At 48.3% G+C, this 230686-nt stretch carries 190 protein-coding genes and 1 rRNA gene (1 of these 191 cut by a window edge); 101 read left to right on the top strand and 90 right to left on the bottom strand.

All coding sequences use genetic code 11. From position 1 onward, the window contains the following. Positions 1–181, bottom strand: partial view of a selenide, water dikinase SelD gene (selD, locus tag B153_RS0104330; RefSeq protein WP_020595447.1) — the beginning only. 905 nt of this gene lie to the left of the window's left edge; only the first 181 of its 1086 coding nucleotides appear in the window; it begins with the start codon at positions 179–181; its stop codon lies off the left edge, out of view. Positions 182–496: 315 nt separating this feature from the next. Between selD and B153_RS0104325 the strand changes: the two genes are divergently transcribed. The 3 genes from B153_RS0104325 to B153_RS0104315 all read left to right on the top strand — a co-directional run bounded on the left by B153_RS0104325 (position 497) and on the right by B153_RS0104315 (position 6096). Next, positions 497–3880, top strand: coding sequence for a TonB-dependent receptor (locus B153_RS0104325; protein ID WP_020595446.1), 3384 nt, complete (start codon positions 497–499; stop codon positions 3878–3880). A 73-nt stretch (positions 3881–3953) separates the two neighbouring features. Continuing rightward, positions 3954–4823 carry a glycerophosphodiester phosphodiesterase family protein gene (locus tag B153_RS0104320; protein WP_020595445.1) on the top strand — a complete coding sequence of 290 codons (870 nt, stop codon included), beginning with the start codon at positions 3954–3956 and terminating at the stop codon, positions 4821–4823. Between the two features lie 13 nt (positions 4824–4836). Then, on the top strand, positions 4837–6096 hold the full coding sequence (locus B153_RS0104315) for a ComEC/Rec2 family competence protein (RefSeq protein ID WP_020595444.1): 1260 nt from the start codon (positions 4837–4839) through the stop codon (positions 6094–6096). Positions 6097–6113: 17 nt separating this feature from the next. On the opposite strand, the gene B153_RS0104310 is transcribed toward B153_RS0104315, so the two are convergent. Next, positions 6114–7100, bottom strand: a complete 987-nt coding sequence (locus B153_RS0104310; protein ID WP_020595443.1) for a patatin-like phospholipase family protein — start codon at positions 7098–7100, stop codon at positions 6114–6116. Between the two features lie 272 nt (positions 7101–7372). Between B153_RS0104310 and B153_RS0104305 the strand changes: the two genes are divergently transcribed. Further along, positions 7373–8347: a polyprenyl synthetase family protein gene (locus B153_RS0104305; RefSeq protein WP_020595442.1), complete on the top strand. Its 975-nt coding sequence runs from the start codon at positions 7373–7375 to the stop codon at positions 8345–8347. 63 nt (positions 8348–8410) lie between these two features. On the opposite strand, the gene B153_RS0104300 is transcribed toward B153_RS0104305, so the two are convergent. Continuing rightward, positions 8411–9202 (bottom strand): sterol desaturase family protein, encoded by a 792-nt coding sequence (locus B153_RS0104300; protein ID WP_020595441.1) that lies wholly within the window; start codon positions 9200–9202, stop codon positions 8411–8413. Between the two features lie 213 nt (positions 9203–9415). On the opposite strand from B153_RS0104300, the gene pafA reads away from it, so the two are divergent. After that, positions 9416–11083, top strand: a complete 1668-nt coding sequence (gene pafA, locus B153_RS0104295; RefSeq protein WP_020595440.1) for an alkaline phosphatase PafA — start codon at positions 9416–9418, stop codon at positions 11081–11083. Between the two features lie 64 nt (positions 11084–11147). Here the strand turns inward: pafA and B153_RS0104290 are convergent, their stop codons facing one another. Beyond that, positions 11148–11921: a biotin--[acetyl-CoA-carboxylase] ligase gene (locus B153_RS0104290; protein ID WP_026261903.1), complete on the bottom strand. Its 774-nt coding sequence runs from the start codon at positions 11919–11921 to the stop codon at positions 11148–11150. A gap of 103 nt (positions 11922–12024) precedes the next feature. Here B153_RS0104290 and rsfS point away from each other — a divergent pair, with 103 nt between their 5' ends. Then, on the top strand, positions 12025–12420 hold the full coding sequence (gene rsfS, locus B153_RS0104285) for a ribosome silencing factor (protein WP_020595438.1): 396 nt from the start codon (positions 12025–12027) through the stop codon (positions 12418–12420). A 147-nt stretch (positions 12421–12567) separates the two neighbouring features. Beyond that, entirely contained in the window at positions 12568–14598 is a 2031-nt protein-coding gene (gene ftsH / locus B153_RS0104280; protein WP_020595437.1) for an ATP-dependent zinc metalloprotease FtsH, read from the top strand. Positions 14599–14654: 56 nt separating this feature from the next. Here the strand turns inward: ftsH and B153_RS0104275 are convergent, their stop codons facing one another. The 12 genes from B153_RS0104275 to B153_RS0104220 form a co-directional block, all read right to left on the bottom strand. After that, positions 14655–15146 carry a metallophosphoesterase family protein gene (locus B153_RS0104275; protein ID WP_020595436.1) on the bottom strand — a complete coding sequence of 164 codons (492 nt, stop codon included), beginning with the start codon at positions 15144–15146 and terminating at the stop codon, positions 14655–14657. 102 nt (positions 15147–15248) lie between these two features. Continuing rightward, positions 15249–16940 (bottom strand): fatty acid--CoA ligase, encoded by a 1692-nt coding sequence (locus B153_RS0104270; RefSeq protein ID WP_020595435.1) that lies wholly within the window; start codon positions 16938–16940, stop codon positions 15249–15251. 160 nt (positions 16941–17100) lie between these two features. Next, a complete protein-coding gene (locus B153_RS0104265) occupies positions 17101–18342 on the bottom strand; it encodes a NupC/NupG family nucleoside CNT transporter (protein WP_020595434.1) in 1242 nt (413 codons plus the stop codon). A gap of 145 nt (positions 18343–18487) precedes the next feature. Continuing rightward, positions 18488–20821 (bottom strand): polyphosphate kinase 1, encoded by a 2334-nt coding sequence (ppk1, locus tag B153_RS0104260; protein ID WP_020595433.1) that lies wholly within the window; start codon positions 20819–20821, stop codon positions 18488–18490. 164 nt (positions 20822–20985) lie between these two features. After that, positions 20986–22989, bottom strand: a complete 2004-nt coding sequence (gene gyrB / locus B153_RS0104255) for a DNA topoisomerase (ATP-hydrolyzing) subunit B (RefSeq protein WP_020595432.1) — start codon at positions 22987–22989, stop codon at positions 20986–20988. A gap of 373 nt (positions 22990–23362) precedes the next feature. Then, positions 23363–23767: a hypothetical protein gene (locus B153_RS0104250; protein ID WP_020595431.1), complete on the bottom strand. Its 405-nt coding sequence runs from the start codon at positions 23765–23767 to the stop codon at positions 23363–23365. Between the two features lie 107 nt (positions 23768–23874). After that, positions 23875–25086, bottom strand: a complete 1212-nt coding sequence (locus B153_RS0104245; RefSeq protein WP_020595430.1) for an alanine dehydrogenase — start codon at positions 25084–25086, stop codon at positions 23875–23877. Positions 25087–25155: 69 nt separating this feature from the next. After that, positions 25156–25584, bottom strand: a complete 429-nt coding sequence (tsaE, locus tag B153_RS0104240) for a tRNA (adenosine(37)-N6)-threonylcarbamoyltransferase complex ATPase subunit type 1 TsaE (RefSeq protein ID WP_020595429.1) — start codon at positions 25582–25584, stop codon at positions 25156–25158. A 177-nt stretch (positions 25585–25761) separates the two neighbouring features. After that, the gene (locus B153_RS0104235) at positions 25762–27489 is read right to left on the bottom strand and encodes a RagB/SusD family nutrient uptake outer membrane protein (protein ID WP_020595428.1); all 1728 of its coding nucleotides are present in this window, start codon (positions 27487–27489) and stop codon (positions 25762–25764) included. A 100-nt stretch (positions 27490–27589) separates the two neighbouring features. After that, positions 27590–30850 (bottom strand): SusC/RagA family TonB-linked outer membrane protein, encoded by a 3261-nt coding sequence (locus tag B153_RS0104230; RefSeq protein ID WP_020595427.1) that lies wholly within the window; start codon positions 30848–30850, stop codon positions 27590–27592. A gap of 200 nt (positions 30851–31050) precedes the next feature. Continuing rightward, a complete protein-coding gene (locus tag B153_RS0104225; protein ID WP_020595426.1) occupies positions 31051–32808 on the bottom strand; it encodes a phospho-sugar mutase in 1758 nt (585 codons plus the stop codon). 125 nt (positions 32809–32933) lie between these two features. Beyond that, on the bottom strand, positions 32934–34232 hold the full coding sequence (locus B153_RS0104220) for a DUF4249 domain-containing protein (protein WP_020595425.1): 1299 nt from the start codon (positions 34230–34232) through the stop codon (positions 32934–32936). Between the two features lie 228 nt (positions 34233–34460). On the opposite strand from B153_RS0104220, the gene B153_RS0104215 reads away from it, so the two are divergent. From B153_RS0104215 to B153_RS0104200, 4 genes are read left to right on the top strand one after another with little or no spacing between them, the layout of a single operon-like run. After that, on the top strand, positions 34461–36866 hold the full coding sequence (locus B153_RS0104215; RefSeq protein WP_020595424.1) for a TonB-dependent receptor: 2406 nt from the start codon (positions 34461–34463) through the stop codon (positions 36864–36866). Between the two features lie 13 nt (positions 36867–36879). Then, on the top strand, positions 36880–38172 hold the full coding sequence (locus tag B153_RS0104210; protein ID WP_020595423.1) for a DUF4249 domain-containing protein: 1293 nt from the start codon (positions 36880–36882) through the stop codon (positions 38170–38172). Between the two features lie 19 nt (positions 38173–38191). Further along, positions 38192–39490 (top strand): DUF4249 domain-containing protein, encoded by a 1299-nt coding sequence (locus B153_RS0104205; RefSeq protein WP_245564830.1) that lies wholly within the window; start codon positions 38192–38194, stop codon positions 39488–39490. A gap of 18 nt (positions 39491–39508) precedes the next feature. Continuing rightward, positions 39509–40816, top strand: a complete 1308-nt coding sequence (locus tag B153_RS0104200; RefSeq protein ID WP_020595421.1) for a DUF4249 domain-containing protein — start codon at positions 39509–39511, stop codon at positions 40814–40816. Positions 40817–40896: 80 nt separating this feature from the next. Here the strand turns inward: B153_RS0104200 and B153_RS0104195 are convergent, their stop codons facing one another. From B153_RS0104195 to B153_RS0104185, 3 genes are all read right to left on the bottom strand, one after another. Further along, positions 40897–41958, bottom strand: coding sequence for an NAD-dependent epimerase/dehydratase family protein (locus tag B153_RS0104195; protein WP_020595420.1), 1062 nt, complete (start codon positions 41956–41958; stop codon positions 40897–40899). Between the two features lie 87 nt (positions 41959–42045). Beyond that, positions 42046–43998: a KUP/HAK/KT family potassium transporter gene (locus B153_RS0104190; protein WP_020595419.1), complete on the bottom strand. Its 1953-nt coding sequence runs from the start codon at positions 43996–43998 to the stop codon at positions 42046–42048. A 290-nt stretch (positions 43999–44288) separates the two neighbouring features. Continuing rightward, a complete protein-coding gene (locus tag B153_RS0104185; protein WP_020595418.1) occupies positions 44289–45749 on the bottom strand; it encodes a M20 family peptidase in 1461 nt (486 codons plus the stop codon). 236 nt (positions 45750–45985) lie between these two features. Between B153_RS0104185 and B153_RS38675 the strand changes: the two genes are divergently transcribed. After that, on the top strand, positions 45986–46111 hold the full coding sequence (locus tag B153_RS38675; protein ID WP_281167712.1) for a hypothetical protein: 126 nt from the start codon (positions 45986–45988) through the stop codon (positions 46109–46111). 108 nt (positions 46112–46219) lie between these two features. Here the strand turns inward: B153_RS38675 and B153_RS0104175 are convergent, their stop codons facing one another. After that, positions 46220–47554 (bottom strand): Nramp family divalent metal transporter, encoded by a 1335-nt coding sequence (locus B153_RS0104175; RefSeq protein ID WP_020595416.1) that lies wholly within the window; start codon positions 47552–47554, stop codon positions 46220–46222. A gap of 187 nt (positions 47555–47741) precedes the next feature. On the opposite strand from B153_RS0104175, the gene B153_RS0104170 reads away from it, so the two are divergent. The 7 genes from B153_RS0104170 (at position 47742) to B153_RS0104135 (ending at position 56558) form a co-directional block, all read left to right on the top strand. Further along, positions 47742–48395: a metal-dependent transcriptional regulator gene (locus B153_RS0104170; RefSeq protein ID WP_020595415.1), complete on the top strand. Its 654-nt coding sequence runs from the start codon at positions 47742–47744 to the stop codon at positions 48393–48395. 63 nt (positions 48396–48458) lie between these two features. Then, positions 48459–49535, top strand: a complete 1077-nt coding sequence (locus B153_RS0104165; protein WP_020595414.1) for an LptF/LptG family permease — start codon at positions 48459–48461, stop codon at positions 49533–49535. Positions 49536–49616: 81 nt separating this feature from the next. After that, positions 49617–50549 carry a DMT family transporter gene (locus B153_RS0104160; RefSeq protein WP_020595413.1) on the top strand — a complete coding sequence of 311 codons (933 nt, stop codon included), beginning with the start codon at positions 49617–49619 and terminating at the stop codon, positions 50547–50549. A 65-nt stretch (positions 50550–50614) separates the two neighbouring features. Next, the gene (locus B153_RS0104155; protein WP_020595412.1) at positions 50615–52045 is read left to right on the top strand and encodes a DUF6056 family protein; all 1431 of its coding nucleotides are present in this window, start codon (positions 50615–50617) and stop codon (positions 52043–52045) included. Positions 52046–52135: 90 nt separating this feature from the next. Then, complete coding sequence (locus B153_RS0104145) at positions 52136–53890, top strand: hypothetical protein (protein WP_020595410.1); 1755 nt, start codon at positions 52136–52138, stop codon at positions 53888–53890. A gap of 25 nt (positions 53891–53915) precedes the next feature. Beyond that, positions 53916–54947: a glycosyltransferase family 2 protein gene (locus B153_RS0104140; protein ID WP_020595409.1), complete on the top strand. Its 1032-nt coding sequence runs from the start codon at positions 53916–53918 to the stop codon at positions 54945–54947. A gap of 78 nt (positions 54948–55025) precedes the next feature. Continuing rightward, a complete protein-coding gene (locus B153_RS0104135) occupies positions 55026–56558 on the top strand; it encodes an MBOAT family O-acyltransferase (protein WP_020595408.1) in 1533 nt (510 codons plus the stop codon). 48 nt (positions 56559–56606) lie between these two features. Here the strand turns inward: B153_RS0104135 and msrB are convergent, their stop codons facing one another. The 3 genes from msrB to prmC form a co-directional block, all read right to left on the bottom strand. Continuing rightward, a complete protein-coding gene (gene msrB / locus B153_RS0104130; RefSeq protein ID WP_020595407.1) occupies positions 56607–57116 on the bottom strand; it encodes a peptide-methionine (R)-S-oxide reductase MsrB in 510 nt (169 codons plus the stop codon). 72 nt (positions 57117–57188) lie between these two features. After that, positions 57189–58166: an AAA family ATPase gene (locus tag B153_RS0104125; RefSeq protein WP_020595406.1), complete on the bottom strand. Its 978-nt coding sequence runs from the start codon at positions 58164–58166 to the stop codon at positions 57189–57191. A gap of 105 nt (positions 58167–58271) precedes the next feature. Beyond that, a complete protein-coding gene (gene prmC, locus B153_RS0104120; RefSeq protein ID WP_020595405.1) occupies positions 58272–59120 on the bottom strand; it encodes a peptide chain release factor N(5)-glutamine methyltransferase in 849 nt (282 codons plus the stop codon). A gap of 122 nt (positions 59121–59242) precedes the next feature. Between prmC and ribD the strand changes: the two genes are divergently transcribed. After that, on the top strand, positions 59243–60337 hold the full coding sequence (gene ribD / locus B153_RS0104115; protein ID WP_020595404.1) for a bifunctional diaminohydroxyphosphoribosylaminopyrimidine deaminase/5-amino-6-(5-phosphoribosylamino)uracil reductase RibD: 1095 nt from the start codon (positions 59243–59245) through the stop codon (positions 60335–60337). A 147-nt stretch (positions 60338–60484) separates the two neighbouring features. Here ribD and B153_RS0104110 read toward each other — a convergent pair whose 3' ends face one another. From B153_RS0104110 to nagA, 3 genes are all read right to left on the bottom strand, one after another. Beyond that, the gene (locus B153_RS0104110) at positions 60485–60991 is read right to left on the bottom strand and encodes a hypothetical protein (RefSeq protein WP_157634569.1); all 507 of its coding nucleotides are present in this window, start codon (positions 60989–60991) and stop codon (positions 60485–60487) included. A gap of 14 nt (positions 60992–61005) precedes the next feature. Beyond that, on the bottom strand, positions 61006–63960 hold the full coding sequence (locus tag B153_RS0104105; protein WP_020595402.1) for a TonB-dependent receptor: 2955 nt from the start codon (positions 63958–63960) through the stop codon (positions 61006–61008). 829 nt (positions 63961–64789) lie between these two features. Further along, positions 64790–65953, bottom strand: a complete 1164-nt coding sequence (gene nagA, locus B153_RS0104100; RefSeq protein ID WP_020595401.1) for an N-acetylglucosamine-6-phosphate deacetylase — start codon at positions 65951–65953, stop codon at positions 64790–64792. A gap of 198 nt (positions 65954–66151) precedes the next feature. Between nagA and B153_RS0104095 the strand changes: the two genes are divergently transcribed. Next, positions 66152–67423, top strand: coding sequence for a 3-phosphoshikimate 1-carboxyvinyltransferase (locus B153_RS0104095; protein ID WP_020595400.1), 1272 nt, complete (start codon positions 66152–66154; stop codon positions 67421–67423). Positions 67424–67473: 50 nt separating this feature from the next. Next, on the top strand, positions 67474–68280 hold the full coding sequence (locus B153_RS0104090; RefSeq protein ID WP_020595399.1) for a phytanoyl-CoA dioxygenase family protein: 807 nt from the start codon (positions 67474–67476) through the stop codon (positions 68278–68280). 4 nt (positions 68281–68284) lie between these two features. Here B153_RS0104090 and B153_RS0104085 read toward each other — a convergent pair whose 3' ends face one another. Continuing rightward, entirely contained in the window at positions 68285–69202 is a 918-nt protein-coding gene (locus tag B153_RS0104085; protein WP_026261900.1) for a hypothetical protein, read from the bottom strand. A gap of 233 nt (positions 69203–69435) precedes the next feature. Here B153_RS0104085 and B153_RS0104080 point away from each other — a divergent pair, with 233 nt between their 5' ends. Then, a complete protein-coding gene (locus tag B153_RS0104080; RefSeq protein ID WP_020595397.1) occupies positions 69436–69780 on the top strand; it encodes a DUF4260 domain-containing protein in 345 nt (114 codons plus the stop codon). Positions 69781–69784: 4 nt separating this feature from the next. On the opposite strand, the gene B153_RS0104075 is transcribed toward B153_RS0104080, so the two are convergent. Together B153_RS0104075 and B153_RS0104070 are read right to left on the bottom strand one after the other, a co-directional pair. After that, positions 69785–70795: an AraC family transcriptional regulator gene (locus B153_RS0104075; protein WP_020595396.1), complete on the bottom strand. Its 1011-nt coding sequence runs from the start codon at positions 70793–70795 to the stop codon at positions 69785–69787. A 98-nt stretch (positions 70796–70893) separates the two neighbouring features. Further along, the gene (locus B153_RS0104070; protein ID WP_020595395.1) at positions 70894–71643 is read right to left on the bottom strand and encodes an ABC transporter substrate-binding protein; all 750 of its coding nucleotides are present in this window, start codon (positions 71641–71643) and stop codon (positions 70894–70896) included. A gap of 121 nt (positions 71644–71764) precedes the next feature. Between B153_RS0104070 and B153_RS0104065 the strand changes: the two genes are divergently transcribed. Together B153_RS0104065 and B153_RS0104060 are read left to right on the top strand one after the other, a co-directional pair. After that, the gene (locus B153_RS0104065) at positions 71765–72616 is read left to right on the top strand and encodes a GLPGLI family protein (RefSeq protein WP_026261899.1); all 852 of its coding nucleotides are present in this window, start codon (positions 71765–71767) and stop codon (positions 72614–72616) included. A gap of 65 nt (positions 72617–72681) precedes the next feature. Beyond that, on the top strand, positions 72682–75687 hold the full coding sequence (locus B153_RS0104060) for an outer membrane beta-barrel protein (protein WP_020595393.1): 3006 nt from the start codon (positions 72682–72684) through the stop codon (positions 75685–75687). A 76-nt stretch (positions 75688–75763) separates the two neighbouring features. On the opposite strand, the gene B153_RS0104055 is transcribed toward B153_RS0104060, so the two are convergent. From B153_RS0104055 to B153_RS0104040, 4 genes are all read right to left on the bottom strand, one after another. Beyond that, complete coding sequence (locus tag B153_RS0104055) at positions 75764–76834, bottom strand: M42 family metallopeptidase (protein WP_020595392.1); 1071 nt, start codon at positions 76832–76834, stop codon at positions 75764–75766. Then, complete coding sequence (locus tag B153_RS0104050) at positions 76831–77472, bottom strand: DUF3226 domain-containing protein (protein ID WP_020595391.1); 642 nt, start codon at positions 77470–77472, stop codon at positions 76831–76833. Before B153_RS0104050 ends, B153_RS0104055 begins: the two co-directional genes overlap by 4 nt. After that, complete coding sequence (locus B153_RS0104045; protein ID WP_020595390.1) at positions 77469–78569, bottom strand: AAA family ATPase; 1101 nt, start codon at positions 78567–78569, stop codon at positions 77469–77471. Before B153_RS0104045 ends, B153_RS0104050 begins: the two co-directional genes overlap by 4 nt. Positions 78570–78640: 71 nt before the next feature. Next, a complete protein-coding gene (locus B153_RS0104040; RefSeq protein WP_020595389.1) occupies positions 78641–79072 on the bottom strand; it encodes a helix-turn-helix domain-containing protein in 432 nt (143 codons plus the stop codon). 135 nt (positions 79073–79207) lie between these two features. Here B153_RS0104040 and B153_RS0104035 point away from each other — a divergent pair, with 135 nt between their 5' ends. The 11 genes from B153_RS0104035 (at position 79208) to argB (ending at position 88915) form a co-directional block, all read left to right on the top strand. Then, entirely contained in the window at positions 79208–79897 is a 690-nt protein-coding gene (locus tag B153_RS0104035; RefSeq protein WP_020595388.1) for a ClpP family protease, read from the top strand. Positions 79898–80133: 236 nt separating this feature from the next. After that, entirely contained in the window at positions 80134–81366 is a 1233-nt protein-coding gene (gene clpX / locus B153_RS0104030; protein ID WP_020595387.1) for an ATP-dependent Clp protease ATP-binding subunit ClpX, read from the top strand. Positions 81367–81673: 307 nt separating this feature from the next. Further along, positions 81674–82276, top strand: a complete 603-nt coding sequence (locus B153_RS0104020; protein ID WP_026261898.1) for a hypothetical protein — start codon at positions 81674–81676, stop codon at positions 82274–82276. A gap of 211 nt (positions 82277–82487) precedes the next feature. Then, positions 82488–83045, top strand: coding sequence for a hypothetical protein (locus tag B153_RS34605; protein ID WP_157634568.1), 558 nt, complete (start codon positions 82488–82490; stop codon positions 83043–83045). Between the two features lie 199 nt (positions 83046–83244). Then, on the top strand, positions 83245–83877 hold the full coding sequence (locus B153_RS0104010) for a hypothetical protein (RefSeq protein WP_020595382.1): 633 nt from the start codon (positions 83245–83247) through the stop codon (positions 83875–83877). A 19-nt stretch (positions 83878–83896) separates the two neighbouring features. Continuing rightward, entirely contained in the window at positions 83897–84616 is a 720-nt protein-coding gene (locus B153_RS0104005) for an alpha/beta fold hydrolase (RefSeq protein ID WP_020595381.1), read from the top strand. Positions 84617–84781: 165 nt separating this feature from the next. Further along, on the top strand, positions 84782–85924 hold the full coding sequence (locus B153_RS0104000; RefSeq protein WP_020595380.1) for an aspartate aminotransferase family protein: 1143 nt from the start codon (positions 84782–84784) through the stop codon (positions 85922–85924). A 512-nt stretch (positions 85925–86436) separates the two neighbouring features. Continuing rightward, the gene (locus B153_RS0103995; protein ID WP_020595379.1) at positions 86437–86688 is read left to right on the top strand and encodes a DUF433 domain-containing protein; all 252 of its coding nucleotides are present in this window, start codon (positions 86437–86439) and stop codon (positions 86686–86688) included. Then, complete coding sequence (locus tag B153_RS0103990; protein WP_020595378.1) at positions 86685–87035, top strand: DUF5615 family PIN-like protein; 351 nt, start codon at positions 86685–86687, stop codon at positions 87033–87035. Before B153_RS0103995 ends, B153_RS0103990 begins: the two co-directional genes overlap by 4 nt. Positions 87036–87075: 40 nt before the next feature. Continuing rightward, a complete protein-coding gene (locus B153_RS0103985; RefSeq protein WP_020595377.1) occupies positions 87076–88050 on the top strand; it encodes a Rossmann-fold NAD(P)-binding domain-containing protein in 975 nt (324 codons plus the stop codon). A gap of 82 nt (positions 88051–88132) precedes the next feature. Then, the gene (argB, locus tag B153_RS0103980) at positions 88133–88915 is read left to right on the top strand and encodes an acetylglutamate kinase (RefSeq protein ID WP_020595376.1); all 783 of its coding nucleotides are present in this window, start codon (positions 88133–88135) and stop codon (positions 88913–88915) included. An 85-nt stretch (positions 88916–89000) separates the two neighbouring features. Here the strand turns inward: argB and B153_RS0103975 are convergent, their stop codons facing one another. Both B153_RS0103975 and B153_RS0103970 read right to left on the bottom strand, forming a co-directional pair. Continuing rightward, positions 89001–89555 carry a C40 family peptidase gene (locus B153_RS0103975; RefSeq protein WP_020595375.1) on the bottom strand — a complete coding sequence of 185 codons (555 nt, stop codon included), beginning with the start codon at positions 89553–89555 and terminating at the stop codon, positions 89001–89003. Between the two features lie 257 nt (positions 89556–89812). Then, positions 89813–90247: a hypothetical protein gene (locus tag B153_RS0103970; RefSeq protein WP_020595374.1), complete on the bottom strand. Its 435-nt coding sequence runs from the start codon at positions 90245–90247 to the stop codon at positions 89813–89815. Between the two features lie 90 nt (positions 90248–90337). Between B153_RS0103970 and B153_RS0103965 the strand changes: the two genes are divergently transcribed. Next, on the top strand, positions 90338–90640 hold the full coding sequence (locus B153_RS0103965) for a DUF4286 family protein (RefSeq protein ID WP_020595373.1): 303 nt from the start codon (positions 90338–90340) through the stop codon (positions 90638–90640). Between the two features lie 52 nt (positions 90641–90692). On the opposite strand, the gene B153_RS0103960 is transcribed toward B153_RS0103965, so the two are convergent. Continuing rightward, positions 90693–93074 carry an efflux RND transporter permease subunit gene (locus B153_RS0103960; RefSeq protein ID WP_020595372.1) on the bottom strand — a complete coding sequence of 794 codons (2382 nt, stop codon included), beginning with the start codon at positions 93072–93074 and terminating at the stop codon, positions 90693–90695. Positions 93075–93204: 130 nt separating this feature from the next. On the opposite strand from B153_RS0103960, the gene B153_RS0103955 reads away from it, so the two are divergent. From B153_RS0103955 to B153_RS0103925, 7 genes are all read left to right on the top strand, one after another. Further along, the gene (locus B153_RS0103955) at positions 93205–94980 is read left to right on the top strand and encodes a hypothetical protein (RefSeq protein WP_020595371.1); all 1776 of its coding nucleotides are present in this window, start codon (positions 93205–93207) and stop codon (positions 94978–94980) included. A gap of 251 nt (positions 94981–95231) precedes the next feature. Further along, positions 95232–97580: a glycosyltransferase family 4 protein gene (locus B153_RS0103950; RefSeq protein WP_020595370.1), complete on the top strand. Its 2349-nt coding sequence runs from the start codon at positions 95232–95234 to the stop codon at positions 97578–97580. A 103-nt stretch (positions 97581–97683) separates the two neighbouring features. Next, a complete protein-coding gene (locus B153_RS0103945; RefSeq protein WP_020595369.1) occupies positions 97684–99183 on the top strand; it encodes a glycoside hydrolase family 130 protein in 1500 nt (499 codons plus the stop codon). 636 nt (positions 99184–99819) lie between these two features. Continuing rightward, entirely contained in the window at positions 99820–103056 is a 3237-nt protein-coding gene (locus B153_RS0103940; protein WP_020595368.1) for a SusC/RagA family TonB-linked outer membrane protein, read from the top strand. A gap of 22 nt (positions 103057–103078) precedes the next feature. Then, complete coding sequence (locus B153_RS0103935) at positions 103079–104629, top strand: SusD/RagB family nutrient-binding outer membrane lipoprotein (protein WP_020595367.1); 1551 nt, start codon at positions 103079–103081, stop codon at positions 104627–104629. A gap of 538 nt (positions 104630–105167) precedes the next feature. Next, positions 105168–105683, top strand: coding sequence for a hypothetical protein (locus B153_RS0103930; protein ID WP_020595366.1), 516 nt, complete (start codon positions 105168–105170; stop codon positions 105681–105683). A 95-nt stretch (positions 105684–105778) separates the two neighbouring features. Beyond that, a complete protein-coding gene (locus B153_RS0103925; protein ID WP_020595365.1) occupies positions 105779–106150 on the top strand; it encodes a hypothetical protein in 372 nt (123 codons plus the stop codon). 69 nt (positions 106151–106219) lie between these two features. On the opposite strand, the gene B153_RS0103920 is transcribed toward B153_RS0103925, so the two are convergent. The 6 genes from B153_RS0103920 to B153_RS0103895 all read right to left on the bottom strand — a co-directional run bounded on the left by B153_RS0103920 (position 106220) and on the right by B153_RS0103895 (position 112201). Continuing rightward, entirely contained in the window at positions 106220–107710 is a 1491-nt protein-coding gene (locus tag B153_RS0103920) for a PQQ-dependent sugar dehydrogenase (RefSeq protein WP_020595364.1), read from the bottom strand. A gap of 62 nt (positions 107711–107772) precedes the next feature. Next, entirely contained in the window at positions 107773–108843 is a 1071-nt protein-coding gene (locus B153_RS0103915; RefSeq protein WP_020595363.1) for a cupredoxin domain-containing protein, read from the bottom strand. A 62-nt stretch (positions 108844–108905) separates the two neighbouring features. Beyond that, complete coding sequence (meaB, locus tag B153_RS0103910; protein ID WP_020595362.1) at positions 108906–109880, bottom strand: methylmalonyl Co-A mutase-associated GTPase MeaB; 975 nt, start codon at positions 109878–109880, stop codon at positions 108906–108908. Positions 109881–109927: 47 nt separating this feature from the next. Further along, positions 109928–110608 (bottom strand): 2-C-methyl-D-erythritol 4-phosphate cytidylyltransferase, encoded by a 681-nt coding sequence (locus B153_RS0103905; RefSeq protein WP_026261897.1) that lies wholly within the window; start codon positions 110606–110608, stop codon positions 109928–109930. Between the two features lie 70 nt (positions 110609–110678). Beyond that, entirely contained in the window at positions 110679–111722 is a 1044-nt protein-coding gene (gene queA, locus B153_RS0103900; protein ID WP_020595360.1) for a tRNA preQ1(34) S-adenosylmethionine ribosyltransferase-isomerase QueA, read from the bottom strand. Positions 111723–111835: 113 nt separating this feature from the next. Next, positions 111836–112201 carry a hypothetical protein gene (locus B153_RS0103895; protein WP_026261896.1) on the bottom strand — a complete coding sequence of 122 codons (366 nt, stop codon included), beginning with the start codon at positions 112199–112201 and terminating at the stop codon, positions 111836–111838. Positions 112202–112343: 142 nt separating this feature from the next. On the opposite strand from B153_RS0103895, the gene B153_RS0103890 reads away from it, so the two are divergent. After that, positions 112344–113333 (top strand): L-dopachrome tautomerase-related protein, encoded by a 990-nt coding sequence (locus B153_RS0103890; protein WP_020595358.1) that lies wholly within the window; start codon positions 112344–112346, stop codon positions 113331–113333. Positions 113334–113389: 56 nt separating this feature from the next. Here the strand turns inward: B153_RS0103890 and B153_RS0103885 are convergent, their stop codons facing one another. Continuing rightward, positions 113390–114031, bottom strand: a complete 642-nt coding sequence (locus B153_RS0103885; protein WP_020595357.1) for a 3-keto-disaccharide hydrolase — start codon at positions 114029–114031, stop codon at positions 113390–113392. Between the two features lie 198 nt (positions 114032–114229). Between B153_RS0103885 and B153_RS0103875 the strand changes: the two genes are divergently transcribed. Then, the gene (locus B153_RS0103875) at positions 114230–115120 is read left to right on the top strand and encodes a hypothetical protein (RefSeq protein ID WP_020595355.1); all 891 of its coding nucleotides are present in this window, start codon (positions 114230–114232) and stop codon (positions 115118–115120) included. Between the two features lie 103 nt (positions 115121–115223). Continuing rightward, the gene (locus tag B153_RS0103870) at positions 115224–116408 is read left to right on the top strand and encodes a cation:proton antiporter (protein ID WP_020595354.1); all 1185 of its coding nucleotides are present in this window, start codon (positions 115224–115226) and stop codon (positions 116406–116408) included. Here the strand turns inward: B153_RS0103870 and B153_RS0103865 are convergent. Beyond that, positions 116403–116729 carry a hypothetical protein gene (locus B153_RS0103865; protein WP_020595353.1) on the bottom strand — a complete coding sequence of 109 codons (327 nt, stop codon included), beginning with the start codon at positions 116727–116729 and terminating at the stop codon, positions 116403–116405. The two genes, B153_RS0103870 and B153_RS0103865, sit on opposite strands and share 6 nt — an antisense overlap. 125 nt (positions 116730–116854) lie before the next feature. Between B153_RS0103865 and nhaD the strand changes: the two genes are divergently transcribed. Together nhaD and B153_RS0103855 are read left to right on the top strand one after the other, a co-directional pair. Further along, positions 116855–118141 (top strand): sodium:proton antiporter NhaD, encoded by a 1287-nt coding sequence (nhaD, locus tag B153_RS0103860; RefSeq protein ID WP_020595352.1) that lies wholly within the window; start codon positions 116855–116857, stop codon positions 118139–118141. Positions 118142–118240: 99 nt separating this feature from the next. Then, on the top strand, positions 118241–118939 hold the full coding sequence (locus B153_RS0103855; RefSeq protein ID WP_020595351.1) for a hypothetical protein: 699 nt from the start codon (positions 118241–118243) through the stop codon (positions 118937–118939). A gap of 84 nt (positions 118940–119023) precedes the next feature. On the opposite strand, the gene B153_RS0103850 is transcribed toward B153_RS0103855, so the two are convergent. From B153_RS0103850 to B153_RS0103830, 5 genes are all read right to left on the bottom strand, one after another. Next, entirely contained in the window at positions 119024–119323 is a 300-nt protein-coding gene (locus B153_RS0103850) for a winged helix-turn-helix domain-containing protein (protein WP_020595350.1), read from the bottom strand. Further along, complete coding sequence (locus B153_RS0103845) at positions 119295–119966, bottom strand: hypothetical protein (protein WP_020595349.1); 672 nt, start codon at positions 119964–119966, stop codon at positions 119295–119297. The genes B153_RS0103850 and B153_RS0103845 overlap by 29 nt, the downstream gene beginning before the upstream one ends. A gap of 75 nt (positions 119967–120041) precedes the next feature. Continuing rightward, positions 120042–120467, bottom strand: a complete 426-nt coding sequence (locus tag B153_RS34600) for a diacylglycerol kinase family protein (RefSeq protein WP_020595348.1) — start codon at positions 120465–120467, stop codon at positions 120042–120044. Positions 120468–120482: 15 nt separating this feature from the next. After that, a complete protein-coding gene (locus B153_RS0103835; RefSeq protein WP_020595347.1) occupies positions 120483–120974 on the bottom strand; it encodes a DUF4352 domain-containing protein in 492 nt (163 codons plus the stop codon). 38 nt (positions 120975–121012) lie between these two features. After that, positions 121013–121711 carry a DUF1361 domain-containing protein gene (locus B153_RS0103830; RefSeq protein WP_020595346.1) on the bottom strand — a complete coding sequence of 233 codons (699 nt, stop codon included), beginning with the start codon at positions 121709–121711 and terminating at the stop codon, positions 121013–121015. Positions 121712–121874: 163 nt separating this feature from the next. Here B153_RS0103830 and mazG point away from each other — a divergent pair, with 163 nt between their 5' ends. The 3 genes from mazG to B153_RS36485 all read left to right on the top strand — a co-directional run bounded on the left by mazG (position 121875) and on the right by B153_RS36485 (position 126990). Further along, the gene (mazG, locus tag B153_RS0103825) at positions 121875–122684 is read left to right on the top strand and encodes a nucleoside triphosphate pyrophosphohydrolase (RefSeq protein ID WP_040760791.1); all 810 of its coding nucleotides are present in this window, start codon (positions 121875–121877) and stop codon (positions 122682–122684) included. A 69-nt stretch (positions 122685–122753) separates the two neighbouring features. Further along, on the top strand, positions 122754–123485 hold the full coding sequence (locus tag B153_RS0103820; RefSeq protein ID WP_020595344.1) for a metallophosphoesterase family protein: 732 nt from the start codon (positions 122754–122756) through the stop codon (positions 123483–123485). 67 nt (positions 123486–123552) lie between these two features. Further along, positions 123553–126990, top strand: a complete 3438-nt coding sequence (locus B153_RS36485; RefSeq protein WP_245564829.1) for a M36 family metallopeptidase — start codon at positions 123553–123555, stop codon at positions 126988–126990. A 38-nt stretch (positions 126991–127028) separates the two neighbouring features. On the opposite strand, the gene guaB is transcribed toward B153_RS36485, so the two are convergent. Next, on the bottom strand, positions 127029–128501 hold the full coding sequence (gene guaB / locus B153_RS0103810) for an IMP dehydrogenase (protein ID WP_026261893.1): 1473 nt from the start codon (positions 128499–128501) through the stop codon (positions 127029–127031). A gap of 396 nt (positions 128502–128897) precedes the next feature. On the opposite strand from guaB, the gene B153_RS37575 reads away from it, so the two are divergent. The 4 genes from B153_RS37575 (at position 128898) to B153_RS34585 (ending at position 132988) form a co-directional block, all read left to right on the top strand. Continuing rightward, on the top strand, positions 128898–129035 hold the full coding sequence (locus B153_RS37575) for a hypothetical protein (RefSeq protein WP_157634567.1): 138 nt from the start codon (positions 128898–128900) through the stop codon (positions 129033–129035). 67 nt (positions 129036–129102) lie between these two features. Then, positions 129103–130770: a hypothetical protein gene (locus tag B153_RS0103805; RefSeq protein WP_020595341.1), complete on the top strand. Its 1668-nt coding sequence runs from the start codon at positions 129103–129105 to the stop codon at positions 130768–130770. Between the two features lie 17 nt (positions 130771–130787). Then, on the top strand, positions 130788–132218 hold the full coding sequence (locus B153_RS34590; RefSeq protein WP_020595340.1) for a hypothetical protein: 1431 nt from the start codon (positions 130788–130790) through the stop codon (positions 132216–132218). A gap of 506 nt (positions 132219–132724) precedes the next feature. Continuing rightward, positions 132725–132988: a hypothetical protein gene (locus tag B153_RS34585; protein ID WP_026261892.1), complete on the top strand. Its 264-nt coding sequence runs from the start codon at positions 132725–132727 to the stop codon at positions 132986–132988. 374 nt (positions 132989–133362) lie between these two features. Here B153_RS34585 and B153_RS0103790 read toward each other — a convergent pair whose 3' ends face one another. Beyond that, entirely contained in the window at positions 133363–133785 is a 423-nt protein-coding gene (locus B153_RS0103790; protein ID WP_020595338.1) for a DUF2141 domain-containing protein, read from the bottom strand. A gap of 41 nt (positions 133786–133826) precedes the next feature. Between B153_RS0103790 and recJ the strand changes: the two genes are divergently transcribed. The 3 genes from recJ to lptB all read left to right on the top strand — a co-directional run bounded on the left by recJ (position 133827) and on the right by lptB (position 137820). After that, positions 133827–135569, top strand: a complete 1743-nt coding sequence (recJ, locus tag B153_RS0103785; RefSeq protein ID WP_020595337.1) for a single-stranded-DNA-specific exonuclease RecJ — start codon at positions 133827–133829, stop codon at positions 135567–135569. Positions 135570–135651: 82 nt separating this feature from the next. Further along, the gene (locus B153_RS0103780; protein ID WP_020595336.1) at positions 135652–136845 is read left to right on the top strand and encodes an MFS transporter; all 1194 of its coding nucleotides are present in this window, start codon (positions 135652–135654) and stop codon (positions 136843–136845) included. 243 nt (positions 136846–137088) lie between these two features. Beyond that, positions 137089–137820, top strand: a complete 732-nt coding sequence (lptB, locus tag B153_RS0103775; protein ID WP_026261891.1) for an LPS export ABC transporter ATP-binding protein — start codon at positions 137089–137091, stop codon at positions 137818–137820. Here the strand turns inward: lptB and B153_RS34580 are convergent. Together B153_RS34580 and recO are read right to left on the bottom strand one after the other, a co-directional pair. After that, the gene (locus B153_RS34580) at positions 137817–138161 is read right to left on the bottom strand and encodes an acyl carrier protein (protein ID WP_020595334.1); all 345 of its coding nucleotides are present in this window, start codon (positions 138159–138161) and stop codon (positions 137817–137819) included. The genes lptB and B153_RS34580 overlap by 4 nt on opposite strands. A 36-nt stretch (positions 138162–138197) precedes the next feature. Beyond that, on the bottom strand, positions 138198–138890 hold the full coding sequence (gene recO / locus B153_RS0103765) for a DNA repair protein RecO (RefSeq protein WP_020595333.1): 693 nt from the start codon (positions 138888–138890) through the stop codon (positions 138198–138200). 346 nt (positions 138891–139236) lie between these two features. Here recO and B153_RS0103755 point away from each other — a divergent pair, with 346 nt between their 5' ends. Then, positions 139237–140073, top strand: a complete 837-nt coding sequence (locus tag B153_RS0103755) for a fumarylacetoacetate hydrolase family protein (RefSeq protein ID WP_020595331.1) — start codon at positions 139237–139239, stop codon at positions 140071–140073. A gap of 141 nt (positions 140074–140214) precedes the next feature. On the opposite strand, the gene B153_RS0103750 is transcribed toward B153_RS0103755, so the two are convergent. Together B153_RS0103750 and B153_RS0103745 are read right to left on the bottom strand one after the other, a co-directional pair. After that, entirely contained in the window at positions 140215–141357 is a 1143-nt protein-coding gene (locus B153_RS0103750) for a 5-(carboxyamino)imidazole ribonucleotide synthase (protein ID WP_020595330.1), read from the bottom strand. An 82-nt stretch (positions 141358–141439) separates the two neighbouring features. Continuing rightward, positions 141440–142144, bottom strand: a complete 705-nt coding sequence (locus tag B153_RS0103745) for a head GIN domain-containing protein (protein ID WP_020595329.1) — start codon at positions 142142–142144, stop codon at positions 141440–141442. Positions 142145–142391: 247 nt separating this feature from the next. Between B153_RS0103745 and B153_RS0103740 the strand changes: the two genes are divergently transcribed. Further along, complete coding sequence (locus B153_RS0103740; RefSeq protein ID WP_020595328.1) at positions 142392–143090, top strand: ABC transporter ATP-binding protein; 699 nt, start codon at positions 142392–142394, stop codon at positions 143088–143090. Here B153_RS0103740 and B153_RS0103735 read toward each other — a convergent pair. Beyond that, positions 143055–143894: an aminotransferase class IV gene (locus B153_RS0103735; RefSeq protein ID WP_020595327.1), complete on the bottom strand. Its 840-nt coding sequence runs from the start codon at positions 143892–143894 to the stop codon at positions 143055–143057. The genes B153_RS0103740 and B153_RS0103735 overlap by 36 nt on opposite strands. A gap of 80 nt (positions 143895–143974) precedes the next feature. Between B153_RS0103735 and B153_RS0103730 the strand changes: the two genes are divergently transcribed. The 8 genes from B153_RS0103730 to B153_RS0103690 all read left to right on the top strand — a co-directional run bounded on the left by B153_RS0103730 (position 143975) and on the right by B153_RS0103690 (position 151487). After that, positions 143975–145477 carry a TolC family protein gene (locus B153_RS0103730; RefSeq protein WP_169518468.1) on the top strand — a complete coding sequence of 501 codons (1503 nt, stop codon included), beginning with the start codon at positions 143975–143977 and terminating at the stop codon, positions 145475–145477. An 87-nt stretch (positions 145478–145564) separates the two neighbouring features. Beyond that, positions 145565–146983, top strand: coding sequence for an efflux RND transporter periplasmic adaptor subunit (locus B153_RS0103725; protein ID WP_020595325.1), 1419 nt, complete (start codon positions 145565–145567; stop codon positions 146981–146983). A 139-nt stretch (positions 146984–147122) separates the two neighbouring features. Then, positions 147123–148127, top strand: a complete 1005-nt coding sequence (locus B153_RS0103720) for an NAD(P)H-dependent glycerol-3-phosphate dehydrogenase (protein ID WP_026261890.1) — start codon at positions 147123–147125, stop codon at positions 148125–148127. 458 nt (positions 148128–148585) lie between these two features. Beyond that, complete coding sequence (locus tag B153_RS0103710; RefSeq protein WP_020595322.1) at positions 148586–149173, top strand: RNA polymerase sigma factor; 588 nt, start codon at positions 148586–148588, stop codon at positions 149171–149173. Between the two features lie 99 nt (positions 149174–149272). Further along, positions 149273–150286, top strand: a complete 1014-nt coding sequence (locus B153_RS0103705) for a S1 family peptidase (protein ID WP_020595321.1) — start codon at positions 149273–149275, stop codon at positions 150284–150286. Between the two features lie 71 nt (positions 150287–150357). Continuing rightward, on the top strand, positions 150358–150642 hold the full coding sequence (locus B153_RS0103700; protein ID WP_026261889.1) for a hypothetical protein: 285 nt from the start codon (positions 150358–150360) through the stop codon (positions 150640–150642). A gap of 125 nt (positions 150643–150767) precedes the next feature. After that, entirely contained in the window at positions 150768–151016 is a 249-nt protein-coding gene (locus tag B153_RS0103695; protein WP_026261888.1) for a MoaD/ThiS family protein, read from the top strand. A 60-nt stretch (positions 151017–151076) separates the two neighbouring features. Further along, positions 151077–151487 (top strand): molybdenum cofactor biosynthesis protein MoaE, encoded by a 411-nt coding sequence (locus B153_RS0103690; protein ID WP_026261887.1) that lies wholly within the window; start codon positions 151077–151079, stop codon positions 151485–151487. Between the two features lie 73 nt (positions 151488–151560). Here B153_RS0103690 and B153_RS0103685 read toward each other — a convergent pair whose 3' ends face one another. Beyond that, positions 151561–152688: an endonuclease/exonuclease/phosphatase family protein gene (locus B153_RS0103685; protein ID WP_040760789.1), complete on the bottom strand. Its 1128-nt coding sequence runs from the start codon at positions 152686–152688 to the stop codon at positions 151561–151563. 189 nt (positions 152689–152877) lie between these two features. Here B153_RS0103685 and B153_RS0103680 point away from each other — a divergent pair, with 189 nt between their 5' ends. From B153_RS0103680 to B153_RS0103655, 6 genes are all read left to right on the top strand, one after another. Then, positions 152878–153390 (top strand): ribosome maturation factor RimP, encoded by a 513-nt coding sequence (locus B153_RS0103680; protein WP_020595316.1) that lies wholly within the window; start codon positions 152878–152880, stop codon positions 153388–153390. Positions 153391–153472: 82 nt separating this feature from the next. Further along, a complete protein-coding gene (gene nusA, locus B153_RS0103675) occupies positions 153473–154717 on the top strand; it encodes a transcription termination factor NusA (RefSeq protein WP_020595315.1) in 1245 nt (414 codons plus the stop codon). Positions 154718–154906: 189 nt separating this feature from the next. Then, positions 154907–158323 (top strand): translation initiation factor IF-2, encoded by a 3417-nt coding sequence (infB, locus tag B153_RS0103670; RefSeq protein ID WP_020595314.1) that lies wholly within the window; start codon positions 154907–154909, stop codon positions 158321–158323. A gap of 509 nt (positions 158324–158832) precedes the next feature. Continuing rightward, positions 158833–159537 carry a metallophosphoesterase gene (locus B153_RS0103665; RefSeq protein ID WP_020595313.1) on the top strand — a complete coding sequence of 235 codons (705 nt, stop codon included), beginning with the start codon at positions 158833–158835 and terminating at the stop codon, positions 159535–159537. Positions 159538–159648: 111 nt separating this feature from the next. Next, a complete protein-coding gene (locus B153_RS0103660) occupies positions 159649–161748 on the top strand; it encodes a BatA domain-containing protein (protein ID WP_020595312.1) in 2100 nt (699 codons plus the stop codon). Between the two features lie 75 nt (positions 161749–161823). Beyond that, positions 161824–162489 (top strand): SGNH/GDSL hydrolase family protein, encoded by a 666-nt coding sequence (locus tag B153_RS0103655; protein WP_020595311.1) that lies wholly within the window; start codon positions 161824–161826, stop codon positions 162487–162489. 328 nt (positions 162490–162817) lie between these two features. Here B153_RS0103655 and B153_RS38785 read toward each other — a convergent pair whose 3' ends face one another. The 5 genes from B153_RS38785 to B153_RS0103625 form a co-directional block, all read right to left on the bottom strand. Further along, entirely contained in the window at positions 162818–162964 is a 147-nt protein-coding gene (locus B153_RS38785; protein WP_211221650.1) for a hypothetical protein, read from the bottom strand. Between the two features lie 132 nt (positions 162965–163096). Beyond that, the gene (locus B153_RS37570; protein WP_157634566.1) at positions 163097–163243 is read right to left on the bottom strand and encodes a hypothetical protein; all 147 of its coding nucleotides are present in this window, start codon (positions 163241–163243) and stop codon (positions 163097–163099) included. A gap of 317 nt (positions 163244–163560) precedes the next feature. Then, the gene (locus B153_RS36480) at positions 163561–165057 is read right to left on the bottom strand and encodes a serine hydrolase (protein WP_020595307.1); all 1497 of its coding nucleotides are present in this window, start codon (positions 165055–165057) and stop codon (positions 163561–163563) included. Positions 165058–165124: 67 nt separating this feature from the next. Further along, a complete protein-coding gene (locus B153_RS36475) occupies positions 165125–165928 on the bottom strand; it encodes a helix-turn-helix domain-containing protein (RefSeq protein ID WP_020595306.1) in 804 nt (267 codons plus the stop codon). 83 nt (positions 165929–166011) lie between these two features. Then, positions 166012–166266: a hypothetical protein gene (locus tag B153_RS0103625; protein WP_020595305.1), complete on the bottom strand. Its 255-nt coding sequence runs from the start codon at positions 166264–166266 to the stop codon at positions 166012–166014. A gap of 775 nt (positions 166267–167041) precedes the next feature. On the opposite strand from B153_RS0103625, the gene B153_RS0103615 reads away from it, so the two are divergent. Beyond that, positions 167042–167728 (top strand): YetF domain-containing protein, encoded by a 687-nt coding sequence (locus tag B153_RS0103615; RefSeq protein ID WP_020595303.1) that lies wholly within the window; start codon positions 167042–167044, stop codon positions 167726–167728. A gap of 282 nt (positions 167729–168010) precedes the next feature. Here B153_RS0103615 and B153_RS0103610 read toward each other — a convergent pair whose 3' ends face one another. The 4 genes from B153_RS0103610 to B153_RS0103595 form a co-directional block, all read right to left on the bottom strand. Beyond that, complete coding sequence (locus B153_RS0103610; protein WP_020595302.1) at positions 168011–168373, bottom strand: hypothetical protein; 363 nt, start codon at positions 168371–168373, stop codon at positions 168011–168013. Positions 168374–168697: 324 nt separating this feature from the next. Further along, the gene (locus tag B153_RS0103605; protein ID WP_020595301.1) at positions 168698–170170 is read right to left on the bottom strand and encodes a DEAD/DEAH box helicase; all 1473 of its coding nucleotides are present in this window, start codon (positions 170168–170170) and stop codon (positions 168698–168700) included. A gap of 134 nt (positions 170171–170304) precedes the next feature. Further along, positions 170305–171078, bottom strand: coding sequence for an SDR family NAD(P)-dependent oxidoreductase (locus tag B153_RS0103600; protein WP_020595300.1), 774 nt, complete (start codon positions 171076–171078; stop codon positions 170305–170307). A gap of 93 nt (positions 171079–171171) precedes the next feature. Continuing rightward, on the bottom strand, positions 171172–171987 hold the full coding sequence (locus B153_RS0103595; protein WP_020595299.1) for a phytanoyl-CoA dioxygenase family protein: 816 nt from the start codon (positions 171985–171987) through the stop codon (positions 171172–171174). 229 nt (positions 171988–172216) lie between these two features. Here B153_RS0103595 and B153_RS0103590 point away from each other — a divergent pair, with 229 nt between their 5' ends. Further along, the gene (locus B153_RS0103590) at positions 172217–173305 is read left to right on the top strand and encodes a BamA/TamA family outer membrane protein (RefSeq protein ID WP_020595298.1); all 1089 of its coding nucleotides are present in this window, start codon (positions 172217–172219) and stop codon (positions 173303–173305) included. A gap of 106 nt (positions 173306–173411) precedes the next feature. Here the strand turns inward: B153_RS0103590 and B153_RS0103585 are convergent, their stop codons facing one another. Then, the gene (locus B153_RS0103585) at positions 173412–174614 is read right to left on the bottom strand and encodes an aspartate aminotransferase family protein (protein ID WP_020595297.1); all 1203 of its coding nucleotides are present in this window, start codon (positions 174612–174614) and stop codon (positions 173412–173414) included. Between the two features lie 44 nt (positions 174615–174658). On the opposite strand from B153_RS0103585, the gene B153_RS0103580 reads away from it, so the two are divergent. Together B153_RS0103580 and B153_RS0103575 are read left to right on the top strand one after the other, a co-directional pair. Then, positions 174659–175855, top strand: coding sequence for a hypothetical protein (locus tag B153_RS0103580; protein ID WP_040760786.1), 1197 nt, complete (start codon positions 174659–174661; stop codon positions 175853–175855). 249 nt (positions 175856–176104) lie between these two features. Beyond that, entirely contained in the window at positions 176105–177787 is a 1683-nt protein-coding gene (locus tag B153_RS0103575; protein ID WP_020595295.1) for a sodium:solute symporter family protein, read from the top strand. A gap of 248 nt (positions 177788–178035) precedes the next feature. Here the strand turns inward: B153_RS0103575 and B153_RS38830 are convergent, their stop codons facing one another. Together B153_RS38830 and B153_RS0103565 are read right to left on the bottom strand one after the other, a co-directional pair. Then, positions 178036–178404 (bottom strand): DUF6970 domain-containing protein, encoded by a 369-nt coding sequence (locus B153_RS38830; RefSeq protein ID WP_020595294.1) that lies wholly within the window; start codon positions 178402–178404, stop codon positions 178036–178038. Positions 178405–178617: 213 nt separating this feature from the next. Then, entirely contained in the window at positions 178618–179517 is a 900-nt protein-coding gene (locus tag B153_RS0103565) for a DUF2911 domain-containing protein (RefSeq protein ID WP_020595293.1), read from the bottom strand. Positions 179518–179581: 64 nt separating this feature from the next. On the opposite strand from B153_RS0103565, the gene B153_RS0103560 reads away from it, so the two are divergent. Together B153_RS0103560 and B153_RS0103555 are read left to right on the top strand one after the other, a co-directional pair. Next, entirely contained in the window at positions 179582–180115 is a 534-nt protein-coding gene (locus B153_RS0103560) for an NUDIX hydrolase (protein WP_026261885.1), read from the top strand. Positions 180116–180200: 85 nt separating this feature from the next. Continuing rightward, positions 180201–180620 (top strand): hypothetical protein, encoded by a 420-nt coding sequence (locus B153_RS0103555; protein ID WP_020595291.1) that lies wholly within the window; start codon positions 180201–180203, stop codon positions 180618–180620. A 58-nt stretch (positions 180621–180678) separates the two neighbouring features. On the opposite strand, the gene B153_RS0103550 is transcribed toward B153_RS0103555, so the two are convergent. The 5 genes from B153_RS0103550 to B153_RS0103530 all read right to left on the bottom strand — a co-directional run bounded on the left by B153_RS0103550 (position 180679) and on the right by B153_RS0103530 (position 185195). Further along, positions 180679–181266: an O-methyltransferase gene (locus tag B153_RS0103550; protein ID WP_020595290.1), complete on the bottom strand. Its 588-nt coding sequence runs from the start codon at positions 181264–181266 to the stop codon at positions 180679–180681. A gap of 54 nt (positions 181267–181320) precedes the next feature. Continuing rightward, the gene (locus tag B153_RS0103545) at positions 181321–181836 is read right to left on the bottom strand and encodes an O-acetyl-ADP-ribose deacetylase (RefSeq protein ID WP_020595289.1); all 516 of its coding nucleotides are present in this window, start codon (positions 181834–181836) and stop codon (positions 181321–181323) included. 85 nt (positions 181837–181921) lie between these two features. Next, complete coding sequence (locus tag B153_RS0103540) at positions 181922–183598, bottom strand: S8 family serine peptidase (RefSeq protein WP_020595288.1); 1677 nt, start codon at positions 183596–183598, stop codon at positions 181922–181924. Then, positions 183552–184253, bottom strand: a complete 702-nt coding sequence (locus B153_RS0103535; protein ID WP_020595287.1) for a hypothetical protein — start codon at positions 184251–184253, stop codon at positions 183552–183554. The genes B153_RS0103540 and B153_RS0103535 overlap by 47 nt, the downstream gene beginning before the upstream one ends. Positions 184254–184265: 12 nt before the next feature. Beyond that, positions 184266–185195, bottom strand: coding sequence for a LysR family transcriptional regulator (locus B153_RS0103530; RefSeq protein WP_020595286.1), 930 nt, complete (start codon positions 185193–185195; stop codon positions 184266–184268). 111 nt (positions 185196–185306) lie between these two features. Here B153_RS0103530 and B153_RS0103525 point away from each other — a divergent pair, with 111 nt between their 5' ends. Then, a complete protein-coding gene (locus B153_RS0103525; RefSeq protein ID WP_020595285.1) occupies positions 185307–186287 on the top strand; it encodes an EamA family transporter in 981 nt (326 codons plus the stop codon). A gap of 52 nt (positions 186288–186339) precedes the next feature. Here the strand turns inward: B153_RS0103525 and B153_RS0103520 are convergent, their stop codons facing one another. From B153_RS0103520 to msrA, 5 genes are all read right to left on the bottom strand, one after another. Beyond that, positions 186340–186843, bottom strand: coding sequence for a hypothetical protein (locus tag B153_RS0103520; RefSeq protein WP_020595284.1), 504 nt, complete (start codon positions 186841–186843; stop codon positions 186340–186342). A 92-nt stretch (positions 186844–186935) separates the two neighbouring features. After that, on the bottom strand, positions 186936–187991 hold the full coding sequence (locus tag B153_RS0103515) for an acetate and sugar kinases/Hsc70/actin family protein (RefSeq protein ID WP_020595283.1): 1056 nt from the start codon (positions 187989–187991) through the stop codon (positions 186936–186938). A 120-nt stretch (positions 187992–188111) separates the two neighbouring features. After that, positions 188112–189125 (bottom strand): hypothetical protein, encoded by a 1014-nt coding sequence (locus B153_RS0103510; RefSeq protein ID WP_026261884.1) that lies wholly within the window; start codon positions 189123–189125, stop codon positions 188112–188114. Between the two features lie 85 nt (positions 189126–189210). Then, positions 189211–189903 carry a hypothetical protein gene (locus B153_RS0103505; RefSeq protein WP_020595281.1) on the bottom strand — a complete coding sequence of 231 codons (693 nt, stop codon included), beginning with the start codon at positions 189901–189903 and terminating at the stop codon, positions 189211–189213. Between the two features lie 168 nt (positions 189904–190071). Continuing rightward, on the bottom strand, positions 190072–190734 hold the full coding sequence (gene msrA, locus B153_RS0103500) for a peptide-methionine (S)-S-oxide reductase MsrA (protein WP_020595280.1): 663 nt from the start codon (positions 190732–190734) through the stop codon (positions 190072–190074). A gap of 146 nt (positions 190735–190880) precedes the next feature. Between msrA and B153_RS0103495 the strand changes: the two genes are divergently transcribed. Further along, on the top strand, positions 190881–191477 hold the full coding sequence (locus B153_RS0103495; protein ID WP_020595278.1) for a MiaE family protein: 597 nt from the start codon (positions 190881–190883) through the stop codon (positions 191475–191477). A gap of 527 nt (positions 191478–192004) precedes the next feature. Next, complete coding sequence (locus B153_RS0103490) at positions 192005–195001, top strand: PD-(D/E)XK nuclease family protein (RefSeq protein WP_020595277.1); 2997 nt, start codon at positions 192005–192007, stop codon at positions 194999–195001. Positions 195002–195203: 202 nt separating this feature from the next. On the opposite strand, the gene B153_RS0103480 is transcribed toward B153_RS0103490, so the two are convergent. Further along, complete coding sequence (locus B153_RS0103480; RefSeq protein ID WP_026261883.1) at positions 195204–197036, bottom strand: acyl-CoA dehydrogenase; 1833 nt, start codon at positions 197034–197036, stop codon at positions 195204–195206. Positions 197037–197190: 154 nt separating this feature from the next. On the opposite strand from B153_RS0103480, the gene B153_RS0103475 reads away from it, so the two are divergent. From B153_RS0103475 to B153_RS0103460, 4 genes are all read left to right on the top strand, one after another. Next, positions 197191–197721, top strand: a complete 531-nt coding sequence (locus B153_RS0103475; protein ID WP_020595274.1) for a DUF2911 domain-containing protein — start codon at positions 197191–197193, stop codon at positions 197719–197721. Between the two features lie 320 nt (positions 197722–198041). After that, complete coding sequence (locus B153_RS0103470; protein ID WP_020595273.1) at positions 198042–198920, top strand: hypothetical protein; 879 nt, start codon at positions 198042–198044, stop codon at positions 198918–198920. A gap of 90 nt (positions 198921–199010) precedes the next feature. Next, positions 199011–200966 (top strand): sialate O-acetylesterase, encoded by a 1956-nt coding sequence (locus tag B153_RS0103465; protein ID WP_020595272.1) that lies wholly within the window; start codon positions 199011–199013, stop codon positions 200964–200966. A 107-nt stretch (positions 200967–201073) separates the two neighbouring features. Further along, entirely contained in the window at positions 201074–201742 is a 669-nt protein-coding gene (locus B153_RS0103460) for a hypothetical protein (protein ID WP_020595271.1), read from the top strand. Between the two features lie 97 nt (positions 201743–201839). Here B153_RS0103460 and B153_RS0103455 read toward each other — a convergent pair whose 3' ends face one another. Both B153_RS0103455 and yidD read right to left on the bottom strand, forming a co-directional pair. After that, positions 201840–202214 (bottom strand): co-chaperone GroES, encoded by a 375-nt coding sequence (locus B153_RS0103455; RefSeq protein WP_020595270.1) that lies wholly within the window; start codon positions 202212–202214, stop codon positions 201840–201842. A 123-nt stretch (positions 202215–202337) separates the two neighbouring features. Continuing rightward, a complete protein-coding gene (gene yidD / locus B153_RS34565) occupies positions 202338–202550 on the bottom strand; it encodes a membrane protein insertion efficiency factor YidD (RefSeq protein WP_040760781.1) in 213 nt (70 codons plus the stop codon). 166 nt (positions 202551–202716) lie between these two features. Here yidD and lgt point away from each other — a divergent pair, with 166 nt between their 5' ends. The 4 genes from lgt (at position 202717) to B153_RS0103435 (ending at position 208416) form a co-directional block, all read left to right on the top strand. Next, entirely contained in the window at positions 202717–203562 is an 846-nt protein-coding gene (lgt, locus tag B153_RS0103450) for a prolipoprotein diacylglyceryl transferase (RefSeq protein ID WP_020595269.1), read from the top strand. Positions 203563–203714: 152 nt separating this feature from the next. Next, entirely contained in the window at positions 203715–205898 is a 2184-nt protein-coding gene (locus tag B153_RS0103445) for a S9 family peptidase (protein ID WP_020595268.1), read from the top strand. Positions 205899–205968: 70 nt separating this feature from the next. Then, positions 205969–207630 (top strand): M1 family metallopeptidase, encoded by a 1662-nt coding sequence (locus B153_RS0103440; protein WP_020595267.1) that lies wholly within the window; start codon positions 205969–205971, stop codon positions 207628–207630. A 156-nt stretch (positions 207631–207786) separates the two neighbouring features. Next, positions 207787–208416, top strand: coding sequence for a hypothetical protein (locus tag B153_RS0103435; protein ID WP_020595266.1), 630 nt, complete (start codon positions 207787–207789; stop codon positions 208414–208416). Between the two features lie 88 nt (positions 208417–208504). Here the strand turns inward: B153_RS0103435 and B153_RS0103430 are convergent, their stop codons facing one another. After that, the gene (locus B153_RS0103430; RefSeq protein WP_020595265.1) at positions 208505–209452 is read right to left on the bottom strand and encodes a carbohydrate kinase family protein; all 948 of its coding nucleotides are present in this window, start codon (positions 209450–209452) and stop codon (positions 208505–208507) included. 99 nt (positions 209453–209551) lie between these two features. Continuing rightward, positions 209552–210931 carry an MFS transporter gene (locus B153_RS0103425; protein ID WP_020595264.1) on the bottom strand — a complete coding sequence of 460 codons (1380 nt, stop codon included), beginning with the start codon at positions 210929–210931 and terminating at the stop codon, positions 209552–209554. Positions 210932–211054: 123 nt separating this feature from the next. On the opposite strand from B153_RS0103425, the gene B153_RS0103420 reads away from it, so the two are divergent. The 5 genes from B153_RS0103420 to B153_RS0103400 all read left to right on the top strand — a co-directional run bounded on the left by B153_RS0103420 (position 211055) and on the right by B153_RS0103400 (position 218942). Next, positions 211055–212491: a BamA/TamA family outer membrane protein gene (locus tag B153_RS0103420; RefSeq protein WP_020595263.1), complete on the top strand. Its 1437-nt coding sequence runs from the start codon at positions 211055–211057 to the stop codon at positions 212489–212491. Positions 212492–212770: 279 nt separating this feature from the next. Further along, complete coding sequence (locus B153_RS0103415; RefSeq protein WP_245564826.1) at positions 212771–214681, top strand: SPFH domain-containing protein; 1911 nt, start codon at positions 212771–212773, stop codon at positions 214679–214681. Between the two features lie 109 nt (positions 214682–214790). After that, positions 214791–216545: an ABC transporter ATP-binding protein gene (locus B153_RS0103410; RefSeq protein ID WP_020595261.1), complete on the top strand. Its 1755-nt coding sequence runs from the start codon at positions 214791–214793 to the stop codon at positions 216543–216545. Continuing rightward, positions 216529–218292, top strand: a complete 1764-nt coding sequence (locus tag B153_RS0103405; protein ID WP_020595260.1) for an ABC transporter ATP-binding protein — start codon at positions 216529–216531, stop codon at positions 218290–218292. Before B153_RS0103410 ends, B153_RS0103405 begins: the two co-directional genes overlap by 17 nt. 65 nt (positions 218293–218357) lie before the next feature. Further along, complete coding sequence (locus tag B153_RS0103400; RefSeq protein ID WP_020595259.1) at positions 218358–218942, top strand: hypothetical protein; 585 nt, start codon at positions 218358–218360, stop codon at positions 218940–218942. Between the two features lie 22 nt (positions 218943–218964). On the opposite strand, the gene B153_RS0103395 is transcribed toward B153_RS0103400, so the two are convergent. The 6 genes from B153_RS0103395 to B153_RS0103370 form a co-directional block, all read right to left on the bottom strand. After that, on the bottom strand, positions 218965–220098 hold the full coding sequence (locus B153_RS0103395; protein ID WP_020595258.1) for an energy transducer TonB: 1134 nt from the start codon (positions 220096–220098) through the stop codon (positions 218965–218967). Positions 220099–220236: 138 nt separating this feature from the next. Next, the gene (locus B153_RS0103390; protein WP_026261881.1) at positions 220237–221457 is read right to left on the bottom strand and encodes an erythromycin esterase family protein; all 1221 of its coding nucleotides are present in this window, start codon (positions 221455–221457) and stop codon (positions 220237–220239) included. Between the two features lie 197 nt (positions 221458–221654). After that, positions 221655–222257: a hypothetical protein gene (locus B153_RS0103385; RefSeq protein WP_157634565.1), complete on the bottom strand. Its 603-nt coding sequence runs from the start codon at positions 222255–222257 to the stop codon at positions 221655–221657. A gap of 191 nt (positions 222258–222448) precedes the next feature. Further along, on the bottom strand, positions 222449–224458 hold the full coding sequence (locus B153_RS0103380; protein ID WP_020595255.1) for an alpha-amylase family protein: 2010 nt from the start codon (positions 224456–224458) through the stop codon (positions 222449–222451). Positions 224459–224869: 411 nt separating this feature from the next. After that, positions 224870–225940, bottom strand: a complete 1071-nt coding sequence (locus B153_RS0103375) for a branched-chain amino acid aminotransferase (RefSeq protein WP_020595254.1) — start codon at positions 225938–225940, stop codon at positions 224870–224872. A gap of 114 nt (positions 225941–226054) precedes the next feature. Beyond that, the gene (locus B153_RS0103370) at positions 226055–226606 is read right to left on the bottom strand and encodes a cob(I)yrinic acid a,c-diamide adenosyltransferase (protein ID WP_020595253.1); all 552 of its coding nucleotides are present in this window, start codon (positions 226604–226606) and stop codon (positions 226055–226057) included. Positions 226607–226847: 241 nt separating this feature from the next. Between B153_RS0103370 and B153_RS0103365 the strand changes: the two genes are divergently transcribed. The 4 genes from B153_RS0103365 to B153_RS0103350 form a co-directional block, all read left to right on the top strand. After that, positions 226848–227354 carry a hypothetical protein gene (locus tag B153_RS0103365; RefSeq protein ID WP_020595252.1) on the top strand — a complete coding sequence of 169 codons (507 nt, stop codon included), beginning with the start codon at positions 226848–226850 and terminating at the stop codon, positions 227352–227354. Then, positions 227347–228567, top strand: coding sequence for an S-adenosylmethionine:tRNA ribosyltransferase-isomerase (locus B153_RS0103360; protein WP_020595251.1), 1221 nt, complete (start codon positions 227347–227349; stop codon positions 228565–228567). Before B153_RS0103365 ends, B153_RS0103360 begins: the two co-directional genes overlap by 8 nt. 126 nt (positions 228568–228693) lie before the next feature. After that, positions 228694–229995, top strand: coding sequence for a tyrosine--tRNA ligase (gene tyrS, locus B153_RS0103355; protein ID WP_020595250.1), 1302 nt, complete (start codon positions 228694–228696; stop codon positions 229993–229995). Positions 229996–230421: 426 nt separating this feature from the next. Continuing rightward, positions 230422–230686: ribosomal RNA gene (locus B153_RS0103350) — 16S ribosomal RNA — on the top strand; the annotation flags it as partial.

Below are 230686 nucleotides of genomic sequence, written 5' to 3'. Positions count from 1 at the left end.
CAACAATGAGTGAATGATGGGTCAAGAGATCGGAAGATTGATTTACCTGCGCCGGTAGGTCCGCATTACTGGTACGACCATGCAGAATCTTGTCCAGGATTTTAGGCGATATCTTACAGCCGCAACCAGCGCCATGACTGTATTGGGTAAGTTTTATAGCTTGTGTTTCCGATGATGTCATAATGAGACAAAACTAAGACAGAAATCAGGTAGTCGGATACCTGTCGGTTAAGTTATTTACCAAAGCCGATTGATTGGGCAGGCGATGAAGACGAGGTGTAAAAAATGACTTAATAATATGGTAACACAAAGTAATAGAACGTAAACACTTAAAAATTGTGTTATTTGTAGGAATTTGTCAATAGAAATTCATATGGTGGTACTTTTTTAAGACGCCCCTCTTTTGGAAGCTTAAAAAAATTAGCATATTTGTCTCTTAATTGAGAAGACATCGAGACGATGAAAACTCACCACTGCTAACCAAACAAACACTTCTATGTCTAAAAAACTACTGCAATTTCGAGCGGCTTTCATGCTAATCGGCAGTATTCTACTGGCTGTGCTCGGCGGAAGCATAGCCAAGGCGCAGGTAACGACCTCCGTGATTAGCGGACAGGTTACCGACGATAAAGGCGGCCTCTTGCCCGGAGCCACTGTCGTTGCCATTCACGAGCCATCGGGTAGCCGATACGGTACCACCACGAACGCATCGGGTCGGTATACACTCCCCGGTGTTCGGGTGGGTGGCCCTTTCAAAATTACCGCTACGTATGTTGGGTTTAAAGATCAGATCGTTGAAGGTGTTTTTACGAACCTCGGTACTGCCGCAGACGTAAACTTCAAGATGGTTGACAACAGCACCGCCCTGTCGGAAGTAGTTGTAACCGGAAACCGGAACGATATCATCAGTTCGAACCGAACCGGAGCGGCTGCTTCCTACGGGCGGGCTATGATCAACACAACCCCAACCCTAGGCCGTACGATCAACGATATTACGAAATACAATGCGTATGGGAATGGTCAATCGTTCGGTGGTCAGGATGCTCGCTTTAACAACATCACCATCGACGGAGCTGTGTTCAACAACGGTTTCGGACTGGGTAGCTCAGCTATTGCAGGTGGTCGTACAGGTACAACAGCCGTTTCTCTGGACGCTCTGGATGAAATTCAGTTGAACGTTGCTCCGTTTGACGTTCGTCAGACGGGCTTTGCCGGGGCTAGTATCAACGCTGTAACGCGCTCCGGTACCAATGATTTTTCGGGGTCTGCTTACTACCTGTGGCGGAACAATGGCCTGGTTGGTAAGAAAGCCGATGGCCGTGATCTGCCTCCCGTTAATATCAACCAAAATACACTTGGCTTGCGATTGGGTGGGCCGATCATCAAAAACAAACTGTTCTTCTTTATAAACCTGGAGCAGTATAAGAGCAGCCAGCCTGCTCTGGATTGGGTTATCAACCGGGGAACAGGTACTACGGGGAACGTATCACGCGTAACCCAAGCCGACATGGATGACCTGAGTAGCTTCATGAAGACCAACTTCAACTTCGATCTGGGAGCTTATGATAACTTCAACAACGATGTGAAAAGTACGAAAGGGTTGATTCGCCTGGATTATAACATCAACGACAACCACAAGCTTTCGTTACGTTACTCGCACCACGATTCGCAATCGGGCCAGATCATCAGCAACAGTAACAGTAGCAACACGGCTGGTAACGGTAACCGGACAAACTCGTCACTGGCCGTTTCGCCAGAGAACACGGGCTACATCATTGCGGATAACACCCGTTCGATTGCGGCTGAACTGAACTCGACTTTCAGCGGTAAATTCGCGAACAAACTGGTGGCAACCTACAACTACCAAAACGAAGACCGTACCTACAAAACGGGTATTTTCCCAACGGTCGACATTCTGAAAGATGGTACGACCTATACAACGGTTGGCTTCGATCCGTTTACTCCAAACAACAAGCTGAACTACTCGACGCTGAATATCACGGATAACTTCAGCTATTTTGCCGGTAAGCATACACTGACGCTGGGTCTGTCGTATGAGAAGTATACGTCTAACAACGTCTTCTTCCCAGCTTCGAACGGAGTATATGTTTACAACTCGATTGCTGATTTTAAAACGGCAGCCCTTGCCTCGATCAGTAACCCAAACAGCACAACATCGCCTGTTGCAGTTGCTCGTTATAACCTGCGTTACTCGTTGCTGCCAGGTGGTGCTGAACCTTTACAGACGTTGCACAGAAGCACCTACAGTGCTTACATACAGGATGAGTTCCAGGTTAATCCGAATTTCAAACTGACTGCGGGTGTTCGTGCTGATATTTTTGCTTACGACAATTCGACAGCAAAAGACTTCAATAACCCAGTTGTAGCGGCATTGACATTTAAAGATGAAAACAATGCTGACTATAAGGTCACGACTGGTTCTTTCCCCAAAGCACGTCTGCTCATTTCGCCACGTATTGGTTTCAACTGGGATGTGAAAGGCGACAAGATGACGCAGATCCGTGGTGGTAGCGGTTTCTTCGTATCGCGCATTCCTGAGGTGTTGGTTTCGAACCAGTTGGGTAACAATGGGGTGAACACTGCTTTGATTACGGCCACTAACAGTACCGCTTATCCGTTTGTAACCGATCCAAGCAAATTGCCTGCTGCTGTACGGCCTGATCCAACGCAAACCGATATTACCAAGCTGACCCCATACGTTATCAACGCTACGGATCAGAACCTGAAATACCCACTTGTCTGGAAAACGAACATTGCTGTTGACCAGCGGCTACCCGGGGGCTTGATCGGTACTCTCGAGTTCATTTACAACAAGACACTATATGGTCTGCGGTATATCGATGCTAACCTGAAAGCTCCCGATCGTGTATTGAGTGGCTCTGATACCCGGAACCGCTTCCCAGCATCGGGTGTGTCGGGTTCGCAAGGTCCTGCTACCAGCCCAGTTAACCAGGCTCGTTTCTATAATACGGCTATAACGAACGCGTTTATTCTGAAAAACTCGACTCAGGGTGAAGCATACACGTTCACGGCTAAGCTGGAGAAACCAACTACACGTGGTTTTGGTGGAATGCTGGCGTGGACCTATGGATTGGCACGCGATATTCAATCAGTGGGTAGTACAGTAGTCGCCAACGTACCAACTGTACAAGGTCAGAACTATCTGGGTCTTTCGTTTGGTGATAACGACCTGCGTCACCGTGTCATTGGTTACCTGAACTATCGTCTGAATTATGGCGGCAAATTTGGTGGCGCTACAACCTTCACGCTGGGTGGTCAATATACCACTGGGTATAAAACCAATCTGCTAGTAGGTGGTGACCTTAACGGGGATGGCCAAACCGCTAATGACCTGCTTTATATTCCTAAGAGTGCTTCTGAGCTGACATTCTCGGCTCTTACTGTCGGTTCGGGTGCATCAGCGGTTGTCTATTCGCCAGAACAGCAACAGGCGGCCTTCGACAAGTATATCGATAACAACGAGTATTTGAAGAGCCGTCGCGGTCAGTATATCGAACGGAATGGTGTGTTCTCGCCAGACCTGCTTCGTTTCGACTTCACCGTAATGCAGGAATTCTATGTGGCTGTAGGCGCTAAAGGTACCAAGCATACGCTGCAATTCCGGGCTGATATCCTGAACGTAGGTAACCTCCTGAATAATAAATGGGGTGTAGGCTGGACGACCACATCTACTCAGCCTCTGTCGCTGGCAAGCGTTAGTGCGGCTGGTGTTCCAACCTATCGGTTAGGTACACAGTCCGTAAACGGTCAGACGGTTCTGTTGCAGGATGTATTTACCAAGAGCATCACGGTCGATAACGTATGGCAGGCTCAGCTTGGCGTTCGTTATTCGTTCTAATTCGATACGATTTCTGTATAAAATCCCCCGCACAGCTTTGGCGGGGGATTTTTTGTTGCTGTAGATTTAGCCCATGAAAACTTCCTTTTTATTCTTTCTAATCAGTTTGGTGGCTATTCAGGCTGTAGCACAGCGTGTTAACCGCTTCAAAGACAGTCAAACGATTGATGCTTATTTTCGGCTAAAACCTGATCATAACCATCCGCTCATTTTAGCGCATCGAGGAGGGCCAGGCCCGACTGATACCGAAAATTCGATTCCTACATTTGATAAGACGGCCAATGCACTTCCAGATGCGATTATCGAGATGGACGTTCGTATGACCCGCGATAGCGGTTACGTGCTCTTGCATGATTCTACCCTGGATCGAGAGTCGGATGCCAAAGGACCAGTAGCCGAGTGGACGCTGGGAGATTTGAAAAAAGTCAGCCTGAAGACACTGTCTGGCGCGCTTACAACCCAGTCTATACCCACATTTACTGAAATACTGAACTGGAATAAGAATCGATACATGTTGGCCCTCGACGTAAAACCAGGCACTGATCCACTTCGGGTGATGAAGGAAGTGGAAAAGCACAAGGCACTGCATTCCGTTTTTGTGATTTGTTATTCAGTAACTGAAGCGCAGCGGGTACGGGAACGATACCCAACCCTCTGGCTGGCCGTTGGCGTAAACAGTATGGACGATCTGGACCGATTTGAGAGTATGCCTTTGGCCAAATTCGGTCGTTTGATTGCCTTGACGCCACAGAAACTACAACCTGCTTCCTTTTACGAACGATTACACAGGCTCAACATCCCATGTTCTGTCGGAACCTATGGTACTGGACAACTGGACGAAAAAACCATGTCTGAAGCGGCACCGGGCTATCGGGAGTTAGTGGATCGGGGTGGAGATATTATTACAACCGATCGGCCATTGGCTGTGGCTGCCTTATTTTAACTACCTGTCTACCATGTTTGTGATTCATCGGTTAATCAATGTGCTTCTGGTTATTTTACCGGGCTGGGTATGGGCGCAACGGGTAGGTGAACCGCTTCCGGTCTGGCAGGAGGGGCAGCTCGATATTCACCAGATCAATACCGGGCAAGGGAATGCAACTTTCGTCGTTTTTCCGGAGGGCACTACACTGCTGATCGACGCTGGTGCCATCAATTCGATGGACTGGCGGACAAATAAACCCCGTAATATACCAACCTGGCCAAACAATGAACGGCAGGCAGGAGAATGGATTGCCCGGTATGTTCGAAACGTGTTGCGATTTCAGCAAGTCCCGGTTATCGATTATGCGATTGTCACGCATTTTCACGACGACCATATGGGGACACCCCTCAATGTTGCCAAACGATCGAAAGGCGGATATACATTGGCGGGTATTACGGAGGTAGCTGATTTTATTCCTATTCGGAAAATGCTGGATCGGGGCTGGCCTGATTATTCGTATCCACGTCCAATGGATGCCGATTCAATGGTCGTGAACTATCGTCGATTTTTAACGTGGCAGCAGACGAAGAAAGGATTGGCTGTAGAGCGATTTCAGGCCGGTAGGGCCGATCAGATCGTTTCGGTGAAATCGCCCTCACTACGTCAGAAATATCCGTTTGTGGTGCGAAATATGATGGTTAATGGCGAATTATGGACAGGTGAAGGGCTCCGTACCAAACGGTTATTCCCAGATTTGAGTTTATTGAAACCAGCCGAGTATCCGAACGAAAATATGTGCAGTATTGCGTTCCAGATTCGATACGGTGCATTTGATTACTTTGCAGGGGCCGATTTACAGGGTGTACTTCAGTTTGGGGCTCCTCCCTGGCATGATGTCGAAACGCCTGTTGCTCAGGTAGCAGGGCCGGTCGATGTACAACTGGTCGATCATCATGGATATCCCGATTCGCAAAATGGATCTCTGCTGACCAGTTTACGACCAAGGGTACTCATTCTTCCTGCCTGGGCTGCTTCGCACCCAGGTCGTGATGTTCTCGAACGACTTTTTTCAGACCAGTATTACAAAGACGAACGGGATCTATTTGCCACCCACCTGCTTCCTGAAGCCAAAACTGATATAGCAGACTTGTTGCCCCGCCTGAAAAGCGAATCAGGACACATAGTTATTCGAGTTGAAAAAGGAGGCAAAACCTATCATGTACTGGTTCTGGAGGATCGAAGCGAAACGTATACGGTAAAAGCCATTCACGGGCCGTATCGGTCTCGATAAAATGAAGTGGCAACGACTTACAGTACTGGTTTACCAGCCGGACTTTTTTTCAGGAGTTCAACGCCAGCCTGATAGCCCTGTATAATCATCTTACTAATATCCTCGGAGGTGAATTTCATCAGGTTGAGAAAGAGCGGTTCGGTGGGGCGAATAACCGTTAGGTTCAGCGTTCGTCCATGCAGTCGTTCGCGCTCTGCAAATCGTTCGGCCCAGGCAATGTCGTTATTGACCAACTGATTGACTGTAATATCCTTTACCCGATCCATCAGATTCAGCAGATTGCGGTAGTTGAATTTTTCATTATAGATTTTTCGGGCATGGCAGGCCACGCAGGCAATCTCGGTTGCCCCGTCTTCAATAGCTACTCGCAAAGGCGCTACTTCGCGTAAACCACCGTCCAGAAAAGCCCGTCGATGATCGCCACCAATCTGAACGGCTGGCATAAGAAAGGGTAATGAACTGCTGGCATATACGTAGTCTAAAAAATGTGGATCACTGGCATCGGCATAATACATATCACCCTGGATAATATCGACGGCTCCTACTTTCACCTTCACGGGGCCTTTTCGAATCGTCTCCATATCCACATGCTTACTGATTAAATTCTGGATCGGTGAATTGTCGAGTAAACCGTCGAAACGGCTCATGATGGTGTTATAACCCATGCGAAACCGCGAGCGAATAACGGCAACATCATCGGGTTTGGTAATGTTGCGAATCCAGAATTCGATGAGGTTTTTTCCTACTTTTACCCAGTCCGTATGCCCGTTTTCAATGTGCTGACGGGCGGCTTCGTTGGCCATAAACGTCGCATTTAGACTGCCAACCGAAATGCCATAGAGTTGATCAGGAACGAAGCCCGATTCAAAAAGTGCCATGACAGCACCAACCTGAAAGGCCCCTTTCAGAGAGCCTCCACCCAGCACAAGGGCACGCATGGGTGGTTGTGAGGTTGGCAGAATCGTTTCTGCTTTCGGAACGGGTGGGGTAGGATTATCAATCATGAAAGGGGAATGACAGGAATTAGACGCTGGTAAGTTGACGCTTTTCAAATAATTATCAAAACGAATTGCCGCATTGATAGTTGTGAGAATAGACGTGTTTTTCAAAATGCCTTTTCGGCATCTGCGCTTTCCTTACTAATATTGCCAGAAATTTAGTCGATAGCCGACCCTTGTGAGTAGCGAGTCAATGCGGAGGAAAACAGGCACAAAAGCCTACTTCGCCCTGTTGACGAAGCACTAACGACGATCGACTGTCAACTATCGACTCCAATATGTCTCTTACCGTCGCTGATATACAAGCTCCGATTGCTGCCGAAATGGAATTGTTCGAGCAGAAATTCAGGAAGCAAATGAAAAGCGATGTGATGCTTCTCGATCAAATCACGAAATACATAGTCAAACGGAAGGGCAAACAACTACGCCCGATGTTCGTATTTCTGATGGCAGGTGTTTGCGGCCAAATTACCGAATCGACCTACCGGGGGGCGTCACTGATCGAATTGTGCCATACCGCATCACTGGTCCACGATGATGTGGTCGATGAATCGAACTATCGACGTGGGTTTTTCTCAATCAATGCGCTCTGGAAGAATAAGGTAGCCGTTTTAGTGGGCGATTATTTACTGACTCGAGGGCTTTTTCTGGCCATTGATAATAATGACCATGACTTGTTGCGCATAGTCACGATGGCGGTTCGGGAGCTTAGTGAGGGAGAATTGCTTCAGATTGAAAAAGCGCGTCGACTGGATATTACCGAAGATGTTTATTACGAGATTATCCGCCAGAAAACGGCTTCGTTAATTGCGGCCTGTTGCGCAGTAGGAGCCTGCTCCGCTGGATCTGATCCGGCAACGGTTGAGCAGGCACGCGTGTTTGGGGAAAAAGTAGGCATTGCTTTCCAGATCAAAGATGATCTGTTCGATTACGGAACCGCCGAAGTAGGTAAACCGCTGGGTATCGATATTAAGGAGAAAAAGATGACCCTACCCCTGATTTATGCACTCAACAAAGCTAAGTTTTTGGAAAAACGACGGATCATCAACATCATAAAAAATGAAAGCGACAATCCGAAGAAAGTAGCTGAAGTGATTGCCTTCGTAAAAAATTCTGGCGGTATCGAATATGCTACCCAGGCTATGAATCAGTATGTCACGGAGGCCCAAAACCTGTTGAACGCATACCCAGATTCGGTGTATCGAAAATCCTTACATCAATTGGTGCAGTACACAATTGAGCGGAGTAAGTAAGAGGATCAGGAGCGGGAATGGCTGACGACTATTTTTTCTTGCTGCATCAGCCGTTTCCGCTCCTTACTTCTCGCTGCTAATACTGTTACTTGTTTTCTCGCCAAATGTCCGGTGAAAATCCGGGCTTTCGGTTTTCATCCACTTATCCCAGAACGTAAAATAGAGGCCGTAGTTAAATCGAAACTGCGTGTGGTGCAGGCTATGGTGGGTAGCGCCAATTAGCCAGCGACCCAGCCAGTGATGGTCAAAGTTTTTGGGATAAATTTCTGTATTCAGATGATTGACAGCACTCGATAGGGTCATGAGAATCAATATCAGACCAACGGCTGTCAGATGTAAAGGAATAACGAACGTTAAGGCTGGAATGATAATCGCCTGTAGTGTACTCTCAAGCGGGTGAAACGAAAAGGCAGTCCAGGGGGATGTTGTCAGACTGTCATGGTGGGTTTTATGAACCCAACGGTAAATACCAGGCTGGTGCATCCAGCGATGAAGCCAGTAATAATAGGTTTCGTGGATAAACAATACAACCAAAATGCTAACCGGATACCAAAGCAGCGAATAGCGATGTATGTCAGTATAAATTTGGGTAAACCCTGCCTGATAAGCTAATATAACCCCCATGGCAATTGCCGTGAAAATTAAAGATGTAACGGCCGACCAGCCAATTTCACGCCAGTCCTGGCCCGCTTTACGAGGCCGTAGCTGCACTTCACGACTGGCAAACTGATCTTTCATCGATACCTTGAACACCCACCAGAAAACAATCGAGAACAGCACATAACGTCCAAAAATGGCGATGAAAAAGAGAACTGCTGTTAGCCAGAAAGTAGCAGGTCCAGTAATTTGAATCATAATTATGGATCAAATTAGAATAGTTTGAACAAGATTAGGCAGGTTTTAACAAATGGCCCCTAAAAAAGACGCCAGGAAATATAGCCTGAAACGCACTGTCCGTTTTCTGACGAAGTGCCATTTCCTATGTCTTCATTTTGGGCAATCCATAACCCTCTGCTTTTGTTTTGTACATTTGCAGCAAGTTACCTTAACGATCAACGAAACGGCTCTATGCGCCTGATTACTTCTGCTTTTCTAATCCCTTTAGCAGCACTTACTGCTTTCGCTCAACCCAAACAACAGGCTACTTCAACGCCCAAATCAACTGCCGGGCCAGCGCTGACCCGGCCCAAACTAGTAGTGGGTATTGTCGTTGACCAGATGCGATATGACTATTTGTATCGATACTACAACAAATTTGGCACGGGTGGGTTCCGACGGATGATGGATGGTGGGTTCAATGCCCGGAATAATCACTATCATTATGCGGCTACGTATACCGGTCCGGGTCACGCGGCTATCTATACGGGTTCGGCTCCCGCGCTGAATGGCATTGTTGGGAATGATTTCTACGAACGGAACATTGGTCGTTTGCTCTATTGCGCCGAAGACACGACCGTCAATACCGTTGGCAATACCGGAACCGCCGGGAAAATGTCGCCCCGAAACTTGCTGGTAACCACCATTGGCGATCAACTGAAACTGGCTACTGATGGTCGGTCGAAAGTGATTGGTATTGCGCTGAAAGATCGGGGGGCTATTCTGCCAGCTGGCCATTCGGCAAATGCCGCCTACTGGTTCGATTCGAAAGATGGTAATTTCATCAGCAGTACATTTTATCAAAATGAATTGCCGAAGTGGGTACAGGATTTCAATGCGCGTAAGCTAGGCGATCAATTCCTGACTCAAAAATGGGAGACTACTCTGCCCATGAACCAGTACACAGAAAGCACGGCCGATGATAAACCCTACGAAAATTCGATGCCAGGCGAGGCAAAAGCTGTTTTTCCGCACGAGTTTGCTGTTCAGACGGGGGGGAGTAAATATGAGGTGCTTCGTACCAGCCCCTATGGCGATCAGATCACAAAAGAATTCGCTCTGGCTGCCTTGAAAGGCGAACAGTTGGGCCAACATGAGGTAACCGACATGCTTTGCCTGAGCTTTTCCTCCCCCGATTATATTGGTCATGCCTTTGGCACTCATGCCGTTGAAACAGAAGATAACTACATACGACTCGATCGACAGTTGGCGGATATTTTCTCGCAACTGGATGCAACAGTCGGACAGGGACAATGGGTAGCGTTCCTATCGGCCGATCATGGCGTTGTCGACGTACCGGGGTTTTTGCAGGAATACCGGATTCCATCGGGCACCAGAAGCTATGGCGAGATCGGTGAAACCGTGAAAACCACGCTCGAAAAAGCCTACGGCCCAGGGCAATGGATGCTGTCGTATATTAATCAGCAGATTTACCTGAACCATAACTTATTGACCGAAAAGAAAATCCCGATCCAGCAGGTCTATGAACTCTTACAGGCAACCTTACTAAAGCAAAAAGCAGTCGTTAACGTGGTTAATCTGCATAATCTTGGTGCTGAAGCGTTGCCATTATTACAGGAGAATTTGTTTCGTAACGTTTACCACCCAAACCGGAGTGGCGATTTTTATGTGATGCAGCCACCCGGCTGGCTGGAAGGCCGATCGAAAGGAACTACGCATGGTACTACCTATGCGTATGATACCCATGTTCCCTTTTTGCTATATGGCTGGGGCATCAAGCCCGGTCAAACGCTCCGTCGTACGCATATTCATGACATTGCACCAACCATCACGGCTCTGCTAAAACTGCTTGAACCAAACGGATGCATTGGGAATCCAGTGGAAGAAGCCTTAAAGTGATGTATGATGCAAGATGTATGATGTATGATGTATTTAATACTAGCCATACATCCTATATCATACATCATACATCTTGCATCCCAAAGCTTACTTCTTTAAACCCAAAATATCTTACCTGACCATCGGTGGCAATGGCCAGACGTCCGGTGGCATCTACGCCAACGATTGTACCACGAAATACCTGGCCTTCGCTTTCAAACGGATGTTCTTCCTGGTAGCGATAAAGAATTTGTAAGTAATTAATTTTTAGCGTATCCCGTTGGCCCGAACGTAACTGCAAATAGCGCTGCTCCAGGGTTTCGCACAGGCGACTCAGCAGACCGGGTAAATCATAGGTATTGGATAGGGGCGATTGCAACTGAAGGGATGTGGCCGTGGAGTAACCAAATTCCGTCTGGTTGATGTTGAGCCCCATACCGACGATCGACCATTCGATGTTATAACCGTGTAATATATTTTCAATAAGTATTCCACCTAATTTTTGATTGCCGACGTATATATCGTTGGGCCATTTAACCCGGAGAGCATCACCAAGCAGTGGCTGTAACGTATCGTAAATGCCGAGTGATAGGGCAATGTTTAACCAGAACTGTTCGCTGGCCGATAAAAAAACAGGCCGTAGAATAGCCGAAACAGTTAGATTTTGCCCGGCTTGTGCTTCCCATTGATTACCACGTTGCCCGCGGCCGGCAGTCTGATTGTCGGTTATGACAAGGGTACCTTCCGCAGGGTCGGAATGAGCAATCAAAGCAGACGCTTCGTCGTTTGTAGACTGACAGCTTGGCAGATATTGGATTATTTGTCCAAGAAAAAGCGTTTTGGGATAGATTTTGTACAAAATATTGTATAGTTTAGTAGTTAAGCTAATGAATGGTGCTTCGGGCAAATTGCCCTTCAGGCAAGGTACCCGCTGATTAGTATGGCAATGTTAAACCGAAAGCATGAGAATAAACAACAATAAAGAGTTTACCGCTGAGCAAATTCGTGACTTCGTTGTTCGCGGGATGCAGGAAAAAAAAGCGCAGGACATCGTTGTTATGGACCTTCGCAACGTTAAAAATGCCATCTGTGATTACTTTGTAATATGTTCGGGTAATTCCGATACGCAAATTGATGCCATCTCAACGTCTATTGAAGAAGAAGTGTATAAAGCCAGCAAACAAGACCCCTGGCATAAAGAGGGGAAAATGAACCGTGAATGGATCCTGCTGGATTATGTCGATGTAGTTGCCCATGTCTTTAAAAAAGAGCGTCGTGCTTTTTATGATCTGGAGCAATTATGGGGGGATGCCGAAATTCATGTAGTCGAAGATAATGAATTGACGCCCGCATCGTAAACCTTAAAAGAACGTGTTGATTAAACACGCTTGATTTTGGTCCGTTTATCGACTTGTTGAACCGTTTGTCCTAACCGAATCACTAAAGAAACATTCACTTGTAAAACGGTGTTACTTTTTGAAATCCGTTTTGTATAACCTGAAAAAATGGCAGAAAACAATAATAGAAATCCGTTAGTACCCCGTGGTGGGCCACGTAAGCCCAATTTTCAGGGTTGGATTGTTGCTTTGCTCATTGCCGCCATCCTTGGCATTACGTTCTTTAACAAAAGCTCCTCCACGCAGGAAACAACCCAGAAGCGGTTTGAGCGGATGGTGAAAGAACATGAAGTGGCCGAGGTTGTAGTGGTCAATGACAAAATCGCGGAGGTAACGCTTACGCCACAGGCTGCGCAAAGCCCCAAATACCGAAACCTGTTTGCAGACAAACCGTATTTCGGTTCTAACCGAGGCCCTCATTTTCAATTTCAGATCGCATCGGGCGAAACGTTTAAGAAGGACCTTGATGCGATGCAGCAGGGAGTTCCTGATAATGAAAAGGTGGATTACCGATTCGAACAGCGCAGCGACTTTGGGAGCATCATCAGTACCTGGGGTTTCCTGATCGTTATGATACTGGCGATGTATTTCCTGCTGGGACGTATGTCGGGTGCTGGTGGCCCTGGCGGGCAGATTTTCAACATCGGTAAGTCGAAAGCCGCTTTGTTTGATGCCGATAATAAAGTGAAAATCACCTTCAACGATGTGGCCGGCCTGGATGAGGCCAAGGAAGAAATTAAGGAGATCGTTGATTACCTGAAAAATCCAACCAAGTTTACCAAGCTAGGAGCCAAAATTCCGAAAGGAGCGTTGTTGATTGGCCCTCCAGGTACGGGTAAAACCTTGCTTGCCAAGGCTGTAGCCGGTGAAGCAGGTGTGCCGTTCTTCTCGCTTTCGGGCTCCGATTTCGTTGAAATGTTTGTTGGGGTGGGTGCTGCCCGGGTGCGTGATTTGTTTAAACAGGCAAAAGAGAAAGCGCCCTGTATTATCTTCATTGACGAAATTGATGCCGTTGGCCGCTCTCGTGGCCGTGGTTCAATGCCGGGTGCCAATGATGAACGCGAGAACACCTTGAACTCATTACTGGTTGAGATGGATGGTTTTGCTACAGACTCGGGTATTATTATCCTGGCTGCAACGAACCGCCCTGATGTACTGGATTCAGCCTTGCAGCGCCCTGGCCGTTTCGACCGTCAAATCAGCATCGATAAACCCGATATTATTGGGCGTGAAGCTATTTTCCGGGTGCACCTGAAACCGATCAAGCTAGCCGCTGATGTAGACCCGAAAGAACTGGCTGCTCAGACTCCAGGATTTGCCGGGGCTGAAATTGCCAACGTCTGTAACGAAGCTGCCCTGATTGCTGCCCGTAGTGACAAGGAAGCCGTCGACATGAAGGATTTTCAGGACGCTATGGACCGGGTCATCGGTGGTTTAGAGAAAAAGAACAAGATCATCTCACCTGAAGAGAAAGAGATTGTCGCCTATCATGAAGCCGGACATGCGGTAGCAGGCTGGTTTCTCGAACATGCCGATCCACTCGTGAAGGTGACCATCGTGCCCCGTGGTGTAGCCGCTCTGGGTTACGCGCAGTATCTACCACGTGAACAGTATCTGTACCGTACAGAGCAGCTCATGGATGAAATGTGTATGGCTTTGGGAGGCCGTGCTGCCGAAGATCTGATCTTTGGAAAAGTATCGACGGGTGCCCTGAGCGATCTGGAACGGATCACTAAGCTGGCCTACAGTATGGTGACCATGTATGGCATGAACGATAAAATCGGTAATGTGTCGTTCTACGATTCGAAACAATCGGATTACGCGTTCAACAAGCCATATTCTGAAGAGACGGCTAAACACATCGACGAAGAAGTTCGGAAGATTGTGGATGAGGCTTATACCCGTACCAAAGGTTTGCTGACCGACAAGCGGGAAGCACTGGAAGTGATTGCCAAAGAGTTGCTTGAAAAAGAGATTCTATATCAGAACGACTTGGTTCGTTTGATTGGCAAGCGGCCATTCGAACGGGAAACGGTCTATCAGGCTTATAAGAATAAAGGCACGGCAGAAGAAATAAAAGAAGAAATCGGTAAAGAGTCGAAACCGGCCGAAACCGAGCCAGAATCACTGCCCATCTAAAAGTAATGCCAATAAAAAAAGGGATTCTCGTTCGAGAATCCCTTTTTTTATTGGCATTACTTTTTACCTAACTCTATCACCTGCATATCCTGAACCTGCCCGGAATTGAGCGTAAATCGAACTGCCGTGCGCATAACATGAAATCCTGTTTTGCCTGCCGCTCCGGGATTGATGTAGAGCAGTTTGTTTATCGCGGGATCGCGCGATACCTTAAGAATGTGTGAGTGGCCGCAAACAAAAATATCGGGTGGATTTGCCAGCAACTCAGGTCGTACTACTGGATTGTATTTTGGCGGAGTGCCACCGATATGCGTCATCCAAATATCAAGCCCTTCCAGAGTAAATCGTTGATTCGCGGGCAAGTCTGCTGATTCCTGATCGATATTGCCCGATACGATCCGCAATGGACGAAATTCGCGAAGCTGTTGAGCAACGGTAAGAACACCCACGTCTCCTGCATGCCAGATTTCATCACACTCGGCAAAATGAGTGAAAATCTGTGGGTCGAGGTAGCTGTGTGTATCCGATAAAAGGCCAATTCGAGTCATGAAGATAGTCTGGCGAATGTAGTCTGGATGGCCACATCCAGGCGGTATCAAACAAGTCTTGTTCAGACGCGGCCGTCTGGTATACCAGTAGCCGCAGTATGGTTAAGCTCCTAAAAGTTGATCTTTCATCTCAGACCGAATCCGTTTCTTATCAATTTTCCCGACGCTTGTTTTAGGGATTTCAGGGACAAAAATAATTCGATCGGGCACGTACCATTTGTGTAGTTCTCCACGATCCACTTTCGTCTGAAGGCTTGCCCGAATGCTTTCGGCGGAGAGTTCGTAACCTGGTTTCTTGACAATGAGTGCATAAGGACGCTCTCCCCAACGATCATCTGGCAGCCCAACTACGGCTGATTCAGCTACGCCTTCGATCTGCGAAAGTTCATTTTCCATGTCCAGAGAGGAAACCCATTCCCCACCCGTTTTGATAACGTCTTTAGTACGGTCAGCAATCATTACCCAGTTGTCGGGGGTGATGCTCGCTACATCGCCCGTATGCAACCAGCCACCTCGCCAAAGCTCTGCACCTCGTTCGGGGTCGTTGTAATAGCCCTGGGTTGTCCATGGGGTTCTTACCACGATTTCGCCCAGCGAATGGCCGTCATGCGGCACAAAATTACCTTCGTCGTCCATTAAGCGAGCATCGACAAAGGGGGCGATTCTGCCTGCTCGTACCCGTAAGTCGATTTGTTCGTCAAGCGGTAACTGACGTTCGGTATCATTCAGGTAAACGACAGTAAGGATAGGAGCGGTCTCAGACATACCGTATCCCGCCAGGATGTTAATGCCCAGTTCCATAGCGGCTTTGGCCAGCCCTTTGGTAAGGGCCGAGCCGCCAATCAATACACTCCATCGGCTGAGATTTTCGCGGAATTTCTGCGCTGCCGGACTGCCAACGAGCATGGTGAGTATGGTCGGAACGCAGTGGGAAAGGGTAACCCCTTCAGTCACAATCAGTCGGCACAGCATCTCTGGTTCGTATTTACCCGGATATACCTGCTTAGCCGACATCAGCGTAGCCAGAAACGGAAAGCCCCAGGCATGCACATGGAACATGGGCGTTATGGGCATGTACACATCGTTTCTGGACTTGAACGGTAGGGCTTCGTATCCGATCAGGTAGGTCAATAGTCCCATCGTATGCATGAATAACTGCCTGTGGGAGAAGTAAACCCCCTTGGGGTTACCTGTTGTACCTGTCGTGTAAAACGTTGTTGCCCAGGTGTTTTCGTCTAAGTCTGGGAAATCATACTCAGTAGAGGCTTCTTTCAGCAAGGCTTCGTACTCGCCCGCAAAGCCGTCGGGTAGCTCGGGCAGTGGCTGGGTTTCTGTAACGGTGCTATAGACTTTATCGCTAAGAATAATGTATGTTTCGACCGTTTGTAGTTGCCCTTTGATGGCCTTCAGAATCGGCAGGAAGTCTTCATGAATCAGTACCGCTTTATCTTCCGCATGATTCATGGTATACAGAATCTGGGCAGGTGAAAGACGAATGTTGACCGTATGCAATATAGCCCCAAGACTCGTTACACCGAAGAAGCATTCCAGGTATCGATGGCTGTCCCAGTCCAGAACGGCCACCGTATCCCCTGGTTTTATTCCCAGTGTAGTCAAAGCGTTGGCCAGTTGACGAACCCGCTCGTTGAACTGGGTGTAGTTAATTCGAAAAAGATCCCGGTAAACAATTTCGCGATGCGGCTCATACCGAGCGGATTGGGCCAGCAGCGATTTTATTAGGAGAGGGGGCTCATTAGCCTCCGCCGTACGTGGAATGAGTTTTGTGTGAATCATGGGTTGCCTAAGGGTTAAGGTATTCAAAAAACGCTTGAGTCGAAGGTAGGATTGAACGATGGAAAGAAAAAATAGTAGTGTATAAAAAGCCCTGCCTCCAGTATCGGGGCAGGGCTTTCAGGGATATTGGTAGTCGAATTGATCGATCAATCCGACTGGTTTATAACAGCAGTCCAGCTAATGTCGCTGACATATAACTGGCCAGCGTACCACAGATCAGAGCTTTAAAGCCAATACGGGCCAAATCGCTTCGTCGTTTTGGGGCCAGTTCACCAATGCCGCCTACCTGAATCGCAATCGAGCTAAAATTGGCAAATCCGCAAAGAGCAAAACTGACGATGGCAATCGTTTTGGGGTCGAGGGTTTGTTTGATTTTTACCATATCCAGATAAGCAACAAACTCGTTAACTACCATTTTGGTACCCATCAGGGCGCCAGCCGTCTGTACGTCTTTGCTGGGTACACCCATGGCCCAGGCGAAGATGGAGAATACTTTACCCAGCAAAAAATTTAAGCTCAGATAATCGATTCCGATCAGGTAAAAGCCAATTTTAAACAAAATGGTATCGAGCAACGCAATCAGAGCAATGAAGCCTATCAGCATAGCGACAACATTGAAGCCGACTTTCAATCCTTCACTGGCTCCTGCTGCAATAGCGTCCAATAGATTTGCATGAATTTTCTTGATTTCAACCTTTACGGTGCCCTGCGTTTCAGAAACCTGGGTTTCCGGCATGACAATCTTACTGATTACCAGGGCTCCCGGCGCAGCCATTATACTGGCGGCCAGCAGGTATGGGCCAGGAACGCCCAGCGAGATGTATACGGCCAGAACACCACCGGCTATACAGGCAAAGGACCCGGTCATGCTGGCCAGAAGCTCTGAATTGGTCATCCCATTCAGATACGGTTTAATCATGATCTGGGCTTCCACCTGACCAACGAATGTACTGGCCACATTCGACAGGGCTTCGGCACCACTAACCCCCATCAGCCACTTCATGGCACGAGCCATTACGGCAACAATCCGTTGCATGATCCCTAAATGATAAAGGATATTAACCAATACGGCAACAAAGATGATGGTTGGAATAATGGAGAAGAAGAAGATGAAGTTGTTGCCTGGACCAAACGCTTTAGTTAGCGCAGCGGGGTTGACAAGGGGAGCAAAAACAAACTCAGCTCCTTTGGCTGCTTTCCCTAACAGGCGTTCTACAAAATGGCCAATAGTCTGGAAAACCTGCTGCCCAACCGGGGTTTTCAGAACAAAAACAGCAAGGCCAAATTGTAAGGCGAGGCCAACGCCGACGGTTCGGAAATTAATAGCTTTTCGGTTATCAGAAAGTGCATAAGCAATGCCCAGGATCAAGACGATGCCAATCAGTCCAGTAAAGCGCTCCATTCAGTAAAATCATAGTTACAGTTAGGTGAGCTAAGTTAAGCAAAAAGTAGTTAGGAGCGAGGAATGGGCAGTGAGAATGCGGGTGTATCAAGAATTACATGCCCGCATACTTACTCCCCACTCTTCGCTCCTAACTACTTTTTTACTAAATATCGGCTATTGCTCGCTCGGCACCTTCCTGATATTCTTCTTCGATTTTAGCTACTTCGGCAGGTTTGACCTCCTGATCGAACAACCGAACTTCCATGGCTTCTTTTTCAGTCACCTCAAAGAAACGCTGATGGATATTAAACGGCTCTTTGCCTGGTAGAACCGCACATTTCTGAAAGTCGCCATCCTCTTTTAGTTCGTAGGAATTGACATTATCTTCCAGATTATATTTCAATATCAACATGGCCAGCTGTTTCACGCGGTTGTCGGCCAAATAGAAGAGTGATTCGATCCGCCGGTCGAAGCTACGGACCATTACATCAGCGCTGCCACCATATATTTTGGGGTCGCCGTTATTATGAAAATAATAAACGCGTGTATGTTCAAGAAAATCCCCTACGATGGAGCGAACGGTTATGTTGTCGCTTAAGCCCGCCCGTTGAGGACGCAGGCAGCAGATACTCCGGACAATAAGCCGGATAGGGACACCTGCCTGGGAGGCTTTATACAGTTCGTCAATAACCTGTTTGTCTTCCAGTGAATTGACTTTTATGCAGATGCCGCTGGGCAGTCCATGTTGAGCATTGCTGGCTTCCTGGCGAATAAGGCGCACTAATTGGTCACGCATATCGCGGGGAGCCGTAATCAGGTATTGGTATTCATTGGGGAGCGAGTGGCCCGTGATGACATTGAAAAACTCGGAGATGTCGTGCGTATACGTTTCATCGGTGGTGAGCAGACCAATATCGGTATAGAGTTTCGACGTATCTTCATTATAATTGCCACTGGCCATATGGGCATATCGGACAACCCGAGTTCCCTCATTGCGTACAACCAGCAACAGCTTCGTATGGGTTTTATATCGGCTGATGCCGTAAATAACAAAACAACCTGCCTTCTGTAGGCGCTGCGCTTCCCGAATGTTGTTTTCTTCATCGAAGCGAGCTTTTACCTCAAACAAAACGGATACGTGTTTGCCATTTTCTGCCGCTTTTAGCAAAGCTTCGGTAATGCGCGACCGCTTGGCCAGCCGATACACTGTAATTTTTATCGCCAGCACATTGGGGTCTTCGGCAGACTGCTCCAGCAGTTGTAAAACCGGTTCAAAGTTATTGTAGGGATGATGAAGCAGGAGATCACGCTGTTTGATCAGCTCAAAAATGTTATCGGTTTTTTCCCGGGTAAGTCCCAGCGGAGGCACCGGCGCATGCGGACGAGGCATATCGTCCTTAAAATCAGGGTGACCAATAATCTGCCAGAAAGCCGAAAAATCAAGCAGGCTAGTCGATTCGAAAATATTCAGATCATCGATTTCCCATCGTTTTTTTAGCAGATTCAGCATCCAGGTCTCGCTGTCTTCGGTAATACCGTCCACTTCAACCTCTACCCGTGTAACCCGACCCAGCCGCCGATTTTTAATCTTTTGGCGAACTTCATCCAGAAAGTCTACTTCGTCGTCATCGTTTTCATCGAGGGTAAAATCGCCATTTCGGGTAATCCGGAACAGATTGACCGATAGAATCTCGATGTTTCGGTACAGTTTCTTAATATTCTGACGTACGATTTCTTCAATCGGTAAGAACAGCGTCATGTCTTCGCGCTCAAACGACAGGAAACGGGGCAGGTTGGCCGGAATCTGCACGAACGATAGCCGCTGCCGGTCATCGTCGTCTGCTCCATGATTAGCGGATGAGTTATTCTCTGGGCTTTGCGTGACGACGCCAAATATCAGCACTTTTGCCAGTAGTACCGGGAACGTGTGCGTGTAGTCGTACAGCATGGGGGTCAGGGTAGGGTAGATCGTGCGGTCGAAATAAGCATTGGCTTCTGCTTTTTCGTCGGCTTTCAGATCATCGAAGTTGACCAATTGAAGCCCATTCTCGGCAAAGAGTGGTAAAAGTTGTTCGGTAAATACGGCTTGCTGGTCCTGGCAAAACTGATGGGAGGCAGTATAGAGCGCTTTTCGGAAAGGAACCTCCCGAAGCCCGGAATAGTCGACCCGTTGCTTGTGGTAATCAAGATAGTTGTACAAGCTGCCTACCCGAATCATGAAAAACTCATCCAGGTTTGAGGCCGAAATAGCCAGAAACTTGAGTCGTTCCATTAAGGTGCGGTTTGTACTACGAGCCTGATCCAATACACGTTCGTTGAACTTAATCCAGCTTAAATCCCGACTTAAATAGTCGCTCTGGTCGATTACGCTGCTTACCTTTTCACTGACTTTTGCCATTTTATCAGTCGTTTGGGCTGCGGTTTTGGCCTGGCGCTGGGTAAAGCGCGAAACCAGATTGCCCAGTATATTTCGGTTTGGGTTTAACGAATAACGCATACTGCTATAAATTTCAACTTGTGCATGATGAATTTCGACGTCATTCCCCGACGTTATGCTCAGGTGTGTATCGAATTCTATGCCTTTGTTCTTATGACTAACATATTAACACCGAAATAAAACAAAAAAGCGGGCTTTAAGGCCCGCTCTGTGTTATTATTCGGTTAAACATCCACTCGGGCATATTTCGCATTTCGTTCGATGAAGTCGCGCCGGGGGGCCACCTCATCACCCATCAGGGTTGAGAAAACGTGGTCGGCATCGGCGGCCGATTCAACCGTTACCACTTTCAACGTACGGGTATCGGGGTTCATGGTCGTGCTCCAAAGCTGCTCGGCATTCATTTCACCAAGTCCTTTGTACCGCTGAACCCCTACATTTTCTTCTTTACCGGCACCGGCGAGTTCTTTTACAGCGGCTTCACGCTGGGCTTCGGTCCAGCAATACCGCTCTTCCTTGCCTTTTTTTACCAGATAGAGCGGAGGTTGAGCAATGTAGATGTAGCCGTTATCGATCAGGGCCTTCATGTTGCGGTAGAACAACGTCAGAATCAGCGTCCGAATGTGGCTACCATCGACGTCGGCATCGGTCATGATGATGATCTTATGATACCGGAGCTTGTCCAGGTTCATGATAGTCTCGTCATCTTTTTTCTCCAGCCGAACGCCCAGGGCCGTCCAGATATTTTTGATCTCTTCGTTTTCGTATACTTTGTGTTCGAGGGCTTTTTCGACGTTCAGGATTTTACCACGCAGCGGCAAAATGGCCTGGAACGCCCGGTTACGGCCCTGTTTGGCGGTACCACCAGCCGAGTCGCCCTCTACCAGATACAACTCACATTTTTCGGGGTCAGTATCGGAGCAGTCGGCCAGTTTGCCAGGTAAGCCCATGCCTCCCATAAAGTCTTTCCGGTCGGCCATGATGCGTTTGTACGCCTGTTCGGCGGCCAGACGGGCCTGGGCGGATACGAGCACCTTCTTGACGATACCGATGGCCGTTTTAGGATTTTCTTCCAGCCAGGTTTCCAGCAGGTCGGCCATCGCCTGACTAACCGCACTTACGACCTCCTGGTTGCCCAGTTTGGTTTTGGTCTGTCCTTCAAACTGAGGGTCCTGCACTTTTACCGAAATAACAGCCGTCAGTCCTTTGCGGAAATCTTCCCCGCTAAACTGAACCTTACCCGTATTTTTGGGCAGTTTATCAGCGTTGCGGTCGGCGTAGTTTTTCAACACACGGGTCAATGCGGAGCGGAACCCCTGTACGTGTGTACCGCCTTCGTGCGTGTTGATGTTGTTGACGTACGACTGCACATTCTCCCCGGCTTCGTAATTGTATACCAGCGCTACCTGTACGGGCGTAGAGCCTTTATCGCTCTCCATGTAGATCGGCTTCATGCCATCGAGCGAAGGGCGGGTTTCGTCGAGATACTGAACAAATTCGATCAGGCCCCCTTCGGAGAAGAATTCGTCCTGGCGAATGGGTTCACCGGCTTCATCCAGTTCCCGGAGATCTTTCAGGTGAATGCGGATTCCTTTGTTCAGATACGCTAATTCACGCAGACGCCCGGCTACGGTATCGTACTTATAAACGGTTTCGGTGAAGATACTGCTGTCGGGTTTAAAGTGGGTCTTTGTCCCCGTATCAGAAGCTTCACCAATGACGCGCACATCGTACTGCGGAACGCCAATTTTATACTCCTGTTCAAAGATTTTGCCTTCGCGGTGAACTTCCACACGCACGTCGGTTGAGAGCGCATTAACGCAGGATACACCAACACCGTGCAGACCTCCCGAAACTTTATAGGTGTCTTTATCGAACTTGCCACCCGCATGGAGTATGGTCATGGCAATTTCGAGGGCCGACTTACCCATTTTGGTATTTATGCCTGTTGGAATTCCACGGCCGTTGTCCTGAACGGTAATAGAATTGTCAGGATTAATCGTTACGCTGATTTTGTCGCAATACCCCGCCAGGGCTTCATCGATTGAGTTGTCAACGACTTCCCAGATCAGATGGTGTAATCCCCGTATACCAACATCGCCGATGTACATCGATGGGCGTTTGCGAACGGCCTCCAGACCTTCTAATACAGTGATGTTATCGGCACCATAGTTGCTGTTAGGTGTGGTCTCTACAGGAGCATCAGCTTCAATCAATTCGTTGGTCATATTAGAATGAAAAAATGTCAGAAATCTGTTGTTTAAGGCTCAGGAATTTAGGTGATTCTAAATCGACTTACAGATTGTAAAAATACAAAAAATATTCCTCTTTTCCTACCCCTTTTTACAAGATTGGCTTAATATACAAAAAAATATTCTGATTTACAATAAATGCCCCCTCTCGTAGTTTCTGCGTGGTTTTTTGGGGGATGGGTATTTCCCTGGTCGTGCTATAGAGGGCGCAGTGAACCCCGAAAAATGACAACTTGATGCGCCTGTTTATGTGGGCTGTTGTTTCTAGAAAAAGTATTATTGGACTCCTAAAAAAAGTGACGCCGAATCATGTTGATTCGGCGTCACTTTTTTTAGGAGATTCTCTTGTTTAATCTTCCGGGTAGGGGATATAAACAAAGCCTGCAAAATCGGCATGTACAACGAACAAACAGCAGTATTCATCAGGCTTTTTGTAGTTCTCTTTCCATAAGTCGATGGATTCTCTGCCGATCAGGGCCCGTTGGACAAACTCGTCCAGAAAGGAGGCTTTGTAATTCCACTGGTTCTCCAGTTCAGTAGCGCCGATCAGCAGTTGACCCATGGGAACTTCCCGACGGGAAGCAACAAAAATAGGGTATTCAGAAAATCCCCGTTTCCGAATTTGATACGATGCTTCTTTCAACTGATCGGCCACTTTGACAAAATCCGACGAAATGGCGCCCATTAACTCCTGATTTACATCGTAGGAGTTGGCGTCGTCAAGTAGCGTATTTTCATTACTGTGGTTAATCATAATCTTTAAGGAGTTAGGCGTTAGGAGCGAGGAGAGAGCATGCTGAGACCCATTTTTCCTGATGCGACAGCATGCTCACTTCTCGCTCCTAACTCCTCAATACTGTATTAAAACCGTGCTGCCAGTAAAAGGTCCAGGTCTTTAAAACGCATGTTGAATTTACGGGCGATATAGGCGTTTGTGAGCGTTCCTTTATGGGTATAAACACCTTTCATAAACCAACGGTTCGCATACATCATCTGTTCGATGCCACCCGTAGTTCCCGTTTCGAGCAGAAACGGCAGGAAGATGTTGCTCAGAGCCATGCTGGCCGTGTGGGCCACCCGAGCGGCTATATTAGGCACGCAGTAATGAATGACCCCCATATGTTTGTACGTAGGGGTTTTATGGGTAGTCATGCGGGAGGTTTCGAAGTTACCTCCCTGATCGATGGATACGTCGATAATGACCGAGCCGGGTTTCATTCGGCCTACCATCTCTTCGGTCACGACCACCGGGCTCAACCCATCCTCGGCCCGCATGGCGCCAATCACCACATCGGCCCGCTGAACCGCTTCGGCCAGGGTGTCGGAGGCAATGATGGAGGTGTAAACGTGTTGACCAACAGCGTACTTTAGCCGCTGAAGCTTATACAGGTATTTGTCGAAAACTTTTACTTCGGCGCCCATCCCTAAGGCCATACGGATGGCATACTCGGTGACGGTTCCGGCGCCCAGCATCACCACTTTCGTGGGCGGAACGCCCGTAATGCCACCCAGGATGATGCCCCGACCATTGGCGGCATTGCTCAGGTATTCTCCGGCAATGAGCATGACGGTACTGCCCGCAATTTCACTCATAGACCGGATAACGGGGAGCCCACCAGACTGGTCTTCGATGTATTCGTAGCCAAACGCGGTCAGGTTCTTTTCATTGATCTTTTCGAAGTAAGACCGATCATGCGCGGGTAAGTTGAGGGCAGAAATGACTGTGCTGCCCGTCTGAATAAATTCGAACTCGCCGTCGATAAGCGGCTCAACTTTCAGGATTAAATGGGCCGTATACACTTCCTTTGGCGATTGAGCGATTTGCGCACCGGCCTCGCTGTATTCCGTATCGGAAAAATTAGCCTTAGCGCCTGCTCCCTGCTCAACGATTACATTATGGCCGTTTCGAACCAGAATGGCTACTGCTTCGGGAGTAAGCGCAATACGATTCTCCTGAAGCGACACTTCTTTAGGCAGGCCAATAAGCAGACCATTGCGATTGGTCTTTACGGCCAGCGGTGCTTCTTTCGGATATAGGGCCGTTTGTTTGGCCAATTCCTCAAATCCAGTCACTTGCGAAAAGTTTACGGTTTATGATCGCTCCCCTTGCGTAAGGGAACTGTCATAAACTGAATACTGAAACTAGTCAATCAATTTTGCGTCCACGGTTCGGTTGCCTTCCTGATCGACCGAAAGATGGACCTGATAATAGGTAGCTGGCCAGAGCGAACGAATCCGTTCGGGCCACTCAATGAAACAATAACTTCCTGAGTCGAAATATTCTTCAATACCGATGTCGAGCGCTTCGGCTTCGTTGCGAAGCCGATAACAATCGAAATGATATACAGAATGACCTTCGTGGGTTGTATATTCATTGACGATGGAAAACGTCGGGCTTTGGACTATGCTGATAACGCCCAGCGCTCTACAAAGTTCTTTAATAAGCGTAGTTTTACCGGCTCCCATATCCCCTTCAAACAACCACACGGATTGCCCACGTCCTTCGGCCAATAGGGTATGGGCTATTTGACTAAGTTGGTCGACTTGGGTTATGTGTTGTTTCATGAACATGTAACAGGAACAGCCTGCAAAGATACAGATTTTTTAGGCTGCTTACGTTGTGATACGTTATTCCGATGATCCAACCACTTTGTAGAAACCAAAAGTGGTCAACAGGAAAAATTACCTATTGACCACTTTTGGCCTTCCAAAGAAACATCAGGCAAATCTATATAGCCCTATCGTTTATCAATAGCCGGGATTTTGCGTTAGCGTTTCCTTGCCATCTTTTTTACTGTTGAAGATCTCCTGGATTGGGATCGGGAAATACTCATGCTTGCCTTTTACAAACGTAACCCCTTTCAGATAAATCCGTTTGGAGGCTTCGGCGGCATAATAGGCATTAAGCGTCTGATCGGCAATGCCCCAGCGAACCAGATCGAACCGACGGTGCCCTTCCATACCGAACTCCAGTCGCTCCTCAAATTGTACCGCTTTGCGGGCCGTAGCCTGGTCGGTCCAGGCAGTTGTATATTCTTTAATCAGATAATTGGCAGCAGCGGTTCCATCGGCATTTTTAACAAATCCATCTGGATTAGCGGCCCGACGACGAATCTGGTTCACATAGGCGCGGGCCTTGTTCAGATCGCCAATTTCCGTTTCGATTTCGGCCAGCCAAAGCAGCACGTGGCTGTAGCGAATCATGCGGTAGTTATTGGCATTCAGACGTGGGTTGCCCGCGAAGGTATTGGTACCTACATCCGATTTATACATCACGTGCTTCTTGGGTGAATAAGGGCCGCCGTACGACTGATCCCGTACGTACGCTTTGCCTGGATGAACGCCCCAGTCGAGGAAAGGAATACCCCGGCGCCCAACGGTATGATCCAACCGAGGATCAACTGTGCCTGCATAGGGTGTGAATGGAGACGTCGATTCAATACCCTGGTCGTTAGTCATATCGGTGGCATTAAAGGAGTCGATTAAGGGAAGACCGTTGGCATCCGTCTTAAATGAATTGACCAGATTTTGCGAGGGCTGGAAGAAACCGCAGCAGGTCGTCACGCCACCCCCACCATAAGGGTAGTTCAGCGTAGACCCAATGTTACCATTTTCGCCACCCGGAGCCCCATCGTTTACTGAATATTGTACCTCGAAAATCGATTCAGCGTTGTTGTTCGTGACGGCTCTGAAATTATCGTGGTACTTATCTACGAGCTTGTATTGTCCACTAGCTACGATGGCTTCGAGCAGTGGTTTCGCTTCCGCGTATTTTTTCTGAAACAGATACGCCTTTCCTAATTCGGCAGCTGCAGCCCATTTGGTGGGCCGACCTACCGACGTCTGTTTGGTTGGCAAAACATCGTAAGCCGCTTTCAGGTCAGCTACTATGTTCGGCCAGATGTCGACGTTGTTCGGGACCTTAGTGCTTTCCAGGTCGTTCGGATTGTAAATTTTTTCGTCGATATAAGGCACCATGTTAAACATCTTTTTGAGTTCAAAATGGAAGTGGCCCCGCAGGAATCGGGCCTCGGCAGTAACCTGTGCTTTTTCGGCATCAGTCATGTCTTTTACGGCCGTCAGTGCCTGTAATACGTCATTGGCACGGGCAATGCCATCGTACATGCCCCGCCATTTACCCCGGAAATAGATGTTGTCCGACTGGCTGTTGCCCTGTTCGATCAATGAGATAGGGGGCTGGTCACCAGCAATGGTTCCTTTGTAGGCATCATCGCTGGCTACACTGCCGTATACCCAGTTGTCGGCTCCTACGTTGTAGGAACGATAAGCACCTTCGGCGGTGGCCCAGCCATCCAGCAGCGAATAAACGCCAATCAATAAGGCATTGACCCCTACTTTGTTTTGCAGCGTGGTTACGGCCAATGCTGCTTTCGGCTGTACATCCAGAAATTTGTCGGAGCAGGACGTAGCCACTGACAGACAGAAGATGGTTATGAATAAGGTGAGTTTTTTCATGATAAGATTTTTATGTATGAGGTATGATGTAGGATGTGAGAAGTATGGCCATTAGTAATTACATAACATACGTCAAATAGCTTGCATCCTATATCCTACATCAGAACGACAGATTTAAGCCTACAAGAATCGTTTTCGCTACCGGATACGAACCACCATCGACCCCAATCTGACGGTCGTTCCCGGCCGTGTAGTTACGCAGGTTGATTTCGGGGTCCATGCCGGAATAGTTCGTAACCGTGAACAGGTTCTGCCCCTGAACGTACACCGAGGTTGCGCCCATTTTCAGTTTGTTAAGCAGAGTCTGGGGCAACTGGTAGGTTAACTGGATATTTTTCATCCGGAAATAGGAGCCGCTTTCGAGGTAATAGGTCGATGGCAGAATACTGATCTGATCGCTCGCCCGAAGCTGTGGGAGAATCGCGTCGGTTTTGCCAGGGCGCCACGATTGATAGAGCATACGGGTACTTCGGTTTCCGGCAAACGTTGGGAAATCCGTCCAGTATTTCACGTAGTTGAAAATCTGATTGCCCTGGACGCCCTGGCCGAATAAGGTTAGCCCAAAGTTTTTGTAGTTCAGGTTGATATTCAGACCATAGGTGAATTTTGGATGCGGGTTGCCAATAATGCTCAGATCCCCTGAGTTAATTACCCCATCCCCATTGACATCCCGGAACCTGAAACGACCCGCCACGTTTTCCGGATTGTTGGCTGTTGTTGTGCCAAACTGAGGTAAATACGCTTTAGCTTCTTCGTTGGTCTGGAAAATGCCATCGATGGTATAGCCGAAGAACGACGCGATTGGATAGTTCTGCTGGGTGACAACGAAGTTCTGAATCCGCTCGTCGTTGATGCCGAAGTACTGCGTGCTTGGGTCGCCATTGGTTTTGGTAACGGTGTTCCGGTAGGTGCTGAAATTGGCTCCGATGTTATACGTCAGGCCACTGCTTCCGATTTTGTCGCCATAGTTAATCATCAGGTCAATACCCCGGTTACGCATTTCGCCAATGTTCTGGAATGGGTTCGTGGCGACCCCCTGGGTGAGTGGTGCCGATACCGGGAACAGCATATCGCTTGTGGTACGGGTATACCAGTCGAAATTAACCGTCAGGCGATTTTTCAACAGGCTGGCGTCAAAACCGATGTTCAGGCTGGTGGTGGTTTCCCATTTGGCTTTCGCATTACCAAACTGCGTCAGCTCATAGCCGGGTACGGCCGAAGTACGGGTGCCATTGATATCGTAGAACGACGTAGCTGGGTTGGTACTGAACTGGGTGAACGAGTTGTAGTTACCGATTTCCTGGTTACCCGTCTGGCCCAGACCTGCCCGGAATTTCAGATCATCAACCAACGTGAGGGGCTTAAAGAAATTCTCTTTCGAAACCCGCCAGCCTACACTGGCAGCCGGGAATACAGCCGAACGATATTCGGGAGCAAAACGGGAAGAGCGGTCCCGACGAACGGTCAGGTCGATCAGGTATTTGTCATCGAGGGCGTAATTGACTTTAGCAAATTCCGATGCCAGTCGCCAGTTGGAAGCGCCCCCGTTGTTAGTTTGTACGCCCGTACCGGCACTTAAGTAGCGGTTTTCGATGTCGTCAACGGCGAAATTAGTCCGGGTTGCATCAAACGTTTCGAAGTAGTTTTTGATCGATTCCGTACCCGCAATGACATTGAAACGGTGCCGGTCGCCCAGCGACAGGTTGTAGGTCAGTGTATTATACCAGGTCCAGGTCCATTCGTAGTTGTTATTGGTCGTAAGCTGGTTGGAACCACGCGCTTCGGCTGATTCGATGTCGCGAATGATGTAGTTGCGGTAGTTGTACAGGTTATAGTCGATACCGAAACTGGTACGTGCTGTCAGGTTGGGCAGAATGTCGACTTCGGCAAAGGCGTTCCCAAACAGACGAATTTCTTTCTGTACATTGTCTTTGTTTCGATATAGAAGAGCAACCGGGTTGTTGGCATTATCGAGGTCACCACCGCGAGTTCCGGCAAAATTTCCGGCTACATCATAGACCGGAATGATGGGCTGAATCCGGTACGCAAACGAAATTGGGTTGCTTTCGGCATTGTTCCCGTTGGCCTGCGCAATCCGTTCGCCATAGGCTACCTGAAAATTCTGCCCCACGCGCACCCGCTTGTTGACGTTGAATTCGGTGTTTGACCGTAACGAATACCGTTTGTAGCCCGTATACTTCATAATCCCATCCTGGTTGAAGTAGTTAAGCGACATGGCATACCGACCGTTTTCGCTACCGCCCGATACGCCCAACTGATGGTTCTGAATAGGAGCGGTCTGGAAAATTTCTTCCAGCCAGTTCGTGCCCACCTTGTTCGCTTTGGTAATCAGCAGGAAGTTAGGCGAGTTGATGTCGTTGTTATAGTTCTTATACGTTCCATCGGGATTTAAGGCCACGCGAGGGTCGCTGGCCGAAGCACCACTAGGCAGTACAAAATCCGGGATTACGGGCGTTGGGCCATTGCCGAACTGCGAGTGAACCGGATTGCCATTGGCACCCACTACGCCCGAATTGATACGGGATTCCCAGGTGAGTTGAGCATACTCCTGCGTATTAAGCATGTCGAGGAGTTTACCATGACGTTGGGTCCCATAATAGGTATCGTAGGTGAACTTGGGCTTACCGGCCTTCCCCTTCTTGGTTGTGATAATGACCACGCCGTTGCCAGCTCGCGAACCGTAAATAGATGCTGCCGACGCGTCTTTCAGAATCTGCATACTTTCTACGTCATTGAGATTCAGGGTGTTCAGGTTGCCTTTTGTGGGGACACCGTCAACAACATACAGGGGCGAGTTGTCGTTGATGGTACCGAACCCACGGATACGCACCATCACCCCACCACCGGGAGCGTTCTCATTGCCCACCTGTACCCCAGCCACGCGGCCCTGCAAAGCCTGCCCAACATTGGTAGACGGAACGGACAACAATTGTTTCGTATCGACCGTGGCCACGGCACCAGTAATATCCCGTTTGGCCTGGGCACCGTATCCCGTTACAACCACTTCGCTCAATGTCTTGATGTCAGGGGCTAAGGTAATGTCGACAGAGGAACGATTGCCAATTGTGACATCCTGAGAGACATATCCAATGGCCGAAACGGTGAGTACATTGCGGCCTGAAGCTACATTCAGCGAAAACTGTCCGTTTGCGTCGGTGACCACCCCAGTTTGGGTTCCTTTTACCACAACGTTCGCTCCGGGGACTGCACTGTTGTCATTTCCGTCGGTAATGCGCCCAGTTATTTTGCGGTCCTGAGCATAAACACGTATGCAAAGGAGCCAGCTAAATAAAAATAGGGCTACCATACGACCTGTTTGTCGTAAATAATTGTTTGTCATAGGGTTGATTGGAATTAGTGAGAAAATATAGAAAATTTGGATAGGTAATAATCCTTAAATATAAAGAGAGTGGCGTTGTATATTATGTTGCTTTTATGTAAAAAATTAAAAATAAAGCACAAAAAAATCCCGTAAGCCTGGAAGCGTACGGGATTAGTATAGTATTACTACTGTTTTTGGTCGATCAGTCGTATGATTTACTACGTTAGCTGCAATTCATCGATTACACGCTGCACTTTCGCTTTTAGTTGAGCATACGTTTCGTCAAAGGCTTCCTTGCTGGCCAGTGGCTCGCGAACGCTAACATAAAACTTGATTTTAGGCTCCGTACCCGACGGACGAGCCGATACTTTGGTCCCGTCTTCCGTAAAGAATTGTAGCACATTGGATGACTCAATGCCCATTTTACCGGCTTCAATGGCTGTGCTAGTCCCCGATTGAGCATCCAGCCGCGTCAGGGCTTTGTAATCGTCGACGCGTACGACGGGTGATCCGGCAATCGATTTGGGCGGATTGGCCCGGAAGTCGGCCATCATCTGCTGGATTTCTTCGGCTCCCGATTTGCCTTTCTTGGTCAGCGATACCAGGGCCTCGTAGTAGAATCCATTCTCCATGTACATCGCCATCAGCATATCGAATAGGCTCTTGCCCTGATCTTTGGCATAGGCAGTCAACTCCGCGATGATCGCACAGGAGGCAATGGCGTCTTTATCGCGGACGAAATCACCGATGAGGTAGCCATAGCTTTCTTCACCACCGCCAATAAACTTCTCTTTGCCTTCGAGTTCGCGAATGACCTCAGCAATGTACTTAAAGCCGGTTAGGGTATTGTAGCAAGTGACACCATAGTTTTTGCACATCTGATCGATCAGATCCGTAGTTACGATGGTTTTGGCTACAAACTCCTTACCTGTCAGTTTACCGGCATCTTTCCAGGCATTGAGCAGGTAGTAAATAATCAGACTAGCCATCTGGTTGCCGTTGAGCAGTTCAAACTCGCCATGGTGGTTCCGGGCGCCCGCGCCAACGCGGTCGGCATCGGGGTCGGTAGCCATCACCAGATCGGCGTTGATCGACAAGGCCAGATCCAGGGCCAGTTGCATGGCAGCCCGTTCTTCAGGATTGGGCGATTTTACCGTGGGGAAGTTGCCATCGGGAGTGGCCTGCTGTTCGACAATATGAACGTTATTGAATCCGAGTGCATCAAGTACGCGCGGTACCAGTGTAATACCTGTTCCGTGAATGGGTGTGTAGACAATGTTCAGGTTTGCCTGACGCTTAATGACATCGGGGTTAACGGCGTTCGATTTTACCCGCTCCACATAGGGGGCATCGATGACTTCGTCGATCATCGTAATGCGTTCAGGAATGCCCAGGAACTTGATCTCGTCGACGGAGGTGACTTTATTTACCTCAGCAATAATCCCCTTGTCGTGTGGCGATACGACCTGACCACCATCGTTCCAGTACACTTTGTAGCCGTTGTACTCGGGCGGGTTGTGCGAAGCCGTGATAACCAGACCACTCTGGCAACCTAACTGCCGAATCGCAAACGAAAGCTCAGGTGTGGGGCGCAGGCTACTGAACAGGTACACTTTAATACCATTGGCTGAGAAAATATCGGCCGCTAGCTGGGCAAATTCCGGGCTCATCCGGCGGCTGTCGTGGGCGATAGCCACGCTCACATCTTCACCGGGAAAGGCCGCATTGATGTAATTGGAGAGGCCCTGTGTAGCGGCACCGACCGTGTAGCGGTTCATCCGGTTAGAGCCAACCCCCAGAATTCCGCGAAGCCCTCCGGTTCCGAATTCCAGATCGCGATAAAAGGAGTCGGTAAGTTCGGTCGTATTGCCTGAGTCGATCAAATGCTGAATCGATTCTTTCGTAGCGGCATCGTAATTGCCACTGAGCCATTTATCAACACGTTGCTGGGTAGAAGAGTCGAGGGCCGTAGTCATATTAATAATTATAGGAATTTAGATCAACGATTATGCGCCAAAATTACAATTACCTTATAGACCACCAAATCTGCACGATAGATTCATACCGTTTTTTCCTGAAAGGCTAGGAATGTCGCCCGGCCCTACTCCTGCCAGCCTTCCGGTTTGAACGGCGTTCGGCTGTCGCTGGATACGCAAATGGCGGTGGCGGGTCGGGGAGGACCACCCCATATTCGGATGCTGGGATATGGATAAATGGGTTCGGGCATTGGTTGTCTCCGATTTAAGGAATAAAAAAAGGCTGCACCCGGTTGCCAGGCAACTTTTTCGGGGACCGTGTTGCCAAAGGGGAGTCCTGTCACATCCTTGCGTTCAATCCATATTCGTTTGGCCGAAACAGCCGATGCTGTAAAATACCCCACTACGTTCTCCCGGCTGTCGGCTACGTTTCGGATATTACCAACAGGGGCCGAAGGGGCTGTATCGGTCAGCCCGTTGGTCGATTGGGTATGCTGAAACTGGTTGAAGTAGGCATGAGCGGATTGGGTTAGCGACAACTGACGAACTTCGACCAGGCAGGCAGTGCTATCGTAATACGGGATTTGAGCGACGGACCGATGCTGAATCAGATTGCCATTTGTATATCGATCATCGAATACATTCAATGCATAGCTATAAAGGATCTCCCAACAGTCGGTACGGCAGGGGTAATCGTACACGTATAATCCACTCTGAAAGGGCGGTTGTCCAGCTTCCAGATAATTTACAGGTACGAAACAGTCTTCATACAGATCGTTGCCAGCTACATAAAATGTTTTGTCTTTGTAGGTATGAGGCAGGATATTATTTACTGAATAAATGCCCTGTTGACAACTCCGACACCAGCTTTGTTTTTCCCACAGTTTCCAGTCCCAGCGGTAATAATTCGACTGGCCGGCGGGGTCCTGGGTGTCGATAAATACGTCATGACCAGCTCGGTAGCCTCCATCCAACTGCTGCTCAATGGGCAATGCCACTGGATTGAAGCGGGCTGATACACTACGAATTGGGGGTACGGCTGGCATAACCTGCTGCGTCGATTGATAGCGAGTACCATCGGGAAGGGCAAACCGCAGTTGATAGGCGTGCCCAATTTGTCCTTTAAAATCACTGGGAAGTTGATAGGTACCGTCTACGGTTTCGTGGCAGGGAATAATCTGAGTCGAGTCCACAATGATTTCTACCGTGGCTTTGGTGATGGGTATGGCTCCAAAACGACCAGTCAATCGATCCGCTTGAGAACGATTCAGTCGGATTACCTGCGGCTCTGGAAGATTCGTGATCGTGCCATCCACGACCAGCACATCGATCGTACTGTTGAGGGTAAGATCAAGTGAATCGACACAGGCAGTGAGCCAGCAGGTGATTGATAGACAGACCAAAAGCAAAAGAAACGAACGCATACTCCTGACAAATAAGGTAGCCAGCACGACTGGATTACTATTCAGTTAACGAATCAATAGGCAATTCTTACAAATGGACTATGATTATAGTAGATTTTGTGGAAAAATGATTTAACTAACTATCGACATATTCTAATAAGCAGTAGCTGGTTCATGAACAATGAGAATGGGGCATCACTACGGCTGAACAGTAAAGTATAACCGCACCTTTGTTTACCTTTTCGCTTCATGACTCGTATTTTATCTACACTTCTCCTGGCGCTGATTAGTGGAGTAGCTTCTGCTCAGATTCTTTATACTCTATCGGGTACGATTCGGGACTCGACCTCCAATCAACCCGTTGTTCGGGCGGCTGTTGTGCTGGACTACGACAAGTCGGCTACGGGTACATATACCGACGAGCAGGGGCGCTATTCGATCAAGACCCGGATGGGTCAGCACATTGTGGTGGTGCGTAGTATTGGCTTTGTCCCCTTCCGAACAACGATTTCCATTCGGGGCAACACCACCCTGGATGTGCGCTTGCCCTCCGTAGCCAGTCAGCTCGAAGAGGTCGTCGTTACCAGTAAAGGCTACGATCGGAATGTTCGTCAGCCGTTGCTGGGTGTCAGTCAGATCAATATTGCTACGCTCAAAAAGATGCCGGCTGCTTTAGGGGAGGTCGATATTATGCGTAGTCTGCAAATGCTGCCGGGTGTCACGAGTGTGGGCGAAGCGGCCAACGGAGTCAACATTCGGGGCGGCACCACCGACCAGAACCTGATTCTGATGGACGATACCCCAATCTTTAATCCTACCCATATGTTTGGGCTTTTTTCGGTGTTTCCGCCCGATGCCGTAGGGGGCCTGGATTTGTATAAAGGCAATGTACCTGCCCGGTATGGTGGTCGGGCGGCATCCGTTCTGGACATCAGCCTGCGCAATCCTGATCTGAACGAGTTTAAACTCAGTGGTGGTGCTAGTCTGGTCGCCAATCGGCTCACGATCGAAACCCCGATCATAAAGGGTAAATTGGGCTTACTGGTTTCGGGGCGAGGGGCTTTTAATGATTTTCTGCTTCGACTGGCTTCAAAACGACTGGACGACATTCGGGCAAAGTTTGGTGACGGAGCGGCTAAGCTTTTCTGGCGGATCGATGACCGGAATACGGTAACCGCCATGGGCTACTTCAGTCAGGACTTATTCCAGACCAATTTGCTGGGTAGTCTGGCGAACGTTAATGCGATTAACACGCAATATGCTCAGCAGACCGCCAATGGGATGGTTCGCTGGTTTCATGCCTTTAACCCCCGACTGAATCTGCAAACAACGGCACTGGTTGCTCAATATATTCCCCGCATCCTGTCGACTGAGGATAGTACATTCAATAAGGTGGTGTTGAAACAGTCGCTCTTGCAACGGCAGATTAAATCAAATTTGAATTATCAGTTAGACAATCAGAAAATTGAAATCGGGATTAGCGGAACCCATTACCGACTAAACCCCGGCGAGTTGATACCCGGTAATAGTCTGGCGGTCAATTATCAGCGGACACCCATCGAAAATGCGCTGGAACTGGGCATCCATGCTGAAGACGAGATGAGTGTGTCAGAAAAGCTGGCGGTGTCGGTAGGGCTGCGTTATTCGCATTTTCTGAGTTTGGGGCCATCTGTGGTACGACGATACGGCAGTGAAGGAACGGGCGGGGCCGTTTACGATATTACTAATGTTGTCGATTCGGTCAGATACGGGGCTGGTCAGGTGGCTAGTCAATACGGTGGGTTTGAACCTCGGCTGGGTCTGCGCTACGCAGTGGGAGCTAACTCGTCGATCAAGCTGGGTTACAACCTGATGCGGCAGTATTTGCAGGTAATCACCAACACCACAACTCCTTTGCCTACGTCGCGCTGGAAAACGTCGGATACGCATATCCAGCCACAGGTAAGTCAGTTGTGGTCGGCCGGGTATTTTCATAATTCGAAGAATAACATTTTTGAGTTATCGGCCGAGGTATACTGGCGTAGTACTCAGCATATTCTGGACTATAAACCAGGAGCCGATTTCCTATTACAACCCTATCCCGAAACGCAATTGCTACCGGGCCGGAGCAAGGCGTATGGGTTGGAAATCATGATGGCTAAAAAGAAAGGTGAACTCACCGGCTGGATCAACTACACCTATGCGCGTACGCTCAACCAGGTAGCCGAAGGGGTCGATTTTCAGCAGCAGATCAATGGGGGGGATTGGTACCGGGCCAATTACGACCGGCCGCATAGTCTAAACATCAGCCTGAACATCAACCAGGGGCGTCATCACAGTTTTTCGTTCAATTTTGCCTACAGCACGGGCCGCCCCTATACAGCGCCTGAAGGCTTCATTCGCTACCAGGGCCGAACCTATCCCTATTATGACGAACGGAACCAGTACCGCCTGCCCGACTATCACCGACTGGATTTTGCCTGGAATATCTACAACCCCAGCATGAAGAACCGTCGGTGGCAGGGCCATTGGACGTTTACGGTGTACAATCTGTACGGTCGTCGGAATGTGTATTCGATCTTTTACCGGACCGAAGGACAGGCGACTAACCCGTATCGGTTGAGCATTTTTGCTGCCCCGATCCCCAGCCTGACCTACAACTTCGAGTTTAAGTAAATCGCTCAACGGAATGCGTGCTTTTCTTGTATTTCTACTAGCAGTCGGCCTGGTAGCTTGTGTCGATCCTGAGGACATTGGGTTGAATGGCACCAACGATATTCTGGTAGTCGATGGCACTATCACAAATCTGGCAGAACCCCAAATCGTTCGGCTTAACCGCTCTAGGGCTGATCGCTTAACGGGCCGCTTCGGGACTGTGCCAGTGACCAAAGCGACTGTTGAAGTTGTCGTCGATTCGGCTCAAGTGGTAGCTGCTCACGAAACGGTGGATGGCAGTTATCAGTTACCCAGCGATTTTAAGGGTCAGATTGGCCATGCGTATCAGTTACGCTTTTCCTTGTCCGACGGTTCACGTTATGTATCCTCTCAACAAATCATGCAATCGGTGCCGTCCATTAGTCAGGTAAGCGCCACCTTCAATCTTAATAGTCTTTCCCAGACCACTGCCATTGATGGTTTCTTTAGGGCAGGACATGATTTATTTATTGACTTTCAGGACCCGGTAGATCAACGTAACTATTACCGCTGGGACTGGAACCTATACGAAAAACAAGGCTGGTGCCGTAGTTGCGTTCAGGGCGTTTATGCGGTCAATAACATTCTCCCTCACGTATATATACCTTACAGATACTATGTTTCAGGAACTGACCCATACGAAGATTGCTTTGTGCCGGTACAAACACATGATGTCGGACAGCCCATAGTTGTCGATAAGCCTCCGTATGTCTATGATTATGTGTGTCGAACCCAATGCTGGGAAATACTGCATAATTATGACATAAATGTTTTCGACGATCAATATAGCAATGGGGGGTTAAGTCTGGGCCGTAAAGTAGCGCAGATACCCTTCTACACCCATGAGCCCTGTTTAGTTGAGCTACGCCAGGCTTCGCTTTCGGCTAGCGCTTATCGGTTTTACAAACTGCTTCAGGACCAGTCTCAGAAATCGGGAGGGTTAGCCGATACGCCACCTACTGCTCTTTCTGGAAACGTAAAAAAAATAGGGTCAGTTACTGAAACCGTTGTGGGATACTTCACGGCCTCGGCGGTTTCCAGTTTCCGGTACTGGTTAGATCGTAAAGATGTTGTTGGGTTGCCATTGGGTGCCACTGATCCGAATGGCCCATCGGGCTTACCGGGTGCTGAGTTGTTCTATGCTCTTCAGTTGCGTCAACCCATTCCCGAACCAACGTTCCCACCTCCCAACGTACCCATTTGGGGTGGCCCACCGCGCCCACCTACCGCCATATGTGTATCCAGCGATACCCGAACACCCTATAAACCCGAAGGCTGGCGGGATTAAAGCCGTCTGCACGCAACGTATGAAAGTCTTAGGTGATAATAAGTGGCTATGTGTTCGGATGATGGGCTGGCTGGTACTTGGCTGGCTACCAATGGCCTGTGTCGATCCAGACGATGTACTACTGCGCGGTACGTTGGATGTGGTGGTCGTAGATGGGACACTGACGAACCTTGTCGAGGAGCAGCTTATTACGCTCAATCGCTCACGGGCAGACCCATTAACGGGCCGTTTTGGCGTGTTACCTTTGACCAAAGCGCAGGTGGAAGTAGTAGTTGATTCGGCCGAAGTTGTAAAAGCCGAAGAAACGGAAGACGGTATCTATCGATTGCCCGGTGATTTTCGTGGACAGATCGGGCATGCGTATCAACTGCGGTTTACGCTCAGCAATGGCGCGCATTATGTTTCCAGCCAGCAGGTGATGCTCCCTATTGCTTCCATAGACGGGGCAAGTGTTCAGTTCAATCCGATTAGTTTGCCCCCTGGCTTGTACCCGACCAATTTCCGGGCTGGCTACGATGCGTATGTCGATACGAACGATCCGCCCGGTCAGCGTAATTACTACCGTTGGGACTGGATTTTGTATGAAAAACAGAAATGGTGCAAAAGCTGCTACCAACAGATTTACATCGACACTGTGCAGACGCGTTACGGCCAGAATGGTGTGGTGTCTACTATAAAGGAGGCCATCGAAGACTGCGTTAACCCCTTAACGGTTTTCACCGCTTTTGGTTTTCCGAACGGCGATTGGTATTCTGACTACCTGTGCCGAACCCCCTGCTGGGCACGGATTCGTAATTATAATCTGAATGTATTCGACGATCAGCTCAGCAACGGCGGATTACTGGTAGGGCGTAAAGTAGCGCAGGTGCCCTTGCTCACTCGTCAGCCTGCATTGCTGCAACTGCGTCAGTCGTCACTAACGGCTGATGCTTACCGCTATTTTTATCTGTTTCAGCAACAAACCCAGAATACGGGTGGCCTGGCCGACACTCCTCCAACGGCTTTGGTAGGGAATGTCAGAAATGTAAGTAACATACGGGAAGATGTAGTTGGATTTTTTACCGCGAGTACGGTGTCGGAGAAACAAATCTGGCTGGATAAAAAAGACGCTACTAAACTGCCTCTGGGGGCTTATGACGACGCAGGTACTATTGTACAGACCGACGATGAACTATTTTATGCGCTGAAGGTTCGTTTGCCAATGCAAGGGCCAGAAGGACCACCGTTTACACCAGGTAAGCCTGGACGTTTTATCACCGCCCCCTGCACACCCGGTCCTAATCAGACCCCGCTAAAGCCGGAAGGCTGGCGGGATTAATGCATCAAATTTTCGTCTATGCGCTTACGACTTTTTTTAATTGGACTCGCCCTGCTGGTAGTAGCCTGCGTCGATCCCGAAGATTTGCTGTTGCACGGCACCAACGATATTATCGTGGTAGATGGTACGATTACAGATCGGGCAGAAGCACAGATTATCAAACTGAATCGCTCCCAGGCCGACCCGCTCACGGGGCGATTTGGAACCCTACCCATTACCGGAGCGACCGTACAGGTAGCAGTCGATTCGTCGGTATTAGTTACCTGTCATGAAACGGTGGATGGGAGCTATCAACTGCCAAGCGATTTCAAAGGGCAGGTGGGGCACGCGTATCAGCTTCGCTTTACCCTACCTGATGGGACCAGTTATGCATCGAACCAACAGATTATGACTGCCACAGCCCCTATTCAAAAGGCTTATGCTGAATTTAATCCCAAAAGCCTGGCTGCCAATCAGTTTGATGGTTTTACCGCTGGTCACGACATTTCGATCGACACACAGGACCCCGCTAATCAGCATAATTATTACCGTTGGGACTGGACACTCTACGAGCGGCAGTACTGGTGCAAAACCTGCCAGCAAGGTGTTTATACCGTTTATAAAGTGCTGCCCCACACCTATTTATACGAATACTATTTTGTGGCTGGCAATGAATTGTTTGAAGACTGCTTTAGCCCACCTACCTATACGACCGATTATGGCGCTCCGTATGTGCCCAAAGGATATTGGTACTACGATTACAATTGCCGAACGGCCTGCTGGGAAATTTTGTGTAATGTAGCCATCAATGTGTTCGACGACCAGTACAGCAACGGAGGGCTGCTTGCAAAACGAAAAGTGGCTAGTATTCCATATTATCAGCACGCTCCTTGCCTGGTCGATATTCGACAGCTATCCCTGACAAAGGATGCCTATCGGTATTTTCAACTACTTCAGCAGCAAACGCAAAATACAGGTGGACTGGCCGATTCGCCCCCTACGGCGTTGGCCGGGAATGTGCGGAATATCACCAACAGCCGGGAGTCAGTAGCGGGGTATTTCAGCGCGTCAGCGGTGTCTTTGTATCATCAGTGGCTCGACCGAAAAGATGCTGATGGTATCCCGTTAGGAGCTATGGACCCAGAAGGACCACACAATAACATCGGTGACGATTTATTTTATGCCCTGAACAGTCGTCGGCCCAACCCCGAGCCATCACCCCCGTATCAGGGTAACCGCTTCCCGCCAAACGTGAGAATCTGGCCTAATAATGACCGTCCACCCACGGCGCCCTGTAGTCCCAGTGAAACAAAGACTCCCTTCAAACCCGAAGGCTGGCAGGATTAGAGGCTAACAAAAATGGCCCGCTTCCAGAGAATAAGCGGGCCATTTTTGTGGTAAATGGATACAGTAGCTCTAAGTTCAGGCTACTTTAAAATGGGTTCCAGGGCAGCTCGGTTAGCATCGAGCCAGGCATGAATGTCGGTGACGATCTCGCGGATACCTAGTTCAGGCTTCCAGCCCGTCAACTTCGTTACGTTGGTATTATCAGTGATATACAGGCGAATATCAGCGGCTCGGTTCTCTGTAACCTGCCTGATCGGGATGGTTTTGCCCGTTACTTCCTGACAGATTTTGGTCAGCTCCTGAAGAGATGCGCTACTCTCTACACCACCACCAGCGTTCAGAATCTCGCCATTTACGGTGTCCAGATTATGCAACTCCCAATCGATCAGGCGATACAGGTCGGCAATATGAAGCATATCGCGGGTTTGCTTTCCCGTGCCACCGTACCCGATGTACGCGAGTTGCTGCTCAAAATAGTGTTTAGCAATCCAGAGTACCATCACACCCTGATCGACTTTACCCATCTGCCAGGGGCCGGTAATGACACCGCAGCGATTGATAACCGTTTTTAGGCCGTAAAATTCGTTGTATTCCTGGATGAGTAGTTCTGATGCCAGTTTCGTAGTGCCATACAGCGACCGGGCCCCATCGAGCGGGAAATTCTCCGCAATGCCTTTCGACGATACGCCCGGCACAGGTTGATCGTCAGTCAGCACAAAGCGCGTTTCGGCTTCCTCAAAATTCAGCGTTTCAATCGTTTTGATGGGATAAACGCGACTGGTCGACAGGAAGATAAAGTTGGCGCGGTGCTTCAGTGCATAATTGAGGCAATTGACCGTCCCAAACAGATTCGTGTTGATCAAATAATCGGGGGTTCCATCCAGACCAGCCAGCACCGAAGGCTCAGCCGATGCTTCAATGACGGTATCGACGGCAGGTAATGCATCGAAATCTTCTTTATTCCGAATGTCGCCATGTAGAAACTCAATTCCGGCCGCTTTCAGCCGCGCCAGACTCAGTTCCGAACCCCGTCGTTTAAGGTTGTCGAGCGCAAAAATTTGATAATCGGGATAATTCTGCTTTAACGAAATGGCCAGCGATGAGCCAACAAATCCGGCCCCGCCGGTGATAAGAAGTTTCATATTTTAAAGAGTGAGAGAGTGAAAGAGTGAAAGAGTGTTGGTCGGGAAATTCGCTCATTCACTCTTTCGCTCTTTCGCCATATCATATTAAGATGTGATACGTTTGAGTTGGACGTTTTCGACTGGGCGAATAACCAGGGGCACTTTTTCGACTTTGACCGAACTGCTATCCAGACCGAACCAGCGATCTTCGGGCGTTGTGAAGTTCTTGATGGTAAAGTAGATGTTCATGATGAGTCGTTCGCGGGGAGGCAATTCGTTTTCAAACGACAGGAATTTTTCCAATACGACAAACCGGAAATCACCAATTACATTCTGGCGGCTCAGCGATTCGTACCGGCTGGTAATATCCACCTCTTTATTTTTTACCATGTCTTCGATTACCTTACGGAAGAAGAGGTTAATGCGCTGCTCGACCCGGAAACCGAGTTTGAACGTTACTTTATAGGCATCGTCGGGCGCAATGGTGTTCACTTTATACTCCATCGTATACGGATCATCAGTCGTATCGACGTGAACGAACCAATAGATGTCGGCCCGTTTTGGCCGCTTCTGGAAAATGGAGTAGATAATTTTTGACTCAATTTCCGACTGTCGGGCCGCATTACTCATGAACACCAGGTGCGTTGCGTATTTCGGAATACTAATGTCGCGGCTTAGTTCTTTAATAGCCTGAATGTATTGATCGATGCGGACGTATTCGGTCAGGCGAAGTTTGATCTGAAACGCCTGTAGCCAGATGTACATGACCCCGGCAATTGTCGACCCGATCAGTACGGACACCCAGCCGCCATGCGGGAATTTGATGAGGTTGGCGATCAGAAAGGACCCTTCGATACCCAGATAAACCGTCAAAAACAAAACCACCCACCAGGCCTGATACTTGTGGGTGTAGAGATAATACGACATAAGAAGCGTGGTCATCAGCATCGTCAGGGTAATAGCCAGCCCGTAAGCGGCTTCCATATTCGACGATTCACGGAAATACAGCACCACGCCCACACAACCTGCCCAAAGCAGCATATTCACACTCGGTACGTAAAGCTGCCCCTTTTGAACACTCGGATACCGGAGCCGAACTTTAGGCCAGAAATTGAGTCGGATGGCTTCGCTGATCAGGGTAAACGAACCACTGATCAGAGCCTGACTGGCAATAACCGTAGCGGCTGTCGCAATGCTGATGCCGATGGTCAGGAACCAGGGCGGCATTACTTCATAGAACGGAATCCGCTCTTTCAGAACCTGTCCTTCCTGCCCGATAAGCCAGGCGCCCTGGCCGAAATAGTTGAGAATCAGGCAGGTTTTGACAAATACCCAGCTAACCCGAATATTGGCCCGGCCGCAGTGCCCCATGTCGGAATACAGGGCTTCGGCTCCTGTTGTGCAGAGGAAAACAGAACCCAGCAGCCAGAAACCGCCGGGATATTCGGTCAGTAACCAATACGCATAATAAGGATTTATGGCCGACAGGATCCCCGGTGCCTGGGCAATCTGGATGATACCGAGTGTTCCCAGCATCACAAACCACACAAACATAATGGGGCCGAAGGCTGTCCCGACAACGCTGGTACCAAAGGCCTGAATCAGGAATAGGATCGTGAGAATAGCGATCACAATTTCGATGATCTGCACGTGCGTAATAGCCGGATAGAGCAAACGAAGGCCTTCGACAGCCGAGGAGACCGAAATAGGGGGGGTAATAATCCCATCGGCCAGCAGAGCCGCTCCTCCAATAATAGCTGGCAGGGTTAACCAGCGCGCATGCCGACGTACCAGCGCATAAAGCGCAAAAATACCACCCTCACCCCGGTTGTCGGCCCGAAGAATCAGGATCACGTACTTGACCGTCGTTTGTAGGGTAAGTGTCCAGAGCACGCAGGACAGTGCGCCACGAACCACGTCGGCTCGAATGGCATTAGTGGGACCTACGATCGCCCGGAGGGTGTACAGGGGAGATGTACCAATATCACCGTAGATAATTCCCATGGCTACCAGCAGACCGGCAGCGGTAACGGTGTCTAAATGTTTTTTGTCTTCCATAAAATAGGCTTACGCCTTTTAGCCTTACGGGCGGGGCAAAACGGCGCAAAGATAACCGATGTTTAGATTCATTAATCGCACTTTAATCGAAAGTTACCTTCCCTGCTAAAATGCAAAAATCCAGCCATATGCCGGATAAGCGCAGATTGTTGCCATAAAACTGTCCGTTGCAAAAATTCGTACATATAAATGCCCATACACAAGTAAGTTCGGGTTTTAATTAGGTGTAGTTGGCAGATGGTCTGTTTACTAAACAGACCATCTCTTTGCGTAAGCCCACCTGGATACGCTTAGTTAGACTGACTATTTCGAATTAAAGCCACATAAAACCGGATCATAGTTTGATAATCTTTCAGTCGAATACGCTCATTGGTCCCGTGAATGCTCTGGGTTTCAGCTTCATTCAGTGGAATGGGTGAAAACCGATAAATCGCTGGCGACACGGCCGAGTAGAATTTGGCATCGGTAGCGCCTAGCATTACATAAGGCGCTACAGCTACATCCGGAAAAATGCTTCGAATGGTGCGGTGGATGGTCAGGAACGAGGGCGACTCAGGATCAGACACGGCGGCCGGATTATTCCCTTTCCCTAATACCGTTATGGAAAGGCTATCGTTAGCAATTACTTCCTTTACGCGCTCGATCACTCCCTCCACCGTGTCGCCGGGGAGCAGGCGGAAATTAACCGTAGCTGTTGCATCGATAGGGAGAACGTTGTCTTTGGCGCCTGCCCGAAAAATGGTTGGGGCGGTTGTTGTGCGGATGGAGGCATTGCCCGAGTTCGTCTGGGCAATCATTTGTTTAATCAACGGACTGAACATCCATCGGTTAGCCAGGACCATCCGTTGACCAAAGGGAACCTCAGAGGCCAGGTAATCCAGCAATCGATCTATGCCTCCATCCAGCCGAGCCGGAAAGGGATTCCGTTCTAAACGACTAACGGCTTCAGATACCATACCGATGCTCGTTTGGGCTGGGGGCATGGAGGAATGCCCCCCTTTACCAATGGCGCTGATTTCCAGACTTAAATACCCTTTCTCGCTAATGCCGATTAGGGCAACAGGTTTGTTAAGCCCGACTACACCTTCGGTCTTAATCACTCCGCCTTCGTCCAGAATATACTCGAGTGAACGATTCTGTTTTTTCAATGCAGCCGCAATGGTTTGTGCGCCCTGGCCTGATGTCTCTTCATCGGGGCCAAAGGCCAGAAGTAGGGTCCGATCGGGCTGAAAATTGGTTTGCAGCAAGTACTCCACCGATTCCAGCAAAGCCATAACACTCATCTTATCGTCGAGTGTCCCCCGGCCATACAGATACTCTCCCTCGATGATGCCACCAAAGGGGGGGCGTTTCCACATTTTCTGAGTGCCCTGAATCACGGGCACTACGTCGTAATGGCCCATCAGCAGAATCGGCTTCAGATTCGCATTGCGACCGCGCCACTCGAAAAGTAAGCCATACTGGTTAAAGGTTTCGCGTTTTAGCCGTTGATGGACAAGCGGGAATGCAGTTTGGCAATAAGCCAGAAATCTGTCGAACTGAGTGGTATCGGTCAGCGTATAGTCGGTATACGAAACCGTGGGAATCCGGATGGCACCAGCCAGCCGTTGAATGGCCGAATCGGGTATTGTAATTGGTGCAGCAGAGGGAACATCGGTTAGTTGATGCGGTGTCAATCGAAAGGTGTTGACAACGAGTACAATAAGGAGCAGCGTAAGGAAAATCGCTAAAGTTCGTAAAAGTAATCGCATCGTTTAGGTCAGAATAGCCGATCAAAACAGACAAAGGCTGCCGCTTGCTCGTATACGCTGGCTCAAAAATGAAATTATTTATCAGAAAGCAAATGCAGGTTGATGAAAAACAACCTAGCGACAAAAACAAACTACTTATCGTCCTGAAAAACCTATAAAAAACACCAAAGCTGGCTAGCAGAGCTACTTATTAACCGGCATAATTAATCCTACTGTTTTGAAAAACAAGGCAACACATGAAAAGAGACTATTTTGGTGCCCTTCTATTGAGCCACAGGCAGGAATCGTCCCGACTGACCAGATTCGAACCGGCGACTACCCGGTTATCAGTCGATGAAACGCTCTTCTACGGCACTCGCTAAACATTTGCTGGCAACAGGCTGAGAAGAGAGTAGATGCTCTGACCGGAAGGTGTCATCAGGATAACTGTGTGCCAGGGACCATAACCGAATCCCGGACGAACCGAGACGCTAGGCAATTGTATCCCAGAGCAAATAGCCGTTTAGTCCCATAATAATTAGGGCAACGGCCCAGGAGAGCACCTTGAGCCAAACTGGATTTACAAACCGGCCCATTTTGGTTTTGTCGCTGGTGAATTGTACCAACGGAATAACCGCAAAGCTGAGTTGTAAGGATAGAATAACCTGGCTAAGGACCAGTAATTCGGCGGTTCCTCGTTCGCCGTACAAAATAGCTACAATGAGGGCAGGGACAATGGCTACCAGACGCGTCACCAACCGGCGAATCCAGGGTTTCAGCCGTATATTCAGAAAGCCTTCCATAACAATCTGGCCCGCCAGCGTACCCGTAAGCGTAGAATTCTGACCGGAAGCGAGCAGGGCCACCGCAAACAGTATACCCGCTAACTTGACGCCAAGAATCGGGTCGAGTAGTCGGTGAGCATCGGCAATATCAGCAACCTGCTGATTACCTGAAAAGTGGAACGTAGCCGCCGATAGCACAAGGATGGCCGCATTGATAAAAAAGGCCAGGAATAAGGAAACGGTTGAGTCGATCGTCGCAAATTTTATGGCTGATTTACGACCGGCATCGTTGCGTCCAAAATCACGGGTTTGTACAATGCTGGAGTGTAGATAGAGGTTGTGCGGCATCACGGTAGCGCCCAGTATGCCAATCGCGATGTAGAGCATACCCGGATCGGTAATGACGGCCGAACGCGGGATCAGTCCGGCGGCAACATCGGCCATTACGGGTTGAGAAACGATGAGCTCATACCCAAAACAAGCTACGATCAGAAAGATCAAACCCGCGACAATACGTTCCAGAATTTGAAAACCTTTGTTTTGAAGGTAAAGAAGGAGTAAAGCGTCGAGCGCCGTGATGAGTACACCAACTGTAATTGGGAGGCCAAAAAGCAGATTCAGCGCAATGGCTGAGCCAATCACTTCGGCCAGATCGCAGGCCGCAATGGCGATTTCGGCCAGCAGCCAAAGGCCGATGCCGACCGGGCGGCTAAAATGATCGCGACAGGCCTGGGCCAGATCACGTCCGGTAGCAATGCCTAATTTTAGGGCCAGGTGCTGCAATAAAATGGCAAACAGATTCGAAATAAGAACTACGGACAGAAGCTGGTAGCCAAACCGGGCCCCCCCGGCAATATCGGTAGCCCAGTTGCCGGGGTCCATGTAGCCAACCGCTACCATCAGACCGGGACCCGCATAGGCACGCAGCGTTCGGAAGAAACCCTGCCCGACCGGAACAGGCACAGAACCCTGAACATCAGCCATTGGCGATGCTGCATCTTCAGAATACCAGTGTTTCGTTGATGTATTCGTTACTTCCATTGAGCCTGAGTAAGCTTCCTTAAGTTGAGTCGATTGTTCGGTATCATCTATAACGCAACAAATATAAGTATTGTTGAAATAAAAATTTAGGCCAGTCTAAATTTTTAGAAAGTTTAACATAAAAACTACCTTTGTGGTCAAACTGTTTTGATTTCGTTCGTTGTTCTGAACAAGCGCGCCGTACTGTATGCAATCGTTCACAGAAGAAAACTATCTGAAAACTATCTATAACCTTGCCAATCGGCAGCAGGGTGAAGTCAGTACGAACGCGCTGGCCGAAGTAACCGCCACAAAAGCAGCTTCGGTAACGGATATGTTGCGTAAACTGGCTGAAAAACAGCTTATTCATTACAAAAAATATCAGGGTGTCCGGCTGACGGAAGAGGGAGAAAGACTGGCTTTACAGATCATTCGACGGCATCGGCTCTGGGAAGTTTTTCTGGTTGAGAAGCTGGGATTTAGCTGGGATCAGGTTCATGATATTGCTGAAGAACTGGAACATGTTCGATCCGAAGAGTTGGTAACCCGGTTAGATAGCTATTTAGGCAATCCCCAGTTCGATCCGCATGGTGATCCCATACCGACATCGGCCGGGCAAATGCCCGAAACCGGATACCGAAAACTGTCGGAGGCTGAGGTCGGTGAGGGGGTGTGCCTGATGGCGGTGCTGGAGCATTCCACAGGGTTTTTAAGGCATCTTGACTATTCCGATTTATCCCTGGGCAGTACGGTTATTATTCAGGAGATCAATGCGTTCGATAAGTCGTTTCGAGTGCAGACCGAAACCGGCAGGATGGTGTTCGTAAGCCATGAAGTGGCTAAAAATTTATTGGTGAATTAGTCGAAATGCCGAGGTCGTGGACGATGGAGAGACGACGAATGACATTTGCCTGACAACTATACTATGAAACTATTAGACTGGTACATTCTGAAGCGCTTTTTACAGACTTACATTTTTGTGGTCATGGTGATTGTGCTGGTGGTTGTAATGATCGACTATACCGAAAAGGTGGACAACTTTCACAAGACCAACGCACCTGGCAACGAGATTCTTTGGGATTATTACCTCAATTTTATTCCGTACTGGGCTAATTACATCAGCCCACTGATGGTCTTTATCGCCACTGTATTCCTGACCTCGCGCTTGGCCGCCCGAACCGAAATTATTGCTATTCTGAGTAGTGGTGTCAGTTTTGTCCGGCTCTTATTCCCCTATACACTGGGGGCAACGGTACTGGCGGTGCTGACGTATTTTATGGTCAATTACGTGATTCCGAAAGCGAATAAAACCCGGATTGCGTTTGAGATTAAATACATCAACGATGCTTTTACGTACTCGAACCGGAATGTGCACCTTAAGATAGCCCCGAATACCTATGCCTACCTGGAAAGTTACAACAACATGAGCAACACCGGGTATAAATTCACCCTGGAGCGCGTGGAAGGTAATCAGCTAAAACAAAAGCTTTCTGCCGATCATATCGAGTGGGACGATAAGAAAAAGAAATGGTCGATTGTCGACTACCGGATTCGCGACATCAATGGGCTGCACGAAACGCTTACGCCCGGTACCCGTATCGATACGACCCTGAATCTGAAACCGGATGATTTCAGTTCAAATTTTAACCTTTTTGAAACGCTAACCCGCCCGGAACTCAATAAATACATTGACCTGCTGAAGAGTCGTGGTTCCGATGGTGTAGAGACCTACCTGCTTGAAAAATACAGTCGGGATACCCGCCCGTTTGCCATTATTATCCTGACGATTATTGGGGTCATCATGTCGGCCCGAAAAAGCCGACGGGGGGTTGGATGGCAGGTGGCACTGGGGTTCATCCTGGCCTTTACGTATCTGCTGTTTTTTATGCTGGCCAAGGGGATTGCGGAGTCTGGCAACCTGAACCCTATTATCGCGGTTTGGCTGCCCAATGCTATTTTTACTGCCATTGGCGTGCTGCTGTACAATACGATTCCCCGATAATTTTGACTGCGTGAAAAATAGAATGCGTGACGGGTTAGCTGTTCCAATTCTATCCTTTACGCATTCACTCATTCTAAATTGATGATTCACAAACCGTCTTTTGCCGACTACTTACAACTCCATTTCATTGTTCTGATCTGGGGGTTTACCGCTATATTAGGGAAACTGCTGACTCCGCTCGATGCTTCGGGCGTTGTGCTGTTTCGGACGTTGCTGGCGGTGGTAGGAATGGGTCTTGTTCTACTGGGACGTAAGCAGAATCTGAGAGTGGCTTCTGCCGATTATGGGCGATTACTGGCAACGGGCGGATTGATTGGCCTGCATTGGGTGTTGTTTTTTCTGGCCGCCCGACTCGCCAATGTATCGGTTTGTCTGGCCGGTATGGCAACTAGTTCACTTTGGGCAAGTGTATTGGAACCACTGGTGTTGCGTCGGCGGGTAAGACCGATCGAAGTTGCGCTGGGTGTTGTTGTGATGCTGGGGCTTTACCTTATTTTTCGGTTTGAATTCGACAAGGTTATTGGGTTGACAGTAGCCGTATTATCAGCCATGCTGTCGTCGCTGTTTACCATTATCAACAGTCGATTTACGCAACGCTACGATGCTCTGGTTATTTCATTTTATGAAATGATAGGGGCCTCTGTGGCAGCATTGGGTTTGTGGCTGCTGGTTCAATGGAGCGCATCGGCCGATGCATCGACCACCGTTCAATATGTTCCAGAATCGCCCTGGCAATGGCTCTGGTTATTGATACTTTCACTGGTTTGTACCGTTTATGCCTACACGGTAGGAGTGAGCCTGTTACGAAAGTTCTCACCGTATATGGCTGTGTTGACCGTAAATTTGGAGCCAGTTTATGGTATCTTGCTGGCCGTTTTGATTTTCGGTGATACCGAACGGATGACGTTGGGCTTTTACGGTGGTACGCTGGTGATTCTGGCGGCTGTGCTGGCTTATCCGTTTCTCAATACCCGTTTTGCAAAAACGCAAGCTCAGTTGCCAACCTCAACGTAAGCGAGTGACTGAAGAAACGATGTGTGGTTTACTGTATGCCATGATCGTAAACTGTAATGCATTTTATGTCTGGATCTTTATTGCGTATTGTTACTTTTCTGCTGGGCCTGTTTGCCGTTGTTGTCCTTACGCCCTTACTTGCTCTGGCTACCTATAATCATCCTTCACCCACCGACGATTATTGCTTCGCGAATACCGTAATTCATTATGGATTCTGGCAGGCACAGCAGTATTATTATGACGGATGGACCGGGCGTTTCTTTCATAATTTTATTGTTCATACCAACCCAATTATCCTGGGCTGGTACGGTGCCTATAAAGTATACCCAATGATTTTGCTGGCACTGGTGTTGGCGGGGTGTTATGCCATTGCCAATCAGTTGCTGTCGAGTTTTTTTGATCTGGGGGCTAAACTGGCTCTGGCATTTGGGATTTTTATTGGCTTTATCACGACGCTGGTGGGAATCCCTGAGTATTTGTATTGGTACACCGGGCTGGCAAGCTATGGTTTGTCCAGCGCGCTTTTCCTCTTTTTACTGGCGGTTCTGATGGCCCACCAGCAACGTGGATTTGGCTGGAAATCGGGGTATACGCTTACGGAAAGTCTGCTGGTTACGGCCATTATTGGGTCGAGTGAGATGACGATGGTACTGGTGTTATCCGTACTTGCTCTCATAGTCTTTGGTGAATTCATTCAGCGCCAGCGGGTGTCGGCAACGATGCTGATATTGCTGGCTGTGGCAGCAGTGGCCTGCTATTATTTGTTCAAAGCACCGGGCAATGCGATCCGAATGGGCGGCAACCCGCAGGGCAGCGACATCCCGTTTACGCTGATTTCGTCACTCAAATTTGCGGCTACGTATATCCCAAAGCAACTGTTTACAACGCCCTGGATGCCTTTGTCGATTTTATATCTGCCACTGGTCTGGAAACTGGCCGGAACACGCCGACGCCGTTCCGATTTGCCACCCTACCTGCGTTTACATCCACTATGGGGGTTGGTGTATATGCTGGCAACGCTTCTGGCACTTATATCACTGCACTTTTACGGAGTCGGTATTGCGCCTATTCCCCGGCTGATCAATTTGATCAATCTGGCTTTCTGGCTTTGTTTGCTCTATAACCTGACCTTGGTGGTGATTCGGGTTCGATACCGCTTTGAGCCGGATGCCCTGGTGCCGTATCTGCGTCCTGTTCTGTTGGTGGCTATCATCTGGGCGGTTGTCGCAGCGTCGATGGGAACGTTGCTGCCCGTGGTGTATGGCGACTGGCTGAGTGGGCGGGCTGCCCAGTATGATCGGGAAATGCTCGAACGGTATGCACAACTTTCGAAACCCGGCAATACCAACAGCGTTATAACCCCATTGAGTCACTATCCGGTTTCCTTATTTCTCGAAGATATTCATGATAACCCACAGCACTTATGGAATCGTTGCTGGGCTGACTATTTTCATAAAAAAACGATTATCCTGAATGGCCATCAGCCAACCCCGTAATCGATACAGTACTATCTGGCATATTGCCCTGAAAATTAAATTACGAGTTTCGCCAAGTCTGTTCGAACTGGAAGAAACTGGTCAAAACGAATGAATTTAGCGTACCTATCTCGTAATCGCTCGCTGGTAGTGGGTCGGCTCGACCGACTGGCCCTGGTGCTAATCGGTATTCCGATTCTATGCTTTAGCCTGCTGTTATATGCTTACATCGTCGATGTACCCTGGATGGACGACATCGACGCGTTTCTCAGTTTTATTGTCGGTTATATTGATGCGCCCACCGCTGAGCGAAAACTATACTGGCTGCTTAGCCCTAACAACGAGCATCGGATTCTGACGGGCAAACTCCTGACACTGCTCTGCTATAAACTACTGGGGGCCGTTAATTTTCGTTGGTTGATCTTTGCGGCTTTTGCTTTTCTGTTGCTCCTGCTCGGTATTTTTTATCGGGTTTTTCGATCAACGGGCTTACCGCTGCTAGCCTTTGTGCCCATCCCATTTTTGTTGCTTCAGCCACAATATTATCTGACCACGACCTGGGCCATTACAAGCCTGCAGCATCAGGTCGTTGTCGCGATGGTAATAGCCGTAGTCTATTTACTGGCAGATGAGGGGCGTAACCGATTTGGGATTGGGCTTTTCCTACAGGTGCTAACCTCCTTTTCGATGAGCAATGGGCTTTTCGGCTGGGTGGCTGGGGCTGTTGTGCTGGTTATGCAGCGGCAATGGATTCGGCTTGGTATCTGGCTGGGAGTTGGTGTAGGGGCTATCCTGTATTATTTTCATGATTTTCCGAATACCCAGGGAAATGATAGCAGTATTTCATTCTTTCTGGAACACCCCCATCTTATTTTTCTGGGCTTTTTTACCTTCAATGGTGGGCTTTTCGATTTCCTGCCTGAGTCCTCTATTCTGGTGCGGAGTGTGCTGCCGACACTGGCCGGGCTGATCCTGATTCCGTCGATGCTCTGGCTGTTATGGCAAATGGCAGAACCGATTCTGCGTAGGCCGATTAAAGCATCTGCAAATTCGGATCGGGCAATGACGGCACTCTGGAAACGGCGCTATTTTCTGACGGGTTCCTACGCGTTTCTGATGGTCAACGCGTTGGTAGTTGCTTTTTTGCGGCCCCGGTTTGGGTATGCGGTTATGCTGATCAGCAACTACATGATTTATCCCGCGTTATTGGTCGTACTACTCTACCTGACTGTGTTAAGCGAACAGTATAAGAATGCACGTGCGCTGGAGAAATGGGTAAGGTCTGGTCTGGTTGTAGGTTTCGTGGTTTGGGGGGCCTGGTATGTGTTTCGGTTGCCTAAAATTGCTTTCCGGAAAGAGCAGCTCCTCACCAGTGCATTCAATCAGAAATACAATGAAACCGGACTAGGACCAAGCTGGGGGCATCCCTTTGTGACCCTTGCTCGGCGAAGCCTCGATCAGGCCATACGGCGGGGACTGTATCATTATCCTACGGATGCCTATTATTCACCCTATGAACAAACCTTGCTGACCAAAGCACGGGCTATGCCGCCCGATACAAGCCTGAATCTGCATCGTTCGGGTGGGGGATATAGCTATTTGATTGAAACCGATTATGGGGTTCTTCCTAAGCCGATTGGGCAGTCGGCTGTGGTTGTACAATCCGATCAACGGACGTATTTATTCCCGTCGTCAGTTCATTTTTCACCGGCTAATTTCTACCTGAACCGGCCCATTCAAACGGTGTTTGCAGAGGTAATTATTCCTATGCTACCGCCTGGAACGTATCGTCTGGGCATTCTGACCACATCTGACGAGGCTGCTAACCCCATCCGGTTTAGCCCGCAAACCATTACCATTCCTTAACAAATGCGCTTCGGGAGTGGCCAAAATGCCAAAAAAACGTACTTTTGCCAATTCTGATACCGACTCAAGCTATACTACCTTGTTAGAACCTCAGATTTCGATCATTGCTCCACTTTATAACGAAACCGAGTCGTTTCCTTATCTGATTTCTCGGCTGAATGCCGTAATGGAGAAGTCTCCTTTACGTATTGAAGTTGTGCTGATTGACGACGGAAGCCGCGACAATACGGCGCTGTTGATGCAGCAGGTAGCCTTGACAGACGCTCGTTATCACTGTGTCTTCTTATCCCGAAATTATGGACACCAGATCGCACTGACGGCTGGTATTGCAGCCGCACGGGGCAGTGAAGCGCTGTTTATCATTGATGGTGATTTGCAGGACCCACCGGAATTGCTGACCGAGTTTTACGCAAAGTATCAGGAAGGCTACGACGTGGTGTATGCCATTCGGAAGAAGCGGAAAGAAAACGTTTTGAAACGAACGGCCTACGCTGGCTTTTATCGATTTATGAAGGCCATTTCGTACGTCGATATGCCACTCGATAGTGGTGATTTTTCATTGATAAGTCGCCGGGTAGCCGATGTGCTCAATCAAATGCCCGAAGAAAGCCGATTTATCCGGGGTATGCGGAGCTGGATTGGCTTTAAGCAAATAGGCGTTGAATATGAACGCGATGCCCGGCTGGCTGGTGAGCCCAAGTATTCATTCAAGATGCTACAACGACTGGCTTATAACGGGATTTTCAATTTTAGTGAGTACCCGGTCAAGATCATTACCCGATTGGGGATGCTAACTATTGGGGTTGCGATGATCTATCTGATTCAGACGTTGATCAAACGGTTTGTGTATCATGATGTGCCCCAGGGGTTTACAGCGCTGCTGTTTGTGATGGTATTGTTTAGTGGCGTTCAACTGATTGCGCTTGGCTTAATTGGTGAATACGTGCTTCGCATCTTTTTTCAGGCGAAAGGACGCCCATTGTATGTCTTGCGGGACGTAATCAAAGACCAGCAACGACAGCCCGTAATGCCACTGAAGCAGGCCAGTCTATCCTGATCACTTTTTCACAGGTTTACGAGTACTGATATCAGGCACTGACGATGCCGAATGCCTTAAACCGTAACGGTAGAACGGATGCTTTTTAATTCACTACAGTTTTTACTGTTTTTTATAGTCGTTACCCTGAGCTATTTCAGTCTGAAATGGCAGGGGCGATGGATATTGCTGCTGGTAGCCAGTTGTTACTTCTACATGGTTTTCCAGCCGTCGTATATCCTGATACTGTTTCTGACCATTGTCATTGATTATATCGCGGGTATCTGGATCGAACGGTCGAGTGGGCGCTCTCGTCGCTGGTTATTGGTACTGTCGTTGATTTCAAATCTGGGGATTCTGGCATTTTTTAAATACCTCGGTTTTTTTTCGGAAAATATTGCCGGGCTGTTCGACTTTCTGGACATGCCACATATTGCCGACTCTGTAACGGCTGGCGCCAACCGCGTCTTTGTGAAAGTGCTGCATATCTTCGGTAAAAGTGGTATTTCGTCGTATAAAGATAATATGAGCATTTTGCCCATTGGTTTGTCGTTTCATACGTTTCAGGCCATGAGCTATACCATTGAAGTATACAGGGGCAATCAGAAAGCCGAGCGCCACTTTGGTATTTATGCGCTCTACGTTATGTTCTACCCCCAGTTGGTGGCCGGGCCTATCGAGCGGCCGCAGAATGTGCTGTGGCAATTCCACAAAACCTTTGCCTACGATGCTGAAAATGTGAAAGCGGGGCTTATGCAAATGGCCTTTGGGCTATTTAAAAAGCTGGTTATTGCCGACCGCCTTGCCATGCTGGTCGATTATGCGTACGGTAACCCAGCGGAGCAAAATGGGCTCACACTGCTGGCCGCCACGTTCTTTTATACCTTCCAGATCTACTGTGACTTTTCGGGTTATTCTGATGTGGCGATTGGGGCAGCCCGGGTAATGGGTTTTACCCTTATGGAAAACTTCCGAACCCCTTACATTGCACAGTCGATTTCGGAGTTCTGGCGACGCTGGCATATTTCGCTGTCGACCTGGTTTCGGGATTATCTGTATATTCCATTGGGTGGCAACCGGAAAGGTGAGTTTCGTCAATACCTGAACATGCTGATCGTATTTCTGGCCAGCGGGCTCTGGCATGGTCCCAACTGGACATATGTTATTTGGGGTGGCCTGAATGGCGTGTATCAGATACTGGCTGTTCTGCGGGATAAACTTCTGTCGAAGCTGGGTTTTTCGCGTACACAACCCAGTTTAATCACGTCTCCGGTTCATGATCGGGAAAGTCAGCAATCGCCCGTTCGGGTGGTGATCAATACATTCATCACATTCGGGCTCATTATGTTGACGTGGGTGTTTTTCCGGGCGCGTAGTGTCAGTGATGCCCTAGTGATTCTGAAACGGATTGGCACGCTGTCGTTGGGCGATACTATTCATAGCCCTATGAATACTGTCGAAATGTGGTTCAGTCTCTTTTTGATCGTGTTTTTACTGATTAAAGAAGCCTTTGTTCTCACCATCCCAACGCGGAGTACGGTGCAGTTCATCCTGCTTTTTACGTTCATCACCTTCGTTACCTATCTGTTTGGGGTCTTCTCCTCCAACCAATTCATCTATTTCCAATTCTGATAAGATGCTAATTAGCAATTCGAGAATTGCTAATGATTGTTATGCGAACTACCGTTTGGGAGTAAATATCAACGCTATGCCATTCATGCAGTACCGAAGCCCGGTTGGGTCGGGGCCGTCGGTAAAGACGTGGCCCAGATGGGCATCACATACTGAACAGCGCACTTCGGTCCGGTTGCCATCCGGTTCGGTGTAGATGGCGTTGGGGACGATGGGCTCGTAAAAACTTGGCCAGCCCGTATGCGAATCGAACTTGGTGGCCGACGAAAAAAGTGGATTCTGACAACACACACAGGCATACATCCCGACTCGGTGTTCGTGGGTCAGTTCGCTACTATTAGGCCATTCGGTGCCACGTTCCCGGGTTATATGGTATTGGGAGCGGGTCAACTGCGACCTCCACGCGGCATCCGATTTCTCTACCCGACGATTACCCGGTGAGGTAGTGCCCGCCGGAGGATGGTGCAACGGGCGGGGTTTAGCTACAAACGTACCATAGACCCATAACCCTCCTATCAAAAGAAGGGTGATCGATAAAAAAAGGTACGTTGGTTTCATAGGTAAAGCGCAAATGAATGAATACGTAGGTGTAAAAGCTCGCGTCAGTCGATTCGCTCATTCACTCGTTAGCTACCGACCGATGGCTACTTTTCGCAATATGGAATCAATGACCTGCAAGGTTGTAACCCCATCGGCTTCGGCTTCGTAGTTGAGCATGATGCGGTGATTGAACACGTCGGGGGCTACTTCTTTAATATCTTCGGGCAATACGTAGTCGCGTCGGTCAAAATAGGCGAGGGCTTTGGCCGCCAGATTCAGGTAGATCGTAGCCCGTGGCGACACACCAAACTGAATATACCGGGCTTCGTCACGTAGGTTATACTCCAGGGGGCGTCGTGTCGCAAAAACCAATTCAATAATGTATCGCTCAAGGGTTTCCGAAATCGTGATGCCATTGATTTCATTGCGAATGGCACTCAACTCTTCTTTGCCCAATACAGGTTGTACTTCGTAGTCGAAGTTGAGGTTCGACATTCGGCGCATCACTTCCAGTTCATCATCTTTGTTAAGGTAATCGACAAAGACTTTCATCATGAAACGGTCGACCTGCGCTTCAGGCAGCGGGTACGTTCCTTCCTGTTCGACCGGATTTTGAGTCGCCAGTACCAGAAAAGGCCGATCGAGAACGAACGTTTCTTCGCCGATCGTAACCTGCTTCTCCTGCATGGCTTCGAGTAGAGCCGACTGTACCTTGGCGGGTGATCGGTTGACCTCGTCGGCCAGAATCAGATTGGCAAAAATAGGGCCTTGTTTAACCTCAAATTCAGCCGTTTTCTGGTTGAAAATCATCGTACCGATCAAATCGGCAGGGAGCAGATCGGGTGTAAACTGGATGCGCTGGAAGTCGAGTTCAAGAACTTTGGCGAGCGTGTTGATCGTGAGGGTTTTAGCCAGTCCTGGTACGCCTTCCAGCAAGATATGTCCACCCGTAAACAGGCCAATGAGCAGGCGATTGAGCAGGCGTTCCTGTCCAACGACAACCTTGCTCATCTCTCCGAATACTTCGCGAATTTTTGTATGGTAATTGAATGAAGTGGTCGATTGCATCTTTTACCGTTTTCAGTTTACGGCTTACCGTTTACAGTCGATTAGACACAAATTGTATCAGTTGAGTCGACTCTGACCGTAAAGAGTACGCTGTGAACGTATAAACTAAAACGTGGCCCGAATACTGCGATCCTTGCCGTGAATATCTTTGTATACCTGTATTTTGGAAAATCCCCGATCGGCAAATACCTGCCGGGTGGCTTCTCCGAAACGTTCATTAATTTCAACGTAACAGGCTCCGTCTTTAGTGAGGTGGCGTGTGCAGAAATCTGCTACGGCTTTGTAGAAAACCAGCGGATCACTATCATCCACAAACAGGGCCAGGTCGGGTTCATAGTCGAGAACGTTTCGATCCATGACGGCTGCTTCGGAGCGGGTTACATACGGTGGATTACTGACCACACAATCGAACCGCTGGCCGAAATCGGGTGGTACGGCCAGAATGTCCTGAATCGCAAACTGCACATCCGCTTTTAAATTCTGGGCATTACGCTGGGCAAGCGCTAACGCTTCGGTCGAAACATCCCATCCCGTTACAACGGATTGGGGAAGAAAGCGGGCCAGTGTGATGGCGATACACCCACTCCCTGTACCAATGTCGACGATGGGCACATCGTCGGTCCGGTCGGCAAAATCGTGCATGATGAGCCGAACCAGGTCTTCAGTTTCCGGTCTTGGAATCAGCACATCGGGCGATACTTCGAACTCTAATCCGCAAAAGATCGTCGTACCAATAACATGCTGAATAGGCTCCTGGCGATTCAGTCGTTCCAGTATTTTGAACCAGTCGGGTTCCGTGCGATTGGGAGGAAGTGGCTTGTCGGTCAAAACATCCGTTTTACGCAGGCCGAAGTAATGGTCGAGTAGCATAAATGCCATTTCCCGCGCTTCTTCGGGCGGGTAGGCGGTAATGTTTTTGCTCAGTCGGTCGTATAGAGGTTTGGCGGTAGCCATTGGATTCTTTCGGGTAATTTTGCCAAAAATAGGGAAGTTTTCGGTTAAGGGTTTGTTTTAGGTTTTCAGTTTACAGCAATGGGGCAGAAATTTGCATATCCTTACCAGAAACCATAATGCGAATGGAAAACCCGTATATGCTACGTGCGCTTGAACTAGCCACCCTGGGCCGGGGTCATGTGAGTCCGAACCCGATGGTTGGCTGCGTAATTGTGCATGATCGTAAGGGGCAGGTTAGCCCACCGTTTGGGCGAATTATTGGAGAAGGGTGGCACGAACGATATGGGGAAGCCCATGCTGAACGCAATGCCATCCGGTCGGTTCGGCCAGAGGATGCCCATCTGCTGGCTGAAAGCACAGCCTATGTAACGCTGGAACCCTGCTCACACTATGGCAAACAACCGCCCTGTGCTGATTTATTGATCGAGCGAACCATCGGTCGGGTCGTTTGCTGCAACGATGATCCCAATCCGCTCGTGGCAGGGCAGGGTTTTGCCCGACTTCGCGCTGCCGGTATACAGGTCGAAACAGGGATTTTGAATGCCTATGGCCGTCAGGTAAACGCTCGTTTTTTTACTTTTTTTGAAAAAAAACGGCCCTATATCATCCTGAAATGGGCAGAGACAACCGATGGGTTTATGGGGGGCGAAGGGGGTAAGCCTGTCAAAATCAGTGGCGATTTGTCGCATCGGCTGGTGCATCGCTGGCGGAGCGAAGAAGACGCTATTATGGTGGGAACCCAAACCGCCCGTAACGATAACCCTCGGCTCAATACCCGCCTTTGGCCCGGTAAAAATCCGGTTCGTATTGTATTCGACCGCAACCTGACCCTACCGCTTGACCTTCACTTGTTCGATGGCTCTCAGCCAACGATTGTGTATCATGAAGTTGAACGGATGAAAGAGCAAACGGGTGTGCCAGATCGGAGTGAAATAAGGCAAATTCAACCCATTTACGCCATCACGTCATCACTCCATTATACCGTACAAGACCTTTATCAGCGGAATATCCAGTCGGTACTTGTTGAAGGGGGCGCAACATTATTACAATCGTTTATTGATGAGAGGCTTTGGGATGAAATGCGGGTGTTTCGCAGCCCAAGCCTATTGGGAAAAGGTGTTAAAGCGCCCGTAGTACAAGGGGCATTGGTAAGCCGCGAACAAATTGGCGAGGATGAGTTGAGTATGTATCAACCGACTACTGAACCAGGGCCTTAAGCGATCAACGGAAGGAAAAGTATATCTGGATACACAGACGAAAATAGCCCCAGAAAAGAATCCAGGGCTATTAAAAAACACATTTTGCGGAAAAATCTTAACCTACACGTTAGCGATGTAGCTCTTTAGTCGATTCGTAAACGACCGTTACGATTGGGCAATCGGCGTTGCATTCACCCCAATATTACCACTGGCCACCAGCGTTGTTCCCTGCATTACTTTCACATTGGCATCGTAGGTACTTAACTTATCATAGAAACCAGCTTCATTAATTGTGAAGTATTTGTTGCTGGAAAATGCGCCTGTAGCCCCACTGACCGTATCCAGCGTTTTGAGCGACGTGGTCGACGTGGCCGATAGCTTACCCTGAAAAATCGAAGACGAATAGGACGCGCCGGTTGCCGTGTTGTACAAGCCGATTTCCACCAGCGTAACCGATGAGCTGTATTTGTAAAAGACCACCCGTCCATAGATATTTTTCCCGTCTGTCGAGGCCAGGGTATAGGCTTTGTAGGTCGATAGTGTACCCCCCCCCGCAGCCGCAGTATAGATTGGCTCATAGTTTTGCTGTTCGCAGGAAGACGAGAAAACAAGCAGTGCACACAAAAGACCAAAAACAGGCATTGAGCGGAATAAATAAACTAGATGTTTCATTGTCTGGATCAATTTTAGAGGTTGAACAGGACACGGCCATAGTAATAAGCACCGTTTGAGCCTTGCTGGTAATTGGAATACAGATAGAAGCCACGGTTTTCGGGCCGAAGAAGCTCTGGGTACTTGTCCAGGATGTTGCTGCCTCCGATGGAGAATTTCAGGTTGCTGTTTACAGCGTAGCCTATGCTGAGGTCGAAGATGGCCTGAGGCTTAAAGGTTTGATCGTAGTAATTCCCCTTGTCGTCGGCCGATACAGACAGCGCCGTTATTTTTCCGTAGTAGGTGCCGCGCAGCATCACATCCCATTTGTTCTGCCGATACATGACTGAGCCAATGAGCTTCGTGCGGGGCGTTCCTGTTTCGAACTGACCGATAATATCCCGGCTCAGGTATTTTTCAACCACCTGGTCGGGGGTAAGGTTTTCTACTTTCAGGCTGGGCGGATTCCGGCTCAGGATGCTGTTCTTGCTGAAAATGGCGGCCAGATTGTACGTGAGACTTTTATTGCGCGACAGATTCTGCGTGTAGTTGCCAACCAGTTCAAGCCCTTTAGAACGAACATTGGCCCCATTGACAAAGAACTGTGCCTGACCACCCCCGATGACTTCATCGTAGTGATTGCCAACTTCTTCGGCGCTAAAGAAACTCGTCTGGAAAATACGGTTATCGACATCGATCTGATAGGCATCTACGGTTACCTCAAACCCCCGGGTAGGCTGATAGGTCAATCCAACACCATACGTTCGCGAGTTTTCCTGACTAAGGCCCTTGATACCCAGTACGCGGGCGGCTGTACTGTTGGTGGCATAGGTAGTAACGTCCAGAGGCTGAGGAACGCCATTGGCATCGGGTATAAATGCCGTAGTGGTGTGCGTAAAGTTCAGTTCCTGCAATGAGGGGGCCCGGAAGCCCGAAGCAATGGAGCCCCGGATGGTAAGATTCTTTGCGATGTTGTACCGGGCGGCTAATTTGCCAATGGCTACTCCACCAAAATCAGAATAGTTTTCGACCCGCACAGCAGCCGCAAGCAGTAGTTTCTGGGTTAGCTCAAGTTCTGTGTCCAGGTAAGCCGCCATCGTAGTACGAAAGGCGTTTCGTTCGTCTTTAGGACCGAAGCCCGAAAAACACTGGCAGTTGGCCGCAAAGTTTTTGACGGTAATCTGTTGCCCGGCAAAAACGGATAGAGGTTTTCCATCGGCTCCCACGATGGGTTGAGCCGCTTCATTCTGCAAGGGTAAGCCGTTGGGCCCAACCAGCAATCCGGCCTGTGAAGCAGTCAGAATCCCGGCATCGCCATACGTATAGCTCTCTTCCTGACCCTTGATGATCTTATAGTTTTCAACCCGCATCTCAGCACCAAACGCGACGTTGAGCCCATTCATGACTCCTTTAAAATACCGCGAGAAGTCAAGATTCGTAGAGTTCTGGGTGAACTGGTTGGTGCCAATGTTCATATCGACTGGCGAATTGGCACCAATGGATGCATTGAAGGTATTCGTCATGCTGATCAGCGACGTATTGCGACCGAATGTATTGCTGAAATCTACGCTGAACTCACCCAGTTTACTGCGGATACCGACCGTGTTGGAGATGTCGGCTGTGTTGGTGATTAGCTGAGGCCGGAACCCATTGGGATACAATAAATAGTTGAATCGGTCGGTTTGGGCGGGGCGACGGTAATAGCAGGAGAAACCTTTCAGATACTTGTACGACATGCCACCAAAGCTGTAGAGGGTGGTATTGGCGTTGATCTCGTACCCGGCATTGTAGAACATCGAACCCATTGTAATACCGGGCATACCCGCATACACCGAAAAATCGGAGGGGGTAAGCCCTCGGGCACTTAGCAAGCCGGCTTCGGTTTTCAGGCTGGTAGCAGCGGTTGTGTTGCCAGCCGCCAGAGCATTGACCAGTTCGGGGTTGGTGATAATGGGGCGGCCGTATTTATCCGTGCGCAGGTTGTTCAGATAGGTGTTGTCGTAGATTTGCCAGTCATTGACGAACTGACGAATGGTGGGCCGGCGTTGGGTGATCTGGCCTGTCAGGTTGAGGTAACCCCGGTCGCCAATCTTGAAGCCGTAGTTGGCGTCGAACTGATAATTGAAGCCATCGGGCTTCCCGGCTTTGGTAAGGTCGCCAGCCTGACCACCCGAGTTGAGATACCCACCCCCTGTGAGGCTGCTTGTCAGTTTGTTCGTCCCTTTTTTGAGGATGATGTTCACGACCCCGGCTACGGCATCCGAACCATATTGAGCGGCTGCTCCATCGCGCAGAATTTCGACCCGATCAATCGAAGCGGCTGGTATGGTCATCATATCGACCGAGGTAGAGGGGCTACCCACGGCGGTTGTTCCGATCAGCAGCGAAGAGGTGTGCCGCCGTTTGCCATTTACAAGGACCAGAATTTGATTGGGAGCCATATTTCGTAACTGCACCGGGTCGACGTGGGAATCGAGGTCACCTCCCTGGTTTCGGACCGCATTGAAGCTGGGGGCTACAAAAGCAAGCATCTGGGCCAGATCGATTTGGGGCAGATCGCCCATAATATCTTTAATCGAAATGACATCGACCGGAACAGGCGTTTCCAGGACGGTCCGGCCCGTATTGCGCGTACCCGTGACGACTAACTCGGTAAGTTGGGTTGCATCCTCGTCGAGCGATACGGTGATCGTGGTTTGATCGCCTACTTTTATTTCTTTGGACTTAAAGCCGATAAAGCTCACAACCAGCACATCAGTCGGAGAGGCTTCTACCGAAAACATCCCCTGCGCGTCGGTAATAGCCCCTTTTCGGCTATTGCCTTTCACCAGTACATTCACGCCCTGCAGAACTTCTGCATTGCCGCTGGAAGTAACTTTTCCGGTAATTTTGCGCGTCTGAGCCATTGCTGTCATTGGCAACAGGGTGACCAGCACCATCAGAGTAACAAAGCCTGAAATTACATGAAGTAAACGTCTCTTTTGTTTCATAATATATTGACGAAAAGTTAGATTGGATAACCTACACTTACCCCCATCTAAGAGGCAGGAAAGAGAGCAAACAGGCAGGCTTTATGGGGATATTCTTTGTCATTGCCTGCTGCCCAAAGGCGTGTCGCCACTTTGTTGAAGGCTCGTAATTCGTACTTAGCTCCGCGACTGAGCGGAGTCTGCGAGCCGTGGTTGGCTTAAATCGGACGAGGTTTGTTGAGAAGAACGTCGTACGTAGGACGGTCCCAGAGTTGGGCTGGCTGGTGATCGATAGAGTAGAATTCCGGGCGAATAGGTTCTGCCTACTGCATATCCGCTGATTGATGCATACTGTTTCATACTCATCCTATGGTTGAACGTAAGTAGTACGTAGTGTTAAGTAATAGGCAATGCGCTGGCTGACAGGGGTGTAGAACCCATACAGGTGATAAAAAATACGGTTGAAATCAGGCTATAGCGTATCGACTATGGATCAGCTTCTGGCTATAGATGCTTTAGGTAGAGTGCCTCTCAACTAATATTATGTCGCGCGAATTGAGGGTATATTTTGTTGTACTTGATCGAAATTACAAACTATAATAACGTTGTCAAGTATTATAGTGAAATATAATACTGAATTATTTGAATAATACAATAGAAAACTATATTGATTCTATTTTATTTTATTTGATTGGTTTATATCCGTATTTATACTTAATCGGCGGGTGGTTGGCAGGTCTGCTCAGGGCGAATGGATCGCCCCCGAAACGTAGCGTACATAGATAAAATCAATCTTATGATGCTACATTTCGGGGGCTATGTCAGGCGATTGTAAAGCTAATTATACCTTTCAGCGAATAGCCTTACCCAGAGCCCACACACCTTTTGTGTGAAGGGATGAATCCGTCCGCACCAGATTGGCGATGTAACCCGGTCTGATCTTCCCCAGTTGCTGATCCATGCCTATAATTTCTGCTGGAATCGTTGAGGCCATTCGAAGGGCATTGGCCAATGGAATCCCGGCTTTCTCAACCGCTATCCGAACGCAGTCGATCAGCGTGATGGCTGAACCTGCCAGATTGCCTTCGTTGTTGACATAACGACCGGGACCGCTACTGTCGGGTTCATACTGAACAACAAACTGACCCAGCGTAAACGAAGGACGGGGCGGATTGGCAAATAAGGCGTCCGAAATAAGAAACAGTCGTTCGCCAAGCAGCCGGTACGCAATACGAATAGTGGTTGGATTACAATGATAGCCGTCGGCAATAATGCTGGCCCGAACGGAAGGATGATCAAACACCGCACCTACAACACCCGGCTCACGACTTTCGAAGCCCCGCATGGCATTATAGAGGTGCGTAGAGAGCGGCACACCCGTATCGAACGCATTTGTGGCTTGCTCATAGGTAGCATTGCTATGGCCAAGTGAGAGCAGCGTTGTAGGGTGTTTCAACTGCTTGAGGGCCTCGAACTGCTCAGGAGAAAAAATTTCAGGGGCTAATGTCAGTATCCGAATAATGTCGGAATTGGTACTGAATAACGCTTCAAGCTCCCCTTCGGCGGGTGTGCGCACATACGCCATACTATGCGCACCACGTTTGACAGGGTTAAAATAAGGGCCTTCAATGTGGAGCCCCGGCACCCCGAAAGGATCTTCGTCCCGAACGACGGCTACAGCGGCCATTGCCTGTTGCATAATGGCAAGCGAGGTCGAGTGGATCGTTGGCAGGAGGGTAGTCGTCCCATTTTGGGCGTGTGCGTTATAAATGTGCCGAACGGTATCGGGGGTGGGTATCTCGTTTAAAAATAGATTTGACCCCCCGTATAATTGAAGGTCTATCAGGCCGGGAATCAGGTAATCCCCATTTAGGTCTATAGTGGATTCTGGATCGGCAGAACCCGTGTCGGCAGATGTTGTAAGGTCCTGAATGCGACCGTTTTCTACGCGAACGGTTGCTCGGGTAAGCCATTCATCGCCGGTAAAGACGGTGGCATTGATAAACTGATTCATGTACGGATGGAGCTTTTACCAGGTATTACAGGCAGATGATGGCCGGAATCTACCCGATTTTTCGTTTTTTTGTGAACAATTTCTTTTGTGAATTACGCTGTACAGTTTGTGATGGGCTTGCACGAACGGATTGATACGTTAGCCTGCCCTAAACCATAAACTGTACAGCGTGATCTGAAAACTATAATCATACACTGCTTGAACGCTGTTCGTTTAACTCCGCCTGCCAGCCTGACCAGCCCCGGCCTTGTCCAGGCTACTATTCCATTGGCTTCGTCGAAAAGTGAAAGTAATCGTGCATTAATTATTGATGCCTTAACAGGGTTTCAATCTACCCTGCATAACCTTTCTACCGCCCGCGATACACAAACCATGATTCGATTGCTCAGATCGGATGATGGTACCGCCGATGTACTGGATGCCGGGACGACGATGCGTTTTCTGACGGCCTATTTTGCTGCAACTGGCCAGAATAAAACGATGACGGGGACACCACGAATGTGTGAACGGCCCATCGGTATTCTGGTCGATGCATTACAAACCCTTGGGGCCGATGTTACCTACCTGAACAAAGCGGGCTACCCACCCCTGCAACTGAACGGGTTTACGCCTTCCGGCACGAACCAGGTCCGTATTCGGGGGGATGTGAGCAGTCAGTACATTTCGGCCTTGCTGATGATTGCTCCTACCTTGCCCAACGGGCTGACTCTGGAGTTGACCGGAGCCATCGGGTCGCGTCCGTATATCGAGATGACTCTGGAGCAAATGATCTGCTTTGGGGCTGATGTTCAGGCCGACTGGGATGCAAAAACCATTACTGTAGCCCCCAAGCCGTATATACCCACAACCTATACGATTGAATCGGATTGGTCAGGGGCCAGTTACTGGTATAGTGTAGCCGCTTTGACACTCGATGAAACGGCCGAAATTAGGCTGTTAGGGCTGAAGCCAAAATCGTTGCAGGGCGACAGCGCCATTGTATCGATTATGCGGTTACTGGGGGTAGAAAGTACCTTCACTGAGCAAGGGGTTCGGCTTACCAAATGCCCGGCAGCTGAGTCGCTGGCCTGGGATTTCACCGACTGCCCCGACCTGGCCCAAACAGTGGCCGTATGCGCGGCTGTAAAAGACATAACCCTTCGTCTGACAGGGATCGAAAGCCTGAAAATCAAGGAAACGGACCGGGTCGCTGCTCTCCAGGCGGAATTACAGAAAATTGGTGCCGAGTTGGTGGAGATCGAGACAAATCATCGGTACGAAGTTCGACGCCTGGACCGACCACACCCGATACCTGCTGTCATTAAAACCTACGACGATCACCGGATGGCTATGGCGTTTGCACCCGTTGCCATGCGTGAGGAGATTATCATTGAGGAACCGGGTGTTGTCGCTAAATCATACCCGAGCTTCTGGGATGATATGGCCCGGGTAGCAACCGTTGAGTTTGTTGATAATGTGGTTCAGGTTTAATACCTGAAAGCCGTAACGTTTGATCCTGAACCCTTAAAATCTGAAAAACAATGACACACCGGGAGCAATTCGATCAACAGGGCTACCTGATCGTTCGGAACGTTTTTACCCCCGAGGAAGTAACCCAGTTACGGCAGGCGGCCTATACCTATCGAGACCAGCAGCAGAAGCTGGGTCTGGTCAAACAGGTAAAACAGGCGGCCTCCGTGAAAGGTGATTTGCTTAGTAAAGAGAAGTTGGGTTGGGTCATTTATGATCCGCGTATTGTGGCGATCGCTACCGAACTTCTGGGCGACACGCCCGTTTATTTCTCCGACAGCACCTATCAGATCGGCACCGGAACCCGTGGTTTTCATCGCGACAACATTGACCGATACCAGTTTGGGCAGGGAGCCGACTGGGATGGCTCATACCCATTAATCCGGTTTGGTATTTATTTGCAGGATCACGACACCTACAGTGGCGGTATTCGGTTTAAGGCCGGTAGCCATAATGCGGCTGATGGAGCCGATGTATTTGCCGATACCCGCGCAGGTGATATTGTCGTGTGGAATATGCGGACACTCCATAGCGGAAATGCTCGCCGGATGAAAGTGTTGAATAACCTGCCTCTGCACGTTGGCCTGGAAAACCGCTTGCCCGATTTTCTGTTCCGTGAACAACAGGGCGAACGGGTCTCTCTTTTTTTTAGCTACGGACTGGAAGGCAAACACCTTGACCGCTACCTCGAACAGCACATTCAGAAACGGGCCGATATGCAGGAAAATGTCCGATTATCTACGTATTCGCCGGATACGCTGCAGAAAGCCAGTGCGAACCGCATTCGGGTGCTGGATGTAAAGAAACGGGTCGATTAAGACGCTATCGGGTTCGTTCCTGCTTTACCTCATGCTGCTTTCCGTAAATGTACCGAAGCGACATACCAAACCCCCAGCCAGAGCCATTGGCTGTGACGGATGCGTATTGAATCGAGGATTTATTGACCGAGTAAATCAGGTCGGAGCGGAGGGCGTCGCCAAGCCCCCAGTATTTCCGTAAATACCCGCCTAACTCGAGCGATGACGACAGGCGGACGTTGTACTCGAAACCCGCTTCGGCAAGCCCAGTAAACTGGCTGGTCGTTGTGGTGTTGTCGAGCCGCAGGGTATCGATACGGTTGCCACGGCCCCCATAAACATACCCGATCAGTTTGAAGTCGTCCAGTTGTTTGGTACCGTTGGGAATCAGCCATGCACCACCTGTAAGCCAGAAACCTGTACCATTTTCGGCTTTTTTACCGGAACCAATCCGTCGTTTTAGCCGTACCGGAATACCGCTTCCACTATTTTGATAGGTAAATACCAAGGGCTGACTTCCATTCGCAATCGTAATGTTCAGATGGATAGGAGCATGGGCATAGCCAGCCTCTACAGCCCAGGCGTTTCGATAGGTATAGCCTGCCAGTACGCTCCAGACGCCTTTGAATTGAGTAGCGGTGCTAACCAGCCGGTTGAAGGAATTGCTCAGCGTACTACCGTCGCTGCGGAAGCCACCTTCCAGGGCAACAGACCAGGTTTGAATTTCGCGAAGCTGGTGAAGCAATAAATAGTCGGACTCCCGGCCGCTTGCCGTTCGACTGGTACTCGATCGGGGCACATCAGACCGTTGTTCCGGGTCATCCGTGAGTACCCTCCGGCGGATTGGAGGGGGGGCTGTTTCGCTGGTGTCAATCTCTATGATCTGAGCGAGTGCCGAGACGGATTGACAAAACAGAAACAAGATGAGTAAACAGTGTTTCACAATATAGACTTGTTCTGATAGGTACTATTAATCACGGTTACGCAACTTTCCTCTCAAGTGTTGCCAAATTTAGGAAGTTATCTGATTTAAGTCGCTCAAAGCCCAGTCGTTAGCTTTCGGGCGACGACCAGCCTTTATTTCTTCGTGAAAAGTCAGTCAAATTGCGTAGTTGGTCATCGGCCGATTTGGGGCTTCACCGGACCTTTGTCATGTACTAAAGAAGACACGAACCAATGAAGACCTTACTTAAATCCGAAGAGTTGATTCAGTTTCTGGGCGCTATTTATCTATTTTCCCGCCTGAATTTTGCCTGGTGGTGGTTTCCTGCCCTGATTTTGCTGCCAGACATCAGCATGATTGGTTATCTGCTTAATCCGGCTATTGGGGCTGTTTTATACAACATGGTGCATCACAAAGGATTGGGCATTGTAGTAGGACTGCTGGGACTGATGCTGGGCAGTCAGAATCTGATGCTGGCCGGGGTTATTTTATTTGCCCATTCAAGCATGGACCGGACGATGGGTTATGGCCTGAAATACCTCGATAGTTTCAAACATACCAGTCTGGAGAATTTGTAACGGGTTACGACGCCATTCGAAATGCACCCGGCGTTTGGCCTGTCCATTTTTTGAATGATCGGAAAAAGACACTGGGTTCGGCAAAACCCAGGAGGTAAGCAATATCAGTTGTACTGAGATGGGGTTCCCGCAGGTGTCGCACTGCCAGTTCTTTCCGGGTTTCATCGAGCAAGAGCTGGTAGGAGGTCCCTGCTTCTTTCAGGCGGAGCTGCAAGGTACGAATGCCGATTGCCAATCGGTCGGCCACGGTAGCCAGGGTAGGCTCTTCCCCTTTCATGATCGTCACGATCTCGGTTTTAACCCGGCTGCTGATGGAAGGCGTTTTGAGTTTGTCGAGGACGTCGCTTGCGTGCTTCTCAAATAGAGCCGACAAGGTTGGACTGGCGTTTAAGATGGGCAGATCGAGCAGAGAAGCATCCAGAATCATGGCTGTTTCGGCAGTGTCGAAGGTAAGCTTCGCAGGAGAAAACACCCGCTCATGCTCCTGAATGTCGGTGGGGTGCGGATAGGCAAACCAAATTTCCTTCGCGGTGATTGGTACGCCCGTCAACGCCCGCATCGCAGCCAGATAGACCGACAATTCGGAATTGTAGGTATAATCCGGGTAACGAATATCGGCACTGGTGATGTGTAATGACAAGATATATTGATTGCCTGTTAGCTGCCCGGTTGTCGTTATTCCTTCGCAGGCAACATCCTGATAGTGACAGAGGTTTTCCAACGCCCGACCCAGGGTAGGGCTATGCATCATCACATAGGCCAAAACTCCGATTGCAACAGGATTAATCAGCTCACCCAGCTTCAGGGGAATCGTTGGATCGCCAGTGATTTTCACAATCTCCTGCCATAAGGCTTGTATCTGCCAGATAAAAACGCGTCCATCCGGGTCACTGAGTTGCTCCGGTGTGATTCCGATCGTTTGGATAAGTGGCACCGTATCAATCCCTTGTTGTCGAACAGCAAACAAAATCAGATTGATGGATGCAACAGAAAGTGTGTCGTTAGTCGTAGGCATGAAGCAGGAAATACGTTCGTCAGGGGTACTCAATGCGTGGCGATGTCGGGTCGTCGTTGCGAATGAAAATCAAAGTATCATTAGTCCACAAGTAGATACTAGGATTGAGACGCAGCCAGTTCAGTTCGCAATTTCCTAAAATAGTCAGACGACCGCAACAAGCGGCTTCCATACCAGGAAAACAGTTCACCATCAACCAGCACTATTCGAGTGTCGGGACAAATGGCCTGTAGTTCTGCAATATGTTTCTCGGAAAAAGGGTAGGGCTCAGACGATAGAAAGAGCAGGTCGGGCTTTACGGTTTGCAGGTCCTCAGCCGTAATCTCGGGATAGCGTGTCCGATGGGAAAATGCATTCGAAAAACCAGCTACTTCCAGCATAGAATGGATAAACGTCTGATCGGCTGCTACCATAAAGGGATTTCGCCAGATCAAATACGCTACCCGTTGGGGTGACAGGACAGTCCCTGAGCAAAGCGCATCGCCAATCTGTTGGGCTAAATCAACGGCTTCCTGCCTTTTACCAATCCGGTCTCCCACCTCACGAATCATCGCCAGCGCGTCTGATACGGTAATCACATCCGTAACTAAAACTGGATAGCGACCTTGCAGCTCGTCAATCTGCTCCTGGCTGTTTTCCTCTTTATTGGCAAGGATGAAATCGGGGTTTAGTTCTTTAATTTTGCTGATGTTCAGGGTTTTAGTTCCTCCAATAATGCACTTGTTCGTAACTTTATCGGCTGGATGTATACAGAATTTAGTAATACCCACTACCTCATTGTCCAGACCAAGGTCGAAGAGCAGTTCGGTTTGTGAAGGCACCAGGGAGATGATTCGTTGCGGGCACATAACGTATGCATTCGTCGGGTAAATTTACCGACTCAGCACCTAATAAACCCCTTTTAACGAGATTTTGACAGCTAGTTGAAAAAATTATGCAACGTTTACACTTAGAAACCTTCATTTCACTATGAAACCAGGAATTTTCACCCTAATGCTTACAGGACTGACGGCCACTACCGTGTTGGCTCAGACCACTGCTCCTACGTCGGGCAAGATTACGTACGAAGGGATGCGTCAGATCGATCGTTCGCAAATGCGGATGGTTATCAATGGCCAGGAAGTTCGTCCGGGTAGTGCCGGTGCTCCCGATGCACCTGAAGGGTTACCCGAAACCATATCGTTTACGCAGAAGTTGGTGTTTGCCGGTACCATGGCCAAAGAAGAACGGGATCGCCAGCAGGGACCAATGATGTTTCGTCGACAAATGGGGGACGGTGCTCCCGATGGAAACGGTGTTCCGGGCGGTGAACAGCCTAATCGTCCGCGCGGTGATCGGCGAATGAACTTTCCATTCGAACAGCAAACGTTTCTGGATCTGGCCAACAGGCAGCGAATTGATGTGCTGACCGTTAAAAAAGATTCGGTCACGACGATCTACCGTACCGACCGTCCGATGCCAGCCGCAACTGATTGGCAAACCAGCGAAAAAACCAAAAAAATTGCGGGCTATGTCTGTCATAAAGCAACCGCCACACACCGGAAAATGCCGTACACAATCTGGTACACGACCGATTTGCCGTTTACCTATTCGCCCGTAGCCGACCTGACTCCCCCTCAGGGTGTCGTGTTGTTGATTGAGTCCGATACGGAATCGTATAAAGCTACCGGGGTTTCGACAGAAAGCGTGACAGATACATCGGTTCAGCCTCCTAAAGACGCCAAAGTGGTTTCGGCCGAAGAGATGGAGCAGATTCGCCGGAAAGGTATGGCTGATTTCCGCCAGCGGATGATGCAGAACATGCCGTTCCAACGGAATTGAGCCTACACGGTACTCGAAACGAATGACCAATATTTAATGAACCGCGCGAGCGGACTCAATGGAATATGAACACTTCTCTGCACCTGCTGACACGGTATCTGTTAGTTACCCTATTCCTTATTCCTTGTTCATTGTGCGTTCATACCGCTTTTGCGCAATCGACTGGTACCATCAGCGGGATTGTGGTAGATTCTGTGACCCGCAAGCCGTTGATGGAAGCCTCCATATCGCTGATGCTGGCGAAAGATTCATCGCTGGTATCCTTTGGGATTACCGACGGCGATGGAAAGTTTGTGTTTTCAAAAATTGCTGAGGGCCAGTATCGCGTGTTGGTGACGTATGTGGGGTATCGGAGCCGCGTTAAACGGGTGGCCATCACCCCCAACGATCATACTGCTGATGCGGGTACCATTGATATTGTGGCGCAATCGCAGACGCTGATGGAGGTTTCTGTGCAGGGAGAAAAAGCGCCCATTGCTGTGAAAGGCGATACCCTGGAATTCAACGCAGGTTCGTTTAAAACCCGGCCCAACGCCCAGGTGGAAGAGTTACTGAAAAAGCTGCCGGGGGTTGAGGTCGACCGCGATGGGGCAATTAAGGCGCAGGGACAGACCGTCACTAAAGTACTGGTCGATGGAAAGCCCTTTTTCGGAAATGACCCAAAAATGGCTACCCGAAACCTCCCGGCCGACATTATCGATAAAGTACAACTGTTCGACCAGTCGTCCGAACAATCAGCTTTTTCGGGCGTAGACGATGGCGACCGCGAGAAGACGATCAATATCACCACCAAACGGGATAAGCGAAAAGGAACTTTCGGCCAGCAGTCGCTTGCAGCCGGGCCCAAACCAGGCGATGATGCCCGGTATTCCGCTCGATTGAGTCTGAACCAGTTTAATAATGGCCGACAGATTTCGATGCTGGGAATGGCCAATAACATCAACCAGCAGGGATTTACCACGCAGGATTTAGGCTTGGGCAATAGTTTTGGTGGCGCTGGTCAGGGCCAGGGCGGGGGCGGAGGAAGCAACGTGGTGCGGGGCGGTGCGGGTGGCGGTAGTTTTGGCGGGGGCAATCAGGTCGGCAGCAGTGCCATTACTTCGTCGTGGGCGGGAGGGATCAACTACCGCGACGGATGGGGCAAGAAAATAGACGTTGTCAGCAGTTATAACATCAGCAATACCAACACCCTTACCGATCAGAGCAGCCACCGGGTCAACGTGATCCCTAGTGCGGGCAGCGCGACACCGACGCGCTCAGATGCCGGATTTATCCGCGATCAGACCAACGGGTCGGATAATACAAACACGAACAATCGGTTCAACCTTCGCTTCGACTATCGACTCGATACCCTGACAACAATTCGGGTGATTCCAAGTCTGTCGTGGCTGAGTTCTTCCTACAACAACCATAGCGAAGCCACGACTAAGACGAGTGAGGGTGTCATGGCCAATACAAGCCAAACCAATTATAACTCGACGGGTAATGGATTTACGGGGAGCAACCAGTTGTTGTTTATGCGGAAGTTCCGTAAAAAAGGACGGACCTTTTCGGTGAACTGGAGTATTTCGGCTAATAATCAGGACAATGAGGGTTTCAACAAGTCGCTGAACCAGTACAACGGGGCTTTCAATGGAGCCTCCACGAGCCTGACTACGGGTATCATTACCCGAGATACGGTAACTGGAATTACAACCCAGACTATCGATCAGCGGAACAACCAGCAAACCCGGTCCATGACCAATACGATCAATGTGAGCTATACCGAGCCTCTTTCGCTACGGCAAACACTTGAGTTTCATTACAATCTGTCAGACAATCACAATACCTCGAACCGGGCCGTCAATGATTTCAATCGAACGACAAGTCAGTATGATCTGCCGAATACCTTATTGAGTAACAATTTCATTAACGATTATGTGACCAATCGGGGCGGACTGACCTGGCAAACCAGACGACTGAAATATACCTATGCGTTTGGCGTCGATGCGCAGCAGGCGAGCCTGAATTCAGACAACCTGAGTAATCGCGACCGAAGCGTAAATAAGTCGTTTTCGAATATCCTGCCGAATGCTTTGTTTACGTATAATTTCGGAAAACAGCGTACGTTACGGTTCAATTATCGGACCCGGATGAATGCTCCCTCGGTGAGCCAGTTGCAGGAGGTACCTATCAATACAAACCCATTGAATATTCAACTGGGGAATTCTAATCTGCAACCCGAATACAGTCATAACCTTACGCTGAATTTCAATCGCTTTGATGCCGCAACCTTCCGAAATTTGTTTGTATTCATTAGCGGGAGCCGGACGGATAACAAAATTGTCAATTCAACAACGTTTGCGCCAAACGGAGCCCAGACAACCCGGCCAGTCAACACGAATGGGTACTATACGGTAAATGGCTCGCTGGTATGGGGGCAGCCGGTTAAGTTTGGTACGCAGAAAACGAACCTGAACCTGAGTACGAACCTGACCTACAACAAAGGGCAGAGTTTTGTGAACAATCAGCCCAACGAAGCTAAAAATTTCCTGATCGGGCAGGGGGTACGGCTGAGTTCCAATTTCTCGGAAAAACTGGATTTGAACATCGGAGGCAATATCAACCTGCAATCGGCAAAGTACTCGTTGCAACCTCAGCAGAATACTACTTTCCTGAACCAGACGGCAACCTTGGATATTTTCTATCAGCTACCGCTCCGGTTCACCTTCTCGACGGATGTGTACTACAATCATTACGGAGGAAGTTCGGCGAGTTATAACCAGTCGTATACACTTTGGAACGCTACGCTGTCGCGGCAGTTGTTCAAGCAGAATCAGGGCGAGATACGGTTTCAGGCGTTCGACCTGCTGAACCAGAACCAGAGCATCGTTCGGAACGTAACCGATACCTACACCGAAGAAGTGCGAAGCCGGGTTCTGAATCGTTATTTCATGATCAGCTTCGTGTACAACATCCGTCGGTTCAATGCTGGTACGACACCTCCCAGCGATCCGTTCCAGCAACGCACGCGTGGGCAGGGTAATTTCCAGCGCGGTCAGGGGGGCGGAGGTTTCCGGCGGAATGAGTAAGAGCGTAAATATTGTAGAAACCCGATGAGTAACATAAACTTATGTTGCCCATCGGGTTTTTTGTTCCTTTGGCTAGCTATTTGATATACCGAAAATCTTCGTTGCCTTTCAGGGCCAGTAAGGTTTCGTACATCAGTTTGATCACGTTCTGTACGTCGTCCATATGCACCGTTTCGACGGTGGTATGCATGTACTTAAGCGGCAACGAGATTAAGGCAGACGCGATTCCTTCGGTTGCGTAGGCAAAGGCATCGGTATCGGTTCCTGTAGAACGGCTAACGGCCTGACGCTGGAAAGCAATCTCGGCCCGCTCGGCTACGTCGATCATAAAATCGAGGACGTTGTTCTGAACGGCCGGGCCATAGCAAAGCACCGGACCAGCTCCGCATTTAAGGTCACCCTGTTCTTTTTTGTCGTATTTGGGCGACTGTGTATCGTGGGTAACATCGGTACAAATGGCGAGGTCGGGCCGGAGTCGGCGGGCAATCATCTCGGCTCCTCGTAAGCCAATTTCTTCCTGTACGGCATTGACAATGTAGAGCGTGAACGGTAGCGTAACATTGTTTTCTTTTAGCAAGCGGGCTACTTCGGCAATCATGAAACCGCCCATCCGATTGTCGAGCGCCCGGCCTACGTAATACCGATTGTTCATCTCGGTAAGGCCATCCACAAACGTGCAGACCGTGCCGACATGAATCCCCATATCCAAAACTTCTTGCTTGGTATTCGCCCCTACGTCGATGAACAGGTCGGTTACTTTGGGGGCGGTATCTTTAGCCAGGTCGCGAACATGAATGGCAGGCCAGCCGAACACGCCTTCAACAACGCCTTTTTTCGTGTGTAGATTAACGCGCATAGAGGGGGCAATCAGCGCATCGGAACCCCCATTTCGTCGGACGAAAATGTAGCCATCGTCGGAAATGTAGTTGACGAACCACGAAATCTCGTCGGAGTGGGCTTCGATTACCACTTTATAGTCTTTACCGGGGCCGATGACACCAACGGCGGTGCCATAGGTATCAACTATGTACTCGTCGGTATAAGGTTTGAGGTAGTCCAGCCAAATCTGCTGCCCCGACGACTCGAAGCCAGTAGGGGAGGCATTGTTGAGGTACTTGTACAGGAATTCTTTACTTTGTTCGTTCATTTTGTACTAAAAAACGGGTCTAAAAATTCTCTTAACGGTTTAAGCGATGGATGGGCTGGATCGAGATTCCAGTGCAGTTTATTGCGATAATCACGATTACGGTCTTTTATTTTTTCTTTCTCCGAATCAGTTTCGCCAACTAACGTTTCTATGTAAGCGTAAATCTTTGTTTTATTGGCGGGTGTTGTAAAGCTACCTGAAGGAGTTGACGACGTTTTGTGTCCGCTTAAACAATCCTCAAATGCTTTCCAGCAATCAAAAACAATCTGATTGTCTGGGCAAATGATTTCTTCAAGCAACGTTTCTATCTCGCCATCTCGTTGATTGTCTGGAAATAAAAAATAGGCAAAGCGTAATTTTTGGCTGTGGAGAGTCAGTTTAGCCTGATTGGTTGAAAATGTATCTGCGTCGAAAATTACAACAGTTGGTATACCCTGAATAGCTAATTGTTGAAAGATTGGAGACAGCTTTTTCATTTTTTCTGGTGAATCGAAAGCGTCTTTCCCATCAACCGAAATGATTTCACCGGGTTTGCCAATGCTCCCTATTGATAAGTCAATGCCATACCATTCAGCAATTACATCCTGTAAAAATTTCTGATCCGTTACTCCCTCAACAAATAGTTGTATGCTACTCATAGTACGCCACCCCGTGTGTTAAAGCCAATATTCAGGGCATACTCAAATTGCTCAAAGTCATAGGTCACCGCTTGTACCTCACCTTCTTTGTTCTCCAAAAGTGTAATATTCCGGGCATCTTTCTGATACTGTTGCATTTCTGAGTCTTCTAACGCATCGACAAACGCACGCTGACATTCAAGACTATGTGTTGTGGCAAAAAGCTGTACGTTATATTTAGCACAAAGCTGAATAATCGTTTTCCAGTAATCTATTAAACGTGTAAAATGGATACCAGAGCCAATTTCATCAATAATTAATCTCCTGTTTTTGGCTAGTAATACTTCCATTAAAATACGTGTAGTTTTTACTGTACCATCTCCAAATCTTACTAATGGATAGATACTATTACTGTCAGTTAGTGTTACACAGAGCATTTCGTAATTATTAGAATACTTGTGTATTCTAACTTCTTCTAGGTTCGGTATTAAGTTCACCAAACTGGATTCAAGCTCTTTTTTTAATAGTTTATCAACGTTAAAATATTCATAAAAAAATTTTACTAAATCAGCTCCATAACTTAAGTTGACAGCGATAAAAGGTGTATAAAGAGAGTATTCCCATTGAGATGAATCTTCAAGATAGGCTGTAACAAGTTGAGGGTCAAATTGTGTTGTACCAACTTGTAGATTTTGTTTAAGCCAAAGTTGAGGAGTAGGATTTATTGTTCCTAATTGGGCATTGAACTGTTCTGCCCTTGTTAAATTTCTATATGAGATAAGTGATAAATCGGATTTTAATTCAATGTTTCCGCCCATTGTAATTATAATGGGTTTGTCTGTTTCTTTGAATATAAGTGACCAAATTTCTGCGTCTTTAAGAACTGAAGGCTGAATACTATGCTCATAATTAAAAAAACCTCTAAAACTTATAGTGCTGATGAGATTTGATCTCCATTGTGCGAGTGCTTCATCAAATGTCAACGCTTCTAACACCGAAGTTTTTCCTACGTTATTATCGCCAACGATCAGATTGAACTGCCCTAGATTGTCCATCTCGAAGGAGTCGAATCGTTTGAAGTTTTCGATTTTGAAGTAGGTGAGGTGTTGCTTTTCCATAAATGAGGGTAACCAGTCTGACTAGGCACAGTGGGCAAATGTACTAAATGGGTAATTATCTAAAACAAAACTTACTTGAACCCAATCCGTTCACGCTCCCGTTCGGGCGAAACACCCATCGAGCGTAGGAGTTCGAAGGCGATGCGGTCGTCGTATTTACGTTTCCAGTAATCGGTTTCCAGGCGGAGTTTGTCCAGCTCAACCTGCTGTTTCTCAACCATCAGCCGGAGAGTTTCAAGCTCATGGTTAGTCGCTGGTTTTTCCTCAACAACCTGTGCGATAATGGCCTCGTCGGAAAGCAGACTGAGGGGAGATACATCCAGAACCGTAGCAATCTGGGTCAGACGAGAGAGGGTAAGATCGGTTTTACCACGCTCAATGTCGCCGTAGGCCGTGGTAGAAAGATTGAGCAGATCGGCCATGTTTTCCTGCGATAAACCGCGCTGAAGCCGTTGTAGGCGGATTTTTTCGGCCGGGCCACGATTGGCGTTGGAAGCGTTCATATCAAGTGACAACGATAAATTATTAACCTAAACCGACAGGGTTTTTCGAGATGATAACGCAATTTTGTGACGAAACGATTCTCGAACTTACACCAAGTATTCTTGGTTTTCAAATTAACGAATAGAAACCCCAGTATGAATTACGAACAAGAGTTCCGCAAATTCGCCGTACACCACATGGGTCTTAATGGCCTGACGGTTGATGGCTACATGAATCATACCGTTAATAACCTTACGGTTGAAAACATGACCCGCTCGGTCATTGAAGAACGGCCGATGAACTTCCGCGAAGTCGATGTGTTTTCGCGCTTAATGGCCGACCGGATTATTTTTATGGGCTTGCCAGTTGATGACAACATTGCCAATATCATTGTGGCTCAGTTGCTGTTCCTGGAATCGGCCGATCCGAAAAAAGATATTCTGATGTACCTGAATAGCCCTGGTGGTTCAGTCTATGCTGGTCTGGGTATTTACGACACCATGCAGTACGTTCGTCCTGACGTGGCAACGGTATGTACCAGCTTAGCCGCTTCGATGGGGGCAGTGTTACTGGCTGGCGGTGCCGCTGGCAAACGGTCGGCTCTCCCACATGCTCGTATCATGATTCACCAGCCATCGGGTGGTGCGCAGGGGCAGTCGGTCGATATTGAGATCACGGCCCGCGAAATCGTGAAGCTTCGCGAAGAGTTGTATCAGATTCTGGCTCATCACTCCGGCAAATCGGTTGAGCAGATTGAGAAAGATTCGGATCGCGATAAATGGATGCGCGCCGAAGAAGCCAAAGAATACGGCCTGATCGATGAAGTATTGCGTCGGGAAAAATAAGAGGACGGTCGAATAACAAGACAGATTTCTCGGTTCCGACTAAGAAAATCATACCGCATCATTCGTTATTCGCTAATCCTTTTAATAATTTTGTTGATTCTGAAAGACTCAGGTTCGGCCTGAGTCTTTTTTTTAGCGAAATTTAGGTCAATAATGAGTCTGTTTATCAGCAATCGGACGAAGAAAAAAGTATCTGTAGTCTGCTAAACCCCAGCTCTTTTACCCTGCAAACATTCATGCCACAAATCAGCTGCTCGTTCTGTGGACGGCGCAAAAATGAAGTAATGGTGCTGCTGTCGGGCATCGACGCACACATCTGCAACTATTGCATCGAACAAGGTCACCAGGTGGTGCTGGAAGAAATGCGCCCTCGCCGGAGCGAACCAACCGAAGTGAATATCAATCTCATCAAGCCTGTTGAGATGAAAAAACACCTCGACCAATATGTAATTGGGCAGGACGAAGCCAAAAAAGCCATTACTGTAGCGGTTTATAACCACTACAAACGCCTGATGCAGCCCAAAACGGATGATGACGTTACGATTGAAAAGTCGAACATTATTATGGTGGGCGAAACGGGCACGGGCAAAACTTATCTGGCTCGTTCCATTGCCAAAATCCTGGAAGTACCCTTTTGCATTGCCGATGCTACGGTTATTACCGAAGCGGGGTATGTGGGCGAAGATGTTGAAACTATTCTGACCCGGCTGTTGCAGGCGGCCGATTACAACGTAGAAGCGGCTGAGCGCGGAATTGTATACATCGATGAAATTGACAAAATAGCCCGAAAGTCAGACAATCCGAGTATTACCCGCGATGTAAGTGGAGAAGGAGTCCAGCAGGCATTGTTGAAACTGCTGGAAGGTTCGGTCGTGAACGTTCCACCTCAGGGGGGGCGCAAGCATCCTGACCAGCGACTCATCGCCCTGAATACCGAAAATATTTTGTTTATCTGTGGTGGGGCATTTGATGGGGTAGAACGACACATCATGAAGCGCATCAACACCCGCCCCATCGGTTTTTCGGGTGATCGGCGGCTGAACGAAACCCTCGAACGGGGTCATCTGATGCGGTATATATCGGCACTTGACCTTAAATCGTTTGGCTTGATTCCCGAGCTGATTGGTCGTCTGCCTGTACTGACGCACCTGGAGCCGCTTGATCGGAAAGCGCTTATGCAAATCTTGACTGAGCCCAAAAACGCGATTACGAAGCAGTACAATAAGCTCTTCACAATGGAAGGCATAACGTTGCATTGGGACGATAGCGCACTGAATTATATTGTGGATCAGGCGCTGCAATACAATCTGGGGGCTAGAGGGCTTCGGTCGATCTGCGAATCCATCATTATGGATGCCATGTTTGAATTGCCTTCGCAAACAGGCGTTCATGAACTGACCGTCAGCCTGGAATATGCGCGTGAAAAATTTGGAAAATCAGGTACGTATCAAATGCGTTCTGTTGCGTAATCGATGGTGATTTAAGTTTTCTGCCATTCCAACCGGGACGCGTAGTTGCAGGAGGAATAACAGAAAATGCAGCAGCGCTTTTATTATAGTGTACTAACGAACAATTACTTAATTCTACGAATCAAATCGTGTTGAGGTTCGCCTACTAACGGAGTGCTTAGAGAAAAATCCCCCGGCTTTTTATAAAAAGCCGGGGGATTTTTTTGTCTGAATCAAATTTGTTCTTGGCGGTTAGTAACAAATGTGACTTTGGCTGGTTAATCGCTTTGATAATGTATTCGTTACACGAACAATCTTTGAACATTTTATGAAAAACACATCTAATTCACTGCTCAGTAGTTTATTGATGATTCTCGTAATTGCCGCTTGTAGCCGCCCGGTCGCCTATTTTCAGCCTGGCCAACGGGAGCACTTCTCGGCGAAAGCAACTAGCGAAGCAACAGCCCCCATCACATCGCCTGTCCTTACAGAGACCCCCGCCCAACAGCCTGTAACAACGTCGGCTGAACAACTGGCTCAAACCAATTCGGCCCTTGATAAAGTAGACGCTCTCGTTCGTAACGATAGCAAACTGGCGGAGAATAAATCCGTTCAGAAGCGACTCAGTCGTATTCGCACCCTATTGGCCGCACAGCCAACCGATCGGCAGACCACGACCGCTGTTACCGCACCCAAAAAGATGAACCTGATGGAACGGATGATGGTGAAGAAGATGAATAAAAAAATTAGCCGACAACTGGCCCCAGCCAACCCCGATAAAACCATGATCAATTCGGGTACATTGGCAACAGGTGCCGTTTTAGTACTTGTAGGCTTATTATTACTGCTGCTCACATCGGGTACTGGCGCTACCATAGGTCTCATTGCCCTCATCGTTGGTGCAGTACTCCTGTTGGTTGGCTTATTGTAAAGTCTATTTTAATAGGAGAATAACAGTTTTTAGACGGTTTCCTAAATCGCTATTCGTCAGTTTATGACTGACGGATAGCGATTTTTGTTTGGGTTATCCGGCAATACTCGGATTTAATCAGGAATTTATTTGTGGTGATCATAAATGAGTTAAGTTGCAGGCAAAGAAGAAACCCTGACAGTTTACCGCTGTTTTTCTTATGCAGGCATTCATGAAACATTCCGTATTCCTGTTAATTGGACTGTTTAGTCTGATGGCTTGTCATCGCCCGACTGCTTCTGTCTTACCAGAGCTACCTTCCCGTTTTACCAGTACTCAACGAAGCATACGCTCTGTCGAAGGGGTAAAGAATGGAGCGGGGGCGTTTTCTGCTCAGCCAACAAATGCACTGGATAGGATTGATACGTTGGTACGTAATGATGCTCGATTAGCTACCAATAAAAGCATTTTAGAGCGCTTCCGCCACGTTAAAAGTTGGGCTGAAAAGCCCTCGGCAAATGTAACCCATGAGGCTACCCAAAGCCTTACAAGCCGACGGAGGACTGGGCTTCAGCAGGTCTTGGTCAAAAAGCTGACAAAACGGCCTGGCTATCAGCGCACCTCGGTTGCTCCAGCAAAAACTGCCTTGACGGAAGGTATTCTGGTGTTGGGGGGAGTATTGCTGCTTGGAGGGGTCCTGTTGGTTCTGCTGACATCCGGGACGGGCTTTGCGGCTGGCGTAATAGCACTGGCGGCCGGTTTGGTATGCTTATTAATCGGGTTTTTGTAGTTTCTGAGCACTCAAAAGTGGTGTGCCGTAAAATGGAATTTTTATCGGCCCATTCAGCATTTTCTATTGTTTTTCAGACTATTTCCAAACTTGTTGAATTTTTTTTTCTACCAAAGCCCAACAAACCAATGGAGTTGTAGTTGTTGAGGATGATATTGCAATCGTTTATACTAAATCGTTCACTTTAATTCTTTACTTTATGAAAACACTGTCCAAGTCGTTGTTTTTCCTGCTTTTCGGTCTTGTTGTTTTGGCTTCCTGTAGTCGTCCGGTTGCCTACTTTCAGCCCAGTGCCCGTGAGCATTATACCTCAACTCAGCCTAAATCAACTGTAGCCGCGGTGCCTGTTGAAACAACGGCTCCTACAGTCGTAAACACCCCCACACCTGAAGTGGCTCAGGCATCTGAAGCTACACCTGCTCCGGCCGAACAGCTTGCCCAGGCCAAAGAAGCCGTTAGTCAGGTCGAAGCATATGTTCGTAACGACAGCAAACTGGCATCGAATAAAAAGCTGGCCAAACGCATGGCCCGGCTGAATGAGATGATGACGACGGCTACTGAAAAAGCGGCCGTGTCGACTACTACTGCTTCGACTAAAAAAATGTCGTTCATGGAGCGGACGATGCTGAAAAAACTCGATAAGAAAATTAAAAGCCACGTAGCCCCCGAAAAAACGAAAGTGATGGATCGTAATGTTCGGCTGGGTCTGATCATCGGTCTGATCGGTTTACTACTTTGGTTGCTGGGCGGTGCCAGTGTTCTGGCCGTAATTGGTCTGATTATGTTCGTTGTTGGATTAGTACTGGTACTGATCGGAGTTATCAACGGCTAACTGTTAATCAAACGTTGGTATGAGTCAATCACCTACACTTTGTCTCATCCACGGCCACGGCGTAGATGCTTCCATCTGGGATAGCATCTACGCCGATTTGGCTTTAGAGACCCCGGTATTCAAACCTGATTTTGCTTATCTGACCAACCACCGCACCATTGAAGCCTATGCAGAAGACTTGTATGCCCAATTGCAGATCGCGCAAGTTGAAAAGGTAATTTTGGTTGGTCATTCGATGGGGGGATACATCGCACTCGCCTTTGCCGAACAACATCCCGATAGCGTACATGGATTGGTGCTCTATCATTCTACGGCCCTGGCTGATGATGAAAACCGTCGGGAAGTACGCAAACAGGCCATTAACGAATTGAAAGCGAATGGGGCAGCCCCCTTTATTCGGAAGCAGTTGCCGAACATGGTGGCTCCCGATTTTCCTGGTGAAAAAACACAGCAATTAATCGATCGCTTTGTCGATTTGCCAGCAGAGGCCCTGATTGCCGGTATGGGAGCTATGGCCACCCGACCCGATCGGACACACGTATTGCGGGAGGCCAGATACCCAATTTTGCTGGTTCTGGGTCGTAAGGACCAGATTATAGCGCATGATAAAGCGGCTGAACTCGCTAAGTTGGCCAACGGTATTCGGGTTGAAACGATTGACAATGCGGGACATCTGAGTATGGTCGAGCAGCCGGGTGAATCGTTTCAGATCATCAAAGCATTCGTATCGTTGTGTTGAACAGACGAGCAAAACAAACTCTGATAAAATAAATTGGGAGGCCGAGCAGCTTCCTTTTTTGTTTTAAGCCCATTTTCAACGGATTATCCGTAAACTTGCACCTCATTTTTTCGATAACCTGCTGGCAGATACCCAGGCGGGGCTGTCAGCTAATTGTTTACAGGAATGGCTGAGCTTTTTAACGTGTATCCCTTGTACGACATTGAACCTGTTCGAGCACAGGGTAGCTATCTTTGGGATGTCAATGGCACCCAGTATCTGGATCTTTACGGTGGGCATGCCGTGATTTCGGTAGGGCACACCCACCCACGGTATGTAAAAGCGCTGACCGATCAGCTAAACAAGATTGCGTTTTATTCCAACTCGGTCAAAATCCCCAAGCAACAGGAACTGGCGGATAAATTAGGGGCGCTCTCCGGACATCCAGACTATGCGCTGTTCTTATGCAATTCGGGAGCGGAAGCCAACGAAAATGCGTTGAAGCTGGCGTCTTTTCACAATGGACGGACCAAAGTGGTTGCATTTACAAAATCGTTTCATGGGCGTACAGCTGGAGCGGTAGCTGTTACTGATAATCCGGCTATTGTAGCGCCTGTCAATTACAAGGAACACGTATCGTTTTTGCCTTACAATGATGTAGAAGCCGCTAAAGCCGGTATTACCTCCGAAACCTGTGCCGTTATTGTTGAAGGCATTCAGGGGGTAGGCGGTATTCAGGTCGCTACGGATGAGTTTTTGCAAACGCTTCGTCAGCGGAGCGATGAAACCGGCGCTATTCTGATTCTGGATGGGGTGCAATGCGGTTATGGGCGCTCTGGTAAGTTTTTTTCGCACCAGTATAGCGGTATAGAAGCCGATATTATTTCAATGGCAAAGGGTATGGGGAACGGTTTCCCGATCGGAGGGATTCTGATCTCGCCCAAATTCAAAGCTAGTTATGGTCTGTTAGGAACTACCTTTGGCGGAAATCACCTGGCCTGTGCTGCCGCCATTGCCGTACTGGATATTATGAGCGATGAAGGATTGATGGAAAATGCGCTTCGCATAGGCAATTACCTTATGGATGGTATTCGCCAGGTTGGGGGGCATAAAGATCTTCGTGGACGTGGACTGATGATTGGTATCGAATATGATTTCCCGGTCGATTCGCTACGCAAAGCCCTGTTGTTTGATCATAAACAGTTCACCGGAGTAGCCGGAAAATCGACCATCCGTCTGTTGCCTTCGCTGGCCATTGGCATCAACGAAGCCGATCAATTTCTGGAAGCCTTACAGGCTTGCCTGAAGGCGGAGAAAGTTGGGGCTTAGCAATAATCAATAGTTGGAATGATAAAAAATCATTGAAATAAAAGGTTAAACAAGTTTGTGGTTATGAAAGTGTTTTAAGAAAATTTGAGAGAAGAGTAATCCCCATTCCACAGCTTACCAAAATCTATAGCATTTTGTAACGCTAAAATGGCTTCTTTTCTTAAGTATCTGTATATCCACAAATTAAAACAAGGTAGGCTGTACTTTTGGCGTACCTGTAAGTAGAATAAGTAGGGCTTTGTCTATATTCCTTGAGGGATTGAGTTGGATTAGAAGTCATTAATCCCTTATAGGAGAATTAACGTTTTTCGAACTGAAATTGCTTTTCGTTTTGAGTGTAAGAGATTAAAGTATCTTTTTTAGCGCATACAGGTCGGCTTCGGAAAGAGAACTTGTCAACATAGATTTGGGGCTTTCATCGAGTTTCAAAGTTATATTTGAAAGAAAGTCGAGCCAGATCGTTAACGCCTTTCGGTTACTACCTCTCTAGCTAAAATGGTTGATAGAACATCATGATGAATTGGCAAAATTATATCGATTCAGACGGAAAGGTCTTACTAGGTAAACCGGTGGTAAAAGGCACACGGTTATCGGTTGAGTTTCTGTTGGAACGATTGGCTGATGGCTGGACCGAACAGGATTTGCTGGATAATTACCCCCGGCTGACCAAAGAGGCTTTGCAGGCCGTTTTTGCCTACATACACGCAACTATGAAGGATAATTTGGTCATTTTTCCCGGGACAGATTTTCGTCAGGCATCATGAAATTTTTGGCTGACGAAAATTTCCCTTTTACTGCTTTTCGGATATTACATGAATCAGGGTATGACATTAAGCATATTGCGCTTGAAATGCCCAGCATAACTGATGCTGACGTTACCAATTTAGCAATTTCTGAAAATCGAATCATTCTTACATTCGACGGGGACTATGGGACACTTATATTCAAGTTTGGCTATCGGCCTCCCGGAGTTGTCTATTTTCAGTTGCCAAATATTACACCCGATGAACCCGCCTACATTATTATGAATCTGCTTAACGAAGCGCATCAACTAGAAGCAATGTACACGGTTGTAGAAAACGATAAAATACGTCAACGCCGAATTTACTGAGCCGATTCTTCTCCAAACTCGTTCAACACGTAAGTACAAAATGACTAATTTCCTCTCGCTGGCTGACGTTGCCGACCTCGATGCTCTCATCCGGTCGGGTATCGATGCGAAAGCAAACCCATTTGCCGATCAGCACCTTGGTAAGAATAAAACCATTGGCCTGATTTTCTTTAATTCCAGCCTGCGTACCCGAATTAGTACGCAGAAAGCCGCCCAAAATCTGGGAATGAATGTTATAACGATGAATGTCGGGCAGGATAGCTGGGGGCTCGAAATGGAGGATGGCGTAATCATGAACAGTGACAAGGCCGAACATGTCCGGGAGGCTGCCGCTGTGATTGGCCGATACTGCAACATCATTGGCATTCGTGCTTTTGCTGAACTGAAAGACCGTGCCAAAGACTATCAGGAGCAGGTAATGCATCAGTTTGCCAGGTACGCAGGTGTGCCTATTGTTAACCTTGAATCCGCTACCCGGCACCCTTTACAATCTCTGGCCGACTGCATCACGATTGAGGAGGTAAAGCAGAGCAACCCATCGCTACCTGCCAAACCCAAGGTAGTACTGACCTGGTTGCCCCATTTTAAGCCACTGCCGCAGGCTGTTGCCAACTCGTTCAGCGAGTGGATGAATGCCCGCGCAAAGGCTGGTGATGTAGAGTTTGTAGTAACTCATCCTGAAGGATACGAGCTTGCCCCTGAGTTTGTAGGGAATGCACGAGTCATTTACAATCAGGATGAAGCTTTTGAAGGGGCTGATTTCATCTATGGTAAAAACTGGTCATCGTATACACACTATGGGCAGGTGCTCACCCAGGACCCATCGTGGGCAGTAACCATGAACGATATTCGCCTGAGCAACCATGGTAAGTTTATGCACTGCCTGCCTGTTCGCCGGAATTTAAAAGTGTCTGACGAAGTGCTCGATAGCCCCCATTCGCTGGTAATTGAGCAGGCTGCCAACCGGGAATGGTCGGCGCAGGCTGTATTGAAGGAAATTTTATTGACTCTATGAAATAAGGTGCGGAAAGTGAGACTGGAAAAGGGATAAAGAAGCAAGCCTTTTCCAGTCTCACTTTCCGCACCTTTTCCTTTTTATGAATACACTTACTGTAATTAAGATTGGCGGGAATGTTATTGATGATCCTGCTGCCTTGCATCGGTTTCTGAGGGCTTTTGCCAGTTTGTCGGGGGCTAAAGTACTCATTCATGGTGGAGGAAAAGTGGCTACGCAGGTTGCCGAAAAACTGGGCATCCAGACTACTATGGTGGAGGGCCGTCGTATTACCGACCAGCCGATGCTCGATGTGGTGACCATGGTATACGGGGGCCTTGTCAACAAACAGGTTGTGGCCAAACTTCAGGCGCTGGAAGTAAATGCCATTGGTTTAACGGGGGCCGATGGAGGTACTGTTCTGGCCCGAAAGCGGCCTGTGAAAGATATTGATTACGGTATGGTTGGCGATATTGAGGAAGTCGATTCCGGGCAGATTCAATTCTTCCTCCGTCAGGATTTAACCCCTGTGTTTGCACCGATTACTTACAATACCGCTGGCGACCTGCTCAATACCAATGCTGATACAATGGCTTCGGCTATTGCAGTCGATATGGTCAGGCATAATCAGGTTACGTTAATTTACTGCTTCGAAAAGAAGGGCGTATTGAAAGACCCTACCGACGAGACAAGTGTAATCAACCAGCTTACCCCCAGTTTATACGCTGAGTATAAAACGGCTGGTGTGATCAATAAAGGCATGATTCCAAAACTGGACAATGCCTTTAAAGCGTTGCAAAATGGAGTGTCAAAAGTAATTATCTGTCACGCTGATGAACTGGCTTCGGCTGTTAATCAGGGAGCGGGTACAACCTTACAGTTGTAAACCGATAAAAGCCAGGGGATACGGGTCGTTCGCAGTGTCAATGTCATGCGAACGACCCGTATCCCCTGGCTTTTGTGGATTTATCTTACTTCTCTGCCAATAAGTGGGCGACTCGTCGGATTCCCATAAACCGCCGTTGATAATAACTCGCGTCAAGATAATCGTAACGAACCCCGCCATTCCAGGCTGAGTGAATGAATTTGATCTGATTGCCAATCACTTCAGTAATCAGGCCAACATGCCCAATTCGGTTGCTGCCTGAGCTGTGGCCTTTAAATAGAATCAGATCACCGGGTTGAGCAGCTTCCTTGTCAACAGCCGTTCCTACAGAACCCTGGGCTGCGCTGGAATGGGGGAGAGAAATTCCAAACTTATTGAAACAAAAACGGGTAAAGCCTGAACAGTCGAATCCATGTGTACTCGACCCACCCGACCGATAGCGGATAGAAAGATGCCGTTTGGCAAAACTTAGCACTTCATTTACGAGTGGGATCTGATCGTAAAAGCTTGCCTTTTCAGAAGATACGGTGGGTACGTCAGTTACGGCAGGTACTTCGTTAGTTACAGTGGGTACGTTCTGTGCTTGAACGATGCTAAACGAGACAGTACAAAATACTGCCAGGAGCACTTTCTTCATCATAGAAATAGGTTAAAGCCAGGTTACATGTATAAAAGTATGGCATTGTGGCCAAACTACCTATTTTATGAGGAAGTATTTCTACAATCTGTCCGAAATTTTTTATGCCAGAAATGGTAAATACTTGACCGTAAACTAATTGCGAGCAGCCGAATTAATGATTTTTAATGAAACCAGTTAGAATCATACAAAACATCCCGAAACGGAACCTCTGCTTAGCTCCATTTCGGGATGTAGATTCACCTTCTATCGGTAGTGTATTAGAACCATCCGGCGCCGACAATACGGAAAGGCCAGGGGATTGAGGCAAGAATGAGCAATAACCCCAAACCATAGAAAATTCCAATCAGGCGATGTTTGGTCGTAGCGTCGGATGCGCGTTTTGAGCGAGAATAGCCAATGGTAATTAGCGCAATAGCGATTAGCATCCCTGTTGTATGTTCAACGCTGTAAAAGCGGTACAATTTCTCACTAAGCATGCTGAAATTGACTTTTGGGCTGATAAATAGGAGAATCAGGCCAATAATAAACTGGGTATGTATCGAAATGAGCGTAAACAGATAGAGCTTTCGATTGCCATCAGTATACTGGCTGCGGCTCTGCCATTTGCTAATGCCGGTACCAACGGCAGCAACCAATAAAACAAGAGCGATCCAGCGAAGTCCTGAGTGAGCGTGTACCAATCCGGAATACATAAAATGTCAGTTTAGCGTATAAATTGATTTCGGAGCGCAAATAAACAACCAAAAGATCAACTTACACCGATCGTTTCGTGTTTCTGAGGTATGATTCTCTATAATACTACCTACAGCGTTGCTGCTGAAATAGCCGACGATTGGGTGCGCTGGATGAAACGATTCTATTTGCCCGCTGCAATCGCTACTGAACTACCTGTAAGCTATAAAATTCTCCGGCTACTAACGGAAATCGACAATGGGGGGACTACATTTTCGGTGCAGCTTGACTTTAGCTCAAGGGCGGATTATGAAACGTTTCTGGAGCGCCATGCAGATACACTACGCCAGCGTATACAGCATCGATTTGGCGGTCAGTTTGTTTCATTTGATACGCTTCTTCAGGAAGAGTAACAGGGAGTCACTGAGTTGTTATTGATTGCCAGTAATGGCAACTCAATGCCTATCAATTTTCAACATCAACCTGCTTTCTGCGCTTATCTACCGTGAGCAGAAAAGCAGGTAATAGGATCAGGTTGGAAGCCATTCCCATCAGCAGCGTAATAGAAACCAGAATGCCCAGAGCAATAGTCCCCTGAAAGGTTGATGCGGCAAAAATGGCGAAACCCGCAAACAGGATCATGGCTGTGTATAACATGCTGATTCCTGTGTATCGGATGGTTTCGGAAACGGCCCGTTCTAATGTAAGTTTCTGATTTCGAAGCTCATCTCGATACTTGGTGATGAAGTAAATGGTACCATCCGAAGAAATCCCGAAGGCTATACTGAAAATAAGGATAGTTGACGGTTTCAGGTGAATGTCGAAAAACCCCATAATCCCCGCTGTAACGATCAGGGGCACTACACTGGGTAAAATAGCGATCAGACTCAGTCGAATATCCCGGAGGAGAATAATCAGAATCACCGACACCAGCACAACGGCCAGTACGGTACTTTCGGCCAGATTTCTTAATAGGTAGTCATTGCCACGGGTAAATACGACGCTATTGCCAGTGATGTTGACTTCATATTGTTCGTCAGCGGCTACTCGTTTGCCAGTAGCCCGATCAACATTGAAAATTGAATCGGCTTTGGGCTGTAATTCGTTCAGCAACTGAGTTGTACGAACTGTTCCGACGTCGGGCATCTGAAAACTGATGCGTGTATACCGGAATGTCGTATCCATATAAGCCTTAAAGGCAGCGCCACCTCCAGCACCTTTAGCGCCCTTCAACTGAGGAACGTAGCTAGCCAGCTTGCTCAACTCTAAGGCACCAGGCATGGCAAAGTATTTTGGATCACCTCCCCGATAGGACTGGTAAAAGAATTTGACGGCTTCGACAAGTGACAGAGGGCGGGTAAACTCATTGTATTTGCTGAACTCTCGTTCCAGAACTCGGATTTTTGTCAGGGTTTGTGGGGTTAATACCCGGCCAGGGCGTTTGGTGTCGATACTAACCTCAAACGGCATTACCCCTTTAAATCGACTTTCAATAAACTTAAGATCCGTATAAATAGGGTCATTTTTCGGTAGGTCATCGACAACGTAGCCAATAGGGTTGATCTGAAAAGCCCCAACAACAGCTATAAGCGTAACAAGACTAATAAATGTATAAATAGCCGTTCGTTTATGATGTACAATGTGGTTTACCCAGGTTAAGAAACCACTTACCTGCCGACGTTCTAGATGGCCACGTTGTCTGGATGAAGGAACGGGTAAGTAACTAAATACGATCGGAATCAGAATGAGCGACACCACATAGGTAGTCATGATTCCAAAAGCAGCTACTAACCCAAATTGAAGCAGGAGCGGACTACCTGTGAAATAAAAGACAAAAAAACCGATACTGGTCGTAATGTTGGCGAAAAACGTCGTTTCGCCTACTTTCTCAGTGGCTATCAGTAACGCTTCGTGCTTGCTGCGGTGCCGATTGAGTTCTTCATGATACCGATTTAGTAAAAAAATGGCGTTCGGAACACCGATGACAATGATAAGCGGAGGGAGCAGCCCGGTAAGTAGGGTAATATCGTAGCCAAACACAACGATGTAGCCTGTTACCCAGATTACCCCAATCCCGACAACCCCCAGAGCGACCAGCGTAATGGTAATTGATCGGAAAAAATAAAAGAGGATCAATCCCGTCACCAGAAAAGCCAGCCCCATGAACAGGGTTAATTCATGACTAATCTTGGCTGAAAACTCGGTCCGAATGTAGGGCATGCCTGACATATGAACGGTAGCATCAGGTCCGAGTAAGGTGTGTTGCCGACCAAACGAATCAGCTATGGCTTCTACTTTTCGGACAAGGCCAATCCGGTTCTTAGTATTGACAACCGTTTGATCGAAAGTGATAGCCATGAGGTGGGCACGTCCTGTGCTATCGCTGACCAGATTCCGGTAAAACGGCAGCGCAGCTATCTGGTTATGTAGACTGTCGACACTGGCCTGTGCGGTAAGCGGCTGAGCAATCAATGGACGTATGCGAAAAGTATGAGCCGTATCGTCGCGAATGACTGTAAAAAGATTGGCGTTTGAGACTACATCTTTAATGCCCTCGATGCGACGAATTTTCTGACTTAACGCATACCAATCGTTAAAGAACGGTAACTGATACATGCTATCTGTCTCTACACAGAGTACCATAACACTACCGTCCTGACCGAAGCGCGATTTAAAGGCTTCATAGCGCTGATATTCAGGGTCGCTAACCGGAAGAACTTTGGCCAGCTCGTAAGAGAGTTTGACTTTAGTAGCCTGATAACCCATAAAGGCCGTACCAAGCAAAACCAAGACAATCAGCGCGATTCGATTCGATATGATAAGGGAAGAAATACGGGACCAGATCATGCCTGATGAGCGGGGAATAAGGCCGCAAGGTACGTAAAAATGATGGCGGTTGAGAAATTTGCCGCCTACTTGGTTTTAAATATATATTAAATTAATTTTGGATATATTTAAGTATTTTAATTAATGATTTATGTTTAGGAAAAATTTATTTTGTTTTTGTTTTCTTGTTTTAGCCTTATCGCTGAATATGGTGAAAGGGCAGAATAATTTGTTAATAACTGGCCCAACATCTTCGACACCAGGTAACACTAATATAATTGTCAATCCTAGCTGGGTAAGCCTTGGATTAACAAGTGTCAATAATACGTTAATTGGATATGGAGCAGGCAATCAGCTAAAGACTGGCTCAGGTAACACATTTCTTGGAGCATCAGCAGGTCAAAATACAAGTTCTGGAAGTGATAATAATTTTTTTGGCTACTTAGCTGGATATAATACAATAACTGGCAATCGCAACATACTAATCGGTAGTTTTGCTGGATGGCAAAATAATGCAAGTGACAATGTTTTTATTGGTAGTACAGCAGGTACATATAATACTTCTGGTTATAACAATATTTTTGTCGGAGCGGGGGCAGGGTACTCTAATACAACAGGTAATCGAAATACGTTTCTAGGTTTTTCAACTGGGAATTCTAACACAACGGGATCAGGAAACCTTTTTACAGGATCAAATGCTGGTTACAAGAACACAACAGGTGAATACAATGTATTCTCTGGTAATGATGCAGGGTACAGTAATACCACTGGTTCTGATAATGTATTTACTGGGTATTCAGCAGGAAGTTCAAATACTATCGGTTCTTATAATGTATTTACGGGGCTAAACGCAGGCATTAGTAATACAACTGGTAGCTACAACGTATTTACTGGGCATATGGTAGCAAGCCAGAACACAACAGGTTCTTCTAACATATTTACGGGTTACTTGGCTGGAGGTTCAAATACAACAGGAAGTAAAAATATCTTTATAGGTTATCAAGCTGGTATAAGCAATAAGACGGCAGATGGTAACCTGTGTTTGGGGTATACGGCTGGTTATACTAACCAAAATGGCATCCAAAATACCTATCTAGGTTATATGTCGGGGTATAATGCTGTGGCCGATTCAAACACCTTTGTGGGCTATAAATCTGGCTATAGCGTTACTACTGGCAAAAGCAATACCTTTTTTGGAAGTATGTCGGGCCAAGGCGTTTCAACGGGAAGTCGCAACACAATCGTTGGGAATGGAGCTGGGCCAGCCAGTGGAGCGGTTGATGAAAATGTTTATATAGGGTATTCAACAGGAAGTCATGACAATGGATATCGTAATACCTATTTAGGTACAGGAGCGGATGCGTTGGTTCAGAACCTAACGAATGCAACGGCTATTGGGGCTGGGGCATTAGTTGCTGTTAGTGACGCAATTGTGCTTGGTCGAAAAGCCAATGTAGGTATAGGTACTAGTACGCCCACAGCACGCTTACATATACAAACTGACCACATGAATGAATCGGGTATTCGGCTGGAGAATCTGACCAGTAATAGCCCGGCAAACCTGATAACGCAAAAAGTATTAACAGTAAATGAGCAGGGAGAAGTCGTACTGGCACAACCGAGTACTGGTAAGTTATACATAAAAAATCAGACTGCGTGGGCTGACCATGTTTTTGAACCAGATTACGCTCTTAAATCATTATATGAAGTAGAGCAATTTGTAAAAGCAAATCGGCATCTGCCTGATATGCCATCGGCAATGGAGATAGTAAAAAAAGGCTATGAAGCAACTGCTATGGATGCTCGGTTGCTTCAGAAAGTAGAGGAGACTATGCTCTATATGATACAATTAAAGCGGGAGGTAAACCAACTTCAACACGAGAACAGACAACTAAAACGAATGTTGCAACGAATAAAAAAAAACTAATCCACTCATCGCGTATAGACAGCATCGAACTCTGTTTCAGATCTAATTTTTGTTCAGGTAAAAACAGATTTAAGTTAATTATTTATAGGGCTTAAATGTGAAATAGTTGGATAAAAGACTGCATTAGACGAATATTAGCTTATTACCTTACTAAAATATCTAATCGAGCCAAACAAAAGGAATTACTAGTCGATTATAGTTATATAGTTAATAGCGCGGCAACCAACCCTCTAAAAAATTAACTCAACTATATGACTACTCTTACAGGCTATACCCAACTGTTCGATCAACAGGAACAAGCAGGTCTTTGGAAACATCAACCCAAAAACGTTGCCTTTATTGGTGACTATCTGCCCCGACAGTGCGGCATTGCTACGTTTACATCTGACTTGTTTGCTTCGTATAATTCTTTTATTTCAGAATCCAGACCTATAGTTATATCGGTTAACGATACTCCCGACGGATATGCTTACCCCAGTGAAGTTCGTTATGACTTCTATCAGCAAGATCACGGAGCCTACCGTAAAGCCGCTGAGTTTTTAAATTCGAAAGATGTTGATGTGGTTTGTCTCCAACATGAATATGGCATTTTTGGGGGCTCGGCAGGAAATTACATCCTGACCTTGCTGCGCAATCTGACCATGCCCATCATCACCACTTTTCATACCATTCTGAAAGATCCTAACGAAGAGCAGTTGCTGGTGTTGAAAAGCATTGCTGATTTATCGTCGCGGGTGGTATGTATGTCCGAAAAGGGTCGGGATTTCCTGATCAATATCTACGAGATCCCGGCTGATAAGATCGATTTAATTCCGCACGGTATTCCCAATATGCCTTTCGTTGATCCACATTTTTATAAAGATAAATTTGGCATGGAAGGGAAGCAGACGCTGTTAACGTTCGGTCTGCTTTCGCCCAACAAAGGGATTGAGAATGTTATTCGGGCTTTACCACGGATTGTTGCCCAACACCCCAACGTGGTGTATATGGTACTGGGTGCCACACATCCACATTTGCTGAAACATGAAGGAGAAGCCTATCGGGACAGTCTGAAAAAATTAGCCGCCGACCTGGGGGTTCGGGATCATGTCCGGTTTTACAATCAGTTTGTTGAGCTGGAAGACTTGCTTGAATACCTTGGTTCGGCAGATATATACATAACCCCTTACCTGAACCCGGCTCAGATAACTTCCGGCACCTTATCCTACGCGTTCGGGTGTGGGAAAGCAGTTGTTTCGACACCCTACTGGCATGCCGAAGAACTGCTGGCCGACGGGCGTGGGGTGTTGGTACCATTTGGTGATTCAGAGGCCATTGCCGATCAGATTACCAATCTACTTACGGACGAACCGGTGCGGCATGCCATGCGTAAAAAAGGCTACTTACTGGGTCGGGAGATGATCTGGGAACGCGTGATTCAGATGTATGCCAATTCGTTTGCCAAAGCGCGTCAGGAACGTATGAGCACCATCAACAGTCAGGTGCCCTATACCATGGGGGCCAACACCAGCTCAGCCTTCAAACTGCCTTCGGTTCGGCTGGATCATTTGTATCGTCTGACCGATTCGACCGGTATCGTCCAGCATGCACGCCATCATCTGCCCTTTTACGAAGAAGGCTACTGTTCGGATGATAATGCCCGGGCCCTCATCCTGGCGCAGATGCTACTGGATGGTGGGCTGAATGATCCCAAACTGGCCCGAACGGCCGATAATTATTGCGCGTTCATCAATCATGCCTACAACCACGAGTACAAGCGGTTTCGTAACTTCATGAGTTATGATCGTCACTGGCTCGAAGATTTTGGATCTGACGATAGTACGGGCCGAACAATCTGGGCATTGGGAACCTGCATTGGCCGATCGTCGGATCGAAATACCATTTCATGGGCCATTCCCTTGTTAGAGAATGTGTTGCCCAGTGTTGTTCAGATGTCCTCACCCCGTGCCTGGGCTTTTGCCCTGCTGGGAATTTACGAGTATCAGAAGAAATTTAATGATGACCGGATGGTCAAAACCATTCAGCGCCAACTGCTTGATAAACTGACATTCCGCTACACGGAAACTGCTACCGAAGACTGGCCCTGGTTTGAAAATACGCTCTCCTACGACAACGCCGTACTGGCGCATGCGCTCATCCGATCAGGCGAGGAAAAACTGGTGACGATCGGATTAAGCTCGCTACGCTGGCTCATTGGATTGCAAACGGCAAAAAGCGGTCATTTTCAGCCAATCGGTTCGAATGGCTTCTACACCAAAGGCCAGCCTCGTGCTTATTTCGATCAGCAGCCACTCGAAGCGCAGAGTACGGTATCGGCCTGCCTGGCGGCCTTTGATGTAACAGGTAGTGATGAGTGGCATCGTACCGCTATTCGGGTATTCAAATGGTTCTTAGGTCTGAACGATCTGGGCCTTTCACTCTATGACCAGCAAACAGGCGGTTGTCGGGATGGGTTACACATTGATCGGGCCAATCAAAATCAGGGAGCAGAATCAACCCTGTCGTACCTAATTGCTCTAGCCGATTTGCATATGATCCAGAAAAAAACGACAGCCCCAAAACCCGTTAGTGTAGAAATGCCAGTGTTGATGAATGGGTAATTGAAGCCTAAGCCTAATTCTGTTTAGGGGCCGTGTCATATAATTTTAGAACCGTATGCCGTTATGGTTTTAGTTCTTCTTTTTGAAACCATCCATTCCGACAATGAGTGTAAAAGCTATCCGAACCGGGATTGTTCTGCAACCCGATCCGACACGCGTATTATTTCGACCATTTGAATTGGGTAGTACCACCCGCACGCTGAAAATTATTGCCCGTGTAGGGAGTATGACCGACGAAGAAGCGGAACAGAAACTTGACGAGGTAATCCGGGAGTTTGGCGGTCGGCACTATAAATTAGAACGATTTCTGTTACAGCGATTTGAGCAGATTAAACCGCAGCTTCTGACGGATGAACCCCTGACCGAAGACCGGAAACTGCTTCTTGGGGCTTACTTTACGATGGAGTATTCGCTTGAATCAGCAGCGCTGTTCAACCCATCTATGGTTTGGCATCCTGACCAGACGAACGTGCCACCGGGGTATAAGCGGTTTATTTTAAGTCTGCGGGCAACCGGCGAAGGACATGTCTCGTCCATCTCGTTTCGGATGGGTTACATCGATGCGAGCGGGAAAATTATCCTTCGAAAGCCATCGCGCTATGTAACTTCGCCAGATATGGTTCCGAACCATCTGTTCAACCGGACTGTATTCGAACGTAAACTGTACGAGCTTCGTCTGGAAAACAGCATTCAGGAGAAAATGATGGTTGGCCTGGGCGATGAATTCAGCCTGGCTGAACTCGAAGCCCAGATCAAACGGGTTTCTTCTCAATATCGGTATAATGCGGAGTATGAGACCATTGCCAGTGGCTTGCTGGCGTTGGCTAAATCGAATTATGAGATTCATTTTGAGGAAGATCAAAGCCTGGATGAGCGATGTATATTCCCCAATTCGCCCAACGAAACCAACGGAATTGAGGATGCTCGCTTTGTGCAGTTTACGGATGATAACGGCGAAGTAACGTATTACGCTACCTATACTGCCTACAATGGTAAAGTAACGTTTCCGCAGTTGCTGGAAACGAAAGATTTTACCCACTTCAGTGTGAGTACGCTCAATGGGGCTGAAGTATCCAATAAAGGAATGGCGCTCTTTCCACGTAAGGTCAACGGGAAGTATGCCATGATTTCGCGTCAGGATGGTGAAAATATCTACCTGATGTATTCGGATGATCTGTATTTCTGGCAAACGAAAGATATACTGCTGAAGCCGACTTATAGCTGGGAGTACGTACAGTTGGGCAATTGTGGATCGCCTATCGAAACGGAAGATGGCTGGTTAGTATTGAGCCATGGGGTAGGACCTATGCGGAAATATGCCATTGGCGCTTTTCTGCTCGACTTAAATGATCCCAGCAAAGTGATTGGACGTACCTCTGAGCCCATCCTTAGCCCGGATGAGAACGAACGGGAAGGCTATGTCCCCAATGTCGTGTACAGTTGTGGAGGGCTAATCAACAACGAAGAGCTGATCATTCCATACGCTATGGCCGATTATGCCAGCAGTTTTGCTACGGTGAATGTAAAAGAACTACTGGCTGAGCTAAAAGGAGAAACGGCTCCGCAACCAGTCGAAAAGCAGGAGGAGACAGTGAGCAAATAAAAAAACAACTCAGTCTACAGTCTGATTCCCGGGGATACCGGGTGTTGGTCTGCCGGATAGAGTACCTTGGTTGAACCGTATTCTGAATTTCACCAGAATTGTGTATGTTCAGAAAAGGATGAATCCTCCGATACGAATAGGGAACCCTACTTTTCAGATGCCTGAAAAGTAGGGTTTTGTTTTTTTAATTATGGAAAAATACTGCCAATAAAATGCCTTGAGCAAAGCCTGAGTGTTTTTACTTAGAACCGCTTTGCATAGTACTAAATACTAATTTTGTGATCGGCCATAATTGGACTTGTTTTTTTTGAAATATGACTTAAAAGGAGCTACTTAATTGGCTAATCGTTTTTTAACAACCTAAGCTAATTTTTTAATTTTTTGGGTATCTACGCAGATAAAATTGATTTTGTTGCAAATAGTTGGGTAAAATTTAATTGTTCTTCTGGCTTCTTTTTAACGGGTATTGCTTTGGTATTGTATTGATATTAGACCTTATTATAAAATAATATTTTGTTGTTGCTGCTTATGTAACCTCTCGTGGCTTTATAAGTGATTTTAATCTGATTAATATTTTTTTAATACATTTGAATTGGTTTTTTACCAGTTTTTCATTCTTAACTTAAACGATAGCGTATGCGTAAATATCTACTCACACAGTTTTTACTGTGTTTGATCGCTATTCCATTGCTTGCCCAAAATCGGACAATCACTGGGAAAATCACTTCATCAGAAGACGGCTCTGTCTTACCGGGGGTTACTGTTTTATTAAAAGGTACGAACCAGGGAACAACAACAAACTCCGACGGTACATATCAAATCTCTGCCAACAAGGGTGATGTACTTCAGGTAAGCTTTATTGGTTTTGCAACCACAAGCATTAAAATTGAAAACCAATCGACAATTGATGTTGCGTTAAAACCGGATGCTTCTCAGCTTCAGGAGGTCGTTGTAACCGCACAGGGCGTTCGGAAAAGCCAGCGGGAACTTGGATACGCTGTATCAAAGGTAGCAACGGAGGATGTAACCGTAGGGCGTTCACCGCAACTTGCTCAGGCTCTTTCGGGTAAAGTAACGGGTCTTGCTGTGTACAACATCAACAACAGTGTTGACCCTGCCGTTAAAGTTGTGCTTCGGGGGTATCGTTCGTTAACGGGTAACAACGAAGCCCTGGTTGTATTGGATGGTATGCAGACGACCTCTACAGTTCTGGCCCTGATCAACCCCAATGACATCGAGAGCGTAACGATACTGAAAGGTGGTCAGGCCGCTACTCTGTACGGATCGGCTGGTATCAACGGAGCTATTCTGATCACGACTAAGAAAGGTGTAAAAGGCAAACTGAAAGTAGCATACTCAAATAGTACGAACTTTGACCAGATCAGTTTCCTGCCGCAGCTTCAGGATAAGTACGGTTCGGGTTCGCACTATGCCACTTCATTTGGGGGCACTGGCTACAAGACCGATTATCTGGAGCGTATGAAAGACAACTGGCGACCATATGAGAACCAGCAGTATGGGGATGCCTTTGATGGATCGACCCGGATTCAGGGACGTACTGCCGAAGACGGCAGCCAGCTTATCATCCCTTACTCGGCTATCCCTGACGCACGCCGGAAAGCTTTCAACACGGGCGTATCGGTAAATAACCAGGTTAATTTCTCGGGTGGCGATGAAACCAGCTCGTTCTATATGTCAATTGAAAACCAGTCGATTGCGGGTATTGTACCTCATGACAAAAGCAATCGGACGGGTACTCGCCTATCTGCTACCAAAGAGTATGGGAAAGTGACAGCCAGTTTCAATGCGGCTTACACGCAGGCCAACTACGATCGTACTTCGTCGGATTTCTACAATGATGTACTGAACCAGCCTGCCAACTTACCGCTGGCCGATCTTCGTAACTGGCAAACCAATCCGCTGGCAAACCCGAACGGTTTTTATAATGACTATTATAACAACCCGTATTTCAACGCTGATAACCAACGCATGAAATACAAGGATGCTAACCTGAATGGTAACCTGAACATCAATTTCAAGCCTACTCCCTGGTTGTCGTTCAATGAGCGTCTGGGGGTCATGAACAACTCGCGTACGGGTAAGAATACAACGGGTAAATTCCTGTATTCGGACTGGGCCAAGACCAAGTCGTTCATCCCGGCGCCGTATTATCATGATGGTGATGGTACGGGAATCTATCGCGCCATTACCGATATTCTGGGTAGTGTTCTGGATTACTCAGGTACTGAGAACGTGATCAACAACGAATTCCAGATCAATCTGACCAAGGATTTCGGTCCGGTAACAACCAAATTGTTGTTGGGTAACAGCGTTTATCAGCGTACAACCAAGAACATTGCCATTGGGTCAAGTTCAATCGTTGTACCGGATGTGTATAACGTAGCTAACCGTCAGGGTGAATTGACCGGCGGAGAGATCCTTACCCAGGAACGTCGTATCGGGTATTATGCTGACTTAACCGCGAATTATAAGAACTGGCTGATTTTGAACGGATCGTTCCGTTTCGACCAGACATCGAAGTTCTATAAGCCGAGCCGTCCATCCAATTATTATTCGTATCCGTACTATGGGGCTGCGCTTTCGTTCATCGCAACGGATGCTTTCCCAAATATCCGGTCGTCGTTCCTGAACTACGCGAAGTTCCGGGCCAACTACAACAAAAATGCGAACGATAACATCCCGCTGTATGGTCTTGATCTGACCTATCCGAACGGCTCTGGCTTCCCCTACGGAAACACAGTTGGGTTGACAGTAGGCAACACCCTGCCCGATGCGAACCTGAAGCCAGAGGTCGTGTATTCGTCTGAAATTGGCGCTGAATTCCAGTTGCTAAACAACCGGATCAACATCGACGTATCGGCATATACGCAAACTTCCCAGGGCCAGGTAATTACGGTTCGTATTCCTAACTCGACGGGTTTCCAGAACCTGCTGATCAACGTGGGCGAAACCAAAAACTGGGGATATGAGGCTGAACTGAAATACCTGATTGCCCGGGGTAATAAATTCTCCTGGGATGCCAGTGTTCGGTATTCGTACAACGACAACAAAGTGGTCGATCTGTACCCAGGCGTTAATGAATTCCAGTACGGTGGATTCTCGTATGCCAACACGAACGTAATCAAAGACCTGCGTTTCCCTTACCTGAAAACGGATGGCTATCAATACGCTCCAGACGGTTCGGGCCGTGTGTTGGTAAATGCTACCACAGGGTATCCTTTGCGTAATACGCAGTTGTTAGGCCGGGGTGGGGTATTGCCACGGCACATTGCTGGTTTGGGATCGAAAATCGAATATGGTGATTTCGGCTTTACGTTCAACTTCGAATACCGGGGTGGCAACGTGATGTTCAGTGATTTAGGCCGTCAAATGACCTTTACCGGAACCGGTAAATGGACGGAAGACCGCGCTCCGCACATCTTCCCGAATTCGGCTTATTTAGGACCAGATGGAACTACGGTTGTACCGAACACGACGTTGAATGTTCGCGAAGCTGAGTATTCACTGTGGGTAGATAACTACCGGCTGATTTCGGAAAATTTCGTTACGCCAGCCTGGTTTATCAAACTCCGCGACATCAATCTGTCGTATCGGTTGCCACAGAGCCTGATCAACAAAACGAAAATTTTCTCGGGAGCCAGCATCGCCCTGTATGGCCGGAACCTGCTGACGATTGTTGATAAGCTCAACTACTACACCGATCCTGAGTTCAGCTATCAGGGTAACCCCTCCCCAGGTAGCCAGGCAACTTCGACACCTACGATGACTTCTGCTATTGGAACGGGTATCAACACCACAACCCAGACTCCTCCAGTACGGCAGTATGGCGTGAACATCAACCTCTCGTTTTAATTATCCCAACGATTGACTTGACATGAAATTAAAAACATTAGCAATAGCGGCTCTCATTGTCGCAGCAGGAACCAGTTGTGATACGAAGTCATTCCTGGATATCAACACCAACCCGAACCAGTTACCAACGGCATCACCAAGCTATGTGTTCACCAATGCCCTGAATACAACGGCAAGAAATATAGCCGGAAATAACGACGGGGGCGGTTCGAGCGAAATCGGTTTCTACTGGTCGGGCCAGTGGACACAAGGGAACGGGTACATTATCAATACTGCTCAGTTCGCTTATCAGTATACCAACGGGGATTTCAACTATTGGGACCCATACTTCGATAACCTGGAAGATTATCAGTATGTAATCAATAATGCGGATGCCAACAATCAGAAGTATCTGAAAGGCCCCTCGAAAGTGATGAAGGCCATGCTTTACCAACAACTGGTCGATATGTATGGCAACGTTCCATTTACTGATGCATTGAAAGCAACGGCTTCGCTGGCACCTAAATTCGATGATCAGAAAACGGTATACGAAGGGTTGATCTCTTTATTGGACGAAGCGATCGTTGATTTGAAAGCCAACCCGTTTGCCAGTGCCTTTACGGGTTCCGACATCGTTTTCAACGGCAATACGACCAAGTGGACTCAATTTGCCAACTCGCTCAAAATGCGGATTCTGATTCGTCAGACTAAAGTTTCGGGAAGAGATACATACATCAAAACCGAAATTAATAAGATTGTTACGGAAGGGTCTGGGTTCATTACCGGGGCTGAAGTAGGCATTGGTGGAACGTCGTTCTTCCTGGCTACGGCGGGTAAACTGAATCCAGTATATGATCGCTGGGGCTATGATGCCAACGGTGCCAAGCGGGCATTGAACAACTACCCGCGTTTGACAAAGTTCCTGATCGATAACCTGAAAGCATCGGGAGATACACTGCGGATGAAGCGAATTGCTTATGCAAATGGGGGAGAGAACTCAAGCACGCCAGGGGTTAGTACCCAGAAAGAAATTTCGGCTAACTATTCGGGTACCCCATTTGGGGTGAGTTCGGGGTATTTGCCTGCCAACACAACCTCGCTCGGACCGAGCCTGCTTGTAAAAGGTGAATACAACCGCCCGTATATTATTATGACGGCGTCTGAAGTGCAGTTCCTGCTGGCCGAAGCCAAACAACGCTATAGCGATGTAACGCTTCCTAACACAGCGAAGGCGTATTTCGAAGAGGGTATTCTGCAGTCGTTCCGGGTACTAGGGGCAAATACTGCCGGAGCAACTGCCTACAAAGGCAGTGGTATCCAGAACTACGACTGGGATGCATCGACCGATAAGTTGACGGCTATTGCTATCCAGAAGTGGATTTCGTTCGTAAACTTCAATGGCCTTGAAGCCTGGGCAGAATACCGTCGGACAAACCTGCCGGTTATTCCGCAAAGCATACAGGTACCGGAAGCGAACAAACGCCCACTGCGGTTCTTCTATCCGAACACGGAGTCGGGGTCAAACTCGGCCAATGTTACGGCCCAGGGAACAATCGATGTGTTCAGTACAAAATTGTTCTGGGATGTTGATTAAATTGCCTTAAGCCACGTCTATAAATAAAACAGGGAGGCCACCGATTCGGTGGCCTCCCTGTTTTATTTATAGACGTATTGGTCGAAGTAGGGGTTGGGTATGGTTGCTGAATCATAAAAAAAGCGGATCGATAAGATCGGTCCGCTTTCTGCATTACGCTTTATCCAACTATTAAAATTTACAATCCAACAAAAATTGCTTAAGCTGTACAGAAACTCTGGTTGGCTTTTTAGGCAAGTCTTCGTGGGCATTACCCTATAATCAGGGTGTAAATTTGTCAGGCAATTAAATGGCATTCCTTGTCCGATCATAGCAAACCTGTTGTAATGTATACTTTTCGGTATAAATATTAATTTTTCGGTAGGTAGCTACCCAGGTGTAATGGCAGTGACATAGGGTACTTAATTCCCTGAGTTAGTTTGCTGAGCCTGGTAAGTGAATGTATATGGCGGTTTTGTTACCTGTTGACGATGTACCGAAGGGTATAAACCTTTTGGATCTTTTCAGGTTATTTTATATAATCAGTTGACTCAGCGACATGAAAAATGAAGAGGACGTAAATCAGGAAAATGCCCAGATAACTGGCCGCTCAGAGGGGCCGTTCAGGTCGGATGATACTGATCAGGACCGGCCTGCAGAAGATAACCGCAACCGATACAGTCAGGAGAATTCAGCCAATGGTCTCGACAGTGAGCAGGTACGGGGTGGTCAGGATGGCCGCAACGATCGGGCTATCGGTAGTACGGACATGGACAGCAAGAACGGCGTGCTACGCATGGGTGATATGAGCAATAGCACCATGGAACTGACTGAAGAAGGAAAGAATGCAGCCGCTGCCGATGAAGTTAAAACAAACACGGCTATGGTTGATGTAACAACCCATGGCCCCGACGACTATGCATCGGATGATGAAGTGCCTGCCCCAAAAGCACAGGACGCGGCAAAACACCAGAATGATCCGAAAGAAAGTGAGGCCGGCGAAGAAACCCAATCCGAGCATGAAGCATCGCTGGCCGAAACGGGTACTGATCTGAATAACAAACCGGCTTATTAGTCGAAAGGATAACCAAGCCTTTTATAGCATTTTAGCGAGCCAGATGGTTTACATATGGCCCGCTCTCAGTTCTCAACACTAAACAAATCAACGTTATGAGCGTAAGTAGCAATTCCCGGAAAGAAAGTACAGAGTCTTTTGCGGCTCAGGCAATGCATAGTACCATGGGTACGCCACCTGCATTAGCCCAGTTGAACGATAAAAATCTGGATAATGAACTGCCGTCGCGTGTGGCGGGTAGCAGTGATACCGACGTGCCCGGTGATGTAGCTGAAGCAGAGGCTCTGGCTGCCGAAACGGACGATACCATCAGTACGGCTGAAATTGAGGAGTCCAAACGAGCTTCGTGGGGGCAGCCACCCGTCATGAATGATCAGGACAATCCTGAGTTAGCTGGCAACCCAGACGATCAGGCTGTTCCGGCTACCCGGGCAAACGAGCCTGAGCGGACGTTGGGCAATGCTTAAATCAATGAATACCGACTAGTCGTCAGGTCATTGGGGGTGTTCGTTCAGGATACCTCCACCGACTGACGACTAGTTGCTTTTTAACTTGTTTACGGTGTAGCAGACCAGGTGATTCATCAATTTCTTCTGCCCTGAATTGGCCTGTAAATCTCCCAGTGTCAGTTCATAAATACGGCCAGGCTTTAAGTCGGCCAGGGAAAGTGTAACGGTCTTGCGATCGTTGGAAAGGGAAACGGCAGTAACAGGAACGGATCGTACATCCATCTGCGGAGAGCCATATGCCTGATGATATTCGTAGTAATAGCTTCGAAATCGATACGTGGCTATGGCACGAGCCGTACTGTCGTCCAGAGGTTGAGTGAAGGTTAAAGTAAACCCTGTGGGTGTCAGTTTCATATGCATAAGATCGAGTGGAATATCCTTTCCCGTAGAGCCGCCTGTATAGCGTATCCGCTGAATGCCCCGAGACCCCAGCCAGCCGTGATCCGTTTGACCAAGGTATAGGCTTCCATCAGGTGCAAACGCCAGTCGATTAGTACCGATGCGTAAACGGACTCCATGACTGCCTCCCTGGTCGAAAAAGCGTATACAAGCCCCCTGCAATTGTCCATCTACTTCATCGGGCAGAATTCGTAACAGGTGTGGGAAGTCCATTTCACCAACAAACAGTTGATCCGTAAAGGGGCCAAATTTGCCACCGGTATTATCCAGAACGATCTGCGTAGGCGAGTGGGCCATCGACTCATGGGGGAAGGCAACACTCTCGACCGTTCGCATACTATCCAGCGTTTTAACCGATAAGGTTAAGGGGTCAATATCCGGAAAGCCATCCCGCCATACCAAACTGGCGGGATGGCCGTAGAACTTACCCGCTTCTACATGATAAAGTTTACTGGTGCCTAGCCAGTCTCCCTGATTATCGGTCACGAAAAGGCGGCCCTGGGCATCGAAGCCAATTCCATTGGGCGACCGGAATCCACTGGCAAATGGTTTAAGCTGGCCATCGGGTGTAAGTTGCATGACCCAGCCCCTGTAGGGAACACAGGCATACATACGACCCTGTCGACCAAGTGCATCGTATTGCCCCCGTACTTCGTCACGAACTCCTGCGCCATTGGAGGCCGTATTCAGGCTGACGTATATATTCCCCTTCGCATCGCGTACCGGCCCAAACGCAAACTCGTGATAGTTGCCCGACAGGCCATATTTATCCGTAAGCGTTTCGTAGGTATCGGCCACCCCATCGCCATCTGTATCGGTCAAACGGGTCAGCTCAGGACGCTGCACGACTATGAGTTGACGATTGTTCACCGCGATTACACCGAGTGGATCATGCAAGCCTTCAGCAAAGAGCTTCCAGGTTTTCGTTTTTGGCGTATACAGCATCACCTCACCCCGGTGGAAGCAGGCGGCCAACCGACCATCGGGCAGAAACCCCAGACCGCCCGTTTCAGCTACCAGCCCTGGCGGTGTATCGATCGTTTCAACCTCGTAATAATCCGAGATCGTATCGGCTGGCGCAACGAGTAGAAACGCGGAAAGCAGAAGAGATGCGAGCATGGGCGAGTAGCTAAGCGATTGATAGGGAGGTTATCTGTTCAGAAAATTAGATGCCAGCGTAGTTAGTTGGACAGGGTTATGGTAAATTGTTTCGTTCCGGCAGGTAATCGGAGTTCGCCATCACGAAACTGACCTATCGACGATTTTAACCGAATCCCTGGTTGACCAGCTGCTAAAAACGAGATGGTTTCCCGGGTTGGGCTTAGAGTAAATGAGCGAATAAGCCCCCGTCCGGTAGGTAGTGGTCTGATGCGTTCATAAATAGTAACCCCATTTACAATATACTGAAATTCGGGGTAACGATTCACTAAACGGTACCCTTTAAACTGGGGAGGCTGTTGATTGCCCAACCCAATTCGCCAGGGGAAGCTCCCTGTATCCCGGTAATAGATCTCACCTACAATTTTGGTGAGCCGCTGGCCTTTGCCTTCCCATTGATCGGTATTATCGACAAAGCCTCCTGACCAGGCATACCGCAGACGACATTGGCCCGCATCGAACACATACGATTGGCCACCTTCCGGGCCTGGCAAGCCAACTGCAATCGCTGCCGGGCCACAATCGGGCATAAACGTTCGGTAAACAGCGGGTAGCTTCAACGGATAGGGATGACCGGAGCCTGCCGATGGATGATGGGTGTGGCCTGTGTCAGCTAAACGTCCTGGATTAGGCAGGTTGACGTCCTGATCCGGGGGAGGGAGTCGTTTTGGCTCGTTTGTGGCATAGATCACACCATACATGATTGACCCATGCCCTGGATAGGTACAAACAAAAGGGAAGGCACCCTCTGTCAGGCTGACAACGAGTGAATCGGTAGTGCCCGGTTCAACGCTTTGGGTATGAGCCAGTACTTCAGCCATTTTGGGAACGTGGTGCTGTTCAGGGCCTTTAGGGCCAAGTGCCAGCGCAAATTCGACGACTCGCAAACGGGAATTAGGCCGGGTTACCACCAAATTATGAGCCATGTCGTCTTTATTCTGAAAAATAAGTTTCAGGCGCGTATTTGGACGGACTACCAACCGCTTCTGGTCGAATTGAAGCGCGTCGGTGGTTGTAACCGTAATCGTTGTATCCCGTTGCGCTTGGGCTGTCTGTGTGAGCAAAACCAAGCCTGCCAGAAGAAATGTATACATGCTACCAAAAGTAAGCAAAGTGATGGATAAGGGCTGCACTAGCGCTCGTTACCGGTCATGAGTCACATGGCCAGCAGGGTATCTACTGCCGGCGTGGGTAAACGCTTCCCGGACATAACCTCTTCTTCCATCAGATCAATCTGCTGTTGCATACCCGGCTGGGCGTAAAATTGCCCTTCCAGGCGTTGCCGCAGCAATGACCGAAACCAGGTACGTTGCTGTTCCTGTCGACGCCGACGCCAGTGGCCGTTTTCGGTCGTTAATTGCTGGTGTTCCTGAATGGTTTGCCATATCGTGGTTAAGCCTTCCTGGTTAACGGCCGAGCAGGTGAGTACGGGGGGAGCCCAGCCCGTGCCGGTAGGAGGAAACAGATGAAGCGCATTGCGATACTCTACCTGTGCGCGATTGGCAGCCGATCGATTGTCGCCGTCAGCTTTGGTAATGCAAAGGGCATCGGCCAATTCCATGATTCCCCGTTTCATTCCCTGTAATTCATCCCCTGCTCCAGCCAGCATCAGCAGCAGAAAAAAATCGACCATACCATGAACAACGGTTTCGGATTGCCCAACCCCAACGGTTTCGACCAGCACAATAGTGAAGCCGGCTGCTTCACAGAGCAGGATGGTCTCACGGGTACGATGCGCCACTCCACCCAGCGAATCGCCCGCTGGCGATGGCCGGATGTAGGCGCTGGCATTCATTGAGAGGGTTTCCATGCGAGTTTTATCACCCAGCAGGCTCCCGCCCGACCGTTGGCTGGTGGGGTCAATGGTCAATACGGCTAGTCGATGCCCCAGGTTCGCTAGATATTGGCCAAACCCTTCAATAAACGTACTTTTTCCCACACCAGGGACGCCCGTAATGCCTACTCGGATCGATCGGCCTGTGTGCGGTAAAACAGCCTCCAATACTTCCTGAGCGACCGCCTGATCGTCGGGCCGACGGCTCTCCACAAGCGTAATCGCCCGACTCAGTACCAGTCGGTCGCCCGCAAGAATGCCTTGCGTGTAAGAGTGGGCAGGCAGGCGTTGACGCATTCAGAGTAAAGGGTTGATAACAAGAAACCACATAGTCGGGCAAAGGGTTATCTCAGGTCGTCGGGGGTTGTGATCTTGATGTTTTCGTACGAGCCATCGATGAGTGTAATTGAGAAGCCAGCAAACTCCATCACACTGGCACAGTCCGTAAAAAAAGATTGCTCAGTTGCTTCAAACGCCTGCCTGAACAGATCAAGTTGAAACGTTTGGGGCGTTTGTACCAACCGATATTGATTCCGGTCGACCGACTGACTTTGGCCATCTGGATGTATAACCCGGACGGAGTCTTTTACCGGAACGCAGGTCACTGCCGACCCCGTCCGGGCTGCCGTATCGAAACTATTTCTTATGATTTCGGCTGATACAAACGGACGGACTCCATCATGTACGGCTACCAGGCCATTGGTCAGAGGCATGGCATTTAACCCGTTACGGACCGACTGAAAACGGGTTTTACCCCCATCAACTAGCTCGATTGCCGGGAAAAATTGATGTTGCTCACAGAGCGTTAGCCAGGTAGTCCGGTCACTTGCTGGTAAAACCAGCCTTATGTGTGAGGGTGGAACCACTTCCAGAAACCGTTCCAGCGTATGCTGGAGAATGGGCTTGCCCCGAAGCAGAAGAAATTGTTTGGGTATATCTGATTTCATCCGGCTGCCACTACCTCCGGCAACAATAATAGCATAGCGGTCAGCAACGGAATTTTTAGCCGGTTGGTCGTCGGTCATGGGAAAACGCAAAAAAAAGGGGCACTAAGGCCCCAAAAATACAAATGACTGACGACTAATACCTAATAGCCTACAGAATCAGCATGGCATCACCATAACTGAAGAAGCGGTATTTTTCTTTGATCGCGATCTGATACGCTTCTTTGATGAGTTCATGACCCCCAAAGGCACTCGTCATCATAATCAGGATCGATTCAGGAAGATGCAGACTCGTTAGCAGTGAGTTGGCAATTTTAAAATCGTAAGGCGGGAATATGAACCGATCCGTCCAGCCTTCTATGGGCTTCAACCGGCTATTGGCCGATACCGACGATTCAATGGCTTTCAGAGAGGTTGTCCCCACTGCACAAACCCGTTTGCCAGCATCCAGTGCCGTATTCACAATCTGAGCCGATCCATCAGTGATCTTGAAGTTTTCAGAATCAGTTTTGTGTTTGGTAAGGTCTTCCACGTCGACCTGACGGAATGTGCCTAAGCCTACGTGCAGCGTAATCGGTGCAAAGTGAATCCCTTTGATCTCCATCCGCTTCATCATGGCACGGGTGAAATGAAGACCAGCCGTGGGAGCGGCTACGGCACCAATGTGCTGGGCAAAAACGGTCTGATAATCATCCCGATCGGCCGATTCTGCTTCCCGGTTCATAGCCCTCGGGATTGGGGTTTCGCCCAATTCGTCGATGGCTTTCATAAATTCCTCATGGTTGCCATCGAACAGAAAACGAATCGTACGCCCTCGTGAGGTCGTGTTATCGATCACTTCGGCAACCAGATCACTATCGCCAAAATACAGTTTATTGCCAACGCGAATTTTTCGGGCCGGATCGACCAGTACATCCCAAAGCTTCATTTCGCGATTGAGCTCACGGAGGAGAAACACTTCAATTTTAGCGCCGGTTTTTTCCTTGTTGCCATAAAGCCGTGCTGGAAATACCTTGGTATCATTGATTACCATCACGTCGCCATCATCAAAATAGCTGAGTATATCCGAAAACTGTTTGTGCTCAATTGTTTTAGTTTTCCGGTCAACGACCATCAGCCGCGATTCACCCCGCTCTACCGGGTATTTGGCAATAAGACTATCGGGTAAATCAAATTTGAATTCGGATAACTTCATAGTGTATCAGCACGGAACGAACGGTGCATTTTTGTAAAGGCCGCAAATATAGTGAAAAACCCGGAAAATTTACCATCTTCCGGGAGTTTTTCTTGTAAATATCCGAGAAATGATTAGTGCGTGGCTTCTTGCTGGTCTAATGGTTGTACCGAACCTTCGGTAGAAGTTACATGATTGCGATCTGAGATCGTAAATTTGGCCATCAGTTCGGGCGAAACTTCATTCGAGTAAGTTCCCTGTGCGGCAACAAAAACACCTTTCATCCCGTTGGAAGCCGTAATCGCATACAACGTCATTTCATCACCTGGATCGGAGGTGCCTTCGAACCGATAAAACTTATCGACGTGAAAATCCTCACTTTTTAATTTCGTCTGGGTACTTTTTTCTTCCAGAAAATCTTTTCGAGGGCCAAACTCATGTGTGTAGCCCTCGGTCCGAAGTTTATCCATGGCTTCGGTTAAGGTGGTCATGTGGTTCATAACGGTAGAGAATTAGTATAGGATTAAAACGCAAAACAGGCCGGATGGTTTTCGACAACGAAGTGCCCGGTTACGCCTTTTACTAAACATTACATATTATAAACCTATTAATTAGTCAGTATAGCACACACGAAATACAATCATGATAACTCGACCCTATTCGATTCCCACACTACTTTTAGTGGGCTTTAGCGTAGTGGCCTGTAATTCGACAGACCCGGAATTTAACGCACCAGTGATCCCGCAGCGGATCGACTTTTCGGCTACTCGTCAGTATCCTGAAGGGATTACCTACTCACCCACATTCGACAAGTTTCTGGTAAGCTCGATTACGCAGGGGAAAATTGGGACTGTCGATCAAAACGGGCGGTATGAAGAATTGATAACGGATGATAAGCAGTTGATTAGTAGCATTGGTATGAAGGTACGCAACGGCTTGCTGTATGTATGCAACGGAGATCAGGGCGTCTCGGATAAAAGTACACAGCAGACAGCACTTAAAACAGCAGGCCTGTTTGTCTACGACCTGGCTACAAAAGAGAAAGTCCGTCAGATTGATCTGGCCAGTCTGGTGCCTAATTCGAACCATTTTGCGAATGACATAGCCTTCGATGCCGACGGTAATGCCTATGTGACAGATTCATTTGCACCCGTAATTTACAAGGTATCAGCCAATTCGTCGCAGGCAGTGGTAGCTGTTACGTCGACCTTATTTTCGGGGGCACAAGGCATTAATTTAAATGGAATCGTGTACCATCCAGATAAATATCTGCTCGTTGTAAAATCTAACGAGGGTAAGTTATTCAAAGTAGAACTCGATGATAATACCATTACGGAAGTAACGGGCGTAAGCCTGCCGAACGGGGATGGTATGCTGCTCTACAACAATGATTTATATGTAGTAAACAGCCGGAATAAAGTGTCGCAGGTGCGAAGTACGGATGGTTGGAAAACGGCCTCAGTGGTTAAAACCGATGAGACGGGCTACGATCAGGCGACAACGAATGTGTTGGTTGGAGACAGGATTTATACCTTAAATGCCCGGATCGATGAGGTAAGTGCGGCTGCAGCGGCCAAAGACCCCAGCCGTCTGCAGGCCAACACGTATAGTATTCAGCAGTTTAAAGAGTAGGAGGGTTAAGGGCAGGGGGTGACATACCTTCCCTTCTGCCCTTAACCCATTGCCCATTAATCCGGCAGCACTTTAATCATGATGTCTTTGTAATACACTTTGCTCTTTGGGTCGTGACCTTGTAAGGCAACGGTCCCCATACTGAGCTTTTTGGGTTTAGACGATGTGCTGATGCTATCGGGTTCGGTGTAATCGTTGATCACTTTGTCATTAATTTTAATGATCACCTTTTTGCCATTTACGATGATGTGTTCAGTGTACCATTCATCATCTTTAACGAAAACCTCTTTCACATCCTGAACACCGTAGACACTTCCCGTTTTCCGCCAGTCGGTATGGGTCTGGTTGACCTGAATTTCGTACCCTTGCGCTGGCCATCCCGAGGGTTGATAGGCAGTATGAATAAACATACCTGAGTTGGAACCAGGCATTGTTTTGACACTGGCTTTCCACTCGAAGTTTTTGAAATTATGATTATGTACGGGGCCTTCATAAAAGAGGTGTGCCCGTGGGCCGTTGACCACAATAGCCCCATCCTGGATGGTAAATGTGCCGGGACTGTCTTCGGTGACTTTCCAGCCGTTGAAAGTCTTACCATCGAAGATACTAACCCAACCGTCGGCCGATGGACGAATGGTAAAACTTAAGCAGAAACCAAGTAGTAGCGTTGCTGCTAAAAAAGTCATGCGATTTTTCATACAAACAGGGCGGTTATGGTTGAGAGCAGCCCATCTATAAAAGCATAGTTTGCCCAAAAACTAACGACTTGCCCGTATTTCGGCAGGTTTTTAGAATAAATCCCTGTTTCAATGCGACCAAATAGCTTTATTCCATTGCGTTCATCATTTTTGTCCGCCAATTCGTTAGATTGGCAACCGAATCAACCAGACTATATCATGCGTAATTTCGTTCTGCTGGTCTTGGGGTTGGTCTTCGCTTCGTGTAAGCTCACCGTTCCCAGTGTATATGACGCTCAGTTTTCATCAACACCAACCGAAACACCCGTTATTCCCGGCCAGATCGATGAGGCTTCGGGAATGGTGGATAGCCGTACTCAACCCGGTAATATCTGGATCGAGCAGGATAGTGGCAACCCCAATGAACTGGCACTATTAGGCTACGATGGAAAAGTAAAAGGTAAGATTACCATACCGAACGCGACAAATCGCGATTGGGAAGATATATCGATTGGGCCGGGCCCGAAAGACGGAACCAATTACCTCTACATCGGTGATATTGGCGATAACAACGCGCAGTATTCAGGTTACGTAATTTATCGATTGCCGGAACCTTCATCCGTACAGGCTACGGTAACTGGGGTTGAACGGATAAACTTTCGGTATCCTGATGGCCCCCATGATGCCGAAGCCTTTTTTGTTGACCCGGGCACCAAAGATATTTACATCATCACCAAGCGGGAACAGAAAGTCAGGCTTTATAGCTTACCTTATCCGCAAAATATAAATGAAGTAACCGTAGCGACGGCCTTTGGCGAACTGCCTTCATTTGGGGGAGGAGGGCTTGCCAATTATGTAACCTCAGCGGCTATTTCACCAGATGGTAGCGAGCTGTTAGTACGTACGTATACGCAGATGTACTACTGGAAGCGTAGTAACGGCCAATCCATTGCAGATGCGTTGCAATACGGTACATCGCGTCAGCTAACGGTTCGGTTGGAGCCGCAGGGCGAAGCCGTCTGTTTCGATAAGGATAACAAAGGTTTTTTTACGATCAGCGAACGCGCCAGTGCTGCATCTGTAAATCTGTATTATTACGCCAGAAAATAATTATTAATGAGCGAAAGAATGAAGAGAGAAAGAGCGTGATATAGCTTGCGACAGCTTTTCGCTCTTTCACTCTTCATTCTTTCGCTCTTTTGTTCTCTCGCTTATGGATTCATCAATACTGATTATAGTTCTGAGTTTATCGGTACTGATTTCCTATGCCTTTGATTTATTCAGTAGTCGGTTCAAAACCCCGTCAGTCCTGTTGTTATTGCTGCTGGGTATGCTGACTAAGCAGGCTACCGACTATTTCAACGTACAGGTGCCTTACGTAGCTACCATCTTACCTACCCTGGGAACACTGGGCCTGATTTTGATCGTGCTGGAAGGGGGGCTCGATCTGGAACTTCATGCGGAGCGATTGAGTGTTATTCGACGAACGCTGCTGGCTTCGTTGATGGCTATCATTGGCGGTACTCTGCTGATGGCCAGTATGTTGTATCTGCTCCTGAACGATTCTTTTTATCACTGTCTGATTGCCGCACTGCCCTTTTCGATCGTTAGTAGTACCGTAACGGTACAGACCGTTGCCAAGCTAACGGGTGGGCAACAGGAGTATGCGGTTTATGAATCGGCCTTCGCGAGCATATTGGGGATTATGGCGTATAACTTTCTGTTGTTAAGCCGAAACTCACTAGTGGGAGCAGTCTGGTCGTTTACACGCGATACGCTGGCGATGGCGTTGATTTCGCTGGGATGTTGCTTTCTGCTTCTATACCTCATCAGCCGAATCAACCATCGCATCAAATTCCTGCCCATTATTTCGGTACTGTTTCTGGTGTATGCACTGGCCGAGATCAATCACCTCTCTTCATTGCTGCTCATTCTGATCTTTGGCCTGTTTCTGAACAATACAGACCTGTTTATTCGGGGACGGCTGAGCCAGATACTGAAGAATGATCTGTTCGAAAAAGAGCTTGACCAGCTTAAAAGCCTCGCTGCTGAAGGTGCTTTTGTCGTACGGACGTTCTTCTACCTGCTGCTGGGCTATGCGGCTGTACCCCGAAGTTTGATCGACGTCGATGCGCTGATTGTTAGTGTGTTGTTTGTCGGGGTGATTGTTGGCTGGCGTTGGGTTACCCTTCGCGTAACCTATCAGGGCGAGATGATCCCACTCCTCTGGATTGCGCCCCGGGGGCTTATCACGATTCTACTCTATCTGAATATTCCCGACGACCTCCGGCTGGTCGGCTTTCGGGAGGGCATCCCGGTTCTGGTCGTCGTCTTCTCGTCGTTGGTGGCAATGATGGGTATACTGAGCAATAAACGGTTGATGAATTATAAATTATAGGCCATCGTTGGTTAAATAATGCCAGAATTGCCAGAACGTCCGGGTTTTCAGATAGGCTAAATTCTGGTCATTGGCAAACGCTTCCCGTTCGAAACTGATGTTTCTGTAAGCCGTATAATGGTCACGGTATTGCCATCGGCGAATCAGGTATTCGACAACATACCAGACATAAAAAGGAAGGATTCCCAGTTCGGCCTGCTGCCGAAGATGTATTCGCTCATGATTAAGTAAGGTTGGCCCTGGGTTGGGCTGTTTTACTAAAATAAATGGGAACAGGGCCATACCGTCGGCCTGCATGGATCGAAAGCGAACGACAAACATAAAAGTACGTTTACGTATACCAAACAATGATAAGCACAAATGCATTCGAAACATTAAAAAGCACTTGGTTTAAGATGGGTACTTGTAAACATACCCCACCACAAATCGGCTAAAAGCACTATATGATGTCAATTCTGTTAATTCTCCTCTTTATAACCGGCTACATTCTGATCACGCTTGAGCATGCGATTCGGCTCAATAAAACAGCAACAGCGCTCATTACGGGTATCGTCTGCTGGACGGCCTATGCGTTGATGGGCGATAATAAGGACCTGGTCAGTGATCAGCTTAGCCATCATTTATCGACTATTTCCGAGATACTATTCTTCCTTCTGGGGGCCATGACCGTTGTTGAATTAATTGATGCGCATGACGGATTTACGCTCATAACGGACCGAATCGCGACCCGAAATATTCGTACTTTACTCTGGATCATTAGTCTACTATCTTTTTTTCTGTCGGCGCTGCTGGACAATCTGACTACAGCGATCGTAATGGTATCGGTAGCGCGTAAACTGGTACGGAATACCGAACAGCGTCATATTATGGCTGGCATGATAATCGTAGCCTCGAATGCGGGAGGGGCCTGGTCGCCAATTGGTGATGTGACAACCACAATGCTCTGGATTGGAGGACAGGTATCGACTCTGGCTATTGTTCGCGGTTTGTTTTTTCCCAGTCTTGTATCGATGGTCGTGCCATTGATTCTGCTGACCCGGTTGCAGCCTAAAGTAGAGATTAAATCTTCATCGCAGGGTATTAGCCGCCCGTATGTAACGCCAATTGCGCGTCGTGATCGTCGGGTCATGTTAGCTGTCGGGTTGGGCGGGATGTTATTTGTGCCAATTTTCAAGACCTTGACTCATTTGCCTCCCTACATGGGTATCATGCTGGTTTTAGGCTTTATTTGGGTAGTTTCGGAAGTATTGCATAGCGACAAAGACGAATCGGAACGAAAACGATTTACGGCCGCACATGCCCTAAGCCGAATCGATGTGCCGAGCATTCTGTTTTTTCTGGGCATATTATTGGCTGTAGGGGCTCTTGAATCAACGTCGATTCTACATACACTGGCCGAATCCCTAAACAACACCGTGGGCAATCTGGACGCGATTGTATTCCTGATCGGGATCGTTTCGGCAGTGGTCGATAATGTACCGATTGTAGCGGCTGCTATGGGTATGTACGATTTACAAACGTATCCGGTCGATGCTAAACTTTGGGAGTTTCTGGCCTATTGTGCGGGTACCGGGGGAAGTTTGCTGGTGATTGGTTCCGCTGCGGGTGTGGCCGTAATGGGTATGGAACACCTTTCATTTGGCTGGTATTTACGAAAAATTAGCTGGTTGGCGCTGATTGGTTATCTAACTGGCGCTTTGGTTTATCTGGCTGGGTTTGCACTCGCCGAATAATGCCGTAAAAATCTAAAAAGTTTTATCGGAAAAGCAGATGGGATACTTGATGCATACAGCTTCATGGGTTAACTTTGGTAGAAGAAAATGTAAACAATCATGAAAAAAACAGGACTTATTATAGCTTTTCTGCTGGGTTGGCAAACAGTACTGGCTCAATCGACGCCAACCGCTGAGGAAATCATGGATAAATACATTGCCGCCATTGGCGGGAAAGAAGCGCTGCTGAAAGTGACGGATCTGACCACCAATATGTCTTCGGAAATGAATGGAAACGCCATCATTATGACCCGGAAGCAGAAATTGCCCAATAAGTTCTCGATGGTGATTAATGCCAATGGCATGGAGGTGATGAAACAAACCAGCGATGGAGAGAAGGTGGTGATGGGTGGGATGCAGGGAAGCCGAACACTGGATGGGCCAATGGCCAAACAGATGATGGTTATGAATACGCTTTTTCCCGAGCTGTACTATGCCGAAAATGGGGTGAAAAGTACGGTAGTCGGTACAGAAAAAGTGGATGGTAAAGATACGTATAAGCTTAGTCATTCGACAGCCGATGGCGGAGCTACCTGGACGGATAACTTTGATACGACAACGGGCCTGAAAGTACAGTCGACGACCAAAACACAGCAGGGGGAGATGACGACTGCCTATTCCGATTATAAAGAAGCTAATGGGATCAAATTTCCGATGACCTTGCTGCAGCAATCACCACGCGGCCCAATGACCATGTCGGTCGATAACGTCAAGGTAAATAAAGGCCTGAAAGATTCGGATTTCAATACTGCACAGTGAAGAAATAGTCGCGACCTGCTGGAGGGATCAGAACTTATCAGGATTACACAAAACGGGCATTGCCAATGAAGAGCCAACCCCTCACTACATATTCTTAATGAAGGCTTCCAGAGCGTTCAGGTGATCGGTAAACGCCTGCTGGCCAGCCTGGGTAGCCGAATAAGTTGTATTGGGCTTGCGCCCAACAAACTGTTTCTGAACCAGTACATACCCTGCATCTTCCAGCGCACGAAGGTGCGTAGCGAGATTGCCATCGGTTAAACTAAGTAATTCTTTAAGCGCGTTGAAACTCATTGATTCATTGACCATCAGGACCGACATAATGCTCAGCCGCGCTTTGCTTTCAAAGGCTTTGTTAAACTGAGCCAGCAGGTCGTTCTTCATGTGGGGCACGTTCGTATTTATAATACATGGCTAAGCCGTAGGCAATATGCAACAGGCCGAACCCAACAGACCAGGTCAGCAGGTTATAGCCCGGCCAGAACAGAGAAAGTAAGCCGAGCGCAATTTCGCAATAGGCTAATGATTCAACGTCGCGCAGGGTGTATTTGCTCCCATTGAGCAGGGCCAGGCCATAAAAAATCAGTGTTGCCGGAAAAGATAGCCAAATCAGGTTATAATACAGTAACGCCAGACAAAATACACCGCCTGTGGCCAGCGGAACGATCATGGCCCACAGCAATCGTTTTGAGGGTTGATTCCATACGGTCGAACCCTGACGTCTGGCTTTGCGAACGGTGAAATACGTACCCGATGCCAGAGCCAGAGCCAATACCCCAATCGCCACCGTAACTAAAAACTGCCTGACGTCGTGTTGATTGACCGGATTGCCAGGTAGTGCATCGTAGGAGCCGATGGTCGTAAACAGACCTGTTCGCAGCCGTGTATAGACTATGGCCGCTCCGCCCAGCGCAATGAGCCCAGCCGATACGCCCGATAAGCCGCTCAGCGACAGGAATTTGGAAGAACGCTCCATTAATGTGCGGATCTCCGACAGGGTTTGCAGGTGTTCGCGGGATTCGTGCATGGCTACGTATAAGTCTGAAACGTAAGGATTCGGTACAGGAGATAGGGATTTTAAATATAACCTTTTCGTATAGAATCAGGCCAAAGTTGAGTCGAACGGAACAGGAAACCAGGGCTTGAGCCTATCTGACAGGCTTAGGTATTCATTGAACAGGTGGGTGCCAAAAATAAGCATACCGACGAGTATGGCAGCAATGACCAGGATCAGAACCGCGCCGGATGAAAGGTCTTTGATCGCTTTTATTTGCGGATGGATGCCGGGGGAAACGAAGTCGCATAATTTTTCGATAGCTGTGTTAAAAGCCTCTGCTGCCCACACCAGACCGATCTGGGTCAGGATAATGGTCCACTCTATGGGGGTGAGACGAAGCCAGAAACCACCAGCCAAAACCAGAACCGCTACCAATAAGTGTACTTTGGCATTGTTCTCGAAACGGAACAAGTCCAGAATACCCTGCCCGGCAAATCCAAAACTGCGGATGACCTTTCGAAAATCAATCATACCGCAAACATAGCATTAAAATAGCCGCACTTTGGTATGCACAAACTGTTGACCGTCCAACACATCGCCCATCAGCAATTCACCCTGGTATTGCAGGAACGGTTTTTTGAACGACTTAGGTAAGTCGAATACGAGTTGGGTCGTATCCGTATGCCCGGCTGATGTGATATACGTCTGCTGCCATCCAAATGGGTGTAGCACATTCAATTGCTGTTGAATATGGGGTTGATTCGTATAGGTATGGCCGTGGGTATCTATTATGAATGCTACCGAGTTCGTCCAGGGATGATCCACTCGTTTCGCCTGATTATTGACCTGTAAGGTGACAATCCAGAAGCGCCCGCGTGGTTTCGTTGTGCCGATGCTGTCCTGTACAAGTACGTGGGTAGCCGAATAAAAAAAATCATCGTGCCGAATGGGTTCGCCCAGGCTGATTTCTTTATCGGTGGTAGGCTGGCAGGCAATACTCAGAACGGCTACGGCTACAGCCAGGATGATCGGTTTCATGAAGGTAGATGAAGAGGTAACTAGCGCCCGAACAGTATCTATGCATTGTCGTCATGCTCTGCGTACCAGTAAAAAGCGATGTAGAGAGCGGCCAGAACGAAGCCATAGGCCAACGTAAGTTGTACACTCAACTGGTTCTGGCAGGCACGGGCTATGGCCCACGTAAGCGAGGAGGGCCGCGCCAGAATATCCCAGCTATTCCAACGACCAAACCGGCCCAAGTAAATTCCAAAGCCCGACAGGAGCTGACTGGTCATAATAACGGCCCAGGTGCATACGGTTCCAAGCATTGGCCGGAGCAGTCGGTGAACAATCAGAATGGAGTAAAGCCCGGTAAGTAAGCCGGTCAGGGCGAAAATGAAAATAGTCATCGTGTCGAACCAGAGCAAAGGATGGTCGATGTACTTGAGATGAAACAAGTCCGTAATGATGTAGGGGGCGTTGGGGAGAAAAACCAGCCAGAGCATCAGACCACCGATCAGAAGCCACGGACTTCGAAACCCAGCCGTGCGTAGATCGCGGAGGGTCAGCACGGTGCCAAGCGGAAACCAGGCCAGGGCCAGATTCCACGTGAGGGCAATAAAGAACCACCAGTTTCCGGTCAACACCCCACGGGCAACAACCAGACTCAGGCTCGTAGCGGTCAACAAGGCTAAAATGCGTAATCCTTTACCGGATCGGGCATCCCGATGCTCCCAAACACCAGGGCGGTAAGACGTAGAAAAATAAGTTTGCATATTTTTTAAAGTACTTTGTTTTGCAAAGTAAATGGTTTATTCACTTGCCAGTCAAGAAATTTGAAAAAAAATAACAGCCAGGCCGAAAAGGGGAGATGTCAGCCAGAGGATCGGCCTTCACGTCTGGCTTTGCGGCTTCCGCCTTTTCCCTTATTTTTACCAGATGACTTTTGACCAATTGCCCCCCCGTCGTCAGGAACAACTGATGGCATTTGACCGATTGCTGACGATCATGGATGAGTTGCGTGAACAATGCCCCTGGGATCGCAAACAAACGCTGGAGAGTCTGCGCCATCTGACCATCGAAGAGACCTACGAGCTTTCCGACGCCATTCTGGAAAATGACCTGCCCGAAATTCGTAAAGAGTTGGGGGATATTCAGTTGCATCTGGTTTTTTACGCCAAAATTGCCTCGGAATCCGGTGCTTTCGACATGGCCGACGTGTTGAACAGTGTTTGCGAGAAACTGATCAGCCGTCATCCGCATATTTACGGCAATGTTGTTGCCGAAACGGAAGAACAGGTAAAAGCCAACTGGGAGCAATTGAAACTAAAAGAGGGCAATACGTCGGTTCTGGGTGGGGTGCCTGGGTCGTTGCCTGCACTGGTGAAAGCGATGCGGATACAGGAGAAAGCGCGGGGAGCTGGATTTGACTGGGAGGAAAAGCAGCAGGTTTGGGAAAAAGTAGAAGAGGAAATGCAAGAGTTCAAGGCCGAGTTCAATGCCGAATCGAACGAAACCATCGACCCGCAACGAGCGGAAGGCGAGTTTGGGGATCTGCTGTTTTCGCTGGTCAATTATGCCCGCTTTATCGACATCAATCCGGAAACGGCGCTGGAGCGAACAAATAAAAAATTTATTAAGCGTTTTCAATACCTTGAGGAGCAGGCGCGGGCTGATGGTAAAAAGCTGATTGATATGAGCCTGGCCGAAATGGATGTGTACTGGAACGAAGCAAAAAGGCGCGGATAATACCGGATGTAGACGATATAATGTACCTTGCTACCCCTTACAGGCCCGACCACAGATGACCCACTGATTATGCGAATTGCGTTTATTACCGACATGCATCTCGATGCTGAAGGGGAGAACCCCCAGGGTGTTGATGTCCGTACCAATTTTTTGAATGCGCTGGCTTTTCTGGACGAGCTGAAGCCGAATTGTGTGGTGCTGGGTGGCGACATCTGCAATACGGAAGGCGACAGATCGATTTATGAATGGGTCGAAAATCAACTGAAGAAATTAATAATACCGTATTACATCATTCCGGGAAATCACGACGACGCTGCACTCATGGCAGACGTGTTTCATAAAGGGCATGACCTGCATGATGATGAGCTGTATTATGCCCTGCCGCTGGAAGGGCGCCCGGTATTGTTTCTGGATTCATCGAAAGGTGTATTTTCAGATGCGCAGTGGACCTGGCTGACGGACTATCTGACAGCCTTGCAGGACAATAACGTGGTCATTATGATGCACCATCCTCCGTTGCCTGCCGATGTACAGTTTATGGATGCCCGGTATCCCTTTCGGCAAAGTGATGAATTTCTGGCACTTGTGCAGAAGCTGCCCTGCCATGTGACCGTGATTTGCGGACATTATCATGTCGAGAAAGTAATTCAGCGAGGAAACATGCTGATTTTGCTATCCCCCTCAACGTTTTACCAGATGAAACAGGATACACCCGGATTTGCAATCGATAACTACCGGGTAGGCATACGGGAAATCAATCTGACGACGCATGGCACCATCAGCACGGTACACTACCTCTGACCTGGCTGACCTTCCGAAAAAAGTGTAAATTTGTTACTATATTTCATCAGACGCATCGTTAAAATCAATGATGCAACAAGTTTACATGTCTGTTGGTGAGTTCGCCCGAACCTGGATCTTTACGGCCGTACTTTTTTGGTTCGGCGTATCGCAAGCCTACGCACAAACTGAAGTAGAAACGGCAAAACGGTATATAGCTGCCAATGCCGGAACGCACAACCTGGCCGCAACTGACGTGTCTGGATCGATTGTGTCAAGTGCGTATCTGTCGCCCACAACGGGCTGGTATCACGTTTATTTTAGTCAGGCCTACCAGTCGGTCGAGATTTACAATCGGCTCATGAACGTGGTGCTGGTCGATAGTCAGGTGGCTTACCTGACACATAATTTCATACCCCGTATCGATTTCGTATCAAAAAAAGGGTCGCTAAAAGGGTTGATCAGCCCACTGAATGCCTTGCAGAAAGCGGTTGCCAATGTAGGCTTAACGCAGGTCAGTTTAACGGCAATTCGGGAGCTGATTACCACGAAACTAACCGATGGCACCCTCACTCAGAGCGTTTTTTCGATACCAGCCCTGTCAAATGAGCAGGTAAATGTAAAATTATACTGGCTGCCCGTCGAGACAGAGCAGAAGGGACAAAAACTGATTGACAAGCTGGCGCTCACCTGGAATGTTCGGTTTTTGACCAAGGATGCCCAGAGAGGCTGGAATATTCATGTCGATGCGGCATCGGGCGAAATCGTTCAGAAGATCGATGAAGTCATTCACTGTAACTTCGGCACTCCCCATCAGGCCGCTCACGCGTTATCAGCACCCGCTGGGCACGAACAAGTCCGCTATTTTGGCCAGGACAAGGTAAGGTTTACTGCCGACAGTTATACCGTTTTCGACTATCCGCTCGAAAGTCCTAATCATGGCTCCCGTACTGTTTCTGTAAGCCCTTATTCGCGTTTTGTGCCTGCCGGAACTGGCCCCAGCACCACCAACGGCTGGCATAATGACGGTACGACCAATTACCTGACCACTCGCGGAAACAACGTCTGGGCACAGGAGGATACGACCGATATCGACAGTATTGGGTACAGCCCGATTTCGGTAACCAGGGAATTCAATTACCCGTATACAAAAGGGTTGAACACAGCCGCCGGTAATCAGAATGCCGCGATCACCAATCTGTTTTACTGGAACAACCTGATTCATGATGTGTTATGGAAATTTGGCTTCGATGAACCCAGTGGTAATTTCCAGAACAATAACCGTGGACGAGGAGGGCTTGGGAATGACTTTGTGTACGCGGATGCACAGGACGGAGGGGGCACCAACAATGCGAACTTCTATCCTCCTCCCGATGGCATCAACGGACGGATGCAGATGTACCTCTGGAATGTTCCGGCTACGTACCAGGCAGATGGCGATTTTGACAATGGCATTATCTCGCATGAATACGGTCATGGCTGGTCTACCCGACTCACGGGCGGCCCCGCCAATTCGTCCTGTTTGCAGAACGCTGAACAGGGGGGCGAAGGCTGGAGCGATTATCTGGCACTCATGTTTACCACAAACTGGTCGTCGTTAAGTGCCAATGTCGCCAGTGCCAATATACCCCGGGGTATAGGGACCTATGCCATAGGGGAGCCAACCAATGGGCGGGGAATAAGGAACTATCCGTATTCCTACGATATGGCAAACGTGAACGGGGCTGTGACCTATGCCAAAGTGGGCGACGCCAATTACTCGATTCCGCACGGCATTGGCTCAATCTGGGCTACGATGTTATGGGACATGACCTGGGAAATTATCTTGCAGGATAACCAGATTACCCCGAACATCTACGATACCCCGACTAGTGTAACGGCGATGCGCGGGAATATTGCGGCTCTGAAACTGGTCAATGAAGGATTACGATTACAACCGTGTAGCCCGAGTTTTGTCCAGTCGAGAGACGCTATTTTGCAAGCCGACCAGCTCTTGTTTGGGGGGCGGTATCGGTGCGCAATCGGCCGGGCCTTTGCTCGTCGGGGCCTGGGGGCCAATGCATCCACCGGCGGTTCGTCCAACGACCGGACTGTGTTGGAAGATTATACACCGTTGGGTGGTAATACCCTGAGTTCGCCAACGCTACTTACGGTTTGTTCTGGAACGTCGTTTACCTATACCGCCACATCAAGTACAACAGGCGTAAGTTTTAGCTGGACACGCTCGGCTATTACCGGGATTAGCAATGCTACTGCCAGCGCCAATTCGGCCATAATCAACGAAACCCTGATCAATACGACCAATCAACCCCTTACGGTTCTCTATAACTTCGCACTGAACCCCAGTGGTTGTGTCGTTGGGGGCTTTCCCCAGTCCGTCAGTGTTGTGGTGAATCCTACCATCACGCCAACCGTGGGCTCCTATTCAGTATGTCAGAATGCGACGGTGCCATCTGGCGAAGGCCTCAAAGCCCCCAGACTAATTCTCAATTCGGTCAACGGGGCTTTATCGACTAGTTCGTCAACGTATGTGCGGGCATCCGGCGATAATGCCACCACCTATTCGGCCGGGTATACGGTATATTATCAATCGTTTACGTTTACTGCCCCGGCAAACGGATCGCTAACGGTTGGGATTTCGGACGCTACTCTGAGTGATGGGTTTAATGATACATATCTATCGCTCTACAAAGCTCCGTTCAATCCGGCCAGTCCGGCCACTAATTTTTTACATGGGGATGACGATAGTGGGCCCGGTTATCTGTCTCAATTAACCCATACGCTGGCGAAGGATACGACCTATGTACTGGTCGTGGCAACTTATTTTGGTGGAGTAACCGGAGCTTTTACCCTACAGGCCAGTGGTGCGGTCTTTAACGCTGGTCCACCTGCCTGGTTTACGGCGCCAACGGGTGGAACGCCGATTGCAACAGATACCCTGTTCAATCCGGTCGGATTGGCTGGGTCAGGTATTCCCAATACCGCAACAGCCGGTACAACCACGTTTTATCTAGCCCGAACCGATTACCCGGCCTGCCGGGTGGCTGCCCCATTTACGATACTAACCACCACTCCGCCTGTAGTATCCAGTACGACGATTACGTTGGGCAGCTCGGTTTCGCTGGTCGCGAGCGGGTGTTCCGGCGGAGGGAATACAGTAAGATGGTATCGAACCGCAGACGATAGTGAGGTGACCATGCCCATCTCACCGACTGTAACAACCGCCTACTACGCCCGTTGTGAACGAACAACCGGAACGAAACTATGTTTGAGCGATAAAAGCCAGAATGCTACGGTAACGGTGGTCTTGCCAACACCTGTTTATTCGGTTCAATCGGGCAACTGGAATGTGCCATCGACCTGGAATTGCAATTGCATACCAGATGGTACACGACTGGTTCAGATTATGGATGCACACACCGTAACGATTCCGAACGCGTACACAGGACTAGCCAAAGGGGTTCAGTTGTCGGGAACTGGCAAACTGATTATGCAGGGCACAGGCAAGTTGAATATGTTGAATTAACGGTCTGGAAAGCCGGAGCCCTCCAGACCGTTGATCCCTTATCGGGACGAGTAATTGGGAGCCTCTTTCTGAATCTGAATATCATGCGGGTGGCTTTCGCGAACCCCGGCTGATGTGATTTTCACGAACTTAGCCTGTTGCAGAGTCGGAATATCAGCGGCACCGCAGTAGCCCATACCGGCTTTCAGGCCACCAACCATCTGATAAACGATCTCGGCAACTTTGCCTTTGAACGGTACACGCCCTACGATACCTTCCGGTACGAGCTTCTTGATGTCGTCTTCGGCATCCTGGAAGTAGCGGTCTTTCGAACCTTCTTCCATGGCTTCAACGGACCCCATACCCCGGTAGGTCTTGAATCGGCGGCCTTCGTAAAGGACCACCTCGCCGGGCGCTTCTTCCGTTCCGGCCAGTAGTGAGCCGATCATAACGGTACTGGCTCCACCTGCAAGGGCTTTGGTAATATCGCCAGAGAAGCGAATGCCCCCGTCAGCAATAACGGGCACCCCAGTTCCCTGCAACGCTTTGGCTGATTCATAGACGGCTGTCAACTGCGGCATACCGATACCCGCAATGATGCGTGTGGTACAGATACTGCCCGGCCCTACGCCTACCTTCACGGCATCGGCTCCGGCATCGGCCAGAGCTTTGGCTCCATCGCCCGTAGCCACGTTTCCGGCAATGACTTCCAGGGCTGGAAACTTTTGTTTGATCTCGCGTACGGCGTCCAGAACCCCCTTCGAATGCCCATGGGCCGTATCGACACTGATGACGTCAACTCCGGCTTTAACCAGGGCTTCGATCCGGCGGTGGAGATCGGGCGTAACCCCAACAGCAGCCCCTACACGCAATCGGCCCAGTTCATCTTTGCAGGCATTGGGATGGCTCTTCTTTTTGAGAATGTCTTTGTAGGTAATCAGTCCAACCAGATAATAGTTGTCATCGACGATTGGCAACTTCTCGATGCGGTATTGTTGCAAAATACTCTCCGCTTCTTCCAGGGTCAGCCCCTGACGAGCCGTAACTAGCTTTTCGCGGGTCATAATATCGGTAACGGGCTTCGAGAGATCATTCTGGAAGCGCAGATCACGGTTGGTCAGAATCCCGATCAGTTTCCCATGGTCGTCGACGACTGGAATACCACCGATTTTGGATTCACGCATGATTTTATGGGCATCGCCGAGGGTTGCCGTTTCTGGCAGGGTAATCGGATCGATAATCATACCACTTTCCGAACGCTTTACCTTGCGAACCTGATCGGCCTGAGCTTCGATGCTCATGTTTTTGTGAATCATCCCAATACCTCCTTCCTGCGCCATAGCAATGGCCAGGGCCGATTCGGTAACCGTATCCATTGCCGCCGAAATAAGCGGGATGTTCAGTTGAATCTTGCGCGTAAGTTGGGTAATGGTGTTGGTATCGCGGGGGAGAACCTCCGAGTAGGAGGGCAGGAGCAGTACGTCGTCGTAGGTGAGAGCCTCGTAAAGGAACTTACTGGTATCTAAGCTCATGAGCAAATAAGCAGGTTGTGTTATTTGCCGGGTAAAATTACAAAAACTTTTCGATACTGGGCTATAAATTTTTAATTCTGTTTCAAAAAGAACCTGCTTCACTTAGTTGGAGCCTGGTAGGTGGTCCTTACAATCGGGTTGAATGATTAGCAATGTATACTAAGCCGGGTTCATATTTTCGTCAATATCCCTGTTGGTGTGAACCTAAATACAGAAAGCGCCTTGACGAGAGATCGGTGTACGGGTTCATACGGATGTTAAAGCGTTTGTCTTTTTTTAGAAGTCCGCTGTTTGCAATTGCCTGCGTTTAACATAGATTTGCGAATCATCATACGTAAGCGATTCGGGAGAATCAGATACCGCAATCGCCCAGGCTACAACACACCTAACCTGACTATGAGCCCGTCTCAACCCGAACCCCAACCCGGCGATTATTACGGGGTTATCTACAAAGGCAGTTTACTATGGCCACTTATTCTTCTGATCGCATTGGGCGTAGGTATCTGGCTGTTGATCCGCAGACGACGAAAATAAGAAACTTCAGACAACCCTATGAAGACAGTAGGGCTAACTCATTAACTAGTTACAAACCATTCTAACCATGAAACACCTGTTTACTTTATTCTTTATTATTGGGGTGTCATATTGTGTAATCGGACAAACGAATTACATAGCCACTTCACCACTTTCCTCAACACCATCAACGTTCAATACATTTGTCGGAGGTTATGCTGGCAATCTGACTATGACAGGGGCTCAAAATGTTTTTGTTGGCTATAGATCAGGCATAGCTAATGCCACTGGTGAGGTGAGCGTATTTTTAGGCTTTGGGGCAGGGGAAAATAATACGTCGGGTACTGCTAATACATTTTTAGGCTGGTCAGCAGGGAAGCAAAATAGCATAGGTTCCTATAATGTATATACTGGAGTAAACGCAGGAGCCAATAATTACGCAGGATCTGAAAATGTATTTAATGGGTTAAATGCTGGCTATACAAATTCATACGGCAGCAAAAATTCTTTTCTTGGCGCCTATGCAGGTTATTCTAATCAAACAGGCAACAATAACACATACATTGGTAAAAACGCTGGGTATTCTAACAAGGATGGTTATAGTAATGTATTTGTAGGTATATCGGCAGGTTATAATGCATCTGGAAACAATATTGTAGCTATTGGCGATTCAGCTGGCCATAATAATTCAAATTCCAGCAATGTTTATGTTGGCTCAAAGGCAGGTTTTTCAAACGGTAATGGTAATAATAATGCCTTCGTAGGTACTAATGCAGGGTATGGCAATACCACTGGCCAGGGCAATACATTCATGGGATCGGGAGCAGGACGCTTGAATGGGGGGAGTATCTTCAACACATTTGTTGGGTATAACTCAGCGTATCTTCGCCAAACGGGCAATGAAAACACATTTATAGGAACCCAGGCGGGTTTCAATTCTGCCTCAGGCAGAGATAACGTTTTGGTTGGCTTCAGTGCAGGCGCAGGGCAGGGGTCAGCAGCTAATACAGGTGACCATAATACATTTGTTGGTAGTTACTCTGGCTTACGAAATACCTCAGGTGCATATAATATCTTTATTGGGGATGGATCTGCCTATAACAATTCAACAGGTTCCAATAACATAATTATCGGTCCCTCTTCTGGAACGACCATCACTTCTAGTGACGACAACGTGCTAATGGGCTATAATTCCCAGGCCGAAGACGGACTGAAAAATGCTATCGCCATCGGTTCCAACTCACGTGTAGCTGTCAGTAACGCCATGATTCTGGGCAACGGGGTGAATGTGGGCATTGGCACCTCAGCGCCCACAGCCCGACTGGAAGTGGTCAGCGACAAACCCGACCACAGCGGCCTAAAACTAACGAACCTAACCAATCATAGTCCGGTTGCCCATTCTTCCGATCAGTTCTTAACGGTCGATGGCCAGGGCAACGTGGTCAAGGCACGCTACCAGCTCCGTATTCAGGATCCAGCCCAGTGGAGTGATAAAGTGTTTACACCAGGCTATTCGCTCAAATCCCTTCCGGCCGTGGAAGCCTATATCCAGCAGCATGGTCATTTACCCGGTGTTCCGTCTGCCCAGCAAGTAACAAATCAAGGTGTTGACCTGGTTACGTTTAATGCCACGCTGCTCGAAAAAATAGAAGAATTGACCTTGTACAGCATCCAGCAGACAAAAGCTAACCAGCAGCTAAAAGCGGAAGTGGATGAATTAAAAAGGTTGATGAAAACCCTTTCCAAGAAGAAGTAACCCAATTTAATTTCCAGATGAAATACAGCTTTACGATTCTTTTTGCCTTACTGTTTACCCATTCACTATTTGCTCAATTGTTTCGGGAAGTGGCCAAATCTAGATCATTTATTCCTGATGTTACGAATATTTTGGTTGGACCTGGAACGGGTGAACGCCTTTTAGATTATCCGGTAGCCAATACGTTCGTGGGGTATTATGCGGGCAATTATACAGTCTCTGGTTATGGTAATAACTTTTTAGGTTATAAGAGTGGCTATAATAACGACAGCGGGAATAATAATAACTTTATTGGCTATCAAGCGGGTTTTTCTAATGTCTCAGGAAGTCATAACAACTTTATTGGAATATTAGCTGGCTATAGCAACACTAAAGGGACTAGCAATATATTCATTGGAGCTGAATCGGGCTATTATAGTCTGGAGGGAGATTACAATATATTTGTCGGGAATGGGGCTGGTAGAAACAACATATATGGTAGTTATAATAACTTCATCGGAAATGGGGCGGGTAGCAGTAATTTCTCGGGTACTGAAAATAATTTCTTAGGAAACGTTGCCGGTTTTTCGAATACAACTGGGTATCACAATAATTTTATTGGCAGAAGTGCAGGACAAAGTAACACGACAGGAGGTAATAATAACTTTATAGGTAGCGGATCAGGGTATTCTAATACAACAGCCAAAGAAAATAACTTTTTTGGCTTCGAGGCTGGGCATTTTAATACCACTGGTGAATTCAATAACTTTTTTGGTGCCAATGCAGGCTATTCGAATAGTGTAGGAAATTCAAATATTTTCATTGGCGATAAAGCCGGTTTATTCAACTTTTCAGGGAGTAAAAACATCATCATCGGGCCCTTTTCGGGAACAGCCATTACCAGTACGGATAATAATGTGTTAATTGGCTATAACAGTCAGGCTGACAATGGTTTATTTAATGCTACAGCTCTTGGTGCCAACAGTCGGGTAACTGCCAGCAATGCACTAATCTTAGGGGATCAGGTTAACGTCGGAATTGGTACCTCAGCGCCAACAGCTCGTTTAGAAATCGTCAGTCAGTCCGAAAATACTAGTGGTCTTCGCCTAACAAGCCTAATAGATAATAGTCCAGTTGTCACGCAGACTGATCAGTTTCTCACCGTCGACCATCAGGGCAACGTGGTCAAGGCCCGCTACCAGCTCCGTATTCAGGATACGGCTCAGTGGAGTGATAAAGTGTTTAGACCGGGCTATTCGCTCAAATCACTTCCGGCCGTGGAAGCCTATATCCAGCAGCATGGTCATTTGCCGGACATGCCGTCGGCTGATGAGGTAGCTGAAAAAGGGGTGGACCTGGTTAAGATGAACGCGCTCCTGCTTCAGAAGATCGAGGAGTTGACGCTGCACACAATTGAACTTCAGAAGCAGGTTGATCAACTGAAAAATAAGAAGGATTTTGAAAGGTGAATAAAGTTAGTTTGATCATTGCATCTATTTTTCAACTTTCCCCAATAGCCAAATGCTGCCCTGTCGTGCTTCTTGGAGGGAGCGCAGCTTATTAAATTCTAGTTATAATTGGCTGGTAGTGTGGGCATTTTGTTATCTGCTCAGTAATTATGCCCCACGAACTCATTTGAATGGGTTACCAGAATGAAGATAGTAAACCCGGATTCACCTTGAAGTCCGGGTTTATTGTTGGCCTCTTACGTACACGACCGACCGCATAGGTCTGGCGACTCACCACCCGATAGGACCCGTATCGGGTAAAAGTTGAGGTCTATATTCCTCTAGGGCTCCTCCGCAACAGCCAGTAGCCATAACCGCTGATTCGAATTGCTGTGTTACCATTTGGCTATAATGATAATCTATTGTTTTCTGCTTGTATTGTTTGTCAATAGATTATACCGTTTACTCATTTTATTGACCTGCTTCCACGAGTGAGGGGTTAGCTTATAAAGTCAACTTTACGGTACATGAATAAATTAATTGTCATTCGGGGCACCTCTGCAACTGGGAATGTGGTAAGAATGTATTTGAACGTGGATGAGCACGAAGCCCTTCAGCAATTTTTAAAGCAGTTTACCTACGTATCCAGCGATATTATCGAATTCGACCACGAGCTACAGGTTGATACGCCTGAACCTTATTTACGCTTTAAAGCCGTTACCGACTCGGTCGATACCCAGCCCAAACCTTTTGCTGCTGGGCCAGCCAGTTTTCGGTTGCCCTGGAAATAACTTGCTGGACACCTACAACCGATAAATTCGTCTTGCTCAGAGGGCATTTGGCAGTTGGTCCGATCCGGCTTCGGATTGGCCGAAATGCGCTTATGTATTGCCTGGTTAGATGAAGCTATCCTGTTGATTTCAGAAGGGATTTACGGGCTCGCAGAAAATGAATAATCATCGGAAGTCCGACCTTGTTCCAGGCAGCGCAACGGGTTCCAGAAGGGATAACTTCATAGGGAAGTGAAGAGACTTTTGGGAATCCGTAAGCTGCCTGGGCTATGGTTGGTCCTGCCGTACAGGTTGGTCCCTAAACCTGCAAAAACAGGTTTATTAGTCAAGGTAACCCAAACAGTGCGGTTGGGCGGGGTAAGAGGCCTATGTTTTTATTTTACCGCGATACGAATCGATTTCCCGCCATCGCCCGCCGTAAACTGGCAATCACTGAATTTGGGAGCCGACATTTTGGGCCGGAAATTATTGCTGAAGCCATAGGGCTCTTTCGGAATCCCGAACAGGTTTTTGTCCAGTTTCCCATTGTTATTTTCATCGTGAAAAACCGCTACGGCATACTCTCCGGGATCGACGCTGAGGGTGGTCTGCACACTGCTACCTTGTATATCCAGTTTTTTCCCTTCTACAGGCTTGCCACTGGGGAATGATTCACCCGGTTTGAAGAGCGCAATAAAAACAGCCCCATTTTGCGACTTAAGGTTATGAACCTCAATCGTTAGCGTTGTCTTCTTAGGTGACGAAGGGGTGGTATGGGCCGTCAGATAAAGGCCGAAAAGTGAAAACCAAAGGAACATACAGTACGGTGTTTATGTAAAAACGGATTTATTTTGCATATATGATAGCCAAGCCCACACTTCCGCCAAAACGATGGATCACCAAACCGTACCCAAACCTGGCGGAATACGGAGAGACAATCGACGGATTAACGCAATCTCTGGGAATTAGTCCGGCGCTGGCGGCCTTATTGATACAACGGGGCGTAACTACCTTCAATGAAGCGCGTTTGTATTTTCGACCCGAACTGGCGCACCTCCACGATCCGTTCCTGATGAACGGCATGGACCGGGCTATTCGGCGGCTTCAACAGGCCATGAGTCCTGAACGGAGTGAGAAAATTCTGATCTACGGCGATTATGATGTGGATGGAACAACGTCGGTGGCACTGGTCTATGGATTTCTGAAAAACTATCATGCAAAGATAGATTATTACATCCCCGATCGCTACAAAGAGGGGTACGGGATTTCGAAACAGGGGGTTGAGTGGGCGGCTGAACAGGGCTTCTCGCTGATTATAGCCCTCGATTGTGGAGTCAAATCCGTTGACCGGGTGGCAGAAGCCAAAGCACTCGGGGTCGACTTTATCATCTGTGATCACCACCGCCCTGGTTCCGAATTGCCGGATGCGGTTGCCGTTCTGGACCCCAAACGCGACGATTGTGCTTATCCCTATAAAGAGCTAAGCGGCTGTGGCATAGGTTTTAAACTGCTGCAGGCCTACTGCATGGAAACAGGCATAGACGCCGAAGCACTTTACCCTTACCTGGATCTGGTGGCCGTGAGCATTGCCTCAGACATAGTACCGCTCACGGGCGAAAACCGGGTGATGGCCTATTATGGCCTGAAATACCTGAACGGGGCTCCCCGTACCGGATTGAAAGCGTTAATCAATGTAGCCGGGTTTACAAAAGGACAACTGGATATTTCTAACCTGGTCTTTGGGCTGGGACCACGCATCAATGCCGCAGGACGCATTCAACATGCCAAAGCGGCTGTGCAACTGCTGCTGGCTGAGTCTATGGGCGAAGCCGATGAGTTCGCGCTGGCAATCAATAAGCACAACAACAGCCGCCGGGAGTTCGATAGCAATATTACGGAGCAGGCACTGTCAATGATTCGGCAGAGCGAGGTGCTGAGCCGTGCCAAAAGTACGGTGTTATACAATGCCAACTGGCATAAGGGGGTCATTGGGATTGTGGCATCGCGCTGCATCGAGCATTTCCATCGGCCAACGATCATCCTGACCCAATCGAACGACAAAGCGGCCGGGTCGGCCCGCTCCGTACCGGGATTTGACGTGTACGAAGCCATTGAAGAGTGTTCCGATTTGCTGGAACAGTTTGGTGGGCATACGTTTGCGGCCGGAATGACCATGTCTCTGGATAATATTGAGCCGTTCCGACAAAAGTTCGAAGAGGTGGTAGCGCGAAAGATTAAAGAAGAGCACCTGATTCCGCTCATTGATATCGACCTGCCGCTCGACTTTAGCGATATTACCGATAAGCTGGTTCGCATCGTAAAGCAAATGGGACCTTTTGGACCGCATAACATGCATCCGATTTTCAAGACCGACGATGTGTATCTGACGGGGGAACCCTTCATCATGAAAGACAAACACCTGAAAATAACGGTGCGCCAGGGGCGGTCGGGGCATACGTTAACCGCTGTTGGTTTCGGATTAGCCCATGTTGCTGCGCATCTTCAACCCGGAAAACCCTTCTCAATTTGCTATCAGGTAGAGCACAACGTTTACAATGGCAACGTGTCTTTGCAGTTGATGCTGAAAGATGTTAAATACTAGCCGAATGCCATCGCGGTGAAGCATTCTTATTCAATGGCGCTAACGGCCGTTCGTTGCAGGCACATTTACTTTATTTTGCAGCATGGATGGCACTACCGCATCAAAATCTGTTTATAAGGCCCGGACAGCTACTCAGCTAATTTTTCTGGTTTGTGGGCTGGGTATGGCCAGTTGGGCGCCGATGGTTCCCTACGCGAAAGATCGATTGGCCTTAAACGACGCCAACCTGGGCCTACTATTACTGCTGTTGGGCGCCGGGGCCATGCTCATGATGCCTACTTCGGGGTGGCTGGTGAGTCGGTTTGGGAGTCGGATCATCATGATCGGTGCTGTTTTTTTGATGGCGCTTACGCTCCCGCTGCTGCTTATTCTTTCCGATACGACCGCCATGGCCATTACCCTGTTTTTGTTTGGTTCAGGCGTTGGGTCCGTCGATGTTGCCATGAATGCCCACGGTGTACAGGTGCAGAATCTGTTTGGAAGGCCCATTATGTCGTCCTTACATGGCCTGTTTAGTGTTGGCGGCCTGGTAGGTTCGCTGGGCCTGGGCTTTTTAATTAAGTTAGGCATTAACCCGGTCTATGCTATTGTCAGTATCGCTCTGCTGATGATCCTGATTGCGCTGACCCAGTACCAATTCTTATTTTCGGCCAATGCCGAACGGCAGGCTATAGCCCAGTTCGCCAGTGAAGCTGCGAAACCAGCCGAACCGGGACTTCGGTCTGCCTGGTTAGACAAGCGCGTCTTATTTTTAGGTATGATGTGTTTTGCCATTTTTCTGGCCGAGGGCGCCATCCTCGACTGGAGTGCCATTTTTCTGCGGGATGTCAGAGGGATTGCCCCTGAATTGGCCGGAGCGGGCTATGCGGCCTTCTCCATTGCTATGGCCGTTATGCGGTTGGTAGGGGATAAAATAGTGGCGCATTTCAACGGAAAAACGGTTGTTGTCGGGGGGAGTGTACTGGGGGCGTTGGGATTGACAATGGCGATCGTAAGTCCCTGGCTAGTGGGGGCGCTGGTTGGGTTTGTGTTGCTGGGTTTGGGCGCGGCCAATATCGTGCCGGTGTTTTTTAGCGCGGCTGGCCGGTTATCGGGTGTAACCGCAACGGTCAGTTTATCAGCCATTACAACGATGGGCTACACGGGGCTGCTGGCTGGTCCGGCTTTACTGGGTTTTATCGCCCAGTATTTCTCTTTAGCCGTTGCTTTAGGCTGCCTGGCCCTGTTATTGTTGATCGTGGCGCTGAGTTATGCTCTAAGCGGAAAGGCGAATTAACGGAGCAGCCTGGGACGACAAGTTGGCCCTGGATGACTGGTAAAGCTGACGACAAAACAGGTACTAGTCTTACCTGGACCGAGCTAAGAATTGCCCAAAGCGTCCTAATAAATGTTAATAATCCATACCAGAACTGCATCGTTGCCAAAAATGCTTGGCAGTACGTAGGAATAGCCCGACCTTTGTGGTCATGGCTGTATGTTTGCCGTAGTTCGGTTCAGGCCGTTTTGCTATTGTATTCGAATGATTCTCAGAACTGAAAATTTAATAAAGAAATACGGGTCCCGATTGGTCAACAATAACGTATCGTATCAGGTCGAAACGGGGGAGATTGTAGGGCTGCTCGGGCCCAATGGGGCGGGTAAAACTACCTCTTTTTACATGGCGGTAGGGCTGATCAAACCGAATAGCGGTAAGGTTTTTATCGATGATACCGATGTAACGGACTTACCCATGTACAAACGGGCGCGCCTGGGGCTAGGCTATCTGGCACAGGAGGCATCCGTCTTTCGCGATTTGTCGGTTGAAGAAAACATTCTGGCGGTACTCGAAATGACAAGTCTGCCCAAGCAACGCCAGAAAGAAAAAATGGAAGAGCTGCTCGAAGAATTCAGCCTGACACACGTACGCAAAAACAAAGGTAAAGTACTGTCGGGAGGAGAACGGCGTCGTACCGAAATCGCCCGTGCCCTGGCTGTCGACCCTAAATTTATCTTGCTGGACGAACCATTTGCCGGGGTCGACCCCATTGCCGTAGAAGATATTCAAAGTATCGTGGCAAAGCTGAAGCACCGAAACATTGGCATTCTGATCACCGATCACAACGTAAACGAAACGTTATCGATCACCGACCGGGCTTATTTGCTTTTTGAGGGTAAAATTCTGAAACAGGGCACAGCCGAAGAACTGGCCAATGATGAGCAGGTTCGGCGCTTATATCTGGGGCAGCATTTTGAGCTGAAACGGAAAATCTAACGTTGAAACGCTCGATGTACGACATCATAAAGCTCGCCAACGGTAAACGCATGAATGATTGGTTTATGACCAGTGCCAAACCACCAAAGGGCTGGCCAACCCTCTCCATCAAATAAATATTCGTTCGGTTGAAGGCCAAAAACACTTCTTAGGTCATTTTCATCATTGATCAATGAAATGCCAAAGTGTTTTTCAACCGCATCCAGAAGTTCAACCCCGTCATCTCCTGTAATACCTAATTCTTTTTCAAAAAGGGTTGTGGGTGAAATACTTTTTTTAGGAGAATAACCCGAAAATTCTCGAATAAAATCGGCAAACTGATCAAAATTTGGCGGTTCCATACGTCTATTACGGAAGCATTAAAAGCATTGAAAACGCTATCCCAGCACTTCTCGAAGAACAGGCAGTGATTTGACCTCACCGATTGAATCGATATGGATCTGATAGTAACCGACCAGCGCATCCAGCAACTCATTTCGGGCCGACCGGGAGAGCTTGATTGGGGTGCCAAGCGGTTGCCGAAGCATGGTGTTGAGGGCTATTTCCATTTCGGTATCGGGTAGAAATGGGTAGGAGTTTTCTCGGAGTTGATTTTCAAATTCGCGGGCCGATTCGGGGCCAAAGCCCAGAAAGAAAGAGAGTTTGAGTAAAAAGGCCAGGTGGAAATTCTCGAAGTGGGTACGGGCTGTTTCCAGGAAAAGGATTGAGTCGACCAGAAATCGGAACAACGCCGGATTCGGTGCCTCTTCTTTCAGGACCTTGTTCAATAGCTCGGTCACAAATAAGGCAATCGTCGACTTGCTGACATCGAAAGGAATACTCTGAAAGGGATAGCTTGTTTTAAGCTCCGATAGCCGGTGTAAATCGCGGTCGGGCTTATTGTAAACAACCATATCCAGTAAGGTCAGCGGCTGAAACAGAGCAATTTTGTTATTCTTGCTGCGGGCCGTTCGGACGCTATTGACCAGGTAACCCTGGAGGCCAAATTCTTCGGTGTAGATACGGGCAATAATGGAAGTTTCGCGGTAACGAATGTAGCTGAGGGCAATTCCCTGCGTTTTTTGCAGCATTGTAAGTTGACCGCCGAAGCGGTTGAGCATGATTCGACTAAGATAACTCTTTTTCTACGAAATTCCGGCCCAATCCCTAAATTTCGATCTGCCCCAGGCGAAGGCAACCGACCTGCCTGAGGCCAGTGCGTGTACACACTAACGTGACGGTACGGCAGTCCATTGGCTCGGATAAATAGTATACCATCACATAGTCAGTTAATCAACGATTGACGTATTAATTAATGGACGATTTCAGCCCGGTCGACCTGGGATCAGGTATACATTCAGCTATCCGATGGGCTGAACCCAATGAAGTAAAAGTAAAAACAATCGTACTTTGTAAAAATGAATTCACCTTTAGTCTATGAAACTGTATAAAACCCGTTCCGGCATCGTTGTAGAAAACGAAACAAAGTTTTACACCATGCCCGATGCTGATTGGGATGAACTGGTAAACCGGGATGATTTGCACGAGTTTTTGAATACGTTTACCGCCCTGCCAGCCATCTCCGACGAAGGTCAGGCCTGGATACAGGCTGGATTACTGGCTCCTATTGGCCGACAGGAGGTCTGGGCATCTGGGGTAACGTACCTGCGGAGCCGGAATGCCCGTATGGAAGAATCCAAAAAATCAGGGGGGGATAACTTCTACGATCGGGTTTATGATGCCGAACGGCCAGAATTATTCTTCAAAGCAACCCCCGAACGGGTGGTCGGGCCAGGAGCGAATGTCCGTATCCGTGCCGATTCAACCTGGAATGTTCCCGAACCCGAACTGACCCTGTTTATCACCTCGACCGGGAAAATAGTGGGGTATACCTGCGGCAATGACATGAGTTCGCGGAGTATAGAAGGCGAAAACCCACTTTATCTGCCACAGGCAAAATCCTACGATGGAAGCGCTGCCCTGGGCCCCTGTCTGTACGTCCCCGAATCGCCCATTTCGCCCGAATCGACCATCCGTCTGGAAATTGTTCGGAACGAGCAGGCTGTTTTTACCAATAGCATTGCCATTAGCCAGATGAAACGCCAGCATACTGAACTGGTTTCGTTTCTTTTTCGGGAGTGTTCTTTCAAAAACGGATGCTACCTCATGACCGGAACCGGCATTGTGCCTTCCGATGATTTTACCCTCAATTCGGGTGATGAAATCAGCATTACCATCGATGGCATTGGTACGCTTACCAACGTGGTCGAATAAAACGGAAGTTTTGTCGATTTGAGCGATTTATCGAAAAAAGGGTTTTGCGGAATTGACGAACTGTGCCAACAGATTCGTCAATTCCGCAAAACCCTTTTTTTAGGGGATCAAGCCAATAGCAATTCGCGATGGGACAACAAGCTATTCGGAAGCAATTACTTTGATGCCCTGTCTAACGTCCGCCACTTTTTCACGTAAAGCGTCCAGCGAATCGTCCATGACGGTTACGTGCCCCATTTTTCGAAACGGTTTGGTAATGGCTTTTCCGTAAAAGAACGGAAACACACCGGGCATGGCCAGCAAGGCTTCCAGCCCTTCGTACTGGGCCGGGCCTGTATGGCCGTCTTCGCCCAGCAGATTAATCATAGCAGCAGGCTGATAGGCAGCGGTATCACCTAACGGGTAATTTAGAATGGCCCGCCAGTGTTGCTCAAACTGCGAAGTGACATTGGCCCGGATCGTGTGGTGACCGCTATTGTGCGGCCGAGGGGCTACTTCATTAATCAGCACATTCCCCGCCTTATCAAGAAATAACTCGACGGCCAGCAATCCAACGATGCCAAATGCTTCAGCCGTTTGCCGGGCAATCGTTTGGGCTCGCTGATCAATCGCTTCGGAGATTTCGGCGGGGGCAAACAGGTACTCGACCAGGTTATGTTCGGGATGAAAGACCATCTCCACTGTCGGGAAGGTCTGGATGGCCCCCTGTTCATTTCGGGCCACAATGACCGCCAGTTCTTTTTCAAAGTCGACGGCTTTTTCCAGTACGCCCGGTGCATCGAACGCTTTGCCGACATCGGCAACGGACGCGATTCGCTGAACACCTCGCCCATCATACCCATCGCGACCGAGTTTGTGAAAAGCAGGTAGAAAATCGGGTTGCTGGATTTCCAGCATCGCTACGTCAGCCCGGTTCTCGGTCAGGATAAAGTCGGCGGTTGGGAGGTTGTGGTCCCGGTAAAATTGTTTCTGTAGTCGTTTATCCTGAATGGTTCGGATAACCGAAGGCTGCGGATACACACGTTTGCCTTCGCGTTCGAGGGCTTCCAGCGCTTCGACGTTGACGCGCTCAATTTCGATCGTAAGCACATCAACGGCTTGCCCGAATTGGTAGACTGTGTCGTAATCGGTAAGCGATCCCTGCACAAACTGGCTGCAAAGATGCCGACAGGGCGCTTCGGTATCGGGATCGAGAATATGAACGCGCAGATTCCAGTCAATAGCGGCTTGTAAAAGCATCAGGCCAAGCTGGCCCCCGCCAAGAATACCAATAGTAGGTGTCACGTTTAGTGAACGAGTGAAAGAGTGAATAAGTAGGCAAAGTTACTTGCTCACCCTTTCACTCGTTCACTCGTTCGCGCTTTTTCTAGTCTCTGCGCTTAATATCGCCACCACCCGACTCACTTTTCGAGAGTACTTTAGCCGAGCCGGAGTAATAAATATCGGCCCCACCGGAGGCTTTCATGGTCAGTTCCTGGTTAGCATTAACGTATACATCGGAGCCACCCGATGAATTGGCATTGCAAATATCGACGGTCAGTTTACGGGCATCCAGGTCAGCACCCCCAGAGCCGTGGGCATTGAGTGTCCGGGCAGAGCCTTGTAAAATCGCATCCGCTCCACCCGAGGCAGATACATTCAGTTCGTCGGCTTTGAGGTCCAGTTTTACATCCGAGCCGCCAGAAGCTTCCAGGTTTAAGTCATTGAACGACAGTCGGCCCTGCCCAAATACATCGGCCCCTCCCGACGCCTGTAAATTGCTCAACTGTTTGAAAGTTACGTAAGCTTTTACGTAGTTGTTACGCCCGAAATTCCAGCCGCTAAATCCTTTCCGTTCAATGTATAATTTCAGGGTTCCGTTTTTAACTTCGGTAATTACCCGATCTTCGTCAATGCCTTTTGCTTCGAGCGTTACTTTTTCCGAATTGCCCTGAGTCAGATAAACGTCGATGCCGCTGCTGACACTCAGGCCGCTGAAGCCCGAAACGGATCGGTCTTTTTTCCAGTCCTGAGCCTGGAGAGTAGACAGGCTGGTGCTTAAAAGAATCGTAGCGAAGAAGATGGTTTTCATTGGCAGTTTGTTTTTGGATTTTTGAAGAAGATGACAAAACTTTCGGCTGCGTTGCATCCCAACTCAAAAAAGATGTCCGATTTCAATGGTAGCTTTGTCCGTTACCGGACGGTGTTTGGTAAGTAACTATATCTAATTACTTATAAGTCAGATGACTATGACTTTGGCACGACGGTTGAGTAACGTAGAAAAACGCCATCGGGCGATCTCTTAACTGAACGAACATAATTTCAAAAGTAAACTAAATATGATTCAACTACGCAACGTCTCCAAGTTCTATCCGGCGGGTTTTGGCCGGGTGTATGTGTTGCGCAATATCAATCTCGACATTGCTCAGGGTGAGTTCGTTTCCATTATGGGGCCGTCGGGTTCAGGTAAATCCACTCTGCTGCATATTCTGGGATTATTGGAAGAACCTTCTGAAGGCGAATACTTCTTTGATGATCAGCCCGTACAGAAATTGTCGGAGAAACGCCGGACCGAACTGCACCGCACCCGGATCGGTTTCGTATTTCAGGCCTATCACCTGATTGATGAATTGACGGTTTATGAAAACATTGAAACTCCATTACTCTACAAGGGGCTGAGTGGCTCTGAACGGAAAAGCCGTGTGGCCGAATTGCTTGATCGCTTCAACATGGTGGCCAAGAAAGACCTGTTCCCATCGCAGTTATCGGGTGGACAGCAGCAGTTGGTGGGTATTGCCCGGGCGTTGGCTGCCGAGCCTTCCGTTATTTTTGCCGATGAACCCACGGGTAACTTACATTCTGACCAGGCCCGCGATATTATGGAGTTGTTTCGCGAACTGAATAAAAAAGATGGTGTAACCATTGTACAGGTCACTCACTCCGAAACGAATGCAGAATATGGTACACGTATCCTTCGTCTGAAAGATGGCTGGCTGGACGATTCAGCCGTGAAGTTGAGCGAACAGGAGGTGAAGTAACGCCAGCGTATCCGATGATGAGGTCGGTGCTGTCCAGAGACCGTTCACTTGCCGAAACCACTGAATTCCCATTACGTTCGTACAGAATATCGCTTCTGCCTGCCTGAGTGCTGTTGGTTGGAATGTGCCCTCCTGAATGGTGAGGCCTACAGGGGAGGCTAGCCTGAGCAGTTGCCGACGCAGAATGCCGTTGATGCAACCTGTTTCGAGCGAAGGCGTAAAAAGGGATTGCTGTTTAAGCCAGAATAGGTTAGAGGCTAAACATTCGGACAGGTTTCCGTTCGTATCGAGCAGAATGACCTCGTCGAGCCGATGCTGTTGTTTATACAGACCAGCTAGTACGTAGGGGAGGCTATTGATCGTCTTAAATAAAGAGACAGGCGATCCCGATAGCCGAAAGTCCTCATAGATGCCTACCCTTGCCTTTTCGCTTATTGAAAACGAGCTGCCTGGTTTGGTGGTAATGAGCAGATTAAACTGGTTTCGGGCTGGGGTATACAAGCCACCTGGCTGGCGCCAAACCTGAACTTTAATCCGGGCTGACTGATCGGTTAGTTTATTGACCGAAAGAAGCGTCTGAATATGTTGATGAACGGTTTCGGCGAAATGGGGTTCAGGCTGATTGAGTTGCAGGGCGGCCATGCCCGCAAGGAGCCGTTGCAGATGGTCGGCCCAGAACCAAAGCCGTTGATTCTCGTACCGAATTGTTTCAAAAAGACCGTCGCCGTACTGAAAAGCCCGGTCATTTGCCGACAGGCAAAAGTCAATCTCAGAAAGTACATCCGAATTATAAACCAGAAACATACTTAGTTTGCGCCGTTTATCCCAAAATGATAGTGGCACCGAAGGTAAGTTTGTAACATTGAACCATCAAAATTATGAGTATGCAGCGCGTGCTTTTTTTAGGAATTGGAATCGTTGGGTGTCTGCTAAACACCCGTCCGACGACCGTACAAGCGCAGAGCGCATCAACGGCTGTAACAGCGGGTACACCCCAAAAGGATACGCTACCTGTGCTGAATTTGCCGCAGTGTATTGAAATTGCCTTACAAAATAATATTACCGTTCGGCAGGGCCAGCTACAGGTTCAAAGCAGCAACCTGCAACTGAAGCAGTCAAAGTTTAATCAACTGCCTACCATCAACGGCTTTGCTTCCCAGGGATTTAGTGCCGGTCGGAATATTAACCCCGGTACGAACCAGTTTGTTGATGTAGCGGTTCGGTCCAACAACCTTCAGCTTTCCGGTTCGATGCCTATTTTTCAGGGGTATCAACTTCGAAATCTGATCCGTCAGAACCAGACGATTGTTCAGGCTACGGAAAAAGAACTGGCTGCTACTGAAAATAACGTTATCCTGAATGTGATTCAGCAGTATCTGAATGTACTGACAGGAGCCGAGCAGTTGAATGTGGCGCGTCGGCAGGCCGAAACGTCGCGTTTACAGGTCGATCGTACACAACGGCTGGTGAATGCAGGCTCGGCACCTGAAGCCAATCTGTATGAGATTAAAGCTACCCTGGCCAATGATGAACTGGCGATTGTAAACGCTCAGAATACCGTCGATCTGGCTAAACTGGCACTGCTTCAGGCCATGAACCAGCCAGGTGGGCAGCCGTTCGAAATCGAATACATCAAGCTACCCGATCCGCGTATCGAAGGCTATGAAGTATCGGCCCTGCAGGTGTATGAAAGCGCTTTGGCTACTCAGCCACAGGTTCTTGCAGCCGACTTGCGCACGCAGAGTGCTAAAATAGGCATTGATGTAGCTAAAGCCGGTCTTTACCCCCGGCTCACACTCAGCGGCAACCTGTCGACCTTATATTCTACCGTGGGGCTGCAACGGTTTATTGCGGATGGAACGACAAATGTAAATTCAACCAGTGCGCTGGTGACCCTGGGTGGGGTAACACAGCCTGTTACCATCAGCACAACGTCGCCGGGTGGGTACAACGAAACCTATCGTTTCTTTGAGCAATTGAGCAATAACCTGAACCGGGGCGTTTCGCTGAACCTCAACATTCCCATATTCACGAACCGTCAGTATCGAACGAATGTAACGAATGCCGTCATTCAGCAGCAAAATGCCCAACTGACCGCTGATAATACCCGTTTGCAGTTGCGTCAGCAAATTGAAACGGCGTATACCAACCTGTTGGCAGCTTCAAATCGGTACCGGGCTACCGAAGCATCCGTCGCTTCGCTGGAGCGAGCCTTTCAGGCATCAGAAAGCCGATTCAATGCAGGCGCGATCAACGCCGTCGATTATAGTCTGGCCAAACTTCGGCTCGACAATGCCCGTGCCCAATTGGTGCAGGCGAAATATGATTACGTTTTCCGGACGAAAATTTTAGATTTTTACCAAAATAAACCGCTTAGTTTTAATTAATGAGCGAAAGAGCGAACAGTTGAAAGAGTGATCTTTTCGAGTACAAACGCTTTTTCGCTCATTCATTCTTTCGCTCGTTCATTCATTATGAAGAAGAAATCAAACCGTATCTGGTGGATATTAGGTGGCGTACTTGTACTGATCATTGGTGGGCTGGTAGCAGCCAAACAATCCGGAATTATTGGAAAACCGAAAGCTACTGAAGTCGATTTTGCCTCCGTCAAGCGATTAAATGTCACGGAGCGGGTGAGTGCATCGGGCCGTGTACAGCCCCAGGTTGAAGTAAAAATCAGCCCGGATGTGTCGGGGGAGATCATTGGCCTGTATGTCAATGAAGGCGATCCTGTTAAAGCGGGGCAGCTCCTGTGCCGTATTCGCCCGGACAACTATGAATCCATGATGGCTCGGGCCAAAGCGACCGTCAATCAGAGCAAAGCGCAGTTAGAACAATCCAAAGCGTCGGTGGCCCAGTCGAGTGCTCGGCTGATTCGGTCAAAGGCCGACTACGAACGGAATAAAAAACTGTTTGCTGATAAGGTGATTTCATCGGCTGATCTGGAAACCAGCGAAGCCAACTACAACGTAGCCCAGCAGGAAGTGGAAGCGGCAAAAGCCAACGTGCGGGCCGCTCAGTTCAACATCCAGAGTGCAGAGGCCAATCTGCGCGATGCCAGCGAAAACCTTCGCAAAACCACCATCTATTCGCCTGTCAACGGAACCGTATCCAAGCTTAATATAGAATTGGGTGAGCGGGTTGTAGGAACTTCGCAAATGGCGGGTACTGAAATCATGCGCATTGCCAATCTGCAAAATATGGAGGTCCGGGTGAATGTCAACGAGAACGATATTGTCCGGGTAAATCTGGGCGATACGGCCGATATTGAAGTAGACTCATATACTACGGCGGGCCGCAAGTTTAAGGGGGTTGTGTATGAAATTGCCAATACGGCCAATGGAATGACCAGTTCGTCGGGCTCGGCGGCAGCCGCTTCAGTTTCGAGTGATGCCGTAACGGAATTTGAGGTAAAAGTAAAAATCCTTAATAACTCGTATGCTGATCTGCTGGCCGAGAAAGATAAAAAGGGCTATCCTTTCAAACCCGGCATGACGGCCTCGGTCGAAATTATTACTGATCGTAAAATGGGTGTACTGGCTGTGCCGATTGCGGCAGTTACCACACGGGGAGCCGATTCTACAGCTGTCGATACCGAAAAAATGGCGGATAACAGCAATGGCACCGTAGCGGAGAAGCCAGCCAGCCAGATCGAGAAGAAAGATAAGCCTAAAGAGATCGTCTTTGTCAATGTGGGAGGGAAAGCCAGGCAACGTGAAGTCAAAACCGGCATTAGCGACTTTGAAAATATTGAGGTTGTATCGGGCCTGAAACCAGGCGAACAGATTATTTCGGGGCCCTTCATCGCTGTCTCAAAAAAGCTTAAAGATGGTGAGTTAATCACGAAGCGAGATCCCAAAAAGAATAAGAAAAAAGAGGATAAAGAAGAGTAGTCAGAACCGGGATTTAACGAATTCGTGGATTTCAGAGATGTTGTTAGCCACTTCTGAGAAGCAGGCGAAACGAACAAAATCTGCGGAATCCACGAATCCGTTAAATCCCGGTTCTGATTTTATTTCTTTTCTTTACCCCATGAAAGTAACACAACCTGTACGGCTGACCATGGTGGGTGGAGGAAGTTGGGCCACGGCGCTCGTCAAAATCCTCTCCGAAAATAACGTCAATATAAAATGGTGGCTTCGCAAAGCCTCTGATGCGGAACACATTAAGAAATTTGGGCATAATCCAAGCTATCTGAGCGATGTACAGATCAATACGCGGAAGGTAAAAATTTGTACCAAAATCCGGGACGCCGTTCGTGATAGTGATTTTATTATTCTGGCCGTTCCGGCAGCTTTTGTCTCAGATGCCCTCAAAGGTTTAACTCCTGGTCATTTTGCTGGGAAATTTGTGATTTCGGCCATTAAAGGGATGATCCCCGAGGCTAATCAACTCGTTACCGATTGGGTCAGCGATCGGTACGGCGTTCCTGCTGAACGTATTTCAGTCATTGCCGGGCCATGCCATGCAGAGGAAGTGGCTCTTGAAAAACAATCATACCTGACCATCGCTTCACCCGATCCCACTTCGGCCCAGAAGGTGGCTGATTTGCTTCGCTGCCGGTTTGTACAGACCACTCCCGTCGATGATATCTATGGAATCGAGTACAGTGCGGTCATGAAGAATATTATAGCACTGGCTTGCGGCATTACGCATGGGCTAGGCTATGGCGATAACTTTCAGGCCGTTCTGGTTTCCAATGCCATGCAGGAAATTAAGCGATTTGTCGATGCCGTCTATCCCAAACACCGGGACTTGAGCGGTTCAGCCTATCTGGGTGACTTACTGGTGACCGCATACTCTCCCTTTAGCCGCAACCGAACCTTCGGAACATTAATTGGAAGAGGCTATACGATCCAGTCGGCTCAGGCCGAAATGAATATGATTGCCGAAGGGTATTACGCTGTGAAAAGTATACACGCCATTAACGAGAAATTTGGCGTCAATATGCCCATTACCAATGCTGTATACAACATCCTTTATGAACGGGCTGCCCCGACCCTAGAGATGAATGGATTAAAAGGTATGCTGATGTAGAGGAGTTGTGGGTGGCCTAATCTGTGTAGAAGCAAAAAGCCCCCTGACCTGTCAGAGGGCTTAATACCGTATATAGCGTTGTCGGTAAAAGTTACCGGCAGTTGTGCCTTAGCAAAAATTACTTCGCGCTATCTGCAGACATCGTCGAAGCCGAATCCGTAGCCATCGTAGAGTCTGTAGCTGCAGTAGAGTCAGACATCATAGTCGAGGTAGAATCGGTCGTAGTGGTCTCAGTTTCAGTTTTTTTCGAGCTGCAAGACGTAGCCAGGGCGATCATAGCCATGAAAAAGAAGGCAGATTTCGTGATTGCTTTCATAGTTTTGAGAAAGTTTTCGTTTAAGTGATTAATGATTAATGTCAACCTTAATACCCGATCGGGAAAAAGGTAACCCACTATTTTTTAAATTTTTTTTGGGTTACGTATCAGGCATTTTTGTATTAAGTAATGACTCGACTCAATGAAGGAAAGTAAGCACCCCGTATGGACTGATGAAGAGTTGCTTATGGGGTTGGCCAATGGCTCCGACGACGCGCTTGGGCAGTTGTATCGCCGGTACTTTCCAATGGTTATTCACCTGGTGATGACCAACACAGGTACTGAGGACGATGCGAAGGATATTTATCAGGAAGCGCTGATTGTCCTGTATGAAAAAGTGAGGAGTGGGTCGCTGGAGTTGCATTGCCAACTGAAAACGTACCTATATTCAGTAAGCAGGCGATTATGGCTTAAGCAACTGACGCAGCGGAGTCGATTTATGGTGCGCGATATTGAATCGCCTGTGTCGGACGACATGGCGCTGGAGCATCTGACGGATGACCTGTCTGTGCACGAAGAGCGCGACCGCCAGTTTGACCTGATGGCTGATTCGCTTGACCGGCTTGGTGAACCCTGCCGGACCTTGCTGGAGGACTTTTATATTCGGCATCTGAGCATGCAGGATATAACCGAAAAGTTTGGCTATACCAATGCCGACAATGCCAAAACGCAGAAGTACAAATGTCTGATGCGGTTGAAGCGGCTTTTCTTTTCGGAGTATAAACAGTAATAGGTTATACGGTTAAAGAGTTGTTGAGGTGCCTGCTAAATCAGTCCCTTCGCAGCTTGCAAACCCTATAACGTTTCAACCAGACAACTTTCTTTAGAAATGGACGAGGAAAGAGACATAGAAAACGCTTTGCATGCCTATGGGGAGCGAATCCGGTTTAAACAGCGGCTGGCGAAGATTCATGCGAACACCGATATGAAGGCTATGCGTCGGGCGGCAGATTCGTATCAATCCGGTCTGGAGCAGTCGGGGCAGATTCGTGAATTATGGAAAACCTACCGCACCACGCTGGCTGTAGCGGCATCGGCGGCTATCATAACCACATTCGGCTCTATTTTTCTATATCGGTCGTATCAGCAAAGTCATAAGCAGGAGCAGCAATATAGCCAGTTAAGCAAAGAGATTCAGGCCGTTAAGTCGTCGCAGCGGAAGCTATGGAGCGATCTGAACGGACGCGGACGGGCGTTAAGCCTGAATCCAGGTCAGGTAGCCGGCACGGGTTTCCTCATCACTGGTGATGGTTACTTTGTTACTAATAACCACATCATCCGGGATGCCGACTCGGTATATGTGCAAAGCAATAAAGGGGAAGTCTATAAGGCCAGGGTCGTATATGCCGATCAGCCGCATGATCTGGCTTTCCTGCAACTTTGCGACGATAGCGCCTTTCGCCCCTTACCGCCGGTACCGTATAGCTTCGATGCCCACTCGTCCGATTTGGGTGAGCGCGTTTATACACTGGGGTATCCGCGCGAAGAAATCGTGTATGGCGAAGGATATTTAAGTTCAGGTACTGGATACCGGGGCGATTCAACGGCTTATCAGGTGGCCATTGGCGTCAACCCAGGAAACTCGGGTGGGCCACTCCTGAATGAAAAAGGAGCCATAATCGGTATCATCAGTGGTAAGCAAACCACGTCGGAAGGGGTAAGTTTCGCGGTGAAAACAAACTACCTGCTCGAATCCCTGAATAGTATTCCTGCCGATTCACTAAAAGGGCAGCCTGTGCGGCTAAATCGAAAAAATACGCTGGCTACCTTATCCCGGAAGCAACAGATCAAGCGCATGCAGGACTATGTGTATCAGGTAAAAGTGTTTAAGCACAAAGAATAAAAAACGGCTGAGGGGACTAAACAATGCGATTCGGGTTTGAGTTATTGAAACGAAATAATAACTCAACAACCATGAAAAAGCTCACAATACTGACTGCCATGCTGCTTATGTCGACGGGTGTCGTCGTGTTCGGTCAGGATACGAAAGAAAAAGCAAAAGAAGCAGCCCACCAGGCGAAAGAAACAACCAAAGCTGCAGGGCGTAAAGTAGGCCGCGAAGCCGATAAAGCCGGTGACAAGATCTCGAAAGCAGCCAAAAACACGAAAGAAGACGTTAAAGATGGAACAGATAAAGCGCTCGATAAGGCCGACCGTAAAATGAAAAAGGCCGAGCGCAAACTGGATAAATCAAAATAAGAATGTAGTCGTGTTCGAAAACGGTGTTACCCTGAAAAGAAGTAACACCGTTTTTTATTCGGGTAGAGCGAACTTCAATCGGCGGTTGATGCGTTGTCTGAATAACTATTCTCATGGAGTTACTCATGAATTCATCTGTTTCGGTGCTGCTGTTTGGAGTTACCCGCGATCTGACGGGGCAGTCGAAGGTTTCGGTTCCCTTGTCTGAAGAAGCTCGTGTGGCCGATTTGCTTAGCCAATTGAATCAACAGTACCCGGCTTTGGCTGGTATTCGTTCGTTGTTGGTAGCTGTCAACGGTGAGTATGCTGAAACCGATCAGATCCTCCATATTAACGACGAAATCGCATTGATCCCTCCGGTTAGTGGAGGGTAATATGAACGAATGAAGCCCAAGCGAATTGAACCTTCGCGTGCTCGCTTCCACCTTTATCGTATGATTACACTTACTTCTGACCCGATTGATGTAGCTACAGCGCTGCATCATCTCCAATCTTCACAGGCTGGCGCTATTGATTTTTTTCTGGGCGTAGTTCGGGATAATACGCAGCAACGCCCTGTTGATCGACTGGAATACGAAGCCTACGACCGAATGGCAATCAGCGAAATGCAAAAAATTGCCGACCAGGCCCAGAACCAATGGCCAATTCTTCGATATACCATCATCCATCGGAAGGGTATTTTACAAGTCGGGGAAATTGCTGTGCTGATCGGGGTCGCTACTGCGCATCGGGCCGATGCCTTTGAGGCCTGTCGGTTCATTATCGATACCATCAAGCAAACTGTACCCATCTGGAAAAAAGAAGTGTTTACAGATGGTCAACAATGGGTGAATGCCCACCCTTAATATAATGCCAGCGGGAGTGTATGATAAGTGAAAATAGGCGTGACCAATAGCTATTACGCACTTCTCCTATGTATTATTTCAAAAGATAGGTTCCGACGATAGGGTAGTGGTCGGAATAAGTTGTGTAATTGATGGTCTCGAAGTTTAAGACAGACAATTTGGGGTCGTGAAACTGATGATCGATGCGGATAAATTTAGGTAGTCGATTATACGTAAAGCCGAAGCCTCGTCCGGCATCTTCAAAACTATTGGGCAATACCCGACGCATTCGTTCATAGACGACACTATACGGCGTATCGTTATGATCGCCGGTTACAATTACAGGATAAGGGCTTGCCCGAACATACTCCTCAACCCGTCGTACTTCATTATTTCGGTCGATAAAGCCCATACGAAGCGCACTTAACACACCCCGCGTTTCATGTTGAACGCCTTTCATTTCGTTCTGCCGCAGAACCCGACCTACCCGAATACCCATTGAATGCAGGTGTACATTGATGATACGTATGGTATCATTACCGATTTTGATATTCGCCCAAACCAGGCCATTGTGAGTTTCAAACACTTCTCGTCCTGAATCGACAATCGGAAATCGCGAGAATATAGCTACCCCAATGTCACCATTCGCTTTGTGACCTTCTTCAGGGTGTAACAAAGCGTTATAGGCATAACCCGCCTGACTGAACCGACTCAGCAGGTCATAGTCGGGGATATTGCTTTGGGTAAACGTTTCCTGGAAGCACTTGATGGGGGCATCGAAACGGATCACATAGTTTAGCATGCGCTGGGGCAACACCTTGTTTGAATTGAGCGCTGGGGTGTCGTTTACGCCAAATTCATTGAACTGATGAACATTATAGCTGAACACTTTTATTGGTGTACCCGGACTTTGGGGGGCTGTAGGCGAATGCCAGACAAACGTGCGGGCACCAAACAGAAAAATACCTAGTAGTATAACCAGGCCAGATAGCCAGCTTCGCCAAGGGCGCGTAGTAAGCCATAGACAGGTAACAACAAAATTCAGCCCCCAAACAATGGGAATACTAATCATGACCATACCTGCCGACCAGTGTTCAATCTGTAAACTATACAGAAGCCAATAAGCCAGACAGGTATATAAAGCCAGCATTAAATTGATCGACCACAACAACGACCGAAAGAAAAAGGAGATAAGTTGTCCGACCCGAGTTCGTATTGTCATATTATCGGCCTTGAGCGCGCCAGATAGCTAATTGATGGGCCAAAAATAAGATATTGCATTGGCAACGTATATAACCGAGTTCACTCTGTGTTTGCTAAACCCGCAAAAACCTATTATATTTGTGCATTAAAACCATATGGCATTGATTAAAAAAGGGAGTCGCACTCCCTTTTTTGTTAGCCCTACCTTATGGACGATAAAGCAAAAGTAACTGAACTGCTTCAGCCTTATTTGGCAAATGAGCGGTTGTATATTGTTGATTGCCAGATAGCTGGTCGGCAGGGTGGCCGGATTAAAGTAACCATCCTGCTGGATAGCGATGAGGGAATTACGATTGACGAGTGTGCCGAAATCAGCCGTAAATTAGGCGCACAAATGGATGAGATGAATTTTTTTGGCGAATCTCCCTTTGTACTGGAAGTTTCGTCACCGGGAGTCGATTTCCCACTAAAATTCAGGCGTCAGTACGTTCGAAACATAGGTCGCACATTGGTGGTGACATTGGCAGACGGGAAAACGCAGAAAGGAAAATTAATTTCGGTAGCCGACGATCATATCGTTTTGGCTATTGAACCGGAAAAAAAATCAAAAAGTAAAAAGAAAAAAGAAGCTGATTTAATAGCTGAAGTGACTCCGGTTGGTCCTACGCCGATCTCGTTTGAGCAGATTAAAAAAGCGAATGTAGAAATATCTTTTAAATAGTTTTCGGTTTGCTGTTTTCGGTTAGTTAGAAAATAATCAACAGCAGACAGTGAACTGAAAACAGTAGACTGAGAACAGAAAAATGACCAGTGGACTTTTAATTGAATCGTTTGCTGACTTTGCCCGGTCGAAAAATATCGACCGGCCTACGATGATCGCTATTCTGGAAGATGTTTTCCGGACAATGATTCGTAAAAAATTTGGCACCGACGAAAATTTCGACGTGATTATCAACGCCGAGAGCGGTGACCTCGAAATGTGGCGGACCCGCGAAATTGTGGATGATAATTCCGAAGATATCTGGGATTATGACAAAATTCCGCTTGCCGAAGCCCGTAAAATCCAGGACGACTTTGAGGTTGGCGAACAGGTGGCCGAAGAGGTTAAACTGGAGGATTTTGGCCGTCGGGTCGTGCAAACGGCTCGTCAGACGTTGATCCAGAAGATAAAGGACATGGAGAAAGAACTCCTTTATCAAAAGTACAAAGATCAGGTTGGCGATCTCGTCAGTGCCGAAGTGTATCAACTTCTGAAGCATGAAATTATTCTGGTCGACAGCGAAAACAATGAGTTAAGTCTGCCCCGAACAGAACAAATCTCGAAAGATCGCTACCGGAAAGGTGAAGCCGTAAAAGCAGTGATCAGTCGGGTCGATATGCTGAACGGTACACCTAAAATTGTTCTATCCCGAACATCACCAGTATTTTTGGAGCGCCTGTTTGAAATCGAAGTGCCTGAAATTTACGATGGTCTGATTTCAATCCGTAAAATTGTTCGGGAGCCAGGCGAACGCGCCAAGGTTGCCGTTGAATCCTACGACGACCGCATTGATCCGGTTGGGGCCTGCGTAGGGATGAAGGGGTCCCGTATCCACGGTATTGTGCGCGAACTGGGCAATGAAAATATTGATGTAATCAATTATACGGAAAACCTTGAACTACTCATTAGTCGTGCGTTAAGTCCGGCCAAGATCAGTTCGATGCAGATTGATCGCGACCATAAGCGGGTATCTGTTTTCCTAAAACCCGATCAGGTTTCTCTCGCGATCGGAAAAGGTGGGCAGAATATTAAGCTCGCTGGCCGGTTGGTGGATATGGAGATCGACGTATTCCGCGATAATGAAGGTCAGGAAGATGATGAAGACGTCGACTTAATGGAATTCTCCGATGAGATTGACGGTTGGATGATTGAGGAGCTTCGCAAAGTTGGTCTGGATACGGCTAAGAGCGTGCTGGCCTTAAGCAAAGAAGAACTCGTTCGCCGAACGGATCTGGAAGAAGATACTGTTGAGGAGATTGTTAATATTCTGAAACAGGAGTTTGAGTAAAGTTTGTAATTGTGATTGAAGGCTGGTTGCCAGCGTGGTGAGTAGTGAAAAACAGGCGTAATTTCCCCATCCTTATTCCTGATTCTACACTTTTCAGCCTTCATTCTTAAAATAAGGGATTTTAATTCCCCTAACTATTGTTCATACCATAGGAACAACCATTAAATTTGCCGAATATAGACCGAACGTATGGCAGAAGAAAAGTCAATGCGCCTGAGCCAAGTGGCAAAAATTCTCAACAAAGGACTTTCCTCTGTTGCGAGTAGTCTGTCTGCCAAAGGGTTTAAGGTTGAAGTAAATCCTAACACCAAAATCAACATGGAACAGTTGGAGGTGTTAGCGAAAGAGTACAAATCAACGGAACTCCTGAACGGAGCTCGCCGGACCGAATCGTCGGTTACCGTTGCCGAGCCACCGCGTTCTCGGGAGGAGGATGTCGTTGCCTGGCGTCGTGATGATGCCGGACGGCCACTAGTCGAAAAGAAACCCGAATCAACTTCGGCTGAATTACCTAAATCACCCGCTTCGGAACCTCGATCGGCGCCACAAACGGCTCAGACAGGTTTACCTGGACTGAAAGTGGTAGGTAAAATCGATTTGAATCCCAAACCAGCAACTCCTCCTGTGACCCAGGCAAAAGTGACGCCACCACAGGAAGTAAAGGCACCTGAAGTAAAAGTAGACGTAAAAGCACCTGAGCCGACTAAGCCTGTTGAGACACAGCCTCAGCCGACTAGTGTTGTTGCGCCTACACCTGAGCCATCAAAACCTGCTGTTGTTCAACCGCAGGCTGAAGTTGTAAAACCAGTGGAGACACCACCGGCTCCTGTTGTAGATGTGAAACCTACACCAACACCGGTACAAGTGGCTCCGCCCGTAAATACTCCGCCTAAGGAAACGTCTCCGGCTGTCGTAGAGCAACCGAAGGCAGAACCTGTATCGACGCCAGAAGTGAAAGTAGAGCCTGAGAAACCTGTTGTGAAGCCAGAGCCTCCTAAAGCTGCGCCTACACCTACACCACCTGTGCAGTCGAAACCAGAGCCTCCGCAGGCTAAACCGACGCCCACTCCTACAAATGATGAGGAAGAAGTCGTGCCTACTGAAACGATTCGGGCTGCCGGTAGCCATCAGCTCGGCGGTCTGAAGATCCTTGGTAAAATTGAGCTTCCTGTCAATAACCCTCGCCAGGGCCAGGGGGGCGGTAATAACAATAACGCTGATAAGAAAAAGCGCAAGCGGATTCGCGGTGGACGCGAAGGAGCGGTAGGTAGCACCTCACAGCCTCAACAGGGGCAAGGTGGTGGACCTAACAACCGGAACGACCGTGGTCCACGTGACGGTGACCGGGGACCGGCAAATCGGAACCCCAACGACCGGAATCAGAACGACCGGAACCAGGCGGGTGGTCAGCGTGATGGCAACCGTCAGCAGAATCAGGCAGGTGGTCAGCGCGACGGCAACCGACAGCCGAATCAGGCGGGTGGTCAGCGCGATGGCAATCGCCCACAGGCCCAGAATGCTGATACCGATCGGAACCAGGCACCCGCCAACCGGGCAGGGGGGCAGGGACAAGGCCAAAATGCGAATGCCAACCCCAACAACCGAAATCAGGGAGGTGGTCGCAGTAACGGTCGTGACCGGGATAGAGACCAGCGAGGTAATCGGGGTAATGACCGGAACAACAATCGCCGTGAAGCACCTACCCAGGCTGATGTTCGGAAAGCGATTCAGCAAACCAATGCCCGGATGCAGGGCAATACTCCAAACCGGGGAGCCGATCGTCGTCGCGACCGTCGGAATCAGCGGGAAGAAGATCGCCGTTTGCTAAGCGAACAGGAAGAACTGGAAGCAAAAACGCTGAAAGTTACCGAGTTCGTATCGGCCAACGATTTGGCATCGCTTATGGATGTGTCGATCAACGACGTCATTTCGGTTTGTTTGAACCTGGGTATGTTCGTGTCGATCAACCAACGGTTGGATGCGGAAGCGATAACGGTTATTGCGGATGAATTTGGCTATGATGTACAATTTGTATCTGCTGAAGACGAAACGGAAGCAGGTATTGATGTAGAAGCTGACGCTCCGGAAGATTTACAGCCACGTGCGCCCATTGTGACGATTATGGGTCACGTCGACCATGGTAAAACCTCGTTGCTTGACTACATCCGTCGGGCCAAGGTAGCCGCTGGTGAGGCTGGTGGTATTACCCAGCACATTGGGGCCTATAGTGTAAAAACTTCCGACGATCGGATGATTACCTTCCTGGATACACCAGGTCACGAAGCTTTTACGGCCATGCGGGCACGGGGAGCCAAGGTAACCGACGTCGTTATTATTGTGATTGCTGCTGACGACAGTGTGATGCCACAAACTCGTGAAGCGATCAATCACGCACAGGTGGCGGGGGTTCCCATTGTCTTTGCTTTCTCGAAAGTGGATAAGCCAGGGGCCGATGCTGAAAAGATTCGTACCGAGCTGGCCGCCATGAACTTCCTCGTCGAAGAGTGGGGTGGTAAATACCAGGCCCAGGAGATTTCGTCGAAGTCGGGTATGGGTGTTGACGACCTGCTTGAAAAAGTATTGCTCGAAGCCGAACTGCTCGAATTGAAAGCCAATCCCGATCGTCGGGCTTTGGGTACAGTAATCGAAGCATCGCTCGATAAAGGGCGCGGGTACGTTTCGACCGTACTGGTTGAAAATGGTACGCTTCGTCAAGGTGATGTCATGCTCGTAGGGGCTCATTATGGGCGTATTCGGGCAATGACCAACGACCGGGGTGAACGAATAAAAGAAGCTGGTCCGGCCACACCTGTACAGATACTTGGTCTGCCAGGAGCACCGCAGGCAGGGGATAAGTTTAACGTGATGGAAACGGAGCGCGAAGCCCGCGAAATTGCGAACAAACGCGAACAACTTCTGCGTGAGCAAACCTTACGAACCCGCAAACATATTACGTTGGAAGAGATCGGTCGTCGGAAGGCAATCGGTACCTTCAAGGAATTGAATGTGATCGTGAAAGGTGATGTGGACGGTTCGGTTGAAGCGCTGTCGGATTCGCTGCTACAACTGTCGACCGAAGAGGTACAGGTGAACATTATCCACAAAGCTGTCGGGCAGATTTCCGAATCGGATGTATTGCTGGCGTCGGCTTCGGATGCGGTCATCGTTGGCTTCCAGGTTCGGCCATCGTCGAGTGCGCGTAGACTAGCCGAGCAGGAGCAGATTGAAATCCGTCTCTACTCGATCATTTACGACGCTATCAACGAGGTGAAGGATGCCATGGAAGGCTTACTGGCACCAACCGTCGAAGAAGTGATTGTAGGCAACATCGAAGTTCGTGATGTATTCAAGATTAGTAAAGTTGGTACGGTAGCAGGTTGCTACGTAACCGAAGGTACGATCAAGCGGAATAACAAAATCCGAATCATTCGCGACTTCATTGTTATCCATACTGGTGAAATCAGTGCACTGAAACGATTCAAGGATGATGTCAACGAGGTGAAAACGGGCTACGAATGTGGCTTGAGTATCAGGAACTTCAACGATATTGAAGTTGGTGACATCATTGAAAGCTTTGAATTGAAAGAAGTGAAACGCACACTGTAGCTGAACCAGGATTTTTATGATTTAACTGACCAACTCTGATCAAATTGTTGATTTTCTATGAAAGCAAAATCAGCGATATTCAGTTAAATTACAAAAATTCCGGTTCAGAATCGCCCCAACTGGCTAAACCAGTTGGGGCTTTTTTTTGCCCGTTATTCAGTAGATAGCCAAATTTCTAATTTTGAGTAGAGTAGTCAATCATTTGTGACTGGGTAAGCGACGGAAAAATGTACTCCCCAGAAAATTGACAGAAACAGGTTTAGCGAAATGGGCCTTTAGAAACCGTTGGGTCACTTTTCTTGTTGTACTCGTTGGGCTGGCCTATCTTGAAGTAGGTTTATAGGATAGCCTGATCTGGCGTGGGTATGCTTCTGTTTTCAACTGGTTTCAGGTAGTCCCGCGCAGAACCGACAAAACGATTATGGCGCTGCTCGTACCCCTACTGGCATTGCTTCAAATGACCCATATTACGTGCTGGATGGTTTTATCTGGTGCGGTAACCAAAAATTATGACTATTCTTACCGTTAGTGACATTCATGGTCGAAGTGTTTGGAAGGAAATCAATACGGATAATTACGATCAAATTGTTTTCCTGGGTGATTACATTGACAGTTATGTATTTGACGATAAAGTAATTTACAACAACCTGATTGATATAATTGAGCTAAAGCGTACGCAGCCGGATAAAATCGTTCTACTCATTGGCAATCACGACGCTCAGTATTTACATTTCCCTCACTACCGTTGTTCCGGATTTCGGCCAGCAGCCCAACCTGCCCTGAGTGATGTGTTTGAAAAATATGAACGGTTATTTCAAATCGCTTATCAGCGTGGGGCCTATCTGTTTACCCACGCAGGGGTTACCAATCGCTGGCTGGCACATCTTCTGGAGAATACAGAAAATAATTCGCTAACTGTAACGCCAGACTATGATTTGGCTGAATTATTGAATGATGTTCATCAGCGGTCGATGTCGTGCCGAAATCTGTTGTTTGAAGTCGGGCCCCGGCGCGGTGGGTTTGATCCCGTCGGGGGGCCAATCTGGGCCGACCGTCAGGAAACTAAAGCCGATTACCTGGTTGGCTTCCACCAGATCGTAGGGCATACACCCATAAACGAGTTTACAACATTTGGCGATGCGGTTAGCTCAATTACGTATACGGATGTTTTGCAAACCAAACCAGCATTTTACGAAATCAGAATCCCTGATTAACTTAGGCTCAAAGAGCAATAGGCTTTGCAAATCGGCTTCCGAGAAAACGAAAGCCCTGTTGTAATTCGTTTAACCAATGAGGCCATGAACGACTTTCTCTGTTTCGTCTGAATGAATTTTCTATATCCTACCTTCCTGTTTGGCCTGATGGCCGTTTCGGTTCCGATCGCCATTCACCTGTTTAATTTCCGGCGAACCCGGCGGGTGTTTTTTACCAATGTAGCCTTACTACGGACGGTACAAACGGAGACAAAATCATTTCGACGGCTGAAGCACTGGCTCATACTGGCCTGCCGTTGTTTGTTCCTGATATGTCTGGTGCTGGCGTTTGCCCAGCCCTTTATTCCAAGTAAAAACAAACTGGGTCTATCGCGGCAGGGTGTAACAAGCTTATATGTCGATAATTCGTTCAGCATGCAGAACGAACGAAACACCAAACGGTACCTCGATATTGCGATCAGTAAACTGGACGAACTGCTTACGCTTTTCCGAAATGCTTCGTCATTGCAGTTGATCACCAACGATTTTTCGGCCGCCGAGCAGCAGGCCGGGACGGCTGAGGCTGTACGGGACCGTGTCACATCCATTCGGTTTGCGCATACACCCCGTACGTTGGAGACGGTCTATCGTCGTCAGCGAAACCTGCTTAGCTCGCTCAATCCAAGTGGGCGTAATCAGTTATTCTGGTTTTCCGATTTTCAGAAAAGTACAGTTGGGGATCTCTCACGGCTGAAAATTGATACCACCGACCGACTATTTATTGTGCCGCTGGATGCACAGTCTACCAAAAATGTCTATGTTGATTCTGTCTGGCTGAGTACGCCCTTTATTCGCGAATTGCAGAACAATAGTGTCAATGTCAAACTAAGTAATGCAGGACGTGAAAACGTAAAGAACCTGCCCATACGGCTTTATCTGGACGATGCACAAACCTCTACCGCGTCGGCTACGCTGGCTCCGGGCGGGTCGGCTGTTGTGTCGCTTAATTTCAACGTTACCTCGAAAGGGTTTCACCGGGGGCGTATCGTATTCGAAGATTTTCCGATTACGTTCGATAATCAATACTTTTTTGTGATCGAAGCATCGCCCGCTGTTCGGGTACTGCACTTGTTCGAACAAAAATCCAGTTCGCCCACCCGTTCGACTGATTATGTCGATGCGGTTTATTCAAATGATAGTCTGTTTGTCCGGCGGAGCTTCAACGCCCAGAACTTCGATGTCGGTCAATTGAAAGAAACCGATTTGGTGGTGCTGGAAGGCGTTTCAGAGGTAAGCGGAACCCTCCGGACCGAACTGGAACGGTTTGTCCGACAGGGGGGCAGTTTGGCAATTATTCCGCCCACTAACCCCAATGCGGCTTCCTACGAGCCGTTTCTGCGCACTTTAGGAATTGGCAGCATCCAGGTAACGGCCTCAACGGGTGGAGTGCCCTCTTCGTTGCCGGTAGCCGAGCCCGACCGACGAAATCCGTTCTTCCTCGATGTGTTTCAGCAGAGTTACCAGTCGGATCGACTCAATATGCCAACGGCGTCTCCAGTTTGGCGGTGGAGTTCAGGGGATCGCCTTTTGAGTCTTCGCGATGGTAGCCCCTTACTGACCCGTACAACAGTAGGTGGGCAAACAGGGAGGCAGGGGAGTGTATACCTACTGGCAAATCCGTTGTCGACAGCCTATGGTAATCTGGCCGAACACGCGCTCTTTGTTCCAGTGATGTATAAAATGGCGGCACTGAGCGTTCGTCCGCAACGGACGGCCTATTCGTTTGATGAGAACCTGATTACCATTCCCGTAGCGAATCCGTCGGAGAAAGCAGTCTATAAACTGAAACACGATAAGCTGGAAATCATCCCGATTCAACGGGTGGTTGGCAATCAATTGCTGCTCGAAATGCCAAAGAGCAACGAACTGGCGACTGGTCAGGAAGTAGAATCAGGCTATTACGATTTGCAGTTGGATGGGAAAACTGAGCGGTTACTTGCGTTTAACCACGGTAATCAGGAATCGTCGATGGATTTTTATTCGGCTGATGAACTGCGACGGGCATTTGCTAATCAGCCGAATGTAGAAGTGTTCGATAGTATTCAGGATGGCGATTTTGTGCAGGTGCTGGAGCAGGAGAACCTGGGCAAAAGTTTGTGGAAATATTTTCTGCTGGCTGCATTGGGCTTTCTTCTTCTGGAAGTGGGGTTGGTTCGATTTATGAAAGGCTAATCTGCTTTGGCATTTGAGTCCAAACTTTGGCCCGGCAATTCAGGTAAATTTATACGCCCGCTATCTTTGCTGACTATGAAACTATTCGTTCGCCTTTTTGTAGTGCTGGTAGCCGTTGGTCTGCTGGCTATGACGGTTGCTAAGCCAACCCGTATCGTATTTTTCGGTGATTCCATCACTCAGGCTGGCGTTAAGCCCGGCGGGTATATTGACAAGTTAAAGTCCATGTTGCCATCCGATCAATATGAATTGATTGGCGCGGGGATCGGGGGAAATAAAATCTATGACCTCTTCCTGCGCATGGATGAGGATGTGATTGCCCAGAAGCCCGATGTTGTTGTTATTTGGGTTGGGGTAAACGATGTTTGGCATAAAGCTACGTCGGGAACGGGAACCGACCCCGACAAGTTTGTCCGGTTTTACGAAGCCGTAGTGAAGAAATTGCAGGCAGCTAACATCCGGGTCGTTTTGTGTACACCAGCGGCTATTGGTGAAAAAACGGACATGACCAACCAGCAGGATGGTGATCTAAATCAGTACAGTCAATTTATTCGTACTATTGCCAAACAGTATAACCTCCCGCTGGTCGACCTACGCAAAGCGTTCCTGGATTATAACCTCAAAAATAATCCTGAGAATAAGGATCGGGGAGTATTAACAACCGACCGTGTTCATCTCAACGATGCAGGTAATTTGTTCGTGGCCGAGCAAATGCAAAAAGTACTGACTGCTACGAAGTAATCCCTCTCTAAATCACACAAAAAAACGTGCTACAGCTCTAGATTGTGGCACGTTTTTTTTGTGTGATTTAGAGAGAGGATTCGGATACTTCTAGTGGGCAGCTGTTCTGGACGATAGTAATCTCCAAATGACTGTCAGGCGGAGGGACGGGTCTTAGCAATAAGTCATACAAACACCTGCGAACGTTGATCAGCCTTTGTAATGCATTTTGCCCCGGAAGAAGCCAATGAACCCCTGAAACACCAGCCTGAACGGATTTTGCCCCATGAATCCTGTGGTAATGCCGTATTTCACTTTCTCCCGTTCGGGCTCATAGGTGCCAAATAGCTTATCCCAGATGATGAGCGTACCCCCAAAATTCTTGTCGATATATTGGGCGTTGGAGCCGTGATGAACGCGGTGGTTGGATGGGGGTGAGTGTGTTGGTTTGGATCAGGGCCAGTACGGCCAGTTGGAAGAGAGTGTTGCGGTTCATGGGGCTATTGCGTTGATAATGTGTTTAATGGAGTTGTACTAAAACCGATACAAACATCACACATCCAAGCGCGACCATAGCTGGAAAAGTAGCCGAACTGAACAAAGTTGGGCATGAACTGAACCGGATAGTTTACTGCCGCTCTATCCAGTCCAGAAAAGGGGTTACTTTCAGATGGCTGACGACTGGTTTTTCGGCGGGCGTGCACAGCAGCGTCAGCGTAACTTTCCGGTTGGCACAGGGCTCAATAGCCCGAATGGCCCGGTGGTGTACGATCATCTGGCGGTTGATGCAAAAAAACTGCGCCGGGTCGAACAGGACATGCCTGCTGCAATTTGAGAAGTAATTCTTGAATTATCTTCGGCCAGGCAAATAACCATGTTTAGTCAATTCTTCCTTTGTTTCAACCGGAAATAGTATCCCATCGACCAGGAGGTAGTTCCGATTCGTTACCTGCCAGATGTTTTCGTGATCTAAGATTTTAATGGTAGACTGTGTAACCTCAGCCTTATTCGGATCGTCAGCACGAATCGGCTTGTCCAAAATTTTAAATGAGCTAATAGCTCTTGCTGGAAATAATCTCAAATAGGTTGGGGTTACTTTGCTCCTAGATCGGCCAGAGCTTTTTGGGCACGAACAGCTTTGGGGTTCATCTCCAGTATTTTCCTGTACATCTTAATTGCCTCCTGTCTTTTGCCAAGTGCAGTCAGAGCGGTGGCGTAGCTGTCATAGACATTACTACTGGCGGGAAATAACACCGTATTCAGGCGAAGAAGCTCTATACCCTGATTTTTAAAGCCGTTGTAGAACATGCCTAATCCGGCTCTATTCATTTCGCGCTCATCCAGGTAAAAGCGGGCAGTATCAGTCTTGATTTCATGAAACGTAGTCCAGGCTTCATCGATGCCGCTCTTGATTAGTGTTCGGCTGAACGCGTTGGCGATAGATAGTTTATCGGTTTGAGCGCTACCCCCATTTAACAAATGCAGCAGGCTCATGGCAGTAGTATGGGTACTCCGGTGGGTAACATTATTTAACACGATAACCGTCTGATTTTTTGTGACATTTCGTATGAACATCGTTACGGCACCGGGTTCGCCACCGCTATGAAATACGACTTTACCCAACGTGGTATCTTTGAGCACACACCATCCGAGTCCCTGATAGGCGCTAGTGTTTTTCCAACCGTTAGAGGCCAGTTCGCCATTGGTAAGCCTGGTGGGTTTGAACGCTTCATCGAGGGAGGCCTGGTTCAAGAGCGTTCCCCGGTATAAAGCGCGGTCAAAGTTCAGCAGATCGCTCGTTGTGCTAAACACATTGCCCATACCAATCAACCCATTCAGGTGCAACAGTTCTATATGGTTTTGCGGTAGTGAATCTGCCCGTTGAAGTATCCATGGAGCAAAATTCAGATAATCGTAGCCAACTGTTTTATCTGGCTCACTGACCTTGATCAGCGGGGTCGAAATATAGGAATGCAACATATTGGCCGGTATAAAGATGTGTTGCCTGAGGTAGTCCTGAAAGCGAAGCTTACTGACCCGTTCAACAACTAAAGCCAGAAGATTATAACCGCTATTGGAATAGCTCCAACGCTCGCCAGGCGCAAAACGATAGGCATCAGGGGCGTTGTTGATAGCGGCAGGAATATCGTTGATCTCAAATACTTTGCTGGTATCCTGAAAGTATGGTTTTTCCAGTATCTGATAATCGACCAGACCGGAGGTGTGCGTTAAGAGATGACGGATTGTGATGGCCTTGTTTGTAAGTTCGGGAATATACTTACGTACCGGATCGTCCAGCTTCAGCCGGTGTTTGTCTTTTAACTGCAAAATCGCTACCGAGGTAAACAATTTTGATACCGAGGCTAACTGAAACGACGAGTTTTGATTGTTTGGCCTACCGGTACGCGTGTTGGCTAAACCAATGGAGCGCTCGTATAGTACGTTTCCTTTCTCGGCCAGGAGGATATTTCCGGATAATTCATAATCCGCTATTCGTTTGGAAACAAGGCTGTCGATCCGCGCAAGACGATTTTGCCCGGTTGCCCGAACGTGGCTAAAAAGCACAAGCAGAAAAATTAGCTTCCACATAGATCTACTTTTGACTATCATGAATAGCCAAAAGTAGGTGGCCCTGCCCGAAGAAAATTGGATAGAATTAGCGTGCCATTCGGAGCAAGAAGTGTTTTGGCGGGTAGCCGGTGGCTTCCCGAAAGGCTCTGATGAAATGACTCTGGTCGAAAAAAGCGCAGGCATACGCAATTTCTGTTAGCGATTTTTGGGAAGAATTCATCAATTGCAGGGCCCGCTCTACTTTAAGCCTCCTTCGGTATTCACCCAGGTTACAGCCGAAATAGCGCATAAAATATTTTGATACGGTTACCGGATGTATATCAGCCGCTAAAGCAATTTGATCCAGAGATAGTTCTTTATCCCAATTATCCGAAAGCAATTGTTTTACCAGTGGTACCCACTTGGGTGGCGATTTCCTGATTGCGTTTAATTGAGGCTGAAGCACACTGAGAATCAAGTCATGGATGTTATCGGTAAGCGCCCTGTCGGAGAAATGAAGTTCCTTAACCAATTTAAGCATCAGCAGGGTGGCTCCGGGCGTTTGGGTCAACTCACTAAAATTGGCCTCCGTCAGCGCATAACGAACAAAGAAGGGCTGCTCTAGCTCCAAATTAATATTTTTACCGACATTACTGACCAGATTTGTTTGATGTTCTTCGCCCGCATGAACAAAAGAGAATTGTTCGATATTGGCATTTAGGCCAGAATGAGACTTTCTTCGAACAACCATTTGACCGACAAGCCCCAAACTCAAGTGGGCATTCTGATGGGTATGCATAAAGCTTACCGACTGATCACGGACATAGTCCGTCAAGCCAATAAGCAACCCGTTGGCTGATATTCTGTCGCTTACCGTGCCCTGATACTCCCCGGGTTGTAAATTCACCATTGATGACGACAAGAATTGATTGTAGGCATGGTTGCGTTTATTTAAATCCGCCGAAGTTACTGCTCATTTCGTTGAGCAGACCGTCAGCTTTCCAGATATCCTTTCTTGGCCTCATCCAGATCCATCTCGGTCAACAATCCCATCTGCCCTAACGCGGTCAAGCCTTCAACCGTGCGAAGTCGGGCCGGATCGTCGGCAGTAATCTCGTCGGTTTCCCCATAAACCACCTCATCAATAGCCTCTCGAAGTTGAAGCACATTTTCTAAAGCAAAGGGCGGCTGGCCCTCAACGTTTTGGTATGTAGATTCGCTGTTAGCAGTCTGTTTGTGTTTATGCATAGCAGATCGATTTAACTTCTTTCAGGAGATAACAACAAAAAGTCGTTTCAGTTAAGTGGAAAAGCGTTAAAAACTCAGTGAGTGAGGAGGGACGGTTCTAGTAAAACACCCGAAGTAGACCGAAACCCGTTGTTTGTCGCCCGTTGATTCATGGCCCTCAATGGCAGATTCACTTTACCCAAAAGGCATTTAAAGGTAGTCATTAATGAATTTAATTCATCTCAATATCCGATTGTGGCTTGTTCTGCGCTTGACGAATTTTGCCTCAGTATTGGACCCATTACGCACGGCTCGTAGCCGATTGCTTTCCTGAAGTATCAGCTAGTCGTGGGTAAAATTCAGGGCTAATCCCTAACCCTTCCTGTTTCCTTAACCTGTGTTTATGCTGTCGCTGCTGGGTCCGCTGGCTGCTTCAATAGACCTGCTTGCTCAGTATCAGCAGATATCAGGTCGAGTCGACCGGGTTTTCCTGATGGTAGCAGTGTTATTGGCCTTTTGGGGGCATGCTAGCCTTCAGACCTAAAGCTAGTGTTTAGTGCAGTAACTTACTTTTTTACCTTTCGTAGAGGCTAATAGTGTCACCATCAAATAGAATACCCCCAGATGCCACAGAGCATAGACTGAGTTGAGAGATGGTATAGGGGCTAAAGACGAATGAATGATACTGGCGTAACTATAACTGTCAACAACGGATTGAATTTGACATATTCTAACAAAGCCAGCTAAAACAGCTGAATCAAACATGGGGTTATAGGGCTGAATCAGATTCCTTTCTATGCAATTTGACCTCAAAAACCTCTTTCTACGTGATCTGGATTGGCTTATGGCCGTTGAGATAGTGATCAGAACGCTGATCATGTTTGTGCTCATTCTTGTCTTTCTACGACTGACGGGCAAGAAAGGAATCCGACAGTTATCCATTTTTGAGGTCGCGATTATTATTGGGCTAGGCTCAGCGGTTGGTGACCCCATGGTTAATGAGGACCAGGCTATTCTGCCTGCGTTTGTGGTCATTGTGACGATTCTGCTCTTCTATCGCCTGCTAACCTGGCTAACGGCACGACGAGAGCGTTTTGAACGACTTCTGGAAGGGGAGCCGTTGTATATCATTGAAGAAGGTAAGTTTGTTCTCCAGGCTCATTCCGATCATACATATGCCAAAGACGAGTTCTTCGCCGAAATGCGTCAGCAAAATATTGAACATGTCGGCCAGGTGCGCACAGCCATTCTGGAAACGAGTGGTAACGTAAGTTTTTACTATTATGCAGATGAAGATGTAAAGCCGGGATTACCCATACTGCCCAAAGTTTATCAGAACCGACAAAAAGAAATTCATCAGCCCGGGGCTTATGCGTGCACAGCTTGTGGTCAGGTTGAGGAAATTAACACTGCACAACACGTCTGCCCTCGCTGTCATCAGCAAGAATGGGTAGAAGCTATTCAAACTCTAAGAAAAACCTAACAGGCTGTTTCGGGCCAGAGGGTACCATTCCATAACCAATGAAGTCTTATCAACTTCATTCCAGGTTATACTTCTGCCAGAAACGAATAGATTTCTGCAAGGAGAAATCTGCATTAGATAGACAGGCTATAGATGCCCTAAATCCGATTGCCGGATAGTACCTTTTTACAAATTGGCCTACCCGGCATTCACCGGGCATCATAGCGTTATTGTCGTATCGGCAAATCAGTCAATAATTCAAGTCAGAGCTAATTCGCCGATACGACAAAAAATGTAAGTAGATTAACTGACCAGAAAATTAACCGCTTGCTTCAGCGTACGTTCATTCTGGCTTTCCGGATCCGTATAGGATCGTTCACCGACTTCAATGGTGAGCTGTTTACCCAGCAATTGTTTGGTATCCAGTTCCTTTCCTGACTCAACAGGTAATCCCACCTCTTCAAATAGACTAACAATGGCTGGCATACCAGCCTGAGATTCATAGAATCGGTGCGATATATAGCCCTCGTTGTTTTCAAAGCGGACGGCAAAAAAGGGGATACCTTTGTGTTCGCTTTTTCCCTCATCAATATGGGTAATGGTAACCATCTGGCGACCATCGGCTAAGAGTAATTTATCTTGCCCTTTTTCAACAGCAATTTTCATAACGTTATATTTTATTTGTATTATAAACTGGGCTAATTACCCAATTGTTTATGAAAAGTGGGCGAAAATGATGACTTAGCTATAGGCGTTTACTTTGATTGTATTTTAGTTGTAATGGTCTTGCCTGGTAGATTAGTGTCCAAAGGCCATGGTTGTGCCAGAATGTCAACTACATAAAGCAGGATATTTGTCAGTACGAGTCAGTAGGTTTCCCAAGGTAACTAGTCACAACTTGGGCTGATACTTGGGTAGTTTTGCTAATGGCAAAGAGTCGATGTACAGCCTGACTCAGACCATACATCGACTCTTATCCTACGAAATGGACTAATAGTTTTTGTCGGAACCGAAATTCAGAAAACGGCTATTGCCACTGCCACGACTCGGTTTATTTTGGGGCGCACTCGACTTGGACTGATAAGGTTTCGATTCGGAAGAGCGTCCGAAAGAACGATTTTTATCCAATTGCCCATCAGGCCGGTTCCCCTGACTCTTATTGCCAGACGAGGTAGACGGACGATTCGCCCGCTCATTTGGGCGTTGGCGGGTTTCCTGCCTGCTCTGACTCCCTGATCCATTTGGACGGTTTCCGGGCTGAGAATTTCGTCGGTTTTGCCCCTGCCGTTGGGCTGGAGCAGGGGTTACTGACGCAACAGCCAGGTCGAGTACATATGGGTGATCCGTAACGACAGGAACGTTTTTGCCAATCAGCTTATGGATATCTTTCAGATAAGCCGTCTCTTCAGAATCGCAAAAAGACAGCGCAATGCCATCATGGCCTGCCCGACCCGTTCGTCCGATTCGGTGTACATACGTTTCCGGGATATTAGGTAGTTCGTAATTGATGACATGAGACAGCTCATCCACATCGATACCACGGGCGGCAATGTCGGTAGCTACCAACACGCGCGTTTCACGACTTTTGAAATTTGAAAGGGCACGTTGCCGGGCGTTCTGGGATTTGTTTCCGTGGATGGCTTCAGCCTGAATCCCCGCTTTCAGCAAGTCTTTAGCCACCCGATCGGCTCCGTGTTTCGTACGGGCAAAGACCAACGCAGACCGAATGTTTCGATCGTTCAGGATGTGAACCAGTAGCTTTCGTTTGTCTTCTTTCCCCACAAAATACATAGCCTGCTGGATGGTATCGGCTGTTGATGAAACAGGTGTTACCTCAACTTTGGCTGGATTATGTAAAATCGTGTCGGCCAGTTTGGCCACATCAGGCGGCATTGTAGCCGAGAAAAATAATGATTGCCGCCGTTCGGGTAGTCGGGCGAGTACTTTTTTTACATCATGGATAAAGCCCATATCGAGCATGCGATCGGCTTCATCGAGAACAAAAAACTGCACATCACGAAGATTGATGAACCCCTGATTCATGAGGTCGAGCAAACGACCGGGGGTAGCGATCAGCACATCGATTCCCGCTTTTAAGGTATTAACCTGAGCGTGTTGCGAAACCCCGCCAAAAATAACGGCATGCCGTATGTTCAGGTGGCGGCCGTAGGCGGCAAAGCTTTCAGCGATCTGAATGGCCAACTCGCGGGTGGGTGTCAGAACCAGTGTTTTTATACGCCGATGCTCTTTGGTAGTTTTCGCCCGTTCGTCACTGAGTAGTTGCAGAATGGGGATAGCAAAAGCGGCTGTTTTACCTGTACCCGTTTGAGCGCAGCCCAATAAGTCCCGACGACGCAACAAAATGGGAATGGCCTGTTCCTGAATGGGGGTTGGGTTGGTATATCCTTCTTCAGCCAGTGCTTTCAGAATAGGATCTATTAATGATAAATCGGAAAATTGCATGAATTGGTTGGACGTCGGCAGGCTAGGAAACTTGATTTATGATAAGGTCAGCATCCAACGTCTTTATATAGTTATATGTTTAAAACTATAGCACGACAAATAAAGTGCCATTTCGTAACGGAATGCAAAAAAGACTATTCATAAATGCTGCCTGCGGTCTTTTCAACAAGCCCTTTGGGAAGCAGCCAGGCCATGAATTTGCCGGCTTTATTGAGAAACCCGGTAACGACTTCGGTCTGACCAGCTAAGGTAGCTTCAACAGCCTGACGGGCTACTGCCTGGGGTGTCATGTTTACTTTCTGGGCTGCCTTACGACCTTTCTCTCCAATTTGAGCCCGGTCAACAAAGTTGGTATCTGTGGAACCAGGGCATACGCAGGTAACCGATACGGATGACCGTTTTAATTCCTGATGTAGTCCCCGACTAAACTGAAGTACAAACGCTTTTGAGGCAGAATAGAGGCTAAGTCCTGGTACAGCCTGATAGGCGGCCGAACTACCAATGTTCAGAATATAGGCTTTGGGCTGCTGCCGCAAGGCTGGAAGGAACAGATAGGTTAGCTCAACCAGCACGGTCATATTTACAGCCATCATGTCCGTGTGTTCGGCCAGTGGATGTTTTTCGAAAGGGCCACTAAGTCCATAGCCTGCGTTGTTGACCAGCATCTGGATGGCATAGCCTTTTTGCTGACACCATGATACTACGTTCTGGGCAGCACCGGGGGCGGCAAGGTCTGCGGCCAGATAATCTGTTTTGATGCCGTACTCACTGGCAAGCTGCCGGGCGATTTCCCGAAGTAATGTTTCGGAGCGGGCAACCAGAAGCAGGTCAAATTTTTTTTGCGCTAGTTCGGTGGCAATGGCCAGGCCAATGCCCCGGCTGGCTCCTGTTATGAGGGCGTAGGCCATAAGAGTGGGGAGGTATGGAAAAAGGAAGAAGGGAAAAAGGAGAAAGTGACCGACCTAAGGCTTTCTCCTTTTTCCCTTCTTCCTTTTTCTTTCTTAAATATTGACTTTGGAAATGAAACGGTGATAGAACGGCGTTTTGCTGTTCTCATCTTTAGGCATGTACTTTCCAGTTACGACCGGCACATACATGACACGTCGACGGCTGGCTTCACCGAAGTAAGGCGACTGCTGCGCCCGGTGCCAAAGCCGTCCGTCGTGGACCGACAGGTCGCCCGCATTGATGTCGAAGCCAACTTCGTGCTTATCGGGCTCGTTGTCGACAAAATATTTTTTGCGGAAGAGCATTTTTAGAATTCCCTGCTTATGCGTACCCGGAATCACCCGAAGGCCACCACTTTCGTAAGGTGTCGAATTGAGGTGAATGCCCACGTTGAGCATCGGCATAATGCGTTGCCCCAGAAAAATGTCGCGCGGGCTATCGGTATGCCAGCCCATTTGCGAGAATTTGCTGTTGGGAGTACGAACGTAGTGGTTCAGAATGAGGCCATCTTTTTCAATTTCAGCAATGCGCCCCTCGTAAGGTTGTAGAAGGTCTACGACAGCCTGTAGGCGGGGGTCCTGCAAAAATTCATGGAGTGCTGTACTGTGCTGCGACAGGAAGCACATCCGCTGAATCATGGAATTTCCAGCCTCATCCTTACCAAATTTTAATGGAACGCCGTTTACCTTATCACGCCCTTCATCGAGCCATTGTTTTTCGATCCGCTCCGTTTCACTGATAAAAAGTTTAACTGTTTCGGGTTCAATGAAGTTACGAAATACAATGACACCATATTTGTTAAAAAACTGGCGTTGTTCTGGAGTGATAGATTCGCCTAACGTAAAGGGCGGTAAGTTTAATTTGCTCATATCGGTGGTTTACAAATCGGAGGTTCCGTAGTTGATGCCAACCCGTCGGCTGCCCCCTGTTGATTGGGCGCAGACTGTATCGGTTAATAAAAGCCCAAATCTACGAAATTTACAATTTTAGGATTACTTTGCCGCAATTTAATTAATGCGAGTTTAATTAACGGTTAATTCGATTACAGTGTCGGTTTTACTTGATAAAAGGTTGGTTTTGCTGTTAATCAGCCAATTAATGAGCCTGGGGCAAGCCCTTCGAGCCCAGCCCGATAGCATCCGTGTTCCTCGAGAACCCATTCCAAGTCAACTAATTCGTACCCGAAATACGCTGATTTTGCCTTTGGTAGCCCGTTCAATCGAAACCGACTGGTCTTTTGGCCTGGCGGGCTCATTCACGTTTCGGTTCAATAAGCACGATACCCTTACTCGTACGTCAAACACCCAGGCGCTGGCATTATACTCCCTTCGCAAGCAATTTATTGCGGCTGTGAATGGAACAACTTATTTTCCGGGCGAACGAATTATCCTAAATTATCAATTATCGTACAGCTATTTCCCCGATCGGTTCTGGGGGCTTGGAAAGGACGCGCCTGATGAGCATATGGAACCCTATACCTTCAAGCAATACTATATTTATCTGCATTTTCAGCGGAAGCTAAAGGAGCGTTTTTTCGCAGGACTCGTTTATGAATACCAGCGACTCCTGGATATAGATTATCAGTCGGGCGGCCTTTTCGACCAGTTGCAGGTGATTGGCCGCCAGCCCTATCACATCTCCGGGGCAGGGCTAAGTCTTACGTACGATTCGCGGAATAACGCATTTGCCCCTGATCGGGGAGGGTTTCTACAAGTTTACTTCAATCATTTTAACCCAATGTTCGGCTCAGATTTTCGATATACCAACTATGTCGTTGATTTTCGGCGGTTTCTGCCGATTTACCGACAGCATGTGCTGGCTATCCAGGCCTATGGTTTTTTTAATGGGGGCAAGACGCCCTTACGAAGCCTGGCCAGCTTTGGGGGTTCCAACAGCATGCGGGGCTTTTATGATGGACGCTATCGAAGCGAAGACCAGATCGTGGCTCAGGCCGAGTATCGGGTGCCGTTGTTCTGGCGATTGGGTGCGGTCGGTTTTTTTGGGGTGGGTAATGTAGGGGATAACCTGCGGGAACTGAATTTTCAGGAACTTAAATACTCGTTTGGCGGTGGGCTCCGACTGTCTCTGAATCAGAAAGAACGCTTAAATCTTCGTGTCGATTACGGTTGGGGTATTGGGCAAAGTGTATCGAACGGTTTATATTTTCAACTGGGAGAAGCATTTTAACCGAAGGCATTTGCGTGGCGACATTTTTTAATCATACAGGGCCATGAATAGTTTTCAGGGTACTTCGCAACCGCTTGAGCAAATGGCCATTCATGACCCCGTATGACTAAGCATGAATCGCTTCCAGAATTACTCCACACGCTTCCTGAATCTGGGCTTCCGTAATGATGAGCGGGGGGGCTATCCGCATGGAATTGTTACAAAATAAAAACCAGTCGGTAATAACCCCCAGCCCTTTCTGACTGTTGTCGATGGCACGATCGATAATGGGTTTTAACACGTCAAACGAATCGAATTCAACAGCCAGCATCAGGCCTTTACCGCGTATTTCCCGTATAGACGAATGGCTCAGCAACTGTCTGAATAGTTGTCCTTTGGCCTCTGCCTGTTCGTGTAACTTCTGCTCCTGTATAACCTGCAAGGTGGCTAATGAAGCGGCACACGAAACCGGGTGGCCACCAAAGGTGGTGATATGGCCCAGAATCGGATTGTTTTTAAACACACTCATCAATTCATCGGAGCTGATGAATGCCCCGATAGGCATACCTCCTCCCATACCTTTGGCACATAGCAGAATATCGGGAACAACCGAAACGCCCTCAAATGCCCAAAAAGTGCCTATGCGTCCGTAGCCGGTCTGAATCTCATCAAAAATAAGCAAGGCTCCCATTTCCGTACAACGCTGCCGAAGCGCCTGAAAATAGGCTGCTTCCGGCACACGAACACCTGCTTCGCCCGCAACTACTTCGATTATTACAGCCGCTGTTCGATGGGTAATTTGCTCAAGATCGGTCGGATTGCCGTGGCGGATGTGCCGAACATCGGGTAGGAGTGGGCGAAAATTACGTTTGAAATTTTCGTCGCCCGAAAGGGAAAGAGCACCCTGGGTTGAGCCGTGGTAGGCATTGAAGCAACTGATGAGTTCAGAACGGCCCGTATATCGCTTCGCCAGTTTCATAGCTCCTTCAACAGCTTCGGTTCCTGAGTTGGTGAAATATACGTTATTCAGACTCGGTGGCAAGGTTTGGCTTAAAGCCTGAGCCAACTGCGTCTGCGACGTTTGAATATATTCACCGTATACCATCAGGTGCATGTACTTATCCAACTGCTGATGGATGGCTTCCAATACGCGCGGATGCCGATGCCCTACGTTGCTCACCCCAATGCCTGAAATGAGGTCGATATAGCGTTTGCCGCTGGTTTCATATAAATAAATGCCTTCGGCCCGGTCGATTTCCAACCCTAACGGAAAATCGGAGGTCTGAGCTATATGCTGAAAAAATAATTGTCGGTGTGTAACCGTTTGCATAAGAAAATATCAACGCCAATTCTTCAACCTTAACGTCTACTGCTGTGAAAACAGTTCTATTTCTGCTATGCCTGTGTCCATTTATAGTGCAGGCACAATTCCTAAAAGTAACGCCTGAAGATACGTTCCGAAAACATTCTTACCTACTCATGCGGGATGGTTCAGTTGTTCGTGGACAAATTGTTCGACAGGACAGTTCCTTGATTACCGTTCGGGTACGTGGGGGCGATCTGTCTTATGTAGAGGCCGATCAGGTCGTGAAAATACTGGCAGAACGCCCGAAGGAAGAGCAGGCTGAAATGCATGAACGAATCGCTTCGGCCGTATTTCTGCTACGGGATGGCACCCGCCTGCCAGGCACCTTTGTCAAGCAGAATGAAACCATGATTACGGTCCGAAAGCCGAACGGTCAGTTAACCTACTTTGAGCCAGAGTTACTCGTTCGGGTCGATACGGTATGGAATGAGATGAGCCAAACCAGCCGCTCGAATCCAGATGGTTTTGTGAATCGGTTTTCTCCGTTTATGTTACTCAACCCTACGGCGATTAATGCTGAAAAAGGTCGATTTTATTACCGCAACACCTGGTTATATAATGCATTTGATTATGGGATTACCCGGTTCTGGAGTATAGGAGCAAGTTTTGTCACACCAATACCTTCGGTGGACCTGGATTCAGATGATCTTTTTTTCTACGAGGGCTTCCTGCCAACCACTTCCCGGTTATACACTAAACTCAGTGTGCCGTTAGGCAATAAGGTTCGGATGGGCCTGAATGTCATGTATCAGGATAAAAGTAAGTTAGGTTACTATACAAGGGGGCCTCTGACGTTCAATGCATTGGCTACATTTGGGAGTGCCCAGCGCAACGTGACGGCAGGATTTGGGTTTGTTGAACGTGGTAAACGACGATACTATTACGCCAACCCAATGTCGTATCCTTACTATCTGGATACGCCCATCGAAAATCAACTGTACATAACTATGGGCCTGATGCAGAAAGTATCGCCAAGTCTGACTGTGCTTAGTGACAATCGGGTTAATTTAGGGGACTATTCCTATTATCCGAACGATTTTGGGGAGCGGGTTTCTTTATCATTTGCGTTGCGGATCGATCGCCATCGGCATGCCTTCGATCTGGGGTTCTATAGCCAGATTTTCAGAGATGGGCTGAAATATAAAGAGCTGCCATTCCGAATGTTGCCCTATTTAAGTTATAACCTTTCGATCGGGCGTGAGTAGGCCGAGAGGAATCTGGCATTTCGTTTGTACAGGATAAGGAGAAATAAGCCATTCCTTTGCGTTAATCGAAGTCGATACATCTATTTCTGCTAATTTCGCCGTTATAGACTCGACAACCCATGCATTCATGACCCGTAACCCATCTGATCTACCCCCTTTTGCTCGTTCCTGGCCCCAGCTCTACGCTATCGTAATGGGTAGCCTGGTTGTCGAAATGCTTCTGTTTTATGGACTAATGCGCTGGTTATCATGAGTGTTCTTGATTGGAGCGTATTAGTGTTCACGCTGGTGGGTATCATTACCTACGGCATTGTACGGAGTCGGGGTAGCCGTAGTATGAACGATTACCTGCTGGCGGGTCATTCGCTGCCGTGGTATCACGTTGGGCTTTCGGTGATGGCTACCCAGGCCAGCGCCATTACGTTTTTGTCGGCACCGGGGCAGGGGTTTACCGACGGAATGCGGTTTGTGCAGTTCTATTTTGGGCTTCCACTGGCGATGGTGGTTTTGTCGGTAACCTTTGTGCCGATCTTTCATCGGCTGAAGATTTTTACGGCCTACGAGTTCCTGGAATCTCGCTTCGATACGCGGGTTCGCACCCTGACAGCGGGGCTGTTCTTACTCCAGCGGGGCTTATCGACGGGCTTATCGATTTATGCCCCTTCCATCATTCTGTCGACTATTCTGGGCTGGAATATCTACCTGACCAACTTGATAATGGGAGGCATTGTACTGGTATACACCGTTACAGGCGGTACCAAGGCAATATCCTATACGCACTTGCAGCAAATGGCGATTGTAACCTTTGCGATGGCGCTGGCGGGATACCTAACCGTAAAGCTGCTGCCTGACGGGATTGGCTTTGTGGATGCACTGCATGTAGCGGGTAAGGCAGGACGCATGAATCTGATCGACCTTAAATTCGATCCCAATAGCCGGTACAACATTTGGTCGGGACTGATTGGCGGTTTTTTTCTGCAACTGTCTTATTTCGGCACCGACCAGTCGCAGGTGGGGCGGTATTTGACGGGCGAAACCATCGGGCAAAGTCGACTCGGCCTGCTGATGAACGGCTTGTTGAAGGTGCCTATGCAATTTTTGATTCTGTTGGTGGGGGTACTGGTATTTGTATTTTACCAGTTCAATCCTTCGCCCATCTTTTTCAACAAACAGGAAACCGATCGATTAAAGCAGAGTGCCTACGCCCGCGAATACCAGCTTGCCGAAATCAAACATCAGAATCTGACCGCCCAGCGGCAGCGGGCAGTTCTGGATATGCAGGCGGCTCTGAAAACCGACGATCAGGCGGGGCAGGATGCGGCTGGAACGCGAATCCGTGAAACCGACGACGCATTGAAAGGGGTAAAGACTGACGTAACCAAGCTCATTAAAAAGGCTAACCCTGCGGCCGATACCAACGATGTGAATTATATATTTCTGCGTTTTGTACTGGACTACCTCCCGCACGGATTGATCGGGCTACTGATTGCCGTCATTTTTGTAGCTTCGATGGGGTCGATTGCTTCGGCTTACAATTCGCTGGCTTCCAGCACGGTAATCGATGTGTATAAACGCTTACTTCGACCCGACGGCGACGATACCTTTTATGTACAGGCATCGCGATGGGTTACTATTGGCTGGGGTATTTTCTGCATTATCGTGGCCCAGTTTGCCAATCAGTTTGGCAGTATGATCGAAGCCGTCAACATCCTGGGGTCTTTGTTTTACGGGGTTATTCTGGGGGTGTTTGTTGTCGCCTTTTACGTCAAAGCCATAGGGGGCAAGGCTACGTTCTGGGGAGCCATCATCGCTGAGGTTCTGGTTATTTTAAGCTGGTACTTCGACCTAACCGCTTTTCTCTGGCTCAACGCCATTGGTTGCCTGCTGGTTGTGGGGATTGCCTGGATATTGCAGCGTGTGTGGGGCCAATGAAGTATTCAGATAGATAAGAAAGAATTGAATGAGCGAATGCTAAGTTTTTGGGGTTAGTAAACAATTGGATCATGCAACAGCTATGCAGTTATTAAAAGCTCTAGGTACTGGTATACTGATATGCATATTAATTGTTCTCTTCTTTGTTATTCTAATTCTTATCGACTTGTGGTAGGTTCCCTATGAATAGTTAGGTTCTATACTCTATTCTCGGGTTTTGGATTACCATATCGGGACTTATACAATAGCTAGCGGCTATACAACACTGGGCCTGCTTGTGTCTCATTAAATACAGATTTACACTCCGTTTGTAAACCTGCAATAGTTGTATACCCCTTGCAAAGGGCTGTTCCTTGACAGTCATACAAGGTAGTTACCCCCCTGTCTGGGCCAGGAGTGATGTAAACGAGATAAACCGTTTGGTTTTTATAAGTAGCTTGCTGAATAGACAAACTCTGATCTTTAGTGGCTACTGTGTCGGCTACAATTGCCTTTAACCAATCTAGTTCTTCCAACGGGTTTGATACGTTACAGGACGGGGGAATATCTGACTGGCGACAATTGACTACCAGCGTGTAGAGAAGTAAGCAAAGGGTAGCCAGAAGGAGTATTTTCATAAGACAGCGATTTTATCCTATGACTTAACTTCTGAGGTAAGGGTTGGAATATGATACTATTCCCCGAAACAATCTTGAAAAAACTCAAGATGGCTTCGGCCTTTATTCCCTTTAATAAACTGAGTTATAAAACTGGTTTGGAAATCGTTCTAAACACAACTGCAGACCGGCCTGGTCTGCAGTTGTGTTTATCAAGAAAAATAAGGTTTGGCATTATGCCTTTTTCTTGCCTTTGCCTTTGATAGCAGGCAAGGCAGGAACTTTAGCGGTAAACTCCGAAATGCTTTTCTCAATGCCATCTTTGAAGAAAGGGAAAGCACCATCGTTGGACGATTGACCTAATGATAGTGCTTTTTGAGCTAGTGGTAGTGCTTCGGCATATTTGCCCATTTTGCCCAGAATTTGCGACTTTACATACAGATTCCGGTAGTTTTCGCCTGCCGCAATCGACTGATCGATCCAGCTTAACGACTGATCCAGATTGCGGCCTTTTGAGAGGTTATAGCTGGCGGCAGCCTGTAGTACGGCTGGATCATTGGGTTTTTCGGCAACAGCTTTATCGACGTTGGCCGCCGAATTAGCAGCGACATCTACTTTCAGATCAGCAACGGCTTTAATATTGGCCCAGATGAAATTCAGTTTGGCGGTGCTGTCAGTCACATCACTGAAGCCAATGGTAAAGGTTTCTACTTTCTCACTGTTTTCCATCGGGGTCAGGTTCACGCGTAGCGCATCTTCTTCCTGTTTGTACGATTGCTCCGTACTCGTCTTGTTTTTGCTGAAAATCAGCGTGGCGGAACCTTCTTCGGGAATCGATAGAACGGCGTAACTACCAGCCGCAAGGGTTTTACCATTGACCATTACATCCGTTGTGGTTGTAAACAGAGTAGGCGAATTGGCACCCGTCCGCCATACTTTTCCAAGCGGAACAAATGACGATGTAAAGGGCTGACGACCTTTCAGGCTTGGGCGCGAATACGTGATGGTCATATCGGTAGTGCCCACCGTTTGCATAACTGAGGCACCAGGGCTTGGAGAGGGCAATTTAATTTGAGCGGTGGCTAACTGAGCTGCCAGACAAAGGGTTACGGCTGTAAGCGTTAACTTGTGCATAATAGTCGATAGAGTATTGAAAAAACGGAAGCAAATTGCAGTTTTTACCGAACAAAAACAACGAATGTATCGTCAGCCGCTATTAAGTTTACTTTCTCATCATACACCAGCCGATGCCACAGAAAAGGCTATGACAGAGGCCACCGTGGCGTTTGTCAGGCAACATCCCGATTGCTTTGAGCGGTCGTTGCTGATTGGCCATATCACGGGTTCAGCGTGGATTGTTAGCCCCGACCGCAAGCAGACACTGTTACTTCATCACCGTAAACTAGACCGTTGGCTCCAACCCGGTGGGCACGCTGACGGTGATCCAGATGTAGCGGCTGTCGCCCTGAAAGAAGCTCAGGAAGAGACTGGACTGCAATCGGTCCGATTACTCAGCCCAGCTATTTTCGACGTGAATATACATACGATTCCCAAACGGGACGATGTGCCTGAACATCTACATTACGACATCCGATTTCTATTTGAAGCCGACCCTAAAGAACCGTTTGGCATTTCTGACGAAAGAACGAATATTCAATGGATTTCGCTCGAAAAGGTCGATTCGTTAACCGAATCTGAGTCAATCCTACGGTTATTGCGTAAGAAAATATAAAAACTAAAAACCTAGTAGTTATTTTAATCGTTTTTTAATCTGACGAGGTGTTAACTTTGTTGTACAACAAAACCAGAAAAAAACGATGAAATCGCTAACCTTTTTGCTTGTCGGCATCGGCATCCTGTCGATCGTCGGTCAGGCCAGAGCACAGACAAATCGGGATGATGGTCAGAAAAAACCGTTGAACAATCCTATGTATTCGACTGCCAACTACAAGCACCCCAATATGGCTGCAGCAGCGAGTCGATGGGAGAAAAAAACGGGGGTAGCGGTCCAGAAACCTGCGCCCTCGGATGCTCAGCTAGCTAACTATAAAAATCAGCACCCAGCCGTGCAGCCCGTTGGGGGCGTTTCGGTCGATCATACGCCAACGATGAGTCTGGCCGACAGGAACTACAAGATTCAACGGGTAAGTGAACCTCGCGAAGGATCGACCGCTACGGACTACATGGTTAAAAAACGCAATAAGAAGTCGGACAGTACCGCCGTAGGCGAGGATTAGGTATGACTGTATCTGCTTCAGAACGAACCGCCCGCAACCAGGTGGTTCGTTTTTTTATTCAAGCATGTTTCCAGAGAAGCAACTCACCGTTACCAACGGGTACTAAAGACGAATCAAGGCCGGGGATTTGCTGGACCAGGCTGGTAAATTCAGCGAGTTCGGCCTCGTGCGATACAGCATTATCGACTACGAGCAAACCCCCAGGCCGTAGAAGGCTGAGCAGTTGGTACAACCAGCCTGTATACTGACTCCGCTCAGAATCCAGAAAAATGAAATCCAGACTAGCGGGTGAACAGGCTGGCAGGTATGCTTCGGCCAGGGCCAAAATCTGCGTAATGACAACATCGACAGAAGCTTTTTGGAAATTCAGACGTGCCTGTTCGGCTTTCCAGGGGTCCATTTCGATAGTGGTTACGTGCCCACCTGTAGTGCGAACGGCATCGGCCAGCCAGATTGTCGAATAGCCATTTGATGTGCCGATTTCGAGAACCGCTTTGGCTTTTGTGGCTTTGATGAGAATAGCGAGGAATGGCCCCGTATCGGGGGTGATGTTGAGCATTCGTTCACGGCGCTGGGTTGCCTGCCGATCGTTGGTTTTACCAAATTGGGCCAGTTGATCCAGAAAATCGTGTAACGTTTGATCCATAAAGCTGACTGATTAGGTAAAATAGAACGAGCTGGTTAGCCAACCATCTGCGTTCTATTGATTTTGCGATTGTAGTATCTGCTCGTAAATCGTACGATTTTCGGCATCGAAGCAAACAAAGGTAACTTCCTGAATGGATGTTGGCTTTTCCAGAAATCTACTGACAGCGGCAATGGCTACCTCGGCTGCCTGGTCCTTTGGGTAACCATAAATGCCCGTGCTGATGTTCGGGAATGCAATTCGTTGAAGAGTATGCGCATCGGCAATTTCAAGCGATCGTCGGTAACAACTTGCCAGTAGGTCGGCTTCTCCATGCGCTCCTCCCCGCCAGACTGGACCTACCGCATGAATGATGTAAGTAGCTGGTAAACGAAACCCCTTGGTCAGTTTTGCTTCTCCAGTTTTACATCCGTTCAGCATTCGGCAGGCAAAGACCAGTTCGGGGCCTGACGCCCGATGAATGGCCCCATCTACCCCTCCGCCACCCAGTAAACTACTATTGGCTGCATTCACGATGGCATCAACGGCCAATTTCGTAATATCGCCCTGAACGATGTGTAAGGTTGGCATACGGAAAATTTAGGAGTTGTAGACAAGTGTTGCCAGTCGGCCGGTCAGCAAGTCAATCTTTAACCGCAAAACCACAAACTTTAGGTTACTGTTTTACCAGCTTCAGGGTTCGTTTTTTATCGCCCGCTACGAGGGTCATGATATAAACACCGGCGGATAAATTTAAATTAGGAAGGCGAAAAGCCGCTAGTCCAGGTGAAACATACCGATTTTGCCAGACGACCCGCCCGGTCAGGTTGGTCAGGGTAGCGTCGAGCGGAGTGTTCTCCTGAATTTCGCCCCACTGTACAGCCAGCGATTGACCATCGCTGAATGGATTTGGATAGACAAACAAGGCATTGTAGTCGCCGGAAAAGGACGAGGCCCGCTCGAAATTAGGAATGCCGTAGCCCAATTGATCGTTTGGCGTACCATATAGACTGCCAGATCGTCGGAGGGCATCGGTTACCTGAGCAGCCGTTAGGCGCGGGTGCGCCTGCCAGAATCCGGCTACCAGCCCGGCAATCAACGGTGTGGCAAATGATGTACCATTGCCCGATGCAATCGAACCCGTTGGATAGCCCACGGTTGTACCTAGCCCCTGGGCATCCAGATCAGGTTTGACCCGGCCATCGGCCGATGGGCCAAACGAACTAAAGGAGGCTCGCTGGCCTGTTGTGCCGACAGCGCCAATGGCTAGTACAGACGCAGCATCGGAGGGGGCCGAAAGATAATGCCAGCCATTGTTGCCTTCATTGCCAGCCGCTACCACAACCACCATTCCCGTTTCGGTAGCGATTTGGGCTGCCCGGCTGCTAAGTGCCGTTTTCCCATTCATATTCTGATAGGTATAACTGGTCGATGCATCGTCGAACTGTGTATATCCCAGAGAGGAACTAATGACATCGACCCCGGCACTATCGGCATATTCGGCACCAAATAGCCAGTTGGCTTCTTCAATCTGTCGTTCGCTGGCGGCATCTTCGGTGCGCAACAGGATAAATGAGGCTTTGTAGGCAGTGCCATAGAGCTGATTGTCGGCAGTGGCGGCAATTGCCGACAGACAGGACAACCCATGCGAGTCATCTTCGTAAACACTCGTCTCTTTTTTGACAAAATCGTAGGTGGCCAGCACGCGTTTTTCATCGAAAAGTGGTTTTAAAAAAGCCACCTTATTCGCGTTTTGAAATCCGGCGTCGAGCACTCCGATCAACATACCTTCACCGTGATAACCCTGCTGATGCATTTTGTCGACACCAATCTGGGTGATCTGAGCCAGGGATGAGCCATAGCTGAGGGGTTGTACATCCCCAAATTTGCCGGGCGTATCGACTTCATTCGCTGACGATAGAACTGAGTCTGCGACACTGATACGGGCATTGGCCAGCGAACGTCCAAACTCCAGACCTTTCACAAACGACAATTGCTGGATAGCCGTAAGGGTAGCCTCGCTGGCTTCGACCAGAACCGCATTGAGCCAGCGCGACGTAAACCAGATTTTGGCTCCGGTCTGTTGAAGCTGACTTAAGTAGCCAGGGTTAACGGGAAGGTCACGTTCTAAAACGGGGATATTCTGTTTCTGGCGACGCAGGATGGAGCGCTGCGATAAAAACTGATCTGGCTGATCAACCCGGTAAGGCGAATTGGCTTTGTCGCGTAGCAGAACCAGGTATTTTCGGGATTGGCCAAAGCTATCAGGGTGAGATAGTAAGAAAAGAAAGAGCAGTCCGGCTAGTTTAGTCAGTGCCGTACGATTGGATGCGGTAAATCTGTCGAGTGCCATAATCAATCTGTTGATGCCCAATGCAGGTTGGTGTAGCCGTACAAAACTGCACATGGGTTCGTTCCTTATACACTAATCCAACCCCTCGGGCGTATACATCGATCCGCTTATCCTGCGAAACCAGCGTGGAGTCATCCTGAGCGACGACGGTTGCCGTATCGTCGAATTGTTTAGCCAGTACGCGATAAGGCTGTCCGACGTTGCGGACTATGTACTCATCCGAATCCAAACCCGCAAGCTGATTACCGTTCCAACGTGATTGATCGCTGATTGGAAATAACAAGCTAACAAATTCTTTGCCGTTCTCAGAACGTATAGCCTGGTTATTGACTAACCGGACCGACCATACTGAGTCGGGTTGCCAAACCTGGGCCTCGTCGATTCGTTTATAGCGAATCAATCGGTAAGCCTGTTGCCCCGTCACATCCGAATAGGGTAGTCCAATCAGTTCCTTTAGCTGGTAAGTTCGCTGTAAAGGCGAGGTTGTTGCTGTATAGCGTTCTTCCTGTACGTCATATATCCAGTATCGACCCGTTTCGAGGGGGAAATACGCATAATCTGACGAAACAGGCTCCTGTAAAGCCGGTTGGCAGGAGATGGATAGAAGTACGGAAAAGAAGAGAAGGGCGTGTGTAATTAGATGGAAAGGCTTCATGGATGGAACGGATTAGGCATAATAGCCAGGCATTAGTTCGTCCGTAAAGGCATACCCCTCGTGTGTTCTCATGTACGATGCCAGCTGTTCGATAAAAGCAGTTGTGTAGGGGGGAAGCTGTTTGTTTTTCAACGTAGCCGCATACCAGGTACGCAGAATTCGCTGCTCCGTAACCCGAACCGTGACCAACTGCCCCGACTGGATGTAGGGTTTAATAACCCAGGTTGGCAGGACAGCTACTCCCAGCCCTGCCTTAACCATTTCCAGGATGGCTTCCGTCAGCGTAATCTTGTAGACTTTGGCAGGTCTACGGTGCTTGAAAAACATCATGAAATTGGCGCTTTCCTCGTCAGGTATGTTATACATGATGTAATTGTACTCAGCGAATTCGTCGATCTCGACCCAGCAACGCTGAGCCCAGGGATGGTCCGGAGCGACAACCGCGACAAACTCATCCTGAAAAAGTGGCGTATAGGCAAACTTTGGGTTTTCGTCACCTTCCGTAATGGCCACGTCAATTTTGTTAGTAAGCAGGTATTGATCAGCGGCATGAAAGGGGGCTTCCAGCTCAACCTTTACATCGACTTTGGGGTAAATGGTCTGGTATTCACGCAGAAAACCCGCCAGCCAATGGTAGGAAGTGTAACACTGAGTACACAGCCGCACTTCGCCCGATTCGGAGTCGGTGAGGCAACGGACTTTGGCTCGGGTTTCGGCAACTTCCAGAAGGATTTTTTCGGCTGCCTGCAACACCACCTCACCAGCCTGGGTAAGTAGCATCTGTTTTTTGTCGCGAATGAAAAGCTGCGTATTGAAATAGGTCTCAATTTCTTTCAACTGGTGGCTTAGAGCCGACTGGGTGAGGAACAGTCGATCAGCAGCCTTCGTCAGGTTACCACTGGAGGCAACCTCTTTCACCATTTGCAGATGCCGGATTTCCATGATGAGTAAAATTCATGATTTCTACAAAAATAATTCGCTTTATTCATGAATCAAAGTGCCTTACCTTTGGCAATAGGAACAGTAAATAACACCTGAAAGACGAAAAAAGCTATGAATCACACCAGTACCAAAACCGTTTCACCGCTACTGGTAATCAGTGCGTTTGCGGTTGTTTATATAGTTTGGGGGTCAACCTACTTTTTTATTCAGATGGCTATTCAGGATTTTCCACCGATGCTGATGGGCGCCATGCGATTTTTGGCGGCTGGCCTGCTGATGTTGCTATGGGGGGTCCTGAAAGGCGAGCCATTGGTGAATAAAAAAAGCCTGCTGAATTCAGCGATCGTTGGTGTATTATTACTGGTCGGAGGGAACGGGGCCGTCATATGGGTGGAACAGAGTTTGCCCAGTGCCCTGGTCGCCATCATGGTTTCATCAGCTCCACTTTGGTTTGTTCTGCTCGATAAACCCAACTGGAAAACGAATTTTAAAAGTCAGGCCACGCTGGCGGGCTTATTGATCGGCTTCGCCGGAGTGATTCTGTTGTTTAGTGAGCAGCTAGGTGATCTGTTTAGTGGCCATGCGGATTCGGCAAAAAATATAAGTATGCTTCTGCTGATTGGCGGTTCGATAGCCTGGTCGTCGGGGTCGCTGTATTCGAAGCACAATCCATCGGAGGGCGGGTCGACGGTCAATGTGGCCTGGCAGATGATTATAGCTGGGCTGGTGTTTTTACCCGCTAGCCTTCTCAATCAGGAATTTGAACAGGTTCAGTGGACACAGGTGCCCGTTCGTGCCTGGCTGGCGTTGGGGTATCTGATCCTGTTCGGATCGATCATTGCCTATAGTGCTTATGTTTGGCTCCTTCAGGTACGACCTGCTACACAGGTAAGTACGTATGCGTATGTGAATCCGGTGATTGCGGTTATTCTGGGTGTGTTGTTTGCCAATGAACCAATTTCCTGGGTCCAAATCGCTGGTTTAATTGTCATCTTAGGCAGCGTATTGCTAATCAATTTGCCCAAATACAGACAGGAGCGAGCTGCAAGGCAGGTAGAAGCTAAACGATTAGCCTTGTCGACAGATCGATAATCGAGGGCACTGGTTTCAAAGGACCGATTGCTCTGAACTGTGGAAAGTAGGGTTAAAAAATGCGGCTCCAGGCAAAGCGGATAATGACCAGAAGCGCAATGAATCCAACGGCAATATAGGTAAACGGGATATAGGTGACTGCGTAAATACGTGTTCGGTCGATGAACCACATAATCCCGATAATGGCGGCAATCAACGTCAGGAACCCCGACAGTTTGCCGAAGCCTGGGACATAGGCAAAGGGGATTTTTCGGCGGATGAGCATGAGCGTGGCAATCATGGTCAGTATGGGCAGGATCTGAAGGGCCAGGTTCATATCCCATACACTTTGCCGCTCGAACAGAAACAGGTAGATATTCAACGTTACGGCAAATACGCCTGGAATGCAGGCCAGGTACACAAGTACAGCATAAGCATACTTCCACTTAATAATTTCCTCGGCTGTGCTACCCGACCACAAATTCACCAAAAAAGCCCCTGTGGGAACAGCCATCAGGAGCACAAATAACAAAGCAGGCTGGCCCGAAATCGCCTGAAATACATCACGAAGGGTCATGGCAAGGAAATGATTGAGTGATTGAATGACTGAATGATTGAATAGAGGACTCATCTCCTATTCAATCATTCAGTCATTCGATCACTCAATCATTATTTAAGAGTCAACAGATAGCCGATGGTGAAATTAGCATCCCAGTCGAAAACGAACTGGTTGCAGCCGGTGGCGTCGGCAATGGCTTTGTACACGTTAAGGCCAGCTTTCGATTTGGCACTTTCCAGTTTATAAGCGGCTGGTGCATCCAGCACGGTATAGCGTTCTTTGCCTTTGCGCACTGATTTAGCCAATTCGAAAGGAACCCCACCGATGATAAAGCAGGTTTGACGGTGGTCGGATGGAACCTGTTTGGCTTTTGCCTTTACTTCATCGTACACGGTGGCATCACTCGTGCCTTCGCTGTAGTATTTTGAACCGTATGTTTCCAGAGCCTTGATGGAGCCTCCATCTTTCCACGAAATTTTCGTATTGCCGGAGCCAATGTCGGTAACAAACGAGTTGCCTTCGTACGATTCGGGCAGTACGGCGCGCAGGGCCAGACTTCCTTCCTGTTCGGGAGTTACCGTATTGACGAAGTAATTCAGGGATTTCAGCACCTTAATGATCTTCTGTGTGCCTTCGGCTTTAACAGCCCCTGAGCTTACCACAAAATGAATATTACGGCCACCAACCCCAAAGTCCAGCATTTTGCCGATATAACTTTTCAGGCCGGTCCGCACGTCATTGTCAGTAGCCATGTTTTCCAGTACGAGGCTATTGCCAAACTCAGCCTTTTCAAGTTTCCAGCGTTTCTGATCGTCGATCCGGACGACGAACGAGTTGAATCCACTGGCTCCCAGTTCAACCACCCCTTTCAGAACACCATTTTGAGGCTCAGGTGCGGTATACGAAAAATCCTTTTGAGGCTGAGCGCTACTGCTCGCTTCATCCGATGAACCGGATGAGGAAGCACTCGACTCGTCGATAGCCTCTTCGGCCGTTTTGTCGTCGGCACGGGGCATGGTCTGCGACTCCGTATATTCCTTGTCTTTGTCTTTCGACTGAAGCTTTTTCAGGGCATCGTTGCCACCAAAGTAACGGAAAGCGAAAAAGATGGCGGCCAAAATCAAGACCGTAATAAGCAGCCGACCGGCTACGGTTAAACGTTGCATAGGAATGTTAATTTTGACTGATTGAATGATAGAATGAGTGAATGGAAGAATGAGTGAATGGAAGAAGAGGCCATGTGCTGTATCGGGACATTCTATCATTCACTCATTCAAAATTGGCTATTAGTCCAGCAAATTCTTGTAACCGGCGTCTTTCTGCGGGGCAGGGCCGAGGTTTACGGTTTGGGGTGGCGCATCCAGTTGAACCATTTTGAACTCGCCTTTATTATAGGCTTCCAGCAGAGCCTGGCCTTTATCGGACAGGATACCATTCTGAATATCCACCCCGTTGATGAAGTCCATCGACAGGTCCATAGCTCGTTTCATTTCACCCAGTTTGTTACTCATGTCGTCCTGAATATACTCCATCGACTGGTCGAAATAGAATTTCTTGTCGGGGTCGCCCTTGAATAGGCTGACTGCCGTTTTCAGCGCGTTGGAACTCTCCTTCACGATCTGATATTCGGTTTCTTTCAGCCGGACCTTGATTTCGGTTTCCTTAATAATGTAGTCGGCGCTCTGGTTGACTTTTTCCATGAAAGCCAGTACCTGTTTCATGTTGCGTTGCAAGGGCAGCAGTTTCTCATTCATTTCCTGCAAACCCGCCCCTTCGATAGTGGCAAGCTGAGCCGCTTCACGCATGCCCGGCTTTTCGGTCATGGAATTGGCTTTATTGGCTTCCGCAAATTTCTGTTTGATGGCTTCGTTGTTTTCGTTGATCCGTTTGTTCAACTTCACCAACTGCCCGGCCAGGGTATTGATCTGCCCCTGCATTTTTTCGCGTTTATCTTTCAAATCCTGAATGTAGATTTTCATGATGGCGATCGGGTTGAGTTGAATTACTGTACCTGTCAGACTGCGCATCAGCGATTTGAACAGGAAGAAGACCGCCGTCCGAACATCTTTGCTGGTAAACAGGAAGATTAGCACACCCAACGCACCCAGCAGCAGCGACAATTCGAGTAGGTTTGAGGTCGCCCGGATCAGAAATTCCAGAATATCATTGAGGTGCCAGAGGCCAAAGCCAGCGATTCCGGCCAGCACAATCATGCCCAGTACCCCTTCGGGGCGGTTCCAGAACGATTTCTTTTCGGGGCCAGACCCACTACTCAGTTGAGAAAAATCAGGAGTTGCCATGTTTTCGAAGTATGATGTAAGATGTATAATGGAGGATGTATTGGGATAGGGTGTTTTGCCTACGCCATACATCCGACATCATCTGTTATTTTAAATACTGTGTCATTTTGGCGATATCGCCTTTAATCTGATCAACAAAGTGGGCAAACGTGGTTTCGTAATTCTGTTTATTCTGTGTGATTTTGCCTCCCTGCTCGGTAATTTCTCCACTGATACTGGTCAGTCGGGCCGTATTAGCGTCAATCTGTTTCTGAATCTCGATCAATTGTTTAGCCAGCGACTCGTTTTCCGTCTGCAGTCGTTTTTGCTCGTTTTGCAATCCACCAACACGTTCGGCCAGGGCTGCTTCCACACTTTTACCAAAGGCATCCCGATCTTTGCTGAGTGCTGCAATATAACCATTTGCCGTATTGGTCAAAGTGGCCATATCGGTACTTCCTCCCATTGCCTTAAAGCTGGCCCAGGCCGCCTGATACTGCTTATCTTCGGGTAATCCCAGGTTCGACAGGCTGCGTAAAGCTTCCCGAAACTCAAAATAGTCGGGGCCGGGCGGATTGTTCTGCGCCAGTACGGTTGCAAAGTGCTCGGCAAACTTTGAGTCGATAGAGCCTGTTGCTACTGGTTCTGGCGTTGGGGTTGCTGGAGCCGACTGGGTAGGAGCTGGCCGGGGTGAAGCGGGGCTAGTAGCCGGTGTGGAGCCCGTTGCTACCCCCGGTTCTTCTTCTTTAATGAAGAAACTCAGAATTTTACGCCCAATGGATTTATCAGAGTCTGGCATAGGAGTCAGTCAGTTAGTTGAAAGACAGAACAATGTTACAAGGTTCGACCGAATCCCACAATATCAGATTAGGCCGAACGGTTGCGGGAATGGGGAAATGGTCGTAGAACGGGTCGAATGTTAGCAAAGGTTTACGATTTACGGGTTTCGGTTTATGCTGCGTGTCGATTACTTCAACCACGCTTCCATGCGTTCCCGAAAGGTTTCGACTTTGGGTTTTGAAACGAGCTGGATGTACATATTGTAATCATTGTGCTCGTAATAATCCTGATGATACACCTCGGCCGGAAAAAATGCGTTGAACGGCTCAACCTGCGTGACTACTTTCCCTTTGTGGTGCCCAGACGCGGTTTCACGACGAATGGCGGCTTCGATTCGTGCTTTCTCATCGGGGGTACGATAGAAGATGGCCGATCGGTAATGTTTGCCTCTATCGGGCCCCTGCCGGTTGAGTTGAGTGGCATCGTGACCAGCGAAGAACGCATCGAGCAGCACGTCATACGAAATCACCTTAGGGTTATAGTAAACCTGAACAGTTTCGGCATGCCCGGTCTGGTCGGTGCTGACCTGCTCATAAGTTGGATAATCCAGGTCACCACCGGCATAGCCCGAAACCGCAATCCTGACCCCTTTTAGTGATTTCATTTCTTCCTGAATGGCCCAGAAACATCCTCCTGCGAACGTAGCTATTGCTTCACCGGGTTGTTGAGCAGGTAATTGGGCTGGATGTATATCGATGGTTGTATTGGCTGGTTTGTCGGTCGATTGTTGATGACAGGCCGATAGCTGGAGAGCCGCAAAAAGCAGTATAAAGCTGGAAGCTAATTTCATGATGGACTGGCTAGAGTCAATTAACAAAAAAGTGGGGGATGGGGTTATGGAACCGTCGATTTCGCCCCAACTGGTTAACTTTGCTCGGAGAACTACCCGAATTAAACAGGATAGACGTATATTTCCCAATCCAGCTTTCGACGTTTATGTCGCTGACAACCTTAGGGCTTGAATTGCCAACCGACCCACGCTGGGTCAACATTGCCGAAATGAACATTGGCGATATTTTGATCGATCATGCCTACTGCGAGCAGAAAGCGGCCTCATCGTGCATCTCGCTCATTGTCCAATACTCTGATAAAGAAGCAATTGTTGAAACACTGACACCCGTGGTGGCTGAAGAGTGGGGGCATTTCCAGCGGGTGCTGAAAGAACTCCGTAAACGAAATATTCCATTGGGACGGCAGCGCAAAGACGAGTACGTGAACCAATTGCGCAGCCGCCTTCGTCGACCCATTGGCGACCGGAATGAGCAGTTGATGGATAATCTGCTGATCAATGCGCTCATCGAAGCCCGGAGTTGTGAGCGATTCAAACTCCTGTCTGAAAACATTGCCGACGAAGGACTACAGAAGTTCTACCGGGAATTGATGATTTCGGAAGCGGGGCACTACCGCAATTTTATCGAATTGGCCGAAACCTATCTGCCGGCAGAGCGCGTTCGCCAGCGCTGGAAAGAATTTCTGGCTGTCGAAGCCGACATCATGGCTACCCTTGACGTACGGGGCGACCGGATGCATTGATTAGGACTTAAGCCAGCCGAGTACCAACCGCAAAATGCAGTAGTGGCACAGGAGCGAAAAAAAGATGGCAACCAGCCAGGTAACGACTAAAACAGGGTCAAAAGATTTGGTTCGATTCATGGTTACGGCTATCTGGTCATATAAAGAGCAGTTCGCATAAATTATACTTATTGATTTTTGTCATTAAGTAACACTAGGTGTATGCAAATTGTTGATTTTGGTCAGGTAATTACTGTACAAACTAATGTAGTCCCTAAATAGTAACCCTATTAACGAAACGAATTGCTGGCCTAGTGTAATTGTCAGCTTAGCTTAAATTGCTAGAACCGCAGGGCACCTCGTTCGCTTTTGGGTATTCAACTCCATCGGCAAAATTCATTTTATGGGGGCATCTGTAAGCCAACGGCTTATGGGTTTTGTGTTGGTTTTTCAGCAAATTGTCGGGCTGTTGGACTCGGAATCGGTCGATGGTGGGTTATCTTTACTAATGGGTTGCCTGGTTCAGCCCGTTATGTACGCACCGACTCATGACATTTCTTCAGCAAACGGCCCAGCGAATTTTTGAAACCCACGGCCCCAGCCTGAGCGATGTTTGGGTGATTTTACCTACCCGTAGGGCGGTTTCCGTTTTTCTGGACGAGCTGGCATCGCTCTCCGATCGGCCCTTCCTGGCTCCCCATGCACTGGCTGTCGATGATTTTATCACTCATGCCGCCGGGGTTCAATTGATCGATTCGGTAAGTTTGCTGTTTGAACTGTATGACGTCTTCAAAGTCATTGACCCACAGGTTGAGTTTGAGCAGTTTATTGGCTGGGCATCCGTGTTGCTGGCCGATTTTGATCGGATCGATCAGTACCTTATCGATACCCAGGAGTTATTTAGTTATTTGACGGCTGCCAAAGCGCTGGAGCGCTGGCAGGTCGATCGGCCCTCATCGGCGAAACCCCTCATCGAAACACCCGGTACGTCCCGCTATTTCAAACTGTTCGAAAATCTGCATATTGCTTATGCCAATCTCCATACCCGATTGGGTGAGCAGCGATTAGCCTATCGGGGGATGGCTTATCGAATCCTGGCGCAAAACGTTGATACGTTGATACGGGATAATCTGGCTTATGAGCGACTCTATTTTGTTGGGTTCAATGCGCTTAGCCGGGCTGAGGAGCAGATTATTCGGGTACTGATCGATGCGAAGAAAGCTGAACTGATCTGGGATGCTGATCAATACTACGTAGCCGACTGGCGGCAGGAGGCAGGTGAGTTTCTGCGAAGATACCGGGATAATGGCTGGTTTTTCTCCAAACAGAATCGGGAAGACCTGGCTCAGCTATCGGATAACCTGCTCAATTCCGAAAAGAACATTCGGATTGTTGGGGTGCCCAATGCCAGCATGCAGGCCAAAGTAGCCGGAAAAATTTACAGTGATTGGCAGGAGAGCCGGGCAAGAGGAGTCGGAACTAAAACCGCAATCGTACTGGCCGATGAAACGCTGCTAATCCCGGTTCTATATGCGCTGGACGAAAAAGTGACGGATCTGAACGTAACCATGGGGCTGTCGCTACGTTCGTCGCTGCTCTTTACACTCATCGATACGCTGTTCGAAATGCAGCGAACGGTGCATGACTTTCGGACGAAAGAGGGCCGGGTGTTTAAGTACCACCATCGGCATGTGGTGAAGCTGCTGAATCACCCGTTTGTCAAGCAGTATGAGCGCATTAAAGGGCTTATGTGGCCCGGTCAGCTACTTGAGTCGGGCGAGGAACTGCCTCCCGAACCCCTGTTTCAGTGGATGGCCAAAGAAATTGTTCAGAACCAGCGGGTCTATCTGACCGAGAGCGAACTCAGGATGCTGGGGCAGAACGACCCGCTCGTACAGGTTATGTTTGCTCGATGGCCTGAAAATGAACCCATGCAGGCTGTTCAGGTTTTTTACGAATTGGTCGAACGGCTTCGGGATGTATATCGGGTAAGTCAGGATGCTATCGAAATCGAGTACCTGTATCTGTTTTTTACCCTGCTCAAGCAACTCGAAACTACTCTCGAACGGCAAATGGAAGAGGGTAAGGGGCTGAAAGGGTCGCCTTCTTCCCAGACAACGGTTACCGTGCGAAGTTTTCGTACGTTTTTGTATGAGTTGATTCGGCAGACAAGTATTCCGTTTACCAGCGAAGGCAAGAGCCAGTTGCAGATTATGGGGATGCTTGAAACACGGGCGCTCGACTTTGATCGAGTGATTATCCTGTCGGTCAACGAAGGCGTTTTACCACAGGCTCGTCGGCTGAATTCATTGATTCCGTTCGATATTGCCGCTGAACTGAAACTGCCGACCTATCGGGAGCAGGAAGCCGTAATGGCCTACCACTTTTACCGACTTCTCCAGCGAGCGAGCGATATTGTGCTTTTGCATACCACATCAACGGATGCGTATGGAAGTAGTAAAGGTGAGCCAAGCCGTTTTATCCGTCAGCTCGAGCATGAACTCGTGCCTGCTTCTCAGGGGCGTATCCGGCTAAGTTACCCAGCGGTGCGCTTTGGTAAGGCTGGGGCGAGTACCGTGGCCGATCTGACCGATTTGCGTGTTCCTAAAACGGCCGCCATTCGCAAACAGCTTATTACCATGCTGACAACGAAAGGCCTGTATCCGTCTTACCTGAATCAGTTTATCAGCTGCTCCATGCGATTCTATTTCAGCCGGATCGTAAATATTGCCGAAGAAGAGGATATTGAGGAAAAGATGGGAGCTGCTGAGTTTGGAAGCTGGCTACACATGGTGCTGGAACGATTGGACAAAGAATACCGGCTGAAATCGCGACCTATCGACGAAGCTATAATCAGGCATCTGCTGGAAGAGGAATTTGCTATAGCAATGAAGGGGCGGGTAATCGAATCCGGTATGAACTTGCTGTTGTATGAACTGGCGCAAAAACTCATGCTCGATTTTCAGCGTGAACAGAACAAACTTACGGGCCTAACGGTGATTGCTACCGAACAGACACTGGAAACCCATCTGGATGTTCCTCTTGACAAGGGGGTGTCTATTCGGGTGCGCATTGCCGGAAAGGTTGACCGGATCGAACAATACGACGGACAGATTCGGATTGTCGATTACAAAACCGGCCGAGTCGATCTGGCTGATAAAACCCCACCCGATTTAACGGAAAAGTTATTGAAAGATGGGCGGGAAGAAAAAATGCGCCAGTTGTGGATGTATCGCTATCTGGCGCTCAAAAATATCAGCCAATGGGGGGGATTGCCTCGTGATAAAGCGAAAAAAGAGCTATTTCCGGCGGGTGGAATGCCGGTTGAAGCCGGGTTTTATTCGTTCCGTGATTTGAACGGTGGGTTTAAAACCAACCCGGTCCGATTCGGTGCCAACGATGAACCTGGTCAATACATTGCTGATTCGGAACACATTTTACAGCAGCTCATCCGGCAGATTCTGGACCTGAATGAGCCATTCCGAAAAACGGATCGGCTCGAAACCTGCCAATACTGTGACTTCAAGGGGATCTGTGGACGCTAATGTCGTGGTGGAATTGAAATTTGATAAAACCAACTGTGGCTAGCTTCAAATCAGTATTTGGTCAGTTCATCAGCCGTATTTAAAAACTGGTAAAGCAGGGGGCTAAAGCTCAAATTACTGAACGGATGTAAAAAGATCAACAGCCCGGCCACAACCATAAACTGGGTGTGGCCGGGCTGTTGATAGACAGGAGAACGGTGACTTATAAGGCTAGCTCTTTCTCTGTAACAATGGTCAGAACTTCGGGGTCTTTTAAGCGAACAGCTAATCCAAGCGTTTTGGGGACTTCGTAATGGAAATAGTATTTCATCGTATGAATCTTGCCTTCATAAAAAGCTAGTTCGTCGCCTTCGGGATTTTGGGTCAGAAGAGCCTGTTTGGCAACTAGTGCCTGCTTGAGCCACTGCCAGGCTATCACTACAATTCCAAAGAATTCGAGGAATAAAGTCGCATCGGATAGATACCGTTCTATGTTCCCCTGCTGGGCATAAGGCAGTAGGCTGGCTAATACGTCCTGAGTACGTTTTAGCTCATTGGTCAGCAGGTCGGCATAGGGTTTCAGGTCATCGTAGGTGCTGGCGACGCCTATGGTTTTGCTTATTTCGGCAAAGAGCAATTGGGGAGCTTTGCCACCTTTCATGGTCATTTTCCGGCCAAGCAGATCCTGAGCCTGTATGCCCGTTGTTCCCTCATAAATTGGCGTGATACGAATGTCGCGGTAAAGCTGCTCAACCGGGAAGTCTTCGGTAAAGCCATAACCGCCAAACGTTTGCAGGCTCTGGCTAACCGACTGTACGCCCATTTCAGAAGGAAAGGATTTTGCAACGGGCATCAACAAATCGAGGAGCAAAAAGGTGTTCTCTTTCTCTTCACCCTCCGTTACTTCATGGAGATCATAAAGTCGGGCGGCCTCAAGCAATAGGGACAGAGACCCTTCGGTAACCGCTTTCTGAAACAACAGCATCCGACGGACATCAGGGTGATTGATGATCGGGATTTGGGGAGAGTCCAGATGGTTTTTCTCATTCAAACGACGGCTTTGTGGGCGCTCTTTCGCATATTGAAGAGCCGCATAATAGGCCGCCGTCGCAATGGCAGTTGCTGTCATACCGACACCAATACGGGCTTCATTCATCATCTGGAACATGTAGGATAATCCCTGGTTAGGCTGCCCGACCAGATACCCGATGGTGTCGTCGTTCGAGCCCATAGTCAGGTGCATGGCCGGAACCCCTTTCTGTCCCATTTTATGGTAAACCCCGGTTGAGGTAACATCGTTGTCGACAAAATTACCCTGGTCGTCCAACCGATACTTAGGCACAACAAACAGGGAAATGCCTTTGGTACCTTTGGGCGCTCCATCGATCCGGGCCAGCATCAGGTGAATGATATTTTCAGAGGCATCATGGTCACCCGCCGAAATAAAAACCTTTTGCCCTTTGATCCGGTATACGCCCGACTGGCTAGTTGCCGTGGAATCGTTAGTGGTTAGTGGGGTGGCTGTTGTCGTAACATCTGACAGCGATGATCCGGCCTGAGGTTCTGTAAGCGCCATGGTGCCCTGCCAGGTTCCTGACAGCAAATTGGGCACATAAGTGTCGATTAAGGCAGGCGATCCAAATGAGGTGATGAGATGGGCGGCCCCCGAACTGAGTCCTGTGTACATCATACCGTTGTTGGCCGCCATCACAATAAAGCCGACGGAAGAACAGATCATCTCGGGCAATTGCTGACCTCCGTGCTCGAATGAGAATCCGGCACCAATGAGTCCGGCTTCGCCCATGGCTTTGAGGTACGCCTTAATCTGCGGATGTACCGTTACCCTGCCCTCTTTAAGTTCTGGCTGATTTTTATCGACTTCTTTCAGGTATGGGTACATTAGGGTGTCGGCAATGTAAGTTGCCGAGTCCAATACCATGTTAAACGTTTCACGGTCGTGGGCGCTGAAATAATCGTATTGGGTTAGTTCGTCTGCTTTAAATACTTCGAACAGTAAAAACTGAAGATTACGTTTACTAAAATAGGTAGTTGCCATGTTGGGCCTTCGGATTAGATAAATAGTCAGATAATTGACCATTGGCAGGGATAAAAATACCAACTTTTGGCCTACATTTTGTACCGTGGTCGAAAAACTATCGTTTACTGTAGACTGTTTATAAAAGACAGTTAAATTACTTACCAAGTTAACCATGAAAAAACTATTTGCAGTATTTGCACTCTTGCTGGCTACGGTTACGTGGGCACATGTTCAGGCTCAGGCACCGGCTAGCCCCAAAATGACCGCTGAAAGCCCCGACAAAAGCATTAAGGTTGTGTATGGACAGCCATCCAAAAAAGGGCGCGTCATCTTTGGCCCTGAAGGCTCAAGTAGCCTTGAAAAATATGGAAAAGTGTGGCGAACCGGAGCCAATGAAGCGACGGAAGTTACCTTTAAAAATGATGTGATGTTTGGTGGTAAAATGGTAAAGGCCGGTACCTATACACTCTTTACAATTCCAGGTGAGAAAGAGTGGAGTGTCATTTTGAACAGCCAGCTCGGCCAGTGGGGCGCGTACGATTACGATAAAATTAAAGGCAGCGATGTAGCGGCTATCAAAGTCCCTGTTTCGATGAATAAAACACCGATTGAAAAATTGACCATTACGCCAGCGAATAGCAGCATTGCTATTGCCTGGGATAACATGACCATTTCGGTGCCCGTTATGAAACATGGCTCCTAAAAACAGTCTGTCTGTGAAAAGGTTAATCAGTTTTTTGTAATGAAAACCCAGTTTTAAAAACTGGGTTTTTGCTTTTTACACAATAGCATACGGGTCAAAATAGCGTAACGGCTTAAGCTATTCGCTCGGTGGTTTTATGGTCGAAATGAATAATTTAATGAGTTGTCTTTAAGTAGGTATTGTTCAGAAAAGATAGGGCGGTCGATGCGCGCAGGTACGTTTAATAATTTTAATCGTTTTTTATAAAAAAAAGTGTTGTAAGTGATTAACAAACAAATGTTTATCACGTTATTTGCGATACCATCTAACCAGAACCCCGTATGATAAAACACTACTTACTGTATGTACTGCTCGGCCTGGCCGTACTACCTGTTTGTGGTCAGGGGGTAACTGACTATTATCGGTTGCCCGAAAACGGGCAGCAATACAAACGATTAATGAGTCGTTATGGAGGGCCGCAGATACGCGACCGCTGGTATGTATCTCTCGAAAGTTTCGTCCGGACGGACCGGGCACACCTCGATAATTCGTTGAATGGACTTATTCAGAGCGATCCGGTGGGTAAAGTAAACTGGGGTGTTTTATTGGGATGGGCCTACCACGAACGCTGGATGGTGGAAGGTGGCTATTCCCGTATGCCAATTCATTCACAAATGTCAATAAGTAATACAACCCCTGGGGTTTCATTTCGCTATTCAAATGATCAGAATGCGTTTGTACTGCGAGGTAAACATCTGCTCGTGTCGACCAGCAAGCCCTGGCTCCGATCAGGCTTCTGGTTAAGCGGAGGTATGTGGGTAGTACCCAACACAATCCAGCAGGATGGCGTTGTATCGATAACAACTGGCAAACGATACTCAGGCCGGTGGGAAGCTCCCGAAACGTTTCAACTGACTACACAGACCACAACAAACGCCCAAACGGCAACTCTGGCCGAACTCGGTGCTGAATACAATGTCCGCTTATCCAATGCAGTGGATTTGGGCTTGTCGGTTCGCAAAATATGGGGGCTGGCCAATTCGGTAACCACCGATGTAACGTATACCGCCAATCGTTCAGTTGCCCAACAGGCTCAGTTGCAGGGAGCAGGTTCAGGAATGAGTTATGGGGTTACACTGCGCTATAATTTTGCAGTCCGACGGGCCCTGTCAAATGTTCTGGAAGTTCAGGGGAAATCAAAGTCAAGTAAGATTCGCTAAGCAACGAACCAATCTATACTTATAGAAGTAGGCGGCCAGTAAAGCCGCCTTTTTTATGCATCCTGATTCTATTCCTTAATCTTTACGTAGATGAAACGTTTTGCTTTGTGGGTTTACCTGGTCACTATGTTAAGTGTGCAGGCCGCGTTGGCTGATGTCCGGTTACCCAATGTTTTTGGTTCGCACATGGTTCTTCAGCGCCGAAAGCCTGTACCGATCTGGGGCTGGGCCGATCCTGCCGAAAAAATTACCCTGACGTTCAACGGACAGACAAAAACAGCTAAGGCCGATAAAGAGGGTAAGTGGAAGCTTTTGCTTGACCCCATGGAAGCTGGTGGCCCGTACCAACTGATTGTAAAAGGAAAGAAAAATACACTTACCTACGATGATGTAGTATTGGGTGAGGTTTGGATTTGCTCGGGGCAGTCGAATATGGAATGGCCACTACGGGCAGCCGCGAATGCAAAAACCGAAATTCCCGTTGCCAACTATCCGAATATCCGACAGCTTTTGGTGAAAAAAGATATGAGTCTGACGCCAAAAGACAATATAGAAGGCAATTGGGATGTTTGCACGCCCGAAACGGCCCCGAATTTTACGGCTGTCGGCTATTTTTTCGCCAAACAAATTCAGAAAGAGCTGAACGTTCCCATTGGTTTGATTAACACATCCTGGGGTGGCACTCACTCCGAAACCTGGACCAGCCGGGAGGCTCTTAACCAGCATGATGAACTACGACTGGTTGCCAGTAAACTTCCGGCTACTTATGAAGAGGTCATCAAAAGCGGCTCTGAGCGCACGCAGAAGCTCATTGCATTGCAACAGGGCGGCTTACCTACGGCTGCCGAAATTAGGACCTGGCCCGATCCTGCCCTAAATACATCGCAATGGAAGTGGATGGATGTACTGGGCGACTGGGAGTGGAAAGGATTGCCTACTCTGGATGGCGTTGTCTGGTTCCGTCGGGAGGTAGTCATTCCTGAAGGCAGTGATCTTAAACGAATGAAATTGCAATTCGGACCTGTCGACGATCAGGATTCTACGTACGTAAACGGTCAGCTTGTTGGATCGGGTAAAGGGACATCACCGAGGTCATATGCTATACCGGATGGGTTGCTGAAACCAGGTCGAAATGTGATTGCTGTGCGGGTACTGGATACGGGTGGAGCGGGTGGTTTGATGGGCGAAGCCGAACAACTTCGATTAGCGGGCGAGTCGGTGTTGATTCCATTGGCCGGAAACTGGCAGTATCGGATTGCTTCGGTGAGCGAATCGTCGTACAAACCAGGCCCCAACACCTACGCTACCCAGTTGTTCAATGCTATGCTGAATCCATTAATCCCATACGCCATTGCCGGAACCATCTGGTATCAGGGTGAATCAAACGCCGGACGGGCCTATCAGTATCGGAAATCGTTTCCGCTGATGATTCAGGACTGGCGGAAACATTGGGGGTATGACTTCCCCTTTTTGTTTGTGCAACTAGCCAGCTTCAATGCCTCGAATGGCGATAGCCGGAAAGGAAGCACATGGGCCGAATTGCGCGAAGCACAAACCCTGACGCTTCAATTACCCAATACGGGTATGGCGGTGACGGCCGACATTGGCGAACGGTCAGACATCCACCCGAAAAATAAGGAGGATGTAGGCAAGCGATTGGCCGCCGAAGCCATGCGAATCGCTTACCAGAAGTCGGGGATAAGTGCCGGCCCTATGTTTGATAAGCTGACCGTAAACGGCGATAAGGTTACGATTCGCTTTCAGAATGCAGGAGATGGTTTGGTGGTAAAGGATAAGTACGGCTATCTGAAAGGGTTTGAAGTGGCTGGTGCCGATCAGAAATTCTATTATGCGAAAGCCGATGTTCAGGGGAATACGGTGGTGGTGCATGCCGATTCGGTAACGACTCCCGTAGCCGTCCGATATGGCTGGGCCGACGACAACGGAGATGTGAATCTCTACAATCGGGAAGGTTTTCCGGCGGTACCATTTCGAACCGATACCTGGAAAGGAATTACCGAAGCCGCTAAATTTGGAGAACAATAAGTTCATCAATTTATACCCGATAACAAGCTATTCGTGTAGTTGCTGTTTTTTTGCTGGAAGTTATGCGTTTCTATATCTGTCGAATAGTACTAGGAGTTCTGTATTTGATGGCCACAAAGGTTATGGCTCAGGTTGAGTATGGTTACAGCCGTACCATTCGCATTTATGCGCCGAATTTTAAGCCATACAATGATGTGGAAGGCTCCCCATTTATACCCGGCGATAGTGTTCAGAACGGTTGGCTGGTATACGGTCAGAAGCGGGTAGCGGCTCGGCTGCGGTACAATAGCTATTCGGGCGAAGTCGAGTATGTAGAAGGCGGCAAAGTACTTACCCCGGTCAATTCGGTAGCTGAATTCGGTATTGTTACTGACGATACCCTGCGCTTTCGTAGAGGGTTTCCGTCAGTAGCCACCTGGTCGCCAATCGATTTTTATCAGCTCGTTTATGACGGCCGACAGACAAAGCTGCTTAAACGGATTGTATCGGTTGTCAAAACGAATACCGAGACTATGGCGAATGATTTTGGTAAGAAACGATTCGAACAGCATGAAGACTACTTTATCTGGACGGCATTGGCAAAACCATCCATAGATACGTACGTTGAAAAACTGTCGGACGGTGATATGAAATCCGTTGTTCTCAACAAAAAGTCATTGCTGAATACATTGCCACAAAAGGCCGATCAGATAAATGCGTATCTGACTGAGCAGAAAATAAAACTCAGGTCCTGGAAAGAGTTTGCTGGAGTGTTGAAATACCTGGATACGCTCTAATTCGAAACCAGGATTGGGTAGCTAATTGAAATAACCTGATTTTGTCGGATAAGCTGCTGACAAAATCAGGTTATTTCGGTAAATAGGGTAATTCTGGTTAAAGATCTTCCACCCGTTCCAGCATCAGAATAGACGATTGCGGAACGATGACATACTGCTCCCCTTCATATTGTACGTCAATGGCGTTGCGTTGCAGGTATATGGCCAGGTCGCCTTCCTGTGCCTGAAGGGGCATATATTTTACCTTTTCTTCGGTGTCTTTCCAAGGCTCATCTTCGGTTGGTACAGGAATTGGGTAACCTGGGCCTACTTTTATGACATAGCCAGCCTGTACCTGCTCTTTTTCCTGAACAGTAGGAGGTAAGTAAAGGCCACTGACGGTGCGGTCAGTAGGGTCTTTGGGTTTGATCAGTACGCGGTCCCCTACAACAATAAGGCGTTTTAATTGATTATCGGCAGTGATTCCAAGCATGTGTTTCAGTCAATAGAAGTCAGTCAATATCGGTTTCTGGGTATTGATTATCGGCAAAGGCAAAAATCGGGCAAGTTGCGTAAATGCGTCAAAATGTCAGCCAGCTTCAAAAAAAGCCAACCATCAGGGAACAGGATCATAGCCGTGCCCTCCCCAGGGGTGGCACCTGCCAATGCGTTTCAGGCCAAGCCAGGTACCTCGTATAGGCCCATGTTTACGAATGGCTTCAATCGTATATTGGGAGCAGGTTGGCGTATACCGGCAGGCATTAGGGAAATAAGGTGATACCACGGCCTGATAAACCCGAACCAGCCCAATTAAAAAAGATGTTATCATATACGCTTAAACAGTAAAACGGTCAAAAACTTTCCCGCAATATGTATCTTTGCCGCAGATCGTTAGTAGGTTTGCCGTTTTAGGTTTCGAGTTTACGATCGGCTGAGCGGCTGATTCGGTGATAATGAAAAACCTGAAACCCCTAATCTGAACCGTTTTTCTTTCTATGCTTCAATACATTATTTGGGAAGTTAATCCCGAAATTTTCCACATTGGTTCATTCTCGGTGCGTTGGTATGGCTTGCTGTTTGCACTGGGGTTTCTGATCGGTATGCAGATCATGAGCTACATCTATAAAAAAGAGCATAAGCCGGTTGCCGATACCGATACGCTGCTGATTTACATGGTAGTAGCTACTATCCTGGGTGCCCGAATTGGCCATTTTCTCTTTTATGAACCAGAAGTTTTACTGCATCATCCCTTAACCGTTATTACACCACCTTTTGCAGGACTGGCCAGTCATGGAGCTACGATTGGTATTCTGACCGGACTTTGGCTGTATTCGCGTCGGAAGCAAAGTCGGTTAACGAATCAGACCTTTTTGTGGGTGACCGACCGAATCGTTATTGTGGTGGCACTGGCTGGGGCATGCATTCGGTTTGGTAATCTGATGAACTCCGAAATTGTAGGGCGTCCAACCGATGTGCCCTGGGCCTTTGTCTTCATGAATAATAACGAATACGCCAAAATACCCCGCCATCCGGCTCAACTGTACGAATCGATTTCGTGTCTGATCCTGTTTTTCGTACTCTTGTGGTTCTGGAATCGAAGCAAGGAGCGTACTCCGCGAGGAAGCATGCTGGGTATTTTTCTGATCTGGGTGTTTAGCCTGCGGTTCTTCTACGAATATCTTAAAGAAAATCAGGTCGCTTTTGAAGACAACCTACCCTTAAATATGGGGCAGTGGTTGAGTATTCCGGCGGTATTGATGGGTGTTTATTTCCTGATTCGTAGCTACCGGACCCCCGTGGTTGTGCCTGATTCTGAAAAACCGAAGCCGATAGAATCCTGATTCCTGACGAGTTTGACCGTTGCAGCGATACGGCCGGAGTAGCACTCCGGCCGTATCGCTGTTTTTGTGCAATCGGTTACCTGACGCATTTTGAGCCGTATCGGAAATCTGTGTATTTTTGGAGATTACTGACTGTAAATCACACTTCATCTGTGAAATCAACACCGGGCATTTATTGCTACTTTTTCATTGCTTTAGTAGGTTATTTATCGACCAACACATTGCGGGCGCAGGTCCCTGGTCGTCAGATTCATTGGTCGTCCGATGGGAATGCATACATCACCCTGGAGCAGGGTGATGTAGTAAGGACAGACATTCGAACAGGTAGTAAAGCAGTACTTTTAGCCAAAGCTAAACTACAATGGCCCGGTCGTGGGCAGACGACCCCTTTTGCCGATTTTACCTTCTCCGACGATAGCAGCAATGTACTTCTTTTTACCAATACCGCTCGGGTCTGGCGCTACAACACGCGTGGAGATTATTATTTGGTAAATCGGGTATCGGGTGAGGTGCGGCAGCTTGGAAAGGGGCGGCCGTCACAATCACTAATGTATGCCAAACTGTCGCCCGATGGTCGAAACGTAGCGTATGTCAGCGAGCATAACCTGTTTGTGGAGGATGTAGCGACGGGTAAAATACGTCAACTTACAGCTGATGGAACCCGTAAACGCATCAACGGGACTTTCGACTGGGCCTATGAAGAAGAGTTTGGCTGCCGGGATGGTTTTCGGTGGAGTCCTGATAGCCAGTATATTGCTTATTGGCAGGTCGATGCCACCGGCATTCGCGACTACCTGATGCTCAACACGACCGACTCAGTGTATTCGCATGTTGTCCCGGTCGAATACCCCAAAGTAGGGGAGGCTCCGTCGCCAGCCCGGATTGGTATCGTATCTGTATCGGGAGGCTCCACCAACTGGCTGGCTATTCCGGGCGACCCACAGCAGCACTATTTACCCCGAATGGCGTGGACTCCGGATGGCAGCGCCCTGATCGTGCAGCAACTGAACCGCAAGCAAAATGAAAGTAAATTGCTGGTCTGTTCACGAACAGGACAGTCGATAACCCCGATCTATACCGAAACCGACAAAGCCTGGATCGACGCGAAAGATGATCCGGGAAGTTGGGAATGGGTAGAGGCAGGAAAAGCGTTTGTGTGGCTTTCGGAAAAAGATGGCTGGCAGCATCTGTACCGAATCAGTGCTGATGGAAAGAAAGAAACGTTATTGACACCGGGTTCGTATGATGTTGCCAGTATTAGTCATATCGATGAGCCAGCCAATCTGATTTACTTTATTGCATCGCCACAGAATACCAATCAGCGGTATCTGTACCGTGCCCGGCTGGATGGAAAAGGGAAAGCCGAACGGGTAACCCCCGCTGATTTGACGGGTACGAACAGCTATGTCATATCTCCCAATGGCCGACTGGCTCAGCATACGTTTACCAATTACCAGACCCAGCCCTTTCGTGTGTGGGTGACCCTGCCTGACCATAAACCTGTAAATGGTTCGAATGGCCTGAAGATCAATACGACTCCGAAGCCTAACGTTAACTTTTTTACCGTCACGACCGAGGATGGCGTAACGTTGGACGGCTGGATGGCAAAACCCTTAGATTTTGACAGCACCAAAAAATATCCGGTTGTTTTTTACGTCTATGGCGAACCGGCCAGTAGTACAGTAAATGATGTATTTTCGGTAGGGCAAAATCGGCTTTTCAATGGCGATATGGCCAAAGCAGGTTACCTCTATGTAGCACTCGATAATCGGGGGACACCTAATCTGAAAGGGGCTGCCTGGCGCAAGTCGATTTATCGGCAAATTGGTCGTCTCAACATCCGGGATCAGGCCATGGGGGCCAAAAAACTGCTGAGCCAGCATGCCTACATGGATACCAGCCGGGTCGCCGTATGGGGATGGAGTGGGGGAGGTTCCACAACCCTGCATCTGCTTTTTCAGTATCCCGACATCTATAAAACGGGGATTGCCATTGCGGCCGTTGGGAATCAGTTGTTTTATGATAACATTTATCAGGAACGGTACATGGGGTTACCGCAGGAGAACCGCGAGGATTTCGTGAATGGATCGCCGGTGACCTATGCCAAAAATTTGCGGGGAAATCTATTGTATATTCATGGCACTGGCGACGATAATGTGCATTACGACAACGCTGAGGTGCTCATCAACGAACTGGTGAAATACAATAAGCAGTTTCAGGTAATGCCTTATCCCAACCGAACGCATAGCATTTCGGAGGGCCCCGGTACCAACCTGCACTTACGAACCCTGTATACCAATTACCTGCTGAAATACTGCCCTCCCGGTCCTCGTTGAGGCAATGAACTGGAAAGTTCCGGATGAAGCATTGGTATTTAGGAGGGTGGTTTTCAGAAAAGGATGATACATGCAACAAACTACGATTAATCGTTCAATACTATTCCGGCTGCTGATGTTCGGCCCACTCCTTTTGCCGCTCTTTTCATCGGCGCAGCGTATGGAATTTACGCACGATGATACGCTGCGTGGGTCGATTACGCCCGAAAGAGCCTGGTGGGATCTTACCTTTTACCACCTTAAGGTTCGTGTACAGCCTACTGATAGTACGCTGATCGGTTCAACAACGATAAGGTATCGAGTGCTGAAGGCTAATAAGGTTATGCAGGTTGATCTGCAACGACCACTACGCATAACCCGTGTGGAGCAGGATGGCAAACCGTTATCCGTTCGGCAGGATGGCAATGCCTGGTTTGTGACGCTGTCGAAACCGCAGACGCCGGGAAAAAACGAATCGATTACGGTGCACTATTCGGGCAAGCCACGCGTGGCCAAACGTCCACCCTGGGATGGGGGGATGGTCTGGAAACACGATAAAGCGGGCAACTGGTTTATCGCTACAGCCTGCCAAGGATTGGGAGCCAGCGCGTGGTGGCCCTGCAAAGACCATATGTACGATGAGCCTGACTCGATGGCAATCAGTGTAACCGTGCCCGAAGATCTGACGGATGTATCGAATGGACGACTTCGGCAGGTAACGACCAACCCCGATCACACCCGCACCTTTGATTGGTATGTGCAGAATCCCATCAACAACTATGGAGTCAATCTGAACATCGCACGTTATGCGCATTGGGAAGAAACGTACGCGGGTGAAAAAGGACCACTTTCCCTGAATTACTATGTATTGCCCGAGCATCTGGATTCGGCAAAAGTACAGTTTCAGCAGGTGCCTAAAATGTTGAAAGCGTTCGAATACTGGTTCGGGCCCTATCCATTTTATGCAGATGGCTATAAACTGGTCGAGACCCCTTACCTGGGCATGGAACATCAAAGTTCGGTAACCTACGGTAACCATTTTCGAAATGGTTATTTAGGGCGTGACCTATCCAGAACGGGCTGGGGCTTAAAATGGGATTTTATTATCGTTCATGAATCAGGTCATGAGTGGTTTGCCAACAACATAACCTACAAGGATATTGCCGATATGTGGATTCATGAGAGCTTTACCAATTATTCGGAGAACCTATTTACCGAATACTACTACGGTAAAGACGCTGGGGCGCAGTATGTAGTCGGCTGTCGGGCCAACATCCGCAACGACCGACCGATCATCGGTATTTACAACGTCAACTACGAAGGCTCGGCAGATATGTACTACAAAGGCGGAAACATGCTCCATATGATCCGGCAACTGGTTGGCGACGATGCGAAATGGCGGCAGCTCCTGCGGGGTATGAACAAAACCTTTTACCATCAGACGGTGACGAGTGCTCAGATTGAACAATACATGATTCAACAAACGGGATTGAATCTGAAGCCGGTTTTTGATCAGTATCTGCGCGATGTTCGCATTCCCGTACTCGAATACAAACTGGTGGCCGGAGGAGTGCAATACCGATGGGCAAACTGCATTGCCGGATTTTCGATGCCGGTTCGGGTGTGTTACAATGAAACCGGACCCTTTCAGCAGCTACAACCAACTACGCAGTGGAAAACGATTTCGGTCAAAGAAATTACTTCGCTGTTGCCCGATTCAAACTACTATGTAAACTGTAAGCGTGTTGAGTAGGTGTAATCAGACGAGTACAAACAACTGGACAGACAATAGCGGGTTAATTCTGGATTAAATCCGAATTACGTTTACTCAATAGATTCGCTTTCGTATTGGTTAAAACCGTAGCTTTCTGTTCATTAAACCTTTACCCCATTCTTATCTATTTTGACTATGAAAATAAATCGACATTGGTTATGGGCCGGATTGCTGCCGGTGATGTTGGTGGTGGGTTGTGGCGGAAGTAAAGAAAAAGAGGAAGAAGAAAAAAAAGATGACGAGTCAGTTTCGGCAATAGGAGCCGTTGGGGCCCTAAAAGAAATGGCATCGAAGGCGGAAGAGTTGCAGAAAAACGGACCTGTCGAAACCGTCGATTTCCGTAAGTTGAAAGAGCTACTCCCGGCTGATGCCGATGGACTACCTCGTAAAGAAGCTACCGGGGAGAAAAATGGCGCGGCAGGCATGGTAATTTCAACGGCCAATGGGAAATATTCGAACGACGACGGTAGTGAAAGCATCGAACTATCCATTGTCGATGGAGGAGGGTCGGCCATGATGATTGGTCTGGCCGCCTGGTCGATGGTCGAAATTGATAAGGAAACCGACAATGGGTATGAAAAAACAAGTACGATGGGCGATAATAAGTCGTATGAGAAGTACGATAACGCCAGCAAAGATGGGGAAATAAACGTGCTCGTAAATAAACGATTTATTGTCTCGGCAAAAGGACATGGGGTGAGTATGGATAAGCTGAAATCGGTTCTCGAAGACCTCGATCTCGATAAGGTGGGTGCCCTCAAATAAGGTATCACTTGTATTATACAAATCAAAAAGGGTAGGTTTGATTCGCGTCAACCTACCCTTTTTGTATCCTATATGCCTGGAGCGAATTTTACTCAAACTGCTCGTAGAGTAATTTCCGATCTACCTTTTCGGGAAGTGGGCCCTGACGGGTCAGCTTCATTTTGGCTAAAACGGCTCCCGCATGCGCACAATTGCCAGGGGCGTACCCATCCAGGTAAGCTGTCAGAAAACCAGCCCAGTACGCATCGCCCGCACCCGTTACATCGACAACATCGATTTTTTTGCCTGGAATACGAGCCTGTTTGGCCCCTCCATCATATGAAACCAGACTGCCATCAGCGCCCAAGGTCATGCAGATCATGGGCGCGCCCATCTGGTGAAAGTCCTGAATGACTTTTTCCGGTGACTGACGCTCACCGTAAAGCCGTTCTGCATCGTCTTCACTAACTTTTACCAGTGCGCCAGCCGCAAAATAGTCTGCCAAAACCCGCCAGGCCTGCTGACGGTCGGGCCAGATGGTCGGAGCATAGTTGGCGTCGATACTAACCTGACAGCCTGCCTTTTGTGCCCGCCGTGCGGCATCGACAATCACCTCCTGAGCTGGTTGACGGCTGAGGGCAAAACAGGTGGTATGAAAGAGCTGAGTTTGAGCCAGGAGTGAGTCAGGAATCTGTTCGGAGCGAAGTTGGCAGTCAGCGTGGCGGTATGCCACAAAATCGGGCGTACCAGCTGTGCGCGATACGACCACGATGGTGGTCGGCTCAAGCGGGTCGGCAGTAATGAACTGCGTATCGACTCCCGATTCTTTAATTTCGCGGGTAAGGTATTTGCCAATACTGTCGTTGCCAACACAGGCTACCAGGGCCACTTTATTGTTAAGACGAGCCATGTTGGCAGCCATATTGGCTGGACTGCCACCCTGATATCGGCGAAAGTCCTGGGCATCGACCAGATTAGTAGATACGTGATGACCAATGAAGTCGGCCAGGAGTTCGCCAACGGAAAGCAGTGCGTAAGGGCGGTCGGGGGAGTTCATGTCAGTGATTGACGGAATACGAGTTACGATTAATTGGAAGTGCGAATATGGCAGTCGTTGCCAATAATTGGTAATCCGTCCCCCATTTCGTACGCTATTTTAGTTGCCACCCGGTTCAATGGGGAAGGCCGCTTCCTCGCTCCGCCGATTCTCTTTCACCAGAAAACAGGCTCCGGCGGCCAGCAATAGACACACACCGGCCAGAGCTAAAGCATTTCGTGGGTCATTGTTCAGCAACGTCGGATAAAAGAATCGCACCGTCAGGTTGTTAACGATCTGCGGCACAACGATAAAGCCATTGAAAATACCCATATAAACCCCCATGCGTTCGGCCGGAACGGAACTGGACAACAATACATAGGGCATGGACAGAATCGAACCCCAGGCCAGACCCACCAGGGTCATACCCACAAAGAAGATGTACTTATCGTTGGAGAGTAACATCGACAGAAAACCCAGGCCTCCGATGGTCAGGAAAACAGCATGGGTAGCCCGTCGGCCAATCCGTTCGGCAATAGCTGGCAGGAAGAACGAAATCGTAAAGCAACCGACGTTGAACATAGCGAAACAGATATTTCCCCATTCGGTACCTTCCTGAAAACCCGGCGACTCAGCGGTGGGGGCGTTGAAGGCATGTCGGGCTACGGCCAGCGTCAGGTATTGCCACATGAGCGGCAAAGCGAACCAGGTGAAGAATTTGACCCACCACAACTGCTTCATGGTTTTGGGCATTTCTTTGAAAGCATGGAATATTTCTGAAAAAGCCCCCCCAATACCGCTGCCTTCTTTTTTCATCCGCTCAAACTCCTTCATGTCGTCGGGCGGATATTCGTCAGTCGTATACACCGTCCAGATCACCGCCAGCAAAACAGCAAGTCCGCCCAGATAGAAGGGGTATTTAATGCTATTGGGGATAACGTTGACCGCAACGGCAGCAGTAGTTGTTAGCCCAAGCAGCCGGAAAATGGTGGGCATCAGGTTGGCCAGCGTTTGGCCGAAACCGACAAAAAAACTTTGTACGGCAAACCCTAAATCCCGTTGCTGATCGTTTAATTTATCGCCGATGAATGCGCGAAAAGGTTCCTGGGTAATGTTAAGCCCTGTGTCCAGAATCCACATCAAACTAGCTGCCATCCAGAGAGCTGACGAGTTGGGCATCAGAAAAAGAGCTAGGCTGGTTACGATGGCACCGATCAGGAAAAACGGTTTACGACGCCCCCAGCGCGACGACCAGGTACGATCGCTAATGGAGCCGATAATGGGTTGTACAATCAGTCCGGTAATTGGTCCGGCCAGCCAGAGTATAGGGATGTTTGCTTCGTCGGCCTGTAAATAGCGAAAAATAGGACTCATATTGGCCTGTTGAAGACCAAACCCATATTGAATGCCAAAAAAGCCAAAGCTCATGTTCCAGATTTGCCAGAAACTTAGGTTTGGTTTAGCCTTTGTGGAGGATTTTTGAACAGTTCCCGTTTGCATCGATTGTAGTATCTTTAAAGAATCATCATAGGTGTTCGCTCACGCGCTAGCAATTATACATAGCTATTTGCAGGATATGGAGATATTCTTGTCTTATTTTTTTGAAAAGACGTATTTTTGAGAATGATTCCCAAAATGTGGCCGTCCGTTATGCAGGTCGTAGCGGTGTTTCTGATGTCTTTTCAATTTGCTTTCGCTGATTCGGCGACCGATTCGACACAGACAGTCGTGATACGTTCCATCACCCTTAAAGGTAATTACCGTACGAAAGATCGGATCGTGACCCGCGAAATGACGCTGCACGTTGGAGATTCTGTTCGTTTGGCCGACTTACCGGACCGCATCGCCTGGGATCAGCGAAACATTAATAATACAACCCTGTTTATAACGGTCGATATAACCACATCGCTTACACCCTCGTCGGACCCGATCACACCCGCACAACTTGACCTGACGGTGACGATGAAAGAGCGTTGGTATTTCATCGCTTACCCGGTTTTCGATCTGGCCGATCGTAATTTCAATGAGTGGTGGTACGACCGGGGGCGTGATTTTAGCCGGGTAATCTATGGAGGGCGACTGAGTTATCGAAACGTAACGGGAACCAATGATCGGCTCCAGATAGCCATTGAACGAGGGTTTCTGCAACGTACTGTATTGTCGTATGCCACACCATACATCGACAAGGCTCAAAAGATTGGCTTGCGGGCCGATCTGGTTTACGTGACCAATAAAGAAATTCCGTACCGGACCCAGTTCGATAAATGGGTGTATGCCAAGTCAGAAGATGTCCTGCGTGAACGGGCTTACGCGACTGTGATTCTGACGCATCGCCGGGGACTTTATCATTACCATACCCTCAATGCCACCTATACCCGAAATACCATCGCTGATACCATTGCCAAACTAAACCCCGATTATTTTCTGTACGGACAAACCACCCAGCACTACTCGTCACTAGGCTACAGCTATCGATACGACCGACGCGACAACATCGTATATCCGTTGCAGGGAACGCTATTTGTGGGTGGACTGACGGCATCGGGTTTATTGCCCAGCGATAACTTTCGATTTCTGGATGTATCTGCATCCATTACCCGTTATTGGCCGTTGGGCGGCAAATTCTACGGTGCGGTCAATTTCCGGGGACGCTCCACCTGGCCGAACCATCAGCCCTATTACAACCTGCGGGGACTCGGCAATTCGAGCGATATGATTCGGGGTTATGAGTTATATGTGATTGATGGACAGCGGACGGCTATCTGGCGAAATAGTCTACGGTATCAATTATTCAATGTGCGCAAGCAACTAAACTGGCTCCACGTTCGCCAGTTCAATACCGTTCCGATAGCGGCCTATCTGACTGCTTTTGGCGATGCGGGTTATGTACATAGTACCGTAGCCGAACAGTACCAGAGTCGCCTGGCTAATAAGCTATTGGCCGGAACGGGGTTGAGCCTCGATGTAGTTACATTCTACAATCTGGTACTTCGGTTCAGTGGTACCATCAATGCACAGGGCACCACCGGATTTTTCTTCAATCTGGCACAGGAGCTGTAGGTCAGGCCGCTCATCAATCCCCGGCTCCAATCCAGTCTCACCGTAACCAATCATCCGATTTTCGATACACGGAAATCAGGTCACGCTATACATTTGACGCGTCAATCCGACAGTCAAACCCCTACACCAATGTAGACCTAATGTCTTCATTCTTCGCTTGCTAGAGGAGTCGTTCGACTCCAGGCGCTTTCCGATTTTATTTCTTAACCATTTATCATTGTTTCATTCATGGAATTTTTACCACTTGTATCCACATGGGGCTGGGTTGCCCTACTTTTTATGGCTGTTGTACTCTATAAATGGGTACTTCGCTTCCTGTTCGGGATGGTCATTGTCCCCGAAGACCGAATTGGTCTGGTAACGAAAAAATACGTATTGGTGGGTGCCGAAAAAGGCTTGCCAGATGGGCGAATCATTGCTACCAAAGGCGAAGCCGGGTATCAGGCGCAGACCCTGGCTCCGGGTTTATATTGGTGGATGTGGCCCTGGCAGTATGGGATAACGATGCAGCCGTTTACGGTTATTCCTGAAGGAAAAATTGGCCTTGTCCTTTCCAACGATGGGGCTGAGCTACCAACCGGTAATATTCTGGCGCGTCGTGTCGATTGTGATAACTTTCAGGATACCGAGCGCTTTCTGGCCACTGGAGGCCAAAAAGGTCGTCAAACGGCTTTGTTGACACCCGGTACATACCGGATCAATACCTTCGCGTTTACGATAACCATCGCCGACATGACCGTTATACGTGAAAACATGGTTGGTATTATTACCACGCTCGACGGCGCTCCTTTACAGCCGGGGCAGATTGCCGGTAAAACCATAGAGGGTCATAACAACTTCCAGGACGTCGACAGCTTCCTTAAATATGGCGGTAATCGGGGGCTTCAGCCACAGGTTGTGCTGGCGGGTTCCTATTATATCAACCCCTGGGCCGTGCAGATCGAAGAAATACCGATGACCGAGGTAGCCATTGGGCATGTGGGTGTCGTGATTTCCTACATTGGTGAAGATGGCGAAGACCTCACAGGCGAATCATTCAAACATGGCAACATTGTACGTAAAGGCTTTCGGGGTGTCTGGATGGAGCCGCTGGGGCCGGGCAAATATCCGATCAACACATACACCATGAAAGTGGAAGGCGTACCGACAACGAACCTGGTCCTCAACTGGGCCAATGCCCGAACGGAGGCCCACGCCCTCGACCGAAACCTGTCGACCATTACGGTACGCTCGAAAGATGGGTTCCCCTTTAACCTTGATGTCGCGCAGATCATCCACATCCCATCGGCCGAGGCTCCGAAAGTGATCGCCCGCTTTGGCAGTATGACCAACCTGGTATCGCAGGTACTGGAGCCAACCATTGGTAACTACTTTCGTAACTCAGCGCAGGATTCCGATGTGATTGCCTTCCTGAGCACCCGGAAAGAGCGGCAGGAGGCCGCCCGCGAACATATCCGTGCGGTACTGGAAGTATATAACGTGAACGCGGTCGATACACTGATTGGTGATATTGTGCCGCCCGATAGCCTGATGAAAACCCTCACCGACCGGAAGATTGCGCAGGAGGAGGAAAAAACCTACGAAACGCAGCGGATGGCGCAGGAGAAACGGCAGGGCATGGAACGCGAAACGGCTTTGGCCGATATTCAGCGCGAAGTGGTGAAAGCTCAGCAAAGTGTCGAAATTGCCCAGCGGACGGCCGATGCCGCCGTGAAAAAATCGGAAGGGGAGGCCAGAAGTCTGAAATTGCAGGTGGCTGCCGAAGCGGAAGCTACCAAAGTGAGAGCCGAAGCAAATGCCGAGGCCCGTCGTCGTCAGGCTGGCGCCGATGCGGAGGCTACCAAACTTACCGCCGATGCTGAAGCTGAGCGTATTGCCAAAACGGGGAATGCCGAAGCTGAGAAAATCCTGGCAATTGGCCGTTCGACTGCTGAAGCCTATGAATTGCAGGTACGGGCAATGGGCGACGATAACTTTACCCGCTTCAAAATCACCGAAGAGATTGGCAAAGGCCAGATTCGCATCATACCCGATATTGTCATCAACGGTGCAGGCAATAGCTCCGAGGGCTCTCTGAATGGGCTGATGGGACTACAACTGCTGGAGCAAATAGAAGAGCGCAAAACGGGAAAGGTTACCAAAATTGTGGATGTGACCAAAGCCGTAGAGCCGAAAGCAGGGGATAAATAAACAGTCGGTATGGGATTAAAAGTGTAAAGGCACCTTCGTGTTCAAACTTTTAACCCCATACCGATACGCTTTTTGCTACCTTTGTGGTATCCTTCACCCAAGGCTGTCTATGAGCCAACCTGTACCCAAAAAAGAAGCCGCAAAGAAACCCCCTTCGCCCTTGTTGGGTTTGCTAAAACCCTATTCCAGAACGATTTTTTTACTGATCTTCCTGGCGCTGGCCAGCAACGGAATCAACCTGGTGTTGCCGATGATTATCGCACACGCGATTGATGGGTATAATGCAGGCCATTACGTGCTGAAAACAACGCTGGTTCAGTTTATGGGGGCCGCATTGGTTGTTTTTCTGTTTACCTACCTCCAGAGCATTGTCCAAACTCGGGCCTCAGAACGGGTTGCTAAAGACCTTCGAACGAAACTAGCCGATAAAATCTCACGACAGAGCTTTACCTACATTCAGGAAGCGAACCCGGCCAAACTGCTTACCAATCTGACTTCAGATATCGACTCCGTCAAAACGTTTGTTTCGCAGGCCATTGTATCCATTGTATCATCGCTTTGCATCATTGTCGGAGCGAGTATTCTGCTCATTAACATCAACTGGCAACTGGGCCTGGCTGTACTGTCGATTGTTCCTATCATTGGGGTCACGTTTTTTCTGGTCCTCAAAAAAGTTCGTGTCCTGTTCATCAAAAGCCGCGAGGTAATCGACTGGCTCAACAAGGTCATCAACGAAAGCATTCTGGGATCAGCCCTGATTCGGGTGATTCATTCACAACAACTGGAATACGACAAGTTTCTGGCTGCCAACACCCAGGCAAAGGATTTAGGAATTGGTATTCTTCGGTTATTTGCCGGACTCATCCCCGTAATTACGTTCACGGCCAACATGGCTGCGCTTACGATTCTGGTGCTGGGTGGCCATTTTGTGATAACAGAGCAGATGTCTCTGGGCGATTTTGCGGCTTTCAACAGCTACCTGGCTCTACTTATTTTTCCAATCATCCTCATTGGGTTCATGAGTAACGTTATTGCTCAGGCTTCGGCTTCGTACATGCGGGTGAATCAGGTGTTGCAGGCTCCCGAAACAGCGAAGAGTGGGACCATGGATGTGGCATTGAAAGGCGATGTGGCGCTTCAGAACGTATCGATCAACTACGGAGAAAAGCCAGTTTTGAAAGCGGTTTCGTTTGCGGTCAGGGCAGGAACGCGAACCGCTATCGTAGGGCCAACGGCTGCGGGTAAGAGCCAGCTCTTGTTTCTGTTGACGGGCCTGATCAAACCCACATCGGGTCAGGTGCTGTTTGATGGGCAACCAATTGACGACTACAACGAAGACGCCTTTCATCAGCAGGTTGGATTTGTCTTTCAGGACAGTATTATCTTCAATATGAGCCTGCGCGAGAACATAGCTTTTAACGAAACGGTTACAGAAGCCTCCATGAGCCGAGCCATAGCCACGGCCGAATTACAGGATTTTGTTGATTCGTTGCCCGATAAACTCGAAACCATTGTGTCGGAGCGGGGGAATAGCCTGTCGGGGGGGCAGAAGCAGCGGATTATGCTGGCTCGCGCGTTGGCACTCAACCCGAAAGTACTCCTCCTGGATGATTTTACCGCGCGGGTCGATACCAGTACCGAGCAGAAAATTCTGGCCAATGTGCAGCAAAATTACCCGGGTATGACCCTGATTTCGGTGACGCAAAAGATTGCTTCCATTGCGCATTATGAGCAGATTATTTTACTGATGGAAGGCGAAATTGTCGATCAGGGTACGCATACCCAACTGATGGCCACTAGCCCCGAATACGTTCAGATTTATCAGTCGCAGCGGAGCACCAACCAGTATGAACTACGATCTTAATCAGTTTGTCGGGCAGAAGGAAGAGAAAAATGCCACGACAAAAGCCCTCCGCAAGCTCCTGTCTTTCATCAATGATGAGCGTCAGACGCTGCTCCTGGCTTTTGCGGCTATTGTAATCAATTCAAGCCTGAACCTGCTGGGTCCGGTATTGATCGGCCGGGCTGTAGACACCTACGTTCGGGCAAAACAATTTCATGGGTTACTGGTATACGGTAGTATTTTACTGGCGATGTATGCCTGTACGCTCGGAACCAGCTATGTACAGACCCGGCTCATGGGGGGCGTAGGACAGCGGATGCTGTTCAAACTACGAAACGCTGTGTTCAGTAAATTGCAGGAATTGCCCGTCGCATTTTTTAATCAGAATAAAGCCGGGGATTTAATTTCGCGCATCAATAACGACACTGATAAGCTAAATCAGTTTTTCTCCCAGTCGCTGATGAATTTTGTGGGAAGTATCGTGACCATGATTGGTGCTGGACTCTTCCTGCTCTTTATTGATTTACCACTGGGAGCGGCTGCTCTGGCACCTGCCATTCTGATCTGGTTGTTTACCCAGATTACGTCACCCTGGGTGAAGCGGAAAAACGCGGCCAGCCTGAAAACGGTGGGCGGTATGAGTGCCGAAATTCAGGAAAGCCTGACTAATTTTAAGGTAATCATTGCCTTTAACCGACGCGATTATTTTCGCAAACGGTTTGAAGAGGCCAATGAAGAGAATTATCAGGCTGCGATAGGGGCAGGGATCGCCAATACTATTTTTCTGCCCGTATATGGCTTTGTGGCTAGTATGGGGCAAGTGGTGGTGCTCACCTTTGGCATCTATCTGATCTCGACCGATCGATTTACCATCGGATTGCTGATTAGCTTTTTATCGTACGTAACCCATTTTTATAACCCCCTCCGGCAATTGGCCGCCTTATGGGCCAGCTTTCAGGTGGCAATGGCGGGTTGGGACCGCATTTCGTACTTGCTGACCATGCAATCGAACCTGCCGACGATTGAAAACCCACTGACCCTACCAATCACATCCCTGCTGTCGTTTCAGAACGTTTCGTTTAGCTATCCCAATGGCCATGAAGTACTGCATTCCATCAGCTTTACTCTCGAACGGGGAAAGACCTACGCCCTGGTAGGGCCAACGGGGGGCGGCAAAACCACAACCGCTTCGCTCATTGCCCGACTGTATGACCCAACCAGCGGAACCGTATTGCTCAATGGTAAAGATATACGGGCTTATACCGCTGAAGAGCGGACGCAGAAGATCGGGTTTATTTTACAGGAGCCGTTTTTGTTTACGGGTACCGTTCGCGACAATATCCTGTATGGCAATGAAGCATATCGGCAATATACCAACGAGCAATTGATCGACGTAATCCGACAAGCCAATCTGGAGGGGTTGCTGGAACGATTCGATGAAGGACTGGAAACGAAAGTACAGTCGACCGGCGATTCGATTAGCCTGGGACAAAAACAATTGATCGCGTTCATCCGGGCCGTTTTACGCAATCCCGAATTGCTCATTCTGGACGAAGCCACTGCCAATATTGACACGGTTACCGAACAATTGCTGGAAGAAATACTAAAAAACCTGCCCGAATCCACCACCCGAATCATCATTGCCCACCGGCTGAACACCATTGAAAGTGCCGACGAAATTTTCTTCATCAACTCTGGAGAAATGATCCGTGCGGGTTCGTTTGGCGATGCCGTCGACATGTTGTTGCAGGGTAAACGGGTCAGTTAAGAAAATGCGGGTGGCAACCCGTTCGGTAAAAACCATGGACGCGGGTTGCCACCTGCGCTACATCTATGAAACAAACTACGCTACTTCTCCTCTTCAGTTTAGCCTTCGTACTCAGTCAGCAGGCTTGCAAAAATGGCAAACAGACAAATACCCAAACTGCCGATACAACAACGGCTTCTGTTCCATCGGCTAACGGGACCGACGTGGTTATCACCGATCACCTGGCCGAGTTAGGACTGACGGCCGACAGCGATTGGCGCGGTATCAATCTGGGAGATGATTTTGAGAAGGTGAAGGGAATGGAGAAAGGTGAACCCTTCGAAAGTGATGATGACCATATCGGATACACCATTGAGTTTAAAAACCTTGAATCGGCTGATATGCTCTACTATCAAACGGCCAAAAAAGTATCGGCCATCGATGTAGACTTATTTCTGAACAATCGGGAATCGGTAAGTGCCTATCAGAAAGAGCTGGAAGCCTATTTCACGGCCCGTTACGGAGCCCCGAAGCCAGGTAAAGAAGGTAGTCAGTGGATTAGTGGCCATGGGGTTGTGGCCACCATGAGCGACGTATCGAAAGGTAAAGATTTCGGTCTGAAAATCAAGCTGGCTCTTACCAATGCGGCCGCCACCGCTTCCGTAAAGTAAGGTAGTTAGCCAGAGAACGGGATCACTTATAATACCCCCACACTTCACGCGATGTAATGCCGGGTTTTGAGATGGTGGTTTTAACCGTGAATTCGTCCAGTACCGTCTTGCCGCTCAGGCGATCGTCGGAGAGTTGATTAACCGGAATATGGGGTTCGCTCGACTCTTTGGTGTTGGTGAGGATAAAGGTAACGGGCAAAACATATGTGCCTCGTAAGTCGGGGTTGACCGGGGGCATTTTTTCCAGTGTATTCCTGACGAGTATATCGAACCGGAAACCGGCATTCTCGGGGCTCAAAATGGTTACGTTTTTTATATTTCCCTGATTATCGATGTCAAAACCCGCATAAACCCGTCCGTATATACCCTGACTTTGTGCATAGCTCGGATAGGTGATCTTTTGATGAAGCACTTGCGTAAAGGTCAGATTCCCCATCAAAGGTGATTTGGTCGTACGGTCGGCAGCCATCAAATTGTCGTAGTAATCCAGAATTGGGATGAGGACTTCCGGTGTTAGCGGCTTGTCGGGTAATTGGGCCTTTATCCTGTCGGTTTGTTCATACAAAACGGCCAGTATAGAATTGGGCTTGGCCAGATTGACCAACTCCGGTTTGGCTTCTCCTTTCTGAATGTAATAATCAGTTTTGGTGATGTACGCGCCAAGCGTATAGATATCCTTGCTATAACTATCGAGCCGGGTATTGGCTCTGAGTTGCCGACTAATGCCTTTGAGTAGTTTGGTGGGGCCGTCGGACAGCACCATTAAGTAAGGCCGAAAAGTAGTAGCCGATATAGTGCCCTGAGGATGAATAAAACGATCCGAATTTATAGTAAACGTTTCCGGGGTGATAATCTGAACGGCTGAATCGCCTGGGAAGCGATAAAGTACCTGATTGTTGACCACATTATAGGCTAGTTCGGCATCTATCTGTTTCCCATGTTTATCTAAAAGAACCGTGCCGGGCTGCCAGATTGGAAAGGTTAAAAATGGGCTACCCTGGTAGGTCGTTTGCGTTCGGGCACCGGCGTTGACACCGCTTGAGTAGGTTTCAAACGTCGTAAAAAGCTGCCCATTGTCGTTCTGATAAACAGTGAACTGCCCGAAGGCATTACTTACCCATACAGTGAATAGGAGAAAAAGAATTGGGAGCTTCATAGGAGTAGATAGAAAGATGGCTCAAGTAAGCAAATGGTATTTATCGAACAAAATATTGGGCGTATTTTATTTGTGCCATTCCAAAATTAACTTTAAAAGAATAGTAAGTTGGGTTGTTATCCTACTTCCCTGACGAAACTAGGGAAGTAGCTGCGATTGCGATGTATCCCGAAAATGGATGAGAATGTCGAATCGTCCGGTAAGGGCAGCAATACTGTAATACTGCTCAGCACGGGACTCATTAAAACCGGATCCTGTTTCAAATAATGGATGATTTGCCCCTAACCAGCTTGTTAGCGAAGGAGCTAATCCCGATTGATTTACCTTGAATATAAAATTGGGATACTGAGCTTTGCCCAATAAGTAATTGTAGGATGTTTTTACATCCGCCGTATGTACTGATAATTGGGTCAACGGTGTATCACTTTTCGATGCATCACGGACCGTAAACGTACCATTGGTTAGCAAGGTGCAGACCGTTAGATACTTGTCTTTTAACTTTTGTTTTAAATAGCCACCCATGGAAGGTTGGCTGCAATTGCCATACGTTAGTGTCGAAATGTGGTAATTATGCGCCCATAAGCTTAGCTTGCCCGTATTCATTCTGGTTAAGAGCCACTGTACATTTTCGGCCATGTACATATCTCGTTTAATGGTGGCATTGCAAGCATCACCAGCTATAATATTCGCCTGTTGGATCAGGACACGGGCAGCCTGTCGGGCAATTTCATAATCGGTACGCCCCCCTGCCGATACCCATTGACTCTCATTGGTAATAAACAGATTATACAAGCCGGGTAACCGTTGGGTATATTGGGCACGAACCGAGTCGGTAGCCGTACTTTTCGTGGTAAGGGTGTATAAATTAGCTGTGGTGTCAACTTTAGATACCAGGCCCGGCTCCACTTTGTAAAAAAACTCACGGATCAATGGGAACTCATCGTCCGCATACTGGCAATCAAAACCGTAGAAAGACAGTTGTTGACTGGCTGGTTTTCCGGTATTGTAATCCTTCATCCATTGTAGTAATTCGCGTACCTCATCAGTTGACCAAGTCCAGAAGTACATGCTTTTTGCTGCCTGGGCAGCCGTGCTCAGGTTAGTTGTTTGGCCATGTATATATCGATTCACGATAACCGAACGACCAAAATTGGCTTCAAAGGCAATGGCCTGAAATCCATGTTTTTGTACTAAATATCGAAACAGTCGGTCTTTCATCTGAAAAAACTCCCTTGTGCCATGGGTGCCTTCGCCCATCCCGACTACCTGCGCGTTTGCCAGGGCCGTATCGAGCGGAGCCAACTCTGAAAAATCGCGTTCCGGATCAGCATCCTGAATTGGGGCTATTGCCTTGTTCAAGGCTTGTACTATGGCAATCTGATCGGTCGATAAATCCTTAAGTAAATCTTCCTCAGATGGTTTGCAACAAATACACAAGGTGCAAAAACTCAGCAGTAAGAAACAACGGATGGAGTAGGATAGACAGTTCATCAATGCCTAAATAAGAGAAAATGGCCCGATAATAAACCCTATATAATATCGCTGTAGTGAGAAGCTCAATTGGCCGTCAGCGAAACATCATCGAAATAGACAGTACCTGTAGTTTGGGGTAGATAAATCAGATAAACGGAAATATAATCGGCAGTACCAGGATACGAATCTAGGGTAACAGCATACTCCTTAAAAGCTCCGGTTCCATTAATAACTGTTTTGCCTTGTGAAGTTGTAAAGAATACCATATTGGACTTGCCATTTACGATTTGATCACCTCGTATGACCAGTGAAACGCCTTGCCCTGCCAGGTTATCCGTTTTGATTTTGGCCTTTAAGGTAAGCTTATCACCCACCTTAAGCGTCTGGGGGAAGAACTGCTGTACGAACATATAAAAAGTAGAGTCGTTTTTAACGCTTGTACAACTAGCCTTTATTGAATGAGTGCCCGATGTGGCGGCTTCTAGGGTATAGGCATTTGTATAGCCATTTGGGTTACTAGTCAGATTATAGCCAAAATAGGGCACCCAGTCTTGCCAAGGGTAAGATTCCATATCACCGTTTTTAACAAGATTGACAGGCGCTTGTGGGGTTGCCTCTTCTTTTTTGCAAGCGTTGAACAGGAGTGTGATACTCAGTAGAGTAATTAGCAGGATAGTGGGTTTCATACGAATATACATTTGGATGTAGATAAATTTTCAGGTGGCTAAATTATACAAATGATTACTTGTATTTAAAAAATTCAATTAAATAGCTATTAATTTAAATTTCTTGCCAGAAAGAGCTATGTTCTGAGACTATTGATCGTGATAGAGAAGGTATAAAGTTGCCGTATTCCGATGGGACTGTTCATTAAGTATTAATCTACAACCAGCACCGAATGAATGGTTAGTTGCGGAACAGTCACGGTAGCGATACCATTGGCATACTGAACGGCTAATTGCCGATTTTCAGGTTGTTGTATAATTCGTCTGGGTTTGTGATCGGTGCGTATACGTACAGTGAGGTTGGTGAGGGGAGGCACCTCGTCGTAGGTGAATACCTGCGGATCGGCATGGCGGCCCCCGGTATTGATCAGGTTTACGGTGAGCCGATTGCGTTGTTGTCCCAGAACGACATGGACAAGATGGGAGCCACTCACCTCGACGAGCGGATTAGGTAGGAGAGGTTTGGCCAGAGAGGCTATAAAATCGCGCAGTCCAGGCGACTGATGAATGCGATAATCGGCACTTACGTCAGCATAGATCGCTGTAAGCTTTCCTTTTCCATACGGGGTTTCAGATGCGACTACACCACCAACCAGTTCGTTGGCTTCTGAGGCCAGAAATCGACCGATCGGTTGAGCCGTTTTGTTTATGGGCCGAATGGGTAGGAAAGGGCCACTGAGCATCAGAGTCTTACCGTTCAGTAAAATGGTTTTAGGCGGGCCCGACGTTTGAATGGCTCCTGGCGTTACACCCAGTTCGTTGGCAAACTGTTGGGTGTTGCGGGCGCCTACAATAAGCAAATGGCCCCCTTGCTGGGTATAGTCGAGCAAGGCCCGTCGAAAAGCTGGGTTAAGTGAATCCTGCTGGGACACCACAATGAGCGGATACTGGCTCATACGCCCCTGCAAATGCTGCTCCGACAGAACTTCAACAGGAAACTGGGCATCGAGCAGGGCGGTCAACACACCATTGATGCGCTGTGTCTGGCCATTGCCGAAAAGGGACTGATTATAGTTCCGGACAGTCGTGTTCGCATAGACAACTGCCACCTGAGGAATGGGCGTAGACCCCTCGCAAAACGGTTGTCGGGCTCGAACGAAACGGCTAAGTTCGGCCATGACGGGTAAGGAACGCAGGGGGATAGCGCCAGTATTGCTTTGTTGGTAATAGGCCTGAAATCCGCCACCCAGCGAAAGAATCTGAGCCGCATCCTGCATCAGGTGGACAGCCGTTTTCTGGTCTCCCTGTCGATTGGGGGTAAAACTGTACCAGAAGCTCCACGACATAATATCCCAGGGCTTTTTATAGAGTTGGCTCTGGGCTGCCAGAATCCGTCCTTCCAGCGCTGCCGAATTAACGCTGTTTCCCGGGGTCAGGTCGCCCGAAAGAAAATTGACGTTCGTAGTGATGGGCTCGGGCATCATGGATGAATAAGCCCAATTGGAGGCAATGCGGAATGTGGGATGTTTCTGATGGACGTTATCTATATATCGACCCAGATACTTCACGAACGAACGACGCGCAAACTCTCGAAAGGCTTCATAACCAGGGTCTTTGCTGGAACGGGGGACGGTAGTAATTCCGGTTTCTTCACGGAAACGCTGAAGTGCCGTCGGTGAGTAATCAAGGACGGTAGCCCAGCATTCGCCATCGACCCAAACACCATCGGCCCCGTAGCTGGCCAGCTCGTTCAGTTGAGGAATCAGGAGCGAATCGGCATACGGGCCATGAACCGAAGTTTTCGATTTGTCGATAGAGCCATCAGCTTTCACCACAGCCCAGTTTGGGTGCTTCTCGATAGCCGCAACATCAAATACACCCGAATAATGCAGATATAAATCCACACCATGTTTGCGGGTCACGGTTCGGTAAAAGGCAAGTGGATCTCCCGTAATGTGGCGAGCCGATGTAGCCGTAGGTACCTTTGAGGGGTAGCTGCTGATACCTGGATGACCTTTGCAGTCAACCTGGATAAAATCGGGCTTAATGGCCGTCAGAAGCGAGTCAAGCGATTTCTCGGAGAGGTTCCTGCCAATGGTGGTATCGTTTTCCGTAGCGTGGAAATCGAAATGCATACCAAAATAGCGTCGGAGGGGTCGGGGCGACTGCGCAACCGACTGAAGGCTGTAAAGTGTGAAAAACAGTACCCAAATGGCTCTCATACGAAAATCGATTTACGTAACGTCAGGGAAGTACATGGGTTGGTGTGGTATCCCGAAAATGAAGTAGTACATCGAAACTACCCTTCATGAGACATACATACAATATGCGTCCGCAGGAAACCAGTCGAAGGTGACGGAACATTCCTTGAGATCACTGGTACCAGTAGCCCCGGCAAGGCGTGATAGAAGCGAGGGAGCGGAGTTCATGATAGTTGTAAAAAATGCAGATAATTAGGCAGTGAAGATTGATTGATTCAATAACTACTTTGGGTACTTAAGGTCAATTAAATCTTAGTTAATTTCGATTTTTGTGAACTTCCTTGCTACGATTCGACAACTGGTTGAGGGGTATAACTAAAAATACCCCGGCCAGCCGACCGGGGTATTTTTAGTTATCGAGGTAATAACGAATTATACTTTGTATACCCATCCGAACTGATCGGTAATCTTACCCGTCCGTAAATCGGTCAGGTAATTTTTGACCCGAACGGCAAACGAATTTTCTGGCGCGAATTCCGGTAGCATATAATCTTTGCCATTGTAGCCGATGAGCGAGTAAGGCGATACGACTACGGCCGTCCCCGCACCAAATGCTTCGGTCAATCGCCCGGTTTCAATGCCACTGATTATTTCTTCAATCGATACCCGACGTTCTTCAACAGGTACATCCCAACTGCGGGCAATCTGGATGATGGTATCGCGGGTAACGCCTTTCAGAATTGAGTCGGATGTGGCAGGGGTAACGAGTTTCCCGTCGATCACAAACATAATGTTCATCGTACCCGATTCTTCAATGTATTTGTGTTCGCGGGCATCGGTCCAGATCAACTGATCGTAACCCTGCTGTTGAGCCAGCATGGTTGGGTACATCGAACCAGCGTAGTTGCCAGCGCATTTGGCATAACCAACTCCACCCGGGGCCGAACGAATGTATTCGGTTTCCACTTTCAGTTTGGGAGGATTGGTATAATAAGCCCCTACAGGACCCGTGAAAATGCAGAATCGATAGGTTTTTGATGGAGCCACGCCCAGGTAGGTATCAGTGGCAAACATGAACGGCCGAATATACAGCGAGCTATCGGGCGTGTTCGGCACCCAGCCTGCATCGATCCGCAGCAGCGCTTCCAGACCACCCATAAACACCTCTTCGGTCAGCGTAGCCATGCACATCCGACGAGCCGATTCGTTCATCCGCTCAAAGTTGGCGTGTGGCCGAAACATCAACACCTCGCCAGCTTCATTTTTAAATGCTTTCAGACCTTCAAAAATCGACTGACCATAATGTAGTGACGACAGAGCAGGGCTTAGCGTGAAATTGTCGAATGGCACAATCATCTGGTTCTGCCATTCACCATTGACGAAATCGGCCACGAACATGTGGTCCGAAAAATGTTTTCCGAAAGGCAGATGGTTAAAATCTACCTCCTGAAGGCGGGAGCTTTCCGCTTTCCGCAATTCAATTTGCAATACGTCCGTCGTCATAACAGCTTGTGGTTAATGAGTTAGCCTGCTGAAGATCAGGCTTCGGCAAAGCTAAAAAATAAGATCGACTAAATTTAGTTGTCAAGACAACTTTTTTTTCATCGAATGAAAAAGTTAAACTTTTGGCTTCCAGATAACCTCTTCGGAACTCAATTCCTGTGCCATTTTCCGGCCCAGAACAAATAAATAATCAGATAATCGATTGATATACTGGAGCACCCGTTCGTCTACCGGCGATTGTTCGTGCAGGGTAATGACCAGTCGTTCGGCCCGCCGGCAAACGGTTCGGGCCAGATGACAGAACGAAACGGCCTGATGACCACCCGGCAGAATAAAGGCACGCAATTCCGGTAGTTCGGCATCCATATTGTCCATCGCTAGTTCAAGCACCTGAATATCGTCAGCAGTTATACTAGGTATAGGTCGTTTGGAGGCCTTTTCGGGATCGGTAGCCAGTTCAGCCCCCATCGTAAATAACCGATCCTGTATGTCCTTCAAGATGTCTTTTCGACTCTCATTCACAGGCTGATCGCGAACCAGACCCAGCCAGGCGTTCAGTTCATCGATGGTTCCATAGGTGTCAATCCGTAAATCAGCCTTACTGACCCGGCGGCCTCCAATTAGTCCGGTCTGGCCTTTGTCTCCCGTTTTTGTGTAAATCTTCATCAGTGATTAAAGCGTGAAAATATGCATGAGCAAATGAGCGGACATTGGCGAGTCTGAAGGATTTGCCAGGGAATAAATGGGTTGACTGCTACCAGCATCCGAAGATAGTTCTACGAATCGAGTGGGCGAAACTAACGGATTTCACCCATTCCAGCCGTACCTTTGCCCCCTGATTTTAACGAGTCGATTAAAGAGGTTGGGTTAGTTGTCCTTTCGCTCTATCGCTCTTTCACTCTTTTACATGAAAGCAGGTACTTTTTTTGTCCGAACGTGGCGCATTCTGTCTATAATCGGATTTGTCGGTTCATTATTTGCCAGTTATATCTCGTATCCTGAAGAAGTAGCGGTCCGATTCGATGACCTCAAACAGCCCATTCAGACCATAAATCGAGAAACGATCTTCTACCTTTCGGTCGCCATCTTTCTTATTGCCAATACGGTTTTAAGAGCCATTTCAAAACTGTTTCTACGCGTGCCCACTGCTCAGATTCCTGTGCCCGCAGGCGTATGGGCAAGTCACCGTCCGTTGCTTAACGAGATTTTTACCAACTGGTTTTTTGCGCTGATCGCTGCCATTAATACAATCCTGGCGATGGGTTTGTTTGTTCTGTCGCTGGTAAACCGCGCTGACCGGAGCCTGCAACCGTTCGACTATGCCTGGTTGCTACCCCTCAGCACAGTTATTTTGATTGCTGTACTGGCAGGATTACCCGTGCGTTTGTTCATGAAACCCGGCAATGATGACTGAATCGAATGAATGGCTGTTGAGCCAATTCCAGTATGATCTGCCCGATGAGCGAATTGCTCGGTTTCCATTGGCACAGCGCGATGCCTCAAAACTTCTCGTTTACCGAAAAGGGCAAATAAGTCATGAGACCTTTGCCAACTTACCTGCATTGTTGCCAAAGGGAAGCTTTCTGGTTTTCAATAATACCAAAGTTATTCCGGCCCGATTGTATTTTACAAAACCGACCGGCTCAGTAATCGAGTTGTTTCTTTTAAGCCCATTTCCTGGCGATTTACCCATTAGCCAGTCAATGGAAATGACCGGATCGGCAATCTGGCAGGGGATGATCGGCAATCGTAAACGCTGGAAGCGGGACGAAACGTTGGTTTTGCAACTGCCCGGAAAAGGGGAACAACAGGGTATCGACATGTCAGTTTCCTGGTACGACTACGACCAGTCATTGGTCAGATTAAGCTGGCAACCGGCTGACCTGACATTTGCCCAGGTCATACAGAACGCTGGAGAAATTCCGCTACCACCCTACCTGAAACGTGACCCCACAGAGGCCGATCGAGATACCTACCAAACGGTTTATTCAAAACAGGAAGGAGCGGTAGCTGCGCCAACAGCCGGGCTGCATTTTACGGCTGCTGTATTTGATAATCTGCTTAAGCAGGGAATCGATCATGATTATCTAGCCCTGCATGTAGGAGCAGGCACTTTTCAGCCGATCAAAACAGAGGATGTCCGGCAGCATCATATGCACACTGAGCAGGTTGTGTATACCCGGCAAAACCTGCAAACGCTGCTTCAACATCTGGAAACGATTATTCCTGTAGGTACCACCTCAATGCGGGCGCTGGAAAGTTTGTACTGGATGGGGGCCAGGTTGATTCATCAGGAGTCGGAACCGTTCTTTCTGGATCAGCAGTATGCGTATCAACTCCCAGCATCAGATCAGCCGTCGGTAGAGGCATCGTTAACGGCTGTATGGCAGTATATGCTTGAAAGAAACCAGGAATCACTCGTGGCCCACACAGGTATTTACATCACACCTGGTTATAAACTTAAACTGTGCAAAGGGATTATTACGAACTTTCATCAACCTGGTTCGACACTCATTCTGCTCATTGCTGCCCTAATCGGTGATGACTGGAAGAAGGTTTACAACGAAGCGCTGCAAAACGACTATCGATTTCTGAGTTACGGTGATTCATCGCTGCTTTTACCATAAAAAATTAACTTTGCGATTCTTAAAGAGTGATAAAGCGAAAGAGCGAAAGAGTGAAAGAGCGAACAGTTTTCGCGTCAGCCACTCTTTCGCTCTTTCACTCATTCACTCTTTCACTCTTTGACAATTATGAATTTTATCGAAGAACTGCGCTGGCGTGGCATGTTGCACGACATGACCCCCGGCACCGAAGAACAATTACAAAAAGGAATGACGGCTGGTTATATCGGTTTCGACCCTACGGCAGCCTCACTGCACATTGGTAACCTGGCTACGATCATGCTGCTGGTACACCTACAGCGGGCAGGGCATAAACCATTCGCACTGGTAGGTGGAGCTACCGGAATGATCGGTGATCCATCAGGCCGCTCGACGGAACGAGATTATCTGTCAGAAGAAACATTACGTCGAAATCAGGAAGGAATCCGGGCGCAACTGACTCGGTTTCTGAATTTTGATTCTGGCGAAAATGCCGCCGAAATGGTCAACAATTATGATTGGTTTAAGGAATTGTCGTTTCTGGACTTTCTACGGGAAGCAGGGCAGCACATTACCGTAAATTATATGGTAGCCAAGGATTCGGTAAAAAAACGGTTGGAAACCGGACTGTCGTTTATGGAATTCTCTTACCAGCTATTGCAAGGGTACGATTTTTACTGGCTTTACAAAAACAAAGGTGTTCGCCTGCAAATGGGTGGTTCAGACCAGTGGGGCAATATAACAACGGGTACCGAACTGATCCGACGCAAAGAAAGTGGGTCAGCGGATCCTTCTGTAGAACATCTGGCCTATGCACTCACAACCCCGTTGATCACAAAAGCAGATGGAACTAAGTTTGGTAAATCGGCCGGGGGCAACGTATGGCTTGATCCTGCCATGACCTCCCCTTATCAGTTCTACCAATTTTGGCTCAATGCAACGGATGATGATTGTCCAAGGCTAATCCGGGTGTTTACGTTGTTACCTAAGGAGGAAATAGAAGAGTTGGAACGACAGCATGCCGAAGCTCCCCATTTGCGAATTTTACAAAAGGCCATCGCTAAAGACGTCACCATTCGGGTTCATTCGCAGGCTGGTTATGAGCTGGCTGTAAAAGCCTCAGAGGTTCTATTTGGAAAGGCTACACTCGATACCTTACGTTCCATTGAATCGGATGAGTTCGACGTTATCTTTGAAGGGGTACCACAAACCGAGATCACGGCCGATGAATTAGCCGATTGCAAGGATATCACCGATCTACTTTCGGTGGCTAGCCGGGGCGAAGTATATGCCTCGAAAGGAGAAGCTCGTCGAGCGATTACACAAAACGCGGTCAGTCTGAATAAAATAAAAGTGTCCGATCCTGCGGCTCCTGTAGCGTTAGAATGGCTGCAAGAGCGATATGTTCTGGTCTCAAAGGGCAAGAAAAATCATCTTTTGAAAAAAGTTTAAAAATTTTATTTCTACTAACTGGCTGATATTGGGGTACTTGCCAAATAATGTTTGGTGGGCGCCCCAATTATTTTAGAATGAGGTCTTGACAAGGGTGAAAAAGCTCCCTACCTTTGCAGTCCCAAATCGAAAGAAATGGCGCTGATCAAATAGGCAAACACCTGGCAGTCAGTGAGTTAAGTGCAAACCCCTGAAAATCAAGTCAAAAAAATATTTTCAGATTTCACTTGACAAACCGCAAAAAGTCTCGTACCTTTGCACTCCCAAACATCGAGAAGCACACAAAACAACTTCTCACCACGCTTCGACCAACGGGTCTGGCGCCAAGTTCTTTGACAAACTGACAGCACAACAAGGACTCAACCTGGGGACGTTCGCGTCCCGGTTGAACAACATCGTGGAAGCTGGTCTTTCACACAATTATTTACGATGGAGAGTTTGATCCTGGCTCAGGATGAACGCTAGCGGCAGGCCTAATACATGCAAGTCGAACGGGCCGCAAGGTCAGTGGCAAACGGGTGCGTAACGCGTAAGCAACCTGCCTCAAACTGGGGGATAGCCCGGCGAAAGCTGGGGTAAACCCGCACGGTCCCAAGGAGTCACCTGGTTTTTTGGGTAAACATTTATGGGTTTGAGAGGGGCTTGCGTCTGATTAGCTAGTTGGCGGGGTAACGGCTCACCAAGGCGATGA

This window comes from Spirosoma panaciterrae DSM 21099 (genome assembly GCF_000374025.1).
Taxonomy (GTDB): Bacteria; Bacteroidota; Bacteroidia; order Cytophagales; family Spirosomataceae; genus Spirosoma; species Spirosoma panaciterrae.
This window is presented reverse-complemented; position numbering and strand designations above follow the sequence as displayed.

What these genes read in the sequence shown, in the direction of transcription:
- B153_RS0103730 (WP_169518468.1), top strand. Translation starts at nt 143,975, where the DNA reads ATGCAGCGCGTGCTTTTTTTAGGAATTGGAATCGTTGGGTGTCTGCTA.
- B153_RS0104075 (WP_020595396.1), bottom strand. Translation starts at nt 70,795, where the DNA reads ATGCCTACGACTAACGACACACTTTCTGTTGCATCCATCAATCTGATT.
- B153_RS36480 (WP_020595307.1), bottom strand. Translation starts at nt 165,057, where the DNA reads ATGTGGAAGCTAATTTTTCTGCTTGTGCTTTTTAGCCACGTTCGGGCA.
- B153_RS0103835 (WP_020595347.1), bottom strand. Translation starts at nt 120,974, where the DNA reads ATGAAACCGATCATCCTGGCTGTAGCCGTAGCCGTTCTGAGTATTGCC.
- B153_RS0103455 (WP_020595270.1), bottom strand. Translation starts at nt 202,214, where the DNA reads ATGCTTGGAATCACTGCCGATAATCAATTAAAACGCCTTATTGTTGTA.
- B153_RS0104270 (WP_020595435.1), bottom strand. Translation starts at nt 16,940, where the DNA reads ATGATTCACACAAAACTCATTCCACGTACGGCGGAGGCTAATGAGCCC.
- B153_RS0103870 (WP_020595354.1), top strand. Translation starts at nt 115,224, where the DNA reads ATGGATTCATCAATACTGATTATAGTTCTGAGTTTATCGGTACTGATT.
- tyrS (WP_020595250.1), top strand. Translation starts at nt 228,694, where the DNA reads ATGAATTTTATCGAAGAACTGCGCTGGCGTGGCATGTTGCACGACATG.
- B153_RS34605 (WP_157634568.1), top strand. Translation starts at nt 82,488, where the DNA reads ATGAAACATTCCGTATTCCTGTTAATTGGACTGTTTAGTCTGATGGCT.
- B153_RS0103875 (WP_020595355.1), top strand. Translation starts at nt 114,230, where the DNA reads ATGCGTAATTTCGTTCTGCTGGTCTTGGGGTTGGTCTTCGCTTCGTGT.
- B153_RS0103865 (WP_020595353.1), bottom strand. Translation starts at nt 116,729, where the DNA reads ATGTTTGTCGTTCGCTTTCGATCCATGCAGGCCGACGGTATGGCCCTG.
- B153_RS0103915 (WP_020595363.1), bottom strand. Translation starts at nt 108,843, where the DNA reads ATGTATACATTTCTTCTGGCAGGCTTGGTTTTGCTCACACAGACAGCC.
- mazG (WP_040760791.1), top strand. Translation starts at nt 121,875, where the DNA reads ATGACTTTTGACCAATTGCCCCCCCGTCGTCAGGAACAACTGATGGCA.
- B153_RS36485 (WP_245564829.1), top strand. Translation starts at nt 123,553, where the DNA reads ATGATGCAACAAGTTTACATGTCTGTTGGTGAGTTCGCCCGAACCTGG.
- B153_RS0103790 (WP_020595338.1), bottom strand. Translation starts at nt 133,785, where the DNA reads ATGTTCCTTTGGTTTTCACTTTTCGGCCTTTATCTGACGGCCCATACC.
- B153_RS0104190 (WP_020595419.1), bottom strand. Translation starts at nt 43,998, where the DNA reads ATGGAAGACAAAAAACATTTAGACACCGTTACCGCTGCCGGTCTGCTG.
- meaB (WP_020595362.1), bottom strand. Translation starts at nt 109,880, where the DNA reads ATGCGTCAACGCCTGCCTGCCCACTCTTACACGCAAGGCATTCTTGCG.
- queA (WP_020595360.1), bottom strand. Translation starts at nt 111,722, where the DNA reads ATGAAGTTATCCGAATTCAAATTTGATTTACCCGATAGTCTTATTGCC.
- B153_RS0103695 (WP_026261888.1), top strand. Translation starts at nt 150,768, where the DNA reads ATGAATTCATCTGTTTCGGTGCTGCTGTTTGGAGTTACCCGCGATCTG.
- guaB (WP_026261893.1), bottom strand. Translation starts at nt 128,501, where the DNA reads ATGAGCTTAGATACCAGTAAGTTCCTTTACGAGGCTCTCACCTACGAC.
- B153_RS0103505 (WP_020595281.1), bottom strand. Translation starts at nt 189,903, where the DNA reads ATGCCAGACTCTGATAAATCCATTGGGCGTAAAATTCTGAGTTTCTTC.
- B153_RS0104045 (WP_020595390.1), bottom strand. Translation starts at nt 78,569, where the DNA reads ATGGAAAAGCAACACCTCACCTACTTCAAAATCGAAAACTTCAAACGA.
- B153_RS0104035 (WP_020595388.1), top strand. Translation starts at nt 79,208, where the DNA reads ATGAATTACGAACAAGAGTTCCGCAAATTCGCCGTACACCACATGGGT.
- lptB (WP_026261891.1), top strand. Translation starts at nt 137,089, where the DNA reads ATGATTCTCAGAACTGAAAATTTAATAAAGAAATACGGGTCCCGATTG.
- rsfS (WP_020595438.1), top strand. Translation starts at nt 12,025, where the DNA reads ATGAGAATAAACAACAATAAAGAGTTTACCGCTGAGCAAATTCGTGAC.
- B153_RS0103615 (WP_020595303.1), top strand. Translation starts at nt 167,042, where the DNA reads ATGCAATTTGACCTCAAAAACCTCTTTCTACGTGATCTGGATTGGCTT.
- B153_RS0103470 (WP_020595273.1), top strand. Translation starts at nt 198,042, where the DNA reads ATGATAAAACACTACTTACTGTATGTACTGCTCGGCCTGGCCGTACTA.
- B153_RS34585 (WP_026261892.1), top strand. Translation starts at nt 132,725, where the DNA reads ATGAATAAATTAATTGTCATTCGGGGCACCTCTGCAACTGGGAATGTG.
- B153_RS0103475 (WP_020595274.1), top strand. Translation starts at nt 197,191, where the DNA reads ATGAAAAAACTATTTGCAGTATTTGCACTCTTGCTGGCTACGGTTACG.
- ribD (WP_020595404.1), top strand. Translation starts at nt 59,243, where the DNA reads ATGGAAAACCCGTATATGCTACGTGCGCTTGAACTAGCCACCCTGGGC.
- B153_RS0103560 (WP_026261885.1), top strand. Translation starts at nt 179,582, where the DNA reads ATGTATCGTCAGCCGCTATTAAGTTTACTTTCTCATCATACACCAGCC.
- B153_RS0104325 (WP_020595446.1), top strand. Translation starts at nt 497, where the DNA reads ATGTCTAAAAAACTACTGCAATTTCGAGCGGCTTTCATGCTAATCGGC.
- B153_RS0103385 (WP_157634565.1), bottom strand. Translation starts at nt 222,257, where the DNA reads ATGAAACCCACTATCCTGCTAATTACTCTACTGAGTATCACACTCCTG.
- B153_RS0103960 (WP_020595372.1), bottom strand. Translation starts at nt 93,074, where the DNA reads ATGATCTGGTCCCGTATTTCTTCCCTTATCATATCGAATCGAATCGCG.
- B153_RS0103590 (WP_020595298.1), top strand. Translation starts at nt 172,217, where the DNA reads ATGAGCCTGGGGCAAGCCCTTCGAGCCCAGCCCGATAGCATCCGTGTT.
- B153_RS0103965 (WP_020595373.1), top strand. Translation starts at nt 90,338, where the DNA reads ATGATTCTCTATAATACTACCTACAGCGTTGCTGCTGAAATAGCCGAC.
- B153_RS0104140 (WP_020595409.1), top strand. Translation starts at nt 53,916, where the DNA reads ATGCCAAAAAAACGTACTTTTGCCAATTCTGATACCGACTCAAGCTAT.
- B153_RS0103830 (WP_020595346.1), bottom strand. Translation starts at nt 121,711, where the DNA reads ATGCAAACTTATTTTTCTACGTCTTACCGCCCTGGTGTTTGGGAGCAT.
- B153_RS0104155 (WP_020595412.1), top strand. Translation starts at nt 50,615, where the DNA reads ATGTCTGGATCTTTATTGCGTATTGTTACTTTTCTGCTGGGCCTGTTT.
- B153_RS0103410 (WP_020595261.1), top strand. Translation starts at nt 214,791, where the DNA reads ATGAGCCAACCTGTACCCAAAAAAGAAGCCGCAAAGAAACCCCCTTCG.
- B153_RS34590 (WP_020595340.1), top strand. Translation starts at nt 130,788, where the DNA reads ATGAAATACAGCTTTACGATTCTTTTTGCCTTACTGTTTACCCATTCA.
- B153_RS0104200 (WP_020595421.1), top strand. Translation starts at nt 39,509, where the DNA reads ATGCGCTTACGACTTTTTTTAATTGGACTCGCCCTGCTGGTAGTAGCC.
- B153_RS0103430 (WP_020595265.1), bottom strand. Translation starts at nt 209,452, where the DNA reads ATGAACTCCCCCGACCGCCCTTACGCACTGCTTTCCGTTGGCGAACTC.
- B153_RS0104050 (WP_020595391.1), bottom strand. Translation starts at nt 77,472, where the DNA reads ATGAGTAGCATACAACTATTTGTTGAGGGAGTAACGGATCAGAAATTT.
- B153_RS34580 (WP_020595334.1), bottom strand. Translation starts at nt 138,161, where the DNA reads ATGGAACCGCCAAATTTTGATCAGTTTGCCGATTTTATTCGAGAATTT.
- B153_RS0103985 (WP_020595377.1), top strand. Translation starts at nt 87,076, where the DNA reads ATGACTAATTTCCTCTCGCTGGCTGACGTTGCCGACCTCGATGCTCTC.
- B153_RS0103610 (WP_020595302.1), bottom strand. Translation starts at nt 168,373, where the DNA reads ATGAAAATTGCTGTTGAAAAAGGGCAAGATAAATTACTCTTAGCCGAT.
- B153_RS0104230 (WP_020595427.1), bottom strand. Translation starts at nt 30,850, where the DNA reads ATGACAAACAATTATTTACGACAAACAGGTCGTATGGTAGCCCTATTT.
- B153_RS0103845 (WP_020595349.1), bottom strand. Translation starts at nt 119,966, where the DNA reads ATGCACGAATCCCGCGAACACCTGCAAACCCTGTCGGAGATCCGCACA.
- B153_RS0103565 (WP_020595293.1), bottom strand. Translation starts at nt 179,517, where the DNA reads ATGCACAAGTTAACGCTTACAGCCGTAACCCTTTGTCTGGCAGCTCAG.
- B153_RS0103690 (WP_026261887.1), top strand. Translation starts at nt 151,077, where the DNA reads ATGATTACACTTACTTCTGACCCGATTGATGTAGCTACAGCGCTGCAT.
- B153_RS0104305 (WP_020595442.1), top strand. Translation starts at nt 7,373, where the DNA reads ATGTCTCTTACCGTCGCTGATATACAAGCTCCGATTGCTGCCGAAATG.
- B153_RS0103370 (WP_020595253.1), bottom strand. Translation starts at nt 226,606, where the DNA reads ATGAAGATTTACACAAAAACGGGAGACAAAGGCCAGACCGGACTAATT.
- B153_RS0103820 (WP_020595344.1), top strand. Translation starts at nt 122,754, where the DNA reads ATGCGAATTGCGTTTATTACCGACATGCATCTCGATGCTGAAGGGGAG.
- ftsH (WP_020595437.1), top strand. Translation starts at nt 12,568, where the DNA reads ATGGCAGAAAACAATAATAGAAATCCGTTAGTACCCCGTGGTGGGCCA.
- B153_RS0103535 (WP_020595287.1), bottom strand. Translation starts at nt 184,253, where the DNA reads ATGAAGCCTTTCCATCTAATTACACACGCCCTTCTCTTCTTTTCCGTA.
- B153_RS0103520 (WP_020595284.1), bottom strand. Translation starts at nt 186,843, where the DNA reads ATGACCCTTCGTGATGTATTTCAGGCGATTTCGGGCCAGCCTGCTTTG.
- B153_RS0103460 (WP_020595271.1), top strand. Translation starts at nt 201,074, where the DNA reads ATGGCCACAAAGGTTATGGCTCAGGTTGAGTATGGTTACAGCCGTACC.
- B153_RS0104125 (WP_020595406.1), bottom strand. Translation starts at nt 58,166, where the DNA reads ATGCAATCGACCACTTCATTCAATTACCATACAAAAATTCGCGAAGTA.
- B153_RS0103920 (WP_020595364.1), bottom strand. Translation starts at nt 107,710, where the DNA reads ATGCTCGCATCTCTTCTGCTTTCCGCGTTTCTACTCGTTGCGCCAGCC.
- lgt (WP_020595269.1), top strand. Translation starts at nt 202,717, where the DNA reads ATGCTTCAATACATTATTTGGGAAGTTAATCCCGAAATTTTCCACATT.
- B153_RS0104135 (WP_020595408.1), top strand. Translation starts at nt 55,026, where the DNA reads ATGCTTTTTAATTCACTACAGTTTTTACTGTTTTTTATAGTCGTTACC.
- B153_RS0104315 (WP_020595444.1), top strand. Translation starts at nt 4,837, where the DNA reads ATGTTTGTGATTCATCGGTTAATCAATGTGCTTCTGGTTATTTTACCG.
- B153_RS0103545 (WP_020595289.1), bottom strand. Translation starts at nt 181,836, where the DNA reads ATGCCAACCTTACACATCGTTCAGGGCGATATTACGAAATTGGCCGTT.
- B153_RS0103575 (WP_020595295.1), top strand. Translation starts at nt 176,105, where the DNA reads ATGAGTGTTCTTGATTGGAGCGTATTAGTGTTCACGCTGGTGGGTATC.
- B153_RS0103605 (WP_020595301.1), bottom strand. Translation starts at nt 170,170, where the DNA reads ATGCAATTTTCCGATTTATCATTAATAGATCCTATTCTGAAAGCACTG.
- gyrB (WP_020595432.1), bottom strand. Translation starts at nt 22,989, where the DNA reads ATGACCAACGAATTGATTGAAGCTGATGCTCCTGTAGAGACCACACCT.
- B153_RS0104175 (WP_020595416.1), bottom strand. Translation starts at nt 47,554, where the DNA reads ATGGAAGTAACGAATACATCAACGAAACACTGGTATTCTGAAGATGCA.
- B153_RS0104070 (WP_020595395.1), bottom strand. Translation starts at nt 71,643, where the DNA reads ATGTGCCCGCAACGAATCATCTCCCTGGTGCCTTCACAAACCGAACTG.
- B153_RS0103480 (WP_026261883.1), bottom strand. Translation starts at nt 197,036, where the DNA reads ATGGCAACTACCTATTTTAGTAAACGTAATCTTCAGTTTTTACTGTTC.
- B153_RS0104205 (WP_245564830.1), top strand. Translation starts at nt 38,192, where the DNA reads ATGAAAGTCTTAGGTGATAATAAGTGGCTATGTGTTCGGATGATGGGC.
- B153_RS0103940 (WP_020595368.1), top strand. Translation starts at nt 99,820, where the DNA reads ATGCGTAAATATCTACTCACACAGTTTTTACTGTGTTTGATCGCTATT.
- msrA (WP_020595280.1), bottom strand. Translation starts at nt 190,734, where the DNA reads ATGAAATTAGCTTCCAGCTTTATACTGCTTTTTGCGGCTCTCCAGCTA.
- B153_RS0103680 (WP_020595316.1), top strand. Translation starts at nt 152,878, where the DNA reads ATGGACGATAAAGCAAAAGTAACTGAACTGCTTCAGCCTTATTTGGCA.
- B153_RS38785 (WP_211221650.1), bottom strand. Translation starts at nt 162,964, where the DNA reads ATGAACCGCAACACTCTCTTCCAACTGGCCGTACTGGCCCTGATCCAA.
- pafA (WP_020595440.1), top strand. Translation starts at nt 9,416, where the DNA reads ATGCGCCTGATTACTTCTGCTTTTCTAATCCCTTTAGCAGCACTTACT.
- B153_RS0103555 (WP_020595291.1), top strand. Translation starts at nt 180,201, where the DNA reads ATGAAATCGCTAACCTTTTTGCTTGTCGGCATCGGCATCCTGTCGATC.
- B153_RS0103685 (WP_040760789.1), bottom strand. Translation starts at nt 152,688, where the DNA reads ATGACAATACGAACTCGGGTCGGACAACTTATCTCCTTTTTCTTTCGG.
- B153_RS0103540 (WP_020595288.1), bottom strand. Translation starts at nt 183,598, where the DNA reads ATGGCACTCGACAGATTTACCGCATCCAATCGTACGGCACTGACTAAA.
- B153_RS0104235 (WP_020595428.1), bottom strand. Translation starts at nt 27,489, where the DNA reads ATGAAAAAACTCACCTTATTCATAACCATCTTCTGTCTGTCAGTGGCT.
- B153_RS0104145 (WP_020595410.1), top strand. Translation starts at nt 52,136, where the DNA reads ATGAATTTAGCGTACCTATCTCGTAATCGCTCGCTGGTAGTGGGTCGG.
- prmC (WP_020595405.1), bottom strand. Translation starts at nt 59,120, where the DNA reads ATGGCTACCGCCAAACCTCTATACGACCGACTGAGCAAAAACATTACC.
- B153_RS0103435 (WP_020595266.1), top strand. Translation starts at nt 207,787, where the DNA reads ATGAAAATAAATCGACATTGGTTATGGGCCGGATTGCTGCCGGTGATG.
- B153_RS0104250 (WP_020595431.1), bottom strand. Translation starts at nt 23,767, where the DNA reads ATGATTAACCACAGTAATGAAAATACGCTACTTGACGACGCCAACTCC.
- B153_RS0104080 (WP_020595397.1), top strand. Translation starts at nt 69,436, where the DNA reads ATGAAGACCTTACTTAAATCCGAAGAGTTGATTCAGTTTCTGGGCGCT.
- msrB (WP_020595407.1), bottom strand. Translation starts at nt 57,116, where the DNA reads ATGAAACCAACGTACCTTTTTTTATCGATCACCCTTCTTTTGATAGGA.
- B153_RS0103425 (WP_020595264.1), bottom strand. Translation starts at nt 210,931, where the DNA reads ATGCAAACGGGAACTGTTCAAAAATCCTCCACAAAGGCTAAACCAAAC.
- B153_RS0103890 (WP_020595358.1), top strand. Translation starts at nt 112,344, where the DNA reads ATGATAACTCGACCCTATTCGATTCCCACACTACTTTTAGTGGGCTTT.
- B153_RS0104275 (WP_020595436.1), bottom strand. Translation starts at nt 15,146, where the DNA reads ATGACTCGAATTGGCCTTTTATCGGATACACACAGCTACCTCGACCCA.
- B153_RS0103600 (WP_020595300.1), bottom strand. Translation starts at nt 171,078, where the DNA reads ATGGCCTACGCCCTCATAACAGGAGCCAGCCGGGGCATTGGCCTGGCC.
- B153_RS0104320 (WP_020595445.1), top strand. Translation starts at nt 3,954, where the DNA reads ATGAAAACTTCCTTTTTATTCTTTCTAATCAGTTTGGTGGCTATTCAG.
- B153_RS38675 (WP_281167712.1), top strand. Translation starts at nt 45,986, where the DNA reads ATGAAAAGAGACTATTTTGGTGCCCTTCTATTGAGCCACAGGCAGGAA.
- B153_RS0103625 (WP_020595305.1), bottom strand. Translation starts at nt 166,266, where the DNA reads ATGCATAAACACAAACAGACTGCTAACAGCGAATCTACATACCAAAAC.
- B153_RS0103530 (WP_020595286.1), bottom strand. Translation starts at nt 185,195, where the DNA reads ATGGAAATCCGGCATCTGCAAATGGTGAAAGAGGTTGCCTCCAGTGGT.
- ppk1 (WP_020595433.1), bottom strand. Translation starts at nt 20,821, where the DNA reads ATGCGTTATTCGTTAAACCCAAACCGAAATATACTGGGCAATCTGGTT.
- B153_RS0103395 (WP_020595258.1), bottom strand. Translation starts at nt 220,098, where the DNA reads ATGAAGCTCCCAATTCTTTTTCTCCTATTCACTGTATGGGTAAGTAAT.
- B153_RS0103935 (WP_020595367.1), top strand. Translation starts at nt 103,079, where the DNA reads ATGAAATTAAAAACATTAGCAATAGCGGCTCTCATTGTCGCAGCAGGA.
- B153_RS0103490 (WP_020595277.1), top strand. Translation starts at nt 192,005, where the DNA reads ATGACATTTCTTCAGCAAACGGCCCAGCGAATTTTTGAAACCCACGGC.
- B153_RS0103990 (WP_020595378.1), top strand. Translation starts at nt 86,685, where the DNA reads ATGAAATTTTTGGCTGACGAAAATTTCCCTTTTACTGCTTTTCGGATA.
- B153_RS0103400 (WP_020595259.1), top strand. Translation starts at nt 218,358, where the DNA reads ATGAAACAAACTACGCTACTTCTCCTCTTCAGTTTAGCCTTCGTACTC.
- B153_RS0104215 (WP_020595424.1), top strand. Translation starts at nt 34,461, where the DNA reads ATGACTCGTATTTTATCTACACTTCTCCTGGCGCTGATTAGTGGAGTA.
- B153_RS0104310 (WP_020595443.1), bottom strand. Translation starts at nt 7,100, where the DNA reads ATGATTGATAATCCTACCCCACCCGTTCCGAAAGCAGAAACGATTCTG.
- B153_RS0104185 (WP_020595418.1), bottom strand. Translation starts at nt 45,749, where the DNA reads ATGCGATTACTTTTACGAACTTTAGCGATTTTCCTTACGCTGCTCCTT.
- B153_RS0103665 (WP_020595313.1), top strand. Translation starts at nt 158,833, where the DNA reads ATGACTATTCTTACCGTTAGTGACATTCATGGTCGAAGTGTTTGGAAG.
- B153_RS0103495 (WP_020595278.1), top strand. Translation starts at nt 190,881, where the DNA reads ATGTCGCTGACAACCTTAGGGCTTGAATTGCCAACCGACCCACGCTGG.
- argB (WP_020595376.1), top strand. Translation starts at nt 88,133, where the DNA reads ATGAATACACTTACTGTAATTAAGATTGGCGGGAATGTTATTGATGAT.
- B153_RS0103360 (WP_020595251.1), top strand. Translation starts at nt 227,347, where the DNA reads ATGACTGAATCGAATGAATGGCTGTTGAGCCAATTCCAGTATGATCTG.
- recO (WP_020595333.1), bottom strand. Translation starts at nt 138,890, where the DNA reads ATGCTGCAAAAAACGCAGGGAATTGCCCTCAGCTACATTCGTTACCGC.
- B153_RS0103420 (WP_020595263.1), top strand. Translation starts at nt 211,055, where the DNA reads ATGATTCCCAAAATGTGGCCGTCCGTTATGCAGGTCGTAGCGGTGTTT.
- clpX (WP_020595387.1), top strand. Translation starts at nt 80,134, where the DNA reads ATGCCACAAATCAGCTGCTCGTTCTGTGGACGGCGCAAAAATGAAGTA.
- B153_RS0103465 (WP_020595272.1), top strand. Translation starts at nt 199,011, where the DNA reads ATGAAACGTTTTGCTTTGTGGGTTTACCTGGTCACTATGTTAAGTGTG.
- B153_RS0103855 (WP_020595351.1), top strand. Translation starts at nt 118,241, where the DNA reads ATGAAAAAAACAGGACTTATTATAGCTTTTCTGCTGGGTTGGCAAACA.
- B153_RS0103850 (WP_020595350.1), bottom strand. Translation starts at nt 119,323, where the DNA reads ATGAAGAACGACCTGCTGGCTCAGTTTAACAAAGCCTTTGAAAGCAAA.
- B153_RS0103805 (WP_020595341.1), top strand. Translation starts at nt 129,103, where the DNA reads ATGAAACACCTGTTTACTTTATTCTTTATTATTGGGGTGTCATATTGT.
- B153_RS0104005 (WP_020595381.1), top strand. Translation starts at nt 83,897, where the DNA reads ATGAGTCAATCACCTACACTTTGTCTCATCCACGGCCACGGCGTAGAT.
- B153_RS0103440 (WP_020595267.1), top strand. Translation starts at nt 205,969, where the DNA reads ATGCAACAAACTACGATTAATCGTTCAATACTATTCCGGCTGCTGATG.
- B153_RS0104300 (WP_020595441.1), bottom strand. Translation starts at nt 9,202, where the DNA reads ATGATTCAAATTACTGGACCTGCTACTTTCTGGCTAACAGCAGTTCTC.
- B153_RS0104020 (WP_026261898.1), top strand. Translation starts at nt 81,674, where the DNA reads ATGAAAAACACATCTAATTCACTGCTCAGTAGTTTATTGATGATTCTC.
- tsaE (WP_020595429.1), bottom strand. Translation starts at nt 25,584, where the DNA reads ATGTTCATGAAACAACACATAACCCAAGTCGACCAACTTAGTCAAATA.
- B153_RS0103755 (WP_020595331.1), top strand. Translation starts at nt 139,237, where the DNA reads ATGAAACTGTATAAAACCCGTTCCGGCATCGTTGTAGAAAACGAAACA.
- B153_RS0104220 (WP_020595425.1), bottom strand. Translation starts at nt 34,232, where the DNA reads ATGCGTTCGTTTCTTTTGCTTTTGGTCTGTCTATCAATCACCTGCTGG.
- B153_RS0104210 (WP_020595423.1), top strand. Translation starts at nt 36,880, where the DNA reads ATGCGTGCTTTTCTTGTATTTCTACTAGCAGTCGGCCTGGTAGCTTGT.
- B153_RS37575 (WP_157634567.1), top strand. Translation starts at nt 128,898, where the DNA reads ATGAGCCCGTCTCAACCCGAACCCCAACCCGGCGATTATTACGGGGTT.
- B153_RS0104170 (WP_020595415.1), top strand. Translation starts at nt 47,742, where the DNA reads ATGCAATCGTTCACAGAAGAAAACTATCTGAAAACTATCTATAACCTT.
- B153_RS0103740 (WP_020595328.1), top strand. Translation starts at nt 142,392, where the DNA reads ATGATTCAACTACGCAACGTCTCCAAGTTCTATCCGGCGGGTTTTGGC.
- B153_RS0103375 (WP_020595254.1), bottom strand. Translation starts at nt 225,940, where the DNA reads ATGACGACGGACGTATTGCAAATTGAATTGCGGAAAGCGGAAAGCTCC.
- B153_RS0104065 (WP_026261899.1), top strand. Translation starts at nt 71,765, where the DNA reads ATGAAACCAGGAATTTTCACCCTAATGCTTACAGGACTGACGGCCACT.
- B153_RS0104040 (WP_020595389.1), bottom strand. Translation starts at nt 79,072, where the DNA reads ATGAACGCTTCCAACGCCAATCGTGGCCCGGCCGAAAAAATCCGCCTA.
- B153_RS0103415 (WP_245564826.1), top strand. Translation starts at nt 212,771, where the DNA reads ATGGCTGTTGTACTCTATAAATGGGTACTTCGCTTCCTGTTCGGGATG.
- B153_RS0103995 (WP_020595379.1), top strand. Translation starts at nt 86,437, where the DNA reads ATGATGAATTGGCAAAATTATATCGATTCAGACGGAAAGGTCTTACTA.
- nhaD (WP_020595352.1), top strand. Translation starts at nt 116,855, where the DNA reads ATGTCAATTCTGTTAATTCTCCTCTTTATAACCGGCTACATTCTGATC.
- B153_RS0103945 (WP_020595369.1), top strand. Translation starts at nt 97,684, where the DNA reads ATGAGTGTAAAAGCTATCCGAACCGGGATTGTTCTGCAACCCGATCCG.
- B153_RS0103700 (WP_026261889.1), top strand. Translation starts at nt 150,358, where the DNA reads ATGAAAAAGCTCACAATACTGACTGCCATGCTGCTTATGTCGACGGGT.
- B153_RS0103380 (WP_020595255.1), bottom strand. Translation starts at nt 224,458, where the DNA reads ATGAGAGCCATTTGGGTACTGTTTTTCACACTTTACAGCCTTCAGTCG.
- B153_RS0103725 (WP_020595325.1), top strand. Translation starts at nt 145,565, where the DNA reads ATGAAGAAGAAATCAAACCGTATCTGGTGGATATTAGGTGGCGTACTT.
- B153_RS0104090 (WP_020595399.1), top strand. Translation starts at nt 67,474, where the DNA reads ATGACACACCGGGAGCAATTCGATCAACAGGGCTACCTGATCGTTCGG.
- nusA (WP_020595315.1), top strand. Translation starts at nt 153,473, where the DNA reads ATGACCAGTGGACTTTTAATTGAATCGTTTGCTGACTTTGCCCGGTCG.
- B153_RS0103925 (WP_020595365.1), top strand. Translation starts at nt 105,779, where the DNA reads ATGAGCGTAAGTAGCAATTCCCGGAAAGAAAGTACAGAGTCTTTTGCG.
- B153_RS0103720 (WP_026261890.1), top strand. Translation starts at nt 147,123, where the DNA reads ATGAAAGTAACACAACCTGTACGGCTGACCATGGTGGGTGGAGGAAGT.
- B153_RS0104060 (WP_020595393.1), top strand. Translation starts at nt 72,682, where the DNA reads ATGAACACTTCTCTGCACCTGCTGACACGGTATCTGTTAGTTACCCTA.
- nagA (WP_020595401.1), bottom strand. Translation starts at nt 65,953, where the DNA reads ATGAATCAGTTTATCAATGCCACCGTCTTTACCGGCGATGAATGGCTT.
- B153_RS0103975 (WP_020595375.1), bottom strand. Translation starts at nt 89,555, where the DNA reads ATGATGAAGAAAGTGCTCCTGGCAGTATTTTGTACTGTCTCGTTTAGC.
- B153_RS0103780 (WP_020595336.1), top strand. Translation starts at nt 135,652, where the DNA reads ATGGATGGCACTACCGCATCAAAATCTGTTTATAAGGCCCGGACAGCT.
- B153_RS0103660 (WP_020595312.1), top strand. Translation starts at nt 159,649, where the DNA reads ATGAATTTTCTATATCCTACCTTCCTGTTTGGCCTGATGGCCGTTTCG.
- B153_RS0103655 (WP_020595311.1), top strand. Translation starts at nt 161,824, where the DNA reads ATGAAACTATTCGTTCGCCTTTTTGTAGTGCTGGTAGCCGTTGGTCTG.
- B153_RS0103550 (WP_020595290.1), bottom strand. Translation starts at nt 181,266, where the DNA reads ATGGATCAAACGTTACACGATTTTCTGGATCAACTGGCCCAATTTGGT.
- B153_RS0103525 (WP_020595285.1), top strand. Translation starts at nt 185,307, where the DNA reads ATGAATCACACCAGTACCAAAACCGTTTCACCGCTACTGGTAATCAGT.
- B153_RS0103950 (WP_020595370.1), top strand. Translation starts at nt 95,232, where the DNA reads ATGACTACTCTTACAGGCTATACCCAACTGTTCGATCAACAGGAACAA.
- B153_RS0103905 (WP_026261897.1), bottom strand. Translation starts at nt 110,608, where the DNA reads ATGACCGACGACCAACCGGCTAAAAATTCCGTTGCTGACCGCTATGCT.
- B153_RS0103405 (WP_020595260.1), top strand. Translation starts at nt 216,529, where the DNA reads ATGAACTACGATCTTAATCAGTTTGTCGGGCAGAAGGAAGAGAAAAAT.
- B153_RS0104105 (WP_020595402.1), bottom strand. Translation starts at nt 63,960, where the DNA reads ATGAAACAAAAGAGACGTTTACTTCATGTAATTTCAGGCTTTGTTACT.
- B153_RS0103585 (WP_020595297.1), bottom strand. Translation starts at nt 174,614, where the DNA reads ATGCAAACGGTTACACACCGACAATTATTTTTTCAGCATATAGCTCAG.
- B153_RS0103705 (WP_020595321.1), top strand. Translation starts at nt 149,273, where the DNA reads ATGGACGAGGAAAGAGACATAGAAAACGCTTTGCATGCCTATGGGGAG.
- B153_RS0104225 (WP_020595426.1), bottom strand. Translation starts at nt 32,808, where the DNA reads ATGACTACGGCCCTCGACTCTTCTACCCAGCAACGTGTTGATAAATGG.
- B153_RS0104010 (WP_020595382.1), top strand. Translation starts at nt 83,245, where the DNA reads ATGAAAACACTGTCCAAGTCGTTGTTTTTCCTGCTTTTCGGTCTTGTT.
- yidD (WP_040760781.1), bottom strand. Translation starts at nt 202,550, where the DNA reads ATGATAACATCTTTTTTAATTGGGCTGGTTCGGGTTTATCAGGCCGTG.
- B153_RS0104195 (WP_020595420.1), bottom strand. Translation starts at nt 41,958, where the DNA reads ATGAAACTTCTTATCACCGGCGGGGCCGGATTTGTTGGCTCATCGCTG.
- B153_RS0103745 (WP_020595329.1), bottom strand. Translation starts at nt 142,144, where the DNA reads ATGAAAACCATCTTCTTCGCTACGATTCTTTTAAGCACCAGCCTGTCT.
- B153_RS0104265 (WP_020595434.1), bottom strand. Translation starts at nt 18,342, where the DNA reads ATGGAGCGCTTTACTGGACTGATTGGCATCGTCTTGATCCTGGGCATT.
- B153_RS0104000 (WP_020595380.1), top strand. Translation starts at nt 84,782, where the DNA reads ATGGCTGAGCTTTTTAACGTGTATCCCTTGTACGACATTGAACCTGTT.
- B153_RS0103595 (WP_020595299.1), bottom strand. Translation starts at nt 171,987, where the DNA reads ATGAGCAAATTAAACTTACCGCCCTTTACGTTAGGCGAATCTATCACT.
- B153_RS0103515 (WP_020595283.1), bottom strand. Translation starts at nt 187,991, where the DNA reads ATGCAACGTTTAACCGTAGCCGGTCGGCTGCTTATTACGGTCTTGATT.
- B153_RS37570 (WP_157634566.1), bottom strand. Translation starts at nt 163,243, where the DNA reads ATGATCGTACACCACCGGGCCATTCGGGCTATTGAGCCCTGTGCCAAC.
- infB (WP_020595314.1), top strand. Translation starts at nt 154,907, where the DNA reads ATGGCAGAAGAAAAGTCAATGCGCCTGAGCCAAGTGGCAAAAATTCTC.
- B153_RS38830 (WP_020595294.1), bottom strand. Translation starts at nt 178,404, where the DNA reads ATGAAAATACTCCTTCTGGCTACCCTTTGCTTACTTCTCTACACGCTG.
- B153_RS0104160 (WP_020595413.1), top strand. Translation starts at nt 49,617, where the DNA reads ATGATTCACAAACCGTCTTTTGCCGACTACTTACAACTCCATTTCATT.
- B153_RS0103930 (WP_020595366.1), top strand. Translation starts at nt 105,168, where the DNA reads ATGAAAAATGAAGAGGACGTAAATCAGGAAAATGCCCAGATAACTGGC.
- B153_RS0103895 (WP_026261896.1), bottom strand. Translation starts at nt 112,201, where the DNA reads ATGAACCACATGACCACCTTAACCGAAGCCATGGATAAACTTCGGACC.
- B153_RS34600 (WP_020595348.1), bottom strand. Translation starts at nt 120,467, where the DNA reads ATGATTGATTTTCGAAAGGTCATCCGCAGTTTTGGATTTGCCGGGCAG.
- B153_RS0103710 (WP_020595322.1), top strand. Translation starts at nt 148,586, where the DNA reads ATGAAGGAAAGTAAGCACCCCGTATGGACTGATGAAGAGTTGCTTATG.
- B153_RS0103735 (WP_020595327.1), bottom strand. Translation starts at nt 143,894, where the DNA reads ATGTTTCTGGTTTATAATTCGGATGTACTTTCTGAGATTGACTTTTGC.
- B153_RS0103510 (WP_026261884.1), bottom strand. Translation starts at nt 189,125, where the DNA reads ATGGCAACTCCTGATTTTTCTCAACTGAGTAGTGGGTCTGGCCCCGAA.
- B153_RS0104110 (WP_157634569.1), bottom strand. Translation starts at nt 60,991, where the DNA reads ATGAAACATCTAGTTTATTTATTCCGCTCAATGCCTGTTTTTGGTCTT.
- B153_RS0103885 (WP_020595357.1), bottom strand. Translation starts at nt 114,031, where the DNA reads ATGAAAAATCGCATGACTTTTTTAGCAGCAACGCTACTACTTGGTTTC.
- B153_RS0104165 (WP_020595414.1), top strand. Translation starts at nt 48,459, where the DNA reads ATGAAACTATTAGACTGGTACATTCTGAAGCGCTTTTTACAGACTTAC.
- B153_RS0103365 (WP_020595252.1), top strand. Translation starts at nt 226,848, where the DNA reads ATGAAAGCAGGTACTTTTTTTGTCCGAACGTGGCGCATTCTGTCTATA.
- recJ (WP_020595337.1), top strand. Translation starts at nt 133,827, where the DNA reads ATGATAGCCAAGCCCACACTTCCGCCAAAACGATGGATCACCAAACCG.
- B153_RS36475 (WP_020595306.1), bottom strand. Translation starts at nt 165,928, where the DNA reads ATGGTGAATTTACAACCCGGGGAGTATCAGGGCACGGTAAGCGACAGA.
- B153_RS0103955 (WP_020595371.1), top strand. Translation starts at nt 93,205, where the DNA reads ATGTTTAGGAAAAATTTATTTTGTTTTTGTTTTCTTGTTTTAGCCTTA.
- B153_RS0104055 (WP_020595392.1), bottom strand. Translation starts at nt 76,834, where the DNA reads ATGAACGAACAAAGTAAAGAATTCCTGTACAAGTACCTCAACAATGCC.
- B153_RS0103970 (WP_020595374.1), bottom strand. Translation starts at nt 90,247, where the DNA reads ATGTATTCCGGATTGGTACACGCTCACTCAGGACTTCGCTGGATCGCT.